This window comes from Litorimonas cladophorae, from assembly GCF_014652455.1.
Classification (GTDB): Bacteria; Pseudomonadota; Alphaproteobacteria; order Caulobacterales; family Maricaulaceae; genus Litorimonas; species Litorimonas cladophorae.
This window is the reverse complement of record NZ_BMYV01000001.1, coordinates 692,060-922,745: the sequence shown is the minus strand read 5'-3', so window position 1 is coordinate 922,745 and position 230,686 is coordinate 692,060. Positions and strand designations below refer to the sequence as shown.

The 230,686-nt window shown below is 51.6% G+C and carries 228 protein-coding genes, 5 tRNA genes and 2 other RNA genes (2 of these 235 cut by a window edge); 149 read left to right on the top strand and 86 right to left on the bottom strand.

The window, feature by feature from the left end; translation table 11 throughout:
* On the bottom strand, positions 1–888 hold the beginning of the coding sequence (locus IE073_RS04535) for a peptidoglycan-binding protein (RefSeq protein ID WP_189581838.1). It extends 8,115 nt beyond the left edge of the window; the window shows 888 of its 9,003 coding nt (coding positions 1–888); it begins with the start codon at positions 886–888; the stop codon falls past the left edge of the window.
* Positions 889–1,015: 127 nt separating this feature from the next.
* Complete coding sequence (locus tag IE073_RS04530) at positions 1,016–1,708, bottom strand: HAD-IB family phosphatase (protein ID WP_189581835.1); 693 nt, start codon at positions 1,706–1,708, stop codon at positions 1,016–1,018.
* Positions 1,709–1,888: 180 nt separating this feature from the next.
* On the opposite strand from IE073_RS04530, the gene IE073_RS04525 reads away from it, so the two are divergent.
* Both IE073_RS04525 and IE073_RS04520 read left to right on the top strand, forming a co-directional pair.
* A complete protein-coding gene (locus IE073_RS04525; protein ID WP_189581832.1) occupies positions 1,889–4,744 on the top strand; it encodes a M16 family metallopeptidase in 2,856 nt (951 codons plus the stop codon).
* 246 nt (positions 4,745–4,990) lie between these two features.
* Positions 4,991–6,346 (top strand): TadE/TadG family type IV pilus assembly protein, encoded by a 1,356-nt coding sequence (locus IE073_RS04520; protein ID WP_189581829.1) that lies wholly within the window; start codon positions 4,991–4,993, stop codon positions 6,344–6,346.
* Between the two features lie 84 nt (positions 6,347–6,430).
* Here the strand turns inward: IE073_RS04520 and IE073_RS04515 are convergent, their stop codons facing one another.
* Genes IE073_RS04515 through IE073_RS04495 form a run of 5 tightly spaced genes read right to left on the bottom strand, consistent with a single transcriptional unit; the run spans position 6,431 to position 9,847 of the window.
* Entirely contained in the window at positions 6,431–7,009 is a 579-nt protein-coding gene (locus IE073_RS04515; RefSeq protein ID WP_189581826.1) for an FKBP-type peptidyl-prolyl cis-trans isomerase, read from the bottom strand.
* Between the two features lie 35 nt (positions 7,010–7,044).
* A complete protein-coding gene (locus IE073_RS04510) occupies positions 7,045–8,232 on the bottom strand; it encodes a vWA domain-containing protein (protein WP_189581823.1) in 1,188 nt (395 codons plus the stop codon).
* The gene (locus IE073_RS04505) at positions 8,233–8,727 is read right to left on the bottom strand and encodes a cupin domain-containing protein (protein WP_189581820.1); all 495 of its coding nucleotides are present in this window, start codon (positions 8,725–8,727) and stop codon (positions 8,233–8,235) included. It lies immediately after the preceding gene.
* Entirely contained in the window at positions 8,724–9,122 is a 399-nt protein-coding gene (locus IE073_RS04500) for a Kazal-type serine protease inhibitor family protein (protein ID WP_233349815.1), read from the bottom strand. Before IE073_RS04500 ends, IE073_RS04505 begins: the two co-directional genes overlap by 4 nt.
* Positions 9,122–9,847, bottom strand: a complete 726-nt coding sequence (locus tag IE073_RS04495; protein WP_189581817.1) for a DUF533 domain-containing protein — start codon at positions 9,845–9,847, stop codon at positions 9,122–9,124. Before IE073_RS04495 ends, IE073_RS04500 begins: the two co-directional genes overlap by 1 nt.
* A gap of 107 nt (positions 9,848–9,954) precedes the next feature.
* On the opposite strand from IE073_RS04495, the gene IE073_RS04490 reads away from it, so the two are divergent.
* On the top strand, positions 9,955–12,120 hold the full coding sequence (locus tag IE073_RS04490) for a penicillin acylase family protein (RefSeq protein WP_189581814.1): 2,166 nt from the start codon (positions 9,955–9,957) through the stop codon (positions 12,118–12,120).
* A 274-nt stretch (positions 12,121–12,394) separates the two neighbouring features.
* Here IE073_RS04490 and IE073_RS04485 read toward each other — a convergent pair whose 3' ends face one another.
* A complete protein-coding gene (locus tag IE073_RS04485) occupies positions 12,395–13,054 on the bottom strand; it encodes a hypothetical protein (RefSeq protein ID WP_189581811.1) in 660 nt (219 codons plus the stop codon).
* Between the two features lie 144 nt (positions 13,055–13,198).
* Here IE073_RS04485 and IE073_RS04480 point away from each other — a divergent pair, with 144 nt between their 5' ends.
* Positions 13,199–13,693 carry a hypothetical protein gene (locus IE073_RS04480; RefSeq protein WP_189581808.1) on the top strand — a complete coding sequence of 165 codons (495 nt, stop codon included), beginning with the start codon at positions 13,199–13,201 and terminating at the stop codon, positions 13,691–13,693.
* Between the two features lie 741 nt (positions 13,694–14,434).
* On the opposite strand, the gene IE073_RS04475 is transcribed toward IE073_RS04480, so the two are convergent.
* Both IE073_RS04475 and alr read right to left on the bottom strand, forming a co-directional pair.
* Entirely contained in the window at positions 14,435–15,847 is a 1,413-nt protein-coding gene (locus IE073_RS04475) for a DUF2254 domain-containing protein (RefSeq protein WP_189581805.1), read from the bottom strand.
* 123 nt (positions 15,848–15,970) lie between these two features.
* The gene (gene alr, locus IE073_RS04470) at positions 15,971–17,110 is read right to left on the bottom strand and encodes an alanine racemase (RefSeq protein WP_189581802.1); all 1,140 of its coding nucleotides are present in this window, start codon (positions 17,108–17,110) and stop codon (positions 15,971–15,973) included.
* A gap of 47 nt (positions 17,111–17,157) precedes the next feature.
* On the opposite strand from alr, the gene IE073_RS04465 reads away from it, so the two are divergent.
* Entirely contained in the window at positions 17,158–17,610 is a 453-nt protein-coding gene (locus tag IE073_RS04465; protein ID WP_189581799.1) for a DUF6491 family protein, read from the top strand.
* Positions 17,611–17,901: 291 nt separating this feature from the next.
* Here the strand turns inward: IE073_RS04465 and lysM are convergent, their stop codons facing one another.
* Complete coding sequence (gene lysM / locus IE073_RS04460; RefSeq protein WP_189581794.1) at positions 17,902–18,357, bottom strand: peptidoglycan-binding protein LysM; 456 nt, start codon at positions 18,355–18,357, stop codon at positions 17,902–17,904.
* A gap of 205 nt (positions 18,358–18,562) precedes the next feature.
* On the opposite strand from lysM, the gene IE073_RS14200 reads away from it, so the two are divergent.
* The 14 genes from IE073_RS14200 to IE073_RS04395 all read left to right on the top strand — a co-directional run bounded on the left by IE073_RS14200 (position 18,563) and on the right by IE073_RS04395 (position 28,079).
* Positions 18,563–18,691, top strand: a complete 129-nt coding sequence (locus tag IE073_RS14200) for a hypothetical protein (RefSeq protein ID WP_267905562.1) — start codon at positions 18,563–18,565, stop codon at positions 18,689–18,691.
* Positions 18,692–18,715: 24 nt separating this feature from the next.
* A complete protein-coding gene (locus IE073_RS04455) occupies positions 18,716–19,684 on the top strand; it encodes a calcium/sodium antiporter (protein ID WP_189581791.1) in 969 nt (322 codons plus the stop codon).
* The gene (locus IE073_RS04450; RefSeq protein WP_189581788.1) at positions 19,684–20,058 is read left to right on the top strand and encodes a 6-pyruvoyl trahydropterin synthase family protein; all 375 of its coding nucleotides are present in this window, start codon (positions 19,684–19,686) and stop codon (positions 20,056–20,058) included. Before IE073_RS04455 ends, IE073_RS04450 begins: the two co-directional genes overlap by 1 nt.
* Entirely contained in the window at positions 20,048–20,791 is a 744-nt protein-coding gene (locus tag IE073_RS04445) for an SDR family oxidoreductase (RefSeq protein WP_189581785.1), read from the top strand. Before IE073_RS04450 ends, IE073_RS04445 begins: the two co-directional genes overlap by 11 nt.
* Positions 20,788–21,198, top strand: coding sequence for a dihydroneopterin aldolase (gene folB, locus IE073_RS04440; protein WP_189581782.1), 411 nt, complete (start codon positions 20,788–20,790; stop codon positions 21,196–21,198). Before IE073_RS04445 ends, folB begins: the two co-directional genes overlap by 4 nt.
* A complete protein-coding gene (locus IE073_RS04435; protein ID WP_189581779.1) occupies positions 21,195–21,581 on the top strand; it encodes a DUF2237 family protein in 387 nt (128 codons plus the stop codon). Before folB ends, IE073_RS04435 begins: the two co-directional genes overlap by 4 nt.
* Before the next feature lie 9 nt (positions 21,582–21,590).
* On the top strand, positions 21,591–23,474 hold the full coding sequence (gene uvrC, locus IE073_RS04430) for an excinuclease ABC subunit UvrC (protein ID WP_189581776.1): 1,884 nt from the start codon (positions 21,591–21,593) through the stop codon (positions 23,472–23,474).
* On the top strand, positions 23,455–24,189 hold the full coding sequence (locus IE073_RS04425) for a CDP-alcohol phosphatidyltransferase family protein (RefSeq protein WP_233349811.1): 735 nt from the start codon (positions 23,455–23,457) through the stop codon (positions 24,187–24,189). The genes uvrC and IE073_RS04425 overlap by 20 nt, the downstream gene beginning before the upstream one ends.
* Positions 24,186–24,821, top strand: coding sequence for a CDP-diacylglycerol--glycerol-3-phosphate 3-phosphatidyltransferase (gene pgsA, locus IE073_RS04420; RefSeq protein WP_189581770.1), 636 nt, complete (start codon positions 24,186–24,188; stop codon positions 24,819–24,821). Before IE073_RS04425 ends, pgsA begins: the two co-directional genes overlap by 4 nt.
* A 38-nt stretch (positions 24,822–24,859) precedes the next feature.
* Positions 24,860–25,555 (top strand): molecular chaperone DjiA, encoded by a 696-nt coding sequence (locus IE073_RS04415; RefSeq protein WP_189581767.1) that lies wholly within the window; start codon positions 24,860–24,862, stop codon positions 25,553–25,555.
* A 64-nt stretch (positions 25,556–25,619) separates the two neighbouring features.
* Positions 25,620–26,006: a hypothetical protein gene (locus IE073_RS04410; protein ID WP_189581763.1), complete on the top strand. Its 387-nt coding sequence runs from the start codon at positions 25,620–25,622 to the stop codon at positions 26,004–26,006.
* A gap of 38 nt (positions 26,007–26,044) precedes the next feature.
* Positions 26,045–26,920 (top strand): DMT family transporter, encoded by an 876-nt coding sequence (locus tag IE073_RS04405; protein WP_189581761.1) that lies wholly within the window; start codon positions 26,045–26,047, stop codon positions 26,918–26,920.
* On the top strand, positions 26,920–27,348 hold the full coding sequence (locus IE073_RS04400; RefSeq protein ID WP_189581758.1) for a DUF1801 domain-containing protein: 429 nt from the start codon (positions 26,920–26,922) through the stop codon (positions 27,346–27,348). The genes IE073_RS04405 and IE073_RS04400 overlap by 1 nt, the downstream gene beginning before the upstream one ends.
* Positions 27,345–28,079, top strand: a complete 735-nt coding sequence (locus IE073_RS04395) for an N-acetylmuramoyl-L-alanine amidase (RefSeq protein ID WP_189581754.1) — start codon at positions 27,345–27,347, stop codon at positions 28,077–28,079. Before IE073_RS04400 ends, IE073_RS04395 begins: the two co-directional genes overlap by 4 nt.
* Here IE073_RS04395 and IE073_RS04390 read toward each other — a convergent pair.
* The 3 genes from IE073_RS04390 to IE073_RS04380 are packed head-to-tail and all read right to left on the bottom strand — an operon-like array spanning position 28,076 to position 31,099.
* On the bottom strand, positions 28,076–28,429 hold the full coding sequence (locus IE073_RS04390) for a DUF1304 domain-containing protein (RefSeq protein WP_189581752.1): 354 nt from the start codon (positions 28,427–28,429) through the stop codon (positions 28,076–28,078). The genes IE073_RS04395 and IE073_RS04390 overlap by 4 nt on opposite strands.
* Positions 28,426–30,204, bottom strand: a complete 1,779-nt coding sequence (locus tag IE073_RS04385) for an N-acyl-D-amino-acid deacylase family protein (RefSeq protein ID WP_189581750.1) — start codon at positions 30,202–30,204, stop codon at positions 28,426–28,428. Before IE073_RS04385 ends, IE073_RS04390 begins: the two co-directional genes overlap by 4 nt.
* Positions 30,185–31,099 (bottom strand): bile acid:sodium symporter family protein, encoded by a 915-nt coding sequence (locus IE073_RS04380; protein WP_189581748.1) that lies wholly within the window; start codon positions 31,097–31,099, stop codon positions 30,185–30,187. The genes IE073_RS04385 and IE073_RS04380 overlap by 20 nt, the downstream gene beginning before the upstream one ends.
* Positions 31,100–31,273: 174 nt before the next feature.
* Between IE073_RS04380 and IE073_RS04375 the strand changes: the two genes are divergently transcribed.
* Entirely contained in the window at positions 31,274–31,840 is a 567-nt protein-coding gene (locus tag IE073_RS04375; protein ID WP_189581746.1) for a type 1 glutamine amidotransferase domain-containing protein, read from the top strand.
* Between the two features lie 72 nt (positions 31,841–31,912).
* Here the strand turns inward: IE073_RS04375 and IE073_RS04370 are convergent, their stop codons facing one another.
* Positions 31,913–33,613 carry an amidohydrolase gene (locus IE073_RS04370; protein WP_189581744.1) on the bottom strand — a complete coding sequence of 567 codons (1,701 nt, stop codon included), beginning with the start codon at positions 33,611–33,613 and terminating at the stop codon, positions 31,913–31,915.
* Between the two features lie 51 nt (positions 33,614–33,664).
* On the opposite strand from IE073_RS04370, the gene rnpB reads away from it, so the two are divergent.
* From rnpB to ligA, 21 genes are all read left to right on the top strand, one after another.
* Positions 33,665–34,048, top strand: an RNA gene (rnpB, locus tag IE073_RS04365) — RNase P RNA component class A.
* 218 nt (positions 34,049–34,266) lie between these two features.
* Positions 34,267–34,707, top strand: coding sequence for a division/cell wall cluster transcriptional repressor MraZ (locus IE073_RS04360; RefSeq protein WP_189581742.1), 441 nt, complete (start codon positions 34,267–34,269; stop codon positions 34,705–34,707).
* Entirely contained in the window at positions 34,704–35,687 is a 984-nt protein-coding gene (gene rsmH, locus IE073_RS04355; RefSeq protein ID WP_189581739.1) for a 16S rRNA (cytosine(1402)-N(4))-methyltransferase RsmH, read from the top strand. Before IE073_RS04360 ends, rsmH begins: the two co-directional genes overlap by 4 nt.
* Positions 35,684–36,043: a cell division protein FtsL gene (ftsL, locus tag IE073_RS04350; RefSeq protein WP_189581736.1), complete on the top strand. Its 360-nt coding sequence runs from the start codon at positions 35,684–35,686 to the stop codon at positions 36,041–36,043. Before rsmH ends, ftsL begins: the two co-directional genes overlap by 4 nt.
* On the top strand, positions 36,040–37,698 hold the full coding sequence (locus IE073_RS04345) for a peptidoglycan D,D-transpeptidase FtsI family protein (RefSeq protein WP_189581732.1): 1,659 nt from the start codon (positions 36,040–36,042) through the stop codon (positions 37,696–37,698). Before ftsL ends, IE073_RS04345 begins: the two co-directional genes overlap by 4 nt.
* Positions 37,695–39,113: a UDP-N-acetylmuramoyl-L-alanyl-D-glutamate--2,6-diaminopimelate ligase gene (locus IE073_RS04340; RefSeq protein WP_189581729.1), complete on the top strand. Its 1,419-nt coding sequence runs from the start codon at positions 37,695–37,697 to the stop codon at positions 39,111–39,113. The genes IE073_RS04345 and IE073_RS04340 overlap by 4 nt, the downstream gene beginning before the upstream one ends.
* Positions 39,110–40,471 carry a UDP-N-acetylmuramoyl-tripeptide--D-alanyl-D-alanine ligase gene (locus IE073_RS04335; protein WP_189581726.1) on the top strand — a complete coding sequence of 454 codons (1,362 nt, stop codon included), beginning with the start codon at positions 39,110–39,112 and terminating at the stop codon, positions 40,469–40,471. The genes IE073_RS04340 and IE073_RS04335 overlap by 4 nt, the downstream gene beginning before the upstream one ends.
* The gene (gene mraY / locus IE073_RS04330; protein WP_189581723.1) at positions 40,471–41,565 is read left to right on the top strand and encodes a phospho-N-acetylmuramoyl-pentapeptide-transferase; all 1,095 of its coding nucleotides are present in this window, start codon (positions 40,471–40,473) and stop codon (positions 41,563–41,565) included. Before IE073_RS04335 ends, mraY begins: the two co-directional genes overlap by 1 nt.
* Position 41,566: 1 nt before the next feature.
* The gene (gene murD, locus IE073_RS04325; RefSeq protein WP_189581721.1) at positions 41,567–43,012 is read left to right on the top strand and encodes a UDP-N-acetylmuramoyl-L-alanine--D-glutamate ligase; all 1,446 of its coding nucleotides are present in this window, start codon (positions 41,567–41,569) and stop codon (positions 43,010–43,012) included.
* A complete protein-coding gene (locus IE073_RS04320) occupies positions 43,009–44,157 on the top strand; it encodes an FtsW/RodA/SpoVE family cell cycle protein (RefSeq protein ID WP_189581719.1) in 1,149 nt (382 codons plus the stop codon). Before murD ends, IE073_RS04320 begins: the two co-directional genes overlap by 4 nt.
* Positions 44,147–45,226 carry an undecaprenyldiphospho-muramoylpentapeptide beta-N-acetylglucosaminyltransferase gene (gene murG, locus IE073_RS04315; protein WP_189581717.1) on the top strand — a complete coding sequence of 360 codons (1,080 nt, stop codon included), beginning with the start codon at positions 44,147–44,149 and terminating at the stop codon, positions 45,224–45,226. Before IE073_RS04320 ends, murG begins: the two co-directional genes overlap by 11 nt.
* 7 nt (positions 45,227–45,233) lie before the next feature.
* Positions 45,234–46,679: a UDP-N-acetylmuramate--L-alanine ligase gene (murC, locus tag IE073_RS04310; RefSeq protein ID WP_189581715.1), complete on the top strand. Its 1,446-nt coding sequence runs from the start codon at positions 45,234–45,236 to the stop codon at positions 46,677–46,679.
* Complete coding sequence (murB, locus tag IE073_RS04305; protein ID WP_189581713.1) at positions 46,676–47,587, top strand: UDP-N-acetylmuramate dehydrogenase; 912 nt, start codon at positions 46,676–46,678, stop codon at positions 47,585–47,587. The genes murC and murB overlap by 4 nt, the downstream gene beginning before the upstream one ends.
* Positions 47,584–48,507, top strand: a complete 924-nt coding sequence (locus tag IE073_RS04300; protein WP_189581711.1) for a D-alanine--D-alanine ligase — start codon at positions 47,584–47,586, stop codon at positions 48,505–48,507. Before murB ends, IE073_RS04300 begins: the two co-directional genes overlap by 4 nt.
* Positions 48,495–49,382: a cell division protein FtsQ/DivIB gene (locus IE073_RS04295; RefSeq protein ID WP_189581709.1), complete on the top strand. Its 888-nt coding sequence runs from the start codon at positions 48,495–48,497 to the stop codon at positions 49,380–49,382. Before IE073_RS04300 ends, IE073_RS04295 begins: the two co-directional genes overlap by 13 nt.
* Positions 49,383–49,385: 3 nt before the next feature.
* Positions 49,386–50,657 carry a cell division protein FtsA gene (gene ftsA, locus IE073_RS04290; RefSeq protein ID WP_189581707.1) on the top strand — a complete coding sequence of 424 codons (1,272 nt, stop codon included), beginning with the start codon at positions 49,386–49,388 and terminating at the stop codon, positions 50,655–50,657.
* Positions 50,658–50,782: 125 nt separating this feature from the next.
* Positions 50,783–52,219 carry a cell division protein FtsZ gene (gene ftsZ / locus IE073_RS04285; protein ID WP_189581704.1) on the top strand — a complete coding sequence of 479 codons (1,437 nt, stop codon included), beginning with the start codon at positions 50,783–50,785 and terminating at the stop codon, positions 52,217–52,219.
* Between the two features lie 161 nt (positions 52,220–52,380).
* Complete coding sequence (lpxC, locus tag IE073_RS04280) at positions 52,381–53,298, top strand: UDP-3-O-acyl-N-acetylglucosamine deacetylase (protein ID WP_189581701.1); 918 nt, start codon at positions 52,381–52,383, stop codon at positions 53,296–53,298.
* A gap of 115 nt (positions 53,299–53,413) precedes the next feature.
* Positions 53,414–54,268 carry an outer membrane protein assembly factor BamD gene (locus IE073_RS04275; RefSeq protein ID WP_189581698.1) on the top strand — a complete coding sequence of 285 codons (855 nt, stop codon included), beginning with the start codon at positions 53,414–53,416 and terminating at the stop codon, positions 54,266–54,268.
* 5 nt (positions 54,269–54,273) lie between these two features.
* Positions 54,274–55,950: a DNA repair protein RecN gene (recN, locus tag IE073_RS04270; protein ID WP_189581695.1), complete on the top strand. Its 1,677-nt coding sequence runs from the start codon at positions 54,274–54,276 to the stop codon at positions 55,948–55,950.
* On the top strand, positions 55,947–58,007 hold the full coding sequence (gene ligA / locus IE073_RS04265) for an NAD-dependent DNA ligase LigA (protein WP_189581692.1): 2,061 nt from the start codon (positions 55,947–55,949) through the stop codon (positions 58,005–58,007). The genes recN and ligA overlap by 4 nt, the downstream gene beginning before the upstream one ends.
* Here the strand turns inward: ligA and IE073_RS04260 are convergent.
* Both IE073_RS04260 and IE073_RS04255 read right to left on the bottom strand, forming a co-directional pair.
* The gene (locus IE073_RS04260) at positions 58,004–58,765 is read right to left on the bottom strand and encodes a hypothetical protein (protein WP_189581689.1); all 762 of its coding nucleotides are present in this window, start codon (positions 58,763–58,765) and stop codon (positions 58,004–58,006) included. The two genes, ligA and IE073_RS04260, sit on opposite strands and share 4 nt — an antisense overlap.
* An 11-nt stretch (positions 58,766–58,776) precedes the next feature.
* Positions 58,777–60,606 carry an aminopeptidase P family protein gene (locus IE073_RS04255; RefSeq protein WP_189581686.1) on the bottom strand — a complete coding sequence of 610 codons (1,830 nt, stop codon included), beginning with the start codon at positions 60,604–60,606 and terminating at the stop codon, positions 58,777–58,779.
* Positions 60,607–60,925: 319 nt separating this feature from the next.
* Here IE073_RS04255 and IE073_RS04250 point away from each other — a divergent pair, with 319 nt between their 5' ends.
* On the top strand, positions 60,926–61,066 hold the full coding sequence (locus IE073_RS04250; RefSeq protein ID WP_189581684.1) for a hypothetical protein: 141 nt from the start codon (positions 60,926–60,928) through the stop codon (positions 61,064–61,066).
* Between the two features lie 63 nt (positions 61,067–61,129).
* Here the strand turns inward: IE073_RS04250 and IE073_RS04245 are convergent, their stop codons facing one another.
* The 3 genes from IE073_RS04245 to IE073_RS04235 are packed head-to-tail and all read right to left on the bottom strand — an operon-like array spanning position 61,130 to position 65,835.
* Positions 61,130–62,023, bottom strand: a complete 894-nt coding sequence (locus tag IE073_RS04245) for a 50S ribosomal protein L11 methyltransferase (RefSeq protein ID WP_189581681.1) — start codon at positions 62,021–62,023, stop codon at positions 61,130–61,132.
* The gene (locus IE073_RS04240) at positions 62,023–63,471 is read right to left on the bottom strand and encodes a hypothetical protein (RefSeq protein WP_189581678.1); all 1,449 of its coding nucleotides are present in this window, start codon (positions 63,469–63,471) and stop codon (positions 62,023–62,025) included. Before IE073_RS04240 ends, IE073_RS04245 begins: the two co-directional genes overlap by 1 nt.
* A gap of 9 nt (positions 63,472–63,480) precedes the next feature.
* Positions 63,481–65,835 carry an ATP-dependent helicase gene (locus IE073_RS04235; RefSeq protein ID WP_189581675.1) on the bottom strand — a complete coding sequence of 785 codons (2,355 nt, stop codon included), beginning with the start codon at positions 65,833–65,835 and terminating at the stop codon, positions 63,481–63,483.
* A 149-nt stretch (positions 65,836–65,984) separates the two neighbouring features.
* On the opposite strand from IE073_RS04235, the gene IE073_RS04230 reads away from it, so the two are divergent.
* A complete protein-coding gene (locus IE073_RS04230) occupies positions 65,985–67,472 on the top strand; it encodes a nucleoside hydrolase-like domain-containing protein (RefSeq protein ID WP_189581672.1) in 1,488 nt (495 codons plus the stop codon).
* 6 nt (positions 67,473–67,478) lie between these two features.
* On the opposite strand, the gene IE073_RS04225 is transcribed toward IE073_RS04230, so the two are convergent.
* The gene (locus tag IE073_RS04225; protein ID WP_233349807.1) at positions 67,479–67,895 is read right to left on the bottom strand and encodes an acyl-CoA thioesterase; all 417 of its coding nucleotides are present in this window, start codon (positions 67,893–67,895) and stop codon (positions 67,479–67,481) included.
* 927 nt (positions 67,896–68,822) lie between these two features.
* On the opposite strand from IE073_RS04225, the gene IE073_RS04220 reads away from it, so the two are divergent.
* Positions 68,823–71,075, top strand: coding sequence for a TonB-dependent receptor (locus tag IE073_RS04220; protein WP_189581665.1), 2,253 nt, complete (start codon positions 68,823–68,825; stop codon positions 71,073–71,075).
* A 125-nt stretch (positions 71,076–71,200) separates the two neighbouring features.
* On the opposite strand, the gene IE073_RS04215 is transcribed toward IE073_RS04220, so the two are convergent.
* From IE073_RS04215 to IE073_RS04200, 4 genes are all read right to left on the bottom strand, one after another.
* Entirely contained in the window at positions 71,201–71,422 is a 222-nt protein-coding gene (locus IE073_RS04215) for a ribbon-helix-helix domain-containing protein (protein WP_189581662.1), read from the bottom strand.
* The gene (locus tag IE073_RS04210; RefSeq protein WP_189581657.1) at positions 71,412–71,639 is read right to left on the bottom strand and encodes a DUF4169 family protein; all 228 of its coding nucleotides are present in this window, start codon (positions 71,637–71,639) and stop codon (positions 71,412–71,414) included. Before IE073_RS04210 ends, IE073_RS04215 begins: the two co-directional genes overlap by 11 nt.
* A complete protein-coding gene (gene fumC / locus IE073_RS04205; RefSeq protein ID WP_189581653.1) occupies positions 71,639–73,030 on the bottom strand; it encodes a class II fumarate hydratase in 1,392 nt (463 codons plus the stop codon). Before fumC ends, IE073_RS04210 begins: the two co-directional genes overlap by 1 nt.
* 282 nt (positions 73,031–73,312) lie before the next feature.
* A complete protein-coding gene (locus IE073_RS04200) occupies positions 73,313–73,882 on the bottom strand; it encodes an SspB family protein (RefSeq protein ID WP_233349805.1) in 570 nt (189 codons plus the stop codon).
* 100 nt (positions 73,883–73,982) lie between these two features.
* On the opposite strand from IE073_RS04200, the gene IE073_RS04195 reads away from it, so the two are divergent.
* Entirely contained in the window at positions 73,983–75,374 is a 1,392-nt protein-coding gene (locus IE073_RS04195; RefSeq protein ID WP_189581650.1) for a cytochrome P450, read from the top strand.
* A 4-nt stretch (positions 75,375–75,378) separates the two neighbouring features.
* Entirely contained in the window at positions 75,379–76,146 is a 768-nt protein-coding gene (locus tag IE073_RS04190) for a hypothetical protein (protein ID WP_189581647.1), read from the top strand.
* A gap of 13 nt (positions 76,147–76,159) precedes the next feature.
* Here the strand turns inward: IE073_RS04190 and ssrA are convergent.
* Positions 76,160–76,534: a transfer-messenger RNA gene (gene ssrA / locus IE073_RS04185) on the bottom strand.
* Positions 76,535–76,676: 142 nt separating this feature from the next.
* Between ssrA and IE073_RS04180 the strand changes: the two genes are divergently transcribed.
* Genes IE073_RS04180 through IE073_RS04170 form a run of 3 tightly spaced genes read left to right on the top strand, consistent with a single transcriptional unit; the run spans position 76,677 to position 80,026 of the window.
* Positions 76,677–77,735 carry a M20/M25/M40 family metallo-hydrolase gene (locus tag IE073_RS04180; protein WP_189581644.1) on the top strand — a complete coding sequence of 353 codons (1,059 nt, stop codon included), beginning with the start codon at positions 76,677–76,679 and terminating at the stop codon, positions 77,733–77,735.
* Between the two features lie 2 nt (positions 77,736–77,737).
* Entirely contained in the window at positions 77,738–78,880 is a 1,143-nt protein-coding gene (locus IE073_RS04175; protein ID WP_189581641.1) for a hypothetical protein, read from the top strand.
* A 21-nt stretch (positions 78,881–78,901) separates the two neighbouring features.
* Positions 78,902–80,026, top strand: a complete 1,125-nt coding sequence (locus IE073_RS04170) for a M14 family metallopeptidase (protein WP_189581638.1) — start codon at positions 78,902–78,904, stop codon at positions 80,024–80,026.
* A gap of 52 nt (positions 80,027–80,078) precedes the next feature.
* Here IE073_RS04170 and IE073_RS04165 read toward each other — a convergent pair whose 3' ends face one another.
* Positions 80,079–81,338: a hypothetical protein gene (locus IE073_RS04165; RefSeq protein ID WP_189581635.1), complete on the bottom strand. Its 1,260-nt coding sequence runs from the start codon at positions 81,336–81,338 to the stop codon at positions 80,079–80,081.
* A gap of 165 nt (positions 81,339–81,503) precedes the next feature.
* Between IE073_RS04165 and IE073_RS04160 the strand changes: the two genes are divergently transcribed.
* Together IE073_RS04160 and IE073_RS04155 are read left to right on the top strand one after the other, a co-directional pair.
* Positions 81,504–82,298 (top strand): thymidylate synthase, encoded by a 795-nt coding sequence (locus IE073_RS04160; protein ID WP_189581632.1) that lies wholly within the window; start codon positions 81,504–81,506, stop codon positions 82,296–82,298.
* The gene (locus IE073_RS04155; RefSeq protein WP_233349804.1) at positions 82,295–82,783 is read left to right on the top strand and encodes a HEPN domain-containing protein; all 489 of its coding nucleotides are present in this window, start codon (positions 82,295–82,297) and stop codon (positions 82,781–82,783) included. Before IE073_RS04160 ends, IE073_RS04155 begins: the two co-directional genes overlap by 4 nt.
* A gap of 7 nt (positions 82,784–82,790) precedes the next feature.
* Here IE073_RS04155 and IE073_RS04150 read toward each other — a convergent pair whose 3' ends face one another.
* Positions 82,791–83,135, bottom strand: a complete 345-nt coding sequence (locus tag IE073_RS04150; protein WP_189581626.1) for a zinc ribbon domain-containing protein YjdM — start codon at positions 83,133–83,135, stop codon at positions 82,791–82,793.
* Between the two features lie 123 nt (positions 83,136–83,258).
* Here IE073_RS04150 and IE073_RS04145 point away from each other — a divergent pair, with 123 nt between their 5' ends.
* Positions 83,259–84,638, top strand: a complete 1,380-nt coding sequence (locus IE073_RS04145) for an amidohydrolase (protein ID WP_189581623.1) — start codon at positions 83,259–83,261, stop codon at positions 84,636–84,638.
* A 6-nt stretch (positions 84,639–84,644) separates the two neighbouring features.
* On the opposite strand, the gene IE073_RS04140 is transcribed toward IE073_RS04145, so the two are convergent.
* On the bottom strand, positions 84,645–85,205 hold the full coding sequence (locus IE073_RS04140; protein WP_189581620.1) for a VUT family protein: 561 nt from the start codon (positions 85,203–85,205) through the stop codon (positions 84,645–84,647).
* A 30-nt stretch (positions 85,206–85,235) separates the two neighbouring features.
* Here IE073_RS04140 and IE073_RS04135 point away from each other — a divergent pair, with 30 nt between their 5' ends.
* From IE073_RS04135 to IE073_RS04115, 5 genes are all read left to right on the top strand, one after another.
* Complete coding sequence (locus IE073_RS04135) at positions 85,236–85,754, top strand: dihydrofolate reductase (RefSeq protein WP_189581617.1); 519 nt, start codon at positions 85,236–85,238, stop codon at positions 85,752–85,754.
* Positions 85,755–85,830: 76 nt separating this feature from the next.
* On the top strand, positions 85,831–86,928 hold the full coding sequence (gene hflK / locus IE073_RS04130; RefSeq protein ID WP_189581615.1) for an FtsH protease activity modulator HflK: 1,098 nt from the start codon (positions 85,831–85,833) through the stop codon (positions 86,926–86,928).
* A 2-nt stretch (positions 86,929–86,930) separates the two neighbouring features.
* Complete coding sequence (hflC, locus tag IE073_RS04125) at positions 86,931–87,824, top strand: protease modulator HflC (protein ID WP_189581612.1); 894 nt, start codon at positions 86,931–86,933, stop codon at positions 87,822–87,824.
* 9 nt (positions 87,825–87,833) lie between these two features.
* The gene (locus IE073_RS04120) at positions 87,834–88,034 is read left to right on the top strand and encodes a DUF2065 family protein (protein WP_189581609.1); all 201 of its coding nucleotides are present in this window, start codon (positions 87,834–87,836) and stop codon (positions 88,032–88,034) included.
* Positions 88,035–88,105: 71 nt separating this feature from the next.
* Positions 88,106–89,533, top strand: coding sequence for a Do family serine endopeptidase (locus tag IE073_RS04115; RefSeq protein WP_189581606.1), 1,428 nt, complete (start codon positions 88,106–88,108; stop codon positions 89,531–89,533).
* Between the two features lie 8 nt (positions 89,534–89,541).
* Here the strand turns inward: IE073_RS04115 and serB are convergent, their stop codons facing one another.
* On the bottom strand, positions 89,542–90,417 hold the full coding sequence (gene serB, locus IE073_RS04110) for a phosphoserine phosphatase SerB (RefSeq protein WP_189581603.1): 876 nt from the start codon (positions 90,415–90,417) through the stop codon (positions 89,542–89,544).
* Here serB and miaA point away from each other — a divergent pair.
* From miaA to rodA, 7 genes are all read left to right on the top strand, one after another.
* On the top strand, positions 90,389–91,351 hold the full coding sequence (miaA, locus tag IE073_RS04105; protein ID WP_189581600.1) for a tRNA (adenosine(37)-N6)-dimethylallyltransferase MiaA: 963 nt from the start codon (positions 90,389–90,391) through the stop codon (positions 91,349–91,351). The genes serB and miaA overlap by 29 nt on opposite strands.
* Positions 91,348–92,004: a TVP38/TMEM64 family protein gene (locus IE073_RS04100; RefSeq protein WP_189581598.1), complete on the top strand. Its 657-nt coding sequence runs from the start codon at positions 91,348–91,350 to the stop codon at positions 92,002–92,004. The genes miaA and IE073_RS04100 overlap by 4 nt, the downstream gene beginning before the upstream one ends.
* 158 nt (positions 92,005–92,162) lie before the next feature.
* A complete protein-coding gene (locus IE073_RS04095) occupies positions 92,163–93,206 on the top strand; it encodes a rod shape-determining protein (RefSeq protein ID WP_189581595.1) in 1,044 nt (347 codons plus the stop codon).
* Positions 93,207–93,323: 117 nt separating this feature from the next.
* The gene (gene mreC, locus IE073_RS04090) at positions 93,324–94,070 is read left to right on the top strand and encodes a rod shape-determining protein MreC (RefSeq protein WP_189581592.1); all 747 of its coding nucleotides are present in this window, start codon (positions 93,324–93,326) and stop codon (positions 94,068–94,070) included.
* Positions 94,067–94,594, top strand: a complete 528-nt coding sequence (locus tag IE073_RS04085) for a hypothetical protein (protein ID WP_189581589.1) — start codon at positions 94,067–94,069, stop codon at positions 94,592–94,594. Before mreC ends, IE073_RS04085 begins: the two co-directional genes overlap by 4 nt.
* A gap of 1 nt (position 94,595) precedes the next feature.
* Positions 94,596–96,488, top strand: coding sequence for a penicillin-binding protein 2 (gene mrdA / locus IE073_RS04080; protein ID WP_189581586.1), 1,893 nt, complete (start codon positions 94,596–94,598; stop codon positions 96,486–96,488).
* Positions 96,488–97,642 (top strand): rod shape-determining protein RodA, encoded by a 1,155-nt coding sequence (gene rodA, locus IE073_RS04075; RefSeq protein ID WP_189581583.1) that lies wholly within the window; start codon positions 96,488–96,490, stop codon positions 97,640–97,642. Before mrdA ends, rodA begins: the two co-directional genes overlap by 1 nt.
* On the opposite strand, the gene IE073_RS04070 is transcribed toward rodA, so the two are convergent.
* A complete protein-coding gene (locus IE073_RS04070; protein WP_189581580.1) occupies positions 97,595–98,434 on the bottom strand; it encodes a response regulator in 840 nt (279 codons plus the stop codon). The two genes, rodA and IE073_RS04070, sit on opposite strands and share 48 nt — an antisense overlap.
* A gap of 139 nt (positions 98,435–98,573) precedes the next feature.
* Between IE073_RS04070 and IE073_RS04065 the strand changes: the two genes are divergently transcribed.
* The gene (locus IE073_RS04065; protein ID WP_189581578.1) at positions 98,574–99,947 is read left to right on the top strand and encodes a sodium-dependent transporter; all 1,374 of its coding nucleotides are present in this window, start codon (positions 98,574–98,576) and stop codon (positions 99,945–99,947) included.
* 169 nt (positions 99,948–100,116) lie between these two features.
* Positions 100,117–100,722 (top strand): hypothetical protein, encoded by a 606-nt coding sequence (locus IE073_RS04060; RefSeq protein ID WP_189581575.1) that lies wholly within the window; start codon positions 100,117–100,119, stop codon positions 100,720–100,722.
* Here IE073_RS04060 and IE073_RS04055 read toward each other — a convergent pair.
* Positions 100,719–101,693, bottom strand: coding sequence for a dipeptide epimerase (locus IE073_RS04055; protein ID WP_189581572.1), 975 nt, complete (start codon positions 101,691–101,693; stop codon positions 100,719–100,721). The two genes, IE073_RS04060 and IE073_RS04055, sit on opposite strands and share 4 nt — an antisense overlap.
* A gap of 79 nt (positions 101,694–101,772) precedes the next feature.
* Here IE073_RS04055 and IE073_RS04050 point away from each other — a divergent pair, with 79 nt between their 5' ends.
* From IE073_RS04050 to IE073_RS04035, 4 genes are read left to right on the top strand one after another with little or no spacing between them, the layout of a single operon-like run.
* Positions 101,773–102,903, top strand: a complete 1,131-nt coding sequence (locus tag IE073_RS04050; RefSeq protein ID WP_233349802.1) for an MlaE family ABC transporter permease — start codon at positions 101,773–101,775, stop codon at positions 102,901–102,903.
* Positions 102,872–103,720: an ABC transporter ATP-binding protein gene (locus IE073_RS04045; RefSeq protein ID WP_308428340.1), complete on the top strand. Its 849-nt coding sequence runs from the start codon at positions 102,872–102,874 to the stop codon at positions 103,718–103,720. Before IE073_RS04050 ends, IE073_RS04045 begins: the two co-directional genes overlap by 32 nt.
* Positions 103,721–103,722: 2 nt before the next feature.
* Positions 103,723–104,703, top strand: a complete 981-nt coding sequence (locus IE073_RS04040; protein WP_189581563.1) for an MlaD family protein — start codon at positions 103,723–103,725, stop codon at positions 104,701–104,703.
* Positions 104,700–105,329: an ABC-type transport auxiliary lipoprotein family protein gene (locus tag IE073_RS04035; protein ID WP_189581560.1), complete on the top strand. Its 630-nt coding sequence runs from the start codon at positions 104,700–104,702 to the stop codon at positions 105,327–105,329. The genes IE073_RS04040 and IE073_RS04035 overlap by 4 nt, the downstream gene beginning before the upstream one ends.
* Here the strand turns inward: IE073_RS04035 and IE073_RS04030 are convergent.
* Complete coding sequence (locus IE073_RS04030) at positions 105,326–105,868, bottom strand: DedA family protein (RefSeq protein ID WP_189581557.1); 543 nt, start codon at positions 105,866–105,868, stop codon at positions 105,326–105,328. The genes IE073_RS04035 and IE073_RS04030 overlap by 4 nt on opposite strands.
* A 251-nt stretch (positions 105,869–106,119) precedes the next feature.
* Here IE073_RS04030 and tig point away from each other — a divergent pair, with 251 nt between their 5' ends.
* On the top strand, positions 106,120–107,484 hold the full coding sequence (gene tig / locus IE073_RS04025; RefSeq protein ID WP_233349800.1) for a trigger factor: 1,365 nt from the start codon (positions 106,120–106,122) through the stop codon (positions 107,482–107,484).
* 430 nt (positions 107,485–107,914) lie between these two features.
* The gene (locus IE073_RS04020; protein WP_189581554.1) at positions 107,915–108,166 is read left to right on the top strand and encodes a hypothetical protein; all 252 of its coding nucleotides are present in this window, start codon (positions 107,915–107,917) and stop codon (positions 108,164–108,166) included.
* An 83-nt stretch (positions 108,167–108,249) separates the two neighbouring features.
* On the opposite strand, the gene IE073_RS04015 is transcribed toward IE073_RS04020, so the two are convergent.
* Both IE073_RS04015 and IE073_RS04010 read right to left on the bottom strand, forming a co-directional pair.
* On the bottom strand, positions 108,250–108,678 hold the full coding sequence (locus tag IE073_RS04015) for a hypothetical protein (protein ID WP_189581551.1): 429 nt from the start codon (positions 108,676–108,678) through the stop codon (positions 108,250–108,252).
* 120 nt (positions 108,679–108,798) lie between these two features.
* Entirely contained in the window at positions 108,799–109,128 is a 330-nt protein-coding gene (locus IE073_RS04010; RefSeq protein ID WP_189581548.1) for a hypothetical protein, read from the bottom strand.
* Positions 109,129–109,675: 547 nt separating this feature from the next.
* On the opposite strand from IE073_RS04010, the gene IE073_RS04005 reads away from it, so the two are divergent.
* The 6 genes from IE073_RS04005 to lon all read left to right on the top strand — a co-directional run bounded on the left by IE073_RS04005 (position 109,676) and on the right by lon (position 115,833).
* On the top strand, positions 109,676–110,170 hold the full coding sequence (locus IE073_RS04005; RefSeq protein WP_189581545.1) for a hypothetical protein: 495 nt from the start codon (positions 109,676–109,678) through the stop codon (positions 110,168–110,170).
* A gap of 39 nt (positions 110,171–110,209) precedes the next feature.
* Positions 110,210–110,419 (top strand): helix-turn-helix transcriptional regulator, encoded by a 210-nt coding sequence (locus tag IE073_RS04000; protein ID WP_189583802.1) that lies wholly within the window; start codon positions 110,210–110,212, stop codon positions 110,417–110,419.
* Positions 110,420–110,513: 94 nt separating this feature from the next.
* A complete protein-coding gene (locus IE073_RS03995) occupies positions 110,514–111,020 on the top strand; it encodes an energy transducer TonB (RefSeq protein ID WP_189581542.1) in 507 nt (168 codons plus the stop codon).
* Positions 111,021–111,169: 149 nt separating this feature from the next.
* On the top strand, positions 111,170–111,787 hold the full coding sequence (locus IE073_RS03990) for an ATP-dependent Clp protease proteolytic subunit (RefSeq protein ID WP_373298700.1): 618 nt from the start codon (positions 111,170–111,172) through the stop codon (positions 111,785–111,787).
* A gap of 213 nt (positions 111,788–112,000) precedes the next feature.
* The gene (gene clpX, locus IE073_RS03985) at positions 112,001–113,263 is read left to right on the top strand and encodes an ATP-dependent Clp protease ATP-binding subunit ClpX (protein ID WP_189581539.1); all 1,263 of its coding nucleotides are present in this window, start codon (positions 112,001–112,003) and stop codon (positions 113,261–113,263) included.
* A 167-nt stretch (positions 113,264–113,430) separates the two neighbouring features.
* Positions 113,431–115,833: an endopeptidase La gene (gene lon / locus IE073_RS03980; protein WP_189581536.1), complete on the top strand. Its 2,403-nt coding sequence runs from the start codon at positions 113,431–113,433 to the stop codon at positions 115,831–115,833.
* A 78-nt stretch (positions 115,834–115,911) separates the two neighbouring features.
* Here lon and IE073_RS03975 read toward each other — a convergent pair whose 3' ends face one another.
* The 4 genes from IE073_RS03975 to IE073_RS03960 all read right to left on the bottom strand — a co-directional run bounded on the left by IE073_RS03975 (position 115,912) and on the right by IE073_RS03960 (position 119,937).
* Positions 115,912–117,105 (bottom strand): PQQ-dependent sugar dehydrogenase, encoded by a 1,194-nt coding sequence (locus tag IE073_RS03975; protein WP_233349796.1) that lies wholly within the window; start codon positions 117,103–117,105, stop codon positions 115,912–115,914.
* Positions 117,106–117,340: 235 nt separating this feature from the next.
* The gene (locus IE073_RS03970) at positions 117,341–119,446 is read right to left on the bottom strand and encodes a TonB-dependent receptor (protein ID WP_189581533.1); all 2,106 of its coding nucleotides are present in this window, start codon (positions 119,444–119,446) and stop codon (positions 117,341–117,343) included.
* Positions 119,447–119,453: 7 nt separating this feature from the next.
* Entirely contained in the window at positions 119,454–119,639 is a 186-nt protein-coding gene (locus IE073_RS03965) for a hypothetical protein (protein ID WP_189581530.1), read from the bottom strand.
* Positions 119,640–119,861: 222 nt separating this feature from the next.
* Positions 119,862–119,937: transfer RNA gene (locus tag IE073_RS03960), tRNA-Val, on the bottom strand.
* 69 nt (positions 119,938–120,006) lie between these two features.
* Here IE073_RS03960 and IE073_RS03955 point away from each other — a divergent pair.
* The 5 genes from IE073_RS03955 (at position 120,007) to IE073_RS03935 (ending at position 122,941) form a co-directional block, all read left to right on the top strand.
* On the top strand, positions 120,007–120,354 hold the full coding sequence (locus IE073_RS03955) for an MmcQ/YjbR family DNA-binding protein (protein WP_189581527.1): 348 nt from the start codon (positions 120,007–120,009) through the stop codon (positions 120,352–120,354).
* Entirely contained in the window at positions 120,351–120,857 is a 507-nt protein-coding gene (locus IE073_RS03950) for a hypothetical protein (protein WP_189581524.1), read from the top strand. Before IE073_RS03955 ends, IE073_RS03950 begins: the two co-directional genes overlap by 4 nt.
* 67 nt (positions 120,858–120,924) lie before the next feature.
* Positions 120,925–121,001: transfer RNA gene (locus IE073_RS03945), tRNA-Asp, on the top strand.
* 105 nt (positions 121,002–121,106) lie between these two features.
* Positions 121,107–122,093 carry a tRNA dihydrouridine(20/20a) synthase DusA gene (gene dusA, locus IE073_RS03940; protein WP_189581522.1) on the top strand — a complete coding sequence of 329 codons (987 nt, stop codon included), beginning with the start codon at positions 121,107–121,109 and terminating at the stop codon, positions 122,091–122,093.
* A complete protein-coding gene (locus IE073_RS03935) occupies positions 122,090–122,941 on the top strand; it encodes a sulfite exporter TauE/SafE family protein (RefSeq protein WP_189581519.1) in 852 nt (283 codons plus the stop codon). The genes dusA and IE073_RS03935 overlap by 4 nt, the downstream gene beginning before the upstream one ends.
* On the opposite strand, the gene IE073_RS03930 is transcribed toward IE073_RS03935, so the two are convergent.
* Entirely contained in the window at positions 122,938–123,471 is a 534-nt protein-coding gene (locus IE073_RS03930; RefSeq protein ID WP_189581516.1) for a TIGR02281 family clan AA aspartic protease, read from the bottom strand. The two genes, IE073_RS03935 and IE073_RS03930, sit on opposite strands and share 4 nt — an antisense overlap.
* Before the next feature lie 134 nt (positions 123,472–123,605).
* Here IE073_RS03930 and IE073_RS03925 point away from each other — a divergent pair, with 134 nt between their 5' ends.
* The 6 genes from IE073_RS03925 (at position 123,606) to spt (ending at position 129,341) form a co-directional block, all read left to right on the top strand.
* The gene (locus IE073_RS03925) at positions 123,606–124,586 is read left to right on the top strand and encodes a nicotinate-nucleotide--dimethylbenzimidazole phosphoribosyltransferase (RefSeq protein ID WP_189581513.1); all 981 of its coding nucleotides are present in this window, start codon (positions 123,606–123,608) and stop codon (positions 124,584–124,586) included.
* Position 124,587: 1 nt separating this feature from the next.
* On the top strand, positions 124,588–125,628 hold the full coding sequence (locus tag IE073_RS03920; RefSeq protein WP_189581510.1) for a Leu/Phe/Val dehydrogenase: 1,041 nt from the start codon (positions 124,588–124,590) through the stop codon (positions 125,626–125,628).
* A 64-nt stretch (positions 125,629–125,692) separates the two neighbouring features.
* Positions 125,693–125,767: transfer RNA gene (locus tag IE073_RS03915), tRNA-Val, on the top strand.
* A gap of 153 nt (positions 125,768–125,920) precedes the next feature.
* Positions 125,921–127,768, top strand: a complete 1,848-nt coding sequence (locus tag IE073_RS03910; protein WP_233349794.1) for a fatty acyl-AMP ligase — start codon at positions 125,921–125,923, stop codon at positions 127,766–127,768.
* Between the two features lie 64 nt (positions 127,769–127,832).
* Positions 127,833–128,084, top strand: a complete 252-nt coding sequence (locus tag IE073_RS03905; RefSeq protein WP_189581507.1) for an acyl carrier protein — start codon at positions 127,833–127,835, stop codon at positions 128,082–128,084.
* 24 nt (positions 128,085–128,108) lie between these two features.
* The gene (spt, locus tag IE073_RS03900) at positions 128,109–129,341 is read left to right on the top strand and encodes a serine palmitoyltransferase (RefSeq protein ID WP_189581505.1); all 1,233 of its coding nucleotides are present in this window, start codon (positions 128,109–128,111) and stop codon (positions 129,339–129,341) included.
* 46 nt (positions 129,342–129,387) lie between these two features.
* Here the strand turns inward: spt and IE073_RS03895 are convergent, their stop codons facing one another.
* The 4 genes from IE073_RS03895 to IE073_RS03880 are packed head-to-tail and all read right to left on the bottom strand — an operon-like array spanning position 129,388 to position 133,499.
* Positions 129,388–130,302, bottom strand: coding sequence for a hypothetical protein (locus IE073_RS03895; protein WP_189581501.1), 915 nt, complete (start codon positions 130,300–130,302; stop codon positions 129,388–129,390).
* A 1-nt stretch (position 130,303) separates the two neighbouring features.
* Positions 130,304–131,206 carry a diacylglycerol kinase family protein gene (locus tag IE073_RS03890; RefSeq protein ID WP_189581498.1) on the bottom strand — a complete coding sequence of 301 codons (903 nt, stop codon included), beginning with the start codon at positions 131,204–131,206 and terminating at the stop codon, positions 130,304–130,306.
* Positions 131,207–131,212: 6 nt separating this feature from the next.
* Positions 131,213–132,292, bottom strand: a complete 1,080-nt coding sequence (locus tag IE073_RS03885) for an LptF/LptG family permease (RefSeq protein ID WP_189581495.1) — start codon at positions 132,290–132,292, stop codon at positions 131,213–131,215.
* The gene (locus IE073_RS03880) at positions 132,285–133,499 is read right to left on the bottom strand and encodes an LptF/LptG family permease (protein WP_189581492.1); all 1,215 of its coding nucleotides are present in this window, start codon (positions 133,497–133,499) and stop codon (positions 132,285–132,287) included. Before IE073_RS03880 ends, IE073_RS03885 begins: the two co-directional genes overlap by 8 nt.
* A 119-nt stretch (positions 133,500–133,618) precedes the next feature.
* On the opposite strand from IE073_RS03880, the gene IE073_RS03875 reads away from it, so the two are divergent.
* The 8 genes from IE073_RS03875 (at position 133,619) to IE073_RS03840 (ending at position 141,525) form a co-directional block, all read left to right on the top strand.
* The gene (locus IE073_RS03875) at positions 133,619–134,170 is read left to right on the top strand and encodes a DUF2141 domain-containing protein (protein ID WP_189581489.1); all 552 of its coding nucleotides are present in this window, start codon (positions 133,619–133,621) and stop codon (positions 134,168–134,170) included.
* 57 nt (positions 134,171–134,227) lie between these two features.
* Positions 134,228–135,385, top strand: a complete 1,158-nt coding sequence (locus IE073_RS03870; RefSeq protein WP_189581486.1) for a hypothetical protein — start codon at positions 134,228–134,230, stop codon at positions 135,383–135,385.
* On the top strand, positions 135,386–136,129 hold the full coding sequence (locus IE073_RS03865; RefSeq protein WP_189581483.1) for a nucleotidyltransferase family protein: 744 nt from the start codon (positions 135,386–135,388) through the stop codon (positions 136,127–136,129).
* On the top strand, positions 136,126–138,630 hold the full coding sequence (locus IE073_RS03860) for a CDP-alcohol phosphatidyltransferase family protein (protein WP_189581480.1): 2,505 nt from the start codon (positions 136,126–136,128) through the stop codon (positions 138,628–138,630). The genes IE073_RS03865 and IE073_RS03860 overlap by 4 nt, the downstream gene beginning before the upstream one ends.
* Positions 138,631–138,633: 3 nt before the next feature.
* On the top strand, positions 138,634–139,305 hold the full coding sequence (locus IE073_RS03855; protein WP_189581477.1) for an HAD family hydrolase: 672 nt from the start codon (positions 138,634–138,636) through the stop codon (positions 139,303–139,305).
* A gap of 25 nt (positions 139,306–139,330) precedes the next feature.
* Positions 139,331–140,086, top strand: coding sequence for a phosphocholine cytidylyltransferase family protein (locus IE073_RS03850; RefSeq protein ID WP_189581475.1), 756 nt, complete (start codon positions 139,331–139,333; stop codon positions 140,084–140,086).
* 83 nt (positions 140,087–140,169) lie between these two features.
* The gene (locus tag IE073_RS03845; protein WP_189581472.1) at positions 140,170–140,979 is read left to right on the top strand and encodes an aspartyl/asparaginyl beta-hydroxylase domain-containing protein; all 810 of its coding nucleotides are present in this window, start codon (positions 140,170–140,172) and stop codon (positions 140,977–140,979) included.
* A 345-nt stretch (positions 140,980–141,324) separates the two neighbouring features.
* Positions 141,325–141,525, top strand: coding sequence for a phosphoglycolate phosphatase (locus IE073_RS03840; protein ID WP_189581469.1), 201 nt, complete (start codon positions 141,325–141,327; stop codon positions 141,523–141,525).
* 27 nt (positions 141,526–141,552) lie between these two features.
* Here the strand turns inward: IE073_RS03840 and IE073_RS03835 are convergent, their stop codons facing one another.
* Positions 141,553–142,254: an HAD-IA family hydrolase gene (locus IE073_RS03835; protein ID WP_189581466.1), complete on the bottom strand. Its 702-nt coding sequence runs from the start codon at positions 142,252–142,254 to the stop codon at positions 141,553–141,555.
* Positions 142,255–142,337: 83 nt separating this feature from the next.
* On the opposite strand from IE073_RS03835, the gene glmU reads away from it, so the two are divergent.
* The 6 genes from glmU to IE073_RS03805 all read left to right on the top strand — a co-directional run bounded on the left by glmU (position 142,338) and on the right by IE073_RS03805 (position 148,496).
* Positions 142,338–143,681, top strand: coding sequence for a bifunctional UDP-N-acetylglucosamine diphosphorylase/glucosamine-1-phosphate N-acetyltransferase GlmU (gene glmU, locus IE073_RS03830; protein ID WP_189581463.1), 1,344 nt, complete (start codon positions 142,338–142,340; stop codon positions 143,679–143,681).
* Positions 143,678–144,382 (top strand): ribose-5-phosphate isomerase RpiA, encoded by a 705-nt coding sequence (rpiA, locus tag IE073_RS03825; RefSeq protein WP_189581460.1) that lies wholly within the window; start codon positions 143,678–143,680, stop codon positions 144,380–144,382. The genes glmU and rpiA overlap by 4 nt, the downstream gene beginning before the upstream one ends.
* A 16-nt stretch (positions 144,383–144,398) precedes the next feature.
* Positions 144,399–144,914, top strand: coding sequence for a DUF2059 domain-containing protein (locus tag IE073_RS03820; protein WP_189581458.1), 516 nt, complete (start codon positions 144,399–144,401; stop codon positions 144,912–144,914).
* 301 nt (positions 144,915–145,215) lie between these two features.
* Positions 145,216–145,497, top strand: a complete 282-nt coding sequence (locus IE073_RS03815; protein ID WP_189581455.1) for a hypothetical protein — start codon at positions 145,216–145,218, stop codon at positions 145,495–145,497.
* A 9-nt stretch (positions 145,498–145,506) separates the two neighbouring features.
* On the top strand, positions 145,507–146,889 hold the full coding sequence (gene gor / locus IE073_RS03810; RefSeq protein ID WP_189581452.1) for a glutathione-disulfide reductase: 1,383 nt from the start codon (positions 145,507–145,509) through the stop codon (positions 146,887–146,889).
* 224 nt (positions 146,890–147,113) lie between these two features.
* Positions 147,114–148,496 carry a class II 3-deoxy-7-phosphoheptulonate synthase gene (locus IE073_RS03805; RefSeq protein ID WP_373298699.1) on the top strand — a complete coding sequence of 461 codons (1,383 nt, stop codon included), beginning with the start codon at positions 147,114–147,116 and terminating at the stop codon, positions 148,494–148,496.
* A 29-nt stretch (positions 148,497–148,525) separates the two neighbouring features.
* Here the strand turns inward: IE073_RS03805 and IE073_RS03800 are convergent, their stop codons facing one another.
* Together IE073_RS03800 and IE073_RS03795 are read right to left on the bottom strand one after the other, a co-directional pair.
* Positions 148,526–148,753: a hypothetical protein gene (locus IE073_RS03800; protein WP_189581446.1), complete on the bottom strand. Its 228-nt coding sequence runs from the start codon at positions 148,751–148,753 to the stop codon at positions 148,526–148,528.
* Between the two features lie 216 nt (positions 148,754–148,969).
* On the bottom strand, positions 148,970–149,242 hold the full coding sequence (locus tag IE073_RS03795) for an HU family DNA-binding protein (protein WP_189581443.1): 273 nt from the start codon (positions 149,240–149,242) through the stop codon (positions 148,970–148,972).
* A 267-nt stretch (positions 149,243–149,509) separates the two neighbouring features.
* Between IE073_RS03795 and IE073_RS03790 the strand changes: the two genes are divergently transcribed.
* Both IE073_RS03790 and IE073_RS03785 read left to right on the top strand, forming a co-directional pair.
* The gene (locus IE073_RS03790) at positions 149,510–150,400 is read left to right on the top strand and encodes a Gfo/Idh/MocA family protein (RefSeq protein WP_189581440.1); all 891 of its coding nucleotides are present in this window, start codon (positions 149,510–149,512) and stop codon (positions 150,398–150,400) included.
* Positions 150,397–151,908, top strand: a complete 1,512-nt coding sequence (locus IE073_RS03785) for a serine hydrolase domain-containing protein (RefSeq protein ID WP_189581437.1) — start codon at positions 150,397–150,399, stop codon at positions 151,906–151,908. The genes IE073_RS03790 and IE073_RS03785 overlap by 4 nt, the downstream gene beginning before the upstream one ends.
* A gap of 45 nt (positions 151,909–151,953) precedes the next feature.
* Here the strand turns inward: IE073_RS03785 and IE073_RS03780 are convergent, their stop codons facing one another.
* Positions 151,954–153,099, bottom strand: coding sequence for a slipin family protein (locus tag IE073_RS03780; RefSeq protein WP_189581435.1), 1,146 nt, complete (start codon positions 153,097–153,099; stop codon positions 151,954–151,956).
* 529 nt (positions 153,100–153,628) lie between these two features.
* A tRNA-Leu gene (locus tag IE073_RS03775) sits at positions 153,629–153,703 on the bottom strand.
* A gap of 220 nt (positions 153,704–153,923) precedes the next feature.
* On the opposite strand from IE073_RS03775, the gene IE073_RS03770 reads away from it, so the two are divergent.
* From IE073_RS03770 to IE073_RS03760, 3 genes are all read left to right on the top strand, one after another.
* Entirely contained in the window at positions 153,924–155,594 is a 1,671-nt protein-coding gene (locus tag IE073_RS03770) for an NAD+ synthase (protein WP_189581434.1), read from the top strand.
* Positions 155,594–156,922, top strand: a complete 1,329-nt coding sequence (gltX, locus tag IE073_RS03765) for a glutamate--tRNA ligase (protein ID WP_189581432.1) — start codon at positions 155,594–155,596, stop codon at positions 156,920–156,922. Before IE073_RS03770 ends, gltX begins: the two co-directional genes overlap by 1 nt.
* A 92-nt stretch (positions 156,923–157,014) precedes the next feature.
* The gene (locus tag IE073_RS03760) at positions 157,015–157,419 is read left to right on the top strand and encodes a hypothetical protein (protein WP_189581430.1); all 405 of its coding nucleotides are present in this window, start codon (positions 157,015–157,017) and stop codon (positions 157,417–157,419) included.
* 512 nt (positions 157,420–157,931) lie between these two features.
* Here the strand turns inward: IE073_RS03760 and IE073_RS03755 are convergent.
* Together IE073_RS03755 and IE073_RS03750 are read right to left on the bottom strand one after the other, a co-directional pair.
* Positions 157,932–158,429 (bottom strand): SixA phosphatase family protein, encoded by a 498-nt coding sequence (locus IE073_RS03755; protein ID WP_189581428.1) that lies wholly within the window; start codon positions 158,427–158,429, stop codon positions 157,932–157,934.
* A gap of 14 nt (positions 158,430–158,443) precedes the next feature.
* Positions 158,444–159,181: a DUF481 domain-containing protein gene (locus IE073_RS03750; protein ID WP_189581426.1), complete on the bottom strand. Its 738-nt coding sequence runs from the start codon at positions 159,179–159,181 to the stop codon at positions 158,444–158,446.
* 145 nt (positions 159,182–159,326) lie between these two features.
* Here IE073_RS03750 and serS point away from each other — a divergent pair, with 145 nt between their 5' ends.
* The 5 genes from serS to IE073_RS03725 are packed head-to-tail and all read left to right on the top strand — an operon-like array spanning position 159,327 to position 162,928.
* Entirely contained in the window at positions 159,327–160,595 is a 1,269-nt protein-coding gene (serS, locus tag IE073_RS03745) for a serine--tRNA ligase (protein ID WP_189581423.1), read from the top strand.
* The gene (gene surE, locus IE073_RS03740) at positions 160,592–161,344 is read left to right on the top strand and encodes a 5'/3'-nucleotidase SurE (RefSeq protein WP_189581420.1); all 753 of its coding nucleotides are present in this window, start codon (positions 160,592–160,594) and stop codon (positions 161,342–161,344) included. Before serS ends, surE begins: the two co-directional genes overlap by 4 nt.
* Before the next feature lie 10 nt (positions 161,345–161,354).
* Entirely contained in the window at positions 161,355–161,981 is a 627-nt protein-coding gene (locus IE073_RS03735) for a class I SAM-dependent methyltransferase (protein WP_189581418.1), read from the top strand.
* Positions 161,982–162,018: 37 nt separating this feature from the next.
* Positions 162,019–162,381, top strand: coding sequence for a VOC family protein (locus IE073_RS03730; RefSeq protein WP_189581416.1), 363 nt, complete (start codon positions 162,019–162,021; stop codon positions 162,379–162,381).
* A 4-nt stretch (positions 162,382–162,385) separates the two neighbouring features.
* Positions 162,386–162,928: a hypothetical protein gene (locus tag IE073_RS03725; protein WP_189581414.1), complete on the top strand. Its 543-nt coding sequence runs from the start codon at positions 162,386–162,388 to the stop codon at positions 162,926–162,928.
* 7 nt (positions 162,929–162,935) lie between these two features.
* On the opposite strand, the gene IE073_RS03720 is transcribed toward IE073_RS03725, so the two are convergent.
* Complete coding sequence (locus tag IE073_RS03720; RefSeq protein WP_233349792.1) at positions 162,936–163,775, bottom strand: MipA/OmpV family protein; 840 nt, start codon at positions 163,773–163,775, stop codon at positions 162,936–162,938.
* 94 nt (positions 163,776–163,869) lie between these two features.
* Here IE073_RS03720 and IE073_RS03715 point away from each other — a divergent pair, with 94 nt between their 5' ends.
* On the top strand, positions 163,870–164,733 hold the full coding sequence (locus tag IE073_RS03715; protein WP_189581410.1) for a DUF817 domain-containing protein: 864 nt from the start codon (positions 163,870–163,872) through the stop codon (positions 164,731–164,733).
* A gap of 170 nt (positions 164,734–164,903) precedes the next feature.
* Positions 164,904–167,096, top strand: coding sequence for an NADP-dependent isocitrate dehydrogenase (locus IE073_RS03710; protein WP_189581408.1), 2,193 nt, complete (start codon positions 164,904–164,906; stop codon positions 167,094–167,096).
* A 49-nt stretch (positions 167,097–167,145) separates the two neighbouring features.
* Here IE073_RS03710 and IE073_RS03705 read toward each other — a convergent pair whose 3' ends face one another.
* Positions 167,146–167,544, bottom strand: a complete 399-nt coding sequence (locus IE073_RS03705; protein ID WP_189581406.1) for a VOC family protein — start codon at positions 167,542–167,544, stop codon at positions 167,146–167,148.
* Between the two features lie 19 nt (positions 167,545–167,563).
* On the bottom strand, positions 167,564–168,775 hold the full coding sequence (locus IE073_RS03700; RefSeq protein WP_189583791.1) for an NADP-dependent isocitrate dehydrogenase: 1,212 nt from the start codon (positions 168,773–168,775) through the stop codon (positions 167,564–167,566).
* Between the two features lie 79 nt (positions 168,776–168,854).
* On the opposite strand from IE073_RS03700, the gene IE073_RS03695 reads away from it, so the two are divergent.
* Positions 168,855–169,670: an RNA methyltransferase gene (locus IE073_RS03695; protein ID WP_189581403.1), complete on the top strand. Its 816-nt coding sequence runs from the start codon at positions 168,855–168,857 to the stop codon at positions 169,668–169,670.
* A gap of 1,440 nt (positions 169,671–171,110) precedes the next feature.
* Here the strand turns inward: IE073_RS03695 and IE073_RS03690 are convergent.
* Positions 171,111–172,463 (bottom strand): M20/M25/M40 family metallo-hydrolase, encoded by a 1,353-nt coding sequence (locus tag IE073_RS03690; protein WP_189581399.1) that lies wholly within the window; start codon positions 172,461–172,463, stop codon positions 171,111–171,113.
* A gap of 183 nt (positions 172,464–172,646) precedes the next feature.
* Here IE073_RS03690 and IE073_RS03685 point away from each other — a divergent pair, with 183 nt between their 5' ends.
* Together IE073_RS03685 and IE073_RS03680 are read left to right on the top strand one after the other, a co-directional pair.
* Positions 172,647–174,575, top strand: a complete 1,929-nt coding sequence (locus tag IE073_RS03685; protein ID WP_189581396.1) for a M1 family metallopeptidase — start codon at positions 172,647–172,649, stop codon at positions 174,573–174,575.
* Positions 174,576–174,688: 113 nt separating this feature from the next.
* Positions 174,689–174,982, top strand: a complete 294-nt coding sequence (locus tag IE073_RS03680) for a hypothetical protein (protein ID WP_189581394.1) — start codon at positions 174,689–174,691, stop codon at positions 174,980–174,982.
* On the opposite strand, the gene rarD is transcribed toward IE073_RS03680, so the two are convergent.
* Entirely contained in the window at positions 174,960–175,883 is a 924-nt protein-coding gene (gene rarD, locus IE073_RS03675; RefSeq protein WP_189581391.1) for an EamA family transporter RarD, read from the bottom strand. The genes IE073_RS03680 and rarD overlap by 23 nt on opposite strands.
* Positions 175,884–176,062: 179 nt before the next feature.
* Between rarD and rpsD the strand changes: the two genes are divergently transcribed.
* Positions 176,063–176,680 carry a 30S ribosomal protein S4 gene (gene rpsD / locus IE073_RS03670; RefSeq protein WP_189581388.1) on the top strand — a complete coding sequence of 206 codons (618 nt, stop codon included), beginning with the start codon at positions 176,063–176,065 and terminating at the stop codon, positions 176,678–176,680.
* A 57-nt stretch (positions 176,681–176,737) separates the two neighbouring features.
* Here the strand turns inward: rpsD and IE073_RS03665 are convergent, their stop codons facing one another.
* The 7 genes from IE073_RS03665 to purC form a co-directional block, all read right to left on the bottom strand.
* The gene (locus IE073_RS03665) at positions 176,738–177,334 is read right to left on the bottom strand and encodes a hypothetical protein (protein ID WP_189581386.1); all 597 of its coding nucleotides are present in this window, start codon (positions 177,332–177,334) and stop codon (positions 176,738–176,740) included.
* 237 nt (positions 177,335–177,571) lie between these two features.
* On the bottom strand, positions 177,572–177,898 hold the full coding sequence (gene grxD, locus IE073_RS03660) for a Grx4 family monothiol glutaredoxin (protein WP_189581384.1): 327 nt from the start codon (positions 177,896–177,898) through the stop codon (positions 177,572–177,574).
* Positions 177,899–178,000: 102 nt separating this feature from the next.
* Positions 178,001–178,231 (bottom strand): BolA family protein, encoded by a 231-nt coding sequence (locus tag IE073_RS03655; protein WP_189581382.1) that lies wholly within the window; start codon positions 178,229–178,231, stop codon positions 178,001–178,003.
* The gene (gene purL, locus IE073_RS03650; RefSeq protein WP_189581380.1) at positions 178,232–180,445 is read right to left on the bottom strand and encodes a phosphoribosylformylglycinamidine synthase subunit PurL; all 2,214 of its coding nucleotides are present in this window, start codon (positions 180,443–180,445) and stop codon (positions 178,232–178,234) included.
* Between the two features lie 2 nt (positions 180,446–180,447).
* Positions 180,448–181,110, bottom strand: coding sequence for a phosphoribosylformylglycinamidine synthase subunit PurQ (purQ, locus tag IE073_RS03645; RefSeq protein ID WP_189581378.1), 663 nt, complete (start codon positions 181,108–181,110; stop codon positions 180,448–180,450).
* A gap of 4 nt (positions 181,111–181,114) precedes the next feature.
* Positions 181,115–181,360, bottom strand: a complete 246-nt coding sequence (purS, locus tag IE073_RS03640) for a phosphoribosylformylglycinamidine synthase subunit PurS (RefSeq protein WP_189581377.1) — start codon at positions 181,358–181,360, stop codon at positions 181,115–181,117.
* Between the two features lie 10 nt (positions 181,361–181,370).
* On the bottom strand, positions 181,371–182,159 hold the full coding sequence (gene purC / locus IE073_RS03635) for a phosphoribosylaminoimidazolesuccinocarboxamide synthase (RefSeq protein ID WP_189581376.1): 789 nt from the start codon (positions 182,157–182,159) through the stop codon (positions 181,371–181,373).
* A 178-nt stretch (positions 182,160–182,337) separates the two neighbouring features.
* Between purC and IE073_RS03630 the strand changes: the two genes are divergently transcribed.
* Positions 182,338–182,658 (top strand): DUF1476 domain-containing protein, encoded by a 321-nt coding sequence (locus IE073_RS03630; protein ID WP_189581375.1) that lies wholly within the window; start codon positions 182,338–182,340, stop codon positions 182,656–182,658.
* Positions 182,659–182,669: 11 nt separating this feature from the next.
* On the opposite strand, the gene IE073_RS03625 is transcribed toward IE073_RS03630, so the two are convergent.
* From IE073_RS03625 to map, 6 genes are all read right to left on the bottom strand, one after another.
* Entirely contained in the window at positions 182,670–183,137 is a 468-nt protein-coding gene (locus tag IE073_RS03625; RefSeq protein ID WP_189581374.1) for a thioredoxin domain-containing protein, read from the bottom strand.
* 145 nt (positions 183,138–183,282) lie between these two features.
* Complete coding sequence (locus tag IE073_RS03620; RefSeq protein WP_189581373.1) at positions 183,283–183,768, bottom strand: hypothetical protein; 486 nt, start codon at positions 183,766–183,768, stop codon at positions 183,283–183,285.
* Between the two features lie 311 nt (positions 183,769–184,079).
* Positions 184,080–185,411: an adenylosuccinate lyase gene (gene purB / locus IE073_RS03615; protein WP_189581372.1), complete on the bottom strand. Its 1,332-nt coding sequence runs from the start codon at positions 185,409–185,411 to the stop codon at positions 184,080–184,082.
* 59 nt (positions 185,412–185,470) lie between these two features.
* Entirely contained in the window at positions 185,471–186,805 is a 1,335-nt protein-coding gene (locus IE073_RS03610; protein WP_233349790.1) for a spinster family MFS transporter, read from the bottom strand.
* A gap of 55 nt (positions 186,806–186,860) precedes the next feature.
* A complete protein-coding gene (radC, locus tag IE073_RS03605) occupies positions 186,861–187,604 on the bottom strand; it encodes a RadC family protein (protein ID WP_444543423.1) in 744 nt (247 codons plus the stop codon).
* A complete protein-coding gene (gene map, locus IE073_RS03600; RefSeq protein ID WP_189581370.1) occupies positions 187,546–188,367 on the bottom strand; it encodes a type I methionyl aminopeptidase in 822 nt (273 codons plus the stop codon). Before map ends, radC begins: the two co-directional genes overlap by 59 nt.
* Before the next feature lie 66 nt (positions 188,368–188,433).
* Between map and IE073_RS03595 the strand changes: the two genes are divergently transcribed.
* Complete coding sequence (locus tag IE073_RS03595; protein ID WP_189581368.1) at positions 188,434–189,168, top strand: competence/damage-inducible protein A; 735 nt, start codon at positions 188,434–188,436, stop codon at positions 189,166–189,168.
* Positions 189,169–189,267: 99 nt separating this feature from the next.
* Here IE073_RS03595 and IE073_RS03590 read toward each other — a convergent pair.
* Positions 189,268–189,354 (bottom strand) — tRNA-Leu (locus IE073_RS03590).
* 146 nt (positions 189,355–189,500) lie between these two features.
* On the opposite strand from IE073_RS03590, the gene cysD reads away from it, so the two are divergent.
* The 9 genes from cysD to IE073_RS03545 all read left to right on the top strand — a co-directional run bounded on the left by cysD (position 189,501) and on the right by IE073_RS03545 (position 197,655).
* Positions 189,501–190,607 (top strand): sulfate adenylyltransferase subunit CysD, encoded by a 1,107-nt coding sequence (gene cysD, locus IE073_RS03585; protein ID WP_267905561.1) that lies wholly within the window; start codon positions 189,501–189,503, stop codon positions 190,605–190,607.
* Positions 190,607–192,520: a sulfate adenylyltransferase subunit CysN gene (cysN, locus tag IE073_RS03580; protein ID WP_189581366.1), complete on the top strand. Its 1,914-nt coding sequence runs from the start codon at positions 190,607–190,609 to the stop codon at positions 192,518–192,520. The genes cysD and cysN overlap by 1 nt, the downstream gene beginning before the upstream one ends.
* Before the next feature lie 2 nt (positions 192,521–192,522).
* On the top strand, positions 192,523–193,464 hold the full coding sequence (locus tag IE073_RS03575; protein ID WP_233349788.1) for a hypothetical protein: 942 nt from the start codon (positions 192,523–192,525) through the stop codon (positions 193,462–193,464).
* Positions 193,465–193,528: 64 nt separating this feature from the next.
* Positions 193,529–194,290 carry an alpha/beta hydrolase gene (locus IE073_RS03570; protein ID WP_189581363.1) on the top strand — a complete coding sequence of 254 codons (762 nt, stop codon included), beginning with the start codon at positions 193,529–193,531 and terminating at the stop codon, positions 194,288–194,290.
* An 82-nt stretch (positions 194,291–194,372) separates the two neighbouring features.
* Positions 194,373–195,512: an acyltransferase family protein gene (locus IE073_RS03565; protein ID WP_233349787.1), complete on the top strand. Its 1,140-nt coding sequence runs from the start codon at positions 194,373–194,375 to the stop codon at positions 195,510–195,512.
* A 10-nt stretch (positions 195,513–195,522) separates the two neighbouring features.
* Positions 195,523–195,981: a preQ(1) synthase gene (queF, locus tag IE073_RS03560; RefSeq protein WP_189581357.1), complete on the top strand. Its 459-nt coding sequence runs from the start codon at positions 195,523–195,525 to the stop codon at positions 195,979–195,981.
* 96 nt (positions 195,982–196,077) lie between these two features.
* On the top strand, positions 196,078–196,896 hold the full coding sequence (cysE, locus tag IE073_RS03555) for a serine O-acetyltransferase (protein ID WP_233349785.1): 819 nt from the start codon (positions 196,078–196,080) through the stop codon (positions 196,894–196,896).
* 9 nt (positions 196,897–196,905) lie between these two features.
* Positions 196,906–197,121: a DUF3126 family protein gene (locus tag IE073_RS03550; RefSeq protein WP_189581354.1), complete on the top strand. Its 216-nt coding sequence runs from the start codon at positions 196,906–196,908 to the stop codon at positions 197,119–197,121.
* Between the two features lie 9 nt (positions 197,122–197,130).
* Positions 197,131–197,655: a gamma carbonic anhydrase family protein gene (locus IE073_RS03545; protein ID WP_189581351.1), complete on the top strand. Its 525-nt coding sequence runs from the start codon at positions 197,131–197,133 to the stop codon at positions 197,653–197,655.
* Here IE073_RS03545 and IE073_RS03540 read toward each other — a convergent pair.
* From IE073_RS03540 to IE073_RS03530, 3 genes are all read right to left on the bottom strand, one after another.
* Positions 197,652–198,194: a hypothetical protein gene (locus tag IE073_RS03540; RefSeq protein WP_189581348.1), complete on the bottom strand. Its 543-nt coding sequence runs from the start codon at positions 198,192–198,194 to the stop codon at positions 197,652–197,654. The two genes, IE073_RS03545 and IE073_RS03540, sit on opposite strands and share 4 nt — an antisense overlap.
* 38 nt (positions 198,195–198,232) lie before the next feature.
* Positions 198,233–199,573, bottom strand: a complete 1,341-nt coding sequence (locus IE073_RS03535) for a hypothetical protein (protein WP_189581345.1) — start codon at positions 199,571–199,573, stop codon at positions 198,233–198,235.
* A gap of 123 nt (positions 199,574–199,696) precedes the next feature.
* Positions 199,697–200,722 (bottom strand): patatin-like phospholipase family protein, encoded by a 1,026-nt coding sequence (locus tag IE073_RS03530; protein WP_189581342.1) that lies wholly within the window; start codon positions 200,720–200,722, stop codon positions 199,697–199,699.
* Between the two features lie 111 nt (positions 200,723–200,833).
* Here IE073_RS03530 and IE073_RS03525 point away from each other — a divergent pair, with 111 nt between their 5' ends.
* Positions 200,834–201,427 (top strand): DUF2799 domain-containing protein, encoded by a 594-nt coding sequence (locus tag IE073_RS03525; RefSeq protein WP_189581339.1) that lies wholly within the window; start codon positions 200,834–200,836, stop codon positions 201,425–201,427.
* Here the strand turns inward: IE073_RS03525 and IE073_RS03520 are convergent.
* Together IE073_RS03520 and IE073_RS03515 are read right to left on the bottom strand one after the other, a co-directional pair.
* Positions 201,424–201,903: a hypothetical protein gene (locus IE073_RS03520; RefSeq protein WP_189581336.1), complete on the bottom strand. Its 480-nt coding sequence runs from the start codon at positions 201,901–201,903 to the stop codon at positions 201,424–201,426. The two genes, IE073_RS03525 and IE073_RS03520, sit on opposite strands and share 4 nt — an antisense overlap.
* On the bottom strand, positions 201,896–202,372 hold the full coding sequence (locus IE073_RS03515; protein ID WP_189581334.1) for a hypothetical protein: 477 nt from the start codon (positions 202,370–202,372) through the stop codon (positions 201,896–201,898). The genes IE073_RS03520 and IE073_RS03515 overlap by 8 nt, the downstream gene beginning before the upstream one ends.
* Positions 202,373–202,422: 50 nt before the next feature.
* On the opposite strand from IE073_RS03515, the gene IE073_RS03510 reads away from it, so the two are divergent.
* The 3 genes from IE073_RS03510 to IE073_RS03500 all read left to right on the top strand — a co-directional run bounded on the left by IE073_RS03510 (position 202,423) and on the right by IE073_RS03500 (position 205,508).
* On the top strand, positions 202,423–202,728 hold the full coding sequence (locus IE073_RS03510) for a hypothetical protein (protein ID WP_189581331.1): 306 nt from the start codon (positions 202,423–202,425) through the stop codon (positions 202,726–202,728).
* Positions 202,729–202,812: 84 nt separating this feature from the next.
* Positions 202,813–203,841: an aspartate-semialdehyde dehydrogenase gene (locus IE073_RS03505; RefSeq protein WP_189581327.1), complete on the top strand. Its 1,029-nt coding sequence runs from the start codon at positions 202,813–202,815 to the stop codon at positions 203,839–203,841.
* 632 nt (positions 203,842–204,473) lie between these two features.
* Positions 204,474–205,508 (top strand): threonine aldolase family protein, encoded by a 1,035-nt coding sequence (locus IE073_RS03500; RefSeq protein WP_189581324.1) that lies wholly within the window; start codon positions 204,474–204,476, stop codon positions 205,506–205,508.
* Here IE073_RS03500 and IE073_RS03495 read toward each other — a convergent pair.
* The 9 genes from IE073_RS03495 to IE073_RS03455 all read right to left on the bottom strand — a co-directional run bounded on the left by IE073_RS03495 (position 205,480) and on the right by IE073_RS03455 (position 216,965).
* On the bottom strand, positions 205,480–206,166 hold the full coding sequence (locus IE073_RS03495) for a lysoplasmalogenase family protein (protein WP_189581322.1): 687 nt from the start codon (positions 206,164–206,166) through the stop codon (positions 205,480–205,482). The genes IE073_RS03500 and IE073_RS03495 overlap by 29 nt on opposite strands.
* 88 nt (positions 206,167–206,254) lie before the next feature.
* The gene (locus IE073_RS03490; protein ID WP_189581320.1) at positions 206,255–209,146 is read right to left on the bottom strand and encodes a M16 family metallopeptidase; all 2,892 of its coding nucleotides are present in this window, start codon (positions 209,144–209,146) and stop codon (positions 206,255–206,257) included.
* A gap of 75 nt (positions 209,147–209,221) precedes the next feature.
* Positions 209,222–210,289, bottom strand: coding sequence for a M48 family metallopeptidase (locus tag IE073_RS03485; RefSeq protein ID WP_189581318.1), 1,068 nt, complete (start codon positions 210,287–210,289; stop codon positions 209,222–209,224).
* A 43-nt stretch (positions 210,290–210,332) separates the two neighbouring features.
* Positions 210,333–210,896, bottom strand: a complete 564-nt coding sequence (locus IE073_RS03480; protein ID WP_189581316.1) for a LemA family protein — start codon at positions 210,894–210,896, stop codon at positions 210,333–210,335.
* 76 nt (positions 210,897–210,972) lie between these two features.
* Positions 210,973–212,565 carry a TRAP transporter large permease gene (locus IE073_RS03475; protein WP_189581314.1) on the bottom strand — a complete coding sequence of 531 codons (1,593 nt, stop codon included), beginning with the start codon at positions 212,563–212,565 and terminating at the stop codon, positions 210,973–210,975.
* Complete coding sequence (locus tag IE073_RS03470; RefSeq protein WP_189581312.1) at positions 212,562–213,227, bottom strand: TRAP transporter small permease subunit; 666 nt, start codon at positions 213,225–213,227, stop codon at positions 212,562–212,564. The genes IE073_RS03475 and IE073_RS03470 overlap by 4 nt, the downstream gene beginning before the upstream one ends.
* A gap of 5 nt (positions 213,228–213,232) precedes the next feature.
* Entirely contained in the window at positions 213,233–214,381 is a 1,149-nt protein-coding gene (locus tag IE073_RS03465; protein ID WP_233349783.1) for a TRAP transporter substrate-binding protein, read from the bottom strand.
* A 28-nt stretch (positions 214,382–214,409) separates the two neighbouring features.
* Positions 214,410–215,138: an arginyltransferase gene (locus IE073_RS03460; protein WP_189581310.1), complete on the bottom strand. Its 729-nt coding sequence runs from the start codon at positions 215,136–215,138 to the stop codon at positions 214,410–214,412.
* A 9-nt stretch (positions 215,139–215,147) separates the two neighbouring features.
* Positions 215,148–216,965 carry an SLC13 family permease gene (locus tag IE073_RS03455; protein ID WP_189581307.1) on the bottom strand — a complete coding sequence of 606 codons (1,818 nt, stop codon included), beginning with the start codon at positions 216,963–216,965 and terminating at the stop codon, positions 215,148–215,150.
* A gap of 81 nt (positions 216,966–217,046) precedes the next feature.
* Here IE073_RS03455 and IE073_RS03450 point away from each other — a divergent pair, with 81 nt between their 5' ends.
* Positions 217,047–217,910, top strand: a complete 864-nt coding sequence (locus IE073_RS03450) for an NAD(P)-dependent oxidoreductase (RefSeq protein WP_189581305.1) — start codon at positions 217,047–217,049, stop codon at positions 217,908–217,910.
* On the opposite strand, the gene hemB is transcribed toward IE073_RS03450, so the two are convergent.
* Complete coding sequence (gene hemB, locus IE073_RS03445; protein ID WP_189581303.1) at positions 217,907–218,899, bottom strand: porphobilinogen synthase; 993 nt, start codon at positions 218,897–218,899, stop codon at positions 217,907–217,909. The two genes, IE073_RS03450 and hemB, sit on opposite strands and share 4 nt — an antisense overlap.
* A gap of 128 nt (positions 218,900–219,027) precedes the next feature.
* On the opposite strand from hemB, the gene hemA reads away from it, so the two are divergent.
* From hemA to thiL, 11 genes are all read left to right on the top strand, one after another.
* On the top strand, positions 219,028–220,263 hold the full coding sequence (hemA, locus tag IE073_RS03440) for a 5-aminolevulinate synthase (protein WP_189581301.1): 1,236 nt from the start codon (positions 219,028–219,030) through the stop codon (positions 220,261–220,263).
* A gap of 82 nt (positions 220,264–220,345) precedes the next feature.
* A complete protein-coding gene (locus tag IE073_RS03435; protein ID WP_189581300.1) occupies positions 220,346–220,681 on the top strand; it encodes a hypothetical protein in 336 nt (111 codons plus the stop codon).
* An 80-nt stretch (positions 220,682–220,761) separates the two neighbouring features.
* A complete protein-coding gene (gene glyA / locus IE073_RS03430; protein ID WP_189581298.1) occupies positions 220,762–222,069 on the top strand; it encodes a serine hydroxymethyltransferase in 1,308 nt (435 codons plus the stop codon).
* 216 nt (positions 222,070–222,285) lie between these two features.
* Entirely contained in the window at positions 222,286–222,630 is a 345-nt protein-coding gene (locus IE073_RS03425; protein WP_189581296.1) for a ribonuclease E inhibitor RraB, read from the top strand.
* Positions 222,631–222,698: 68 nt separating this feature from the next.
* Positions 222,699–223,163, top strand: coding sequence for a transcriptional regulator NrdR (gene nrdR, locus IE073_RS03420; protein ID WP_189581293.1), 465 nt, complete (start codon positions 222,699–222,701; stop codon positions 223,161–223,163).
* A 2-nt stretch (positions 223,164–223,165) separates the two neighbouring features.
* Positions 223,166–223,816 carry a RibD family protein gene (locus IE073_RS03415; RefSeq protein WP_189581290.1) on the top strand — a complete coding sequence of 217 codons (651 nt, stop codon included), beginning with the start codon at positions 223,166–223,168 and terminating at the stop codon, positions 223,814–223,816.
* Positions 223,816–224,433, top strand: coding sequence for a riboflavin synthase (locus IE073_RS03410; protein WP_189581287.1), 618 nt, complete (start codon positions 223,816–223,818; stop codon positions 224,431–224,433). The genes IE073_RS03415 and IE073_RS03410 overlap by 1 nt, the downstream gene beginning before the upstream one ends.
* Positions 224,434–224,452: 19 nt before the next feature.
* Positions 224,453–225,595, top strand: a complete 1,143-nt coding sequence (ribB, locus tag IE073_RS03405; RefSeq protein ID WP_233349781.1) for a 3,4-dihydroxy-2-butanone-4-phosphate synthase — start codon at positions 224,453–224,455, stop codon at positions 225,593–225,595.
* Between the two features lie 4 nt (positions 225,596–225,599).
* Positions 225,600–226,028: a 6,7-dimethyl-8-ribityllumazine synthase gene (ribH, locus tag IE073_RS03400; RefSeq protein WP_189581284.1), complete on the top strand. Its 429-nt coding sequence runs from the start codon at positions 225,600–225,602 to the stop codon at positions 226,026–226,028.
* A complete protein-coding gene (gene nusB, locus IE073_RS03395; RefSeq protein WP_233349779.1) occupies positions 226,025–226,558 on the top strand; it encodes a transcription antitermination factor NusB in 534 nt (177 codons plus the stop codon). Before ribH ends, nusB begins: the two co-directional genes overlap by 4 nt.
* Positions 226,551–227,531: a thiamine-phosphate kinase gene (gene thiL / locus IE073_RS03390; protein WP_189581281.1), complete on the top strand. Its 981-nt coding sequence runs from the start codon at positions 226,551–226,553 to the stop codon at positions 227,529–227,531. The genes nusB and thiL overlap by 8 nt, the downstream gene beginning before the upstream one ends.
* A gap of 25 nt (positions 227,532–227,556) precedes the next feature.
* Here the strand turns inward: thiL and IE073_RS03385 are convergent, their stop codons facing one another.
* The gene (locus IE073_RS03385; protein WP_189581278.1) at positions 227,557–228,066 is read right to left on the bottom strand and encodes an outer membrane protein assembly factor BamE; all 510 of its coding nucleotides are present in this window, start codon (positions 228,064–228,066) and stop codon (positions 227,557–227,559) included.
* Between the two features lie 137 nt (positions 228,067–228,203).
* Between IE073_RS03385 and IE073_RS03380 the strand changes: the two genes are divergently transcribed.
* The 3 genes from IE073_RS03380 to IE073_RS03370 form a co-directional block, all read left to right on the top strand.
* Positions 228,204–228,770, top strand: coding sequence for a ubiquinol-cytochrome C chaperone family protein (locus IE073_RS03380; RefSeq protein ID WP_189581275.1), 567 nt, complete (start codon positions 228,204–228,206; stop codon positions 228,768–228,770).
* Positions 228,771–228,835: 65 nt separating this feature from the next.
* A complete protein-coding gene (gene plsX, locus IE073_RS03375; protein WP_189581272.1) occupies positions 228,836–229,891 on the top strand; it encodes a phosphate acyltransferase PlsX in 1,056 nt (351 codons plus the stop codon).
* Positions 229,888–230,686, top strand: the 5' portion of a protein-coding gene (locus tag IE073_RS03370; protein ID WP_189581269.1) for a beta-ketoacyl-ACP synthase III. It continues 158 nt past the right edge of the window; only the first 799 of its 957 coding nucleotides appear in the window; the start codon lies at positions 229,888–229,890; the stop codon falls past the right edge of the window. Before plsX ends, IE073_RS03370 begins: the two co-directional genes overlap by 4 nt.

The window sequence follows — 230,686 nt, the reverse complement described above, 5'->3', positions numbered from 1 at the left end:
AGCAACGATTGTTTCTTGAACTGTTTCAAAAACAGCTGGGACAGTGACGAGCTCTGTGCTGGCTTCCTGAACAACGACTGTTTCTGTGTAGTTTTCGTAGACAGCTGGGATCGTGACGTATTCAACCGACTCTGGCTGAACGACGACAGTTTCGGAAACTGTTTCGTATACAGGCGGGATAGCAACGAGTTCTGTGCTGGCTTCCTGAACGACAACAGTCTCGGAGACTGTGCGGAAGGATGCGCGGCCAGATGTGTTACCACCTTGATAAGCATTCACAGCGGAGCGTGAAACAATGTTGCCACCAGATGCGACGATGTTGCCTGATCCGTCAAGTGAACCAATGCTGGAGCCTGAGGCGTTGTAAACAGTCCCGTTAGAGGCAACCGAGTAAGTGGTGCCGCCGACGACGAGACGTGTACGTGAAGACCCTGTGCCGATGAGTGTGAGGGGGTTAACGGCATTTGCGGCCAATACGCTGCCATTCGAAGCAACAATATTACCGGAGGCATCAACGTTACCGATGCGCGCGCCCGCAGCATTCGTAACAGTTCTGGAGGAATCGATTGTGTAGGGTGTTCCGTCAATCGTGACAGTTACACGGCCCCGGCCTGGAACGACAGAACCGCCGCCAGCAACGAAGAGCTCATAGCTCTCTTCTTGGACAAGAACGCGTTCTGTGACTGTTTCAAGCTGAGCAGGGATCTTTTTGATCTCTTCACCGGCTTGGCGCAGAACAACCTGCTCAGTCGAAGTTTGATACTGTGCTGGTACGATAACACGAGCAAAGCATTCGCCTGGGAGCGGATTGCCCGGTGGCAGCTCCTGAGCGAGTGTTGGTGCGGCTAAAACCGCGGCCGATGCGGCCAGTAAAAGAGTGCGTTTCATATTACGAAAACCCCCAAAGTCTTCCAGTTTCGTTATCCGCGACATGCGGATATCTCAAAATAGCCCAAATCGACCGCGTAAGCGGACCTAGGGCGTTAACTTCCTCTTAAACTCTGAGGAAGGTAATTCAACGGCTAAATGGTGTTACGCGAAAAGGTCGGAAGAAAGACGCCTTAGCGGCGTGTAACATCTCCTGATCTCCTCTCGTATCACCATAAGCCTCAAGTATGCTCACAGTGTGTGGTGCAAATTGGTCTAAAATGCGGCGAACCTTGTTTGCACCCCAAACATTATAACCATCCAATTCGCCAGTGATTCTGTCGTCTTTGACGGCTAATTCTGTGGCCATGACGTGATTTGCCTGAATGCCACATGAACCTGCCCAATAACGGAGATATGGGCCGATCGAAGCGCTGCATATATATAATGACTCTGGACCATAATTTTTATCGGCTAATTTTGCGTTGATATGTTGCAGTGCAGCTGGGCGGATCAGGCCCGGTATAACATCGCGCGCAAAGTCTGCGGCGCGGTTGTCTACATCTTTGGCCGATTTTCCCGTAAAGAAGCGTTTGACCACGGCTTTCTTGACTGCGTGGCGATCGATACCGCCTAGCTTATAAGCAGCAAAGGTGGGGAGGAGGCGTAGAATATTGCCTGCCCATCCAAAAGGCCCCGCATAATACCGAAGGAAAAGTGCGAATGTGTCTCGAGTTGTAATGGTTCCGTCGAAGTCAAATACAATGATCCCATGCTCGTCATCTGCATTAGACGAATCAAGGGCGCTGACTTTCAGGGACGTAGTGGTCGTGCTTGGCATTGGGCGCGTGATACTTCGAAATGGAAATCTTGCAAGCGCCAAATAGCACCGTGATTTCCAAAATGCTAATCTCTGTAAAGTTGTGGAAAACTGGACTGCTTAACAGCTCTTGCTCTGAAAAGCGGTCCCCTTCAGAGAAGTGCTCAGCGAATCTAATATTGACCTGTTTCCGGATTTATCATGCGTATCTCATTTTTGACCCAAGTCTCTGTTGTCGCTCTTGTTTTCCTTGGCGGGTGCAGGGCGGCGTCGCCTGAAATAGATCCCAGCCTCGATGCGCCTTTTGCGCATATGGCGTCCGATTTGCCGGTTGATCCCGCAATTACCTATGGTGAATTGCCAAATGGGCTTCGCTACGCTGTCCGTCAGAATGCGACGCCAACGAAAACCGCGTCTCTTTTGATGCGGGTCGATACCGGGTCTTTGAACGAAACAGATGAGACACGCGGGTTAGCACATTTTCTTGAGCATATGGCCTTTAACGGATCAGAGAATATCCCAGAAGGTGAAATGACAAAGCGTCTGGAGCGTTTTGGCTTGGCCTTTGGTGCTGATACGAATGCGTCTACTGGGTTCACCGAAACAACCTATCAGTTGGAACTCCCTGACGTCTCAGAAGAGATGCTCAATGAGACGCTAGGGATCATGCGGGAAACAGCGGAGCGTTTGCTTCTGGCTCCTGATGCGATTGAGAAAGAACGTGGCGTTATTCAAGCCGAACGTCGGGCGCGCTCCAATCCAGCGTTTCGCGCCTTTCTGGATCAACTGGATTTTTACGCAGGTCATACAGTTTTACCTGCGCGCTTACCGATAGGCACTGAAGCCACGATTGACACTATTCAACCCGAGCAGTTCAGGGAATTCTATCGTCGCTTTTACCGTCCTGAAAAGACCTTCATCACACTCGTTGGTGATTTAGAGCCCGCTTTTGCCGTTCAGAAGATTGAAGAATTTTTTGGGGATTGGACCGCTTCTGCAGAATTTGAGGCCGGTATGAATGTCGAAATCGACTCTGTTGCGATTACCACTCCACGCGCGCGTGTTTATTCCGATCCAGAAATCCAAACCTCTGTCAATTTGGCGGTGTTGAAAGCGGTTGAAGAGGAACGCGACACGGTTGCCACCCGCAAAACAGGCCGAATCGAAGCTATGGGAAATCGAATGCTCAATCGACGGTTGGGTAAGTTGGCGCGTACTGAAAGTGCGGCCTTCATTTCGGCGGGTGTTGGGCGCAGCAACTTCTTCGACGTGGCTGAGGTGTCGTCTTTGACAGTCAACGCGCAACCCGAAAATTGGGAAGCGGCGCTGGCCCAAGGTGAACAAACGCTTCGTCAAGCTTTGGAGTTCGGCTTCACGCAAGCGGAATTGGACGAACAACTCGCCAATGACGAAAATTCTCTCAAAGTCTCCGTACAAACTTCGCCTACACGCCGTACGCCACGGCTGGCGCGTCAAATTATTGGCGCATTTGGCGGAGAAGCGGTTGTCACTACGCCTGAAACGGCGCTGGAACGTTTCATGGCGAGTAAAGATGAGATCACCTTGGACGCTGTCACCGAAGCCTTCCGCGAAGGCTGGGCCGGTCTCGACGCCGCGCCCCAGCTATATTTGCAAACTTCTGACATTTTGGAAGAGGGCGAGACCAAGCTTTTGGCAGCTTATAGAAAATCCGCCGCTGTCGAGGTTTCACCACGTGCAGAGGATAAGCAATTATCCTTCGCCTATAATGACTTTGGGCCCGCAGGAACCGTCACTAAACGCGAGCGGATTGACGATTTAGACGCGACGCTCATCACCTTCGACAATAATGTGCGTTTGAATTTCAAAAATTCTGATTTTGAAGAAAATGTAATTCGCATGTCCGCAAGGCTCGGTGCCGGCACGTTGAGCGCACCCATCGCCGATGCGCCTGGGTTTGAGACTTATGCGACGAACATGCTCTCTCTTTCTGGATTGGGTCAGCATTCCGTGGATGACATCAGAACATTGATGGCGGGACGGTCCGTGGGCGTTGGCCGCGGGCTAGGCGATACAACAATGACCTTGTCAGGTTCGACAACGCCAGACGACCTTGAACTGCAATTTAAGCTCATGGCGGCTTATGCCACCGACCCGGGCTACCGCCCAGAGGCGCAAGCCCAATATGACAAGTATATTCGATCTTGGTATCCGACGCTGGACAGCACGCCTGCTGGCGTTGCCAGCCGCGATCTTGGACGGATCTTGCGTTCAGGAGACAAGCGCTGGGGCCTACCAGATGAAGCTGATCTTTTGGATGTAGATTTCGATTTGATTAAAAGCTGGATGGACGAGAATGTTCTCAACGGCGCGATTGAACTCACTGTCGTCGGGGACGTCGAGGAAGATGTTTTAGTCGACGCCGTTGCCAAGACTTTCGGCGCGTTGCCAGAACGTCCGGCCCAAAGTTACGTGCCTGATCCTGCGTTAACGGCAATCAAGTTTCCCGCTGGGACCAAGCGTCCCATTAAATTGACTCACGCAGGCGATGCAGAAACAGCGCGCCTATATATTTATTGGCCTGCGCCCGACGGAAGCGATGTTTTACAATCTCGCCATGCGCAAATGCTATCCAATTTGTTTGAGCTGCGGTTGACGGAAGTTTTGCGCGAAGACGAGGGGGCGACCTATTCCCCCGGTGTGTCGCAATCGAGTTCTCGTCTTTACCCCGGATATGGTTTTATCGGCGCGCAAATTGAGGTCAGCCCGGACCGGATTGATTTGATGGCAGAAGAAATTCGCGAAGTTGCGGAGAGTTTTCGGGCTGGAGATATTGATCCCGATGTTTTCGAGCGCGCAATCAAACCCATATTGGAAAACCTTGAAACAAGTCTTGAAAATAACAGTCTTTGGATGAGCGTCTTGCGCGAAGCCCAATCCGACCCTTCAGGCCTTGAGCGTTTTCGCTCGCGAGAAGACACGTATCAAAATATGACACTTGAGGACCTGAAACCTTTGGCGGAACAAGTGTTTATCAATGCATCAGCGGTTGAGATACAGATTTTGCCTGGCGGCTAAGGTCAAATGAGCTCACGGTTGAATTTGGCTTGGCCTTTGCAAACCTCCGAGAGTGACTGAAATTAAACCATTTTTTGTCACACTCTGTTTAGAATTAAGAGCTTTTTAACCACGTTTTCCACCTTTGTGTTTCACAGTTGGACAGTTTCTCCTTCTGGCAGAGCGGATGCAACATCACTCCCATAACGCAGTCACACCGTTCCAAAACGGGCCCAAGTCGGGCGAAGTGACTAAATAAGGATGTGGATGATGAAACGGACCTTTAATCATATCGCTGACCAATACCGGACTGAAACACGCGGCAATGTCGCGGTTATGTTCGCGATTAGTACATTTTTCATCATTGGATGCTTGGCAATTGCTGTTGATGGCTCCAACGCCTTTTTCGCCAAACAGCGGTTGCAAGACACTACAGACGCTGTGGCTTTAATGGCTGCCAAAGATAAAACCTTGGACACAAAAGTGAAGCTCACAGAGGCGGCGCAGGCACTTTACGATGCTACTTACCCCGACCAAGCCGGTATTCGAATCGAAGTGCAGGATGTTGTTCGGGTAGGCGATGCCGTCACCGTCACAACCAAAAATAATATCGATACTTATTTTACGGGCATCTTTAATCGCAAGGATATGAATGTCGGTGTTCAATCAACCGCCACTTATGCGGACAAAGCTATGGATGTTGCCCTTGTCCTAGATACGACTTTCTCCATGTCCGATAAAAATAAGATTGGCAGCCTGAAGGCCGCCGCGGGTGGGTTGCTCGACACATTTGATGATCTTAACAATAAAAATCTTCGGGTCGCAGTTGTTCCGTTCTCTGAGTACATCAATGTCGGAAAAAGCCGCCGCAATGCGGCATGGCTGGACGTGCCAGCGGATGAGAAGGTCTGTTGGATGAAGAGAGACGTTCTCTCCAGCTCTAACTGTCGCCGCATCCAAAAAACCTGCACAAATGACGGCGTGTCTTATGACTGTTCATATAACAAATGTGACAAAACTTACAGCGCGCCTTATGAAAAGTGCTCTACGCGAAAATGGCAGGGGTGTGTCGGATCGCGGACAGCAGGATATGATGAACGCGTCGAATTTAATGGGCGGAAAATCCCTGGTCTATTAAGCGTTAGCTGCGCGACGGAACTACAGCCTTTGAATAAAAGCATGAAGACAGCCAAAGCCACAGTCTCAGGCCTTAAGGCGCGCCAAGAAACTTACATCCCAGCCGGTATTCTTTGGGGATGGCGCACATTGGACGAGAGCCTACCGCTGTCTTCCGCAGGCACCAAAGTAAACCCAGATCGTGAGAAAGTGATGATCGTGATGACAGATGGCGAAAACCAACGGTCCAAGAATGGCGAGTATCACAACGGGAAAGATATAAATGCCGCCAATGCAAAAACCGATAAGCTTTGCTCAGAAGCTAAGCGCGACAAGGTCACGATCTACACGATTGCTTATGACGTAAGTGACAGCACAACGAAAAACATGCTCAGCCGTTGCGCGTCTGACAATTCCAAATTCTTTGACGCCAGCAATGCGAGCGAATTGAACAAGGCGTTTCAAGATATTGGAGATGCGCTAAACGAGCTTCGTATCTCTGCCTAAGGCGATTTCGATCTACAGACTAAAAAGCCGTCTCATGTCACATGAGGCGGCTTTTCTATTTCAATAAACTGTAGGAAAAGAGGGTTAGTAGTCTTCTGGTCCCGACAGAATTTTATCCTCTGGGCAAACCATCTCTAGGTCACCATCTTTCGGTCCGTCGACTGCCAATAGCTGCATGTGGAATAGGAGTGTTGCGCCACCCGGGATAGACCCGCGTCCACGCGGACCATAAGCGAGGTCAGAATTAATATAGAGCGTGCGCGCTTCACAGACTTTCATCTCGCCTAGCGCTTCATTCCAACCTTTGATAAATCCGTTTGAGGGGCCGACCAGCGGTTGCCCACGCGTGTAAGAACTATCGAAGACTTCTTCATCAAGGAAAAAGCCGTGGTAATTCGCGGCAATTGTCTGACCAGGCGCGGCGGCAGCACCATTTTCTAGTCCGGCTTGGATCACCTTATACTGCAAACCAGAATCTGTCGTGACAACGCCGTCTTCTTTAGCATTATCGGCCAACCATGCGGCGCCAATTGTTGCAGGTGTCTCGACAGCGGGCGTTTCCACCACGGCGGGGGCAACCTCTGTTGTTTCAGCTTCAGTTTCGCCTGCGCCACAAGCGGCGAGGGCAAGTGCCGCAGCACCTAAAATCAAGACATGTTTCATTGTATTCTCCAAAGTAAATCTGAGTTTAGAAAGCGCTAGCGCGCAAGTTCTTTCATGGCGGACTCTAGCCCGCTGAGGGTCATAGGGAACATGCGATCTGCCCCGATAATATCCTGAACCATTTTCGTTGATTGCGAATAAGCCCAATATTTTTCTTCAGTCGGATTGATCCAAACAATGTGCGGATAAATGTCCGTTAAGCGTTTCAACCAGACAGCTCCGGGCTCTTCGTTCCAATGTTCGACTGACCCGCCACGCATGGCGATTTCATAGGGGCTCATCGCGGCATCTCCGACGATGACAACGCGGTGGTCAGACCCGAACTTATGGAAAATATCCCATGTCGGCGTGACCTCGCTCATGCGGCGCTTATTGTCTTTCCAAACTTGCTCATAAAGACAGTTGTGGAAATAGAAATATTCTAGGCGTTTGAATTCGGAACGGGCAGCGGAAAATAATTCTTCGACCTGTTTGATGTGGCCGTCCATCGATCCACCAATATCGAAAAAGGCCATGACTTTGACAGCGTTACGGCGTTCAGGACGCATTTTTATATCGAGCCAGCCTTGCTTGGCGGTGCCATTAATCGTGCCCGCCAAGTCTAATTCATCGGCGGCTCCATCGCGCGCAAATTTACGGAGGCGACGAAGGGCGACTTTGATATTTCGTGTGCCGATCTCTCGGTCGCCGTCTAGGTTTTTGAAAACGCGTTTATCCCAGACTTTAACCGCTTTACCGTGGCGGCCTTCTTTCTGGCCGATACGCACGCCTTCTGGGTTGTAGCCATAGGCGCCGAAGGGCGATCTGCCCGCCGTGCCAATGTTCTTATTGCCGCCTTCATGGCGTTTGTCTTGGTTGTCTAAGCGCTCTTTCAGCGCTTCCATAATTTTGTCGAGATCGCCGAGGGCTTCAATCTCTGCCATTTCTTCGGGCGTGAGGTGAAGTTCCGCCATTTTCTTGAGCCAGTCGGCGGGAATATCAGCATCGTCTTGGCCGAAGATATCAGCCAGATAATCGACGCCGCGAAATACATGGCTAAAGACTTGATCAAATTTATCCAGATCGCGCTCATCTTTCACCAATGCGGTGCGCGAAAGGTAGTAAAAGCCGTCCAGACTCTCATCTGGAACGTTTTTTTCTACCCCCTCAAGTAGCGTCAAATATTCGCGAATAGAGACGGGGACACGCGCGCGGCGCAATTCACTGAAAAAATGATGAAACATTTATGGCTTTAATTCTTCCGGCAAGGTGGGGTCAGGATCAGATGGAGCCTGTATAGACTTGCCTGAATATTTAAACACGACAAATTCTAATGGGCTATCTGCAGCCGCTCTCACCCCATGATAATCCCAAGCCCGTGCAAACAGAATATCGCCTTCTTTGGCCTCTGTTTCGACGCCGTTGAGATACCACGTTCCGCGACCTTTCGTGACCATCAGGTATTCTTCATCGGCATGACGGTGAGCAGGGTGAACTTCTTGGCCTGCATCAATTTTAGCCACACCCACAAGAACAGGTTTCAGGACATGTGTGTCCTCGGTGAAGTAGGGGAAAAAGGTTCCCCAGTCTCCAACATTCCCGGTCACCTCAGATTGCGAGAGGATGACGGATTGGCCCGCCGTGTTTTCTGTTATGGAGTTTGTGTCTTCACCAGCACCGCAAGCGTTCATTGCCAACACACATAGGGAGACCAGCGTGAATTTGGTGAACTGTCTCATGTCTCGCAAGCTCCAGCGGTTGATGCGCTCACACCGTTCGAATTGGCCACACATTCATTGCTATAGGTTTTTCCGTCACAGCCGCATACGGGGCGATATTCTCGCGTGCACATCTCTGGGATAGGTGTACAGATGCCAGGCGCGTCCGCCGCGCCGCACATATCGCCAATCGTCCGGCGACAAAATTCACCTGTTTCGCATACATCCGCGCCGCCGCCCACCATGCGCACGCCGCAATATCGGGCATCAGCAGGAGCTTCACTAACAGGAAACCCTGGCGGTGGCAGGTGGGGCTGATTCTCATGCTCCGTCGGCGTGTTTGGTGCGGCGCAGGCCATCAGGACAACTGCCGTTAAAGAGAAAACGAGAGCTTTGAAAGTTGTGCGAAGGGACATCAGCCAGTCCTCACATCAGTTTCGATCCGCGCCGCCATCTCTGGGTCGAGGCGGAGCTCCATGGCCAGTCGGTCCAAATAGTCCCGCTCGCGGGGGTTTAGGCCATTGGCAATTCGGCAGGACACGCCGTAAATTTCTAACGCCATTTGATCGGATTTCGCCAAAGCCGCAATGGCGGACGGGTCGGCCTGCGCCGATAGGACTTCACGGACGTCTTGGGCTTCAACGCCTTCTAAGGTGTCGAGCATAGCCAACTCGTCATCAGAAATATCGCCATCGGCTTTTGCTGCGGCCACCATTGCTTGCAGTAAGATATCTGCGTGGTTGGCGGGCGTTCTACCTTTCAGCAGAGCCATAACCTCATCGAAAGATTGTGGCATTTTTCCCGCTTGTTGCGCCTTATAAGCGAGGAAACCTAAGCCCCCCAATCCGCCCAGCGCGGCGAGCTTACGGTTTGATCTATCGCGCAGAATGAGGGCGAGCGCGCCTGCGGTGACGGCTGTTCCAAGGCGTAATTTTTTTCGCGAGTCTGCACTATCATCGACACCGAGTTTGTCCGCCAGCGCATCTTCAGCCTGTTTGAACATCGCTTTGCCTTTGGTGGTCAATTCTGCGGTGTCGGTCGATTTGGCCTTATTTATCAGCTCTTGACCTTTGCCCAAAATTTCGGGGCCTAAAATTTGTTCTAGCAAGTCTTGCGCCGAAGAGAGTGTCGAATTGGTCATGAGAAATCCTTTAGGCTGATGCGTCGCGTCTTGCCTTCATACCCGCAGGGCGGGGTGGTGACAAACGGCTCTTGATTTTTATTCGAACTCACATGAATGGTCACTGCATGAAAAAATATCTCTACGGGGCGGCGGCGCTCATCTCTGTTGGCCTAATCGGCTCGGCGGTTTACCTGCGGACGCCAGCATCGCCAGCCTATAGTGCGTCAAAAGCGCAAGCCGTCGCCGCGAGTTACGACGCGCGTATTATCAGGGACAAATTCGGCGTCCCCCATATTTTCGGGCAGACAGATGCGGATGCGTCTTTTGGGTTCGGCTATGCCCATGCCGAAGATGATTGGGCGACCATCCAAGACGTGGTTATCGCAGCACGCGGGATGAGCGCGCAATATAAAGGTAAAAATGTTGCCCCGCAGGATTACCTGTTCGATTTGTTCAAAGTCGACGAAGTGGTCGCGTTAAATTATGACGATCAAGTCAGCCCAGAGGTCAAAGCGGTGGCGCAAGCCTATGCTGCCGCGATCAATTTGTATGGGACAGAGCATCCAGATGAGGTTCTACCGGGGCTTTTGCCTGTCACGGAAAAGGATGTGCTGGCAGGCTTCGTTTGGGCCACACCCTTTTTCTATCGTCTGGATGGGTATTTAGAGGACCTGTTTACTGCGGAAGACCGCCCGAATGTCTCGCCTTGGGGCCAAACGTCCTCTTTGGATTTGCCTGATGCGGTTCGCGGTTCGAATGCCTTTGCGATTGCACCCTCACGCAGCGCCGATGGTCATACCCGACTGATCGCGAATTCTCATCAACCTATGTCTGGACCCTATGCGTGGTACGAGGCCCATCTCGTCAGCGAGGAGGGCCTAAATACGCTGGGTGCGACATTCCCCGGCTCGCCGATCATGTCCCAAGGCGTGACGCCAAATCTCGGTTGGACGCACACGGTCAACCGCCCCGATCTGATTGATATTTACGCGTTGGAGGTCAATGACCCCAAAGCACCGACGCAATATAAGTTAGATGGCGCGTGGGTGGATTTTGAACGGACGAAATCGGATTTCCGCGTGAAACTTTGGGGGCCGTTCTCGCTCCCTATCAAACGCGATATCTTATGGTCTGAACATGGGCCGGTCCTGCCAACGGAAACAGGGTATTACGCCATTCGATTTGCAGGGTTGGGGACATTGGAGCCGGGCGGTCTTGGCGCACTGGATCAATGGTTTGCCATGAACAAAGCCGCCAATATGGCAGAGTGGCGGGCCGCGCTGGAGCCGCGGGGCGTTTTGTCCTTCAACATTGTTTACGCCGACAGAGAAGGGAACATCGGCAGCGTATATAATGCGCGTATGCCAAACCGTATAGAAGGCCCAGAGTGGCAAGAAATTCTGCCCGGCGATCGCTCGGAACTTATCTGGGATGGGTTCCGTCCTCTGTCGGACATGCCACAAATCTGGAACCCTGATTGTGGCTGGTTATTTTCGGCCAATGCCACGCCATTCGATTTGACGGATGAAGACTGCGACAATGACAAAGCTGATTTTTCGGACACATTCGGCCTAGAAGACCGCGTCACCAATCGGTCCCGCCGCGCCTTGGAACTCTTTCGAAATGACAAGTCGATTAGTCGCGAAGAGCTGCTGAGATACCGTGCCGATACGCGATACGCCCCCGAGAGCGACCTGATGAAACTCGTCGTGGAATTGGTGGCGACGCCGAGTGAGGATCCGCTGGTGAAATCTGCGCAGGAGGTTTTGCGGAATTGGGACGGCGACACCGTGCGGACCAGTCGCGGCGCAGCGCTGGCCGTTATCACAGGCACGCGTGTTTTGGGCTATGAATATATGGAACGCGAAGTCGACGACCCGATGACAGTTTTGGCCCAGAGTGCAAATGATCTGATGGATAAATTCGGCCGCGTTGATCCGGAATGGGGCGAGGTTAATCGCATTATCCGCGGAGACGTCAGCGTTCCCATTGATGGCGCACCTGATGTTTTGCGCGCTATTTACGCAGATCGTGACGGCGTCGCGACCGATGGCGTCATGAACGCGTTCGCGGGCGACACGCATATTATCGTTGCGGATTGGGCGCCTGACGGCACCGCGCTTGTCGATAGCATCCACAATTACGGCAGCGCCACGCTCGACGAAACATCCCCGCATTATAACGATCAAGTGCAAATGTTCTCTGATGGGAAATATAAGCGGGTGGCGATGACACTCGAAGATGTGCTGAAAGAAGCCACGGCCGATTATCGTCCACAAGACGGGCGGTAGGGTCTCGCTGATTTTTTAGTGGAAGCTGACATGCAGAGAATTTTGGAAAACGGCTAATTTATTTCCACAGCAGACCTTAGCCCAGTGTCTTACTTTGGGCGATTTTAGGACGCTCGGTTGATGCCGACTAAAGCATAGCCATGTAAACTCACTGAAGTCAGACTTTAACGATGGCTAACCAACGCCCTAACCAATATCAAAAGCACCAAAGTCTAAACACGACGTTGTCGTGGAATTATGTCGGAGAACGAAGCACCGCTTGAATTAAAAATAATTATTGCGTGAGTGGCGGAGTTTGTAAGCGGGCGTTTAGATTTTGGGCTAATTTGCGAAACTGGGTTTGATCCAATTTATAGACTCTGCTTACCAACGGCCCATTCTGACCCTGCCTTACACCAGAAGACCTGAGGGTTAAATAATATGACCCTCCGGGAGGAAAGCCGATAATTTGATTATCCGCATTGCTACTGGTTGTAACGGAATAAGTCTTTTCGGTGAAGCCAGATAGTAATGCTGGCGTTTTGTGCAAATTTGTAAAAGCAGCAAGTTCCGTATCATTTTTGGGAGCATACCCATCAAAAATAACTGCAATCGACGCGTAAAAATTTGCATAAGGCCCACTGTTTTCGGGTTCTTGTCTTTGCAGCGTATAGAAACAGCGTCTGTCTTTTTGACGCTGCGAGACGTGTGTATCTGCTGGTAAATTAAAGAGAGATACCAAAGCTTCGTCGCTAAAAACACAAGACTCGAACCCGTCCGCAAAAACTCCCAATTCTGTTTTTATGATTTGAATGGGGGCTGTCGAAAGTTGCATTTGTGAATGCTTTGGAAGGTTTTGCGCCCCCGACACTTTTTGGTTTTCTGCGCCCCCGTCCTTTCCACAAGCTGTCAGAAGTGTGATGAGAGCTAAAGTAGTGATAGAGAAGTTTTTCATAAAAGAGCTTTGACGATTACTGGCTTTTTGTAGAGTAAGCAAAGCTAAAGAATAAAGTCTCATGAATGTAAAATGAATAATTGCTTCAGCATTGACTAAGTTTCATTTATCTATTTAGATATGGCCAAACAAGGAGGGCAACAAATGAAAAAGCTAGCAAAACTTTTTACAGTCGCATTAGTAAGTGGAGGCTGTTTTATTGGGTTAGCTCAAACTGCAAGTGCATACACGATAAAGGAAACTGTATCGTATAAAGACAAAAATACAGGGGAAATAAAACAGTCGCATCACCTTATCTGTAATGATGGAACAGACATGGGGTGGTATAGTGGAGATATGACTCGGATTGGACCTAGTAGATGCGGCCAATATGGGGGAGTTATTAAAATTGAAGACCCCGATAAATATAAAGATGCAGTAAATATAAGTCAGTCCACTTCTAAAGTTCGCGCGGCAGCTCCTGTCATAGGCAATGTCGCCCCTGATGCTAACGGTAACACCTGTACTGGCCCGCGTTGCGTCAAACCGGGTAAACCATTCACACGTCCTCAGATGAAGCGCGCGCCAGCCACCAACTTGATAGCGGCATGTCCCAGAGGAACAACGACTCAAAAAGACGGAACCTGCTTACAGGGCTAATATCGATATCGGGTACATAATTGGGCCGCACCCCCGATAGGGGGTGTTTTAGTTTGTGGGATTGGCAGTAAACAACGAGCGGCCTATTTTTGGCGTTTTAAAACACTCACTAACGTCTGCTCCGCCCTCTTACTCGGTATTTCGAAACTCTTTCCGCGATTATAGAAATATAGAAAATATCTATTTCAATGCCTTACCTCTATTTTTAAGAGAATGATCCCCGCTACCAAAACCTGTGATACCTTAAACAGGTTCTTTCGGACAGGGGACAGGGTAGCGCTCTCTATCTCGTTCGGAAGACGGTGGGTCTGAGCGTTGGGTGGTGAGACATCCGAGTGTGCCGGGACTTTAGAAGTGAGAGCCGACCCGTCAGTCCAAGTGTCTGAACTCGGGGGTTTATGACTGGCCGCTTCTTCAAAAACCATTGCCGCGTGGCCTAGCACTTAAGCGAAAGCTTGAATGCGGGGCATGTTTGATTAGCAACCAAACATGTTCGGTCTTTGCGTAAAACAAAATTTCTATTCTGGTATTCCGTCGCGAATATCGACCACGCGGACTGTCCCTTTTCACAAGGGCTTCGCCCTTGATTTGCGGGTTGCCGCCCCCCAACCCGCGCGTTGAGTTGAAATCGGTTAGTTGCCACCAGATGGGCTGTGAGGGAAGACGCATGGAACGACTTCAACACTATCCTGTCGCAAAGAGGGTCTTGGAAGAGCACCAAACATTCGCAGTGCAGGGAATTTATGCGCGACCAGTACCCCAGTCTTCGGAGGCCACCACTTGATCGTAAAAGGCGCGGTCAGCAATCATCTTATCTGCCTGATCGAAGCGTGTTTTCAGTTCGCCTTTTTCGACTTTGGACAGCAACTTGTCTTCCGTCGCGTGCCTAAGCTTTTGAATTTGCCCCTTCAAAATTTCAACATGTTGAGGATGCGTGGCCTCAGCCGTCAGCTCAGTCAGGACGGTGAGCATTTTGATGCTAACGTTTCGGTCGGTCGCAATATATGGACGGCTTTGATCGCAGATGACGCTCACGAAGCGCTCAAATGAGACGGGGTAGGCAATCACCCGCAGCTTGCCATCTTCATCTTGACGAAAGGGGCTGGGCAGGGTGACGCCTTCCATGGCGCTGATCGCACTGTGGAACCAGTTGATGCAATTTATCGCCGTGAATGGGTCGTTGATTCCAGGCGAAAGTGCCCGCGCTAGGATTTCGACGAGTTCGTCGGCGAGAAACAGAACGTTCTGATGCTCCGTTCGATCTTGACCCATTGCGTATTTCCCGAGCAACGCCTTTAATGCCGCGTCGTCAATGTCTTTACCGCCCGCTTCGTCGGCCCAGACCTGCATCAAAGTGTTGCCTTTTACCGCGAAGTCGCCGGGACGGAATTGAAGACGGACAATCGCATGATGGTCGATGGCCCATTGCATGATGCCGTCTTCGTTCACGGCCTGAACATAGCCTTCTGCTTCGGCCTTGATTGCGTGGCAATTTTCATGCGTATAAGACTCCAGATCTACGGTGTGATCGTTAGTCGAAGTTTCGCTGTCTGCACCGAAGTTGTCGGGGAACATTTCATTGATCCGTTTGCGTAACTTTCTGCCAACTTGTCCTGTGATGTTCCCAACGTTCAGCGTTTCAGGGATGTGGTGGATAAAAAAGATCATCACGCCCACGCTGAACAGGGTCAGGGTCATTGCGACCAGGAGAGAGGCGTTGGGTACAAATTCCGCAACGGCATTTTCAACATCAGCGCCATCCCCTGTGCGAGCGACGCGTAAAATTAGGAGACAGTAGACAAAGGTGGATGTGAAAGTACCCAGTGTCACTTGGTTTGCGCGATCGCGCATAAAGTTGCCGATCAAACGGGGGCCATACTGACCTGCGGCGCTTGTAACAGCGACCATCGTGATGGAGAAGGTTACAGCCGCAACAGTCATCATAGACCCCGCTATGGTCGTTAGGATCGCACGGGCCCCGTCGGCTTTGTTCGCGTAGAACCAGCCTAAATTTTTAGCCCCGCTATAGTCAAAATTCTTATCAATATAGCTTGTCAGGGCGGCGAGAAGGATAGCGCCAAGCACCATTAATCCAGGGATGAAATAATAGCTACTTTGTAGGTCGTTCCAGAATTTGATAAACCGCGCATTCATGGAACTACCTTAACCGTGTGTAGCGCGCTTGATAGCGCACCCGTGTCTAATACGCACAGAAATGAAGACCGTTGCAATGCAATTCGAGCGGAAGGTTTTTTACATCCGCCGAGCAGAGACGAGTTACTCTGACTCTTTTTTCTTTGGCTTCCAATAATCGCGACGGCAGCGTTGACCAAGGCGCACGAGAAGTTCGTAATTAAGGGTGCCGGCCTCGCGGGCTTCAGTTTCCAAATGGTCACCTCGGAAAATCACCACGCCGCCAACCTCAACGGAGAGATTGGCATCCGTCGCGTCAATCATTGTCAGGTCCATGCTAACGCGACCTACGATTTTGACTTCTTCGTCATGGAGGATCGCTGTCCCTTTATTGCTCATACTGACCGGAACGCCATCTGCGTATCCTGCGCCCACAATCGCGACACGCATGTCACGCGGTGCGATATAGGTGCCATTATACCCGATGGCTTCGCCAGCTTTTACCCATTTGACCTGTAAAATTGGCGCCATCAGTGTGGCCACGGGGCGGCCAATTTCTTGTTCGGGTTTATTCGTCGCCACACCGCCATACAGCCCAATGCCTGGGCGAACCATTTGGAAATGATAGGGCTTGCCGAGATAAATGCCCGCAGTATTTGCCAATGAAAGCGGCGTTAAAGGTAATTGAGCGGCCGCTTTACGGAACCGCGCAAGTTGCGTTTTGTTCATCGGGTTTTCCGCATCACTCGCGCAGGCGAGGTGGCTCATGACCCATTCGGGGTTTAGCGCGCTCCACATGGACTTGTCACGACCCAGCTCAACGACATCGTCAAAGCTCAGGCCCAGCCGGTTCATGCCCGTATCAATGTGGATGGCTGTATATGGCGGCTCGTTGATACTGCGCGAAACATCCGCCCAATACCGGGCTTGCTCAAGGGAATTGATTACGGGTTTGAGTTTCGCACCAAGCAGGACGCCTTTATCACGCGGGGCAGGGCCGTTCAGAACATAGATGGCAGCATTAGGGCCGACGCCATCGCGGACCATTTTGCCTTCACCAGCTGTGGCGACGAAGAAAATCCTGCACCCTGCGCCATAAAGTGTCTTGGCAACGGGGACCGCGCCAAGGCCGTAAGCGTCCGCTTTGATGGACGCCCCAATTTTAGCGACGCCAACTTTGAGCTTCAGCGCTTCATAATTTATGCGAATTTGAGGCAGATCGACACGCAGGGTCGGCCGCGTCGAGTAGCTAGGTTGATAAGATTGTGAATTGTCATGGGCCATTTGAGGGGCGTAGACGGTTTTGGGGGAGACAGGAACAGGAGATGCAGATGCGATACATAATTTTACTTGGGACAATTGCGCTAATGACGGGGTGCGCGAGTGCGGGCGGGGCGTCGTCGTCAGAGCATATTGCGGAAATCTTGGCGGACCGACGCGTTGGCGAGCCCGTTGACAAAGTTTGCTTCGCGCGAACCATCGATGGGTTTCGCGAGAATACGCGAGATAGTGTCGTGCTGACGCGCGGCGCAAATTCGGACTACCTGGTCACAGTTAAGGGGTGTCCGCGATTGGATGACGCGCAATCCATTGGGCTTACAAGCTCAACAAGTTGTCTGCGCCGTTCAGACAGGCTGATCGTGAGTGATTCTGCGTTTTCGCTGTCTGGCCAAACCCCGCTTGGTCCCGACACATGTTGGGTAGATGCGATTTATGAGTGGAATGAGGATGCCAGCGACGACGCCGAAAAGGGCGAGGCGCAGGATGAGGTGGAGAATAAGTAATTTGAGCGCAAACGGATGTTCAGCTTCTGTTCAATGAATTTCTCATAATGAGAGATGCGCGCGTCCACTCCGTGAACGAAACCTTCCGGTTCTCTCCCTGTCCGGATTAGGTCGACGCAGACACTTGATTGCTTCTAGCAATTGTCCTGGCACGGACGCGAGTGACTGGCACAATGACCCACGGTTTCGCGTAGCAGGGCCGTGGTTGTCCGAGGAACTCTCTCCCCCGGACAACCCGGCTTCTGTCTTTTAAGGCCCGAACGTGTCGGGCCTAATGTTTATCTATCAGTCCTAGGACGAAGCTGTGCTGATCGCAGGAATGCGAAGAACTTGGCCAGGATAAATCTTATCTGGATCGGACAGCATCGGCTTGTTGGCTTCGAAGATCTCGGGGTAGAGCTTCCAAGTGCCGTAATATTTCTTGGAAATGGCCGAAAGAGAATCGCCGGACACAACTGTGTGGAATTGTGATTCGCGACCGCCCGTGCGAGATGCGGATTCGTCTTTCACGCCTCCAACACCTTCGACATTGCCAACTGCGAGAATGATTTTCTCTTTCATTTCCTGCGTTGCGGCTTCGCCTTTGACTGTCACGACACCATCTTCATCCACGGAGATGTCCATGCCCTGTGTGTCGAGGCCATAGCCTTCAACCTCTTTCTTCAATTTTTCATCGGCGTCTTTGCCTTTGAAAATATTGCCCATGGCTTTGCCAGCGGCTTTTGCAAACGGAATCATTCCAAACATATCAGGTCCTTTAATCTGAGGCGCGCGAACAAAAAAGCTCGCTAAGAACAGTCTGTCACGGGGACGGGGTGAAAACCAAGCGAAACTTGGGTCTGGCGCTGGAAAATTCCTCATAAGCAAGTGCGCGGTGATCTGCCATAAGGCTTGGCCTTTGTTAGTCTAATGTCTATAGAGCGGCGCAAACCATCGCTTAAGGGCTTTTGACATGACACTCGTTCAAGCAGGCATTTCTATTTTCGGTCTGTTCCATATGGATCCGGCCCTGTTCGCATTTGCGTTTATCATCATCGTTTTCGGTGGCTTGAATCTGCTCGAGTTCAAACGCTTCGATTAGAGACCTCTTTGGGAGGTTGCTCTTGTGATTACTGAATTTCTAATTCTCGTCATTGGCTTGGTGGTTTTAATCATCGCTGGCGACATAATGGTGCGTGGTGCAGCAGCGCTGGCGCGGCATTGGGGCGTGCCTGCGCTTATCGTCGGACTGACGATTGTTGCCTTCGGGACATCTGCTCCCGAAATGGTCGTAGGCGTCCAAGCCGCGCTCATAGGGCAGGGTGATTTGGCCGCCGGCAATGTCGTCGGATCCAATATCGCCAATGTGCTGTTGGCGTTGGGGTTACCGGCGCTGATACTGGCTATCCCAACAAATATGTCTGGCGTTGCGCGGAACAGCTTTATTGCGGTTTTTGCGGCAACCTTATTCGTTGTACTTGCTTTCATCCAATCTCCGCTGATGAAGTGGCAAGGTGCAATTCTATTCGGGGGCATAATTGCTTACCTGATCTTCATGTTCAGCCTCGCCAAAGCTGGAGCCGATGACCCGATCTTGGAAGAGATGACAGAGATTGATGAAGGTGAAGATGGACTGCCGACCAATATGGTCAAGTCACTGGTTTATGTCATCTTGGGCATTGCAGGCCTGATTTTAGGCGGCAAATTAATCGTCGATAATGCAGTAGCGATTGCCGAAGGCTTCGGCATTTCTGAAACGATTATTGGTTTGACCATTGTTGCGGTCGGAACGTCACTACCAGAAATCGCGACGGTTGTTGTGGCGACATATCGGGGGCATCCTGAGGTCGCGATTGGCAACGTTCTCGGCTCCAACGTCTTCAACGTCTTTGCCGTTATGGGGGCGTCTGCTCTGGCCGGCCCCATCGCAATCGACAATACCCTCAAAGTCTTCGACTTCTGGGTCATGCTTGTGTCGAGCTTTGTCTTGCTCTTATTTGTGCTGCGGCGTCAGCCGATTGGGCGCAAAACAGGATTAGCCTTCACCGTTGCTTATGCGCTCTATATCTTGGCGGTTGTCGCCCGCGTGATGTGATGCGGTTCGAGATAGAAAAAGACTTCCAATTTGAAGCGGCCCATTACTTCGGCCACCCCGACGCCAATGATGTATTTAAGCATGTTCACGGACACAGCTTTCGCGGAACAGTGACTATCATTGGTGACGCGCAAGAAGATAAAGGTTGGGTGCGCGACCTTTGGAAAATCGAACAAATCGTCAAAGAAGTGGTCGCGCCGCTCGACCATGCTTTGTTGAACGAGGTTGAAGGCTTAGAGCAGCCCGCGCTTGAGCGCATTGCCGCCTGGATATTCGAACGTCTTGCGCCGCAATTACCGGGCTTGGCATGTGTCGAGGTTGGCCGTCCGAGTTGTGGCGAACGGGCTCGGGTCAGGGTATCCGATGGGGCGTAGTGTTCTCATCACAGGCGCGGGCGCGCGTGTTGGGGCGCATTTAGCCCAAGGCCTGGCCGCTGATGGCTGGCACATTTGCATACATTATCTGCGCAGTGAAACCCGCGCTCAGGCACTTGCAGATCAAATCACCGCTGCGGGGGGAACCGCCTCGACTGTCAAAGCGAACCTCTCCGTCCCGCAAGAGATCAATAGTTTGATCGAACGTTGTGAACGGCCGCTGGATGCCTTGATCAATAATGCCTCGACTTTCGCGCCAGATACCGCTCAAAATTTTACGACGGCCACTTGGGATTATCATCGTGCGGTCAATTTGGATGCGCCTTTGCGATTATCCGCCGATTTCGCTGCGCAAGCCAAAGCTGGGTCATCAATTATAAACATGATTGATCAACGCGTCCTGAAGCCAAACCCGCAGTTTTTTACCTATAGTCTGGCGAAGGCAGGGCTTTATTGGGCAACAAAAACAATGGCACAAAGCTTTGCGCCACACGTTCGCGTAAATGGTATCGGTCCGGGACCAACGCTGGAAAACACAGAACAGGCAGCGGGTGAGTTCTCCGCCGAAGCTAAAGCCACATTGTTAGGTGAGGGCAGCCCACCTGATACCATTCTGCATAGCGTCCGCTATCTGTTGTCGGCCGAGGCGGTGACAGGTCAAATGATTGCCGTCGATGGCGGGCAACACCTCGTTTGGCAAACGCCAGACTTGGCTTTTGGAGGTGCGCTATGAGCGACCGGAAAACCATGCTTCAACGTTTTCGCGAACGCAAAGCCTTACCCGTATCGACGCGTATATTTGTCAAAGGTCTGATGATCCAAGCCAGTATCGGCGTGCACCCGCATGAATATGAGGCGGCCCAACCCATTATTATCGACGTGGAATTGGACATGGCGGACATGGTTCTACCCAAAGATGATCGCCTCCACGAGACGTTGGATTATGGCTTTGTTGCGGAAAAATGTGAAGAGCTAGCTCTAGAGGCTCACGTCCAACTGGTTGAAACATTGGCTGAGCGTATTGCCGATTGGGCACTCTCTGCTGATGCCCGTGTGCAAAGTGTGGCGGTGCGTATCGCAAAGCCACAAGCGCTTTTGAAAGCCGACACAGCGGGCGTCGAGGTCGTCAAAAGCCGATGACTTCAACACGCGGTAGTAAGAACATTCTCGGCGGCGTACTTCAAAGCTGTTCGACCGATCCCATGACCGGTTGGTTTCGCGATGGATGCTGCGAAACACAGGCCAATGATCGCGGGCGGCACCTAGTCTGCGCTGTGATGACGGATGATTTTCTGACGTTTTCAAAGCGTCAGGGTAATGATTTGTCGACGCCGCGACCTGAATATGCCTTCCCTGGTTTGAAGGCGGGAGATCAGTGGTGTCTATGTTTGGAACGCTGGAAAGACGCTTATGCAGCGGGGTGCGCTCCGAAGGTTGTCCTGGAGGCAACGCATCAAATCGCGTTGGAGCGTGTTTCTCTTGCGACGTTCCAAGCATTTGCGGTTGATGCAAACACACCCTAACTAGGGCCGATGGCCAACGACTCGTCCCAAGATAAACCGAACGTATCAGAGGTTCCGAAATATGGGCCAAAGCTGATCGCGAATTATGTTAAACGCTTGCCGAATAAGCCGGGCGTGTATCGCATGTTCGATCAATATGGCACTGTGCTGTATGTCGGCAAAGCCAAGGATCTAAAAAAACGGGTTACCGCTTACACGAGCTACGATCGTCACCCTTCGCGATTGCGCCGCATGATACGTGCAACTTCGGCAATGGAATTTGTGATTACCGAGAGCGAGACCGAGGCGTTGATTTTGGAAGCGTCGCTGATCAAGCGCCTTAAGCCGCGCTATAATATCTTGCTACGGGACGATAAGAGCTTCCCATATATTTTAGTGCGTAAGGACCATCCCGTCGCGCAAGTGACCAAACATCGCGGTGCGCGCAAAATTAAGGGGACATATTATGGACCTTTTGCGAGTGCGGGAGCTGTAAACCGAACGTTGGACACGCTGCAGCGTGCATTTCGATTGCGGAACTGTTCGGATAGTATTTACGACTCGCGGACCCGCCCATGCCTGCAATATCAGATCAAGCGCTGCTCTGCGCCCTGTACAGGCGAAATTTCCGAGGCCGCCTATCAGGAATTGATCGATGAGTCCGAGGACTTTTTGAAGGGTAAATCCGATAGTCTACGGCAAAAGTTGCAAGCGGAGATGCAGGCCGCATCGAAAGCGTTGGAGTTTGAGAAAGCTGCAGAGCTACGCGATAGATTAGATGCAATCGCGCAAGTTCTCACCAAATCAGGGGCGTCGAATGTTAATCCAAAAACCTTCTCAAATGCGGATGTTTTTGGCTTGCACACGGCCGGTGGGCAAACCTGTATTCAAGTGTTCTTTTTCCGCGCAGGGCAAAATTGGGGGACAAATTCCTACTTCCCGAGACACTCATCCGATGACTCTATCGCTCAAGTTTTGAGCGCCTTCATCGCTCAGTTCTATTCGAACAAGCCTATCCCAAAACAACTTTTGCTGTCTCACGAGGTGGATTCTTTTGACCTTCTCGTCAGCGCTCTATCAGAGCGCGCGGGACATAAAGTTGAGGCACTTATCCCGCAGCGCGGTGAGAAGAAAAAGATTGTTGGGCAAGCGGTTAAGAATGCGCAGGAAGCTTTAGGTCGTAAATTGGCCGAAACGGGCGCGCAGAAGAGACTTCTAACCGAAGTCAAAGACCTCTTTAATATGGATGAGGTTCCGAGCCGTATCGAAGTTTATGATAATAGCCACATCCAAGGCACGAATGCGATTGGCGCTTTCATTGTTGCCGGCGAGGAAGGGTTCCGAAAACGCGATTATCGAACATTCAATATACAGGATGAAAGTATAACGCCAGGCGATGACTATGGGATGATGCGCGAAGTTTTGTATCGACGATTTGCGCGCCTGTCCAAGGATCCAAAACTTGAATGGCCCGATCTCATCATCATTGATGGCGGGAAGGGGCAGCTATCGGCTGTGACCGAAACTTTGGAGAAATTGGGAGTTTTGGCGCGGGTGACCTTGGTGGCTATCGCAAAAGGTCCAGACAGAAATGCAGGGCGTGAAACCTTTCACATGAACGGGCGTGAACCGTTTACACTGCCGCTTCGAACGCCATCTCTCTATTATCTTCAACGTTTGCGCGATGAAGCCCATCGTTTTGCCATTGGGACACATCGGGCACGGCGGAAGAAATCAATGGTGGCAAATCCACTAGACGGGATTGACGGCATCGGTCCGGGGCGCAAGAAAGCCTTATTGAGCCATTTCGGTTCGGCGAAAGCGGTCAAAGGGGCCACAGTCGCTGATTTGGCGTCGGTAGAGGGTGTCAGCCAAAAGCTGGCACAGACAATCCATGACTATTTCCATGAATGATTCTGATGAGAACGTCGACTCACCTGAAGCCGCGGGCGGGGCTTTTGCGGATGCGCTGACATGGCTGCGGATGTTGCTCATGCCCGTCGTTGTATTTTTAACATGGAAGGGCTGGCAGCCTGTTGAAGTGGGCGGTATCGACCTTGGCCTGACAATATTAGCTTCCGTTTTATTTGCCATCGCGGCGATCACTGACATTTTTGACGACTTTATGGGCGGGAATGAACGCTCTATTCACAGGCGTTTTGGCTATCTGGACGACGTTGCAGATACGGTTTTAGTGGTCGGGACTTTGGCAGCGCTACTCTTCGTTGTTGCGAGAGCGGACTTCCTAAGCTGGACTTTCATGATTCCTGCTGTGATCCTTATCGGACGAGAAGTGGTTGTTGGATTGCTCAAAGGCTTTGAGCTTTCACGCTATATTCTTCCCGACACGCGCCTCTCCAATTGGAAATCGGGTTTGTCCATGTTGGCGACCTGTCTATTGCTGGCTTCTCCTTGGCTACAAACGTGGTTTGATAAAATTCGGGCGGGCGACGCGCAAGTTGCGGAGGTTTTTGCGACAACCTCACCCTGGGTCTGGATCGCGGGTGAGGTCTGTCTTTGGATAGCAGCCCTATTGTCAGTTGTGACAGCTATCGCAATATTCCAGATGGATTTTTCCGAAAGCGCAATTGAGCCCGAGGTCGTCAAGAATACAGGTGACGCGGCGTGAGCGAGCCTTTGATTACCGCACCAAGTGACCGGCACAAGCTGTGGTGGGTGCCCAATGCTTTGACCATCGGTCGTATTATGGTGGTTCCCATCTTGATGGCGGGAATTTTGGCACTGGGTTTGCGGCAGGACAGTCTTTTCGCGAGTGTGCCTATCGTTGGCGGTCTTTTCATTGCCGCGACCGCCACGGATTGGCTGGACGGATATCTGGCGCGCAAATGGAAGGTTGTGTCTGGTTTCGGGCGCATGATCGACCCGATTGCCGACAAATTACTGGTCGCAGGTTGCTTAATAGCGTTAGTCATTGTAGCGCGCGGTAGTTGGATATTTATGTATCCCGCCGTAGCCATAATTTTTCGAGATATTTTGGTTTCAGGCGCTCGAGAACACGCGGCCCTGACGGGACGGGTCATGCCGCCAACAAAATTAGCGAAATGGAAAACAGCCTTCGAGATGGCATCTATTGCGGCATTGATCCTCTGGACAGTGGGACGCGCGACACTGCCTTTTGATGATGCAGTGCCCGTTATCATGGACATGTCGCGTTCTGTCGGACTCGTCCTTCTTTGGTTGGCTGCCTTGCTCTCGGTTTATACGGGTTCGCTTTATCTGCGCGCGGCCGTCGCAGACTAGTGACAAAGCAAGGCGAGTCGGGATAGTCGCGCCCTCCGATGTCTCTCTGGACCAACATATCAACCGCAGCCGCCCGCCTATTTGGTCCCCCTAACCAAGATGATGGGAATGGACGCGCCGCAAATGTGGACGAAGCGAAGCTCGTCGCCGCGCTTGTGGCATTGGGCGCAAAAATGGCCAAGGCCGACGGACAGGTTCGGCGCGAAGACATCCTTGCGTTTCGACAGGTGTTTCGAACCGACCCGCAGACTGAAGCCACCATTGGAAGGTTTTTTGACCTCGCGCGTCAAACGACACTGGGATTCGAGCGTTACGCGCGAATTGTAGCAAAAGCCTTTCGCGCGCAGCCGGGGATTCTCGAAGATGTCATGGACGGATTGTTTCACATCGCCTTGGCAGACGGCATCGTAACCCAAGATGAAGCTGAGTTTTTAGAGACTGTCTCACGTGTCTTTGGGTTTTCGGAACGTGAATTTAAACGCATAAAAAGCGGTCATTTGGGCCAAGATGCCGATGACCCTTATCTCATTTTAGGTGTAGATCCTGATATATCTGACTCAAACTTAAAACGAGCCTATCGCAGACAAGCCGCCGCCAATCATCCCGACCGCCTGATGGCGCGGGGTCTACCCAAAGAAATGGTGGGGTTGGCAACGCATAAAATGGCGATCATCAACCGTGCTTACGCCCAGATTTTGGACGAAAGAAAGTCTCGAAAACCACGTTTGGCTTAAATGTGTAGAATTTGACACGAAAGCTTGTCTTGACGAATGGCGCTTTCGCAACGACATATAGGGCATGACACAGACTTTTTACATTCAAGGCCGCCGTCCCGGGTTTATCTCCACAGTTGCACGTACGGCATTCCTAGCTGTTGCCGCTATTGGTGGGCTATTTATGATTGTTTTCTCGGCCGCCTTTGCGCTCTTCGCCGTCGCGGGTATCGCGGTAATCGGATTTCTTGTCTTTGCCTTCTTCTGGGCTAAGGCAAAATTGCTAGGAAAACCCTTTGGTCCAAAAGCGATGATGGGGGCACAATTCGAGCAAATGCGAAGAGATATGGAATCTCAGCTTGGTGGATCACCACAAACAAGTTTTGAAACCAAGGCTTCGGGCCCTAAATCTGCGCAAGGCCCTGTGGTGGACGCACACCGGACGCCTGATGGCTGGTCCGTCGACGACTAAAGACTTTCATTCGAAATTTTGCCTGCTAAGCCCGCTTCATGCGGGCTTTTGATTTTTGGGTTATGATGTTGTGTTGCCTCTGCTGGGGGGGGAACTTCGTTATGACGGCATGGGCGTTAGGCGGGTCTTCCGTTCCGCCCTTTATGTTGGCCGCAACTCGGGCACTTCTTGTCCTAATTTTGATGGGGTTTTTCCTATTCCGCCCATTGCCTAAGCAGTTTTTACGGCTTCTGTTTGTCTGTTTTTGCGTGGGCCCGTTGCATCTGGGCTTGCTCTACACTGGATTGCAAACAGCACCGGCCTCTGGCGCATCTATCATCTCTCAATCGCTAATTCCTCTCGCTTCCATCTTATCCGTGACTTGGTTGAAAGAACGCATCGGGTGGCGGCGCAGCTTGGCCATTATAGGGGCGCTGCTCGGCGTCTGTGTCATGATCTATGAACCTGGGGCGCTAAGGCTGGATGTCGGACTATTGTATATTCTTGGCGCTTACGCGGCGTTGGCCGTAGGAACAGTCGCAATCCGCCGCGTTCCTGACGTTGATTGGCGCGTATATGTCGCGTGGACATCTGTCGTTGTATTCGTTTTTTGCGTCATGGCCTCACTGCTATTGGAACGAGATCACGCCGAAATTTGGAATGTGGACAAGGGCCCGCTCTTGATTGCGGCGACCTATGCTGCGATCAGCGTATCCATCATCGCCCACGGCCAATACTTCCGAATATTGCAATCAAACCCAGTAAACTTGGTTGTGCCCCTTACAATCATGGTCACCGTTTTCGCCACGATCCTTGGCGTGGTCATATTGGACGAGACACTTCACTTCCGTTATATCATTGGGGCAGCTCTAATTTTGCCTTGTGTCTGGTTCATTGCACGTAGGGGCGGGCCTGCACCTGTGGAGATAGATTGATGCCGAACAAAACTGTGCCTGCGGGTTTGAAGGTGAGGGATTACTTGGATCAAATTGAAGATCCATCTCGGCAGGCCGATTGCCAACGTATACATGATATGATGCTAAAGATTGTTGGTGAGCCAGCGAAAATTTGGGGGAGTAAACTCTCAAGTGGTATCGTGGGCTTTGGAGAATATCACTATAAGTATGAGAGCGGCCGAGAGGGCGATCATTTGCGTTTGGGGTTTGCAAGTCGTGCGCAGAATATTTCAATCTACATCATGCCCGGGTATCAGGATTTCTCCGATCAGCTTGCGCGATTGGGAACGCACAAAATTGGGAAGTCTTGTCTCTATATCAAACGCTTAAGTGATATTGATGAGGCTGTGCTGCACGAGATGCTTGTTGAAGGTCTACGGCAGATGGATGAAAAATACCCGCGATGAAGAGCCGGAACTTCAATGATCGTAAGCTGCCGATTACCATGGTTGTATTGCATTATACGGGTATGGAGACGGCTGATTGTGCCCGTGAACGTCTGTGCGACCCACAAGCCGAGGTCAGCGCGCATTGGCTTGTCACAGAAGCCGGCGAGGTCGAGAGCCTCGTCGATGAAGATAAGCGGGCTTGGCATGCGGGCGTCGGCAGCTGGAATGGCATCTCCGATGTGAATTCAGCCAGCATTGGCATTGAGATCGTAAACGGCGGGCATAATGTGCTGACGGCAGACGGAAAATTGCCAGCTTACCCCGACGTGCAAATTCTCGCTGTTATCAAGCTGTGTAAAGAAATTGTCGCGCGTCATAACATAAGGCCCGCAAATATCGTTGGGCACTCGGACATTGCACCAGACCGCAAAGAAGACCCAGGTGAGCATTTTCCTTGGGCTGGACTGGCTGCAGCCGGCATTGGGCATTGGCCGAGTGACCTGACCGAAGATGAGCGGATCGTATTTGAAGCGGGTGACCGTGATCGGGGTATATCAATCATTCAGCGCGGTCTCGCCGATCTTGGGTATGGGGTCAGTGTGACAGGTTGCTTGGATGATCAGACACAAGCCGTTATTCGGGCCGTTCAACGTCGCTATCGCCCGGGCAAAATTAATGGCGTGATTGATATGCAGATTTTAGACGTGCTTAAGCGCTTAAGTCTCTTGGCCCGCGCGGTTGCCGCTTAACGTTTTAACAAAGTCAGGCTCAGGGCTAAGAGCGCGGGAATAGCCTGAACGACGAAGATGGTTGGACTGACGGTAATGGCACCGAAAACACCAGCTACGATTACGCAGAGCAAAAAGAAAATCCGAACGTCGCGCTTCGCGGCGATTAGGCTCCAGATTAACCCCGCTGCTAGGAACCCGTTATAGAGTCCCTGATTTTGCGCCATGAAGGCCGTTTCCGCGGCGAATTCCGCGGTTGTATTGAACATGGCTCGACCAACTTCATGTTCCCATAAAAACATCTCGACGACCATAAAGCCAACATGCTGGCAGGCGACGAAACCTGCGAGTATCGCGGCGAGTTTTTTCATGCGCTTACACCGCTGCGCACCAAGCGTCCGGGCCTTGCTTTTGTCAATTCGTCATTGGTGATGACCTGTTCGCCATTTACGAAGGTCGCCATATATCCCTCGACGGGTTGTAGAAGTCGTTGTCCACCTGCAGGTAAGTCTTCGACCATTACCGGGACGCCAAGGCTCAGACCTTCGTAATTTATCACATTGATATCCGCTTTTTGACCGACAGCGATGCGTCCGCGGTCTGCGAGGCCAAGGTAATCAGCAGCATCTGCGCTCAGCATTTGCACTGCGCGTGAGAGCTCTATGCCTGCTTTTCCACGCTTCATGCGATCTCTGGTCCAATGTGCCAGCAGGTAAGTTGGAAAACTTGCGTCGCAGATGGTGCCGACATGTGCGCCACCGTCGGAAAGACCAGGTAGGGCTTTCGGATGACGCATCATAGTCAGGACGTTGTCGTAATTCATATTGGTGTAATTGTAGACGGGAAAATAGAAGAGGGCCTTGCCTTCATCTTCAAGCAGTAGGTCGTACGCCATTTCCCAAACGCTAACGCCGGCGTCGCGCGCCAAACCTGCAATTGAGGCTTCAGAACTTGGTTCGTAATCAACGGACCCTTCATGGCGGTTCATGGGAAATATTTTTTCAGACAAATGCGGGAACGTCGCGATCATCATGTCAACAAGAGGCGGTACGGGGCTGTCATCACCAGATAATTGAATAGGTTTTTCAGAAAGAAGCTGCGTCTTGAATGCTGGGTCACGCAATTTCTCGACCCTCTTTGCGAGCGGGAGGTTAGCGATACCAAGATAGCTCGGGAAAGCCATAATCGGGTGGAAGGTACAGTTCAGGCCGTTGATTGCGCCAATTGCACGTGGTGCGACTTGGAATGAAATATTCAGTCCGTCCGCATTCAAAGCTTCGGTACTAGTGATAATTTTCTTCCAGTCATCAGGCGCGAAGTCTCGTTCCATAAGGCTCATTGAACCTGGCCGACCTGCCCCCGCGCGGAAGAAGGCCTCCATCAACGCAAATTCCGTCTCGAAGGTCTCGCCGGGACGGACCATATCAAAATCATTAACCGCTTGCAGGACGCCGTGACCAGATGCTGCAACGGCGCGGGCCAGGCCTTCAAGCTCATCTTTTCCAGCTTCTGAGGCGGGCGTCCAACCCCCATCGCTTGATTTATGAAAGTCGCTTCGGCCTGTGGAAAGGCCGATTGCGCCTGCGTCCATGGCTTCGCGGACGAGTGTTTCCATTGTGGCAATGTCTTGGTCGTTTGCGGGTTGATTAAAAACTGCGCGATCACCCATCGCAAAGACCCGAAGTGGGTCATGCGGGATCATGGCGGCAATGTTGATCGTACGTGGGTGAGAGTCGAGGGCGTCCAGATATTCTGGGAAACTTTCCCATTCCCATTTGATGCCTTCGTGTAGGGCCGTGCCAGGAATGTCTTCAACGCCTTCCATCAAGCGGATGAGTTTATCACGGTCTTCTGCGCGGCAGGGTGCAAAACCGACCCCGCAATTGCCCATAACTGCGGTGGTCACGCCGTGATTGACGCTGGGTTGTAACGCATCATCCCAACTGACCTGTCCGTCATAATGTGTATGAAGATCGATGAAGCCTGGCGTCACAATATGCCCGCTGGCGTCTAAGATGTCTTTGGCTTCTCCTAAGTTTTGCCCGATGGCGACGATGTGACCATTTGAAATCGCAATATCGGCGATCCGCCCTTCTGTGCCAGATCCGTCAAAAACAGTGCCGTTTTTAATGAGTAAATCGTGCATCTTTCCATCTCCACATGAATGCCAGTAGCCCGCCTCCGATAAGATGCCAGACTCCCCATAATCCTGCAACCGCGGCCGCGCCGCCCAATCCGTCAAGCTGAGTAAGCAAGATTACAATTCCAAGCCCTGAGTTTTGGATGCCAACTTCGATCGTGAGCGCCCTACGGCTTGGTGTATCAGATTTGATCAAACGCGCCGCAACGTTGCCGAGCGCAAACGCGCAAAGATTGTGCAAGATGACGATCCCGAATAACCCAAGGCCTAATGCGATAAAGACAGGGTAGAGCCGTGCACTCGCGATTAGTATGATGGCGAGTAGAGCCAAGCCTGAGAGAACCGCTAATGGCGTTTGGAGCGTGTCCGCAATCTTCGGTGCAAAATGCCTCAACAGCATTCCGAGTAAAAGTGGCAAGGCCAGAATGACCAAGGTTTGGATGAGGAAAGCCACCACATCTATGTCAATTTGCGTCAGAAGTTCTCGCGTTGGCGGATAGAGGCCGCTCCAAAATAAAATGGATATTGGCGTCAAAAAGGCTGCAAAAATAGAGGAAGTTGCGGTTAGGCTGACTGAGAGTGCCGTATTTGCGCGGGCGAAAAGCGCAATCAAATTTGATGTGTTTCCACCAGGGCAACAGGCAATCAAAATCATTCCGAGCGCGACACTTGGATGGGGATTAATCAGAAAACAGAGGAAGAGCGTCAAGAGTGGGAGCCCGACGATCTGCGCTAACACGCCTGTCAAATAAAGGCGGGGCTGAGTTCTAAAAAAGGAAAAGCTGTTAGGACGAAGTCCGAGTGCGACAGCGAACATCATAACGGCGAGAACGATAGCCATACCCGCTTCTGACGCCGTGCCCAGGTCAAGTTGAAAATTATCTAATGTATCAGCGCTCATGATGGGCGACTGTCATTTTTTGGAACCAAAAAAGACGCTGGAACATTATAGAGGGGTAACATGCCGACGACGTTGTCTGGCGCCGCGTCGAAACGCAATAGTGGATTTGTGTTGGCCGCCAATTCCGACCTTAAGACTCAATCTACCGCGGACCTTCATTTCTGAAAGGACATCATGACAGACCTAAAAGACTCCAAAATTCTCATTCTTTCGACAAACGGTTTTCAGCAAGAGGAGTTGTTCGAACCTAAAGCTTACTTTGAAGAAAAAAATGCAACGGTGTTATTGGCCTCGCCGGAAGCTGAAAAAATTCAAGCAGGTGAGGGCGATGATCGAGAAATCAAGCCAGACATGACTATCGAAGGGGTCGTTGTGGGTGATTACGACGCTCTAATTCTGCCGGGCGGATTGGCCAATCCTGATGTCTTGCGACAGAATAAAAAGGCGATTTCTCTTATTCGTGAATTTGCCGAAGCAGGTAAGGTCATTGGCGCGATCTGTCACGCGCCGTGGCTGTTGGTCGAGGCGCAATTAACGCACGGGCGAGAAATGACATCATTTCCTTCTATCCGAACAGATCTAGAAAATGCGGGAGCAAATTGGATTGACGAGCAGGTTGTCTGCGACAATGCGATCGTGACCAGCCGCAACCCTGATGACATTCCTGCTTTTAATGCGAAAATTGCGGAAGAGATACGAGAAGGCAAGCATGAGCGAGACGCCTTGACGCAAGTTGCCTAACCCAGACGCGACGTGCGGATGTAATCGCACTTTTTGACAACTTTCACGCCAGACCCGCGCTGCGGGACTGGCTTATTTATTACTTAAAACGTGATTTTGGCCGCCCAGCATAACGCCTTTAACTGGAATCGCGCCCCAGCTTTCGCCCGGTAGGCTCATTGGATTTGCGGCAAGAATTGTAAGATCGGCGCGCTTTCCGACTTCTATTGACCCAATTTCATCTTCCAATCCGAGAGACCAAGCCGCGTCTAGAGTTATCGCTCGCAACGCTTGTTCGGCATTCAACCGCTCTCTCGCGGTACTTACGCCGCCTTCGCGAGTCGAGCGGGTCATGTGTCGGCCAGCCGCAACGAGCGGCATGGGCGGTGCGAGAGGCGCATCGGAATGCAACGTAACCCGAAGTCCCGCCGCAAAAGCTGACGCGAGCGGTGTGATGTAATCGGCCTTTTCAGCAATGACGGGGCGGTAATCCGCTCCCATGTAATTGACGTAATGCGACGCGGCAGAAATGCCAATCTCTAGCTTTGCGGCTTTTTCAAGCTGTGCAGGTGTGATCAACCCGCCATGTTCAATGATCAGACGCTGTTTGGGCTGCCCTTTCGATTGCTTTGCAAATGCTGCTAGCGTCGAATCTTGAGCCGCATCGCCATTGGAATGGATGTGGATGTCCAACCCCGCATCCCAATAGCGAGACATTAGGCCCGATAAGTCCTGCGGTTGGGTGACCCATAATCCGTCGGTTCCTGCAGACTGTCCTGACAAATACCCTGGCGCTGCGAGTTTCATTGTTTGCGAGTAAAATGCAGCATCCGTAAAAAGTTTGACCTGGGGCAGGATGCGCGGGTCCGCGGCGGCCATATCGACCATCGTTTGTGCGCTAGCGTCGCCAAATTCTTGTGCGAAAGCCCTGTGTTCTGGAACGAGATACAGACTGTAAGGATCTTCTTTCGTGTGGTGTTTCGAAAGATAGCTGTCTTCCAGCAGACGTCCAAATATTCCATATCCCATCTCAGCCACAGTTGTGACGCCGCCTTGGGCGAGAAGAATCTCGTAACCGTCAAACCCTTTTTCAATATGTGCGGGGTTCAAGAGATAGGGTCCAAGTTTCGAGAGCAATGGCGCGAGCGCGTCTTCAAAAATTCGCCCTGTCAACTCTCCCGAAGCGTCTAGCGCAACGCCTTCATAACGTTCGTGCATGTCTGCCGTGATTTCAAACAACTCCAATGCGGGCGTATTCATGTAGAAATCATGACCTGAATAATGCCAGATAATGATTGGCCGTGTGTCCGAAATTTTGTCCAAGTCGGAACGGTCAATGTCACCCTGAACGAGGTTGTGGTAACCGTAAAGGATCAAGGGGCTTTCGTCTGATTTACGCGAAGCCTGCTTAGCAATGCTTTGTAATAAATCGGTTTTATTGTCGATACCCTTAACCAAACCGTTCGGGTGGGGCATGTCCCAAGGAGGTACCCAGTCCAGACCATACATCATTGCACCTAATGTCATGTGGATGTGCGGGTCGATTAGGCCTGGGACCAAGACATTTTTCTCGTAACGCCTATCTATGTCTGCGGCTTTGAAGTCAGACTTTAAAGACTCCAGCGTCCCAACGCCGACGATCCTTCCATCTCGCACAGCTATCGCTGCGGCCGTGGGTTGCGATATGTCGACAGTAACGACGCTCTGTGCTGGGTAAATGATCGTGCCATCGGGTTCAGGCGCAGTACAGGCCGCCAAAATTAGAGATGTCGTAAGCAGTGCAAGGTGTTTCATAAGGTGTGCATAGCTTGACATTGGGCGCTGCGGCAAACACTTAGCCGCTTGTCAGGAGGCTGGACGATCGCGGGTGCTTGCATCTGAGGAAAGTCCGGGCTCCATCGCGTACAGGATGCCGGGTAACGCCCGGCCGGTTTAGACGTAAAGTCTGGGCTGAGGGACAGTGCCACAGAGAGGAGACTACCCAAGTGCTTTGCTTGCAAACACGAGGGAAAAGCTGAAAGGGTGCGGTAAGAGCGCACCGGGCGACTGGCAACAGTCGCCGCAAGGTAAACCCCATCCGGAGCAAAACCAAATAGGGACGACATTGTGTGTCGCGTCACCGTCGTCCGGGTTGGTTGCATGAGGCACGTCGCAAGACGGGTCCTAGATGAATGATCGTCACCTGTTTTCGGACAGGGACAAAACCCGGCTTATAGGCCTCCTGACATTTTTTAATTTTATTCATCAAAATTTGTATGGTTAACCACAGTTTAACTGCCTGAATCCTATGGTGATCTTGAAGTTGTCCACATGATTCACAGGGTGTGGAGTAAGAGCAGGTAAGGTTAACAGATCGTTCCCAATGGCGTTGTTTCCCATGAAATCCCATACTATCCCATACGTGATCTCGAGATGTTCGAGAGACTTGCGGAAAGGTGGCCTGCTGCGTGTTTGTCTCCAGTGTTACAAACAACCTAGATGCCAAGGGACGGATTTCCGTGCCTGCTAATTTCCGTACGCAATGCGCAAGTGTCGGGTTCGAAGGTATCGTCCTTTGGCCAAGTTTGGATGGTGCTTATTTGGAGGGTGGTGATCAATCCATTCTTCGGCACTACCAAGATATGCTCGATCAAATGGATATGTACGATCCGGGGCGTGAGGCATTAGAGCTCGTGATTTTCGGTGAGAGCGAGACGCTCACATTCGATTCAACGGGTCGCGTGAGCTTGCCTGCAAAATTTCGGGAGTACGCAGGATTGGACGGCAAGGTGACATTCGTGGGGCGTGGCCGCAAATTTGAAATCTGGGATGAGGGCGCCCATGAGGCGCGGCGGACTGAACTCAAAGCCAGGGCGCTGGCTAATCGTCATCGAATGAAGCCAGTATGAAACACTATCCGGTCATGCTGCCAGAGGTCCTGACGTCACTGTCTATGGTGGATGGCGAAACGTGTGTCGATGGCACTTTTGGAAATGGCGGGTATTGCGCGGCGATTCTCGATAGCGCCGCATGCTCTGTGGTGGGGTTGGATCGTGATCCAAATGTTTTGCCGCGCGCTCAGGAGTTGGCTGCGGAGTGGGGCGATCGGTTCCGACTCATTCAAACGCCCTTTTCGAAAATGGATGAAGTTGGCTTGGCTTCTGTGGATGCGGTGGTTTTAGATATCGGTGTATCGTCGATGCAGCTAGATCAAGCCGAGCGTGGGTTCTCATTCATGCGCGAGGGTCCGTTGGATATGCGCATGGAACAGGGTGGAGGGCCCTCTGCGCGCGATGCGGTGATGCATCTGAGCGTGGCTGAGTTAACTCGGGTTTTCCAAGTTTATGGAGAAGAGAAACGCGCGCGACATGTTGCTAATTGTATCGTCTCTGCTCGAGAGGCTGAAGACATTGTGACGACCGCGGATTTGGCGGCGATTTTGGAGAAAGCGCTAGGGCGCCGGGGTAAAACTCATCCTGCGACACGCGTGTTTCAAGCTCTGCGTATCTTCGTAAATGATGAGCTGGGAGAGCTCTATCAAGGTCTTTGTGCGGCTGAGCGAATTCTGGCTCCAGGTGGGCGTCTCGTGGTTGTGACGTTTCATTCTTTGGAGGATCGCATTGTTAAGTCGTTTTTCCGTCGTCGCGCCGGCGAGGTTAGCGGTGGGTCGCGTTATGCACCAGAGGTCGTCAATCTTGGTCCTGCCGCCAGTTTTACGTTGCCAAAACGAAGCGTGACCAAGCCGTCCGATTTAGAAGTCCGTGAAAATGCGCGTTCACGGTCTGCGAAGCTGAGGCTTGCCGTGCGAACCGAGGCTGGTGTTTTTGAAGCCGATGATCGTTTGCTGCCAAATGTTCTATCATTATCTGAGTTGGAGGCTCGGTTATGAGCTTTTCTCACTTAGGGTCATATGTTGGTCCAACACGCGCGGCGCGCCGTGTGTCATGGTTCCTGCTTTTTCTCGTCGGAGTCGCGCTAACTGTGACTCTCTATTTTGTCAAAACTCACGCGCAATCTGCGAAGCGAGATGTGCGGGTCTTAACCCGAGCGATAGCTGCAGAGGATGCCGCTATTCGCGTTTTGCGGGCTGAATTGGCTTATTTAGAGAGTCCGACACGACTGTCCGAGTTAAACGATTTGCACCTAAACTTGGCTCCCATTCGGCCAGACCAAGAACGTTCTGCCGATGCGATCGAGCAGCTTTTTCCTTTGATTAAATCTTCGAGTGTGGAGGGTGGTCAATGACCCAGTCTTACACGTTTCAAAATCAGCAAACCTTAACTTTGGCAGATGAAGAATATCGGGCGGTGTCTGAGGGGCGTATCCGTATCCGTATTGGTGTTGTTGCCTTTCTTTTTATGTTGCTCGTGGCAATTGTTCGCTTGGCGGAAATTTCGTTGTTTTCGGATGGTGCGCACCAGCGCGTTCTACCGCAGGCGGTGCAAATGCAGCGCGCGGATTTAACGGACCGGAATGGTGAATTGCTCGCGACAACGTTGGAGACTTATTCTCTATATGCTGAGCCGCGGCGCGTTTGGAACCCATCTGAAACGGCTGAAGTGCTACAGCGTCTGCGTCCGCATTTGGATAGGTCCACACTACAGCAAAAATTAGAGCTCGACCGCAGTTTTGTTTGGCTGGAGCGCGGTCTGACGCCGAAAGAGCGACAAGCTGTTTTCAACTTAGGTCTCCCTGGTTTAGATTTTCGGAAAGAGCCCAAGCGCGTCTACCCCCGCGAGGCTTTGGCCTCTCACGTTGTCGGATTTACCGATGTGGATATGGCTGGTGTGGCAGGCGCTGAGCGAGCGTTCGATGACGAGTTAATCGCCGACAATGCGCCGTCCATCGCATTGTCGATTGATTTGCGTGTGCAATTTGCGCTCACGGATGAATTGACAAAAGCGCGCGAGAAGTTTGACGCTTTGGATGCTAGTGGCGTTGTCATGGATATTCAGACCGGTGAAATCATCGCAATGGCCTCAGTTCCGAACTTCAATCCAAATGACCCTGGCGCAACATTGCCTGCTACTCGCTTTAATCATGCCGCAATGTCCACTTATGACTTAGGCAGTGTCTTCAAGCCGCTCACCATGGCGATGGCTTTAGAGGATGGTGTTGCAGATCAAGTGGAGATGTTCGACGTGCAGAAGCCTTACCGTGTGCTGAACAAATATATTCGTGATGATCATCCCTCGGAAGTGCCTCTGAATATGTGGGGCGTTTTGGGTGAAAGTTCTAACCGAGGCACAGCTATGATTGCGCAACGCATCGGTGCGGAGCGTCAGCGGCATCACTTAAGAAATCTAGGTCTATTAGATCGCGTCGGATATGAATTGGCTGAGAGCGCCAAGCCGCAAGTGCAAAAGCGCTGGGGTGAGATGGCGACGGTCACTGTGTCCTATGGTCATGGTTTGTCCGTGACACCTTTGGCGTTGACTTCGGCAATTTCGGCAATGTTGAATGATGGCGTCTATGTGACGCCAACTGTCCGAAAAGCGTCTATGGCGACCCCGCCCGTAGGGCGTCGTGTGTTCCGCTCTGAAGTCTCCCGCGATATGGTCGATATGATGCGTTATGTTGTGACGGATGGAACAGGGCGCAGAGCCAATGTCCCCGGATATGGTGTGATGGGTAAAACTGGCACAGCTGAAAAACCTTCTGCAACGGGCGGATATGATCAGAAACGGCTGGTTACCAGCTTTGTCGCGGCCTTTCCTCATTCAAATCCTCGCTACGCCATGATCGTAACGCTTGATGAGCCGAAACCTATTGAGGGAACATATGGGTATGCGACGGCAGGCTGGAATGCGACACCAACTGCTGGGAACGTGATCCGTCGGATTGGGCCGATTTTGCCTGGCGCGCGTGACACCAGTAAATACGCACAGGTACAGCCATGATTCAGCACACCCTCCGCAGTTTGTTTGGCTTGGATGACGATACGGCCGTAACGGGCCTGAGTGCCGATAGTCGTCAAATCAAAACGGGTATGGTCTTCGCGGCGTTGCCTGGGGTGGCAATGGATGGACGAGATTTTATTTCAAAGGCTGTTGATCAGGGGGCCGTTGGGATTCTTTCAATTCCAGGAACCAAGGCTGACGTTCCAGTCGTGGAAAGCGCAAAGCCTCGCTTGGCCTATGCGCGTGCAGCTGCAAAGCTATTCCCAGGCCAGCCAAAGACTTTGGTGGCGATGACTGGAACAAATGGGAAGTCTTCCACGGTTGATTTTCTGCGTCAAATTTGGGTGCATGCGGGCCTCAACGCGGCCTGTTTCGGTACTCTGGGTGCGACGTCTCCTGCTGGGTATAAGCCCATGACACACACAACACCCGATGCTTTGGCACTACATCAAACTCTGTCATCTTTGGAGAAAGAAGGGGTTACCCATGTTGCAATGGAGGCCAGTTCCCACGGTCTGAAGCAATATAGAATGGACGCGGTCAACATTACGGCCTCAGGCTTTTCCAACCTAACTCAAGATCATTTTGATTATCACCCGAGTATGCAAGATTACTTCGCCGCAAAGGCGCGATTATTTATTGACCTTACGCCACGGGGCGCGCCTGTCGTCATCAACACGAATGATAAATATGGACAGCATTTGGTGGAGGTTTGCCAAGGGTTGGGTCAAGACGTCTTGCAAGTTGGATGGACGGGTACGGACATTCGTATCGATGAAGTCATGCCGCATTCAACGGGTCAAAAACTCACGCTCATCGTGCGTGGCGAGCGACATATCGTTGATCTCCCTTTGGCGGGCGAGTTCCAAGCATTAAATGCGGTAGCGGCTCTCGGTTTGGCATTGAAAACGGGTGTCGAAGTCTCGACGGCCTTAGACGCACTTGCTCATCTAAAAGGCGTGGCAGGACGTTTGGAATTGGCTGGCGTAAAGAACGGTGCTTCTGTCTATGTCGACTTTGCGCATACGGAAGACGGGCTGGACAAACTCTTGCGTTCTGTGCGTCCGCACACCGCTGGGGACATCATTGTCGTCTTCGGGTGCGGCGGCGATCGCGACGCTGGCAAGCGTGCAAAAATGGGCGCTGTCGCGGCTAAGCTGGCTGATCAAGTCATTGTCACAGATGATAATCCAAGAACTGAAAACGCAGCGGAAATTCGCAAAGCTGTATTAATTGGGTGTCCCGATGCGACCGAAATCGGAGACCGGGCGATGGCTATCGCGGCGGGTATTGAACGACTGAAACCTCAAGATTGTCTCGTCATCGCGGGGAAAGGCCATGAACAAGGTCAAATTGTTGGCGACAAAATTATTCCTTTTTCCGATGTCGATGTTGCCAGAGGGCTTCTCTCATGACGCTGTGGACATCGGCAGAAATTGCGCAGGCGACAGGTGGCGTCGCGGTACAGGATTTCACTGTGACAGGCTTGTCTATAGATACGCGAACGCTGCAGCCGGGTGATTTGTTTGTTGCCTTAAAAGATGTTCGTGACGGGCATGATTTTATTCCCGCTGCGGTTTTGGCAGGTGCAGGCGGCGTTTTGTGTGAGCGTTCAGACAAAGGCGTGAATGCGGTCATCGTTGATGATGTTTCAAACGCCCTAGAGGTGCTGGGTGTTCATGCGCGGGATACACGCAAAGCTCTGCGTATTGGTGTGACGGGAAGCGTCGGGAAGACATCGGTTAAAGAGGCGTTGGCGGTGATGCTGGGGACTTTTGGACTGTCGCATAAGTCTTTAAAATCGTTCAACAATCATATCGGTGTGCCGATTACACTTGCGACCCTGCCAGAGGGCGCGGATTACGCCGTATTCGAAATGGGCATGAACCACGCAGGGGAGATGTCTCAGCTTTCGAAATGGGTCCAACCTCAAATCGCATTGATCAACAATGTCGTCGGCGCGCATCTCGCAAATTTTGAAAATGTGGAGGGTATCGCTGATGCGAAGGCCGAAATTATTGACGGTATGGTCCCAGGTAGTCTTCTTATCCTAAATGGCGATAATCCTTATACGCCTCGCATTCGGGCGAAGGCTGAAGCTGCAAACCTTCGCGTTCTAACGTTTGGGCATTCTGACGCGGATGATGTCGCAATTGTCAGTGCTAACTCTCATGCTTTGGGCGGCAATGTTCGTTTGCGAATTGCTAAGCAGCAAATCGACGTAACCTTGATGGTTCCGGGGGAGCATTGGTTTATGAATGCTGCGGCCTGTATGGCTGTCGCCTATGCCGCGGATTTGCCATTGCGCAAAGCCGCGATGGCCCTTCGAAAGATTGTTCCTGCGCCAGGTCGAGGTGACACGCGCACGCTAATTATTGACGGTAAGCAAATCACTTTAATTGATGAGAGTTATAACGCTAATCCGACATCCATGCGTGCGGCTTTCGCTGCTTCGGCATTGCGGCCCGGGCGCAAATTAGCTCTGCTGGGCGACATGTTCGAGCTTGGCGCGGATGAATTAGAGCGCCACCGTGAATTGGCTGAGCCATTAATCACGGCGGGATTTGAGCGTGTTTTCGTCGCTGGCGAATGTATGCGGTTCTTAATGGGAGCGATGCCGCAACCTATGCGCGGAGGTTGGTCGACTAAACCTCAGACTTTGTTAACCAAACTGAAAGGCGAACTCCTTGACGGAGATATATTGCTGATCAAAGGGTCTAACGCGTCGGGCGTCGGGGCAGTGGCAGCCCAACTCAAAGGGGAGAGCGTCTAATGCTCTATGAATGGCTCGCACCGATGGGCGATGAGTTTCAACTCTTCAACCTGTTCAATTACATCACATTCCGAGTTGGTGGGGCGCTGATGACGTCGCTCATCATATTCTTCCTGTTTGGCGAGAAGATGATCAATGCTTTGCGCGCGCGTCAAGGCAAGGGCCAGCCGATCCGTGAAGATGGTCCAGAAGGCCATATTATAAAAAAAGCCGGCACGCCTACGATGGGTGGCTTGATGATCCTTCTGGCCGTTGTGATTTCAACATTGCTCTGGGCCGATTTAAGCAATCCGTTTCTCTGGGTCGTTGTCTTCGTGACCGTCGGTTTTGGCGTAATTGGTTTTTATGATGACTATTTGAAAGTCTCGCGTCAGTCGCACAAGGGATTTTCGGGAAAAATTCGCCTCATTCTTGAATTTGGCATCGCTGCAATCGCTGTGTGGGTTTTGACAACGGCGTTCCCGCAAGGCGATGATTTTGCAACAGGACTAGCCATTCCTTTGCTTAAAAACTTCACGATTAACCTCGGTATTTTCTTCATTCCGTTCGGATGCCTTGTCGTTGTTGGCACGGCCAATGCGGTGAACCTAACAGATGGTTTGGACGGTCTAGCAATTGTGCCCGTTATGATTGCTTGTATGAGTTTAGCTTTCATTGCTTACCTTGTTGGCAATTTCATTTTCTCAAATTACCTCGGCGTTCCACACATTCCGGGAAGCGCAGAAATTACGATATTCTTGGGCGCGATCATCGGCGCATCATTGGGTTTTCTTTGGTACAATGCTCCACCTGCAATGGTCTTCATGGGTGACACAGGGTCGCTCGCGCTCGGGGGCGCTTTGGGTGTGACGGCTGTTGCCGTGAAACACGAAATCGTACTCGCGATTATCGGTGGCCTATTTGTCCTCGAAGCTGTGTCTGTGATCGTTCAAGTCGCCTCGTTTAAACTTACGGGTAAGCGGGTGTTTCGTATGGCGCCCATCCATCATCATTTCGAAAAGAAGGGGTGGGAAGAGCCGACGATTGTTATTCGTTTCTGGATTATTGCGATCATTCTCGCTCTAATTGGTCTCTCCACGTTGAAGCTGCGTTAGGTTGATTAAGGCGGACACATTCCGCGGCCGCACGGTCGCTGTCTTCGGGCTAGGACGCACAGGCGTTTCGGCTGCACTCTCGCTTGTTGCGGGGGGCGCGACCGTTTGGGCTTGGGATGATAATCGGGAGACACGAGAGGCTGCACAGCAAAAGGGTGTGCCGCTTAAGAATTTGAAAAAGGTGGACTGGTCAGAGGTTGATGATTTCGTTTTGTCGCCTGGAGTGCCCCATCACCTTCCAAAGCCGCACTGGTCTGCAACGGCGGCGCAAGCGGCCGGTGTTCCAATCATTTGCGACATCGAAATTCTCGCCCGAGAAGTGGCCGCGAAGCCAGACAGAGCGCGGCCGAAGATCATTGCCATTACTGGGACAAATGGAAAATCAACGACGACATCTCTAATCGGGCATATCTTAAAGACATGCGGAAAAGATGCGCAAATCGGCGGCAATATTGGTCGGGGCGTTCTAGATTTGGACCGCATGCACAGCGGAATGTTCTACGTCATTGAACTTTCCAGCTACCAACTTGAACGGACACATTCTTTGCGCGCAAATTCGGCTGTTTTTCTCAATCTTTCTCCTGACCATTTGGATCGTCACGGAAGTTTGGAGGCTTATGGCGAAGCCAAACAGGCAATCTTCGCGAACCAAGACACTGCGGATACGGTGGTCATTGGCGTCGATGATGAATATGGCAAGGCGCTTTGCACTGAATTGAAGGTCCGAAATGGGCGCCGTATTATTCCTATTAGTGCTCGCCGGGCGGTTGGTCATGGTGTCAGCGTTTTGGGCGGCAAGTTGTTCTGCAACATGAGCAAAAAATCTATCGAGGTCTGCGATCTGCGAAAGGCAACCGCATTGGAAGGCCAGCATAATTGGCAGAATGCTGCCGCCGCTTATGCGGCCGTGAGTGCTTTCGGTCTTGATCCGAAAGAGATCGGCGAGGCGATTTTGTCCTTTCCAGGCTTGGCGCATCGTATGGAGACGGTGGGGACTTTGCGAAATGTCCGCTTTGTCAACGATAGCAAGGCAACAAACGCAGACGCGGCGCGGCAGGCGCTGGCGAGTTATAACAACATTTTCTGGATCGCGGGTGGCGTCGCAAAAGAGGGCGGAATTGATCCGCTAAAAGACTTATTCGGGAATGTAAGAGCCGCTTATCTGATTGGTGAGGCCGCAGAGGACTTTGGTGTGTCACTCAATACCGCGAAATGTCCAAATCAGAATAAGAAAACCTTAGAAATGGCATTACTCTGCGCGACCAAGGATGCCCTAGAATCGGGTCTGAAAGATGCCATTGTTTTGCTCTCTCCCGCGTGCGCCAGTTTTGATCAGTTCAAAAACTTCGAGATACGGGGTGACGCATTTCGGTCTCAGGCTCAAAAGTTGATGGGAATTGACGTGACTGGATCGGTCGCCACGTCCGAAGCTGGAGAGGCAGCATGATCGGCACTCTCCCAAATTTGATTGCCTCTCGCTCTCGCAGAAACTTGGTTGGCGAATGGTGGCGCAGTGTCGATCAGGTAACGCTCTCTATTTTAATTTGCTTGCTCGGTGCAGGTCTCATCCTGTCCATGGCCTCCAGCCCCGCTGCTGCGGCAAGATTGGATTACGACAACGCCTTCTTCTTTTTATATAAACATATGATATTTGTTGGTTTGGGCATTTTTGGGATGTTTATCGTCTCACTTTTTGACGCCGTGAACGCTCGGCGATTGGCAGTTTTGACTTTGATCGGCTCTATCATTGTTATGTTTGCGCTGCCTTTTATTGGGTATGAGGTTAAGGGCGCGACGCGCTGGGTGCGCATTGGGCCTTTGGGTTTGCAGCCCTCTGAGTTTGCAAAGCCTGCGTTTATTGTCTTCGCGGCTTGGATGTTCTCGATCCGTCATCGCGACCAGAATGTACCCGCCGTAGCCATCGTGTTTGGCGTCTATATTACGCTTTTGGCTCTTCTAATTTCGCAGCCCGATTTTGGTCAATCCTTCCTTTTGACGTTAGGATTTGCGGCCGTTTTCTTTTTTGCGGGATTGTCCTTGGGGTGGTTGCTGATCATGCTCGGCATCTCAGTAGTTGGGGCTATCGCGGCTTATATAACCTTACCTCATGTTCGGGCGCGGGTGAGTGCCTTCACCTCGCCAAATACGGCTGATAGTTATCAAACAGATAAAGCGCTCGAAGCGATTTCTTCCGGCGGGTTTTTCGGGCGTGGTCCTGGTGAGGGTCGCGTGAAATATTCGCTACCCGACGGGAATACAGATTTTATTTTTGCGGTGACCGTCGAAGAGTTCGGCTTTTTGATTTCTGCAATTCTGGTCATTCTCCTAGCCGCCTTTGTTGTGCAGACCTTCCGCAACGCGCTGCGCTTAAATGACTACTTTTGCCAACTTGCTGCCGCAGGTCTGGCGACCATGGTAGGTATGCAAACAATCATCAACCTTTTCGTGAATCTGAACATGGCGCCTAGTAAAGGGATGACATTGCCGTTTATTTCAAATGGCGGCTCATCGATGTTGGCGCTCTGTTTCACTGCAGGTTTGATCTTATCCTTCACACGTCGTCGTCCAGGGGCGTATGAATATGGGCGGTAAGATTCTCCTAGCCGCAGGCGGGACAGGCGGTCATATGTTTCCCGCTCAGGCGCTTGCCGAAAGTCTAAAAGCGCTGGGCTGGGACATTGCGCTCATGACGGATGCGCGCGGGTTGAAGCACTCGAGACGAATTCCTGCTGATCCGATTGTTGAGGTGCAGGCGGCGTCGATTTCACCGCGAAAACCTATTCAAGCTATCAAGGGCGCGTTGAAACTTGCAAAAGGTGTAAGTCAGGCCAAACAGTTCATCCGTGATTGGAAGCCAGATATTGTTGTCGGCTTTGGCGGCTATCCAGCGTTCCCGGCAATGCGTGCCGCCCAGTCAGCTGGGTTGCCCACGATATTGCACGAGCAGAACGCGGTCTTGGGTCGTGTGAACCGAGTCTTCGCGGCCAAAGCCAACCATGTTGTGTCTGGGTTTGAGATCCTCAAAAAAGTAAGTGCTGACGCGAATGTCACCTGTCTGGGCAATCCGATGCGCGCACAAATTTCGGCCGCGGTACCCACGTCATATGATCCCCCCGAAAATGAGATAAACCTGCTGATCGTCGGTGGAAGTTTGGGCGCGAGAATCCTCTCTGAGACTTTGCCAAAAGCGATCGCGCTTTTATCGCCTAACCTACGCTCGCGATTGAACGTTGTTCAGCAAACGACGGAAAGTGCGCAATCGACGGCGCGTCAAGCCTATAATGACGCAGGCGTTTCTGCGCTCTGTGAAACTTTTTTCTCCGATATCGAAATTCATCTCGCTAAAGCACATTATATTGTGGCTCGGGCAGGCGCCTCATCCGTGTCCGAAATCGCCCTGATGGGAAAGCCGTCTCTCTTAATTCCGCTCGCCATTGCCATGGATGACCATCAAACCATCAATGCGCAGTCATTGGAACGTCACGGTGCTGCCGATATTCTGCCGGAATCAGAGTTTACCCCAGAGTCTGTCGCGAATATCTTAGAGGACAGATTAAATGATTCGAGCTGGCTTTCTTCCGCCGCCACTGCTGCCCGTTCCCTTGGGCGTCCGAACGCGGCCCACGATCTCACACAGTTGGTCATCTGCACCACCACCTAGGGTTCCCATGCCAAACACGACGCTAAAACAAAACGCTCTTGCCACGAAGGTGCCATTTGATTTGGGGCCGATCCACTTTGTGGGTATTGGCGGTATTGGTATGTCTGGCATTGCCGAGGTTATGTTGAATTTGGGATATCAAGTTCAAGGTTCCGACGCCCGAGAAAGTATAAATACTGCCCGTCTGAAAGGCCTCGGTGCAACCATTTTTATCGGTCAAAAAGCCGAGCAGGTTCACGGCGCTGGCGCGATTGTGATGTCATCCGCGATTAAGGCAGACAACCCAGAACTAATGGAAGCGCGCGCGCGCGCTATCCCTGTGGTTCGCCGCGCCGAGATGCTCGCTGAGTTGATGCGTTTGAAGTGGACGATTGCTGTCGGCGGGACCCATGGCAAGACGACAACAACAACAATGATCGCAGCCTTGCTTGAAGGTGGCGATCTGGACCCGACCGTCATTAATGGCGGTATCATCAATGCCTATGCGTCTAACGCTAAACTTGGTTTGGGCGATTGGATGGTCGTTGAAGCGGATGAGAGTGATGGCACGTTTCTGAAGCTTCTGCCAACTGTCGCCGTCGTCACAAATATCGATGCCGAACATATGGAGCATTACGGGGACTTCGAAACCTTGCGAAAGGCGTTTGCTACTTTTGTAGAGAACTTGCCATTTTATGGCTTTGCGGTCTTGTGTATTGATCATCCCGAGGTCCAAAGCCTCGTTAGTCGTATCAGCGATCGTCGCGTTGTCACCTACGGCTTTAACCCTCAAGCTGATGTTCGAGCAGAGAACTTACGCTTGGAGCCAGGGGGATCTCGATTTGATGTGGTATTCCGAGGCTTAGACGGTGAAGAGGATCGTTGGTCCGACTTATTCTTGCCCATGGCTGGTAAACATAACGTCCAGAATGTTTTGTCCGCGATTGCTGTCTCTCGTGAATTGGGTTTGAATGCGGACAAGGTTCGTACTGGGCTGGCGAGTTTCGCAGGCGTCAAACGACGTTTTACCCATGTTGGTGAATGGAACGGCGTAAATGTCATTGATGATTACGGTCATCACCCTGTCGAAATATCGGCGGTTCTGCAAGCTGCACGGCAAGTCGTCTCTTCGGGCGAAACGGGTGGTAAAGTTCATGCCGTGATGCAGCCACATCGTTATAGCCGCTTGCGGGATTTGTTTGAGGATTTCTCCACCTGTTTTAATGATGCAGACCGCGTCTATATAACCGACGTGTATGCGGCGGGCGAGGACCCAATTGAGGGCATTAGTGCGCCATCACTTGCCGAGTCCTTGCGGAGTCACGGTCACCGCGATGTCGCCCTCACGTCCAAAGCCACACTGGCCAAAGACCTCCATCCATATCTCGAACCGGGCGACCTTATCGTTTGCCTCGGCGCAGGTGACATCACCTATTGGGCGGCAGAACTTCCTGAAAATCTCGGCAAGTTGTGAGCTTTCTCGACCAATTACCTGAGGTCCGTGGAAGCCTGAGAGCTAACGTCTCGCTCGCGCCATTTACGTGGTTACGCGTGGGCGGTGTGGCAGAGGCTTTGTTTATGCCGAAAGATGAAGCCGATCTTGCGCATTTTCTGAGCTCAACGCCAGACGATATCCCTATTCAAGTTCTAGGCGTTGCCTCCAATACCTTGGTTCGCGACGGCGGCGTCAAAGGCGTTGTCATCCGTTTGGGTCCCGCTTTCGGTCAGGTTGAAACAGACGGTTTGCTAGTTACGGCGGGCGCGGCTGCTTTAGATAAAAATGTCGCAAAAGCCGCCGCCAAGGCAGGAATTTCGGGATTGGAATTTTACGCAGGTGTACCCGGCACAATCGGCGGAGCCTTGCGGATGAATGCGGGGTGCTATGGGGGCGAAACAAAAGACATATTGAAAAGTGTTGTCGCCTTGGATCGCTCAGGTCGCAGACAGGTTATGGATCTCGCGGAGATGGACTACAGCTATCGGCACTGTGGCGCTTCAAAAGACCTTATCTTTACGCAGGCCGTCTTTGAAGGCACGGCTGACACGCCAGCCACTATTCAGGCGCGGATGGATGAGATCACGGCCAAGCGCGAGGCCAGTCAACCTATTCGTGAAAAGACCGGCGGCTCAACGTTTAAAAACCCAGACCCGAAAGAAAGCGGCGGTCGTGGCGCATGGCAGGTCATAGACGCGGCCGGTTGTCGAGGATTGCGGGTCGGCGGTGCGCAAATGAGCGAACAACATTGTAACTTCATGATCAATGCTGACGGCGCGACGGCCAAGGACCTTGAAACGCTTGGCGAAACGGTTCGGGCGAAGGTCTTACAGACTCAAGGTGTCGATCTACACTGGGAAGTTCGCCGGATTGGAGAGCAGGCATGACCCGCGTTGCCGTCCTTAAAGGCGGAATGTCATCCGAGCGAGACGTTTCACTCGTCACGGGCGCAGCCTGTGCGGAAGCTTTGCGCGGTTTGGATTATGATGTCGTTGAGATTGATGTGACCCAGGCCCTTTGGGAGCAATTGAAAGCCGCCAATCCGGATGTGATTTTCAATGCGCTTCACGGGGATTGGGGCGAAGATGGTCGCGTTCAAGGGGTGCTGGATATGTTCGGCAAACCCTACACGCATTCAGGTGTGATGGCTTCTTCCTTGGCGATGGATAAACATCGCGCCAAACATGTCTTAAAATCTGTCGGCATTACCGTCGCAGATGGTGGCCTATTTGACCGTGTTGAAATCTCGAGAGAGCATCCGATCGCTTTACCATATGTCGTAAAACCTAATGGACAGGGGTCTTCTAAATCCGTCTATATTATACGGGGCGAAGACAGCCAACAGCGCGCGGCAATTGCTGCAGATGTTGCAATGGGCGAACACGTGGTTGTTGAAAGCTATATCCCAGGTCGAGAACTGACAGTGGCCGTCCAAGACGGCAAAGCCATTTGCGTGACGGAGATCATTCCGAATGGCTGGTACGATTATGAGGAAAAATACGGAGCGAATGCCGCTAAACATGTCTGCCCAGCCGAATTGCCCGACTATGTGACCGCAATTTGCCTCGATTGGGCCGAAAAAGCGCACGACGCGTTAGGGTGTCGTGGCGTTTCACGTTCTGATTTCAGATTTAATGATGAAAATTGCACCCGCGACAATGTGGTAAACAAAATCGTAATGCTTGAAGTGAATACTCAACCCGGAATGACCCCGACATCGCTTGTCCCTGAGCAAGCGGCTTATGTCGGGATCGATTTTGCCCAGCTTTGTCGCTGGATGGTTGAGGACGCTTCATGGCCGCGATAAAAAAAGGACAATCTAAATTTGGTGGGATGATGCGAGTCAGCCCTCTTAAACCTGGGTTGCGCGGTTCTCAGAATTGGATGGCGGCGCAGATGCGTGCGGCTAAGCATTCACCGAAAGCGTTTATGCGCTTCGTCTTGAAAATAATCGGCACTTTCGGATTTCTCATTTTCATAGCTTTGTGGTTGGGTGGGTACTTGCCAGCTATCCGTCAAAACATGGATGCGTGGAAAGTTGACCGCCTGATGGCTGCGGGCTTCGTTGTCGAGCAAGTTGATGTAATGGGCGAGGGACGTCTGAATGAGCGAGACATTCGGATCGCAGCACAAATTCAGCGCGGGACTTACTTCTTTGGTGTTGACCTCGATGCAGCGCGCGATCGAACAGAAAGTTTGCCGTGGGTGGAAAAGGCGGTCGTTCGTCGTCTTTGGCCAAATCGTATCGTTGTCCAAGTCGTAGAAACGACGCCCTATGCGCTTTGGCAGCATGAGGGCGTGCTGCATTTACTCGCAGATTCGGGTCAGCCTATCATTCCTGTATCCGAAGCTATTTCCATTCCTTTGGGTCTAAAAACTTATGTCGGAGCTGACGCACCCGCTGACGCCCGTAACATTGAGGCCTCACTGGCGCCGCATCAGGAAATTTGGACACGCGTTGAAAGCCTCGTACGCTTCCCGTCGGGGCGATGGGATTTGCACTTGCGAAATGAAACGATTGTTCAATTGCCTGCGGAAAACGTAGACATAGCATTACGTAAATTAGCGAGTTTGGACCGTGAAACTTTTATCCTCTCGCGCGAAGTGGGTTCGATTGATTTACGCTTGCCCGACCGTATTGGCTTGAAGGCCAAAACTGCCGACGCGCTTCAGTCTACATAGCCAGTGTTTGGAACCTCTAAAAAGCGGCAGCCGGAGACGGTCTGCGTTCTTGATATTGGCTCAAATAAAGTCGTTTGCTTGATTGGCCGCGAAGAGCCGGGGTTGGGTGTGCGTTTGATCGGGTCAGGCTTCGGGGTATCTGCAGGGCTGAAAGGCGGCGCAGTAGTCGATCTTGAAGCTGCCGAAGTTGGTATCCGCGCGGCGGTAGAAAAAGCCGAACGCGCAGCCGGCGTTACCGTCCAAGATGTGTCGGTAAATGTAGCCCTGCGCTCACTTCGTTCCAAGCATATGACGGTTCAAACAGAATTCGCAAGTGGTGCCGTAGTAGATCGCGATTTGAAGCGCGTCTTAAATTCATCGCTTTCAGAACTTTCGCAAGCTGAACACGCTATCCTTCACGCTATCCCGCTCAATTGGCAGGTTGATGGTGAGGATGGTATCCGTGACCCCCGCGGTATGTATGGGCGTCAATTAGGCGTTGATATGCACTTTATTTTGGGGGGGATTGGTCCACTACGCAATCTGGCGCATTGTATTGAACGCTGTCATCTGACCATTCGCTCAGTAACAGTCAGTCCATATGCAGCGGCACTATCTGTGCTGACAGACGATGAGCGTGATTTGGGTGTGACACTCATTGATTTGGGCGCAGGCATCACGTCGGCTGCCATTTTTCGTGACAACACTTTGGTGCATGTCGATGCTTTGGGCGTTGGCGGTAGAAATATTACGTCCGATATGGCTCGTGGGCTTTCAACGCCTTTCGAGGCGGCGGAGCGTATCAAGATGATTTACGGGTCGTGTTTACACGGCGCTGATGATGAGACTGTGATGGTGCCATGTCCGCCAATCGCTGCGCAGGACGAATTGCATCATGAGCCTCGTTCTCTTGTGACAAATATTATCCGCTCTCGTGTCGAAGAGACATTGGAGCTTTTACGCGAGCGTATTCACAAAGCGGGTCTCGAAACTTACTCTGGCCGCCAAGTCGTTCTGACAGGTGGGGGCGCGCATTTGAACGGTGTGCGAGAATTAGCAACACATGTCTTAGGTAAGCGCGTGCGTATTGGGCAACCCCACGGGGTGTTTGGCTTGTCTGAAGAATTGAGCCAGCCAGATTTTGCCGTTGCGACCGGTCTATTGAAGGGTGTCTTCGATGATCGCCCCGAAGTCGTCACAGGCCCCCCAGATTTATCGGGACGTCGGCTTCGCGCACAGCGGTATTCGGGCAACGCTATGGCGCGCTCTGTTCAGTGGTTGAAGGAAAATTTCTAACCTGCTTTTTTGGCTTTACGATTTTATCAGCGTTTTTGCTCAAAAGTTAACGCGGTTAACAGGGCATTAAGTCTTTACGCCCAAGGTCTGATTCACCAATCATTGACCATAATTTGGGTGCCGCTATGTCCATAAACTTCCATCTCCCGCAAGCTGTAGAGCTTAAGCCTCGTATCGTTGTTATCGGCGTTGGCGGTGCAGGCGGCAATGCCGTCAACAATATGATCGCATCGGGCCTCGACGGCGTCGACTTTGTCGTCGCTAATACAGATGCCCAAGCTTTGGCTCTAAACGCGGCGACGCGGAAAGTCCAAATGGGTGGCGGCATTACTCAGGGGCTAGGCGCTGGCATGCGTCCCGAAGTTGGCGAACAATCGGCTGAAGAAAGCATGGACGAAATCATGGAGCACCTTGATGGTGCGCATATGTTGTTTGTGGCAGCGGGTATGGGTGGCGGTACGGGCACTGGCGCGGCGCCTGTTATCGCGAGAGCGGCGCGTGAACGTGGCATTCTAACCGTTGGCATCGTCACAAAGCCGTTCATGTTCGAAGGCTCCCGTCGCATGAAATTGGCTGAGCAGGGGATCGAGAACCTGTATGCGGCCGTCGACACAATGATTACAATTCCAAATCAGAACCTCTTCCGCGTTGCGACAGAGCAGACGACAATGTCGGATGCCTTTGCGATGGCTGATGAAGTTCTTCATTCAGGTGTTCGGGGCGTTACCGACCTTATGGTTGTGCCTGGTTTGATCAATCTTGACTTTAATGACGTCCGCACCGTTATGGATGAAATGGGCAAGGCGATGATGGGGACGGGTGAAGCCACTGGCGAACGCCGTGCCGTGGAAGCCGCCGAAGCCGCGATTAACAATCCGCTCCTTGATGACGTGTCTCTCAAAGGCGCAAAAGGCGTTTTGATCAATATCACGGGTGGACGCGATTTAACGCTTTATGAAGTCGATGAAGCCGCTCAATTGATCCGAAACCAAGTTGACGAGAATGCGAATATCATCGTCGGCTCAGCGCTAGACAATGATTTGGATGGCATAATTCGCGTTTCAGTCGTAGCAACTGGCGTTGATGCCGTTGCACGTGTTGAAGCTGCCCCAGCCCCATTTACCGCGCCAGTTGAAAAGCCAGCGGCTCCAAAAGTTGTTGAATTGGGCGTTCACGAACGCGCCCAAGAAGCAGCCGCTGCAGAAGCAGAGGCTCGCAAAGCATTCGATGATTATAATTTTGACCGTGAAGAACCGCGTGTCGCTGTGAATGCGCCGCCGCCTTACACGGCGCCGAAACCATATCCGCCGCGTATTCAACCTGAGGATCAAGCGGCAGCACCGCAAGCGCTTGCGCCAGCGCCTGCTCCAATTCCAGAAGCGGCACCGGCAAGTCATATCCGCAGCCCATTTGGCTTTTTTGGGCGTCGTAAAGCTGCAGCGCCGGCACCTGCGCCACGCCCCGCTGTACAAAGTCGTCCAGCGCCAAGTGGTGATCTATTTGGAAGCGATGCAAATGATGAGTTGGAAATTCCAAGCTTTCTGCGCCGTCAAAATAGATAATCTGATCAACCGCAAATGTTGAACTAAGAGGCTGTCCTGTCAAAAGGATGGCCTTTTTGTCATGAAATGAAACAATTCGACATGGAGCGTTTCTTGTTGTTGAGGCGTTGAGAAGTTACCAAACTTATGCGCAATGAAACATTAAGAGACCAATTTTCACCATGAATATCCGTCGCCAATCCACTTTACGTGCTCCCGCTGTCACAGCGAGTGTGGCGTTACATAGCGGAAAACATGCGCGATTAGCGATGCGTCCTGCGCCCGTCGGGTCGGGCCTGCGATTCGTTCGCACGGATATTCAGGATCGCGACAACATTATTCCAGTGCGCCCTGATCTGGTAACAGGTGTGCGGAACTGCACAACATTGTCTAATGCGGCGGGTATTACCGTCTCAACAATTGAGCATTTGTTAGCTGCGTTAAGCGCAGCGGGCATCGATAACTTGGACATTGAACTAGACGGTCCTGAACTTCCTGCTTTGGACGGGTCAGCGGAGCCTTTCTTTAAGTTGATCGAGCAGGTGGGCGTGTACCGCCAGCCAGCACCGCGACGTTATGTGAAAGTGTTGAAGACTGTTGAGGTGGGTTCCGGAGACATGTTTGCTCGCGTAGAGCCCTCTGATCGCCTAGAGTTAGATGTGACGATTGATTTTGCTGAAGAGGCAATCGGCCGACAACGCCTTGAAATCGTTCCAGATGTTCGATCTTTTCGCGACCGCATGGCAAGTGCACGAACTTTTGCACGTTTGCATGAAGTCGCAGCCCTTCAAGCTGCTGGGCTGTCAAAAGGCGGCTCCTATGACAATGCGATTGTTGTAGATGAAGACAAAGTTCTCAATCCGAGCGGTTTGCGTTTTGACGACGAGTTTGTACGCCATAAGGCTCTGGATTTGATGGGCGACCTCTATCTTGGCGGACCGATTTTGGGTCGTGTAACGACCGTCAAGTCGGGGCACGGGTTGAACCATGATCTCTTGATGAAGCTATATGGCACGCCATCTGCGTGGGAATTTACAACGATGCCTATGGATGAGGTCGATTTTTCGGATGCGCGGTACCTGACATCCCTTTCGGCCTAACGCTTTTCTCACTTTCCGCGCTCTTTCTAAACCTCTAAGACAATCTCAAAGTAATAGCTCTCGCATTGACTCGACCGTCAGGATTGCAGAGCAAATCAAAGATTGAACGGGTTTCATGTCCATCGTCTCGCGCTTACCATCTACGCTCCGTCTCACCATTCTAGGTGCGACTTTGTTTGCAATAACAGGCTGCGGGTCCTTAGGCGGAAAAAAAGAAAAACTCGCTTACGTCGAACGTCCTGCCGAATTGATCTATAATCAGGCGCTTGAAGAGATGGCGCGTAGTGATTGGGCCGACGCCAAATTGCTTTTTCAAGAAGTTGAACGCCAGCATCCCTTTTCAAAATGGGCGCGTCGCTCCATGTTAATGAGCGCCTACGCATCTTATCGTTCCGCCGATCATGACGAAAGTGTTGCTATGGCGCAGCGCTTTGTCGGTCTTCATCCGGGCTCAGACTCTGCGCCTTACGCCTATTACCTTGTCGCGATGAACTACTACGATCAAATCTACGACGTAGGTCGTGACCAAGCGACGACAATTGCGGCAGAAGCCGCCTTGCAACAGGTTGTACGTCGTTACCCAGATAGCGACTATGCTCGCGATGCGCGCTTGAAGCTTGAGCTAACTCAGGATCATCTGGCCGGTAAAGAGATGTCTATCGGCCGCTACTACCTCAGACAAAATCAGCATCTTGCTGCCATTGGTCGGTTCAAGTCCGTTGTTTCCAAATATGAGACCACATCTCAAACCGAAGAAGCTTTGCATCGTTTGGTCGAGAGCTATGTCTCAATAGGTGTGATCCAAGAAGCCAAACTTGTGGGATCTGTCCTTGGGTATAATTACCCAAACAGCGAATGGTATAAAGACAGCTATAACCTACTACAAAACTATGGCGTCAATCTGGACGACGAAATTAACAAGCCGCGTAAACAGGGCTATTGGACACGCTTGAAAGAGCGTTTGTTCTAAGTCCGATGTTATCGGGGCTATCTGTCCGTAATGTTGTCCTGATCGAACAACTCGATCTGGACTTTACCCGGGGCCTTACCGCTTTAACGGGTGAAACGGGTGCGGGTAAATCGATATTGCTGGATGCATTAGGCATGGCAACGGGCGCGCGGTCAGACCGGGGGCTTGTTCGCGCGGGAACAGACAAAGCGCAATGCAGCGCAAGTTTCACATTGTCCGACACGCACGTTGCTTGGTCAATCTTGCAAGATCAAGACATCGAGTATGACGTATCCGAGGACCTGACGCTCCGTCGCACGGTGACAGCGGACGGGCGTAGCCGGGCTTTCGTAAATGATCAGGCCGTGAGCGTTAAACTGCTCTCAGAGCTTGGACGAAAATTGCTCGAAGTTCACGGTCAGCACGACGGTCGTGGCTTGCTGGACCCGACAACACACATCGAACTTCTCGATCAATTCGGAGGTTATACGGCTGAGGTCGACGCGGTGCGGGATGCCTATGTAACGCGGCAAGAGACGAAGCGTGAATTAAGTGCGCTAATGGCGCTTCAAGCCAAAGCCGGCGAAGATCGTGAATTTCTAGAACATGCTATTGTGGAGCTTGACCGCCTCGACCCACGCGAGGGGGAAGAAGATACGTTGGCGGAAGAGCGTCGCTTCTTACAGGGCGCAGAGGGCGCACTCTCGGAATTATCAGCGGCAGAAGATGCGCTGGGTGAAGACGGCGCGTTCGAGGCTCGATTGTCCACTGCGCTTGCTGGGATCGAACGCTTGCGCGCGAAGTTCGGAGACGGAGAAACACCTGCCGTTCGCGCGCTTCAATCTGCTTCAGAAGCCTTAGAACGTGCGATGTTAGAAACGCAAGAAGCCCGCGAGGCCGTTGCTATTGCCGCGCAAAGTTTTGATGTCGAACCAGGGCGATTGGAAGAAACAGAAAAACGTCTTTTTTCTTTGCGGGCTGCGGCTCGGAAATATAATGTGTCGGTTGCTGATCTTCTCAGCAAGCGGCAAAGCTTTGCCACTGAACTCGATGCGATAGATTCCGTCGTGTTGAATATTGAGAAAACTCGCAAACGTGCCGAGCTCGCCAAAGCCACCTATGATAAAGCCGCAAAAGCACTGACGGACGCACGCATGGCCGCTGCGAAAACTCTGGACGCATCAGTTGCTGTCGAGTTGCCGCCATTGAAAATGGAACGCGCGCAGTTCAGAACTGATTTTGCATCTGCGCCCGAAAGTGCGGCAGGCGTCGATCAAGTTCGCTTCCTCGTTTCGACCAACCCTGGCACCGCGATTGGTCCGTTAGACAAAATTGCGTCCGGTGGCGAGATGGCGCGTTTCGCCCTCGCGATCAAAGTCGCTCTGGCGGGGCAGAACAACGCGGTCATGGTCTTTGACGAAGTCGATCAAGGCGTTGGCGGGGCGGTTGCCGCTGCCGTTGGTAAACGGCTCGCGCGATTGGCAGATCATGCTCAGGTCTTCACGGTCACGCATAGTCCGCAAGTGGCCGCCTGTGCTGATAGCCAGTTTCGGATTAAAAAACTCTCCGTCGGAGACATCACGACGACCTGTGTTAAACCCATCTTGGACAGTGAACGTGAAGAAGAAATTGCGCGGATGTTGGCAGGCGAAACCATTACACAGGAAGCCCGCGCGGCAGCACGGCAATTAATGGCATCATGAATTCAGACCAAGCTAAAAAGCGTGTTGCATGGCTCAGTCGGGAAATTCGGTCCGCCGACGCGCTCTATTATCAAGATGACAATCCTGCGATCTCTGACGCAGAATATGATGCGTTAAGAAAAGAACTGATCGCGCTAGAGACTGAGTTTCCACATCTGGTTCGCAAGGACAGTCCGACACAGTCTGTGGGCGTCAAACCGACCGGAAAATTCGGCAAGGTTAAACATAGCGTGCCGATGCTCTCGCTTGATAATGCCTTTTCTGACGAAGATGTTGTGGACTTTTGCGCACGCGTAAAGCGCTTTTTAAGCGTCTCCGATAAAGAAGTCGTGGCCTTTACAGCTGAACCGAAAATCGATGGGTTATCGGCGGCGTTGCGATACGAAAATGGGAAATTCGTCAAGGGCGCAACGCGCGGAGATGGACAGGTTGGCGAAGATATCACCGCTAATCTTGCAACGTTAGACACAGTACCCAAACAGCTTAAGGGGCAGGGGTGGCCTGATGTTTTAGAAATTCGCGGCGAAGTTTATATTAGCCACGTTGATTTTGACACGATGAATGCGAGCCAAGTCGCTTCGGGAAAAGCTGAATATAAAAACCCGCGTAACGCTGCGGCCGGCAGCCTCCGTCAGATTGATCCGTGTGTCACAGCTGCGCGACCCCTTAAATTCTTTGCCTATACGTGGGGCGAAATCAGTGAGCCTTTCGCGGAAACCCAAACGGAAGCCGTGGCGCGCATGGCTGATTGGGGCTTTGATGTGAATCCTCAGATGCGTCGGCATGAAAGTCCACAGGATATGATCGCGCATTATATAGAAATTCTGAATGCGCGAGCGGGTCTCGGCTATGACATCGACGGTGTCGTCTACAAGGTTGACGACCTTTCACTCCAAGAGCGGTTAGGCTTTGTCTCTCGCGCGCCGCGTTGGGCCATTGCGCATAAATTTCCTGCGGAAAAAGCTATTACTATTGTCAAGGATATCGACATTCAAGTTGGTCGTACCGGGTCGCTGACGCCCGTTGCGCGCCTGACTCCTATCACCGTAGGTGGTGTCGTCGTGTCGAATGCGACGCTCCACAATGCGGATGAGATAGAGCGATTGGGTGTCAAGATCGGCGACAGCGTTGAAATCCAAAGGGCGGGGGACGTCATTCCGCAAGTCTTGAGAGTAGTAAAAGCTTCAGATGGCCCGCCATTCATTTTCCCCACCCAATGCCCCGTTTGCGCTGCGCCTGTGTCATCCGATGTAGATGAGAAAACGGGCCGACAGGATGTTGTGCGCCGTTGTACAAATGGACTGTCTTGCCCCGCACAGGCTGTCCAGACCTTGGTTCATTTTGTGTCGCGTCAGGTATTCGACATTGACGGTCTCGGTGAACGTCAGATTGAGACATTTTACGAAAAAGGGTTGATTAAAGAGCCCGCCGATATTTTCGCGCTCCGTGCTAGAAATGATGAGATCAAGCTTGAAACATGGGAAGGGTTTGGCGAAACAAGCGCGATAAAACTATTCGATGCGATTGATGAACGGCGAACTATTCCCTTTGACCGGGTCCTTTATTCTTTAGGCATACGGCATGTCGGCCGAACCAATTCAAGATTGATTGCCCAGCACTTCGGACAATGGGACAGGTTCTGGACTGCTGTGCCCGAACTACAAAACCCCGTCAGCGATCCCTATATGTCCCTCCTGGGCATTGATGGGATGGGCCAAGCGGCCGTTGGATCTCTCGCCAGTTTTTTTGCGTCTCAAAGCAATCACGCGATTGTCGCGAACCTCGTTCAGCAGCTGGATATTCAAGATGTGGAGGCACCCAGGTCAGACTCGCCCGTGGCCGGAAAAACCGTTGTCTTCACCGGGAAACTAGAACGTTTCTCTCGTGACGAAGCCAAAGCCCGCGCGCAATCACTTGGCGCCAAAGTGTCTGGCAGCGTTTCCGGCAAAACTGATTATCTCGTCGCGGGACCAGGGGCAGGATCAAAGCTGAAAAAGGCCGAGGCCGCGGGCGTGACCGTTCTGAGCGAGGATGAGTGGCTTACGCTTATCGGCTAAGGGTCCTTCTGAGTAATCCGATCTATGCCTTTATTCACGACCAGTGACATGAGGCTTGGAATGAGCTGGTAGAGGATCACCAATAGAATAAGTCCGATGATACCCAGCGTTTTGAGCAGGGCCTGTTTCGGACTGAGCGTAATTTCAGCATATCCGTCGAAGAAACGGACGTCTTTCAGCGCCAAGCTAGCGATCGTCCCTTTGTAACCTGCATTGTTGAGATCATAGATGGGGATGATTTCGAAAAAGGCGTAGGTGGCTTTTGTGATGGCCGCTTGAAAGGCTTCGTTATTCTTTCCGATAATATTATCAATCGTCGACACTTTTTCTTCGGATGTGACCTTCTTTTTCTGACGTTCCAAAAACTTCCGCGCGGCGGATTTTAATTCGCCCAGCTCATTCTCTGTTTCTGTGTCGGTGGTGATTTCAACCGCAACGGGTTGGATATTGTCCAAATATAGGCGCGGCATATTATAGCGAATTCCACTTTGAAACTCGCCTTTGATCTGGCCCGGATATCCGAGGGCGACTGCTGAAAGGTCCGCCTGCAGGGACATAGTGTTATCGGATTGAAATTTGATCACGGCTGAGTTCAACTCAATCTCGACACCAAGTCTCTTAACGGGGCCTTGGGCATTAATCGCGTCTTGCGCCATTTGCTCTGTGACTTTGACCGTGAAATCTTCCGCAAAGAAGAACAACCACGCCATCCCAGCAAGCAGTAGCGCGATGGCTGCGAGAATAATTTTTCGGAGCATAAGAGGCGTTCCTACAGTGGGGCGCAAGCCGATTGCAGCCAGTCTTTAGCCTCGCCATTTACAAGCGGTCCGACCACGTTCCAAACTCTCGTGTGATAGGCGTTGATATAGTCGCGTTCGGCTTGCGTGAGCCTATCAAGGACAATGAGGTCACGATGGATCGGCGCAAGCGTGAGCGTCTTAAACCCAAGCATATCACGTTCTCCGCCAGTAATAGCTTCAGGCTCGGTGACATATTGTAAGTTCTCAATGCGAATGCCGTATTCTCCCGTCTTATAATAGCCGGGTTCGTTGGAGACAATCATACCTGGTTTCAACGCGATAGAATTGGGGGCCTTTGAAATTCGTTGCGGACCTTCGTGCACGCCAAGGAAAACGCCAACGCCGTGACCAGTTCCATGATCATAATCCAGACCAGCCTGCCACAGGGGATATCGCGCAAGGGCGTCTAGATTGCTTCCAGTTGTTCCGACCGGAAAACGAACCGTAGCGAGAGCAATGTGGCCCTTCAGGACAAGTGTAAATCGCTCACGCATTTCCTGTGTCGGCTCACCAATGGGAACCGTGCGCGTGATGTCTGTTGTGCCGTCGGGATATTGTCCGCCGCTGTCGACCAAAAAGAGCGACCCACGGTTTAGCGGTAGAACCGTGCCCGTGTTCACACGGTAATGCACAACCGCGCCATTTGGTCCCGCGCCAGAAATTGTTTCAAAGGACAGGTCTCGAATTGAGCTATCTATGCGGCGGAAGCGTTCGAGTTGAGTTGCCGCTTCGATCTCGTCCACCTGGCCTGACTGCGCGTCGGTATCCAGCCAGTGCAGAAAACGAACAATCGCCGCGCCGTCACGAATATGGGCGGCGGTCGTACCTTGAATTTCCGTCGCGTTTTTGGTCGCTTTGGGCAGGGCGACTGGGTCTGCCGCTGATTTAACAATCGCTCCAGCGGCCTTCAAACTATCCACGTGCCAAGCTGACGCTGTGTTGGGATCGACGATGACGGTTTTGCCTGCCAGATTTCCTATAGCACCTTGGAGTGCGTCTTCCGTTTGAACGCTAATCTCATTCCCAAGATGTGAGCGAACGTCATCGGTCAGTTTTTCAGGAGCGATGAAAAGTTGCACTTGCCCAGTGGCATCGATCAATGCGGTCGAAAGCGGGAGGGGTGTGCATTGCACATCTTGTCCACGGATGTTCAAAAGCCAAGCGATAGAGGCGGGTGCCGTGATTAGAGCGACGTCCGCGCCAGAGGCGGCTATGCTATGCCCAATTTCGCTGCGTTTCTCTGCATGGCTTTTACCTGCTAAATCTAAAGGCTGAACCGTCACCTGTGTGAGCGGGACGGGGGGACGATCGTCCCAAGACTGATCAATGGGGTTTGTCGAAAGGCTGCGTGTTTCGCCGCCAGCAAGTTTGACGGCGTCGCGAATTTTGCCCAAGGCGGCGGGGCTATGCAGGCGCGGATCAAAGCCGATAATTTGGCCGCGCTTCACATGCGTGCGCAACCAAGCGGCCATGCCGCCGCCTTCCATTTTCGTGAAGGTAAAGAGGTCTTCGGCGACTTGTTGACGGACTTGCAGCGTGTAACGGCCGTCTACAAACATTGTGGCGTCATCCAACCCGACGATGGCGGCCCCCGCCGAGCCCGTGAAACCACTGACCCACATCAAACGCTCATTGCAGTCAGGCAGGTACTCGTTCTGATACTCGTCCTCATGCGGGACCAAGAAGTAGTCAATACCAAGATTTTTCATGACTGAGCGCAGTTTAGGCAGGTTTCGATGCCCATATTCTGGCCCACCCGTAACGTCATAAGTTTGAAACTGGTCAGCTATTTGGTTCATTTAGAGAGTCCTAGGATCGGCATTGGCGCACAAACCGTAAGCCGAAGAAATCATGTGAAGTAGGTCCGTTGGTGCACGAGCGCCTTAACTTGCCAGCAACGGTAGGGAGACCACCCGTCTATGGCAAACAGTTTTCGAATAGGTAGCGACCACAAATGGAGGGCGAATTTTTAAAGGGTTAACAAATTCATGCGGTTCATTGCAATTCTGCATAGCTCGTTTCCCGCAACGACGGTTCTGTATTTTTCCATTCAACCTACATAGCGCGTATTGAAACGGCGATGAAATAAGTCATTGCCAAAAATGTTAGAGAAGTAAAATGACCACCCAATTGAATGGCACTGAATTTGTCTCCGCACCGGTAAACAGCCGTCGCACAGCGAGCACGTCGCCGGTCCGTAATGGTTTGGCTGCACGTCGCGACACCCGTCGCAATCGTCGCGCAACCCGCGCGATTTAAAAAAGACATAGATTGAATAACGGGCCGTCTCGCGATTTGCGAGGCGGCCTTTTTTATGCCTACCTAAGAGGTTGGCCTCTGCGCGAGCAAGGATGTCCAACCTTCCAAGCTTGGTTGTGGAACGACACTCAAACCTGCCGCTTCAAAACACTTTGCAACTTGTTCCGCTTTTTCGTCCAAAATGCCGGATAAAATCACCCTTCCACCGGGCGTTGCCGCCGACACAATATCATCGGCAAGCGTCATCAAAGGCCCTGCGAGAATATTGGCAAAGATGAGTTCGAACTGACGCCCTGACAATTGGGGGCTGTCAAATCCGTCCACCACATGTGCGGCAACCTTGTCTTGTACATGGTTCAAGACTTTGTTTTGGTCCGTCACCATTATGGCATCTGGGTCAATATCTGTTGCGAGTATCTCTGCAGTGTCGAGTGTTTTCGCCGCCGCAATGGCCAAGACGCCTGCGCCGCAACCCAGGTCTAGAACCGTTTTAGGACGGATGCCTTGGTCTAGAAGCTCACTGTAAATTCGGAGGCAGCCTGCGGTGGTTCCGTGATGCCCCGTCCCGAAAGCCAACCCTGCGTCGACATGGATAGGGATCACGTCATTGGGGACCGTTTCGATATCGTGGGAGCCATGAACATGAAACCGACCCGCCCGAACTGGGGCCAAGCCGGCTTGGGTCTCGCTCACCCAATCTGTGGCGGGCAAGCGCGATATCTTCACCTCAGCCGATGATGGTATGCTGAGGGCCGCGCGCGAGGCAATCGCAAGCGCCTCACTCTCATAGAGCGCTTGCACGAGCATTTGACCATTTGGCGCGTCGAAGAGCGTAACACTCAATGCCGACATATGACTGTCCATACCCAAGTCATCAGATAAATCAAAGGCTGTGTCGGCCTCCGTGTAAATATCGAGTGCCCAAGGTCGGAACCCATCTACGAATTCGGTGTCCATCAGGAACCACTCCTTGCGGCGGCTTCGCCCTTTGGCGACGGCAGAGGCGGGTCGGCAGCCAATGTTCGTTTGAGGTTCTTCCCAACCAAATTCGGGCTGCTCAATCCGCGACATCCTTCGACGTTCAACTGACCGTTTTGAGCGCCACATAATATATAGGCGATGAGTTCTGGCTGACGCACATGTCCATTATGGGCAAAAAGGGGATCAACAAAACCGCCGATAAAGGGAAAGACAGGTCCCGCAAATTCGACACGCATGTCAATAACGTTGAAGCCTAGTAAATCGATCAACTTTGCGCGTTCAGAATCTTGAGACATGTCAATTTGGCCATCGAGGCTGCGTTGGCTACGGCTCAATAGGTTGCGATAGAATGGGACCAGTTCATATGTCAGAAAGTCGTTGATTTCTGACATTGCGATGATGGTCGGGCGTTCGTCATCTGAATAGGGCTCGGGAACAACGCGCTCGGTTTCTGTTATATCGGAGAGGCTTAGCAAGGGGATTTGGTTGGCCAGCATAAAAAACTGTGTGCCTTTAATCATGGTATCGTAAATGTTCCCGCGGCCGTCCGTCATCGCGTCGCGCATAATGTCAAAAGCAATCTTTGATCCTAGGGACTCTGTGACAAAGGCGAAGGGGTCCGTTTCGATATCTTCCAGCGCTGCAATTTGGCAAATGTCGATGTGGTTGACCCGGACACCTTGGTCTTCAAAACCATAGCCTGAGGCATCGAGTGCCGCACTGCACATCGCGCCGCGGACGGCATCGCGGATTTGTTCACCTGCGGGCCCCAGATAAAGAACGGCATCGGAGAACCCGTAATTGACCAATTTATCCTTTAGTTGCCCATTATATTTTCGACGTTGAAGGGCAAGTTTTCCACCCTTCGTCGCGCCAAGCGCATCCTGTCCGACGTGGGGGGCTTGCAAACTTTCCCAAAAAATATCATCCCAAAAAACGCGGTAAATCACATATTCAATGTTTCCGCCGACCTGAAGAACTTGGCGATCCATACAAGCTAAATCGGTGAGTTGAAGGTTGGAACCCGGCAGCGTCGTCCGATAGTCGCGTGTCTTTGTGTCCGTAATCATGATCGAATTAGACAGTTTTACATTCTCATTATCATCGTCGCGTCCGCATTGGCTGGCGACAGCTTTCTCTTCGACTTGTTTGTTATAGGCATCGGCCACGCCTGAAATAAAGGCGTTGGCCAGGGGCGCATCATCCGGATTTTCAACATATCCGATACCGTGAAGGTAGATGATGTTCACGCGGATTTTGCTGGCGTCATCGGGTGCGCGCTCGGCGATACGTTCTAATCCCCGAAACGACCCGCTATCGTTTCGATCGGACTCTAAGGTGTTAATGTCCAACACGTTGAAGCCTGTCGTAGAGCAGCCTGACAGAAAAAGCGTGACGAAAAATAGGAAGCAGAAACGTAACATATAATCTACCTAGGCGCGTTCGACGAAGCCGTCCAAGACCTTTTTCTCGCCAGCTTTCTCAAAAGCAACAGTTAGTTTCGTGCCGTCAGTTTCCGTAACAAGGCCATATCCAAATTTTTGATGAAACACGCGGTCGCCCTTATTGTAATTTGACGATTTCCCCTTTGCGGGACGGCGTACGGCGTGCCCTTCGATATCCTTTGGCGCGCGTCCAAAACTCTTCGTCTTGTTTTGTTGAAAACGTTGCCAGCCAGGGGAAACGGGACCTGATTTATTCTCCTCGAAACTTCGGGCAAAACTGCTGGCTACACGTTCGGCAACCGCGCCGCTATCATGTAATCCTGATTCACTGGCGGCTTCCACGTGAGCCGGCGGGAGCTCATCGATAAAGCGCGAGGGCAGGGATGATTGCCAGCTACCATAAACTTGACGGTTGGCCGCGAAATAGATCTTAGCTTGCTCGCGGGCGCGGGTGATGCCTACATAGGCGAGGCGGCGTTCTTCTTCCAATCCCGCCATGCCGCTTTCGTCCATGGACTTTTGCGAGGGGAACATGCCTTCTTCCCAACCTGGCAGAAAGACGAGCGGAAACTCTAGGCCCTTCGCGGAATGCAGCGTCATGAGAGAGACTTGGTCTTCTTCGACGCCATTGCTCTTATCGACATCCATCACGAGGCTGATGTGTTCCAGATAGGCGGGCAGCGTATCAAATTCATTCATCGCTTGAATAAGTTCTTTGAGGTTCTCCAAACGGCCGGCAGATTTCGCGTCTTTATTGTCTCGCCACATCTGTGTGTAACCTGATTCATCGAGGATTTGCTCAGCAAGATTTGTATGTCTCATCGTGCCCTGCATTGCGCGCCAGCGGTCCAAGTCGAGACAGAATGCCCGAAGCGACGAGCGGGCCTTGCCGCGAATCTCGTCCGTCTTCGTCAGTTCTCTCGTTGCGGTCTCCAGCGAGACACCCATACTGCGGGCCGCGCGTTGAAGCTTCTGTATTGAGGTGGCACCAATGCCACGTTTCGGCGTGTTGACGACGCGTTCAAAAGCCAAGTCATCCGTATCGTTAACGAGCAGCCGCATGTAGGCATGGGCATCACGAATTTCTTGGCGTTCGAAAAACCTTGGTCCGCCGATAACTTTGTAAGGCAATCCGATTTGAATGAAGCGTTCTTCGAAACTCCGCATTTGACGAGAGGCGCGGACAAGGATCGCGACATCGGAATATTTACGCCCTTTGGAATACCAATTTTCGATGTCAGTGCTGATAATTCGAGCTTCGGCGGGGGCATCCCAAACACCCGTTACGCTGACCTTGTGACCCCCGTCATCTTCTGTCCAAAGCGTTTTGCCGAGTCGGTCTTTGTTGGAGGATATCAAGCCGGAGGCAGCGGCCAAAATATGCTCCGTGGAGCGGTAATTCCGTTCCAATCGAATGACCTTCGCGCCAGGAAAATCGCTTTCGAAGCGTAGGATATTGTCCACTTCGGCACCGCGCCAACCATAGATGGATTGGTCATCATCCCCGACGACGCACACGTTGTTCGACCCTTGGGCGAGCAGCCGCAGCCAGAGATATTGGCAGACGTTCGTGTCCTGATACTCGTCGACTAGAATATATCTGAACTTGGCGTGATAGCGTGCGAGCACATCAGGATTGTTCTGAAAAATCGTTAGATTATGTAGCAGCAAATCGCCAAAATCGGCAGCGTTCAGTACCTTCAAGCGATCCTGATAGGTCTTATAAATGATCAGACCTTTGCCTTCAGCGAACTTATATTTCTCGCTCGGGTCGCATTTTCCTGGCGTCAAGCCTTTGTTCTTCCATGCATCAATCAGGGATGCCATGTACCGCGCGGTCCATTTCTTATCATCGATATTTTCGGCTTTGATAATCTGCTTGAGCAAACGGATTTGATCATCGGTATCAAGGATGGTGAAGTTGGATTTCAATCCGACGAGCTCTGCATGAATGCGTAGGATCTTGGCTGCAATCGAATGAAACGTGCCGAGCCACGGCAAGCCTTCCGTCGTTTGACCCAACAACTCGGACACCCGATGGCGCATTTCGCGCGCGGCCTTATTCGTGAAAGTCACTGACAGGATTTGCGACGGGTAGGCCATGCCATTGTTAAGGATATGGGCGAGGCGACACGTTAAGACGCGGGTCTTGCCTGTACCCGCTCCCGCCAAGACTAAGAGCGGTCCTTCGACGGAAACGACAGCGTCCCTCTGCTCTGGGTTCAACCCCTCCAGGTAAGCCCCAGCTGCGGGCGCACCGGGCCGCGTCGGCATCGCCATTTGCGATATTGACCGACCAGACGGTGGAGGCGGCGCGGGCGTGAAGGAATCAGGTTTGGACATTGGGAAAGAACATAGAGGCAACGTCGCCGCTTGGCTATGGTCTAGGCGGCCTGAGCGCAGACGCTTGGCAAACTGACTTGTCAAACTTCGCCTGATATCTGACAAAGATGTGAGCGTGAGGCAATCCCGCGCAATTTTGGGAGAAATTCATGAAAATAGGCTTCGCCATTGGATCGTCACTTCTAGCGCTAAGTGCCTGCGCGCCTGCTACAGTACAAGTTGGCGCCGAAGACCCGAACCCCTCAGCGCTATCCTTGATGCCGCCAAAAGAGATCGAAAAAAACCGCCTGATCGTGCTGTCTGATATCGAAGCGGACCCTGATGATGCGCAGTCTTTCGTTCGGTTGTTCCTCTATGCAAATGACATTGATATTGAAGGGATCATTGCGACAACTTCTGTCCATCAGAAAGCGGAAATTCGCCCAGAGTCGATCCATGAGATCCTTTCAGCATATCGCGATGTGCACCAAACATTGACGCAACATGACCCAGATTTTCCTGCGCCCGAAACATTAGGCGCTCTCGTGAAATCGGGCTCGGCAGAATATGGCCTCTTTGGTGTCGGAGAGGGGAAAGATACGGAGGGGTCCGATTGGATCATCGCGGCCTTAGAAGCCGAGGATGATCGCCCGCTATGGGTCTCTGTTTGGGGTGGGCCAAATACGCTGGCTCAGGCGCTTTATAAAATCCGATCAACGCGCACACCAGAAGACGAGAAGCGTCTGACAGATAAGTTGCGCGTTTACACAATCAGCGATCAAGACGATAGCGCAATCTGGATACGCAAAGAATTTCCCGATATCTTCTATATTGTGAGCCCTGGCGGCTATGGAAATGGAACATGGATGGGGATTTCGACTTTCATTCCAGGATATTCCGACTCCATCAAAAATACTTGGTTTGCGGAAAATATTCAGCAAGGCCACGGTCCTCTGGGTACCAAATACCCAGATACGGCCTATGGGTATGAGGGTGATACCCCTGCTTATCTCTCGCTTATTCCGAACGGGCTGAATGCGCCCGAGCATCCCAATTGGGGCGGGTGGGGCGGACGTTACGCCCTTGCAACGCCGGCGCTGGAAGATATTGATCCCGATGGGTTCACAGGCGGTGTGCCCGTCCTGGCAGAACCGCGTCCGATCTGGACCAATGCAAGTGACAAATATACCCCATGGAAACCGAGTGATTTCGGACGCGTCATAGAGAAAAGCAAAGAGACCTTTGACGGTAATCGCGTCACGCTTTGGCGCTGGCGTGATGCTGTTCAGAACGATTTTGCCGCGCGCATGGACTGGACGGTTTCCACCTATGCCGAAGCCAATCATCCGCCCCTTCCCAAGATCAAAGGTCCGAAAACCTTCAGCGTCGCATCAGGCGAAGTCTTCCGCTTGGATGCGTCCAATAGCGTAGACCCAGACGGGGATAGTTTGAGCTATCACTGGTTCAATTATCCCGAAGCCGGGACGTTAGAGACACCCTTTGGCATTGAGGCAGACGGGGTCATTAGCGAAACCTTTGTGACCGCCCCAACCCTAAGCGAAACGCAGACAGGTCATATCATTCTGAAAGTGACAGATCGCGGGACGCCACCTTTGACACGTTACGCGCGGATAATTGTCACAGTAGAAGCCGAGTAGGGTGGCTCACGTCTGGTGAGTCGCTTTCCAGTCGGCGTAACGCCCGTGTCGTACAGGGCGACCATCATCATCGACATTGACGAAAACTATTTGGTCAATGCTGACAATTTCCTGATGCGTTTGTTTGATGCGGACATGACATTCAACAGTAATTGTCGTGTGACTAACGCCTACCGTTTCGACGCCGATCTCAACCACGTCCCCTTGAACTGCTGGGGCGAGAAAATTGGTGGCGGACATAGATTTGGTAACTAAGGTCTGCGTGCCCATCTGGCAGGCGGCATAGACTCCGCATTCCTCATCTATCCATTCGAGTAAGCGCCCCCCAAATAAAGTATTCCGAGAGTTCAAGTCAGCGGGTTTGACAACCTTACGCGTACGGTATTGAAGCGACATGCCTACATCCAAGGTATATTCACCCATGAGTCAAGGTTGAATTGAACGGCAGTGGCCGACCTATGCGCGACGCTCAATTCTCAGGCGGATGAGCCGATCTCCTCAGAAGCCGCTAGTTTGTTTGGCCTCTTGTATCTCTTAGTCTCTGCTGTCTTCGTTGGAAAAATGTCCCGAGTGACGGGATGTTCGCGAGTGTATTCTAGGGTCCAGCGGAACTGGAAAAAGCTTGGTTTTGGTTTTCGACCCCGAAGGGACACTCGCGACGACGCCTTTTTCCTGGTGCAATTCTGTTTATTCGGAATCGAAAATTGGGCCAAGGCTGCCCATTTTTCGATGGTTCTATTTTTTGTGAAAACAGAAATGCACGAATCGGCCGAACAACCCAGTCGTGGGGTAATCAGCTCGCGTTAGGCCACCCAGATTGACCGACATTACCCGATCTCTCCCAATGACAAGCGTCGCTTCTTTCCGGTCCGTGCAATTCTGTTTTGCTGTTAGCAAATGAGTATCGAAAAATGGGCTAGCTTCGCCCAATTTTTGATCCCCAATAAACAGAACTGCACTTTGTCAATGTGCACATGACCGCCCGTTGAAAGAAGACCATCTTAAAATGCCACGCAAATGAGAGGGCGGGGATGCATCTCTCTGACAAAAATGCAATTCATTGAAAACAAACGAGAAACTAGATGCAATGAGCTATTTTATTGTGGAGCAGTTTTTAAAAATTCGATGTTCGCCTCTTAAGAAAAAACTGTTCGAAGGTTGTCTTTATAAAGAGTACTGAATCTATGTGTTGGAGCGCCTTAATGTTACTGAAATGACAACCCAATATTTCATTTTTTCAATCGGAATTAGGATTTTCGAAACGCGTCATTTTACCTATTGAGTTGACGAAAAATTTCTATACCGACGCGCGTTTCTTAGCTTTTAGAAGCGTTTTTTTGATCAGGAATTATGCCGTTTTCACACAAATTGTTCGTCGGGCTTTTGACCTCATCATGCCTCACCGTTTTTACAGGGTTTTCTGCTTTCGCACAAAGCCAGCAGGATGAAATTGTTGTCACAGCGACAAAAATTGAGAAAACATCCCAACAGCTAGGCCTCAGCGTTAGCGTTATAGACGGAAATACCCTCTCTGATTTTGACGGCGCGGAAGAGCTCTCTCAGCATGTAAATGGTTTACAGGCAGCTGTGGCAAACGGGAGTCAAATCGCCTTCCAAATTCGCGGGATTGGTGCGGTAGACCATCAAGCGCTCACACCAACAGCCGCCGCGATTTACGTGGATGGGACTTATCAAGCCACGAATGTGCAGACGAGCCCTCTACTCTTTGACATCGATCGAGCTGAAGTCCTGAAGGGGCCGCAGGGGACGCTTTATGGTCGAAATGCATCTAGCGGAGCTATCAATTTTAATTCCGTTCTGCCTGGGGATCAGCCAAGCGGATATCTGGGTGCAGAATATGGACGGTTCAACCGCTTTAACTTGACCGGGGCAAAGACGCTTCCCGTCAGTGATACTTTCTCTCTTCGTATTGCCGGACGGTATTTGGCGCAGGACGCCACGTTGAGAAATGTTGATACAAACGCAACTGTTACAGAACCTAAGGATGCGGGCGGAAAACGCGATGAATTTGGGCTTCGAGCAATTGGCCACCTCCAAGCTTCGCCGACAACCGAAATTCTTTTCAATGTACATTACGCGGAAGATAACGGGATCAATCAGTCCCCACTTAATGATAGCCTTAATCTCGCGGATCACGAAATTTCAATTGGTGACGACGGCGTCCAGGACACAGACAATGAGTTCTTTGGCGGCTCTGTCAATATTACCCGTAACTTCGGCGATTTAGCTCTCGTTTCACACACAGCCTTTGAGGGATATAACCAGGAATACGGTTTTGACTTTGACGGGACACCAGCTCCTTTTGACGTCGCAAGCCTGAATGCTAATCTCGCCTATGACCGTGATTTTGCCCAATTTAGCGAAGAGCTGCGATTGAGCTATGTCTCGGATACCTCGGAGCTAATGGCGGGACTATATTTAGAGGCTGAAGACTTCGATCAAGACTACCTTATTTGGTGCGGCGTTCTGAACCCTGATACACTACTCGGGACATGTCGCTATGTGGGCGCCCCTGGCCGTGCAGGGCCGGCACCCGCTTCCGAAGCAACTGCTACCACGCTGCAGTCAGTCATCACGCAATCTCGCAAAACAGCTGCATTATTTAGTTATAATACGGTCAAAATCACGCCGCAAATAGACCTCGTCGTCGGCGCTCGCCTCTCATATGAAACCGTAAAGGCGAGTGGCGAAGGGCGCCACATTTTTGATGATGGCGTCACAGCGCTTAACAATCGTGATGGACTAGGTCTCGCTAGCGGTGGGAATAAAATCACTGACACCCGGCTATCTGGCAATTTGGGCGTGAATTATACTTTAGCAGATAACACATTGATTTACGGTTCTTATTCCAATGGCTTTAAAAGCGGTGGTTTCAACGGTGAAGTTATCAATAATTCAACGCACTTCAGTGATGAGGGGCTGTTCGGAGCGGAAACCGTCGATGCTTTTGAATTCGGTTTGAAATTTTCGCGTGAAAACATTCGGGCTAATGTTGCCACATTTTACCAATTTTACGACAAGCCGCAGGCCCGTATTTTTGTACCGTTTACCACAGGCGATGGGGGTTCGTTTACGTCAAACTCTCTGTCCAATTTAGATGAAGCCACATCATATGGTTTAGAAGCTGATATTACATGGTCGCCCTTGGCTGGCCTGGATCTATTTGCGGGGTTGACGCTTTTGGAAACAGAGATTGCGCAAAACGAAAATCCCGCCGTACCCCAAAATGCTGAAACCTTTGATGGAAACCCTTTACCATTTGCGTCGGATGTTTCGACTGTATTTTCCGCTCGCTATGAGTGGGCACTCAATGACGCCTTAAGTGCCTCCATAGAAGGGAACGGGAAGTATCAAAGCGCTTTTTATCTGGATGCGGAAGGGCGCGACGATCGCCGCCAAACTGGATATGAAATCGTTGATGGGGGTGCCTATTTACATTTTAAAAACGGCGTGGATCTAGGTGTTTGGGGGCGAAATCTAACCGACTCAGACTACGCAGTTTCAGGGTTTGGTTTTATTGGGTACAATACCTTTAGAGGCGCGCCACGTAATTACGGTATTGCTGTAAAATACAGCTTCTGATCTTGCAGGGATAAGTTGAGGCGGCTCAATCCCGCCCAACTTGTTTCGGTGTTCTTTAAGTCGAGGTTGTTGTTTTATGAAGCTTGACCGAACTGCGAAGACTCCCGTTTGTGGGTAGCTAATCTTCAAAGTTTGGTCTGAACATAGCCCAAACACCACACCCGTAAATGGCTGGCGAGGTTGCGGGTTGCACCGCCTTCCATGCGTTCGTCGTCGCGGGTGCGGATAAAGCTAGCAAAGCTCTCACCGCTGGCGTCGACGGCGGCGTCGATGACGGCCCAGAACTCGGCCTCTAAGGCCACACTGGTTTGGTGGCCATAAAGCGAGATGGAGCGTTTAAGCATCATCTTTAGATGCGGTGTCGTCGGGGTTGGTATTCTCTGGCGGTGTATCAAGCTTATGGGCGTTGAGCTTGGCTTGAAGTTTTTCCGTCAAAGCTGCTGCGCGCTCTTTTTGGGGTTTAGACGCCCCATATTTCACGCGGTTATTGGCTGCACGCTTAACTTTAGCGTGGCGTGCAGCGGCCTTTTTAGCCTTGTTAAAATTGACGATATCGCCAGCCATTAGCGTGGTGCGATCATCAATTCTGGGCGAACAACTTCGTCAAATTCGGCTTCCGTTACAAAGCCAAGCGCGACGGCTTCTTCGCGCAAGGTTGTGCCGTTTTTATGCGCGGTCTTGGCGACCTTCGTGGCATTGTCATAACCAATGGTCGGGGCCAATGCGGTCACGAGCATGAGCGAGCGGCCCATCAAATCGGCAATACGGTCTTCATTGGCCGTGATGCCAACGACGCATTTATCTGCAAAGCTGCGCGAGGAGTCTGCCAGCAAAGTGATCGATTGGAGCATATTATAGGCCATGACAGGCTTGTAGACGTTCAACTCGAAATGACCCTGGCTGCCTGCGATGGTCATGGTCGTGTTGTTCCCCATGACTTGTGTACAGACCATTGTCAGGGCTTCGCACTGCGTCGGATTGACCTTACCCGGCATGATGGAGCTGCCCGGCTCATTTGCGGGAAGGGAGATTTCGCCAAGGCCCGAACGTGGGCCTGATGCGAGGAAGCGAATGTCATTCGCGATTTTAAAGAGGCTGGCCGCAACTGTGTTCAGCGCGCCATGTGCGGAGACGAATGCGTCATGCGCGGCGAGGGCTTCGAATTTGTTTTCTGCAGTTTTAAACGGCAGGCCTGTGTAGTTGGCGACTTCTTCGGCAAAGCTTTCTGCGAATCCAGGCTTGGCGTTCAATCCTGTTCCGACAGCTGTGCCGCCTTGGGCGAGCGGATAAAGCTCCAGCAGGCCACGTTTGATACGCTCAATACCGAGGTCAAGCTGCGCCACATAGCCAGAAAATTCTTGGCCGAGTGTCACGGGTGTGGCGTCTTGAGTGTGTGTCCGGCCGATCTTGATGATCTTGGCAAATTCATTCGCTTTGTCATTCAATGCATTGCGAAGAACTTGGAGCTGCGGGAGGAGGTTGTGGTGAATTTGCTCCGCAGCGCTAATGTGCATCGCGGTTGGGAAGGTGTCGTTTGACGACTGGCTGCGGTTCACATGGTCATTGGGATGCACAGGAGATTTGGAGCCAACCACACCGCCGAGAATTTCGATGGCTTTGTTGGAGACGACTTCATTTGTGTTCATATTGGACTGCGTGCCAGACCCTGTCTGCCAAACGGAGAGTGGGAAGTTATCGTCCAGCTTACCTTCAGCGACATCGCTTGCAGCTTGGACAATCGCGTCTTTGATGTCGGCTTCGAGATTGTCGGCCTTGTGGTTCGCAATCGCGGCAGAACGTTTGATGATTCCCAGTGCGCGGATGAGAGCGGGCGGCATCGTCTCAATCCCAATCGGGAAGTTGATCAACGAACGCGCAGTCTGCGCGCCATAATATTTGTCAGCAGGAACGGTAAGTTCGCCAAAGGAGTCGGATTCAGTGCGGAGGTTGGTCATCGGAAATATATCCTGTTTTTCGTAGATTGGCGTAAATTATCGGGGTCAGGCAAAGTCCGAAGTACGACACGGTAACAACAGTAAAAAAAGTGAGGTCGTTTGAAATCGAATACCATACGGTTGGAAAGATCGGAAATGCCAAAAAGAATCCTGAAAGGCAGATTTTCTTTGCAACTGGATTTATCCATTTGAATGTCTGACCGAATTTATATGGGTCCCCATCGTAGAGAATCCAGAATGGCGGTTTAGAAAACATATCGGGCTTGATGTCAGCCAACGATTCTACTTCTTCCGAAAACTATCCAAGCTGACGACCTTTGGGCCGGAATCTTCTGGCGGTGTATCGTCTTCTGGCGTTTCGTCCTTGGGTTTCTTCGCTTTGACTTTTGATACAGTTTTCTTCGCGACGGCACCCAGACCTGTAGCCTTTGGGGCTGTGGCGGGCGTTTTGGCTGGCGTGATCTGCGCGATAGATTCGGAGCCTTCAAGCTCAGCCGGCGGATCAAATTGTAGAGCAAAGCCAACGCTGGGATCATGGAAACGTGTGATCGCGTGATAGGGGACTTTCAGGTATTTCGGAATGCCGCCAAATTTCAACGTCACTTCGAATTCCGTATCATAGGCGTTCAAATCCCAATATTGATGTTCCAGCACGATTGTGACTTCGTCGGGATATTTCCGCGCGAGGCCTTCATCGACTTCGACGCCAGGATAACGGGTCAAAAATGTGATGTAGAAATGATGTGCACCGGGCAGGCCATCTTCGCGGATAACGCGCCGAATAGCGTCACGCACAACCCCGCGGAGGGCGAGTTGCGTCATTTGCTCGTAATTCATCAGGTCAGAACTCATGGAAGGCATCCTATCGTCGCGACGCTGGGAATCAACAGCCATAAGGCCGCGCCGTGTCGTTTTTTCGCCCATAACACCTGATTGACACGTAGGAAGAGCTATGAGTACCCAAACTGAACCCCTTGATAATCCTGCTGATGGTAAGACAGGTTTGTTTTACCCGCCTCACGCGCAACCGCTGCGGGGGGATGAGGGATTTATTCACGCGACGTGGAAATTCTTGCGCAACCCCGTCGAGGGATTCGGTCCATTGGCCTATAATCAACCCATCGTCAGCGTGCCGAACTTTGGGAAAAAACTACACGTCATTACCGACCCCGAAGGTATGATGCAGGTCTTACAGCATGAGGCGACTAAATTCACGAAAACGGCCATCGATGCGCGGATTTTGGGGCCAGCGACCAAAGAGGGCCTGCTCTCCGTCCATGGTGAGCAATGGAAGCGCCAACGCAAAGCCGTCGCGCCGATGTTTCGCAAACGTCATATGGAAGACCTCGCGCCCATTATCTCCACCACCTTGGATGCCTTTTGCGAAGGGTTGGACGCCGAGCCAGATGTCGAGCTGAACGCCGCGATGGCAGAGCTGACATTTGACGTGTTGGCTAAGGCCCTGCTGGGTGACCCGCAAGGGATTGACGGCGAGCGGCTGAAATACGCGACTCGCAACATGGTCACGAGCGCGGGGACATTGCGGCCTGATGATTTGATTCCCTTTCCCGCCTGGGTGCCGCGTCCGATTTCGCCAAAGGGATCGCGTGCGCTGAAAAAGCTAAAAAAGGCTGCCGATGTGTTGATTGCCCAACGTAAGAAAAGCCCCGTTGAAAATGATCTCGTGAGCCTGCTGATCGCCGCCCGCGACCCAAAAACGGGCGAGGGGCTCTCGGCGCGTGAACAGCGCGACAACCTAATCGGATTCTTCATCGCGGGGCATGAGACGACTGCGCTAACTCTGACGTGGGCGCTCTATTTAATCGGAATGCATAGGCCGACAGCGGAGCGCATCCGCGCCGAGGTCATGGCGATCTGCCCCGAAGGGAATGTGAGTTATGATCAAATGGCGGAGTTGAAATTCACTCAAGCGGTGATCGACGAAACCATGCGCCTCTATCCGCCCGCACCTATGCTCAACCGGTTATGCCATGAAGACACTGTGGTGTCGGGTCGAGAGATCAAAGCGGGCGACACGTTCTTGCTCTGTAATTACGTCATGCATCGCACCGAACGCCTATGGGATAATCCGTTGGCATTCGATCCTGATCGGTTCATCCGCGACCCAAAATTAAAAGCCAAAGGCGCACCCTACATGCCATTCGGCGCAGGCCCGCGGATATGCGTCGGCGCAGCCTTTGCAACGATGGAAGCCTTGATGTCTCTGGCGCGATTGGTACGGGATTATGATGTAAAAATACCTGAGGAGTGCTATCCTAAACCCTTGATGACAGTGACATTAAGACCGCAGGGTGGTGTGCCTGCACGCATGGTGAGGAGATAGCAAAATGAAATACCCTCGTGATTATGTGCGCCCGCCCTATGTGCAGATTTCCATACGCACACGGTTGAATATGCGGGATAAAGATTTTGGCACCCAATTGGCAGATATTTTGTGGTCATCCGAACCGCGCTATATTCCAACAAAGATTGAGTTGGATTTTGAAAAAGGGACACCTTGTAAATCTCGAGATCACTTTTTGGATAATTGGTGCGTAATCAAAACGAGAACATACAATGGAACAGACTATCAATTCCCACGAAAGTTATGGTGGAAAAATAAAAGCTCACTCAAATGCGACGGATCTTTTGGACATTCATTTAAAGCGACGACGGGTGCGAAGGTTCCTGGGTATTTGAATGTGACTTTTGCATATCGTAAGAGGATTGATTGGAAACATATGTTCCTCTCCCTTTGCAAACTAATGCAGCCCCAACTGGCAATGATGCATGTGTTTACGGAGGAAACTTGTCCGCCAAGCAAAAGAGAAGGAAATTTTCAAAATGGACGCTTCGCAGCTCTCTCCGATCCAAAAGTTCCGGGTTTGGGGTGGATGTTTGCGGCGGGTGAAGAGTTCTATAAACCGTTAGCAGATTTTGATCTTACCGATTTGGATGTGCTGCGGACGAATTACGGATCTTATTGTGTCATTGAAATTGCTAAGAACGCGGAAGAAATAATTACAGATATACAGAAATTTGAAACCCGAAGAGACAAGCTACTGGAAATTTTTTCACTACCCATCATGGAAAATCACGACTCGTTGTTGGACTGATAATGAAATGAAAAGTGGAGAGTTTCTGTTGCCAGCTACTCTCCGGAGCCCGCCTAGGGGTCTGACGCCCTAGGAGTTAAAGTTGGAATTACCCGAACCGCTTACGCAGCTAGAGCAAAATCCTCAGAATAATTGTCATTTGCAATTATAATATACGAGCATTTATCGGTGCTCACACGAACGAAAGCTAACATCTTTAGACGTCTGTCGATCCTATTTCGACCCCACTGAAAAGCCCTCTCTAATCCGTGGAGAAAAGAAAGGACTTATTGGTGGAGTCGTCGGGTACCGCCCCCGAGTCCAGTCCGCTTATTGCATGCGCGTTTATCGTCATATCTGGCAAGCCAGCCCAAACTATATGGGCCGTCCAGTCAGCATATGCAATGGGGAAGCGCGGAGATTGCGCAGTATAATTGATTGGCAAAGCCGCATGTTTGTCAATTGCGCGAGGGTTGTTGCGTCTTGGGCCTCTGGCGATTAGTTTACGCGTAAGAGGAGCCCCACGCATCGACTCGATCAACACATCTTCATTGCTCGACCACCTAGAGACGCTCGTATCTTTCGATACGCGAAATGGCTCTGGCGATGAGATGATCTGCGTGCGTTATTTGGAAGAAACATTAAATGGTTTCGCTCCCGATCAGCTGCATGTTGCTCAAGTGCCGCGCTCGCGCGGAAAAACGGACTCGGGCTATGTTCTCGCGATTTGGGGAAAGCCCGAAACCTTGTTGAATGTACATATTGATACGGTCCCCAGCGGTGCGGGCTGGACCGCGGACCCGCTTGACCTTCAGCGCGAAGCCGACCGCGTTGTCGGATTAGGGACCAGCGACATTAAAGGGGCTGCGGCCTGTATATTGGCAGCGCTGGAAACCGTGGCGCCGAAAAATGTGGCGGTTTTGTTTTCGGGTGATGAGGAACATGGAAGCGAAATCATGCCTGCCGTGATTGCATCGGACCGTCTGGACGGCGTGAAGCGCGCCATTGTGTGCGAGCCCACATCTTGCCGCGTCGGTCGCGCCCATCGGGGGATGTTGGCGATCTCGGCAGGTTTCTCAGGACCCGGCGGGCACAGCTCCTTGGCAGATGTCACGGCGCGACCCTTACTGGATGCCGCGCGATTGGCCGCAAAGATTGGTGAATACGCCGATGCGTATCTGAATTTCGGCGCTGCCCCGTTCAAAGGGCTGTGCGTGAACATTGGCGAGATCGAAAGCGATGGGGCCTATAATGTTATCCCAACGCAGGCCAAACTCTGGCTATCGTTACGGCCGCCCCCTGGGGATGATGTGGGCAAACGCGAAGCCGATATTTACGCCTTGGCAGGTCAGGCGGCCCTCGACACAATCGTCGCCTTTGAACCTTTTGCGACGAAAGACATGTCGAAATTTGCCGATATATTTGGGGAGACAGAGATCGTCGATCTGCCCTATTGGACGGAAGCGGCGATGTTGAGCCAAGCTGGGGTCAATGCCGTTGTCTATGGTCCTGGAAATCTTGAACAGGCGCATAAACCGAACGAATATGTAGAGATTGAGCAATTGGAGGTGGCGGCGCAGCGCTATGCCATCGCTTTGCAAGGGTCGTGAAAATGAGTGTGCGCGAAACCGTTTTACAAAGCCTGTCTGCGGTCGGCGCGCAGCATGAGGCAAAGTTTTATGCCGAGCTTTTCGCCCGCCAAGATGCCGAAACCTTTGCCATGTTGGTGCTCGACCCGCGCTGTTTAAAAGACCCTTTGCTCGAAGCGCTGATTACGGCATTGCGGATTTTGGCAAACCTACAACTCACGCCGCTGCTGGTTGTTGGTGCATTGGGCGATGAGCGCACCGCGACAAAGTTTCAGGCGCAGCGCTTGTCACGCGATTTGGACAGGTCCGGTGTCAGGTCAGCGAAACTGAACACGGCGAGTTACGGTCTCATCAAAGAGGTGCGGAAAACGGCTGTGCAAGGCAAAATGCCGATCTTGGAAATGACGGACCGTCGTGGAAAGATGAATTTGGCCGCCTTGGTGTCGGAACTCCAACCCAAGAAAATCATCTTCCTGCAACCCTCTGGGGGCTTAAACCAAAACGGGATGCGGCTCGCGAATTTGACCGTCGCAGAACTTCCATCCTTCATGGAAACCGAAAATTTCTCCGCTGGGCAGGTACGCTTCCTAGATTGCGTCTTAGAGCTCGAAACCTCAGCCAAGGCAAAGCGCAGCTATATTATCGCGTCGCCGCTGAACCTGTTGAGCGAGCTATTTACGACGCGCGGATCAGGGACACTTATCCGACGCGGGATTACGGTCAAGACGGGCGACAGTTTCAAAGATTTCTCTAAGCCTGATCTGACGCGCGCGCTGGAAACCGCGTTCGACAAACGGTTGAAGGAAACCTTTTACGAGACACCGCTGCACAAAGGTTTCGTCGAGGCCGATTATCAGGGCGGTGCTTTGTTCATTGAGCAAGCTGGCTATCCCTATCTCTCGAAATTTTTTGTGTCTCGGGAAACGCGCGGTGACGGCATTGCGCGGGATATTTGGGATGCAGCCTGCGCCGAAGTCCCCGCGTTCATCTGGCGGTCGCGCATGGGAAACCCTTTCAACACTTGGTATATGCGGCAGTGCGATGGGATGCAGCGGACCAATAACACGTCTGGGGCTTGGCGTGTGTTCTGGAAGGGCCTAGATGCAGCACAAATCGGCGACGCGATTAAAGCTGCAGCTTCCGCGCCCGATGATTTTGAAGCTTAAATTCGTTCTAAGGACACCCCCATGGCCCTGAATATCAATGCTGCATTTGACTCTGGAAACATCCTTGTCGAAAGCGCCGACGACCCGCGCGATATCCGCTTGTCGATCCGCAAGGACTCTGAGTCAGATTTTTACCAATGGTTCCACTTTCGTGCCTCAGGCGCAAAAGGCACAGCGTGCACCTTCCGCATAACAAATGCCGCTGGCGCTGCCTTTACTGGCGGATGGGACGGCTATCGCGTGGTGGCCAGTTATGATCGCGAGACGTGGTTCCGTGTCGATGCGACTAAATATGAAAATGGCCACCTGATTTGGAACCATGCGCCAGAGCAGGACTCGATCTATTACGCATATTTTGCGCCTTATTCGATGGAGCGCCACGCCGATCTGATTGCAGATTGTCTACAATATGACGGCGTCTCGCTCGAGGTTCTCGGACAATCCGTCGAAGGGCAAACGATTGACTGCCTGACCATCGGAGAGGGCGACAAAACGATTTGGGTTATCGCACGCCAACACCCTGGTGAGAGCATGGCCGAATGGTGGATGGAAGGTTTCCTCGCGCGCCTGCTGGACGAAGAAGATGAGGTCGCCCAGCAACTTCGTCGCGATGTGAAATTCCGTATTGTGCCGAATATGAACCCAGACGGTTCCCGTCACGGTAATCTACGCACCAACATTAAGGGCGCGAATCTTAACCGCGAGTGGGGCGTGGCTACGCCAGAGCGGTGTCCAGAAGTCCTTTGTACGATTGCGGCGATGGACGCCGATAAACCTGTACTATGTCTGGATGTGCATGGTGATGAGTCGCTGCCGTATAACTTTATTGCCGGGGCTGAAGGCATCCCGGGATATACGCAGAAACAAGCCGATGATCTGGCGGCTTTTCTGACCGCCTATAAAAAGGCGTCCCCTGATTTTCAGACCGAGCATGGCTATGGCCTTTCCCCTGCTGGAACGGGTAACCTGACGATGTGTACGAACTACACGGCCCATCGTTACGATTGTCTCGCCATGACCCTCGAAATGCCGTTCAAAGATAACGCTGATGCTCCAGACGCCGCAGAGGGCTGGAGCCCAGACCGGAGTGCACAATTGGGCGGCGCCGTTCTTGACGCCATGGCGGACGTCGTCGGGCAACTTTAGCGCAAAAAAAAGCCCCGATCTAAGTCGGGGCTTTCTGGTTTTTAGTGCGCGCCTAGCGACGTTGCTGACGTGGCTCTGGACGCTTGCGAATGTCGCGGCGGTCAAAGCGGTTTTCCTTAGGCTTTGTTTCCAGAACTTCACTGGATGTGATGCGGCGACCATCACTTTTCTGTAGGATAAATCCACCGTTGCTGCCTTGAGCAGGTCGTCCGGCAACCATTGACCGTGCCCCGCCCATCGATTGAACGCGGTAATAGACGGTCGTCGGCTCACAGCTTTCTTCGAACAGACCTAAATCATTGCGCTGGGCGTCCCGGGCGATAACCGTTGTGGTAAACCCGTACCAAGTGTTTTGCTGGAATGGGAAGCCGGACCAGAATGCATTTGAAGGATAGGTTCCGTTGGTTCCGCCCCAATTGACTTGCTGTTGTCCTGCGCCGGGCACAGACACACCGGAGGAGTTCGGCGTCGCGCCGTTGCCGTAAGCGGCGACGGTAAATGTGCCTTTCAAATCTTCAAAGGCCGGGTCAACGACGTCCAGATAATTGGCATAGGCAACCATCTGAGTGTTGGACGATGCTATGGCTTGATACTTTACCGTATAGTTAGAGAACAAGCCGCCTGGTCCCGGAACAGGTTGTAGTGCCGCGCCAGACTTGGTTTCGGTCCAAGGTGTACAACAAAGGTCAATCATTGAATCCGTGCTTGGGCAGTTATCAAACTCGACAAAACCATCATCAAAGTTGGAATTGTTATCCATCGTGACAACAAAGCTGTAGGTCTGTCCAGCTTGCAAAGCGGTGGTGTAACTTACCTGACGCCAAGGATCGGTCATTGATGTGCCGCGCGGCAGGCTGGTCTGCTGTGTGGTTCCTACCAAAGTGCCGTTAAGTCCATTACCTTGACGAATAGCGATTGACGCACGCGCCGCGCCATTGCCGCGCGTTGAAAACGCACCGCCAAATTCAACATTGCCGCTGCAGGTTGGCGTGAAGGTTTGGTAAAAGCTGTTTCCGCCATTGGCGATATCCAAATAATGTTGGATATTGCCTGTACCGGTCGCGTCGGATTGCGGGCCGTTTGTTCCGTAATTATAGCCGCCAGGTCCGTCGACAGTAACCACATTGGGGCTTTGACCTGGACCAAAAGCCCAACCGGGTGGGGAAAATTGATTGACGTGATTGCCCATAGTTGAGGGAGCGCCTTGCGAAAAGTCAGAATTGACCAGAACGTTTTGTGCATGCGCCATCCCGGCAGGCATTATGCCAACCGCAGCAATTGTCGCGAGTAAGAGAAGTTTAGATTTAGACATGGTGCCCTCCAAATGCCCGCGGGCGTTTTGCCTGCGGTTGATGAGTCGGTTGTAAGAAGGGGAGCGAGACGCTGCCGTGATGCCGATCACGCAGCGTTAATATTTGTAAACAGGGCAAAGGGGCGGGCGACTTTCCGCGGGCACAGAATCACCTATAGTCGCCCAATGCAACAATATCTCGATCTTCTGAAACACGTGATGGACAACGGCGTTGACCGTGGTGACCGCACGGGCACGGGCACGCGCGGCGTATTTGGCCATCAGATGCGCTTTGATTTATCGGACGGCTTTCCGATGGTCACGACCAAGAAGTTGCATAAAAAATCTATCGTTCATGAGCTGATCTGGTTTCTCGCGGGCGATACGAATATCAAATATCTACAAGATAATGGCGTTAAAATCTGGGACGCATGGGCCGATGAAAATGGTGACCTTGGTCCTGTTTACGGCAAACAGTGGCGACGCTGGGTTGGACCCGACGGCGCGGTGATCGACCAAGTCAAAAACGTCGTCGAAGCAATCAAAACGAACCCCTATTCACGCCGCCACATTGTCAGCGCGTGGAACCCGGCCGATGTCGATGATATGGCGTTGCCACCGTGTCATTGTCTGTTCCAGTTCCATGTCGCGAATGGCAAATTGAGCTGTCAGCTCTATCAACGCAGCGCTGACATCTTCCTCGGCGTGCCGTTCAATATCGCCAGCTATGCGCTGTTGGTGCATATGATGGCGCAGGTCTGTGACCTCGAAGTCGGGGATTTCGTGCATACCTTTGGCGACGCGCATATTTACGCCAACCATTTCGAACAGGTGAAGTTGCAATTAACCCGCGAACCCATGCCGCTCCCGCGTTTGAGGCTGAACCCAGACGTCAAAGAGATCGACGGGTTTACCTATGAGGACGTGAAAATTTTCGGCTACAAAGCGCATCCGCATATTGCTGGGAAAGTGGCGGTTTGACTTTATCAGTGCAAAAATCATTTCAGATTTATGAGTGTTTCAAATTTGCTGTTAAAACGATTGAGCCAAAGTTTTTTTCTTCATTTCACGGTCCCGAGCACTCTAACAGAAGCGATATTTTACTTTCTTTGCCTTGGGCAACTTTGGCAGCCTTTCAAATTGAAATCGCTTTAAAACACCTAGTAACTATTTCGGGTACGATGCCTCCAAAGGTCCATAATTTAGAGAAATTATTCGGCCTTTTACCTTTAGAAAATTCTGACCCGATTCGTGCGAAGTTGAACGATTTCAATTTTGATAGTGAAATGAAAAAAGTCTCAAACATGTTCATTCACGCACGATATCTAACGGAGGATGGTGAAACCTACTTACCTATCTTTTTGAAGTCTTTGCGCGATGCGGTCGAAATTGAAATGCGCAGTGATGAACTTAAGGGAATAAATGTTTATAGAGGTGTAAACGGTGAGTGGAGAGAAGTTTCGTAAGTGGGACTTAAGCCTTCTTCACAAACATCGTCTTCAGCTTCATCACGCCAATCCCGTCGATCTTGCAATCAATGTCATGGTCTTCGTCGATGAGGCGGTTGATTTTGACTTTTGTTCCGACTTTCGCGACCTTTGATGTGCCTTTGACTTTCAGGTCTTTGATAATCGTGACCCAATCGCCATCGACCAAAACATTGCCATTGGCGTCTTTATAAACCCTTTCGCCTGGCGTCGGCATTTCGGGGTTCCATTCATGGGCGCATTCGGAGCAGACCAGCAACGCGCCGTCTTCATAGGCGTAAATGCCTTCGCATTCGGGGCAGGGCGGTAGGGCTTGTTGGTCGTCGGACATCTTGGCTCACTTCACATTTCACGTCACGTAATTCGAATATGGGCCTTGCCCCGCTTTGCGTTCTGGGTCACCTAAAAAGGAGAGACAGCTTAAATTTGAACCCAAATGCAAGAGAGACAGCCCATGACCCGATACCTCACCACGGCCGCGATGTTTACCGCAATGATGCTTGTTGCGCCCGCCTATGCTGCGGATTTGGCGGAAACCGTCGCAGATGATCATGCCTATATTCTGGACCTATATAAGCATCTTCACGAGAACCCAGAGCTATCGTTCAAAGAGGTTGAGACCGCCGCGCGCCTCGCGAAGGAACTCAAATCACTCGGCTTTGACGTCACCGAACGTGTCGGCGATGCGTGGGTCAAGGACAAGGTCATGAAAGACGAGGGCAAACTCTTGCCAGATGTAGGCGGATATGGCGTCGTTGCCGTGATGAAAAATGGCGACGGGCCAACCGTTATGTTGCGCGCCGATATGGACGCGCTGCCACTAGAGGAAAAAACGGGTCTGGATTACGCCTCAAAAGTCATGAGCCAAACTCATACGGGTAAAGATGCACCCGTCATGCACGCCTGCGCCCATGACAGTCACGTCGCGATTTTGGTTGGCGCGGCGCGTCAGCTCGTCGAGCGAAAGGACGAATGGTCGGGCACGCTGGTTCTGATCGGACAACCGGCAGAAGAGATCGGTTTGGGCGCCATCGCCATGTTGGAAGACGGGCTCTACACGAAATTCCCCAAGCCTGAATATGTGCTCTCGACGCACACATCAGGTTGGGGTCCAGCGGGTAAAATTTCATATACCTCTGGCTACGCCCTTGCGAATGTCGACTCGGTCGACATTACAGTCAAAGGCGTTGGCGCACATGGGTCAGCCCCACATATGGGCAAGGACCCGATCGTCATCGGCGCGCAGATCATCAATGCGTTGCAGACCTTGGTTTCGCGCGAAGTAAACCCATTAGAGGCAGGCGTCGTAACAGTCGGCAGTTTCCGCGCGGGCTTCAAACACAACATCATTCCTGACGAAGCCAAATTGCAGATCACTGTGCGCTCCTATGACGATGGCGTTCGCAAGACATTGCTGGACGGGATTGAACGAATCGCCATTGCGCAGGCGCTCTCGGCGGGTTTGCCTGACGATCTTATGCCTGAGATTAAAATGGAGAGCGACTACACGCCGTCCACTTATAATGACCCCGAAATGACAGAGCGTGTCATGGGCGCAATCGGCAAATCCATCGGTGAAGACAAAGTCATGACCCAACCGCCCAGCATGGGCGGCGAGGACTTTTCCCAATTCCACCGCTATGACAAGGACATCAAGACGGTGATATTCTGGACGGGGGGATCGGACCCCAAAGCGTTCCAAGATGGTTTAGATGGCAAGGGGCCGATGCCGTCAGGTAATCACTCGCCGTTTTTCGCGCCACAGCCTGAACCGGCTTTGAAACTCGGTGTTCAAGCCATGACCGCTGGAACGATTGAACTTTTCCAAGAATAAAGACGTTTAGTTTGATCTGGAAGCGGGCGTGGTTTGGTTGCGTTCGAAACGGCTCCGCACGATCCACCAGATCACGACAGCTCCGACCATCTTTCCGATAATGCTCATGGTAATATTTGGCCCGGTCAACTGATCGGGCCTGATCATTTCTGCCCCGTAAAGAAAGATCGTCGTATCGAGTGGCGCGGCAATCGCGGATGACAACAACACGCGCGTGGACAAGCGGTATTTGGTAAATGTGAACATCGCCCAGTCGACCATTTCGGCAATGGCAAAGGCCCCACCACTCGCCAGCGCCAATTCTGGGCCTGCGGCAAATGCGGTCAAGACGAGCGCAATTGCCATTGCGATCAGGACATAATGTCCGACCTCCCGTTGCGCGAAATCTCTGACGACTAAAACAAGACCTGTAACAATTGTGACGGGGTTAAACGCCCAGCCGGGCAAGACTTCCCACATAGGCGCCCAAGTGAAAGACCAGTTGATGAAAGGGATCAGCGCCACATAGACGATCGTCATGATCGGAAGGCTGAATTTACGCTGGGAAGTTTGGCTTGCTGTCGACATAGGGTCGTGGCTTAGGCTAGGGCCATGCCCATGTCTACGAATCCAAAACTCTGTGCTGTCGTTGCGATGGATAACAATAATGTCATCGGACGAGACGGTGATTTGCCGTGGCGTCTCCCGTCTGATCTCAAACACTTCAAACGCGTGACCCTTGGCAAACCCTGTCTGATGGGCCGGAAAACCTGGGAAAGCCTGCCGTTTCCCCTACCGGGACGGCCCAATCTCGTCTTGTCTCGAAATGCTGATTATCTGGCCGAAGGTGCGGAGGTTTTTACCGATCTACACGCGATGATCGGACAAGGGTTTGAATTGGCGGGTAAATCGGGCGTTGATGAAATCATGCTGATCGGTGGCGGGCAGCTTTACGCAAGCCTATTGCCGCATTGCGAGCGCCTTTATGTCACGCAGGTCGATACAGAGGTTGAGGGTGATGCAGTATTCCCCGAGATTTCACGGGATGACTGGCAAATGTCTTCGAAAGAAGGCCCGATTCAGGGACCCAAAGATGATCACGCATTTTTCATCACAGTCTTTGATCGCGTCCATTAGTCCTTACTACGCGTAATCACCTTGAAACCTGCGGTGGGTCACTCCACATGTGGCGAAAGAAATTTTCGGAGAGAACATGTCTGATAATAACAGTCCTTGGGGTCCCAAACCGGGTTCCAGCAATGGTGGCGGAAAAGGGGACGGCAATTCCCCATGGGGAGGCGGACAGCGTCCCAATCGACCACAACGCCCCTCACGTGATAATGTGATCGAGGGCTTTAAGTCCCGCACAGGCGGCGGCGGTAATGGCGGCGGCAATAACGGCGCCCCGCAAATGCCAGATTTTAATATTCCAAAATGGGCTTTTGTTGCGGTTCCGATTGTTTTCCTTTTGGCAACCTCAGTGTTCACAGTTCAAGGTAACCAAGAAGCCGCGATTCTGCGATTTGGTGATTACCAACGCACTGTCGGTCCAGGTCTGCATTTTAAATTGCCCAGCCCAATTGAGACAAAAGAAATTCAAGACGTCACAAACCAAAGAGAGACAATTGTCGGCATCAGCAACAATGCTGAATCACTCATGTTGACGGGCGACGAAAACATTGTCGACATTAACTTTGCCGTTCTGTGGGTGATTAAAGATTTGGAGAGTTATCTCTTCAAAGTCGATCAACCCGAAGACTTGGTCAAATCAGCAGCTGAGTCAGTTGTGCGTGAGATCATCGGTAAGAATGAGTTGGACCCGATCATCACCACGGGCCGTCAGCAATTTGGTGGCGAAGTCCGTGACCGCCTACAAGAGCTTCTGGACGAGTATGAAGCTGGCGTTTTGGTCAATGATGTTCAGTTCCAGAAAACAGATCCACCGGCTGAGGTCGTAGATGACTTCCTTGATGTTGTGAACGCTTCTCAAGAAGCAGAGCGTGCAATTAACGAGGCCCGCGCTTATCGGAACACGAAGGTTCTAGAAGCTGAAGGTGAAGCCGCAAAGATCATTCAACAGGCCGAAGGTTATCGTGATCGCGTAATCGCCGATGCTGAAGGTGAAGCTCAGCGTTTTGAACTGATTTATGGGGAGTACAAATTGGCCCCACAAGTGACCCGTCAACGCATGTATCTAGAAACAATGGAACTTGTATATGGCGACGCAGAAAAGATTGTTTTGGACGGTGACGCTGGATCTGGTGTTGTGCCCTATCTTCCGCTTGATCAACTCAACAAGAAAGGGAACTAGTCATGAACCAGAATAAACTATTCCTCTTTGGCGGCGTTGCCGCTGTCGCATTAATTCTCGTGAGTCAGGTTTTTTATACGACGCGCGAAGATAAACAGAGCCTAGTGCTGCGTTTTGGTGAGCCTGTCCGAACGGAAAATGCATTTGGCGTCGAAGAAGACGCGGGTCTAAAGTTTAAGGTCCCGTTTATCGAAGAAGTCACGCATTATGACCGCAAGAACTTGGTGCTCGATCTCAGAGCGCAGCCTATCTTGGCCTCTGATCAAGAACGTCTACTGGTCGATGCCTTTATTCGCTACAGAATTACCGACGTTCGATCTTTCTACGAGGCTTTCGCAACTCGTTCCCGAGCTGAAATCCAGCTCGGCAACGTGCTTGATTCATTGATCCGAGATGTTTTGGGGTCTGTTGAATCTCAGGAAATCATTTCTGGTCAGCGTGTTGACCTGATGAACGCAATCGAAACGCGTGCGAATGCGCGTGCGACTGCTGGTAAATTTGGTCTGGTCATTGAAGACGTGCGCATCAAACGTGCAGACTTGCCGCAAGAAAACGCGGATCGGGTCTTCGAACGAATGGCAGCTGATCGTCAGGAACAATCAGCGGAGAAACGGGGTGAGGGCGAGCGGTCCAAGCGGACCATCACAGCCCAAGCCGACAAGGAAGTTGAAATCCTTCTGGCGAACGCACGTCGTGACTCGGAAATCATTCGCGGTGAGGGTGACCAGAAGCGAAATGCGATTTACGCTGAGGCTTACAACAAAGACCCAGAGTTTTTCGCCTTTTACCGCTCGATGCAGGCCTATGAAAAAGGCCTAATCGGCAGCACAACCTACGTCCTGTCTCCTGACAGTGACTTCCTTGGATATCTTGATAGCCAAGGCGGCCGACGCTAGGCCGCTTTCATGGGTGCGGTTATATTGATTGCCGTCGGCGGGTTCATCCTGCTGGAGGGATTGATGTGGGCGATATTGCCTTCCGCTATGCGGCGCACCTATGATGAAATGATGAAGCAGGTCTCGGATCGGGACCTGCATATTGCGGGTGCTATCGGGGTTTTCGTCGGTACGTGTTTACTCGCTTACGGCGCGAAACTCGTGCTCTGATGACGCAAATGTAAGCCCGCCTGCGGCACTCAACCCCTTGGCAGGGCGTTCCATATCGCTAGGGTGTTCTTATGAAATTACTTCGTACCGCTGCTGTGTCTTTGATTTTTGCAATGTCGGCTGTCGCCGTCACGCCGCAAATTGCTGATGCCCGTGGCACGCCAGAGGGCTTCACCGAGCTTGCCAAGCGGCTTTCTCCGGCGGTTGTCAATATTTCGACCGCGCAGACGATCGAGATAGACACAACAGAAGCCAAACCTTTCGAAGAAGGCTCCCCGCTCGAACGTTTCAACGACTTTTTCGGAGGGCGCAATGATCGGGACGGTCGCGTCAGTAAGTCTTTAGGATCAGGCTTTGTCATCGATGCCGAAGGTCACATCGTCACTAACAACCACGTTATTGAAGACGCGGATCTGATTGAAGTAACTTTTCCGAATGGGGATACCTATGAGGCAGAGTTAGTCGGCCGTGACCCCGCGACGGATATCGCGGTTTTGAAGATCGACACAGGCGTTGAAATGCCCGCTGTCCCTTGGGGTAACAGCGATGAGTCTGAAGTTGGCGAGTGGGTCATCGCGATTGGTAACCCCTTTGGCTATTCCGGCTCGGTTGCGGCGGGTATCATCTCTGCGCGTAATCGGAATATTTCGTCTGGAAATTACGACGACTTCATCCAGACGGATGTTGCGATTAACCGAGGCAATTCAGGCGGGCCCCTGTTCAATATGGACGGTGAGGTGATTGGCGTGAACACGGCGATTTTGTCGCCTACAGGCGGTAGCGTGGGCATCAGTTTTTCGGTTCCAGCTGAACTGGCACAATCCATCGCGACACAGCTGATTGAATTTGGTGAAACACGCAGAGGCTATCTCGGCGTCCGCCCGCAGGTCGTCGATAATGCTATCGCGCGGAGCTATGGTCTCAAAAAAGCGCAGGGGGCATTGGTCGCTTCCGTCGTGAACGATAGTCCGGCGGATAAAGCGGGTTTGCAGCGCGGAGATTTGATCCTCTCTATCGGGGGGAGGCCGCTTGAGGCTTCCCGCCTATTGTCTCGTCGCGTTGCGGAAGCCGAAATTGGCAAATCTATTCCAATTGACATTCTCCGTAAGAAAAAGCGAAAAACGATCAATGTAACCATCGAGCGTTTAGAAGAGAAAATTACGGTAGAAGAAAAAGTCAAACGCGAAGCTGAGGCGGGTAATGCTGAGCGTTCTATCGCGGGTATTTCGGTTGAGGCCCTTACGGAAGATGTTCGAGACCGAAATCGGATCAAGAAAGACATAAATGGCGTTCGCGTCGTGAAAGTCGACAAGCGCGCTGCAGCTAGCGGTAAAATCCTCAAAGGGGATATTATCGAAGAGGTTGGGTTTGAGGCTGTTAAAACGCCAGCAGAATTCGAAGATGCGATGGAAGCCGCGGCAGAACTAGATGAGCCTGTAACGCTGCTCGTCAATCGGAACGGGAATTACATCTTCTATGCGTTGAACCCGACGAGTTAGGCGGGGATTTATCCGACTTCGACAAACTCGTCCTCTGAGAAGCCTTGGAAATAAAGGACCGTCCGCAAATCGGTGAAGCGAATCGCGGATTGAGCCGCAGCGGCAACGGCGGGTTTCGCGTAATAGGCGACGCCCAATCCTGCCGCTGTGACCATGGCCAAATCATTGGCGCCATCGCCAACAGCCACGGCGTCCAAAGGATTTCCGACATTGGCTTTTAGTGCATCTAACTTTGCTTCACGTCCCAAAATAGGATCCGCCACAGTCCCAAGCAAATTCTTCCCATCGTTCAAAAGTATATTTGCCTGATGATCTTCAAAACCCGTCGCCTCAGCGACGCGTTGCGAGAAAAATGTAAAGCCACCCGAGACAATTAAAGTCTTTGCGCCCGCGGCTTTCATTGTCGCGCAAAGCGTTTTTGCGCCGGGGTTGATGTGAATACGTTCTTCAAAACAAGTTTGAAGCGTTTCGAGTGGCAGCCCCTTCAAAAGCGCCACACGCTCTTGCAATGCACCGTTAAATCCAATTTCGCCGCGCATGGCGCGTTCGGTGATGGCGCTTACTCGCGCTTTGACACCTGCGAAATCAGCAAGTTCATCGATACATTCTTCGCCGATTAACGTGGAATCCATGTCACAGATCAACAATGACTTGCGTCGGTTCTGCGATTTGGAAATTGAAACGTCTGCCTGAATATTAGCCGTATTCAAAATTTCAGCAGCCGCGTGAGAGTCGGAGAAATTTGTCTTTCCCTCGATAGCCAGCCCTTCCGCGAGGGTTTTTATCTCGGCCATTCCAAGCGCCGCCTGTGCAGCTTGTAACTGTTCGGGGTTACGCTTTTTGAGGACAAGTGTTGTGATCGTGTCTATGGACGGTGCTGACATGGAAGATGCTCTAAAAATGAAGCCAGTGATCTGTATCGCAGGACCGACGGCCAGCGGCAAGAGTGCCTATGCGCTTGAAGTCGCAGAAGTTGTGGGCGGTGAGATTATCAACGCAGATGCTCTTCAGGTCTATGAAGACCTGCATATTCTGTCCGCCCGACCCCTCGACTCCGAAATGGGTGGTGTTCCGCATCATCTCTTTGGTCATATCTCTGGTGAGATACGCTATTCCACAGGTGAATGGTTGAGATCTGTTGAACTTTTGATCCTAGAAATCTTGGCGCGCGGGAAGGCGCCCGTGTTGGTGGGTGGTACGGGTCTTTACTTCCGTGCGCTTTTGCAAGGTATGGCCGATATTCCCGCTGTGTCAAAAGCTGTGCAGGACCAAACCAAGCGGCAATTAGAGGTGGGGGGCGTCGCGGCACTGCGACAACGCGCAACGGAATTGGACCCGATTGCGACGGCACGCGTTCTTGGTAACGATCCGCAACGTTTACAACGGATTGTCAATGTTGCCGTCGGCACGGGTCAGGCCCTTTCGACTTGGCAATCCGAAACGCATCCGGTCGTTCCGTCACGTTTCGCAAGGTTTTGTGTTCTGACACCGCCGCGGGAAGTACTCTATGATCGGATCAATGCGCGATATGACCAAATGCTAAGACAAGGTGGTTTGCAAGAGGCAAAGGCGGTTTTCGACAAGGCGTTCGATAAGGGACTACCCGTGATGAAAGCTATTGGACTCCGTCAATTGGAAAGATATTTCAACGATTTATGCTCTTTGGATGAAGCGGTCGAAGACGCCAAACGTGAAAGTCGACGATTTGCAAAGCGCCAAATGACATGGTTCCGAAATCAACCTCCCAAAGGCGTTTTTCTCGCCAATAGGTCTGATCGCGGTCGATTTACAAAAGGGCTTGAGGGACTTACGTTTTGAATAAACGCGCCACAATTTGGTTGATCGTCAGCTTATTGACACCCGTTCTTCTGGTTCTGCTTGCGAAACAGTTTCTAGGGGTCAACCAATCTGACTTCATTGAAATGATGACCTCTTTGCGAGACTCACCTTGGGCTGTTCCCATCACAATCGGTTTGTTTTGCGGATTAGCCTTTATCGGCGCTCCCCAGTGGATGTTAGTCACAGGTGCCGTCGTTGCATTTGGACCGTGGGAGGGAAGTCTGCTAGCCTGGATTGGAAGTTTAGCGGCGGCAAGTCTTGGATTCTGGGTCGGGCATCTTGTGGGAGCCGAGCGACTGCAGCGTATCGATGCGCAACTCATCCAAAAGCTGTCCGCAGCTGTCCGAAAAAATGGGTTCATGACGAGCTTGGTGATCCGTCTTGTTCCGACAGGGCCCGCGATTTTGGTGAACTTAGCTGCGGGTGTATCGCGGATGAAATTTAGCCATTTTGCAACGGGTACGGCGATCGGGATTGTTCCCAAAATTGTCGTCATCGCGATGATCAGTCAGGGCATAATATCGGGATTGTCGGGCAGCGTGATGGCAATAATTTTTGCGGCGCTCGCCGTTGTTGCAATTGGTGTGTCATGGCTGGCACGCAAACGATTAGAGGCCAGATCGTCACTTTAGGCCTAAAAAAGCAGTGTTTTCGCGGAATTACGGCGTCGGTTGCTTGCAAATTAGTGTAAGGTTAATAATGACCTTCGATGAACGGGTCTCGGTAATAACTGATTCACGAATTTAATTGGGCTCTCGTAGTTAGCATAATTGCAGGCCCCCGCGCTGGAATGACCATGTCCATCTTTGACAGATTTTCAACTGATCTCGCAATCGACTTAGGAACAGCAAACACGCTGATCTACGCGAAGGGCCGAGATATCGTTTTGAACGAACCGTCCGTTGTTGCCTATTCTGTACGTAACGGTCGAAAAGTCGTTCATGCTGTGGGTGAAGATGCGCGCATGATGTTGGGCCGGACTCCAGGCAACATCGAAGCTATTCGCCCGATGAAAGACGGTGTGATCGCAGACTTCGAAGTTGCCGAAGCCATGATTAAAACCTTCATCGAAAAGGTGAACAAGAAACGGTTCAAATTTGGCGGTACGAAAGTTGTAATCTGTGTGCCTGCTGGTGCAACTGCGGTAGAAAAACGCGCGATCTATCAATCCGCTCAACAAGCGGGCGCATCTAAAGTTTATATCGTCTATGAACCCATGGCGGCGGCGCTGGGCGCAGGCCTACCCATTCACGAACCCTCGGGTTCAATGGTCGTGGACATTGGTGGCGGCACCACCGAAATCGCAGTTCTGTCGTTGGATGGAATGGTTTATTCTCGATCTGTCCGCGTCGGTGGCGACAAGATGGACGATGCGATCATCCAATATGTTCGTCGTACAACGAACTTGCTTTTGGGCGAAATGAGCGCCGAGCGCGTGAAAAAGGAAATTGGCTCCGCGACGATGCCAGAGGACAATGAGGGCATGACGGTCCTTATCAAAGGTCGCGACCTCATGAATGGCGTGCCACGCGAAATCGCCATCAACGAAGCGATGATCGCTGAAAGCCTGCAAGAACCCGTCGAACAAATCGTAGAGGCGGTGAAACTCGCACTTGAGGCCACGCCACCAGAACTGGCCGCCGACATTGTCGATAAAGGTATCATGCTAACAGGTGGCGGTGCGTTGCTTCGCAATCTGGATGTAGAGCTGCGCGAGCGTACAGGCCTGCCTGTTTCGATTGCAGATGATCCGCTATCCTGCGTCGTGCGCGGATCAGGCACGATCGTTGAGAATTTGAAAAAATGGAAAGTCGTCCTCGAAGCTGGCGTCTAAGCATTTCCGGAGGCCACAATGCGGCACGGGGAGCACCCCAATAGTGGTTGGACCAGGATAGCGCTCTCCCTAGCGATCATAGTTTCATGCTTGCTTATCAGTTTTAATCGCGGTGCCATGCGCGAGGCGTCAAAATTAGAGATGGCGACACAAGAAGGTGTTTCGCCACTTGTTGGTGCGCTCTCAGGACCGATTAGAAATGTAGAAAACTTTTTTTCTTCTTTTGCAGAGCGCGCGCGCGCTTTTGAAGAAAACGCCCAGCTCCGAAGCGAACTTGTCACCTTACGTGACCGTCAAGCCCGTTACGAAAATCTTGCAATTAAAGTGGCGCGCTACGAGGCCATCCTCGGTGTGGATACCGAAACAGATGTGCCGTTAAAAAAAATTGCGGCGCGGGCGGTTGGCGAAGTGGACGGCCCGTTTGTGCGTTCGCTATTGCTAAACGTCGGCGCCAAAGACGGCGTGGCCATTGGTAATCCAGTCATGTCCGTCGATGGCTTGGTTGGACATGTAATCAATGTCGGGCCGCGATCTGCGCGCGTATTGCGTCTATCGGACTTGAATAGTCGCATTGCAGTAGCGTCCGCGCGATCTGAGGCCACTGCAATACTTGCGGGAGATAACTCGCCACGACCGAAGTTGGATTTTATCAATCAGGCAGAGAATTGGGCTGAAGGGGATCGGGTCATTTCATCCGGAGACGATGGTGCGCTTCCCAGAGGTCTAGCCGTTGGTGTGGTGATGATCGACGAAACGGGTGCGATGAGGGTGGACTTATCCAGTGCCAGTGCCGCGACCGACTGGGTTTGGGTTTCACCCTACAAACCGATCGAGCCTCCGGCTGAGGATGAGGTCACGCCATGACCTATCTCGATACGCAAGCCCCTATTCGTCGCCTCTGGCCCGCCGTTGTCGCGGGGATTGCACTATTATTCGCGAGTGCACTGTCAGTTGGCGGTGTCCACGTCTTCGGGGCTTTTGCTAGATTTGGTTTTTTTCCGCTTGTGGTTTTGGCGATTTGGCCGCGACAGGCCAACACGCTTCTATCCATCGCATTTCTGTTCTTTGCTGGCATCTTTACGGATTGGGCAACGGCAAGCATTATCGGCCAATGGGCTTTGGTTTATCTTGTTATCTGGGGTGTTCTCAGACCTGAGCTGCGGGGTTCTCCCTTTGCGCCTGTTAGCCTGTTTCTATTTTGGCTCGCAACATGCGGGCTGGCAGTCGTATTGTTGAGCGTAACGGGATGGTTCGTTTACGGTGTCTTGCCAGATTTCGGGTCTTTTGGACGCCAAATGCTCGTGGCGACACTTATCCTACCTGTCTTGGGTGTGATGCGAGGCGTCATCTCCAGACGATTCTCTGACAGTGAAGATTGGGAGCGATAGAGTGTCATCGCTAACCAATCAAAACCAAAACGATAAAGCCAAAGTTACCAGACGCACAGCGATCCTCGGCGCGGGGGGATTGGGTGTATTCGGCGTCTTGGCCGCCCGCCTATATCAGCTCCAAGTTTTGCAGGCAGAGGACTACCGCACTTTATCGGAAAACAACCGCTTCAATTTCAACATGCTCTTGCCTGAACGTGGAGAAATTCGAGATCGGTTTGGACGTGCGCTAGCGAAAAACCGTCAGAATTTTCGACTTGTGATGATTCCAGAGCGCACGCCTGAGATTGCGCTGACTTTGGATCGCGTGGCGGAAATTAGCCCTTTGTCAGATCGCCAACGCGATCGAATACTGCGAGACATTCAACAAAACCCGAAGTTCATTCCTATTCTCATCGAAGACAATATGGATTGGAAAACATTTAGCGCGCTGAACATGCGTCTTCATGATTTGCCGGGCGTTGTTTCCGAAGCAGGTCAGGGTAGGGCGTATCCCGAAAACGGCGTCTTCTCTCACGTTTTAGGGTACATCGGACGCGCGGGTGATCGGGACATTGAGTCCGACCCTGATCCGCTCTTGCGGCAACCAACGTTTCGTATCGGAAAAACGGGAGTCGAAGCGTCTCAGGAGAAAACCCTGCGCGGTGCGTCAGGACAGTTGAAAGTTGAGGTGAATGCCAAGGGCAGGATTGTGCGTGAATGGCCCGACCCGAAGACGCGCGCGGTCCCGGGCAAAGACGTCTGGTTGACCCTTGACGCAGACTTACAAGAATTCGCAGCCAAGCAATTTGCGACCGAGGACGAGGGCGACGATAGCGGCGGAATTTGCGTGATCGACGTGATTACGGGTGAGCTGCGGACCATGCTGTCGATGCCAACTTTTGATGCAAACCTCTTTGTATCGGGTTTGACGCAGGCTGATATGGATCAACTTAATAATGACCCAAAGCGCCCTCAATATAACAAGGCAATAGCAGGGGGATATCCGCCCGCCTCGACCTTCAAGATGACAGTAATGTTGGCCGCGTTGGAATCTGGATTGATCGATCCAACGGACGCCGTTTTCTGCGGCGGAAAGATCAGACTGGGTAACCGAAACTTCCATTGCTGGAAGCGTCAGGGTCACGGCAAAATGGATATGCGTGACGCGCTTAAACATAGTTGTGACACCTATTTTTATGACATTTCGCAGGTCATCGGGATTGAAGCGATTGCCAACGTGGCGCGACGTTTGGGACTGGGCGAGAAATACCAGATTGGCGTCGGCGGAGGTATTTCAGGAATTGTCCCTGACGCTCAATGGAAGCAAGACCGCTTGGGCACGGGTTGGCGCATGGGGGACACATTAAATTCCTCGATCGGTCAAGGGTTTGTTCTGGCCACACCTTTGCAATTGGCCGTTATGACTGCGCGGATTGCGAATGCGCAAACCGCTGTCATGCCTCAGCTGATTATTGGGCAAGAGATGGAACCCTTTAAATCGCTAGATTTTGATCCTGCGCATATCGCTTATGTTAGAGATGCCATGTGGTCGGTAACTTCAGAACCTGGTGGAACGGCCTATCGAAACCGCCCTTTCGCTGAAGACTCAGGATTAGATGGTGTTCAGATGGCGGGGAAAACTGGGACAGGACAAGTGCGTGGGATAAGCATGACAGAGCGGACATCCGGAATCCGCCATAATTCTAAACTGCCTTGGAAACTAAGAGACCATTCAATTTTCGTAGGCTACGCGCCGTTTGATAACCCAAAGTTCGCGGTTGGAACAATCGTTGAGCATGGTGGATCTGGCGCAAAACGCGCGGCAGATATTACGCGAGCGGTTTTAGGCGAGGCTCTTCGTCGTGATGGCGTCGGGTCTGGGCCCAAAAGCGAGCAAGGTGCCTTGAGATAATGCGCGCGAGAGGTCAGGTATTTCAGGGCAAAAGATCAACGCCAGGCGGGCTCCTTACCAGCAAGCTATTTGAAATCAATTGGCTATTGCTCACGCTGGTCGGCTTAGTCGGTCTGGTCGGGGTCGTTATGATTTACGCTGCCACTGACGGTGTCTGGCAACGTGGGGCTTTTCAGCATCTTACCCGTATTGCCCTGGGCGGAGTGGCAATGCTCGGAGTTGCGATGATCGATATACGTATTTGGTATCGTCTGGCGTATCCCATTTATTTTGTTGGTATCATATTGCTGTTTGGCGTCGAGTTTTTTGGCCTGTCTGTAAATGGCTCCGTCCGCTGGATTGATTTGGGTGTATTCCGTTTCCAGCCATCGGAGATCATGAAGCCTGCTATCGTTTTGGCGCTTGCGCGTTATTACCATGACCTTCCAGACTGGCGGGTTAGCAACGTTTGGGGTTTACTCGGTGCTCTAATTTTACTGATTGTGCCGATGGGCCTTATATTTCGTCAACCGGATTTAGGGACCACCTTGTTGTTGGCGGCAACAGGTGTTGCGATAGTCTTTTTAGCGGGTATCTCTTGGCGCGTGATCGGACTGGCCAGCGTTTTTGCGACGATTGCGATTACGATCTTTTATCAATTCGGTCTCAAGGCCTATCAGAAAGAGCGAATACTGACCTTTTTGGATCCATCACGTGATCCTGCTGGTGCGAGCTATCATATTACCCAATCAAAAATCGCCTTGGGCAGCGGCGGGGTTCACGGAAAAGGGTTTATGAAGGGGACGCAGCGACAGGGCGAATATGTTCCGGAAAATAGAACTGATTTCATCTTTACCGTGATCGGTGAAGAATTTGGCTTGGTTGGTGGTCTGATGACTTTAGGGCTCTATATGGCCGTTATTGGAGTGTGCATTTGGTTGTCGCTCCAATGCAAAGAGGTTTTCTCCAAGCTCATGATATTGGGGCTGACAACGACCTTCACGCTCTACATTTTTATCAATCTGGGCATGGTGATGGGATTGGCACCAGTTGTCGGTGTGCCTCTACCGCTTATCTCATATGGCGGCACTGTCATCATGGCGGTCATGGGTGGATTTGGACTAATTTTATCCGCGCATTTGCATCGGGGCGTCGAGCTGCCTCGCCCCGGTTGAGGGCTCTGTCTGGCTCAAGGCTGCGGTGAGTGCCGGGCGGCTCTCTGTCAATGCATCAGCGAAAGCGCGCATAAGTGGAGCTATATCCGAAGGTGGGGCATTTTGGAGGTCCCGAGCGATATGCGCGACTCGCGATAGCCCAATCGCCGCACTTGCGCCTTTAACAGCGTGAACCGCTCGCCTGAATTGAGATAAAAATTGCCCGTCACCCCGCAAAGCATCGGGCAGGGCACGTTTGATCATCTCGCATTTGGTCTCAATTGATATCCAAAACCGAGATTGGATGGCGGCGAGCCTTTCCGCGTCGGCGACTTGCGATAGTTGCGAGATCATCTCGGCGTCTAATAAGGGAACCCCTGCGCTCGGACGATTATCGGGTGCCTGAACCACAGGAGAATGCCGGTGGTCCTTGTGCCGAATATACGCGTTTTCGAGATCCCCTGGACGCAGTGGCTTTGAAAGAACGGAGTCAAATCCAGACAGAAAATAACGCTGACGATCTGCGGCGCTGCAATAAGCGGTTAAGGCAAAAATGGGTGTTTTCTCATTCACGGAATTACTGCGTCGCAACTGACGCAAGGCCCGCATACCGTCCATAACGGGCATCATAATATCAAGAATGATCAGTTCAAATGTGGCGAATTTTGCGAGGCTAAGGGCGTGACTGCCGTTGCGAGCGGTTGTGACGCTGTGACCAGCCCGTTCCAGAATTGTACGCGAAATAAGACGGTTCGCGTCGTTATCATCGGCCAGAAGAATCTGCAGGGGAGGAATTGTCGGAACTTCAACCATGGGATATTTTCACATACACAACCTAAAATTTAGTTATCAAAACCATCCTGTACACCTGTTCATCTTGACCCCTCCTAAATTCCCGTTATGCCACATTTCAAAGCGTCTTAGAACGTCTCAGAATTTTAGGGGTTATCCAATGGCAAGCATTCCTATCGAACGCGGCACAGCGCAGTGGTCATCACGTTTTGCATTCATCATGGCTGCGGTGGGTAGCTCTGTTGGTTTAGGCAACCTTTGGCGTTTCTCCGCGGAGCTGGGAACCAATGGCGGTGCAGCCTTTTTGATGATTTACATCGCTTGTATCGTTTTTGTCGGTATTCCTGTCTTGATGAGTGAATATATCATCGGACGTGCGGGTAATGCTTCATCAGCGGTTCGTTCAAGTGATGATTTGGCCAATCGGTCGGGTGTCTCCAAAGTCTGGAGTTCTGGCGCTTGGTTCGGGATGATTGCTTCATTTCTGATTGTTAGCTTTTATTGCGTGGTTGCCGCTTGGGTTCTGGCCTATATTCCAAAGTTCCTGTTCGGAACATTCCAAGGCATGCCTGCTGGGGAGATTGAGCAGCAGTTCGGCTTGATGCTCGACAACCCAACCACTCAGGTTTTACCTTGGTTCTTGTTCTTTGGCCTCGTGACATCCTGGCTGGTTGCACGTGGCGTTAATAAGGGCATCGAGCTTGCGGCGCGTTTGTTGATGCCGGTTTTCTTCCTGCTTCTGATCTGTTTGGCGGCCTACTCAATTATCTCATCTATGGGTAATGGGGGCACATCTGACGCTCTGGCATTTATGTTCACGCCCGACTTCAGCAAAATTAATGCCGAAGTTGCGCAGTCCGCTTTGGGACAGGCCTGTTTCTCGATCGGTATCGGCAATGCGATCATGATCACTTATGGGTCTTATTTGCCCAAGAATGTGTCCATTCCCAAATCCGCCGTAACTGTGTCATTGGTCGACACCGTCGTTGCGATTACAGCGGGTCTTGCGATTTTCCCTGTAGTCTTTGCGAATAATCTCGATTTTGAAGCTGGGGCGGGTATCTTTTTCACGACATTGCCGACGGCTATGTCAAATGCTCCGGGCGGTATGATCGTTGGTGCAGCGTTCTTCTTCTTGGCCTTCTTCGCAGCAATTACATCATCTGTTTCTCTGCTCGAGCCATCGGTGGCGTATCTAGCAGAAAAGACAGGTTGGGCGAAAAAGAAAGCGGCATGGATTACGGGTGCCGCGATCATGACCCTCGGTCTTGCGTCAATTTATGTGACAGGGTTCATGGACTTCATCGACGGCGGCCTTGCGGGTCCAGTCTTGGCCCCGCTATCAGCATTACTAATCGTCTTGTTCACAGGCTGGCGCTTGAACAAGGCCATTCTTGCGGACGAGCTATCTGGTCCTGGTGAAGGTCTTGGACGCTTTATTCTGTTCTTTGTGCGGTATGTTGCGCCGATCTTTATGGGACTTGTCCTCATCTTGGGAACATGGAGCCGGTGGATTGCGCCGCTCTTCGCTTAAATCTACGTCTGTCTTCAATTTAACTATTGAATGCAGTTATGGGCTTGTAACGGTTTGATTAGGAAATAGAGCTAAGCTGTTCAGATGTTATTCAACATCCATTCGTTAGGGGATGTTGAAACATCGGTGACTGGCGATAATTTCGTCGGGCTCTTTTGAAGGATTTTTTATGCGGCTTCGCATCGCGATTATGACAACCGCTGCGCTTCTGGCGAGCGGCTGTGCTACCGTAGATATGACGGAAATGGCGACACCCATGTCGTCAAAGGCTGAGGCCCCATCGGAACAGAATATCGTCCTGAGAGCGGCTAATAAACTCTACGCCGCCTTTCGTAATAAAGGCTTCGTGCCCAAGACATCTCGGAAAAAAATGCAATCGGCGGCGTCCATTCTATTGAACGGCTTAGAAGAGCGTGATTTGGCGTCGCAAGATGCGGGCTACGCGTCGCAAGAGCTCCCGCGGTCCGTCGTTATCGCCGATATTGCGTTCGCGACACAGCATGTAGAACGCGCCAAAAACGCCGCAGAAGTCTATTTTGAAATGACCGATGGTTCAGAAAAGCTTCGCAAAGAATTGGATAGTCTAGAAGAAGCCTTGCTCTCTTGTCGTGAAGCCTCTGCGGCTTTTGAAAAAGTTGTAGGTCCAGAGTCTTCAGAGCTACGAGCTTTGAACGCAGAAATCGCGGGTTTGACGATTGTAACGGACAAGTTTGGCGATCGCGTGCGAAATGATGCTGCGGCAGAAATGGCTGCGCGCCGTAACGCAACGTCTTAGCCCCAGAGGGTTTTGGAAGGTGGCGAAACATTCGCTCCGTCATAAATTAGGCCGTCCTCAATATCTGTAGCCAAGAGCAATGGCCCGTCCAAATCGATAACATCGCATAGGCTTTCCAACGTCAGCATGGGCGCCATGGCTAGTGAGCTGCCAACCATACATCCCGCCATGACGGTAAAGCCCATTACTCTGGCTTCGCGGATTAAATCTAGGGCCGCGAGTGGGCCACCGCATTTATCCAACTTCACATTCACGGCGCGGTAGCCCTGCGCCCAAAGTCGGGCAAGATCATCGATTGAGTGCAAACCTTCATCTGCGCAGATTACAAGTGCGGTTTCTGGCAGATTTTCCTCGTGATCGGCTGGCAAAGGCTGCTCAATCAATGCGATATTCAAATCGGCAAGCTCCGCCAAAAATGAGGGCAGGTCGGAAGTGGTCAGGGCTTCATTGGCGTCAATAATCAAACGGGCGTCAGGGCGCGCAGACGCGACGGCTAAAACTTGCGCCAAACCACCAGCCCCGATTTTTATTTTAAGCCACGGGTAAGCGGCGGCGTCTGTTGCAGCCTTCGCCATTTCATCGACCGATCCCCACGATAAGGTAAAAGCCGTCTCACGGGCGATGGGCTGTTTCACACCCATTAATTCGGCAGCGGTGAGCCCTGAAAGTTTGGCCCGTAAATCAATCCAAGCTGATTCTAACGCATTTCGTGCGGGCCCTTTGGGGAGCTTTGCCAGAACAGCCTCAATGTCATCAGATTCCACATTGGCGCGATGGGCTTCCAGTGCGGCAATCACGCTCTCGACGGTTTGATTGTAGCGCGGGTAGGGGCGACATTCGCCGCGCCCTGTGGCGCCTTGATGGTGAAGGTTAACCTGAACGACATGGACCGAGTTCACGGAGCTTCTGGATATCCTAAATGCCCCAAATGTTGGGTAGGTTTTCGCCTCGATAACAAATTCAGTGGGCATAACAGAAAGTCGCAAACTTAGCGGTATAAGAAGCAATAAGGGATTGACCCCGACACGCCATCTTTGCACCCTGTATTACATGTTGGCAAGCTCCACAGATTATGAACTTGAGATGCGGGAAAACGCTCTCGTCGTTCACCCGCGCGGTAGCTGGACGATTTCGCAAGCGAGCCAATTAGAGGGCCGTTTAGCCCGTGATGTCGCGTCTTTGACTTACACCCATGTCGATTATGATATGACCGGACTCGTCGAATTGGACACGGCAGGCGCCTATCTTTTGGCACGCGCGATTCGGCATGGCGTTGTTCCCGCCGAGAGCTGGGATGTGTGTAGCGGTTCAAATGGGCATAAAACCTTGATGAGCGCCGCAACCTCAGCCGTGTTGGGCAGAGAGCCTGAGACGCGTCGTCAATGGTACGATGCCTTTGCGCGTATTGGGCAAGCGACGATCCGGTTCTGGGAAGAAACTGTCGCTTTTTTCGCCTTCTTAGGCCAGTTTTTCGTGGTCATGGCGAAGGTCATTGCGCAGCCCAAACGTTTGCGTTGGCGTTCAATTGTAAGTCTCGTTGAAAGCGTTGGCTTTGATGCCGCGCCCATCGTCATGCTCTTGTCATTCTTCATTGGTGCCGTGATTGCTTATATGGGCGCAAATTTGCTGGCGAGTTTTGGCGCTAGCGTTTTCATGGTCGATCTCGTGGGCTTCTCGATCCTGCGTGAGCTCGCAGTCATTATTACCGCTATTTTGCTGGCGGGTCGTTCAGACTCGGCTTTCACTGCGTCGATCGGGGCGATGAAGATGCGTCAAGAAATCGATGCAATGAAAGTTATGGGCTTGGACACATTTGAAGTGTTGGTGGTGCCGCGCGTGATTGCTTGCTTAATTGCGATGCCAATTTTGACATTCTTGGCGATGATGAGCGGCTTGGCTGGCGGCCTTCTGGTGGCGTGGGCGACGGCCGATATTACGCCTATACTCTTCTTTAATCGATTGAACGCGGCGGTCGGCATTCAAAACCTTTGGGTGGGTCTGGTTAAGACGCCCATTTTTGGGGTGATGATCGCCATTATCGGCTGCCGTCAGGGTTTGGCCGTAACCGGCAGTGTTGAAAGCTTGGGGCAACGCACGACCACAGCCGTGGTTCAGGCCATATTTTCAGTAATTCTCGTCAACGCCATGTTTGCGATTCTCTTCTACCAAATGGGGGTCTGACGCGATGGCAGGTGAAACGGAAATCGACCCATCGGCACCGCCCATGCGCGCTGTTGGTATACGCACCCAGTTCGGGCCAAATGTCATTCACGACAACTTAGATTTTACGGTCAATCAAGGCGAGATCGTGGGTTTGGTTGGGGGATCGGGTTCTGGCAAGTCTGTGCTGATGAATACGATGCTAGGCCTCAAAGAACCCGAGGGCGGAACCATTGAATATTTCGGGCGGGATCGAAACGCTTTAGCCCCTGAGGTGCGTCGCAAGATCAACAACGGCATGGGCGTCTTATTTCAAGGTGGTGCTTTATTTTCCTCGCTGACGGTTCGCCAGAACATTATGGTGCCAATGCGTGAGAACACAGACATTTCACAAGGTTTGATGCGTGAATTGGCCGATATGAAAATCCATATGGTTGGCCTTCCGCCTGAAAGCGCAGTTCTGTATCCGTCAGACCTCTCTGGGGGTATGAAGAAACGCGCTGGTTTGGCGCGGGCTTTAGCTTTGGACCCCAAATTGCTCTTCTTGGACGAACCGACAGCTGGTTTGGATCCCGTCGGTGCAAATGCCTTTGACGAGCTTATCTTGGGTCTTCGCGAAGCGATGGATCTGACCGTCTTAATGGTGACGCATGATCTGGATAGTCTGTATCACATCTGTGACAGGATTGCGGTTTTGGTTGATAAACGCATCCCCATCGCCGATAGTTTGGCTGTCGTGAGTCAATACGACCATCCTTGGGTGAAGGAATATTTCGGTGGCCCTCGGTCCCGCGCGGCAATTGCTGCGAAAGAGACACAGAGTCGGGAGACAGGGTAAGCATGGAGAACAAGGCAAATTACGCATTGATCGGCATGTTCGTCGTCGTGGCCGTTACGGCCGTGCTCGGTTTTGCGATATGGCTGACTGGCGCAAGTATAAATCGGCAATATGACACCTATGAGGTTGCATTTGATGGCGGCGTTCGCGGCCTCAGCAAAGGCTCGGAAGTCCGTTTCAATGGTCTAGGCGTGGGCGAGGTGACTAACTTGGCCTATGATAAAGATGATCCAAACCTCGTGCTTGCTGAAGTCCAAGTTACGGAAAACACGCCAATTGATGTGAATGCGAAAGCCCAACTGACCCCTCTGGGTTTAACGGGGTTGAACTATATTGAAATCACGCCAGGCTTTGACTCCGGTGCGCCCTTAATGGCGGATATGCCAGGCCGTGGGCCAAAGCGTATCGTGGGTACTGAGAGTTCTGTTGATGAGCTGCTAACGGGCGGTGGCGATGTCGTCGTCGCGGCGCAATCGGCTCTAGCCCGCGCGAATATGTTGCTCTCCGAAGAGAACCTCGCGACCTTCAGCAGTATTCTTAAAAATGTGGACGCCATTACAGCGTCCGTCGATGTATCAGAATTAGAGGCCTCTAAGCTGAACGATATGATGGATAGCTTTAAATTGGCCGCAGATGCGATTGCCGAAACCGCGCGTTCAATAGAGGGCACTTCCGACAGCATTGATGTGGCCGTGAAGGAAGACTTCAAAGCGCTACTGATGAAAGCCGAAGATACGCTCAAGACAGTCGATACAACCGTCTCTAGTTTCGACGGCACAGCGCAAGGTATTGATGAAATGGTCGTCGACGCGCGGGGGGCCGTGAACCGCTTGTCAAATTCGGGGCTCACCGATTTGGAAGAAACGGTCGACGCCATCCGGCATTTGGTCACCACCTTGGGCCGCGTGGCCGATGGACTGGAACAAAGCCCGACACAGTTTTTGGTCGGAGCAGAACGTGAAGAAGTGGTCTTGCCGCAATGATGATTAGATCTCTTTCAAGTCTTGGCCTTATTCTCGCATTGGGAACGGGTCTTGCTGGCTGTGTCTCAATATTGCCCGACCCAGAACCCGCGCCATCCGTCTACCGATTAGAAACGACGATTGAGCCTGTCGCTGCTGCCAAAGGGGCTGAGCTTGTTCGCGTAGATCGTCCGGCGGCTTCGCAGGTCTTTAGTTCCGACGACATTGTGGTCAGCATGGATGGAAAGAAGCTTTCTGCTGTTGCCCTGGCAAATTGGTCTGAAGCGACACCCATCATCATTCAAAGCTCGTTGATCCAAGCTCTAGAAGGGTCATCTCAGTTCATTGGCTTGGCACCATCGTCGGGGGCGCGAACGCAAACACGGCTCAACCTGACCATCAAAAACTTCGAAGCCAATTTTGACAATGGCGCCAAGATGGCGCCGCAGGCTGTCGTTCAATATCGCGTCACATACACGCGCGCCGAAGACAGAGAGCTGATCGGAACCCATACCGTGCGCCAAGCGCGACGTGCTGATTCGATCAATGTGTCCTCAATTGTGGATGCGATGGAAAAAGCCAATCAAGCCGCCATGGCTGACATCGTGAATTGGCTGGAAACCCAGCGCGATTCAAACGCCAGCTAATCCGCTTCAAATTTGGATCGGCGACGCTTGATGAGTGCAACCGAACCGACGGTCATGATGATGGCGACAGCAGCCAATCCTAAGCCAACTCGCATTTGATCTCCAAAGATTTCGCCCAGAAAATGGATGAGGGCGAACATAGCCATGCAGTAGAGCAAGGCCGTCACAAAAATGATCACGCAAAACTTCACATAATTCATCTTGAAATAGCCACAGGCGACATAGGCCGGCACGCGCGCCAAAGGCAGAAACCGCGCCGCCAGTAAGGTCATCACGGCGTGACGTTGTACCCGGTCCGACATGGCCATAACGCGGTCTTTCTCGGCCCATTTGCGGGCGCGGGAGGAGGCGTGGGCGGAATATCCGATCCAATATTTCCAGATGTCCGATACAAACAAACCAAACAGAATGACAAAAAATACGGTCGGGAAATGCTGCGGATCAGATGCGCTCAGTGTCGCGGCGGCGATCACGGCGGCGTCTTCCTGCACGAAAGGGCCAAAAAAAATACCAGCGTAGAGATACCAAGAGGGGTCCATAGGTCATCCTCGGACCACAGGGTGCTGGTGAGGTCAAGTCACGGGCCTGACAAGAGAACGGTAGGCAGCCGCGGGGTAGGGGCGAGAACCGCGCAACGGCAAAAGCTTTCCCAATGAAGGTGAGCGATTTTCCTCTGTGGCGGCCCAATATAGATTGACTGAAATAAGCCTTGTCTAAGGCGTTGCGGTTCCTGAAAGGTCGTGACATAAGGCGCGAAATTTTCAAACTCCTCGGCAGGGGCTATTCGCGCTTGCCCAAACTTGGTGACATCATCATGCAGATCAAAGAGCTCTCGGCCGAAGGCCTTTCCAAGACGTTTGCCATCACGGTCCCGAAAGAAGACCTGGCAGAAAAGCTGGAGGTCAAAATCAAAGAGATGCAGCCTCAAGTGTCTCTCAAAGGCTTCCGCCCTGGTAAAGTGCCAGCCTCCCACATCCGTAAGATGTTTGGCCAGTCCATCATGAATGACCTCGTACAGGAAGTTCTCAATGAGAGCTCGCAAAAGGCGATCAATGACAACAAGCTGCGCCCAGCCGGTCAGCCAAAAATCGACCTGCGCGCCAATGGCGAAGAAGTCACGAAAGGCAAAGCCGACCTTGAATACACAATGGTCGTCGAGTCGATCCCTGAGTTCGAGCCTGTCGATCCAACCACATTGAAGTTCACACGCCTCGTGCATGAAGCCGATCAAAAAGACATCGACGAGCGTCTTAAAGAGTTGGCGTCTTCACAGAAGTCGTACAAGAAAAAAGCCAAAACAGCGAAAGCCAAAAAGGACGATGCCGTCCTGATCGACTTCGTGGGTACAGTCGACGGCGAAGCCTTCGAAGGCGGCGCGATGGAAGGCCATCAGCTCGTTCTCGGTTCCGGCACATTCATTCCTGGCTTTGAAGATCAGTTGATCGGCGCAAAAGCTGGCGACGAATTGGACGTCACAGTCACATTCCCAGACCCATATCAGTCCGCTGACTTGGCGGGTAAAGAAGCTGTCTTCGCAACGAAAGTTCTCGAAGTGCAAGGCGCCAAAGATAGCGAAATTGATGACGACTTCGCCAAGAAATTTGGTCTTGAGTCCGCAGACGCCCTGACGACGGCTGTCAAAGAGCAATATGAAGCTGAGCTGGAAGGCCAGTCTCGTCTTCGCTTGAAGCGCGCAATCCTCGATGAGCTAGACAAGAAACACACTTTCGATCTGCCACCGGGCATGGTCGAAGCTGAGTTCACAAACATCTGGACACAGGTTCAGGCTGAAAAAGAAGCCGGCAATCTTGACGAAGAAGACGCCAAGAAGACTGATAAGCAGCTTGAAAAAGACTATCGCAAAATTGCAGAGCGCCGCGTGCGTTTGGGCCTCGTTCTCGCCGAAATGGGTCAGAAGAACGAAATCCAAATCACAAATGAAGAGCTGCAAACCGCGATGATCGCCGAAGCCCGTAACTATCCGGGTCAAGAGCAGCAAGTCATCGAGTTCTATCAGAAGAACCCACAGGCTATCGCTCAACTTCGCGCGCCAATCTACGAAGAGAAGGTCGTCGACCTGATCGTTGAGAAAGCCAAAATGACAGACAAGAAAGTCGATAAAGAGACTCTCTTCGAAGAAGACGGCATGATTTAGAGCCATTCGCCTTTAAAGGCTCGGCGGGGCGAACAGCCCTAAGAAAACCGCCCGCTTACAGAAATGTGAGCGGGCTTTTTTGCGAGTAAATTTTCACCTTTCGGTCGGTCTGGAGGCGAGCTTTTAATGATTTGGTGCTGGGGCTCTAAAGACCTAAACACTTTTCATGAGACGTCTTATTTTTATATCCTGGTCCTGCATAATCGCGGGAATCGTTCTGGTGATCTTAAATCCAGGATGGGACGCAAGCCGTTTGACAGGGTTGCTTTTTGGGTTTGGTCAAACGGCTCTGATGCTACCATACGCATTTTGGATCATTACGGCTGATCAAATGTCGTCCGCGGCTTTGTCCAAACCGCCCTCAAGATTGATTTTAAGTCTTGCTATAGCGTTTGTTTTAGCTTGTTTTTTTTCGTTCGGACTTATCGGCATGATGCCTTTGAGGGGTATGCCTATTTTAGAGTGGGCTTTAATGGTCGCGGCTCCAACTATGTTCGTATCCTTGATCGCCGCTATTGTTATGGTCTCACGCCGCGTTGTTGACAGCGAAGACAGCCCTCAATTGGCGCGTGGAAGTAGGATATTCGTTCTCTGTCTCGGGTTTTTCTATATCGCGATCGGGATGTTCTTTATCGCGCCCAGATTGAAGCGGCTGCGGGCAAAGACAGACGGCTTATCCTGATTGCCACGACCTTCATTATGTCCCCCTCTATGATCCTCATTGAGGCGGAGATTGGAAGGTGTAGGTCTTAGTTTTACGCCAAATTACCTTTGGTTTAGCCTGTTGTAAGCCTCAACATATTTCTCCGCTTGGGCCACATTGCCTTGTCGGTGTGTGATGTTCGCGAGGTAGTGAAGTGTCGCGATATCCAGCCCTCTGGATCCATCGGCTCTCAGGACCGCTCTGAAATGGCGAACCGCCTTATCAAGGTCTCCTTTTTCGACGCTTTTCACACCCTTCTTGTAGTAAAACGTAGCGGTCCGACTTGAGCCCAAGTATCTTTCACCGCGAAGCGGCAGGGCACTGACGTCAAACAGCCGCAAATTCTGAACGTCACCGTCGTTGACGGCCGCTTTGGCGAGAAAGGCGTTCGTCGTATTGACACCATTGGCAGAATTCGCATGGGCCGTGGAGGACAACGTCAGCATTGAGGCTGTGGCCAGTGAAAAGAAAATCTTGTTTGAAATGGTCATATCTTTCTCCTGAGGATTTTGTCTCACGACGGACCTCAGCATGTCAAATCACATTCAAGGCTTTGATTTTGGGGTGTTTCGCAGGGGTGAATGCATTGGGTCAACGTCGCGTGAATCCCATCACTGATAATTGCGGTAGTCATCTTCGGGGCGGCGGGTGTCGCCGATGCCGCCATCCATCGGGAGAACATCAATAGCTGGCAAGCCGATCATGAGCCGATCGGCGTTGACGAGGCGCAATTCCATAGCTTTCATTTCCAGCTGAATGTCCAGCACGGCGGTTTGCTCACGCAGTTCGGCATAGCCTGAAACCTGCTGTTTCAGCTTCAAATCTTGCTGTCGTGCGTGTTCGGCGCGTCGAGTCGCGCGAATGTCATGGCACATTTGTTCGAACCGCAGCGCCGAAACGGCTGTGCGGCGGGGGCGAGCCCCTAAACGTCCTCGGGGCATGTCGCCTCCTGTATGTTGTCTTGTATTGCGTTTCAGGCGGAAAAATCGGGATGTTAGCGAGTGTATCAATGGGTCCAGTGGAACTGGAATAAGCTAGGTTGGTTTTCGACCCATGAGGGACACTCGCGACGACGCCTTTTTCCACTGCCGGCCGAACACAGAAGTCTCGTCTGAATCAGCTCGCGGCAGGCCACCCAATTCTGCTGACATTACCCAGCGTCCTCCAATGACAAGCGTCGCTTCTTTCCAGTTAAGTCAATGTGCACCTGACTGCCCGTTGAAAGAAGACAACTTTAAAATGACACAGAAATCGGAAGCGGGGAGACGATTGTCGAATCTAGGCTTAAGCTGTTGAAAACACGGATTTTCGTTTTTGCTTAAGGCGGGAAAGGTTTTTGAAATGGGAGATTTTAGTGGTTTTCCTCTGCAAGATCGGAGCTAAGGGGGGGCGGTATGTCGCGTGATTTCTGGCCTGACGAAAAATAGCATATTGACTCTATTTGTATAAAATATTATACAATATGTATCAATTAAAGGAGACTTTATCGTGCCAGATAAAACCAACAAGCCCAGTTCATATGATGCCTATGCGCAAACGTTGAAGACAACTTTCAACAGCCCCATGGTTGAGAAATTCCAGAAACGCAAAATCAGACGCCTCCTTGTTTTGGGGCTGGTGGGCTGGTTCATCGTCACAAATCTTGTGGCTTTCAATTTCCCCCATTTGATTTGGGCGTGGGGAATATTGTTCCTCGGGTTCTTCCCCTTAGTTTCCATGATCAACATGTCGGTCCGAGGCGTAACAGAAATTCCCCTTGGCGCGCTGGATGAGCGTCAAGGACAGGTGAAATCGAAGGCTTTTCTTGGTTCATATGTGCAAGGCGTCAGTCTTGCGGGTATTCTCGGATTTATGATCGCCCGCGTGGGCGGGGACGGCCCGCATACCCTGCCAATGATTGCGGGGGGCATTGGGATTGTCATTTGCTTGCCTGCGATGCTGCTCGCGTGGAACCTGCCGGATGAGTTAGACGCGGAGGGCTAGGACGTGGCGAAAGAAATCAAAATCTACACGCGATTGCCCATGCTCCGTAGTGAGCGGGGCATTTCGCGCAAGGAAATGGCCGATATTTTGGGCATTCACTACCAAACCATCGGTTATGTCGAACGAGGCGAATATATGCCTTCGCTCGATATCGCGCTGAAAGCGGCGGCCTATTTCGAACTGCCCGTAGAGACGCTCTTCTCGCTCACACCATTTCCGTCGTTAACGGCGGATATGTTGAAGGGGTAGGGGGAGTATTTTACGATCTATTTTGTCTGATGAAAATTAGGTGAGATGATCCGGTAAGCTTTACATTGTCCATGATATAATATAACATAAATTTATGCTGAAGGGGTCGATATTTGTTGGTTTTTTGCTCGCCTTCATCGTTGTCGTCGCGGGTTTATTCTTGGCACAGCAAAAGCCTGTCGAATTGGTTTCTCAGAATTTGGGCTCCTTGGAACGTCAACCGGAGGTGAAGGTGACTCTGGACCGCAAAAACTACTTGCCCGAAAAACCACAGATAAACGTGTTCCCACCTTTTAATGAGCCAGGGCACTCACTTGAAGGACGGTCTAGTCATCCCGCTCCGCCTGTGTTTCCGGCTAATGCGGAAAGGTCAGGGCATTGTGTTTACACGGCTCAAATTGATAGAACAGGGTCCGTCAAATCCGTCTTGAGCCTAAAGTGTAGCGATGTTGTTTTCGAAGAGCCGTCCAGAGCGAGTATTTTGAAAACGCGGTTCCATCCGACGAAGAATGATATCGGTCAGACAGAGCCGTTCGAAACAGAACCAAGAACAATTAGGTTCCAGCTGTTAGACGAAGCAGGTGAAATTATCCCAGAATGACCATATGATGGTCCGACCGACCGCCACAATTAACCCCGTGCCAACATAACCCATGCTCCGCACTTGAAAGCTGGGACGGGTAGGGCAATATGGGACTAACTGATTTGCCTGCGTGCGTTCTGCCGCTCGGTTCCAAAGGATAGACTATGATGATGCAAGATCCCCAAGAAACACTGATGAACCTTGTTCCAATGGTTGTCGAGCAAACCTCACGCGGCGAACGCGCGTTTGATATTTTCTCGCGCCTGCTCAAGGACCGTATCATCTTCCTGACCGGTGTTGTCGAAGATGGCATGGCCGCCTTGATCACATCGCAGCTGCTCTTCCTCGAGTCAGAGAACCCGAAAAAAGAGATCAGCATGTATATCAACTCGCCCGGTGGCGTGGTGACAGCTGGCATGGCGATCTATGACACGATGCAATATATCAAATGCCCAGTCTCGACTGTCTGTATCGGCCAAGCTTGTTCCATGGGGTCCTTGCTTCTCGCGGCGGGCGCACCGGATATGCGCGTGGCTCTGCCAAATGCGCGCGTCATGGTGCATCAGCCATCAGGCGGTTTCCGTGGTCAGGCGTCTGACATTCAGCGTCACGCCGACGATATTCAAGCGATGAAGAAGCGTTTGAACGAAATCTATGTGACCCATACTGGGAATAAATACGCTGTGATTGAGAAAACACTCGATCGGGATCACTTCATGAGCGCGCAAGAAGCCAAAGATTTCGGCATCGTTGACCATGTTTATTCCAAGCGCGGCGAAACTTAACGCACGCTTGACTGTAACGCAGGCTTTCACAGGTCTATTTTTCTTGTGTAAGCCTGAATTTAAGATTTATCTGCGAGATTGAGTCAAAGTCTCGCAGTACCACCCGTCGTGATTCGGCAGGTAAGGATATTGGGACGCATTCGGCATCCGACTTGCAAGGTAGCGCCATTGGCGATGCGGCGCGGTTTAAAGCCGAGGAATGAAGGTTAAACGATGAGCAAGACGACAACTGACAGTAAGAATACGCTCTACTGCTCCTTCTGCGGCAAGTCCCAGCATGAGGTCCGTAAACTGATAGCTGGCCCGACCGTATTCATCTGTGATGAATGCGTCGAACTTTGCATGGATATCATCAAGGAAGAGGGCAAAGGCTCTCTGGCGAAAACTCAGGAAGGTGTTCCGACACCCCAAGAGATCACGCAAACCTTGGATGATTACGTCATTGGCCAGAAATACGCGAAGCGCGTGCTGTCCGTTGCGGTTCATAACCATTACAAACGCCTGAACCACGCCGCGTCTAATCCAGATGTGGAGCTCGCGAAATCCAATATCTTGCTTGTTGGCCCAACAGGTTGCGGTAAGACATTGCTCGCCCAGACTTTGGCGCGGATTTTGGACGTGCCATTCACAATGGCCGATGCGACAACCCTGACAGAAGCGGGTTATGTCGGTGAAGATGTCGAGAACATCATTCTGAAGCTGCTGCAATCTGCCGATTACAATGTGGAGCGCGCCCAACGCGGTATCGTTTATATTGATGAGGTCGATAAGATTTCACGCAAATCCGACAACCCGTCCATCACACGTGACGTGTCGGGTGAGGGTGTGCAGCAAGCGCTTCTGAAGATTATGGAAGGCACAGTCGCCTCCGTTCCGCCGCAAGGTGGGCGTAAGCATCCTCAGCAAGAATTTTTGCAGGTTGATACAACGAACATCCTTTTTGTCGTGGGCGGCGCATTCGCCGGTCTTGATAAAGTGATCGCGGGTCGTGGCGACGATAGTTCGATTGGCTTCGGTGGCTCGGTTAAAGAGATCGACCAACGAGGCGTCGGTGACATTCTTCAAGGTGTAGAGCCAGAAGATCTGACGAAATTTGGTCTGATCCCAGAATTCGTGGGTCGTTTGCCTGTCATCGCAACGCTGACGGATCTAGACGAAGATGCTTTGATCACAATCCTGACCAAACCGCGCAACGCGCTCGTAAAGCAGTATCAAACACTGTTTGAGATGGAGAATGTCAAACTGACCTTCACCGAGGACGCGCTGAAAGCGATCGCCAAACGTGCCTTGGCACGGAAGACTGGCGCACGTGGTCTACGCTCCATCATGGAAGGCATCCTGCTGGACTCGATGTTTGATCTGCCTGCCTATGAGGGCGTCGAAGAAGTCGTCATCAATGCTGAAGTTGTCGAAGGCAATGCGGAGCCACTCTTGGTGCATGCGAAAGCCTCGAAAAAGGCAGATAAATCTGCTTAAATCCAGACGGCAGCTGAAAGAATCATCGCGGGGGCCTCACGGGCCCCCGTTTTCGTTCGTATAGTGTTATATTGCTGCGCATATGCGGATGAATGCATCCCATGCACCTTGTCGAGCCTGTTTATGTCACCACATAGATAGGGAACGCCGAATAGGACTGATTAAAAATGAGCGACACACAACGCCTCCCAATTCTACCGCTGCGCGACATTGTGGTTTTCCCGCATATGGTCGTACCGCTCTTTGTTGGCCGCGAGAAATCTATCGCTGCCCTCGAAGATGTGATGAAGGCGGAAAAACGTATTTTCCTGCTTACTCAAAAGGACTCCACCACTGACGATCCCGTTGGTGACGATCTGTTTGAGCGCGGCTGCATCGCCAAAATCTTGCAATTGCTAAAACTGCCTGATGGGACCGTACGGGTCCTCGTCGAAGGCGAGGACCGCGCGGCGGTGACCAATCTGTCTGTGGGTGATTTCCTCGAAGGTGATGTGCGCATCACTGAAAGTGAAATGGCTGATAAGGACCACGTTGCAGCAATGGCTGTCCAAGTCCGCGAAGGCTTTGGCTCTTATGGCAAATTGAACAAGAAGGTGGCGGATGAGGTAATCACCTCAGTGACTGAAACAACGGACGCTGCGAAGCTCTCCGACATCGTGGCCGTGCATTTGGGCGCAGATATCGCGCGCAAGCAATCCCTGCTGGAAACCACAGAAGTGGGCGACCGTCTTGCGCAAATCCTAGAGCTCTTGGATGGCGAAGCCTCCATTCTCAAAGTCGAGAAGAAAATTCGGGGTCGGGTAAAGCGCCAGATGGAAAAGACCCAGCGCGAATATTATCTGAACGAACAGATGAAAGCGATCCAAACAGAACTCGGCGGCGACGAACCCGATGAGATGGAAGAGCTGCGCCAGAAAGTCGAAGATACAAAACTGACCGTCGAGGCCAAGGAGAAGGTCGATAAAGAATTATCGCGCCTCAAGAAAATGTCGCCGATGAGCGCGGAAGCCAACGTCTCCCGCAACTATATCGACTGGATGCTCTCTGTGCCGTGGGGCAAGAAAAAGCGTGTGCAGCGTGATCTTGCCAAGGCGCAGGAAATTCTCGACGCTGATCACTATGGCTTGGATAAAGTCAAAGAGCGGATCATCGAATTCTTGGCCGTGCAAACGCGTACCAAAAAGGTCAAAGGCCCAATCCTCTGCCTCGTTGGCCCTCCAGGTGTGGGTAAAACCTCGCTAGGTAAATCTGTTGCACGTGCAACAGGTCGCGAATTCGTACGCGTATCCCTCGGTGGTGTGCGTGATGAAAGTGAAATCCGCGGTCATCGTCGGACCTATATCGGGTCCATGCCGGGACGTGTCATTCAGTCGATGAAGAAGGCGAAATATAACAACCCGCTCTTCCTCTTTGATGAGATCGACAAGATGGGACAAGATCATCGTGGTGATCCATCTGCGGCGCTGCTTGAGGTCCTAGACCCAGAACAGAATGACACCTTTAACGATCATTATCTGGACGTGGACTATGATCTGTCTGATGTCATGTTCATCACGACGGCCAATAGCCTAGATATGGCGCAGCCTTTACTCGACCGTATGGAGATCATTCGTATTCCCGGTTACACCGAGGACGAAAAAGTCGAGATCGCTAAGCGTCACCTCATTCCTGAGCAGACGAAAGAACATGGGTTGAAAGCCAGCGAATTTACGCTGTCTGAAGACGCTGTGCGTGACATCATTCGGTATTACACGCGTGAAGCGGGTGTGCGGGGATTGAAACGCGAAATCGCATCGCTTGCGCGTAAAGTTCTGACCAAGATTGTTTCCAAGGCGGAAACACGCATCGATGTGACATCTGAACATCTGGATGATCTGCTAGGCGTGAAAAAATTCCGCTATGGCAAGACCGATACAGAAGACCAGATTGGCGTTGTCACGGGTTTGGCTTGGACGTCCGTTGGCGGTGATATCCTCACAATCGAAGCGCTCGCTATGCCTGGCAAGGGCAAGATGACCGTGACAGGAAATCTGAAAAACGTAATGAAAGAGTCCATCTCTGCGGCGAATTCCTATGTGCAGGCGAAGGCGCCCGAGTTGGGTATTTCCCCACGGAAATTCCGCTCTAACGATATCCACGTTCACGTCCCCGATGGGGCGACGCCCAAAGACGGGCCAAGCGCAGGTATTGGGATGGTCACGGCAATTGTGTCGGTTCTGACTGAAATCCCTGTGCGTAATGACATCGCCATGACGGGCGAAGTAACCTTGCGTGGACGTGTGACGGCCATTGGTGGATTGAAAGAAAAACTACTCGCAGCCCTTCGTGGTGGCGTGAAAACTGTATTGATCCCAAGTGAGAATGAGAAAGATCTCGCCGATATTCCAGACAATGTGAAAGCGGCTTTGGAAATCATTCCGGTCACACATGTTAGCGAAGTTCTTGAGCACGCGCTGACCAAGAAGATCACGCCGATGGAGTGGACGTCTGCTGACGAAGCTCAGCTCGCGGGCATCATGATGGGAACGACAGGTTCACAAATGCCAGAAGGCGGAACTGCTGCTCACTAGCGATCAATATCGCCACGTAAATTTTAAAACCCCGGCCAGTGTGTCGGGGTTTTTCGTTTTGGTTAGCGAAAGTTATTCTTATTTATCAGCGGGGCTTAGTCTTAAAATCTGATCTGATGTTGCAACATAGATTGCGCCGTCGGGCCCAGTGGTGACGTCGCGGATCCGTCCTTCTTGCTGCAAAATCATAATTTCAGAGCCGTATTTGTCACCGTCGACAGTGACCAGACGGAGTTCTTCGAAAGCCAGTGCGCCGACCATCAATCGACCGTTCCACGCTGGGAATAGGTCGCCTTTATAAACCTCAAGGCCGCTCACCGCGATGGATGGTGTCCACTGACTGATGGGTTGGGCCATCCCTGGTTTTTGTGTGAACTCCGTCAAAACTGAACCGTTATAATTGATCCCATAGGAGATTTCGGGCCAGCCATAATTGATGCCGCTGCGAATGACATTCAGCTCATCGCCGCCCTTTGGGCCATGTTCGGTCGACCAAAGGACATCGGTATCCGGATGGACGATTAATCCCTGTGGGTTTCGGTTCCCGTAGCTGTAGATCGTGGCATAGGCATCAGCTGTGTCGACGAACGGATTATCAGCCGGGATCGTCCCGTCACGATTGATCCGATGAATTTTTCCATTTGGTTTAGAGATGTCTTGCGCATCGGACATGATCCCGCGGTCACCGATGGAGAAATAGAGGTGCCCCGCCGCGTCAAAGGTGATCCGAGACCCATAGTGAAAACCAGCGTCCACATAATCGGCCGCTTTGGCTTGGAACAAAGTTTCAATATTCGTCAGCTTCGTACCCTCTAATTTGGCGCGGATAATTTTCGTCATGGCTTCACTCGACCCCGAAGTTTTCGGGTCAGAGAGGGACAGGTAAATCCAATCCTCATTCGGCCAATTTGGATCCAACGCGACATCCAGCAAGCCGCCTTGACGGGCATCATTCACCTCAGGGACATTGGAAATAGAGGTAAGCGTGCCGTTTTGGTATAGGAACAATTCACCAGATTTTTGAGTAATCAGCGCCGTATTTTCAGCGGTGAAAACAAGTCCCCAAGGTTGGTCCATGTCGTCAATCCAGGTTTCGATCTTGACGCTGCCAGTCATGTCCTTGACCTCTGCCACAGGCGCAACATCGACCGTCTCATTTACAGCGGTCTCGACGGGGGCCTTTTGCGCTGTGGCATTACCGCAAGCCGTAAGTGCGGTGCAGGCTAAGGCTACGAAGAAAAATGATTTGGGACGGGTGAAGGTAAACATCATGAATTGCCTCGAATTGATGAAGGTATGGATCGGAAATGTGCCGACCTAATTTGCCTTCCTCTTACATTATCAGGGATGAAAAACCACGATAGAGTTTGTCGGCCGAATTTAGCTCGTCACAATATCAATCGACCTCCTTTTCGGAAGTAACCATAAACGCGTGTGTTACCCCATAAAAAAACCGCACCAGCCAAGAGGCGAGTGCGGTTTTCTGGTCCAAAATCTAGGGGGAGATTTAGAACGCTTGTCTAATGGAGAAGCGCGCATTCAGCGGCGCACCAGTTGAGATGTTGTCATTACTATGGGCATCGGGGAAATAATCCGTGTCCAGCAGGTTTTCTATATTCACCTGAAGGCGAAGATCATCCGAGACCTCATAATAGGCGGACGCGTCAAAGCGTATGAACGCGGGAACTTCCACGGAATTATCTTCGCGCACGAAGAAGCTGCCCTGGTGCGTTGCGCCCGCGCCGATGCCGATCTGATCATTAATCTCATATTGGCTCCAGAGGGAGAACGTATGCTTTGGCGTCTGGCGCGTGCGATTTCCGCTCGTCCCGCTTCCATCTACGCGGTCAACGCGACCATCTAGATAGGTGTAGCCTGTATTGACGGTCCATTTATTCGTGAACTTTCCGCTGAGTTGGATTTCAGCACCTTCGGTTTTTGATCCCTCGATGACGATGACCTGTTCGCTGTTTTCGGGATCGACAGAGGTGTAACTCTCGCGGTCAAGTTGGAAAACGGCCCCGGTCAGGCTGAGACCAGAGTGTAGGTCCCACTTTGCGCCGATCTCTCGGTTTTCAAAAGACTGCGGCCGCGTGCTTTCACTGTCCAGATCGAGCGTGAGGAATTGATCGCCCGAACGCGGGAGGAAGGATTCGCTGTAGCTGGCATAGATAGACACATTTTCTGCGGGCTTGTAAATTGCGCCCAAACGCGGAGAAATTTCTTCATCTTTGCGCGAAAACTCTGCGTTCGCTTGGAGATCATTCACGGCAATGTCGAAACTATCATAACGACCACCCAAGATGAGTTTGAACTGATCTGTTAGGTCAATTTGGTTCTGTGCATAGGCTGAGAACGTCGTCACGTCAGAGGCGCGATTTCGCGAGGCATTCGAGAACGCAAAAGCGGGAATATCCAACGGATCAGAGAAGTCGATGAAAAGCTGATCATCGCCATTGGCCTCAAACACCGTGTCTTGACGGGCATTTGACGTATCTTGATTTCCGTATTCAACGCCGACCAAAACGGTATGGCCAATTACGCCTGTCTCAAATTCTCCGACAAGGTTGCCTTGGAAAAAGAGATTCTGGCGATCTGTGGCGTCGCGATACCCATCTAACTCGACCTGATCAAATCGACCATCCGCCCCGACTTGGACTTCTTCGCTGGCGTATAGATTCTGATAGAGCTTGTCGTAATCCGCATATTGAACGTTGAAATTACCGCGAAGCATTTCGTTGAACTTATGATCGACATGCCCGCGCAGGATGTGGGCTTGCAAGGTCGTGAAGTTCTCATCCGCAGACCCAAAGAACGTATTGTCGAACCCTTTCAACGGCACATCTGGACCGCCTTCAAAATTGCGGGATGGAACGCCACGGTCGACTACACGATCATCGTCCAAATACTCATAGGAGAGGTCGATTGTTGTCTGTGGAGAGACGTCGAACCGAACCGTTGGGTTGATACCAAAACGGGTGCCGTCGAAAAAATCACGGTGATTGTTTAGTTCCTCGTAAAACCCATTCAATCTCACGCCTGTCGTGTCGTTGACCGTGTAATTCGTATCAACAGCCCCGTAAAACGCGCCGAAAGTATCAATGGCTGCGTTTAGCGTTGTGAATTCATCGCCCAGCACCGGTTTTTTCGTGACGCGGTTGACGATACCGCCTGTGCCGCCACGCCCAAAGAGTAGGGCATTCGACCCACGCAGTATTTCGACCTGCTCTAAGTTATAAAGCGGGCGGAAATATTGGACGTCATCGCGAATACCATCTTGGAAAAAGTCCGCCGTCGTTTGCTGTCCACGAATGATGATTGCGTCTCGGTGACCTTCGCCTTGGGAGTTGGTCAAGCCTGGTGTGTAACGAGTGATATCACCGATATTCGTGAAGGCTTGATCTTCGATCTGGATCTTTCCCACGATAGACAGGCTTTGCGGAACATTGATAATCGGGGTTGGGGTTTTAACAGCATTGACCTTGTCGATCGACAAGAATTGACCTGTTACAATGATGATGTCTTCGTCGTCCGAAGCGCTATCTTGAGCATAGGCCGACGGTGCGAGTGCAAGCAGGAGCACTGCTGCACTACAAAAGGTTTTGCGGGACATGTTGTCTCTATCTTTTTTGGTGGGGAAGGGCGGTACGATCATTGCTGATCGCGTCGGGTGTTGGCGATGCCAGCGCGGCCTCGCGAGCCATGATCAATGCGTCATGAACGGCGTCGATAAACGCAGCGCGATCTTGCCGGCATTCGGCCTTCATCAGCTGCGTGAGAGTCGAGGCTTTAGTTTGGACGATCATGCGTAGCTCTTGCGAATAATTCTTAATTGCGTAGTCTCATTACGGAGAGTGAGAATGAGTTGCAAGAGGCTTTTTAAGAATTATTCGCAAAAACTGAACTAGACAAATGTGACAAAGGGGAGCGTGAAAACTTCGGTCGGAGAGGGCGGGGAACACCCATTGGCTTTTCGGCACGCTATCAAAATTTGGAAATTGGTGGTCCCGGGTGAGGGCCAGGTTGAATGGTGGGCGGTAACGGGTTCGAACCGCTGACCCTCTCGGTGTAAACGAGATGCTCTACCAGCTGAGCTAACCGCCCGACGCATTCAATCGAGAAACAGGCTTATACGTATTTTGTTCAAACATGCAATTGCTCTATGTCGTTTCTATGGACACAAAACTGACAAAAATTGCACTCGCATTTCCCGGTACTTATATGACCGAACAATGGGGCGGGGCGCATGTATTTAAAGTCGGTACGCAAACGCACTTCAAAATGTTTGCGATTCTACGGCCAGGGGCAAACCGCCTGACGGTGAAGGCGCCCAATGCTGAAATTCGCGCGATGTTATTCGAGGTTGGTGTAGCAGAGGCTCATTCCCACATGCCGCGCGGCAACTGGATGGTTCTGCTGCTGGATAAACTAGATATTGATGATGTGTCGGAACGCATGCGGGCATCTTACGATTTGGTTTTACGCGGTTTGCCAAAGCGGGTGCAGGCGACATTATTGTGATGAAGGACGATGCGCCATTACCTTTAGAATTGGTTTTAAAGGCCCCCAAATGGGTTAGGTTAAGCTCTTCACTATATTGGTTGTCGCTGGTCGCTTTGGCTATTCTTAGTGTTTTAACTCGGAATCAAGGTCTCATTTTCGCCTGGAGTATTGCGTTTGGCGCGGTGTTATTGGCTATTATTTTCTGTGCTTTCCGCCCTGCCGGTGTGATTTTGTCAGAACAGGCTCTAAATATAAGGGGAGTTTTATCTGATCGTCTTTACCTTTGGGAGGACATTGGAAATATCTACGCGCCGGAAATCCCTGGAAGCTATGATTGGCCTGGGGTCGTCTGGTTGGAGCTAAACGAATCGAACGCAAATTTACCTACCGCTACGGTAATAGATAAAAGACATCGCGAGGTACGAGTCTGGTCAAACTATGGGTATAACGCCAATGATTTGGCCGAAATAATGCGGGCTTTCCGAGACCGTTCCATAGCAAATGCAAATCAGTCAAAATAAACTGAGAAAACTCACTATTCCGCGTTGACCAATCGAAACCTCATGGCTAATAGCCCCTCACATCTTAGCGGGTGTAGCTCAGTTGGTTAGAGCGCTGGCCTGTCACGCCAGAGGCCGCGGGTTCGAGTCCCGTCACTCGCGCCATTCTCCTTCGGGAAATGGTATTAAGATTAAAACGCCTCGATCTTCGGATCGGGGCTTTTTTTTTGGAAGGTTTCAAAGCCTGTTTGACCTGTTATGTCTGTGCCAATGAATACGACCCCAAATATCTCCGTTGCGCCGATGATGGATTGGACAGACCGCCATTGCCGGTGGTTTCATCGCCAGCTTTCGGCCCAGACACGCCTTTACACCGAAATGGTGGTCGCAGATGCCGTGATCCACGGACCGCGTGATCATCTACTCGGGTTTCACGACATCGAACATGTTGTGGCTCTGCAAATTGGGGGCAGTGACCCTGCAAAACTGGCGCAGGCCACGGCAATTGGCGCGGGGTATGGGTATGATGAGATCAATTTGAATGTGGGCTGTCCTTCCGACCGCGTCCAAGCGGGCCGATTCGGCGCAACATTGATGTCCGAGGCGCCATTAGTTGGCGAATGTTTTCGCGCAATGGCCGACGCAACCGAGGTCGAAGTGACGGTCAAATGCCGACTTGGAATCGATGATCAGGATGTTCACATTGAACTGCCGCGTTTCATCGAAACCGTGGCGAGCGCGGGATGCAAAACCTTTATCATTCATGCGCGTAAAGCCTGGCTCAAAGGTTTATCGCCCAAGGACAACCGTACCATCCCCCCCATCGACTATAATTTAGTCCATGCGATGAAGGCGCGATTCCCAGATCTGGAGATCATTGTGAATGGGCAGCTGGAGGATGTCAGTCATGCGGCGGAAATTATGGGCGAAAGCTTGGACGGCGCTATGTTTGGCCGCGCGGCCTATAATACGCCATGGATTTTGACTGAGGTCGACTCGCATTGGTTTGCTGCTGACAGTTTCCAACCGTCACGACTCGAGATTGCGGAGCGCTTGATTGGGTATGCTGAGTCTCAGGAAGGCTCCGATCGCTCGACCAAAGCCCTTATCCGCCACGTTATGGGCCTGTTTGCGGGGGAACCGGGTGCGCGTCTATGGCGGCGGACACTGTCTGAGAACCTCTCTAAGAAATTGCCGCCATCAGAAATACTGCGTGAAGGTCTGTCCGCTATGTTGGATGTGTCTCGCGCTGCATGATTGATCAGCTCATCCAACATTGGCCCTTGATCGTCGCTCTCATATTCGTGGGCGGTGTCGCAGGACTGACATCTGGATTGTTCGGCATCGGTGGCGGTGCGGTGATGGTGCCGGCCTTATTCTTTGCGTTTTCTGAACTGGGAGTGCCGCAGGACATCGTCATGCATTGCGCGATTGCGACGAGTGCGGCCGTTATTATCCTTAACGCCTCACGCTCTACGCGGGCGCATCACCAACGCGATGCGGTAGATATGACTCTGATTTGGCCCCGCGAAAACTGGTGGCAAAGTTATGGTCTCTGGATTGGTGTCGGCGCATTTGCGGCCGCGATCTGGATTGCCCCGCGACTGTCCAGCGCCGCATTAACGCAGATTTTCGCGGCGATCGCATTAGTTGTGGCGCTACAATTCATCTTTGGGCGTCCAAGCTTTGTCTTGCGCCATGACGTCCCGCGCGGACCTGCGCCGATGATAGCGGGCGGGGGTGTCGGCATTTTATCATCACTGATGGGCATTGGGGGTGGATCGCTGTCCGTCCCATTGCTTTCGCTCTGCGGCGTTCCGATCCACCGCGCCATTGGGACGGCTGCCGCTTTTGGTCTGTTTATCGCCGTGCCAGCGACGTTAGGATTTATCATTAGCGGGCTCGGCGTTGCGGGTCGTCCCTTCGGATCACTCGGCTATGTCAATGGTCTAGGCTTTGCGCTCATCACTGCGGCAGCGTGGCCGATGGTGCCATTGGGGGCGAGGCTAGCCCATAGGATGGATGCCACGCTTTTGCGGCGCGTTTTTGGAATATGCTTGGCCTTGGTTGCCATAAATATGGCGCGAAAAACGGGACTTTTCTAAAGTCGCAGCATCAAAGCATTCGGCGTGGCGCGAACTTCTTGCAGTTGGCCAAGCCAAGTCATGCCCAAGAGAGACGTCTCTAGGCCTTCGGGTACAACCAAAGCCTCCACATCGCGGATGATAATCCCACCCAAGGCTAATTGGTCCAAAGTCACGCGCGCAGCATAATTCCGACCACCAGCTGTGCTAATTGGCACATTATAGGTCAGGTCGCGTTCTCTAATGCCAGCCTTACGCGCATCGGCGAGCGTAAGCGCCACAGCGGACGCGCCTGTATCAACCAGAAAGTCGACATACCCAGAATTCGCGCGACCTTTATAATGATATTGCCCTGATCGAGGGTCTTTTGGAATTGAGACTACAGAAGCCGAGACCCGCTTTGTCTTCGCTTTTGGCTGCGACTTTATGGGCTCAACGGCGGCCGCCGCTTTTTTAGCCTCAGCTTCTTTAGCTTGCGCATTGAGATAACTTACCCCACCGATTGAGACGGCAAGAATGACAACAGCGTTGAATATGGTCTTTGAAAGCATGATATGCCTATACACGCGAAAATTTGAAAAGAATTTAAGGCGCGGGCAGTCTAAGCCACGTAATGAAGACAGGGTTAATAAATTGATTCTGTTTCAAAGCGTTGGAGCACCGCGTTTTGGCAAAAGGCATGACTATGACTGAGACAAACACAGCTGGACAACCCTTCGACGACATCCGCGCTTTGATCAAAAATATGCCGAATCTGTCTGACGGATTTGTGTCCGACGTTTCGCGTCATTCCGCAATTCTTGGCCGAGGGCTTCGTCCCATCGGGCAGCTGGAAGAATCGTTAGAAGCGATCGCGCATTGGCAGGATAGTCCGATGCCGCGCTTGGCCCGTCCGCTTATTGCTGTTTTCGCGGGCACACATGGCGTTGCCGGCAGAGGGTCCGATCAAGATATTGTGCAAGCCTCTCAATCGCGCGTGGTCAGTTTGACGGAAGGCGCCGTTGCCGTTCGCGGTATCGCGGCCGAGCTGGGTGCGGCCTTTAAGGTCTATGAATTTGGTACAGAACACCCGAGCGAAGATTTCACGCAAGGCGCGAGTTTGACAGAGCGAGAATGCGCCGCCGCAATCGCGTTCGGTATGGAAGTCGTCGCTGAGGGCGCAGACGTCATAGTTTTAGGTGCAGCAGGGCTGGGAGCGGCGACGGCCGCAGCGGCGATTAACATCGCGCTTTATGGCGGGGCGGCAGAGTATTGGGCCGGTGGCAATGGAGCTGCGGAACGTATCAAGGCCGTCGAGGCGGGCATAAATGCCCATCGCGGTGAAACCTCAGATCCGTTAGAAATTCTGCGCATCTTTGGCGGTCGTGACATTGCGGGCTTGGTTGGCGCGATCATCGCGGCACGTCACCAACGCATTCCGATTTTTCTTGATGGCTATGTCAGCTGCACAGCCGCGGCGATCTTGCATGCTATTTTGCCAGGGGCAACGCAGCATTGTCAGGCGTCCCATTTATCCGCGGAACCCGCACATGACGCTTTGCTGTCGCGATTGGACTTGGACCCCATCCTCAATTTGAAAGTTAATATTGGAGACGGGACAGGTGGCGCATTGGCTCTGTCCGTTTTAAAGGCTGCTGCGGCAGGCCTGACAAGCTTGAAAGACTAATATGTTTGATCACCCTGATTTTGATGATCACGAAGGCGTTCATGTCTTCAGTGATCCGGCAACAGGCCTGCGCGCGATTATCGCTGTGCATAATACTAATCGTGGACCCGCTGCAGGTGGGACACGGTTTTGGTCCTATGAGGACCCAAAAGACGCCGTAACGGACGCGCTACGTCTGTCCAAAGCCATGAGCTTTAAAAATGCCATGGCGGGATTAGACTTAGGCGGTGGCAAAGCGGTTATATTGCGGCCTGAGGGTGATTTTGACCGGGAAGCTCTCTTCAGGGCTTATGGCCGGGCTGTAGAAGCAGTCGGTGGTAGATATATTACAGCGGAAGATGTCGGCGTATCGCCCACTGATATGCGTGTGATCAAAACACAAACCAATCACGTCGCCGGCTTGGATGAGGGGCCCGCCGCCTCTGGTGATCCATCACCTGTCACCGCCGAAGGCGTGTTCCGAGGTATCAAAGTCGCCGTGCGTCACGCGATGGGACTTGAGTCGCTAAAAGGCCTCCGAGTCGCCGTTCAGGGATTGGGACATGTCGGATATGGTCTATGTCAGCACCTTCATCAGGCGGGTGCTCACTTGATTGTGACAGATATCAATCCAGACGTTTTAAAACAGGCGCAAAATGACTTTGGCGCCGTTGTTGTTAAGCCCGATCAAATTCATGCTGTTACCGCAGACATTTTCGCGCCTTGCGCGTTGGGCGGAGCTGTCTCAAATTCGACTTTGCCCGCCATTCGTGCGTCTATAATTGCGGGCGCTGCAAACAACCAATTAGCAACTTCTGATATGGCGGAGGCCTGTCGACAACGTGGGGTTCTGTACGCGCCGGATTACGTGATCAACGCCGGAGGCATCATAAATGTGGCGGCCGAGGTCAGTGGAAATTATGATAAGGTTTGGGTTCAAGAAAAGCTGGAAGGCCTTGAAAATACATTGAAAACTATATTTGAGCGCGCCGCAGAGCAGGGCGTAGCCACGACCGTTATTGCCGATGCCATGGCCCGCGAACGCTTGGGCGTATCTTCCTAACTCTGTCCGATCAGGTTGACAGTTTCGTGCAAGGCCCTATGAGGCGCGCACGTCATATTTTGACGGGCGATTAGCTCAGTGGGAGAGCACTACATTCACACTGTAGGGGTCACTGGTTCAATCCCAGTATCGCCCACCAGAGTATGATCAATCGGGATAGGATTGGTCATTTTTGCTGACGCGCCCGTGCGCATTTGCATTCGACTTCACTGTCATAAACTGCCACATTTCTGTTACATTTTGTAACATCGCGTGAAACGTTCAATGCCATCAATATGTTAGGGCGTTGTGATTGAATACCGAGCCTTGTGGGGCCGAATTTGAGACTGCCGCATCTGCGGCGATGAAAATGAGTGAGTTGATGAGCCAGACGGACCTACAGACCGAGTTGCCTTTACCGACCGCGCGCGGCATCCCGCTGCGCCATGGCGATTTCGAAACGCTCCCCGAAGCGCTAGATTATGCAGCTTTGGCGGAAACGGGGTTCAACTACTTCGACGGCAAAGCGGCGTTGAAATCGAAACTTTCTTACAAAGACCTGCATGAGCAGGCTGTCGCAATGGCCAAACGCCTTGTGCCATTTGCTGAAAAGAACGCGCGGATTGGTATCGCTGCGGTCTCTTCACCTGAATTCGCGATTATGTTCTTTGCTTGCCAATATGCGGGCGTTGTGGCTGCGCCAGTGCCTTTGCCGGTAACTTTGGGCGGACGTTCCTCATATGAGCGTCAATTGCAGCGGATGGCCGATACGGGCGATTTCCATGCTTTGTTCACACCGGCCTCGATGGAACCGATCATGCGATCGGCCTTAAATGACCAAGCTATTCCAGTTTTGACATTCGCTGAAGTCGGCGAGTTACCCCAGGGCGATAAATTGCGCCCCTTCGGTAAAGATGACCTCTGCTATATTCAGTACTCGTCGGGGTCTTCGTCCTCGCCAAAGGGCATTATCGGAACGCAAGCGTCTGTCACCGCAAACTGCCTCGCCATTTCAAAACATGGCATGAATATCACAGAAAAAGACCGTGCGACGAGCTGGCTTCCGCTTTACCACGACATGGGTCTGATTGGGTTCATGATTGCGCCACTGGTCAGCCAGCTAACGGTTGATTTTATCGACCCGCAAGACTTTACACGTCGCCCAATTACATGGTTGCAAGTGATCTCGGATAATGAAGGGACAATGTCTTACTCACCGACCTTTGGATATGAGCTTTGTGTCCGTCGTTGGCGGAATGACCGCAAGCTTGATCTCTCCAGTTGGCGCGCGGCGGGCATAGGCGGCGACATGGTGCGGCCAGAGCCTTTGACGGCTTTTGAGGAGCTTTTTGGCGACATGGGCTTCGCCCCAGGTGCCTTTACACCATCATATGGCTTGGCCGAGACGACATTGGCGGCAACGTTCTCACCAGCAGGTCAAGGCCTCCTGAAACATACAATTGATATGGCGCGTTACACGCGAACATCCGAAGCGGTTGAGGCGTCCGACGTCACGCGGGAAGAGGACCGCCGAACATTTGTTGCATGCGGTAAAGTTCTACCCGATCACGAGGTCCAAATCCGTGATTTTGATGAGAATATTCTAGGTGAAAAGCAAGTTGGCCGCGTTTGCTTACGTGGCCCATCGGTCTCCCCAGGGTATTTCCGAAATACTCAAGCCACCGAGGCTGCTTTTTACAAAGATGGATGGTTGGACACGGGTGATGCGGGCTATTGGCTTGAAGACCAATTGGTCGTCACTGGCCGCTTCAAAGACCTTATCCTCTGGCATGGCCGGAATATCTGGCCACAAGATATTGAATGGGCGGCTCAAGCGGCAGCACCGCAGCGCGGTGGTCGCGCCTGTGCGTTCGCAATTGGTGGCGCTGGCGACGAAAAAGACATCATGCTTTTGCTCGAATGTCGCACACGTGATCAAAAGGTTCTCGAAGAAATCTATGCGACAGTTATGGCGGCTATTCGCTTAGAAGTTGGGGTGCCAGTGCGCCTTATGCTGGTGCCTAAGTCGACAATGATCATCACGAGCTCGGGCAAGCTGTCGCGAGCGCGGGTGAAAGCCAAGTTCCTCGCAGGGGGAATCATCGATCTTCAAGCTGAGAATACGCTAAGAGTTGTGAAGGATTCTGGCGAAACTGCCTGACGGCTTCGCTGGACGTGCCGCTGCGCGTTTGGTATCGCGCTGCAAGTTTGAGAGAGATACAAGCATGAGCGCGCCTACAGATTCAGATATTTATGACAAAATCTGTGAACTGCTAAAGCCATATAACCCCAAAAACCTTCCGATTGAGCGCTCATCTGGCATTATGTCAGACCTCGAGGTCGATTCTGTCGCGGTTTTTGACTTGATTATGGAATTGGAAGATCACTACGATATCTCTATTCCCATGGAGATGGTCTCCGACATCAAAACAGTCGGTGAGTTAGTAAATGCGGTTAAGGGCCTGACGGCTGAGTAACAGCCCAAGGCAAAGGGAAACCAGATGACAGCCTTATTCGACAAATACGCGCCGCTGCAGGCTCGCATCGATATGATGATGAAGATCGGTTCTGACGCCTTAGGCGTGAAATTCGACGATATTATCTCAGCGACACGTGGCCGAATTGGGAACCGTGAAATTCTATTGGCCGGTACCAATAATTATCTCGGTTTGACTTTTGACGAAGATTGCCGCGCGGCTGCCAAAAAGGCGATTGATGATCACGGGACGGGCACGACAGGATCTCGCGTCGCAAATGGTACATATTCCGAACATACAGATCTGGAAGAGGCGCTAGCCGACCATTTCGGAATGCCATCCTGTATTGTTTTCACAACAGGTTACCAAACAAATTTGGCGGCGATTTCTGGACTTGCGGGTGACAAAGACGTCATCTTCATGGACGCTGATGCGCATGCTTGCATCATCGATGGTTCCCGTTTGACGAATGCGTCGACGATCCGTTTTCGTCATAATAACCCTGAGGATTTGGACAAACGTCTGCGTCGTCAGGGCGAAATTGAAGGCGGTAATGCGCTGGTCGTAATCGAAGGCATGTATTCCATGTTCGGTGACATCGCCCCCGTCGACGAATTCGTTGATGTGACGCATCGTCATGGTGGTTATCTCTTCATCGACGAAGCCCATAGTTATGGGACTTTTGGACCCACAGGCTGCGGCATTGCGGAGGAGCAGGGTGTCTTGGATAAAGTCGACTTTATCTCCGGCACGTTCTCAAAATCCTTGGCGTCTGTTGGGGGCTTTTGTGCGTCCAAGCATCCCGAATTTGAGATTACGCGCAAAGTCATGCGTCCCTATATGTTTACAGCGTCAGCGACGCCCTCAAACATTAGTGCGGCGCGGGTTGCCGTTGAAAAAATCAAGAGTGGCGGACATTTACGCGATAACCTTAAAGCGCGTGCGCAGCAATTACACGCGGGTTTGTCGGCACTTGATTTCGATCTCTGTGCAGAGCCTAGCCCTGTCATCGCCGCGCGCCGCCCGAATGAGGGTGTAGCCGCCATGGAATGGAACTGGCTGATGGAAAACGGGGTTTATGTGAACCTGGCTGTCCCGCCCGGAACGCCACAGAGCTCAAGCCTTTTGCGGATCAGCCTATCGGCAGCCCACACAGAACAAGATGTTCAAACGATCATCGATACGTTCGCCAAGATGAAAGCCAGCCAAGGCGAAATCATGTCTGGGATGATGAGTAAGCTCCAAGCTGCCGAATAGCAAATTCGCGAAAGCGTAACGACTTCATACGTTGGCGCTATATAGCTTAACGAAACGCACCTTTGCGCCACATCTTCCAGAATAGGAAAGGTGAATGAAGGACGGGGTGTTTGCGTTGAGCAGGCGTGGGGTCGAGTTTTACGCCCGAATGATTCTCAACTTTGCGCGCGATATAATCTATTCCACCATCAAATGTCGCAGCTCCGTTTAAAACGCGAATCGCTGCGGCAGGCTTTCCTAAAAGTCGCCTGAAAAACCATCGGCGTTTGGCGCGACTTTGACCGTCGATCGGGAGCGCAAATCGACCCTCTTTGTCAGCTTGTCCATAAAGTGCAGCGGTGATCGCCCCATAGCGGTCGGCAAAGCGCGCAACGATTTCTTCGCTTCGGCCCGTTGAGCTCTCTGGGCGCAATTCTGTTTGGTAACTCTCGTAAAACCCGCGGCCCCAAAGCTCGGGAGCCGATGCTGAGCCCGCCATGAGGGGGGCCGTTTCGTTCACCATGGTTTCGACTGCCGTGACGCGTGCGGCCCAAACACGGTCGAGCACCGCTTGATCTTTGGACCAGAGCACCGCGCAGGGTTGCGAGAAGCGTCCCCAGACTTGGCTTAGGAAGGCGCGTGAACTGCACCGCTTTTCAAATTCGGAGAGCGATAGAATGGAATATTTACACGTCGAAACTGTTCCATCGGGTGAGGTGTGTTCGACGTAATAGACTGCGGGTGGAATGAGGCGATTGAGCAGGGCGCGAAGGCCTGTTCCGTGGGTTTTGCGGTAGCTGTCTACTAAGACGTAGAAATCCAGCATCTTTTCTGGATTGTCGAGTTCGCGCAGTGAACTGCCGTAATAGACCATGGCTTGCACGCGTCCTGCGTGGCGCGCCTGAATGATGCTCATGACCTCTGTCACACGCGCAGGTGGGTCGAGTGTCTCTGACTTGATGATGTCCAATAGGGTCTGCATGTCAGCGAAGAAATGTCACATCGCGCGTGGGACGGACAGTAAATTTACCCGACGGAAATGAAAGAAATTCGCCGTCCAAAACGACGTCCCCATGATACTGGTAGGAAAGGGCAGGGAATCGTCCAGAATAATACCCGTCAGGTGAACGGTCTTTCTGCTTCCTGCCGATCCAGATGCCGCAAATATTGCGGGCCAAACGACGATAGCTCCCGGTTACCCAAGTTGTGCGTAGCGGGCCGTTACCATCGCCCCAGAAGGGGTCAATCCCGAGGATAAGGCTGGGCAGGGTGGTCACAACGGTTCCTAAATGCAGGCCGTCATACAACTCGGCAATTTGGACAGGGGTAACCTTCATCAAGGCTTCATCGTCGCCGCGCATGCCCTTGAGGATGCCGCCCAGAACAGCGAGTGAACCGCCAATGCCTTTGCGGTGAAGTTCCCCCGTCGTGTAACGCGTGATTTGCGGAATAGCCCCAGTTGAGAAAAGAAAGCCTGCATAGGTTGGGCCATCGCTGTCCACGACTTCCAGCAGAGGCGTTACAATCGTCCTTTCGGAGATTTCCAAAGCGGCCTTAACAACGCGTGGGGAGGCTGATTTAAGACCGATATTCTTAGCGACTTGGTTCGTCATGCCACCTGGAACGATTGAAAAACTTGGAAAGCTCGGAAAGGAGTCCGCTTGGGTCAAGAATTCGGAAATCACACCTTGAACGGTACCATCTCCGCCCTCAATCACGACATGGATTACCCCATTCGCGGCGGCTTGTGTGACCGCGTTGGGAAGGAGATCAAAGCTATCCAATCGAACTAAGGGAATACCTGTTTCCGAAGCGACAGTTTCCAAAGTCGAGCCTTTTTTGGCAACTCTGGCAGACTGCGGGTTGACGATGAACAGGCGGGACATGGGCAGCTACAGCGTTTCTGTGCGCAACAACATGAAGGCGCCAGCAATCCCAAATAATAGGAGGGGTAAGGCAATTGCGGGCAAAACGGCAAGACCTCCAGAGGCGGCAAATGTGGCCATCGCCCCGTCAAATATTAGGAATATGAAGGCCATTGTTATGCCGATAATGAGGGTTTTATTCCCCGTATCTTCACGTCCAGTTCGTTGCATCAGGGCCGCGCAAGCGATCAAGAGAACAAAAGCGGCTATGGGTCGAGTGAGGCGATGGGCGCTCCAAAATTTGTAGGCAAAGCTTGGCCTTGACCCGCTATTCCCGCGCTTTGAAAAGTTACGCATCTCGGAGAGCGACAAGTCCCGCGGTTCCGCCGCTAATCGGGCAATTGAGCGCGGAGTTTGGCGGGTTTCCCAAACTTTTGTGCCTTCGATTGTGCTGAGCGGTCGAGATTCGCCATCCGCGCCTTGAACCTCTAGCTCTTGAATTCCCGTCAATTGCCAATTTGGACCCACGTAACGGGCCTTTTCGACCTCCCAAATACGTTGGACCGCTCCGAGCTCATCTCGGAAAAAAAAGCGCATATTGCCCAAACCATCATATCCTAAACGCTCAGTTGCACGGATAATCTGGCCTTTGTCTTCGAGCCATAGTGGATTTTCTGGCGTGATATTTTTCACCTTATATTCGCCAATTCCCCAAGCTTGTAGGGAGCGGACAGCCGGCGCCATGGCAACATCCACGAAAATGATAGAAGCAACGGACGCGCCAATGACGGCCGGAGTGAGCAGCATAACTTGCTTTGTCGCGGAGATGCCAAAGCCGAGAAGGGCAACCAGTTCGTGTTGGCGGATCAACTTCACGAACGTCATCAGAATGGCCACGACTAGCGTGAAGACGAAAATTCTATCAAAAATCACGGGTGCCCGCAGGAACATATAGCGGAATGTATCGGCGAAACCGCCGCCACTTTTTACAATATCAGCGCCGTTGGCAAGGCTGTCCAAAAGTCCGATGAGGGTCAAAAATCCGAAGACCAGTGTCAGCCATGTGAAGATGAACATCTTCGAGATATAACGCGCGAAGCTAAACATGTGGCGTGGCCTGCTTTCGACGTAAAATGCTCTGTATCCCGCTTAGAATTTCGCCTTTTATATATCCGACCCATTGTGAGAAAGCCGTCAGCGGCGGCTGTCCCATTTTATAGGCGCTTTTCCAAAATATGATCGCGGCAAAAATCGAGACGGCGAAAATGATTCCCCAAATGCCCAGCCAAGGCGGAATTTTGCCCGCAGCCCCGAGCGATTGTCCGAACTCCAGTGCTTTCTGGAGAGAAACAAGAAACACAATCCCAACGAATATCCCAGCAGAGGAGGGATTTCGGCCATAGTTCAAGCCGAAGGGGACGGCGATAAATGGGAGGATCAGGAGCAAAGCTGCTTTCGACAGTCGAAGATGTAAAGTCGCGTTATTCGTATTTTTATCAATGACTTGAGTGACATTACCCTTGCGGTTCGCAAAAAGTTCGCCAGAGGTCATTTCACGCTCATCATCGCCTCGGGCTTGGTATTTTTTGACTTCGACCACGCCTGTAATGGCGGTTTCTTGAACGCTCAATTGACCAGACATTGTTCCGTCAATCACGTAAAACCCTCTGCTTTCTGCGAGATTCAAGACGGGTGAGTTGTCTATGACAGAGATCTTTCCGATGTTCGCGGTTGTGATGCGATATCCCGTCCCGCCGCCAGAGCCATCTGAATTTTGGTCAACTTCCTCGTGGATAAAAATAGGTCCAGTTGCGCCGTCCGACCCTTCAGTGCCCGCGAAAAAAGTTCGTGAACCAACTGTCGTAAAGGTGCCTTCCCGTAAGGCTGCGGTCGCGCTGGTTTGTCGAACCTTATATTCAGTGGCTCGATATTGGTAACGTCCAATAGGTTGAAGGTAGCCTTCGACAAACATCGTGATCCCCGCAAGAAATATGGAAATCAGGATAAAGGGCTTCGTCATGTGGAATAGGGAGACACCCGCGCCGAGTGCGGCTGTTAATTCTGAAGACTTGGATAACTTATCGACTGTGATGATTGTACCTAGCAGAAGCGCAATCGGCACAGCAATTCCAAGGTAATAAGGCAGAAGGTTCACGACCATCCGTGACGCGTCGACACCAGGATCGGACGAGACCGTAACAATCTCAAAAATACGCAGCAGACGTTCAAGCAGCAGGACGCAGCAGGCGAATATAACGAGACCGCCAATACTCAGCGCCGCATTTTTGAGGATATATCGATTAAGTCGGCCCATATAACAGGTCTGTGATTATGCCTTTACGCTGGGGATTGGAATTCCCATATTATCATTGAAGGCCCCTTTGGGTCTGTGCACTGGCTTAGGAAAACACTGTCGTGAAATCAAACGCCTATATGAGTAAATTCACTAAAGCTTTCGTCATGATGGCTGTAATCGCGGGGTCTTCTACTGCGGTGGCGCAATCCACCGATGAACAGGATGATGATCAACCGGTTGCGGAGGCCTATTCCGATATTGGGTTAGCGACAGGGCTTAAACTCTACGATCGCGATAAAGCCGATACATGTGTTGAGGGGGCCCTTCAAATTCGTGCGTCTATCCACAATGTTTCGGCAGAAGGCATACTCAAACTTGAGTTGTTTGGTGAGCAAGATTTTTTGAAGAGAAAAGGTAAACTCCGCCGTATTCGCGTTCCAGCAGATGAAAGCCCACAGCGGATCTGCATCAATTTGCCTATGCCTGGCGATTATGCCGTTGTTGGGTATCACGATAAAGACGGTGATCGTCGTTTGAAAAAAGCGTGGAATTTTAAGCCTAAAGAACCTTACGGCTTGTCGAATAATCCAGAAATCAAATCACTACGCTTGCCAAAATTTTCCGAAGCCGGGTTTTTTGTTCCGATGGAAGGTGCGGATATCGACATCCATTTGGTTGACCTTTCCTAATCATCGTTTGATACCCCTCGACTAATCGCCGCACGGCAAATTATGGGGAGGGGTCTGGTGCAGGCTTCGACAACACAGCTCGATATTATAGAGGTTCGGACGCCGGCTCAGACGAAGCGGTTTCTGGACCTCCCATATGATATTTATCGCGGGCAAAGCGCATGGGCGCCACCTTTGCGGATCGAACGTAAAGAGCAGCTGGACCCAAAGAAGAACCCTGCGGCGCGGGATTTGGATCGACAACTCTTCCTCGCCATCAAAGATGGCAAAGACGTGGGACGGATTGCTGCCTTTTTAAACCCGGCACACGATCTACATCACGACAAGGACACAGCCTTTTTCGGTTACTTTGACGCCATTGATTCTCCTGAAACGATGACGGCCCTATTGGACGCGGCGCAGACTTGGGCCCGAACGAAGGGGCGACGCCGTATGGTTGGGCCCGCGCAATGGAGCGTGAATGAGGAAGTTGGGCTTCTGGTCGATGGGTTTGATGACACGAATGTTGTTCTGATGTCCTATGGGCGACCCTATTACGCGCCAGCCATAGAGTTGGCTGGTTATTCGAAAGCCGTGGACATGTTGGCGTTTCAAGCCGACCTAAATGCGGGTTATCCGCGTCCGAAAATCACCCAGATGATGGTGGATTACGCGCAGAAATCAAAAGCTATTACGTGGCGAACCCTGAACCCAAAAGACTTTGACGCTGAAATTGCGCGCGCGATGCACATCTTTAACGACGCTTGGTCTGAAAATTGGGGGTTTTTTCCATTTCCAGACGATGCCATCCGACATCTGGCCAAAGAGATGAAGCCGATTATCGCCCCTGATCGATTCTGGTTTGGTTCGATTGACGGCGAATTGGCGTCATTTCTGTGCTTATTGCCAGATTTAAATGAGTTGGCCGCAGGCTTTGATGGAAAACTTTTGCCGTTTAACTGGGCAAAACTGATCTATCGATTGAAAAAACAAACGGCCAAACAAGCCCGCATCCCGCTAATGGGATTGATGCGAAAACACCACAACACGCGTAAGGGCCTCGCGCTGACGGCCGCGCTCTGCGAAGAATCCTTTGAGGCCGCGCGACAGGCTGGATTTACCCATTGCGAGCTTTCTTGGATTTTAGAAGATAATGACGGCATGGTCGCGATCTGCGAACAAGCCAGTGCTGTGCCGTATAAGACATACCGCATGTATGAAAAACGGATCGGTTAAATGATTGCAAGTGTACTGATACTCGCCGGACAGCGTGCCGGTGTAGTCGATCCGTTGTGCGAAGCTGCAGGTGTATCGCACAAAGCTGAAATCCCCGTAGCGGGTGTGCCAATGCTGCAACGGGTGGTCTCTGCTTTGCGGGATGCCTCGCTACCAGAACCATTTTTTGTCTCTGGATATGACGGCAGTAACCTCTCTGAGGTGCCTAGCGGCGCAGGGCCGGCTGATAGTGTGCGGCTGGCGCTCGAACAGATTGATCAATACCCTTGTCTTGTAACTACCTGCGATCATGCACTTTTAACCGAAGAAATGGTCAGAAGTTTTATAGAGGGCGCAGAGGCTGCGGGCACTGATATTTGTGTGGGATTGGCAACAGAGGCCGTTATCCAGCCTGATTACCCCGAAACGAAACGGACGTATCTACGGTTCTCGGATGTGGCAGTATCTGGATGCAATTTGTTCTATATAGCCAATGCTGAAGGTTTGAAGGCCATCTCCTTTTGGCAATCGGTTCAACATCTGCGCAAGAACCCGCTTAAACTGGCTCGAAAAATCGGCGTTGGCATTGGCATCAAATTCGCGACAGGTCGATTGAGTTTGGGGGGCGCGTTCGAATATGCGGCGGACAAAATTGGTATCACCGCTGCACCCGTCCTTTTGCCCTTCGCTGAGGCGGCCATCGACGTCGACAAACCCTCTGATCTTGCGTTGGTGGAAACGATATTAGGCGACCGCTCGGCATGACAATACCTCATCTTGACATTGCATCGAGCAAAACTGTTGGAAAACGGATTGCGGCCAACACAGGGTTGATGGTCGGCTCCAAGGCACTTGCCGCGGTCTTGGGTCTGGCAAGCCTAATCATTGCGGCGAAATCGATAAGCATCACCGCGCTAGGCGTGATCTTCTTTCTACACTCCTATCATTTGTTTTTCGCACAATTGGCTACCTTTCAGGCGTGGCAGACGATCATTCGGTTTGGGATGGATGACGTAAAAAATAACGATGTGAACAGCCTCTCTCGGTTGATACAATTTGGATACAAACTGGACGTTTTATCCGCAATCGTCGCCTTTATTGGCGCCTTGCTCTGCTATAAAATCGTTTTGATTTTCGGAGATATTTTCCCCAATTTGCTGGGCCGCGAAGCGGGAGAAAGCGACGTATCGGCCTCCTTTGGCATGGTGGCGCTCTATTGCTCTCTGCTAATCATTCGCCATCGCGGGGCGTCAATTGGCGTCTTCAGATTGTTCGACCGATTTGATGTTTTGGCGTGGCATGGCGTTGTCATGACGGGCGTTCGGTTCATTGGGGTCGTCATTGCTGCATTGCTAGGTGCAGGAATGGAGGGCTTCTTGTTGGCGTGGTTCGTCGGGTCTCTGGTGGACTACTTGTCTTTACCCATTTTGGCCGCACGAGAATTGTCGAAACGAAATTTGCTCAAACCTGTTCTGCAGGCCAAAGCCAGCATTCGTTCCCCGCGTAAAGGGGTTTGGCCTTTTGTCTGGAAGGCGAATGTCGATTCGACCCTAGCGGCTTCCAATGTGCATCTGCCTGTTTTGCTGGTCATGTTTGTGTTCGGGCCGATCTGGGTCTCGGTTTACCGCACGGCCGAAGAAATTGCGAAACTCCTATCCGAAGGTTTCAAACTGTTGGATCAAGTCATTTACCCCGAATTGGCCAAGATGGTCAGCGTAGGAGAAGTTGAAAAAATCTGGCGTTTAGTAATGCGCGCAGCAATTATCCTGCTTGGCGTCGGGCTTTTGGCGTCCCTATTCATCTGGCTGTTCTTTGGCACAGCCTTGGGTGCGGTACTCTCGGAAGAATATATGGAAGCCGCGCCATTGGCCTCGCTTCTTGTTCCGGCTGCGGCATTGCTGGGTATGGCCGCGCCGCTTTACCCCGTACTCTACGCGACCGATCACCCCGAACGAGCGATTTACGCTCGTGGTGCGGGCGTGATCATCTATATCATAGCTTTTTTCGCTTTGAGTTTAACGATCGGGCATATGGCCCCAGGATGGGCGGCAATTGCCGGCAACGTCGTGGCCGTCGGACTAGTGATGTGGTTAGCGAAACAGGCATTGGATAAAATTGTGAAGCAAGAACAAGAAGGAGGCGTTTCAGATGAAGTGCCAGCGCCTGGCTTTGGCTTAATTGGGGACAGCAAGGCTCGGATTTGGGGGCTTCCTTTGCGGGAATGGCAGACACGTGCTTTCAAAAAAGCGGGCGCCGATGTGACGTTACCACTGGCCGTGAATGATATTGGGATTTGGCACAACCTCGACTGGGTGATGAGCGCCGAACTATCTAAATCATTCGCCGTAACGACCGACTTGGCGCTGGTGGAAAATGATACGATTGTCAGCCTATCTGGCGCGACACGGTCCGAAGCCGAAGCACTTATCGGGAAAAGTGCAGACGCACTCGACGGCTATGATTTCAAACAAGTGGCCGCCGGCGATGTGAATGACGGCTATATCAAGTCCTTGCGGAAACAGGAAACGCCTTACGTTCTCGACACCAAAGTAACCCCGATCTTAGATATCATGCGTCAGCAATTTAAGAGCTCCTACAAAGGCATAACTGATTTCGTGACGAAATGGTTTTGGCCAATTCCCGCATTTTACGTCACGCGATTTTGTGCATTTATCAAAATGAGCCCCAATCAAGTTACAACCATCGGATTCTTTCTGATGCTCGCGGCGACTTGGTTCTTCTGGCAAGGCCAATGGGCGCTGGGGTTTGCTTGCGGTTGGATGATGACCTTCTTGGACACGGTCGATGGGAAATTGGCTCGGACCACGATGACCTATTCCTATTGGGGGAATATCTATGATCACGGCATCGACCTAGTGCATCCTCCGTTTTGGTATTGGGCCTGGTTTGTCGGTCTGGGTGGCGTCTATTCGATGTCCGAGCCGCTCTTCATCGCTCTGATTGCCATCTGGATCGGCTATCTGGTTGACAGAATTATCGAGGGTATCTTCATGCGTCAGCATGGATTCCACATCCATGTTTGGACGAAATTCAACTCAGGTCTTCGCTTTTTTATCGCGCGGCGAAATCCGAATACGTTTATTATGATGATTGGCATTATGTTGACGCTAGTATGGGCTGATGCGGGTGTTTGGGCTTTCCTCCTGATCGCAATTTGGACCTGGATCTGTATCGCAGCTAATTTCGTCAGCTTGATCGCTGGCTGGTTGGTAAAACGTCCTTTAACCAGCTGGATGGATGCCTAACTCATGCAACGTTACGCCGTTTTTGATCTGGACGAGACCATTACGACACGTGGCACGTGGGGACGTTTCGTGTCGTTATCCGTAAAAGGACAGCCTTGGAAACTTATTGGCCTTTGGACAAGAGCTGCCATCGGGCAAGTCCTTTACAAAGTCGGTCCTCAAGAACGCATTTCGGTCAAACGCGGTATGTTGCGATGGAGTTTGTCAGGACAATCGCGGACAAAACTTGAGGCGCTCGCTTCAGATTTCGCGGATGAAGAAATCCGATCAGGACTGCGTTCTGGCGGAGTACGGGAAATTGAAGCACGCCGGGCCGCGGGTGATCGGCTCATCATTGCGTCGGCGGGTGCGGATTTGATTGTCGAGGCGATCGCGGCGCGTCTTAATATTGATACCGTGGTCTCAACAAAACTGGCTTGGGATGGGGACATCTGCGCCCGAGATTTCGGTTCAGAGAACTGTTACGGGCCAGGAAAACTTGCCATGCTTCGGAAATGTTTGGAAACATTTGATGATTTTCAACGCGAGGCGGCACATATCACAGTGTATTCTGACAGTTATTCCGACTTGCCCGTCATGAAATTTGCGGACAAAGGCGTTGCCGTCAATTCTGACCCAAAGCTGACAAAAGCAGCTGAGGTTCACAATTTCGAAATCGTAAACTGGTCAGTTTGAGATAAAACGTACAAGGGTTGTTCGGATGCACGCTATTATTCTTGCCGCTGGCCGGGGGTCTCGCCTTCTGCCGCTTACTACAGATTTGCCAAAATGTCTGTTGCCAATAGGGAACACGACGGTCTTGGGGATGCAGCTCGACACATTATATGCGCAAGGTATTCAGACCGCGACGGTCGTCACAGGCTTTAATAGCCATATGGTCAAAGCTGAAATCGAGGCTCGGAAATCGGGGCCGCGCGTGAAGATCCGTTACAATCCTTTCTTCCAAGTTGCCGATAACCTCGCGTCTTGCTGGATGGCGCGAAAATCGATGAAAAGCGACTTCTTGGTGATTAACGGCGACACCCTGTTCACACCCGAGCTCCTGCAACGCATCTTATCGGCTCCCGCGAAAGACATTTCCGTGACGATTGACCAAAAGGGATACTACGATGGCGATGACATGAAAGTGTCACTCGATGGCACTGTCTTGACGGCAATAGGGAAGACCTTGCCTCTGACAGAAACCCACGGGGAATCGATCGGCATGCTGCGTTTCATGAATGCTGGCCCGAAGATTTTCACTGATGAACTAAAGCGGTTGATGAAAACGGCCGATGGCACAAAAAGCTGGTATCTGTCCGTTATTCACGGTTTGGCGACGTCAGGTGTGCAGATCGATACCACCAATATCAAAGGCAATGATTGGTCCGAGCTGGATACGCCAGAAGATTATGAAGTCTGCCGATCCATCTTTGGTGATTCTGAGATGGCGCGAAAGCGTTTCGCCGTTATCTAATGCCAAATTAATGATATCATGTCCTCTGCTGCGGGAATAGACAGTGGACGACATTGGGTCTTAGGCGTAAAGCGCTCGACGTTATGGCTACTCCTGTTGAAAAACCCGCTCATCTAAAAAACAAGCGTCGCGCGTTTATTAAAACGAACGGCAAGAAGCTTGTCAGGAAGATTGCAACCTACCAAAGCAAGCAATCGACCGTGCCTGACACGCCTAAGATCGATAACTCGCATTTTCCGTTTCTAAGCGATTTCACCGATAATTGGGAAGTCATCCAAGCCGAAGCGCGCGAAGTTCTAAGGTACAGGGATGCAATCCCAGGGTTCCACGAGATTTCGCCTGATCAATATCGTCTGTCGACTGAAAATAATTGGAAGACTTTCGTGCTGTTTGGTTTCGGCCAGCGTTTAGAGAAAAATGCGGCCCTCGCGCCAAAAACCTCAGAAATCCTCGAATCAGTTCCGAATTTGCAAACCGCGATGTTCTCTATTTTGGCGCCCGGCTATCACATTCCAGCCCATAAGGGCGTGACGAAAGGTATTTTACGCTCTCACCTGGGTTTGATTATTCCCAAAGACCGCGACCAATGCCGCATTCGCGTGGATGACACGATCACGCCGTGGAAAGAGGGCGAGATTTTTGTCTTTGATGACACATATGAGCATGAAGTCTGGAACGATACAGACGAAGAGCGTGTGATTTTGCTCTTTGATTTTGATCGTCCCATGAAGTGGGGCGGTCGTGTGTTGAACAAGACGTTCCTTAACATCATGAAACTGACCGCCTTTTACCAAGATCCAAAGAAAAACCTTCAGACCGCTGAAGAGCGCTTGGAAGCGGCGATTCGAACGGCCGATGCGAATATGGAAGCGATGAGCGACCCCGCCAGTTAGCGGGTAGACGCTAAACTTGCTGTCCAAATCATCGATCGCCAGTTCCGTATTGTTCAGGCTGCATTAACCCCGAATATCTGAATATCAAATAATCGCGAGAACTCGTAATTTGGGGGTGTTCACTGTGTATAACTTAGATTATGTGCCCCATCCAATTAGCCCCGTGTACGTCAATGCAATGCAGCATATGAAATGCATCTGCGCAAAGATTACGAAAGTTTATAGGAATATCTGCCTGTTTCCGCTGGAAATCGACGGGTCTCTTCTTATTTCGAGTGCACGGGATTAGATATAATTTGCGACGTCGTCTTGGACGGATGACCCGCACAGACACAAGAGGACCTTATGAAAGGTGATTACTGTACGCGCGAAGGCGCAGAACGATTGAAAGAGCAAATCGAAGCCTATTGGGCAGAACGTGGACATGATGTCCGTGTCAACCTGATCCAAGGTGGGTTTTTGGCGTCCATGCGCTCGGCGCGCACGGATGTACGCTCAAATTTGGTCAATGGTGTTCCAGTCAAGTCGACTGAAAACTTCGGTTAGACCAAACCACATTACGAACTTTGTCCGCTAGTGATAGCGGGCCAAAAGGGTCGGCACGATATCGCGGAAACGCGACAATCGTGTGTCGGCCCTTAATCGTATTTGGGGCAAGGGTGTGTAGCCATAGGTCATGAGAATAGCGTGCACGCCCGCGTTTTGGGCGGCTCGCATATCGGGCCAACTATCGCCCACCATCACGATTCGTGCGGAATTGCGGTGGCCCGCCGTCGTGAAAATATGACCTGCAGAGGGTTTTTTCTGTGGTGGTTCATCGCCGCCAATCGTGCGGATAAAATACTGATCTAAAGCGAGTTTCTCTAAGAGGGGCCGCGCCAACCAGCCGGGCTTATTTGTGCAAACCGATAGTTCTGCTCCCAATACGGTCAGCCGAGCCAACGTCGGTTCAACGCCCGCAAAGGGCCGTGAAAGCTGGTCGAGTGTATCGGCGTAGCGGCTTAAGAATTCAGCCTGCATCGCGTCAACTTCTGCCTCCGTCGCGTGGTCGTTAACATCGGCGAGCGCATCGGTGATCATTCGCCGCGACCCGTATCCGACTGCGGCACGGGCTTTGCGGTAGTCCACGGGTCCATGCCCCCTTGCTGAAATAACTTCATTTGTGACCCGAACAAGGTCAGGCGCCGTGTCAACCAACGTGCCGTCGAGGTCAAAACAGACGCTCAATCCCTGTAAAGGGCGTTTATCAAACAAGCTTGTCTTCGTTTTTTTCATAAACCGTTAGATTCTTCCGTGCGGTGAGGGATGTGATAGGCTAGGTCGCACTCAGAAATTTCGCCTAGACGAGACCTCATACAATGACAACCAAACGTGCCGCTATCATCCTTGCCGCAGGCAAAAGCACGCGGATGAAGTCCTCACGCTCTAAAGTTCTACACCCCATCGGTGGTCGGCCTATGATTGAATGGGTCACCAACCTCGCAAAAGGGGCAGGGATCGAACGCATCGTTTGCGTGGTGGGCGAAGATAATGCTGATGTTCGTGCAGCTGCTGAGGGCTTAGGTTTAGATATTGCTGTTCAAGAGCCGCAAATGGGTACGGGTCATGCGGTGCAATGTGCCAAGGCGGCACTGGACAACTTCGACGGACAGGTGGTCGTTCTTTACGCTGACACGCCCCTCATATCAGGCAAGACTCTAAACCGCGTTTTTGAGGCTTTTGAAACCCATGCTCTGGCCGTTCTCGGTTTTGAAGCGGCAGATCCTGCCGCATATGGCCGACTGGTTACACAGGGAGCGGATCTTCACGCAATTGTCGAAGCGAAAGAATGCACGGCCGAACAATTGAAAATTAGTCTCTGTAACTCGGGCGTTGTCGCTGCAAGTGCCGCTGACCTGTTTTCGGCCTGTGACCGGGTGACCAATGACAATAAAAAGGGCGAATACTACCTAACGGATATTGTCGAAATCCTACGGGGCGACAATAAGGGCGCGACCGTTGTTCATGCGTCAGAGGCCGAAGTTCTCGGCGTGAATGACAGACGTGATCTGGCCAACGCCGAAGCGGCGTTTCAGGCCGTGATGCGCGAAGCCGCTATGGTTTCGGGCGTAAGTTTGAAACACCCCGAGACTGTCTATTTTGCTTATGACACGATTTTGGAGCCTGACGTGACTGTCGAAGCCAATGTCGTCTTTGGTCCCGGAGTGACGGTTAGACGAGGGGCGACCATCCATGCTTTCTCTCATCTCGAAGGGGCAGACGTCGGTGAGGGTGCGAGTGTTGGGCCTTTTGCCAGATTGCGGGCGGGCACAGTTTTGGCCGAAAACGCCAAGGTCGGAAATTTTGTTGAAACTAAAAAGGCCAGCATTGGCCGAGGTAGCAAGATCAATCATCTGTCCTATGTCGGTGATGCGGAACTTGGCGACAATGTGAACATTGGCGCAGGTACGATTACGTGTAATTACGACGGCTATAAAAAGCATAAGACGACCATCGGCGATGGTGCCTTTATAGGATCAAACAGCTCGCTTGTCGCTCCTGTGACCATCGGGGCTGGGGCGTTCTTGGGCTCAGGTGGCGTTGTGACAAAAGACGTCCCCGACGATGCCTTAGCGTTGGCGCGCGCCGATCAAGTGAATAAACTCGGGTGGGGCGCACGATTCCGTGCCGTGCAAGAAAAATTGAAAGCCAAAAAGTCATGAGTGTAGTCAAAGAAAACGCCGCATTGGCCGCGCTTGATTTTGTCGAGGACGGCATGGTTTTGGGCCTCGGCTCTGGATCAACGGCTGAAATCTTCATCGATGCCTTGGGCGAACGGATCGCGGGCGGATTGAAAGTGTCTGGCGTGCCAACATCTAAACGCACTGCGGAATGCGCTATCGAGGCGGGTGTCCCGCTGGTTGAACCTGATAAAGTGGACCGCATTAATCTGACGGTTGATGGGGCGGACGAGGTCGATCCCGCGTTTAATCTAATCAAAGGCGGCGGCGCGTGCCTGCTGCGTGAAAAGATTATTGCCCAAGCCAGCGACCGTATGATTGTCATTGTCGATAGTTTGAAAATGGTCGAAATGTTGGGTCGCTTTCCGCTGCCAATAGAAGTCGAACCTTTCGGAATGGCGCTTACGGCGGAACAAGTTTTTGACGCATTGAAGTCAACGGGCTGCGAAGAGGCTCAGACGGTCTTGCGGCAAATGAAGGATGGTTCTGGTCCTCTGGTCACAGATGGCGGAAATTACATTCTGGACAGCCGCTGTCGGAAAATTCCCAATCCCGCTGACACAGCTCTCGCGCTCAGCCAAATTCCTGGGGTGATGGAGCACGGTCTATTCATAGATCTGGCAGATGTCGTTATCGTAGGAGAAGCTGACCATGCCCGTGTCATTGAACTTTCGCGCGACTAGCGCAGGATTATTTTGTTTGTTCTTGGCAGCTTGTCAGCCTCCGACAAAGAAAGATGCCCTAGATGTATCATTTGATGAATTATCTGATCAACTGGGAAGTATTGAGGTTAAAGCCGTTCCGTTTGATGAATTGGCCGGAAACACTCGCGCCGAGAAACTCTTGTATCAGGCGGGTGTCGTCAACCAAACCAAGACAGCAATGCTGGTAATATTCGACACTCAAATTAAAACGATGCGAATGGCGGGCAATGAAGAAATGGCAGATCAACTTTCTGCAAATCGTTCGCTACTCATGGCTGCATTGGACGAAGAAATGCCAAGTATGATCGCAGACGCTGGAAGGCTCTATGAAAAATATCTAACGCCAGAAGAAATTGAGCGTTTGATTGTTTTACATACTGACCCTGCAATGCAGAAAATGATTGTGAACCAACCGAAGTTGTCTCGTGATATGTTGCCGGTTGGGGAGGCCTTTGGCATGCGTGCAGGCGCAAGATATGAAAAAGCTTTGCGTGAAAAAGCCGCAGAATGAGGCCTACATAAATGAGACCTATATAGATGCAACAGAGTGTTTGAAAAATCCTCCCATTGCTGTGTTTAACCGAATCCGTTCAACGTTGTCGTCCGGTCGGATAATCTAGGCTTTGGGTTGGGGTTTATGTTTAGTTTCGCTGTTTCCATCATCGTCATTCTGACGGGTGTCTTCTGTCCGGGCCTGTTAAATTTAGATTTTTCCATATTAGAAAACGCAGCCTGCGCTCGCCGAAAAAGTTGCTGAAAAATGCGGCCTATATGACATATATTTCCAGCTAAGCGCGGCGCAAGATTTGGAAATGATCCGCTCGCTTCGCCACTATGAAGGCGCTTATGTTGATAACGTAATTGATATGGTGTCTGAAACGCTCTCGATCCCAGAAATGTTACCTATTTTAAGTGTGGCAAAAGTGTGTGAGGTCTTGAATCGCCTGGCGATCTTTCCCAATTTAACAGCCCAAGCGCGGAAGACCGCGCATTTCTATATCGACGTTGCCAAACATCGCCTATGGCAGTCGTCACCTCCATCCGGCCCACATGCCCAGCGACTTTGCAGCCGCTGGCGTCGCCGCTCTAGCTAGGACTACGCCATGTCAGATTATGATTTCGACCTCTTCGTCATTGGCGCGGGGTCAGGCGGCGTTCGCGCAGGGCGCTTGGCAGCGCAGCTCGGTAAACGTGTCGGCGTTGCAGAAGAAAGCCTGCCAGGAGGCACCTGTGTTGTTAGAGGCTGCGTCCCGAAAAAGTTCATGGTTTATGGCGCGGATTACGGCGCATCGATCAAAGAGGCTGCGTCCTATGGCTGGACAGTCGGTGAGGTTTCATTTGATTGGCCGACCTTGCGCGATGCCATCCAAAAGGAAGTCTCTCGCTTGTCCGGAATATATTCCACGATCTTGGAAAAAAATGGCGCAACTTTGTTTCGCGAACGCGCGGAATTCATTGACGCTAACACCATACGCCTGTGTGAAAGCGGGAAAACCTTCACGGCGGAGAAAATTCTTATCGCTGTGGGCGGAACCCCTTGGGCGCCCGGTATTAAAGGGGCCGAACACGCGATTGTCTCCGATCACGCCTTCACTTTGGATAAACTCCCAGAGCGCGTTCTCATCATCGGTGGTGGATATATCGCCTGTGAATTTGCGGGCATTTATGCGGGCATGGGTGTGAAAACGACGCAAGTTTATCGCGGTGGACGTTTGCTCAACGGTTTTGACTCCGAAGTACGCGACCAGGTCGGCGAAGTTCAGCTTAACAACGGCATCGATTTGAAGTTCAACATCAGCCCGACAGAGATTAAGCCGACGAAGGGCGGCTATATCGTGACATTCGACGACGGATCCAAAATTGGCACGGATGTGGTCTTTATGGCGACGGGTCGAAAGCCAAATACCGCTACACTTGGCTTAGAACATGCGGGCGTTGAGGTAGAAGATAGCGGCGCAATCAAGGTTGATGCGCTTTCCAAAACTACTGCCGATAATATCTATGCCGTGGGTGATGTGACCAATCGTGTAAATCTGACACCTGTCGCAATCCGAGAAGCTGCCGCTTTTATTGAGACCGCATTCAAAGATAATCCAGTTGCCTATGATCACGACAATATTGCCAGCGCCGTATTCACGCGTCCTCCTGTTGGGACTGTTGGCTTGAGTGAGGGACAAGCGCGCCAGAAATTTGGCGAGGACATGACGGTGTATACGACGAAATTCCGCCCGATGAAAAACACACTGTCAGGCAGTCCGCAAAAAGTCTTCATGAAGCTGATCACTCAAGGGAAAGACGAAGTTGTTGTAGGTATCCATCTTGTCGGCGATGACAGCGGCGAAATCATTCAGGCCCTTGGGATTTGTGTGAAGGCGGGTCTCACCAAGGCTGACTTTGACGCGACCTGTGCGGTGCATCCCACGATCGCAGAAGAGATTGTCACGCTAAAACCGCGCGAACCCAATAAAACGACGATTGTGTCTTAGGCTTGCGAACATCCTGTTTTTTCTCGTTGAGATGTCAGGGTGCCATTTGCCTAACTTGAGAGTCGTCTTTCCACGGGTCTGCCGACCCTTTCACTTCCCTATGAATCCTATTCACCTCTGATCTGACATTTTTGCGATCTGAACTCATCCAAGGCTGGGCAAATTCTTCTGCAGCCGCTATGAGCACCCCTCGTTGACGCAAACATCTTGCGCAAAGGAAGACAATCATGACCAAATGGACGCCCTCAAGCTGGCGCGATAAACCCGCAAAACACATCCCGACTGACTATCCAGACGTGGCTGAACTGTCGGATGTTGAGACAACCCTGAAGGGGTATCCGCCTCTTGTCTTTGCGGGCGAAGCACGTCGTTTGAAACAGCGTTTGGGACAAGTTGCCATGGGCAAATCCTTTTTGCTGCAAGGTGGTGATTGCGCCGAGAGTTTCAAAGAATTCCATCCTGATAACCTGCGCGATATGTTTCGTGTCATGATGCAAATGGCCGTGGTTCTGACCTATGGCGCGGGTCAACCCGTCGTCAAAGTTGGTCGCATCGCAGGCCAATTTGGTAAGCCGCGCAGCTCGCCCGTTGAGGTTCGTGATGGCGTAGAATTGCCGTCCTATCGTGGGGATAACATTAACGGCATGGAGTTCAGTCCTGAGTCCCGCATTCCTGATCCGCAACGTCTCCTCAAGGCTTACGGACAATCGGCGGCGACGATGAACTTGTTGCGAGCATTCGCGACAGGTGGTTATGCGAATCTGCGGAACATTCATCAATGGACGCTTGGATATGTCGATGGATCACCACAAACTAAAAAATACAAAGAGCTTTGCGAGAAGATCGAAGAAGCGCTGAACTTCATGGAAGCCTGCGGGGTGACACCTGAGTCGACACCACAGATGTCTGCGACGGATTATTACACATCTCACGAAGGTCTGTTGCTTGGCTATGAAGAAGCCATGACCCGTATCGATAGTACAACGGGGCGTTGGTACGATACATCGGCACATATGCTGTGGATCGGAAACCGGACACGGCAACTTGACCATGCACATGTTGAATTCATGCGTGGGATTGAAAATCCAATCGCGATGAAAATCGGCGAAGGCCTAGAGCCGGATGAGCTTATGAAGCTGCTCGATGTACTCAATCCTGAAAATGAAGCGGGTAAGATCACGCTCATCGCGCGTTATGGCCACGACAAAGTTGCGCAACATCTGCCGACTTTGGCGCGGGCGATCAAACGGGCCGGGCGGCACGTTGTTTGGTCTTGTGATCCCATGCACGGCAACACGATTAAAACCGATAGCGGATATAAAACACGTCCGTTCGACAACATCATGACAGAGGTTAGCCGCTTTATGCAGGTGCTTCATTCTGAAGGTTGTTGGCCAGGTGGCGTTCACTTCGAAATGACAGGCCAAAATGTGACGGAATGTTTGGGCGGCTCTGCTCGTGCCGTACGCGAAGAGGATTTGTCCTCGCGTTACCACACGCATTGCGACCCCCGTCTTAACGCAGATCAGGCATTAGAACTTGCGTTCTTGATTGCGGAAGAACTGGGCAGTTATCGCAAGGAAGAGGGTGCACGTCTGACAGCGTAACGCGCGAAACTGATATCGAAAGCTGCGGGCTACTCTCCCGCGGCTCTCATCGCTTCCAATTGCGATCCAAGCGTTTCGGTTTCTTCAGCCCCAACTGGAGTGATGGAAATCAGGCCGTAGACTGACCCAGGGACTATGATCGCGAAAAGATATCGGCGACGAACAACAAGCCCGACTGCCGGCTTCCAAACGCGGAAAAAGAAGACGAATACGCAAATCGTACCGATAAAGAAGAACGGGTATATGAATGCCCGCAATTCAAGGGCCGTTTCTCCAAGCCTTCTTTGTCTAAGGCCTCCAGTGAAATAACGACGCCATCGGCTTAAAAATAATCAGCTGGCCGTTGGATTAATGTCCAACAGCATTTTAGATCCTTAGTCGTTCAACTTTGTACCCAATGTCTTGGCTTGCTTGTGCCAATAAAAAAGCCGCCCCAGATGGAGCGGCTTTAAGTCAATTTATCAATCCAAAACCTAGAGGTCTTTAAGCGCAGCGGCTGGCTTAAATGCTGCCGATGTTTTCGCTTTAGACATCATCATTTTGCCTGTCGCAGGGTTACGCATTTCGCGGGATTCGCGATGCTTAGCGACGAACTGACCGAAACCTGGGATGACAACCTTGGAGCCGTCGCCTTGTTTCATTTCGTTCGTGATAACTTCAACAAATGCGTTGAGCATGTCGCCAGCAGCGGCCTGCGTTGCGCCTGTGTGTTCAGCCAATGCGCTGACGAGTTCTTTCTTGTTCATCTGGATTCTCCCTCGTGATGAAGCGAGCCGACTATGTTGTCGGTGCTGACGTAATTCCTAAGGATTGCGATTGGCGTGTCACCCAAAACCACAGTTTTACTGGTATTTTGGGCATATTTAAGCAGATTTCGGTGTGAAAATCGGACCGTGAGCCCTCCATTGTCGACAATTTTGTCCATTGCTGGACCGACTCAGCCAAAAGTGATTCTCACCTTTTCCCTTGCAAAAGCTTTCTCAGACCGCGTTAAGGCCCCTATGACAGAAAGAATGAAAACAGGATTAGTCGGCGCTGGTGTCTTCGCAGGATATCATGCGAATAAATTGGCGGCGCATCCGCGCATTGAGTTTTTAGGGCTCTATGATCCAGATACGGCGCGTGCGCAGGGTTTGGCCGAAAAGCATGGCGTCCAAGCTTGTGAACTAGACGCGCTTTTTGCGGCTTGCGACGCCGTCATCATAGCGTGTCCAGCCAGTTACCACGGGGATGTAGGACGCAGGGCACTAGAGGCAGGGTGCCATTGCTTGATTGAGAAACCCATTGCGACGAAGGTCGCCGAGGCAGAAGCGATTGTGCGTCTCGCGTCAGACCGAAAATTGGTCGTTCAAATAGGCCATCAGGAGCGCATGGTCCTTCGCGCGATTGGTTTGGAGCAAGTCGGGCAGAAACCGCTCTCAATTACGGCGGTGCGGTCAAACCCCTATTCGGTGCGCGGAACGGATACGTCCGTGACGATGGATTTAATGACTCATGATATTGATCTCTGCACCGCCTTATTCGGGCAAGGACCTGATCGGGTTGAGGGGACATCAACGCCTGTCAAATCCAAGACGCCAGATGAGAGTCAGGCGACGCTCCGATATGGACGCGCCATCGCGAAGCTCACCGCCAGTCGGGTCGTTGAGACAGGCGCGCGACATATGACAATTGCCTATCCATCGGGCGAGGTTCGTATTGATTTCAACGCCAAAACTCTTGTGCATTCCACACCGTTCGATTTGAATGTGGACTTTGCGGATGATCCGCAGGCAAAAGACAGCCTAGGCGCGGCGACAGATATCTTCGTCGGGGCGGTGTTGGACGGGACGCCTGTTCTGGTCAGCGCCGTAGACGGATTGATTGCGGCGCGCGCGGCCGTTGAAATTGATGGGGGTGAATGATGCGCATATTTAAGTGGATTGGAATGGGGCTTGCGGCCCTTGTCGCGCTGGGGCTTCTTTTACTGGCGTTAAATTGGACGACTGTGAAACGTCTGATGACGGTGAACACCTTATTTGACGCGGATAATATCGTCACAAACTTCTCGAATATGGACGCGGCGTTCTTGCACCATGATCTCACCATCGGTGAACCCCAACCGTGGGAAGAGGATGTCCAGCCTTTGCCAGAGACGGTCAATGTGCAGGGCGAAGAGTTGATTTTAGCTGACGTTCTGACAGAGCTCGACACTACGGCCCTCGTGATCATCCGCGATGGCAAGCTCATCCATGAAAGCTATTATAAAGACACAGGCCCCGATGATTTGCGTATCAGCTGGTCAGTTGCCAAGTCATTCATGTCGGGTCTCTACGGACAGGCTATCGAAGATGGGTTGATGGATATTTCCAAGCCCATCGAATTCTACCTCCCGCAGCTAAAGGGTACAGCCTATGAAGGTGCGACGGTTGCCAATATTTTGAACATGGCCAGCGGCGTGAAGTTCAACGAAGATTACATGGACCCGAAATCTGACATTAATGACATGGGCCGTGTCTTGGGTCTTGGCGGGTCTATGGATGAATACACCGAGACGCTGAAAGACCGCCAATATGAGCCGGGGACAGTCTGGCAATATGTCTCCATCGATACGCATGTTGCCGCGATGGCATTACGCAAAGTGACGGGAAAATCTCTGCATCAGCTTTGGGAAGACACCTATGGCGAAAATCTTGGCATGGGGAAGTCGCCGTTTTATTTGACGGACGGCGAAGATGTGGCCTTCGCCTTGGGTGGGTTGAACCTGCGCACGCGCGATTATGCGAAATTCGGGCAGTTGTTTTTGCAAGGCGGGGAATGGCAGGGCGAGCAGCTCGTGCCAGAGGCATGGGTAAAAGATTCGACGATCAACCACGCGCCAAATGTTCATCCTATTCGTGGTTCGGGCTATGGCTACCAATGGTGGGTGCCGATGCCGCAAGAGGGGCCGAGCAAGGGCGATTTCTTCGCCGTCGGGATTTACGGCCAATATATATATGTGAACCCCGCCATGAATATCGTCATTGCGAAAAACGCCGCTGACCGCGAATTTACGGTTGAACAAAGCAATGGCCAGCACAGCATGAATATGAATATTGATATGTTCCGGAGTTTGGCGGAGCAGTTAGCAATTAGGCAGAAGACAGATTTAGACGCGGAAGCTCTTAGACAAGATGTAAAAGTTTGGTTGAAGAACTCCCAGCATGCGCCCTTTCTAATCCACGCTGTTACGGATGATATTGAAAATGGTCGAAACTTTGCGGAAGTGTTTGGAATTGCGAGATCCAAAGATGGTGCCTTTGATGAATTGTTAGAAATGGGATGGCTTGATACAGATAGTGCCCTTCCAAATGCCGACGAATTAGAGATAATTTGGAAAACGATGCTTGAAGAGATTAAATCTCAGAGAGAGCTATCTAAACAACAGGATTAAACCCGCCCCGACATAACATCGGGACGGGCTGATTTTACTTCGCCTCTACTTCGTAGACAGCGAAACCAAATCTTCCATCAGGCCTTTTGTGCCTGAGTGGACGGTTAATGTGCCGACCTTTGCGGAGATCGACTCGAGCGCTTCGAGCTCTTTCAACCGCATCATGGCCGGGTTATCCGCCATGACTTTGGCTGTGTTGAGCAAGGCCCGTGTTTCGGCAGCGTCTTCCCGCCGACGGATTACGCCAGCTTCGGCTTCCTTTTCGGCCAATACAACGGTGTTCAAGATATCCCGCATCTCGCCCGGAAGGATGATATCCTTCAAGGTGACGTGTGAGACTTTCACACCCGCTGCGGCCATTTCAGCCACGACAGCCGCCATGGCCTCAGCGTCAACCGCGCCTTTCTCGGCCAAAACCTCATCGAGTGTTTTGGTCGCCAAAGACCGACGGAACGCCGAACCCAAGGCCCGGTGCAACGTGTCGACAAAGTCCTTCACCGCAGTCACGGCAAGAACGGGATCGACAACACGGTACGTCGCAGACAAGTTGGCCCGGATCGAAACCCGGTCCTTTGTCAGGATTTCTTGGCCCGTCACATCGAGCGCGTTTTCACGCGTATCGACGAGTTTGACCGCGATGACCTTGCCGTATGACCAGACCGCGTGCCCACCCGGGACAAGCTCTCCAACCACTTTTCCATCAACGTGGAGCAGGCCGATTTGACCGTGCTCCACCTTGAACCGCTTGATGAAATCTGACCGCAAGGTCATCAACCGTCGCGACATGGCGTCGGTCATGACGAAACCATCTGACAGATTGACGATCTCGGTCGACCACAGGCCAGCATCCGTCCAGACGACTTTCCGTGTCAAGGGCGGCACAAGAAAGGCAGGTGTCCCGTCGAGCGAGACAATCGCCATTTCATCGGCGGCCGTTTCAAACACGGTCAAATGATCCACCACGGCGGGGCCGTGATTCCGCAGGATAGACGTTAAAAGCTCGCTAATGACGGGCTCCGCATTTACGCGAAAGTTCCGAACATCGTAATGCGATTGCGTTCCCAAAGTGCCTATGGTGTGCCGACCTGGATTGAGGATAATCTCAAAGATGCCATCCTTGAGAATAACAGCCCGTTCCATTTCGGGGATAACGACCCGAAGGCCTAATAATTTGTGTGTCACTTTGGTCATAACGATACTCCTGTGTTGTCTAATTCACCTGTGACGGTCCTTTTGAGTTTGGGCCCAAATGAGGGCTCGCGGTGTTGAGGGGCGATTTGCCCGGTTTGGCGGTCCTCCCCATGAGGGCCGCGTGAATTGCATAGACATCCGGGCGAGATGCTGACGCGAGGACAACGGATCCGCGGGGCACCGCATATGGCGGGCCGTGTGGTCTACTGTCGTGTCTGCGATACCTGTGAACAGGCAACGCATTTTCGTCATTGTCACACGTGGCGCACCAAAGGGTCCGCCGCGTGATCGGTCATCTCTCGTAAGGTCGGTGGATGCGGGTCGCGGACAGGTCGTCGCCCACGCCAAAAGGCATGTTCGGGACAGTCTTTAACGCCGTATCTACCTCCCTGACATCCGCCCGGATGCCGTTATGAGAAGCGATTTACAGTCGCTTGGCCGTAAAAGGGCCTATGGTGTTACTGGAAGGATTCGAACCTTCGCCAGCTAGATTACTAATCTAGTGCTCTATCCAGACTGAGCTACAGTACAAATTGTGATGGGAATCGAACCCATGTTCATCGAATCTAAATCGAGCGCCTTACCACTTGGCTACACAAGACCCGCAACACGCCATCCGGCTCACAGCATACGCATCCGTCAGAGACAGGGCGCACTGGTCGGGAATTCAAAGAACCCGAACCGTAGAAGCTCGGCTGCCGGAGCAGCGGGAGGCGGCCTCTAGAGCTGAGAATAATTTTGCGCAAGCGAAAAAATGAAAAAAGTTTTCGAAGGTGAATCGGAGTATTTGCTAAATTCGACGGGCAGGGGTACAGCGCAGGCCTATGACTCAGCGCCTCAAAATAGCTTCCATCCAAGCCAATCCAGTCGTGGGCGATATCGCTGGCAATTTGAAAAAAGCCCAATTGCATTACGCCAAAGCGGCCGCCGATGGAGCCGATATTGTCGTCTTCTCCGAGCTCTTCATTATCGGTTACGCACCTGAGGATTTGGTGCTGCGCCCGTCGGCTGTGACGGATTGTAAAACGGCCTGTTTGCGCCTTGCGGCGGAAACAAAAGACGGACCTGCGATTGTCTTTTCCGCGCCATGGTTGGACGCGGGAAAATTGTACAATGCCGCGCTATTCATGCGTGAGGGCTTGATCACAAATGTGCGGTATAAATATCATCTCCCGAATTATGGCGTCTTTGATGAAGCGCGCGTATTTACGGCAGGACATCTGCCTCAGCCTGTTGATTTTAATGGCATTTCTATTGGTCTGCCTATTTGCGAAGACCTCTGGCAGGACACAGTTGCAGATCATTTAAAAGACGCAGGCGCGGAGATTATGATCTCGCCAAATGGGTCGCCCTGGCGCCGCACGGCCCTGACCGAACGGGTCGCAGCCTTGGGCGAAAAAGTCATCACGGAGGGCCTGCCTCTGGTCTATGTTAATCAGGTCGGTGGCCAAGACGAACTTGTGTTCGATGGCTCATCATTTTCAATGGCCGCAGATGGGTCGATCGTACAATCGCTCAAGAGTTTTGTCGATGATTACGATCTCGCGACGTGGGAAAAGATTGACGATGTCTGGACCTGTGTTGACGCTAAAAAAGAGGTGCAACTGTCGGGCTATGAAGCGGATTGGCGCGCCATGTGTTTGGGCCTTGGCGATTACGTCAATAAGAATGGATTTAAGCAAATAATTTTAGGGATGAGCGGCGGCATTGATAGTGCCATGGCGGCGACAATTGCGGTCGATGCGCTTGGTCCCGACCGCGTTTGGGCGGTGATGATGCCCACTAAATACACGTCGGGCGACTCACTGACAGATGCGGAAGCCTGCTGCGAACGTCTGGGATGTCGGTATGACTCAATTCCGATCAAACCGGCCATTGACGCTTTCGACGAAATGCTTGAGCCCTTTTTCAAAGATCTCGCACCCTCAACAGCGGAAGAGAATATCCAATCGCGTAGCCGCGCCCTGACCCTGATGGCTCTATCAAATAAGTTTGGGCCCATGCTCGTCACGACAGGGAATAAGTCCGAAATGGCGGTCGGTTACGCCACACTCTATGGCGATATGTGTGGCGGGTATAACCCGCTAAAAGACGTCTATAAGACCGAAGTTTTCGCCCTCGCCAATTGGCGGAATGAAAACACGCCAAAGGATTTGCTCGGGGCGGAAACGCCGATCCCGACGCGGATTATCACAAAACCGCCGTCAGCGGAGCTGCGCGATGATCAAAAGGACAGCGACAGCTTGCCTGAATATGACGTATTGGATGATCTCTTGCTGTGCCTGATTGAACTGGAATTGCCGATTGAAGAGATCGTGGCACGCGGCCATAGCGTTGCCGATGTAAAGCGGATCCAAAACTTGCTCTACATCGCTGAATATAAACGCCGACAAGCCCCGCCGGGTGTAAAGATCGGTACAAAAAATTTCGGACGCGACCGCCGTTATCCGATTACAAACCGCTATCGCGATAAAATTCCTGAAGGTGAAATCTAATGACTAAACCTATTGTCAGATTTGCGCCGTCCCCGACGGGACGCCTCCATGTTGGTAACGTCCGCACGGCGCTTATGAATGTTCTCTTTGCGCAGGCAGAAGAGGGTATGTTCATTCTCCGCATTGACGACACGGATGTTGAACGCTCAACTGCCGAATATGAGCAAGGGATCAAGGATGATCTGACTTGGTTGGGGGTTTCGTGGGGCAAGACCTTCAAGCAATCCGAACGGTTTGATATGTATGACGCGGCTGCAGACAAGCTGCGCGCGGCAGGATTACTCTACCCTTGTTATGAAACCGCAGATGAGTTGGACCGCCAACGTAAATTGCAACGCGTCGCCGGGAAGCCACCCGTTTATAATCGCGCCGCGCTAGAGCTGACCGATGATCAAAAGGCGGCTTACGAAGCCGAAGGACGGACACCGCATTGGCGATTTAAGCTTTCTGGTGGGACAGTCACTTGGACTGACATGGTGCGGGGCGAGCAGAGCATTGATGTATCATCGCTGTCTGATCCGGTCCTCATCCGTGGTGACGGCTCTTATCTCTACACGCTTCCCAGCGTTGTCGACGATATCGAAGCCGAGATCACCCATGTTATTCGTGGTGAAGACCATGTGACCAACTCCGCGGCGCAGATTGAAGTCTTCCAAGCGCTGTCGACACATCTCCCGACATTCGCGCATACCCCATTGCTCGTGGGTGCAGATGGGAAATCTCTCTCCAAACGTTTGGGATCTCTATCCATGTTAGAATTGCGGGACCAAGGCATCGAGCCTATGGCCGTCGCGTCGTTACTGTCCAAAATCGGAACCTCCGATGCAGTAGAAATTCGCCATAGTCTTCAAGCGCTTGCGTCGGAGTTCTCATTTACAAAAATTGGCCGCGCGCCCGCGCGTTTTGACGAAAAAGATCTGATCGCGTTGAACGCCAAGCTTCTACACGAGACACCTTACGCAGAGGTCGCCGACCGTATTCCGGGCGATGCAGCCTTCTGGAATATCGTGCGTGCTAATATTGAGAAAATTTCGGACGTAGAAGCATGGGCAGACATAGTCCTGAAGCCAATGGCGGGTGAAATCGCTGCCGAGGATGTCGACTTCTGCAAGTCTGCAGCGTCGTTTTTACCCGATACCATCCTTCCCGAAACTTGGTCGGAACTCGTTGGGCATTTGAAAACGGAAACGGGGCGCAAGGGCAAAGGCTTGTTCATGCCATTGCGTTTAGCCTTGACGGCGCAAGGTCACGGACCTTCCATGGATGATATGCTAGTCTTACTCGGGGCTGAGAAAGCCAAAGCCCGTTTGAGTGGCGACGTAGCTTAACTTCACGGAAACGCGCATTCCGCTCGCGCGATTGTGAGTCCCTGTTGATGTAGGTCGCTGTTATGGCGCGCGAAACTCAACAGGGGGCTTTTATGCCAAACTTACGTCTACCACTTTTTCTGACGCGTCTCTCGATATTCTATTTTCTTCTGCCTTGGCAGTTGATGAGGTTTACTAAACCTGAGTCGGCGAGCGGCATCGCTGAAAAATATTATCATCTGCCAGGATTGTCGGCCTCACTGGGCCTCGCCATCGGCATTTTTTGGATGGCGCTTTTGATTGCATTTTTGGTCGGATTTAAAAAGACGGTCAGCTACGGTCTTGTTTTCGCCCTCCATGCAGGCGGAATTCTGCTTGTTCTTCCGTCCTACATTCTCGGCACAGAGGTTTATAATCAGTTGTTCTTAGCGGCCATTCCTGCCGCAGCAGCAATGGGTTTATTGTGGCTTCTACGCAAGGAAGATACGTTTCTGAGTATTCAAGGAAAACTAGGATAACCCCAATTGGCGGCTGGTCGCTGGCTTCACCGGGATGTGAAGAAGCCAATGACCAGCCCACCTGTTACGGTCGCTAACGTGGGGTAGGGCGACCATGTCGACAATGGTGAGTTGGGATGGTTGCATCACCGACAAATTCAGAATTATACCAAGGGTTGTATTTTGTCACGCATTTCTTTCACAAACACAATCTTATGATGAGTAAAGTCTTACCAAGCTATTTTTGCGCATAATCAGCGCCTTTGGAGATGTATATGTCGCGTATTTTTGGAAGCAAACTTGAGTTTTTTACCGCCTCGTTGAACTCTTCTATTTTGGGTGCGGTCGCCATTTTAGGATAGAACCTAGAACAATGCGATAAATCGGGTCTAAAACGACGACCGCTATGATTACGGCGATTCCCCAAGCCCAATGCTGGCCCGTGACGGTTAGCCAGATCATCAAACCAAACGCGGCGGGGTAAAACAGGGTGGCTCTGGTGAGCCGCCAGACCGCTCTCAAGAAATCGCGGTTCAAACCTCTAGCTCTCTTGGCAAAATGAGGGCGGTAAATGCCCACGCTGATGGCGCCAGCCAATCGCTTTGACCGCCCGCTTTGCGTGTCAGGACAGTGCAAGCTCCAGTCGGATAGTCGATATATTGCCCAGTGAAGTAAGTGTGTAGTTCGGCCCACCCTGGATTATGGCCTAATAGCATCAACGCGCCGTCGGGTTCGACGTGCTGTCCGCAAACTCGCAATACGGTTTCGACGCCAGCGTGATAGAACTCTGGCGTATAATTTACGGTCTGTCCGCCTGGGATCGCCCGAATGAGACGCATCGCTGTTTCCCGAGTCCGTTTCGAATCAGAGCTCCAAATCGTGTCGGGTGCAAATTTTCGGGCTGTTAACGCTGCGCCTACGGCTGTCGCAGCACGCCGCCCACGATCATTTAACGGCCGTTCATGGTCACTTTGACCGCCGTCCGACCAAGAAGATTTTGCGTGGCGCATCAAGAGAAGTCGGGAAAGCATAGGGCTATATGCGCCTAATGCACTTTATAGACAATCCCGATGCGGCTGATAGTATCTGTCTTTTCCCGGCCTTCTGGAACATCGGTATGCGTTTCGACGCGGAAACTGGCGCGTAGGGACAGGCTCTCAAACATTTGAGATGTTACGCCCACCTCATTGGTCACGAATGTGTCGATGTCGGAGTAAAATAGCTCTGTATCATTGGTCAGGCTGACGCGTTCGTTAAAGTGATGTTCTAAATCCGAATAGGCTCGCGCAGAGACAAATGCCTCTTTTCGACTTGCCAGACCGCTTACGTCATTTGCCTGCAGGCGTGCCTTTTGAGAGCGATAGCCTGCGCCGCCCTCAAGGCGCCAAAGGGTCGGTTTATCGATCAACACAGAATAACCCGCGCCACCCCCAGCGTAGTACCCGTGTTTGAAGGCTCCGAAATCATCGCTGTAATAATCGAGGTTGGCAAAACTATAAACGCGCGGGGCGAGGTCGCGCCCAATCTTATATCCCAAGCGATAGCGCCGTTTATTCGTGCTGCCTTCATTGCGTCCAAAATCGGTGGTCCCTTTCAGGCTGTGGCGCCAATCCGCTGAGCGTTTGTTGACCTTAAACGCCAGACCCACATCGGTTGTGTCATTATTGCCGGTCGTCTTGGCCCCATTCAGGGCAATCTCCCCCGTCCATCCGGGGTCGTCCTGCGCAGCGGCAGTGCTCGCAACGCAAAGCATGACGAAAGACGGAAGAAGACGCGATAACATGTAGGACTCCGAATATGCCAGTTTTGGGTGATGCGTTAGCGGAACTTCTGAGGGATTTCAAACCCTCGCAGAAGGCTATACTTTACCCCAAGGCACGGCGTAGCTATAGCGGCGCAAACCACTCAATAACCGCCGGATTCCCGACATGTTCGATCTTAAAGCCATCCGTGAAACCCCCGAAGAGTTTGACCGACTCTGGGCCAAACGGGGGCTGGAGCCGCTCTCCAAGAAAATCCTCGATCAGGACAAGCTGATCCGCAAGGCAATGCAAGTTGTGCAAGAGGCCGAAGCTGCGAGAAATAAAGCCTCAAAGCAAATTGGTGCGGCCATGGGGAAGGGCGACAAAGAAGAAGCCGAACGCCTTAAAGCCGAAGTCGCAGGCGCAAAAAATGTGATCGCGGCTATGGGCGCGCAGGTCGACGGCGAAAAAGCCCAGCTCGATGATCTTTTGGCCAGCTTGCCGAATGTGCCTTTCGAGGATGTACCAAATGGCGCGGACGAGGACGAAAATGTAGAGCTCACCAAATGGGGTACACCGCGTGCGTTCGATTTTGAGCCTAAGGCCCATGATGATCTCGGGACTGAGCTTGGCCTGATGGATTTTGAAACGGCCGCGAAAATGAGCGGTAGCCGCTTTGTTGTGTTACGCGGGGCGCTGAGCCGTCTTGATCGCGCTTTATCGGCCCTGATGTTGGACATGCAAACGGCAGAGGGTTTCGAAGAAACAAGCCCGCCGTTTCTCGTGTGGCCTTCCGCTCTTCATGGAACTGGCCAGCTTCCGAAATTTGCTGAGGATTTATATCCCGCAGGTGAAGATCATTACCTGATTCCAACAGCAGAAGTCTCACTCACCAATACGGTGCGTGAATCTATCCTTGACGAAGACACACTCCCAATTCGCATGACTGCGCACACGCCGTGTTTCCGTTCCGAAGCGGGCTCTGCTGGCCGCGACACAAAAGGTATGATCCGTCAGCATCAGTTCAACAAAGTCGAACTGGTGACGGTTTGTAAGCCAGAGGATAGCGAAGCCGAGCATAAAAATATGTTGCGCTGCGCCGAGCTTGTCTTGCAGAAACTTGAGCTGCCTTATCGCGTCGTGGAACTCTGCACGGGCGATCTGGGGTTTGGTGCGCGACGAACTTATGACTTGGAAGTTTGGTTGCCAAGCCAAGACACTTATCGCGAAATCAGCTCCATTTCGAACTGTGGTGAATTCCAAGCGCGCCGTATGAATGCCCGTTATAAGCATGCTGAAAAAGACAACCGCTTCGTTCACACATTGAACGGATCGGGTTTGGCAGTTGGTCGCACCTTGGTGGCTGTTCTGGAGAATTATCAAAACGCCGATGGCACAATCATGGTTCCTGAGGCGCTTGTGCCTTATATGGGCGGTTTAGAGGTTATCGGGTGAAAATCCTTCTCACCAATGATGACGGCGTAAATGCGCGTGGGATCTCAGTCCTGCGCGAAATCGCGTTGCAGCTGTCAGATGATGTTTGGGTTTGCGCGCCTGACACGGAACAATCTGCGGCCTCTCGTGGTGTGTCGCTCCACAATCCAGTCCATTTGAAAAAGCTAAACGATCGGATTTATTCTGTCACAGGCACGCCGACGGACTCCGTGATCGTTGGCCTCAAAGCCCTGATGCCTGACGCTTTGCCAGACTTAATTCTATCGGGAGTGAACCGGGGTCAAAATCTCGCCGATGATGTGACATTTTCTGGAACGGTAGCCGGGGCGTTACAAGGAATGCAAATGGGTATTCCTTCAATCGCCTTGTCATTGGCCCGCGGTTTTCAAGATGCCAAAAGTCTTCCGTGGGAAACCGCTTTGGCCCATGGCGCCCCCACTATCCGCACCTTGTTGGACAAAGGCTGGGGCAAGCATGTTATTCAGAATGTGAACTTCCCAGATGTTGCGCCCGAAGCCGTTAAAGGCCTGCAATACACGCGACAAGGCCACCGCGACTTCCAGATGACAGGCGTTGACCGTCGTGATCACCCCAGGGGCGGCGATTATTTCTGGCTGACCTATGGAGCAAAGCGATCCGACCCAGCGCAGGGCACAGACCTTCGCGCGATTTATGATGGTTATATTAGCGTGACGCCTCTGCATACGAACCTGACCCATGAAGATAGTCTTGCGGTTTTAAAATCATGAGCGCTGTCGGGTGAGCATTGATCCTGGCCTCATTGATATGATCATGCGGCTGCGTGGTCGTGGTATTTCATCCAATGCCGTATTGCGCGCGATTGAACTCACACCGCGTCGCTTTTTTGTACCTGATGACAAACGTGGCGTCGCCTATGAGGCGGTCAATGTTCCCATTCCATGCGGTCAAACTTTGCCGCCGCCCATGACCGCGGCTTTATTGGCGCAATTGCTGGATGTGAACCCAGACCATAAAGTCCTGACACCGGGATTGGGCAGCGGGTATCTGGCGGCGGTGTTGTCACGCATGGCGACCCGAATTTACACCGTGGAACGCTATAAAACCCTCATTCGCGAAGCCAATGAACGGTTTAAACAGCTTGATATTTATAACGTCGTGACGCGTCACGGCGATGGGCGTTATGGCTGGCTCGGACAGGCGCCGTTTGATCGTATCGTTATGGGATATGCTCTACGCGCAGAACCCGAAGAGATTTTAGAGCAACTCGCACCAAATGGTAAAATGCTCGCCGTTATCGATGGGACATTGACGCTTTTCGAGAAGCCGCGCACAAAGGTGACGGCAACGGAACTCATGCCGCTTGATTTGGATATGGCGGAAGCAGGGAAGTCGCGCACACTTTGATTTTTCGATTGCGAGCGTAGCTGCAAGGGATTCCAACATGTCCGAGAACCACCACAAGCTCCACTACATCGAACTGCCGGCTGTTTCCGTCACGGCGATGAAAACCTTTTACGGCAACGTTTTTGGGTGGACCTTCACCGATTATGGTCCCGGCTACGCCGCATTTCATGGGGCAGGCGTCGAAGGCGGCTTTGATGAAAGCCGCGAATATATTGCGCCACATCCTGCGGGCGTTTTCGTCATTCTTTATTCAGATGACTTAGAAGTCACTGAGGCCGCAATTGCGCAGGCAGGTGGAAAAATATCGACGCCGACTTACGGCTTCCCTGGCGGACGGCGCTTTCACTTTCACGACCCGTCTGGGAATGAACTAGGCGTCTGGACGGAGGTGAAGGAATAGCAACATGTCTTTGAATAAGAGCATTGTTTTCTGCTTCGCTTTAGGTTTGCCTTGTGCCGTTTCGGCGCAAACTGTGGTGCCTTCGCCCGGCGTGAGCCAGCCGATTTTGCACGACTTCGTCCCAGACTCGCGTCGGTTAGAATTGGTCACGGGAGAGGAGCTTAAAGCGCAATATTCGGGTCAGACCATTGCAGGAATTTACGACATTACCCGCCATAGCGATCAACGTTATGTCGAAACACTATCGACCAATGGCAAAATTTCCTACCGAGAGCGGGCGTTTCAATCCGAAGGCAAGTGGTTTGTCCGAGGCAATAACCTGTGTTTCATTTATGATGAGCAGCCGGGGCGCGAACATTGTTTTTATGAGTTCCGCTACGGGGATTGCATCATATCCTATTCGGACACGTCCCCAGTTGTTGCGGGAAAGCCGTTACTTACGCGGGACTGGTCCTCTGTTCAGAAATTCGTGGCTTCCGACTTCCGTTGGCCAGATGTCCCTGCGGACGAAGCCGATGCGTTTGCGTGTTTCTTGTCTTTCGTCTGAGCGGGCGTTAAAAATTAAAACGTCGCGCGATGCCAACTGTCGCAAATACACCTGCCGCCGTGCCATCTTCGGCTTGGATAATCGGACTATCGCGATAGTCACCCAAGGCTTCGCGGTAGCTAATAAGACCCGTTAAGCTCCAATCCTCATCTAGGTCTATGCCGCCCAACAGGGTGGCTGAAACTTGGTGAAACCCGCTCTTTGTATTGAACTGGTCAAGCGCGGAAGTAGCCGTTTGAGCTTGAGAAATGCCGTAGATGTCTTGCGTAAAATTTTGATTGGCCCAGCTAAGGGTAACAATAGGCGCCACAAACCAGCCCTGACCCGGGTAGCGTGTGCCCACAGACGCGTCAGCGACAAACCCGTCATGGCCACCGATCACATCCTGACCAACAGCAAGGTCAAAGCCAATAATTCCATATGTGGCGCGCGTGAACCCGCCCAACAGTAGGCTGGAGTCGATATCGTCCAAACCAGCCAGTGTGGGACTGTCGCTGCTGTCACGACCAAAATCAAAGCTCACGCGCGGCCCAGCTTCTAACGACCATTTCCCAGGTCCTTTTCCCGTGCCCATCTCGATCACGTCTGAACTGATCGCAAGGCCGCGCATGTCGAACCCGTAAAGATTTTCAAATCCGATATAGGGCAGAAGGTTGGTTTGGTATTGATCGGATCCGACATAGGCTGGGCGCGTGAGAACCGCGCCGCCGAGGTCGACGGTTGTCTCATCCCCTCCCGTCTGAGCGTCCGCTGAGATTGGTGCAAAGGAAATGACCAAAGCAGATAGGAGTGCGTGGGTGAGGTGTTTCATATGTTTGTTACGTTCGAAGGCGGTGGATGGCTTCATATAAGCGTTAAACTCATCGGATGAGATCTGCATCAACCAAAAATGATCAAAGTTCTGCCTTGATGTTGCCCTGTGCCGACAGGATAGGCGTTATATGGCTGACCCGCTCTTATTTCTTCACGCTCAAAAAGCGGCGCTTCAGACGCGGTTCGTTAGAGGCCCGTGGACGCTTGCTATTTTTGAATTTGTCGCCTTTGGGATCAAGCAAGCTTGGGCCTGTATCTTTGGCGGGCTAATGCTGGCACTACTGATTGGGACGTTCCTGTTCTACCCGGAAGACGCGGTCGTAACACGGTATGATGTCATCACGATAGGCGCGATCCTGATTCAAGCTGCAATGTTACTGACGCGCTTGGAAACGTGGGAGGAGGCAAAAGTTATCCTTGTCTTTCATATCGTCGGCACAATCATGGAAATCTTCAAAACCCATGTGGGCAGCTGGGTCTATCCCGAAGAAAGCCTTTTACGGATTGCGGATGTGCCGCTGTTTTCTGGGTTTATGTATGCGTGTGTCGGTAGCTATATCGCGCGTGTATGGCGTTTGTTTGAATTCCGGTTTGATCGATTCCCGCCACTTTGGGCGCAGGCGCTCTTGGCGTTGATGATTTATCTGAATTTCTTCACCCATCATTTCGGTCCCGACCTCCGCGTCCTCCTCTTTTTGGCGGCGGCAGGACTTTATGGTCCTTGCGTGATTTGGTTCAAACCAAATGAAGTTCACCGCCCCATGCCGCTGCTTTTGGGTTTAGGGTTGGTCGCATTATTCATTTGGTTCGCTGAAAATATTGGCACCTTTACCCGGGCCTGGGCCTACCCGGGGCAGGAGACGGGATGGCACTTGGTCAGTTGGGCGAAATTGGGCAGTTGGTTCTTATTGATGATCATAAGTTTTGTCTTGGTGGCCTGGCTTCACCGAAGGCCCACACATGAAGCTAGCCAAATTGACGGACTTTCATGACCGACACACCGGCTTGCGAAAAATATCATCAGGATTTTTGATTACACTTTGAAACAGTCGCCTATTTCTGTAGGTAGGCCTCTCTAAGAGACCCTTTCCGATCCTGTCTATGCATGACGTTGATCACTGAGAGGCGAGAATACTTTGAAAAGCCTAAGAGATCGACCGATATGACAAAGACCACAGCCGATATTATCTATACAATCGTCGACGAGGCGCCCGAGTTAGCGCGCAATTCTTTGCTGCCGATTATTTCAGCTTTCGCAGACGCGGCTGATATCAAAATCGAGACTCGCGATATTTCACTGGCAGGTCGCATTCTGTCTTTGTTCCCTGATCTTCTATCTGACGAACAGCGCGTGTCCGATGATTTGGCGGAGCTTGGTAAGCTTGTTAAAACGCCGGACGCAAACGTCATCAAGCTGCCAAATATCTCGGCCTCTGTTCCTCAGTTGCAAGAAGCGATCAAAGAGCTTCAGTCGCAGGGCTATCCCATTCCAGATTATCCAACCGATCCTCAATCAGATGCGGAAAAAGCGACACGGGCGAAATATGATGGGATCAAAGGCTCCGCTGTGAATCCCGTCTTGCGTGAAGGGAATTCTGATCGTCGTTCGGCTAAAGCTGTGAAATCTTATGCCAAGCTCAATCCGCATCGTATGGGTGAGTGGACTGCGGATAACAAAACGTCAGTCGCCTCCATGCCAGGCAATGATTTCTTTGCGAATGAAAAATCCGTGACTATCTCCGCCGCTCAAGCTGGCGGTGCAAAAATTCTCTTCACGGACAAGATTGGCGCTGAGACTGTATTGAAGGACGGCCTATCTTACGAAGACGGGACAATCGTTGACGGAACATACATGTCCGCAAAAGCCTTGCGTGCCTATATCAAGGACGCCGTTGAAACGATTGAACCGGGTGTATTGTTCTCCGTCCATCTCAAGGCGACAATGATGAAAGTCTCTGACCCCATCATTTTTGGGCATTTCGTTTCGGTCTATCTCGAAGACTTCCTCGCCAAACATGGCGATAAGCTGGATTTCAACCCCAATTCGGGCATTGGTACGCTGGAAAAACTTATTGCCGGTAACGCTGAGATGGAAGCGGATTTGAAAGCGGCACTTGCCGCCAAACCACCGCTCTATATGGTCAATTCGGATAAAGGGATTACAAACCTCCACGTTTCGTCTGACGTCATCATCGATGCATCGATGCCTGCAGTGATCAAAGCAGGTGGTATTGGTTGGGGCCCTGATGGCGAGCCAGCGAACACAAAATGCTGTATTCCGGATAATTGCTACGCACCCGTCTATGACGAGACCGTCGAGTTTTTCAAAGCGAACGGAAAACTAGACGTTACGACATGTGGCGCGGTTTCGAATGTCGGCCTGATGGCGCAAAAGGCCGAAGAATATGGGTCTCACCCCACGACCTTCACGGCCAGCGCGGACGGAACAATCTCTATCGTGCTTGAGGGCGGCGACGTCATCATAAGCCATGACGTTGAGCAAGGCGACATCTGGCGTTCTTGCACAGCCAAAAAAGCGCCAATTTTGGATTGGATCAAGCTGGGCATTGAGCGCTTTGATGCAACTGGATTGGCCGCATTCTGGCTGGACGAAAACCGAGCCCATGACGCAGAGCTGATCAAATATATCAAACCCGCTTTGGCCGCAGCGGGTAAAGACATCCCGATCCTCGCACCGCGCGAGGCGACGCGATACACGCTAGAGGAAATGACCAAAGGTCATGACGTCGTAACGATCACAGGCAACGTCCTGCGCGATTACCTGACTGACTTGTTCCCAATTCTGGAACTTGGCACGTCCGCTAAGATGCTCTCCATCGTGAAACTCATGAATGGCGGCGGTTTGTTTGAAACGGGCGCAGGGGGCTCAGCACCGAAACATGTGCAGCAGCTTCAAGAAGAAAACCATCTTCGCTGGGACAGCCTCGGTGAGTTCTGCGCCCTTGGTGAGAGCTTTAATTTTCTCGCCACGAAGGACCGCCCAAAGGCGGCTGTTCTTGGTAAAGCTGTTGAGCGTGCCACAGAGTTCTTGTTGGTCGAAGGGCATTCACCAGGACGTAAAGTCGGCGATAATGACAATCGTTCATCCCATTATTGGTTCGCCCGTTTCTGGGCGGAAGCCATCGCATTGCAATATGAGGATGCCGATCTGAAAACGCACTTTGCTGGGATCACAAAGAAGCTGATCGAAAACGAAGAGACAATCTTAGCCGAGCTGAAAGCCGATGAAGGAAGTCCTGCCGATATGGGCGGATATTATCATGCTGACGCGAAAAAGGTAACGAACATCATGCGTCCGTCCGCGACGCTAAACGAAATTATCGGTTCTATTTAAAGGGCTTACGCGCAAATTCTAATTTTAAAAACCACCTTGTCGGATTGATCTAATCAATACGCCAAGGTGGAAAACGCCGGGCTGCTCCAGCTTTAAAAATCCGAATTTTGTTGCCTGACGGGTCCAGAATATCGGCCTCTTCCCACAAGTAAGATTTCATTTCTGGTGAAGCCAAGGGCACTATACCTGCGTCCGTCAGAAACTCCGCAACATCATCCACTTCAAAATAGATTAGCGGCCAATCCGCGGGCGCGGTCCAACCCGCCTCTACGCCGTGCAGAGACAGCGTTGCGGGGTCCGAGACCTCAGCTGAGGCGGGAAATTCAAATCGCGCGTATCGGGGCGCGCTGTCCACGATCAATTTCAAACCCAAATTTTGATAAAATAAAACGCTCGCCGCGAAATCAATCGCGCCGAGCGTTACTTGATTGAGACGAAGACCGTGCATGACGACCTTTCGAAATGACCTAAGTCATTTTCCGTTCAAAGTTTTCAGCGATCGCTTCCAGATACCCTTCAGTCGTCAACCAGCCTTGCTGATCGCCGACGAGGAGGGCGAGGTCTTTTGTCATTTGGCCGCGTTCGACGGTTTCGATGACGGTCTTCTCGAGGCCTGTTGCAAAATCGATGAGCTTTTGGTTGTCGTCAAGCTTGCCGCGGTGGGCAAGGCCGCGAGTCCACGCAAAGATAGACGCCGTCGAGTTCGTTGACGTCGCTTCACCCTTCTGGTGATTGCGATAATGGCGCGTCACCGTACCGTGAGCCGCTTCGGCTTCCATGGTCTTGCCGTCTGGGGTCAACAGGAACGACGTCATTAGGCCCAGAGAGCCAAAGCCTTGGGCAACTGTGTCTGACTGAACGTCGCCGTCATAGTTCTTACACGCCCAGATATAGCCGCCCGACCATTTCATGGCGGCTGCAACCATATCGTCGATCAAGCGATGCTGATACTCGCCACCAAATTCAGCAAATTTCTCTGCGAATTCTGTGTCATAGATTTCTTGGAAGATATCTTTGAAACGGCCGTCATATTTTTTGAGGATGGTATTCTTTGTGGATAGGTAAACGGGCCACTTGCGTTGCAAACCGTAGTTAAATGTGGCGCGCGCAAAGTCACGGATAGATGCGTCGAGGTTATACATCCCCATTGCAACGCCGGCCTCTGGGAAATCAAACACTTCGCGTTCAATCACTTCGCCATTTTTACCTTCCCATTTCATTGTTAGCTTTCCTTCGCCGGGGACGAGGAAGTCAGTCGCTTTATACTGATCACCAAAGGCATGGCGGCCAATCACGATAGGTTGGGTCCAACCCGGCACGAGGCGCGGAACATTGTTACAGATGATCGGCTCGCGGAAGACAACACCGCCCAAGATATTCCGGATTGTGCCGTTTGGCGAACGCCACATTTTCTTGAGGTCAAATTCTTCAACACGTTGCTCATCTGGGGTGATGGTCGCGCATTTGATGCCGACATTATGCTTTTTGATCGCATTGGCTGCATCGATCGTGATTTGATCATCTGTGGCGTCGCGCGATTGGATGGACAAATCATAGTCGAGCAAGTCGATGTCGAGGTAAGGGTGGATCAAGCGGTCTTTGATCATGTCCCACATAATGCGGGTCATTTCGTCCCCATTCATATCAACGACGGGGTTTGCTACCTTGATTTTGGCCATGTTTTCCTCATTAAGCGGACGGATAAGAAGTGTTGGGCGCGCATTAACACCCAGCACCGACAAACGAAAGCCGAGATTCATGGGTAAAGCCATCAAGGACCAACTGGGACGTGTGATTGAGCGCGAGGACGCGCCGCAACCTGCGGTCATACTTGTCCGCCCCCAACTTGGCGAGAATATTGGCGCGGCCTGCCGTGGGATGTTGAATTTTGGCCTGACAGAATTGCGTTTGGTCGCGCCGCGCGATGGGTGGCCCAACCCAGCCGCGGATGCGATGGCCGCAGGCGCGGTCGAATTGATCGAAAATGCGAAGCTGTTCGACACAGTTGAGGCGGCCGTAGCCGATTTGTCCTATGTCTTGGCCGCCACCGCGCGCCGACGAGAGCTGGAAATACCCGTTGTCGGCACGACAGTGGTCGGCCGTGAGATGCGAAGCAAAGTCGAGCAGGGGGTCGGCATTCTGTTTGGGCCTGAAAAAGCGGGGCTAACCAATGCCGACGTTGTTCTGGCTGATGCGATTCTCACCTATCCCGTGAACCCCGCGTTCCAATCGCTAAACCTTGCGCAGGCGGTGAATGTGTTCGCCTTTATCTGGGCGCAAAGCGAGTTCATGTCGGACGCTGTGAAACCAGATATGGGGGCAGGCGTTCCCGATTATTTTGAAGGTGTCCGCAGCGATGTCGCCCCGCGCGAAGACCTCACGCGATTGTTTAACCACATGGAAGAAGAGCTTGATAATGCAGGCTTCTTTTTCCCCGCTGCCAAGAAACACCTGATGCTCCAAAATATCCGCGCGCCGCTGACACGGGCGCAAATGAGCGAACAAGAAGTCCGCACATTTCGCGGAATTATTAAGGCGCTGGCCAAAGGACGAGGCAACGCGCGGGGCGGTTAGATTGCGATTTTGAGGTCAGACTCATTGGCGCAGTAACCCTCATCCAAAACCCTGTTTGGGTGCATTTAGAAGACCCATCAAAACGGTAGATAAACCCGCTTAGCAGAGGTCAGCCAGCGTCTTACTTTGGGCTATTTTAAGACTCTCACATTTTTCTGGATAAAATCTACAGAGGGATAATTGATTTTGGAAGACTCAGCTGCTTTGGGCTTAGTAACTATAATCTTGAACGCATAATTGAACCACCTATGGGACAAATCAGGAATGGAAGTGGGGTTACGGATTTTTGGTTTGCTGTTTGTCTCAATCGTAATTGGGTATTTTACGATGCGTTCAGCTGCCAAACCCGTTTTTTATAACGGTGATGCATATGAGCTCAAGCAAAGCTCAATGTCGAAAATTTCTCTCATACTGATTTGGGCCGCGACTTTGGTCTTCTTCGTTATGTTTTTTATAGCCCTTCAGGGTGAAATCACCATGAGGTCTAACGTGTTTTGGTCGGGCATTTTTATCCTTTTAGTACTAGTCACGATAAGCTCATTAACGACTAAAATAACTTATGATCATCATACTCTTTATATCAAAGGGTTGGGAAAACCTCGTCAGTATGATTGGTCGGATTTAACGCGGGTTTATAACTATAACGCGGTCAGTTCAGCGAGTGTGCTTTTGTTGAAATTCAAGGGAAAATCCTGGGTCGGCATTCCGACTGACTATGAGGGCTTCGATCACTTTCAAAGAATCGCGAGGCGGTGAATTTCACGTTGTAGTTTATGTGTCTCAATAGGCCAGACGCGTGAGCCTAATGTCTTATTTTTGGGCGATTACCGCCTCATTGCCAGAACACTTCCAGCGGCCTTCTTTGGGCGATTTAAGACACTGTTAAGGGTCTGCTTTGCCATTGCCGGGGACTTATCCGACTAAAATCGGTTCACAGGATCGATTTTTAGGCTATCGCGTAACGTCCCCTAAGCCCCAAAGGGAACATCTTTCCCGTTTTTGAACCTACACAATCCGCCATAACACCGCAGTCTCAAAGAGAATGATCCCCGCCTCAAAAAGTCGTGTCATACTACACAGGTTCTTTCGGGCATGGGACAGGTGAGACGTCGCTTACTGGTTCGAAAGGCTGTGTGTGAAATAGGACTGGTTTGACAGCTTCGCCTATTATCTTACGCATTGGAGCCTGACCGCATACGCGGCTGCGTTCGATGAGTTGAAACTTTGGTTTCAACGAGACGGCGCAAGCGGTGAAGCGGGAGACATACTAACGAGGCCTTTGCGTAAAACGTCACAGCCGCAGGGTTATCTCTTGCGTAAAACAAAATTTATTATCTTCGGTACTCCGTCGCGAGTGCTGACCCTGCGGGCCGTCCCGCTTATGATTTTGCCTTGGCAGTCACGAGATGGGCTGTAAGCCTTCGCGCTTGGCCGTATGTTTTAGGGCGCGGCATATTCGGCTTGCGCCAACGTGATTAGTAAAGCGATTTGGATTGCGATGTGTGCGTCTTTATCCGTCCAGGTTTCTTTGAAAGAATGCGCACCTGCGCTAATGCCGCCGCGACTGATTGTAATTGCGGGCAAGCCTTTCGAGATCGGAATATTGGCGTCAGTCGATGAAATCCGTAATTGCGGATCAAGGCCAAAGGCGTCGATTGCCGCCATCGCTTGCTGGACGAGGGAACTGCTGGCGTCGCCATTTGCAACGGGACGATCTCCCACTTTTTTGACGTCGACTGTAATTTCACCGCCACGTGTGCGGGCCGCGTTTTCCGCCGCAAGTCCGTCTGCCATGGCTTGTTTGAACACAGCGTCCATCTCATCGAGTTTGGCGACATTGCCCGAGCGCATGTCGACCTCCATCCAGCTCTCAAATGGGATGGAGTTGATGGAGGTTCCGCCGCCAATACGGCCAATATTAAAGCTCGTTTTTGGGCCTTCACTGGCAACTTTTTTAGCGCGTTCGGCGAAAAGCGTGGAGGCGCGCCCCAAAGCATGGTGCGGATTGGCATCACCGAAATCTCCCCAGCTATGCCCGCCTGGTCCCTTGAAGGTCACGCGGTAGCGATAGGATCCGACACCGCCGTAAACCACGCGATCATCACTGCCGCCATCTACCGCAATAAACGTGTCGATTTTCGGCGCGCCGTCGCGATAAAGATGCTTGATACCGCGCAAATCACCCAAGCCTTCTTCGCCAACATTTCCGACAAACATCAAATTATGCTCAGTTTGAATATTGTGCGTTTCGAGGGCTTTGAGCAGGCTAAGCATCACGACTACGCCACGCGTATTGTCGCCAATGCCAGGGGCAATATAAGTGTCGCCTTCGCGTTTGACGGTGACGTCCGTTTCAATCGGAAAGACGGTGTCGATATGTCCGCCCATCGCGATTGTTTTGGCCCCCGTCCGCCCGGGTCGCATCGCAATAACATTGCCGACTTCGTCAATTTTCACATCGGTGAGTCCGGCCTCGCGAAACATTTCGGCGACACGTTTGGACCGTGCCTCTTCGCCAAAGGGTGGCGCCGGGATTTCGTTGAGTTCGATCATGTCGCGATTATTTTCTTCACGGTGTGATTTGATGGTATCAAACGCAGCCTGAATAGCCGCTTGGGTTTTGAGCGCGAAGATTTCAGTTTTATAGACCGTGTTGATCGCAACATCGTCGGTCTGCGCTTGAGCGGTTGCCTTGGCTTGCATCGGTTCGTTTAACGCGACGCTTGAGCATCCCGAGAGTAAAATAGCTGATAAAACAAAAGTTCGACAAAGATGTTTCGACTGAGATTTCATAATATTCAACCAATATTTTGCGCAGGGATATCCCGATCCTGTTACACACCCACGCTCGCATGTGGAAATATATATTCCAACAAAGGAGGCAAAATAGAATAGAACATGTGAAGTTCAGAAGTCTGACCTAGGAGGCGTCGAAGAAACCCATTAGGGTCAGGCAACGCATATTGGAGTCGCAGAATGTCGAATACTCGCTTGGTCACCCTGTCCCTCGTCACTGCGGCGGGCTTCGCCCTAGCGGCCTGTTCGCCGAATACGTCAACGGCAGAGCCGACAGAGGTCGCGACGACTGAAACCGTGGCGCCTGCCGAGCGTTTTTTCACAGCAGACAAATTCACCTACGCGAATTACCAAGAGGTGGTCGTCAAACATGCGGCGCTCGACTTGGATGTGAATTTTGATCGCAAGGTTCTAGACGGTGCGGTGACGCTCCGATTTGAACGCCTTAAACCTGAGGCTCAAACGCTTACACTCGATACGAAAGACCTTCTGATCAAAGCGGTTGCGCTTGAGACCGAAGGCGGATGGATGCCGGCTGATTATACCTTGGCTGATGCGGACTCCGTTCTGGGTTCAGCCCTGAATATTTCCATCGGGACCGAGGCGGAGCATGTTCGGATCATTTATGAAACCAGTCCGACAGCAGAGGGATTGCAGTGGCTGACCCCAGCGCAGACGGCGGGCAAGAAGAAGCCGTATCTCTTCTCGCAAGCCCAAGCGATCAATGCGCGAACGATGTTGCCTGTTCAGGACACACCGGCCGTACGTTTGACTTACGAAGCCTCACTGCGTGTCCCTGACGGCTTGTTACCTCTGATGAGTGCCTCGCAAGACGGGCAAGATGCAGATGGCAATTGGACGTTCTCCATGCCGCAGCCGATCCCGAGCTATCTTATCGCGATCGCGGTAGGTGATATCAAATTCAAAGCGATCAACGACACGATTGGCGTCTATGCCGAAGACTATATTTTAGACGCCTCGGCCGAAGAGTTTGCAGAAACGCCCATGATGGAAGTTGCCAATACAGAACTTTACGGACCCTATCGCTGGGGGCGTTATGACTTGATTGTCTTGCCACCGAGTTTCCCCTTTGGCGGAATGGAAAATCCGCGTTTGTCCTTCATGACGCCAACGCTGATTGCGGGTGATAAATCTCTGACAAATGTTGTAGCCCATGAGCTGGCCCATAGTTGGTCTGGCAATCTCGTCACAAATGCGAGCTGGCGCGATGCGTGGTTGAATGAAGGCTTTACGAGCTACGTCGAAAACCGCGTGATGGAAGAGCTCTACGGAGAACGCCGCGCGGTGATGGAACAGGTGCTTGATATGGAGGGTTTAAAACGGGCCATTTCCGAGGCCAAGCGGCCAGAGCTGACGCATCTGAAACTGCCTGATGACATGGCGCATCCTGACGACGCCTTTACCCTCGTGTCTTATCTGAAGGGCGCAAATTTTCTGTTTTTCCTCGAAGATCGGTTTGGACGTGAGGCCTTTGATCCCTTCCTAAAGGCTTGGTTTAACGACAATGCCTTCCAATCCGTGACCACGGAAGATTTCATCGCCTATCTGCACGAGAATTTGCACAAAGATAATCCAGACGCTTTAACCTGCGCAGAACTAGACGCCTGGGTGTATGGGCCTGGCCTTCCGTCGACCGCGCGGACACCGCAGTCTGATGCGTTTGATGAGGTCACTGGACTATTGGGTACTTGGCTCGCTGGAGATAGCAATGGCGATGAAATGCTCGCGGCCTCCAAAGAGTGGAGCACACATGAATGGCTTCACATGCTAAACAGTCTCGATGATTTCGGCGATGTCGGTGTTGAAACCCTAGACGTTCTCGATGAAACTTATGCTTTCACAGGCACCGCAAACGCCGAGACAGCCTTTGCATGGTACATGCAAGCCATTGAAGGGGGGTATGAGCCTGCCTATCCTGCGCTGGAAGAGTTTCTCATGACCGTTGGCCGCGGTAAATTTATCTACCGTCTCTACGGCGCGCTAAAGGAGAATGGTCAAGCCGAGATGGCGAACCGCATCTTCGCTGAAGCCAAAGCTGGATACCATCCGATCGCTCAACGCCGTATCAGTGACATTCTTGCAGAGTAGTTTGAGTGTGGCCGTCCCGCTGTCTAATGCAGCTTAGGCGGTCACTTCATGGGCTGTGAGCAATACGCGGTGAGCACTTTACTCTCTGGGCCAATTCAGTCAGTGAGCCCAATATGAAATATCTTGGTTATCTCTTACTCCTGCTTGGCGGTGTCGCTGGTTATTTCGGCGTCCGCGTCTGGTTCGTTTTCTTGATCGCTTTGCTGTCGACACTCGTTTTTGCTTCGGCGCGGCGAAAAAATCTAAAAAGCACGCCCCAGGCCCCTGACCAAAATATGTTAATCGACGGTGTTTATCTCTTTTTCGGGCAACTTCTCATTCTGTTTGCCGTCTATTTATTGGGTGTGTTTATCGGAAGCCCGGGCGGGTCGTTCTTCACAGACTTTATGACGGGGAAGCGGGCTTAGGCGTGCGTTTGTTCTTTCGTATTGCATCGAAAGCGAAGATTCCAACGCCCAACCAGATAAAACCGAAGCACCATGCATGGGCAACGGTGAATGGCTCGCCAAAGTAAATGGCGCAGCCAAATTGCATTGTTGGTCCAATATACTGCAAAATACCCAGAGTAGACAGCTGAATGCGTCGCGCGGCAAAAGCAAAAGCGAGGAGGGGAAGCACTGTCAGCGGCCCAGCCAAAATAATCAAAACATCTGTTTTTGTGTCAAAGTTCCCCCACGACAAGCTGCCTTGGGTTGAAAGGTACCAAAGCATGCCGGCAGCGGGCAAAATCAGGACGAGGACTTCAATGAACAAACCCGGCATCGCGCCAACGTCGATCTGCTTGCGCAACACGCCATAAACAGTGAAGCTAAAGGCCAAGAATAAGGAAATGCCGGGAAATACGCCGCCTTTGATTGTCAGTATCGCGACGCCGATGAATGCGAAGGCAATCGCCAAACCTTGCAGGGCGCTGAGTTTCTCCTTGAAAAAGACCACCGCGACCAAGACGTAGAGTAGGGGATTGATGTAATAACCTAGGCTGCCTTGGAAAATCTGGTTCTGCTGGATGGCCCAAATATAAACACCCCAATTTGCGGCTAAGGCGATGGCAGCTATTGTCAGCAAAGCAACGGTCTTAGGCTTAGCTAGCGCGCGCAATGTGTCTTTGATTTGCTTGCGGAACAATAGGATCAAAAGACCAAAAGGTACCGACCAAACAATGCGATGCGCGAGGAGCTCCAGCGCGGGCACATGCCGCATAGCGACAAAATAAATTGGGAATAACCCCCACATCGTATAGGCGGCAAGACCAGAGAGAAATCCAGCCTTGCTGTCTTTGGGGTCAATTTGTTTGGGTGCGGATGCCATAAATGCCAATGTCACCAATAGGCGGGTCTGCCAACCCAAATTCGAAGTGATTAGGGCGGTTGACTTGAAAGCATAATCCGCTACTTACCCCGCCATTACGGGAAGGTGTGGTGCCGCCGTCGAAATCGCTACCTCATAGGTGAGGTGAGCCGGGCCACGTCAAATCAGAAAGGACGCACATGTCTAAGCGTCATTCAGCTAAGTATAAGATTGATCGCCGTATGGGCGAGAATATCTGGGGTCGTCCTAAGTCCCCAGTCAATAAGCGTGCATACCCTCCGGGACAGCATGGTCAAAACCGTCGTGGTAAACTTTCCGATTTCGGTACACAGCTTCGCGCTAAGCAGAAGCTTAAAGGCTATTATGGCAACATCACCGAGAAACAGTTCCGCAAGACCTATGATCAAGCGACACGGATGAAGGGCGATGCCTCTGAGAACCTAATCGGTCTTCTTGAGCGTCGTTTGGATGCGGTTGTTTACCGTTCTAAATTCGTTCCAACCGTTTTCGCCGCGCGTCAGTTCGTGAATCACGGCCACGTTCTCGTTAATGGTAAAAAGGTCAACATCCCATCTTACCGTTGTAAAGAAGGCGACGTTATCGAAGTTCGTGAGAAGTCACGCACAATGGCACTCGTGCTTGAGGCTCTTGAGTCTTCCGAGCGTGAAATCCCTGATTACATCTCTGTCGATCCAAAAGCGATGCAAGCGACTTTCGCGCGTACGCCTTCGTTCGACGAAGTGCCTTATCCGGTACAAATGGAACCAAATCTGACAGTGGAATTCTACTCTCGCTAGAGAGACACTTCGGTTACAGATTTCGAAAAGCCCGTCCGGTTCGCCGCGGCGGGTTTTTTATTGGACGCTCCGCTCCCAAACAATACGATAGGGTTCGTCATTTTGAATGCCGTGCACTTGTTGCCTGAAATGATAGAACCCGCCCTTCTTTAACGTGAAGGACTCAACGCCTTTTTGCCGTTTTGTACGTGCATCATATTGGCTAACGACTTTGCATTGAAAAATTTCAACGACCCAAGCGCGATGACATTGTATGATATTCAGATCGGCATAAGCTCCAGCAGGAAGGTCATACTTGATACTTACACTTTGACCGTCGCCCATATAAGCACGATCCAATTGAAACATCTCAACATAAGGCGCGATAACATTGTGCAGTTTTGAGCTTCTCTCGAAATCATAAGTCTTGCTGGCGGCAGAGTCGCCCGAGGCAATCTTGAGGATTTTTTTGGGCTGAACCAACGCGGGAAGATAGTGCATTGCGACGTAAATCATAAATGCGCCGAAGAGCAACGAGAGCGCGGAAAAAATGGAGCGGATATAGCCTATTTGCTTACGCTGTCGGATTGCTGTCTTGTTGTTCAGGTATTCTACATTGAAACCTTGTGCGCCCGCCTTTCGGCGCGACTTCACTTTCATTCCAAACATCGGCATTTCGATATCTCCTTTTGCTCAGCCCCCACAGCGTCGCAGGTAGGAGGTTAGCACACAGGCAGTTATCGTCAGTTTAAGCTGAAGTTAGTGAGTCAATAACTACGTAGGAAATTGAAACTCTTGTATTTATCGGTAGAAATTGGTGTGACAGGTGCAGGGTGCGAGGATATCGCAACCTGCAAAGCTGGGTAAATTCGTCGAAGTACACATCTTTGACGGTTAAAAATTGCGTGTTTTTTAGTTCGCGGTTGCGACACCCTTTTCAGTGAGCAGAGCTTTAAGCTCGCCATTTTCGAACATTTCGCGGACGATATCACATCCGCCAATGAATTCGCCTTTAACGAAGACCTGAGGGATCGTCGGCCAGTTATTGACGTCCTTAATGCCTTGACGAATTTCCATATCCTCAAGCACGTTCACGCTCGCGTAATTGACCCCCAGATAGTCAAAAACTTGAACGACGGTCGATGAAAACCCACATTGTGGGAATACGGGCGTTCCTTTCATGTAAAGGACTACGTCATTTTCACTGACGGTTTTTTGAATTCGTTCTGCTGCAGACATGTCGGTCTCCGTTTTGGCTTGCCACGTGCAAATGGGCGTTCGCGCGAGAATATCAAGATAGGCCCAGTGACGCGGTTTAAATGTTTACTTGAGGCAGGTCGGTTAGGGCGTTCGGGTCTCAAGAGCGAGAGCATGCAAAACGCCACCCATGTTTCCCTTGAGGGCCGCGTAAACCAGCTGATGCTGCGCAACGCGCGATTTGCCGACAAAGGCTGCGCTTGTCACTACGGCCTTCCAGTGATCATTGTCGCCCGCCAAATCAGTCATCTCGATTTCAGCATCTGGTAGCGCCTGCTTGATCATGGCAACGATGTCATCTTCTGACATCGCCATCTATTTATCTCCAGCCATGAGGTTCGGGAGCCAGTTTTCATTGGCCTGCCGCAAATCAGCAATGGAGAGATCAAAAGCACCTTCAGCCGTCAAACGGTCCCCACCTACGGTGCCGACGATCTGGGCTGAAATACTCTTCGCTTTCGCAGTGGAAAGCACAGGATTTACTGAATTCTTTTCAACTGAGATCAGGTAACGCGCTTGGTCTTCGCCAAACAGCCAACCGTGACGCTCAGCGAGAGGCGATTTGGCAAGCTTAATACCGAGTCCACTCGCGAATGCCATTTCGCAGGCCGTAACCGCCAGACCACCATCGGAGAGATCGTGCACCGCGGAAACCCGACGACTGCGAATAAGTTTGCGAACAAAGTCGCCGTTAAGTTTTTCAACGGATAAATCGACAGGGGGCGGTGCGCCGTCTCCGCGAGATAGTATCTCGGAGAGATAAATTGAACAGCCTAACCAACCCGTAGTTTCACCGATCAAGATGAGCGTGTCGCCTGATTTTGCGCCAGAAAGCGTTGCGAATTTATGTAGATCTGGAATGAGGCCTACGCCGCCAACCGCAGGTGTTGGTGGAATGGCTTGACCATTGGTCTCGTTATAAAGGGAGACATTTCCCGAAACCACCGGGTAATCAAAAGTATGGCAAGCTTCATTCATGCCTTCGATAGCGCCAACCAACTGTCCCATGATTTCTGGACGTTCGGGATTGCCGAAGTTCAAACAATCCGTAATCGCAATGGGGTCTGCACCCACACAGGTCAGGTTCCGCCAAGTTTCAGCAACGCATTGCTTGCCACCTTCATAAGGATCTGCCTCCACATAACGCGGTGTACAGTCTGTCGTAATTGCGACGGCTTTATTTGTGCCGTGAATACGCACGATGGCTGCGTCGCCGCCACTTTGACTGCTGTCAACGGTATCGGTCATAACATGACGGTCATATTGCTCCCAAATCCAGCGTTTGGAGGCGATATTCGGCGATGAGATGATCCGCATAAGCGCATCATTATAATCCTGCGTCTCGTGTATATCTGCAGCATTTAGAACAGGGCGGGGAGCTGTCTTGGTGTGAGGACGGTCATAATTCGGCGCATCATCCGCTAGCGGAGAAATCGGGATGTCGCAGACCTTCTTCTTGTGATGTTTTAAGACTAGATGACCAGTGTCTGTCGTCTTCCCGATTTGGGCAACATCAAGTTCCCATTTCTCAAAAACGTCAAACGCCAGTTGCTCTTTACCTGGTTTAATAACCATTAGCATGCGCTCTTGGCTTTCAGACAACATCATTTCGTAAGCCGTCATATTCGGCTCGCGTTGTGGGACCTTATCCAGGTTTAGCTCAATACCTACGCCGCCCTTATCCGCCATTTCAATAGACGAAGAGGTCAGGCCTGCTGCTCCCATATCTTGGATCGCGATGATTGCATCAGTCGCCATCAACTCGAGGCAAGCTTCGATCAATAACTTCTCGGTGAAGGGGTCACCGACTTGAACAGTCGGGCGTTTTTCGTCGCTATCGTCGTCAAATTCTGCCGACGCCATTGTTGCGCCATGAATACCGTCGCGACCAGTCTTAGAACCGACATAGAAAATTGGATTTCCAACACCTTTTGCAGCGGAATAGAAAACATTATCGGCGCGAGCCAAGCCAACACACATCGCGTTCACAAGGATATTGCCGTTGTAACCTTTATGAAAGTTGGTTTCTCCGCCGACAGTAGGAACCCCCACGCAGTTCCCGTACCCACCGATTCCGGCGACAACGCCGCTGACAAGTGTGCGGGTCTTAGGATGGTCTGGCTCACCGAAACGCAAAGCGTTCAGCAGCGCGATGGGGCGGGCGCCCATTGTGAAGACGTCGCGCATGATACCGCCAACGCCCGTAGCTGCCCCTTGATAAGGTTCAATGAAGGACGGGTGATTGTGGCTTTCCATCTTGAATATGATGGCGTCACCATCGTCGATGTCGATTACACCTGCATTTTCGCCGGGTCCTTGGATCACCCGATCACCCGTCGTCAGAAATTTTCCGAGGTGACGTCGCGAAGATTTGTAGGAGCAATGTTCTGACCACATGACCGAGAAAATACCAAGCTCGGTTAGATTTGGTTCTCGGCCCAGTCTGTCCAAGACGATTTCATATTCGCTTACCGAAAGTCCGTGCTCGGCCACAATTTCGGGTGTAATTTCAGACTGTTTACGTGCCATCTTTAAAGTGTCTCCAAGATGGATTTGAACAAGTCAATTCCGTCTGTTCCGCCATGTAGGGGATCAATTGCGCGTTCTGGATGCGGCATCATGCCAAATACATTGCCGCCTTCATTGACGATTCCTGCGATGTCATTGACTGAACCATTCGGATTATCTGTATAGCGGAAGAGTACACGACCTTCTTTTTCCAACCTGCCAACAGTCTCTTTGTCGGCGAAATAGTTGCCGTCATGGTGGGCGACTGGGAAAACGACCTCAGACTTGGCTTCATATTTTGACGTGAATTTAGAATTTGAATGGGTGACGGTTAGCTTTTCTGGGCGGCAGACAAATTTGAGGTTTTTGTTTCGCATCAACGCGCCTGGTAACATTCCTGCTTCTGTTAGAATTTGGAAGCCATTGCAAAATCCTGCGACGGCAAGGCCGCGTTCTGATTTTGCTTTGATGTCCTGCACGATAGGGGACCGGGACGCGATCGCGCCACTGCGCAGATAATCGCCATAGGAGAAACCGCCAGGCATGACGACGAAACCCACGCCCGCAGGCAATTCAGTTTCGCGGTGCCAAATAATCAGCGGTTTGCGTCCTGTGAGCTTTTCTAGGGCGACGGCAGCATCGCGATCACAGTTCGACGCGGGAAAGCGGATGACAGCAGTTTGCATGGCGCTATTCCGCGCGCATTTCGATGCGATAATTCTCGATGACGGTATTCGCCAGAAGTTTTTCGCACATTTCAACGACGCGGGCTTCAGCCGCCGTCAGATCATCGCCAGTTAGATCCAACTCAATCACTTTGCCCTGAAGGGCGCTTTCGACCTCACCAAACCCAAGATCATTAAGGGAGCGAGCAATTGTCCGACCTTGAGGGTCGAGGACGCCGGGCTTAAGACCGACATAGACGAGCGCTTTCATAAAACTTCCTTTAATCGTCGTTGGACACGACCGAAAGCTTCGGTGCATGCACATTATTGGCTTCTTTGAGGATGCCCAACCTTGTCGCGACTTCGGTATAAGCTTCTGTCACCCCGCCCATATCCCGGCGGAAGCGGTCTTTGTCCATCTTTCGATCGGTTTCGCGATCCCAAAGGCGACAGCTGTCTGGGCTGATTTCGTCAGCAAGAATGACTTGATGCGCCACCGAGCCGTTTTCCATCGTGACATCGAGGCGTCCAAATTCGATCTTAAAGTCGATGAGGTTAATGCCAATGCCGCCGAACATCCCGCGAAGGTAGTCGTTGATACGCAATGTCATCGTGATCATTTCGTCGACTTCGGCATGCGTCGCCCACCCGAATGTATGAATGTGTTCTTCCGCAACAAGAGGGTCACCTAAGTCGTCACGCTTTAAGCAAAATTCTACGACCGAGCGTGGCAATTTTGTCCCTTCATCCAAGCCTAATCGTTTTGCCATTGTCCCAGCGGCAACATTTCTACAGATCACTTCAAGCGGGATAATCTCCACCTTTTTGATCAATTGCTCTCGCATGTTCAGGCGTTTGATAAAGTGGGTGGGGATACCAATTTCTTCGAGGCGCAGCATTACAAACTCGCTAATGCGATTGTTCAGTACCCCTTTGCCGTCAAGAACAGCTTTCTTTTGGGCGTTGAAAGCCGTTGCGTCATCCTTGAAATATTGAACAAGCGTGCCTGGTTCAGGTCCTTCATAGAGGATCTTGGCTTTGCCTTCGTATATTTGTTTGCGGCGGCTCATGTGCGGCTCCGACAGTGAGGCGCGAGTCAGCCCCGCGCCATGGTGTGGGACCCATAGACGGTGTTAAGCCTCGGGACAATGCGAGGCTGTGTAGATTTTGGGGGTTTTCCAGCTTGAAGCGGGGCAGGGGCATCCATAGATGTAAACCACGGAACAAAACCAATCAGGATTTTTTGATATGAGCAGCTTTGATGACCGCGCGAATGCGCAAGAAACCAAGTTCGTACTAGACGCCGCGAAAGAATTTAAAGCCGAAGCTAAACGCAATAAAGCCTTAGGGCATTGGGCCGCGAGTCTGATGGGCAAAACTGATGCTGAAGCTGATAAATACGCTTTGGAAGTGATAATGGCGGATATGGAAGAAGCCGGCGATGACGATGTCTTCCGCAAACTTCGTAGCGATCTGACTGCAGCAAATTGTGAGATCACTGATGATGCGATTCGTGCGCGTATGGCTTTAGAGCTAACAGCGGCTCGCGAGGCCGTCTACGGCTCGTAAAAGTCTGCGTTTTATAGGTTGTTGGCAGCCGGGCAGGTAAGATCAAAGCTCGGCTGATTTCTTTGCGCTGCTGCTTGCAGGTTGCGTATATGCATCGCCATTGACTGTGTGTCGTAAGACATATTGATACAGCCTAATGTCTGTTTTGTGTCGCCATCAATGATGGCGGCAAAGCCCGTGACGCCCAACCACATATTATATTGGTTCACAAGACCGCGGTCGAAAACTAAGTGCGCGTTGCGCTCGCCGTAGCCCCCGCCTGTATCCAGATGTACATACTCGATTCGAGGGTCGGCGATGCTACGAAGGGCTTGATCAAGGGCAGGTTCAACAACCTTGCACGGGGCGCAGTAATCGGCACGGAACATCACAACATACACGTCTGGCGCCGTGTTTTGATACGCGTTAGCGAGGCTCCCTAAACCAAAGGTGAGGGCAAAAGCTGCTAAAGAAGATTTCAAAAACTTGTTCATGGTCATAGGTTTACTCGCTGTGCGTGAACATGGCATGAAACTTTGTCTCACTTTTCAGTGAACTCAAATTCTTGGCAAAGTCAGGTTGCTAGAATGAGAAAAGCCCGAAACCATTGGCTTCGAGCTTCTCCCTAGTCGGTATTGGCGGGTTTTAGTTTCCGCCTGGATCAACGTTATGCGCTGCCGGACAGCGAGTTGTTTTGGTCGAAACAGAAGCGCGGCTCATGTAAGCTGAACCTGTCGAAGTAGATGCCATCTGGCGGATTTTCTCAGCCATCTCGTTGGCTGTGAAGGTTCCGTTGACGCATCCGATGACGCGCTTGGATTTAGCATCAACAACAGCGGCGAAACCTGGAAGGCCGACCCACTGATTGAAAACAGGGACGATATCGCGATCAAAGGCTTCATGTGCGCCTTTTTCCCATTTTGCAGCTGTTGATGTATCGATAACGACTTCTTCAGCGTTTACACCAGAGATTGCCAACGCTGAGGCAAGCTGGCCGTCAAGGCGCATTGAATTTGTGTCCTGTGCATTGCGGAAATTGACGACATAGACGTCTGGTGAGGCGGCGAAGGCAGGCGCTGCAAAAGCTGTTGAAAGCACAGCCGCAGCCAAAATGGAGGAGATGAGTTTCATGGTTTCAATCCTTGGTCTCGGTTAGGTCTAGGGTTCACAATTGTTATTGTTCTTATGACCCAAGCTATAACGCCGATTGGTAAACAGCGTCCGAATCAGGCGTTAGGGTGTCGTTTAGGATAGTTTCCACAATCGTTAATTTTGAATCTAACGCCCTGAAAATGCAGAATAATTTTTTTCTGAAAAAATCTATAACTTCTACACAAAAACGCAAAAGGCACCCTCAAGGGGTGCCTCTTTAAACTGAAATTAAGGGCTTTATTGCTGAAGCCTTACTGGAAAGTCAGGCTTCCTAACGGAATTTAACCGATTTAGGCGGTTCCGAAGACCCGAGCAAATATCGTGTCGACGTGTTTCAGATGGTATCCATCGTCAAACATGTCCCGTATCTCTTTTTCAGAGAGCAAAGCGCGAACATCTTTGTCTTTAAGTAGCAGTTCAAGGAACGCGCCATCGCCGGCATCACCCTTTGTCCGAAAAAGCTCCCAGACCTGCATCGCGTTGCGTTGGACCAAACGATAGGCGCTTTCACGCTGTTCACCGGCTTGAGTTAAGGCAAGAAGAAAACGTTGCGAGTTATGCAGTCCGCCAAGGCGATCCATATTGGCTTTCATCTTGTCGGGATAGACCACCAAATTCTCAATTACCCCTGCCAAACGGTGCAGCGCAAAATCGAGATGAACCGTGCTGTCTGGGCCAATTCCGCGTTCTACCGAGCTGTGGGAGATATCACGTTCATGCCAAAGCGTAACGTTTTCCATCGCTGGAACGACTGCCATACGCACCAGACGCGCGAGACCTGTCAGGTTTTCTGTTAGAACTGGATTACGCTTATGGGGCATCGCCGAGCTGCCTTTTTGACCTTTGGAGAAGAACTCTTCGGCCTCCAAGACTTCGGTGCGCTGCATGTGGCGGATTTCTGTTGCAATATTTTCAATCGATGACGCTATGACTCCGAGTGTCGCAAAATAGGCAGCGTGACGATCCCGCGGGATGATTTGTGAGGATACGGGCTCAATGCCTAATCCCATCTTATCGGCGACATGGGACTCTACGATTGGGTCAATATTGGCGAATGTTCCGATTGCTCCAGAGATGGCGCATACCGCGATCTCTTCACGAGCTGCTACCAAGCGTTTGCGTCCGCGAGCCATTTCGGCGTGGAACCGCGCGAGCTTGACCCCAAATGTTGTCGGCTCAGCATGAATGCCGTGGCTGCGCCCGATTGTAATTGTGTGTTTGTGTTCCTGCGCGCGTGTTTCGAGGGCAGTGAGAACGCGGTCCATTCCTACGAGGAGTAGGTCGGTTGCCCGTGCTAGCTGAACCGATAATGTGGTGTCTAGAATATCTGAAGACGTGAAACCCTGATGAACGAAGCGGGCGTCATCACCAATGAAACTTGCGAGATGGGTGAGAAACGCGATCACATCATGCTTAACTTCGCGTTCGATCTCGTCAATTTTTGCAACGTCAAATTCCGCTGAACCGCCCCGTTCCCAGATGTTTTTCGCCGCTGACTTTGGGATCACCCCGATTTCGGCCAAAGCATCGCAGCCGTGAGCCTCAATTTCAAACCAAATTCTGTACTTAGAAGCCGCCGACCAGATGGCCGTCATTTCGGGGCGGGCGTAACGTTCAATCATTTCAGACTCACCTATATATGCGCGCCGCCTTGGACATCAGGCGGCGCGGCAGGTCAAGTCTACTCTTGGTTTGCCATTATTTTGTTTCTGGATTCGGCCTCTGCCCAGTCCTTTGGCAATGTCTTAGCCGCCAAAAAAAACGCAATTATTGAAATGACGTAGGGGACGACCAAAGACGATATCGCCAAGCGTAGGGCATGCGTCTCTCCATGAGCCTCGGTCAAGAAGGTGCTCATCCAACCTACATAAGTTGGTCCGCCACCCAGTGCGATAATGTTGAGAATCAGAAAAAATAGAGCAGTCGACATCGCCCGCATATTGATCGGTGCCAATGTTTGGGCCGCAGCGAAGCTCGGTCCAAGATAAACGCCAGCTGAGAGCAGATATATGGTCACGAGCAACAAGTGCAGATGGATATTTTGAACCCAAAACGCCCCAATCAAGGCTGGAACCCCAATGAACAGCACGGCTCCAGGCATAATCCCGTAAAAGCTAATGTTTTTCTTCGCGAGCTTCTCTGTAATCACAGCGCCAAAATACGTACCGGCACCATAACCAAATAAATGAATCATGCCGAACCAAAACATTAGCCATTCGAAGTTATTGTTGTCGGGGTTGGGCATGTATTCTGGTTTAAACCGCATGACGTAATCAATGCCCCAAGCGGAAACTGCGTATCCGCCGAAACTGACCCACGCGATGCCCATACACATGGCCCACCAGCTTGGGATCTTGGCAAGGGTGGAAATGGATTCGCCAATGCCTACAGACTTGAGCTGGATGTCATGGCCGTCCAGCTGCCCGCGTTTGGGCTCTTTTATGACAAGTGCCAAAACGATTGCCAGCGCGATGCCTGCGATACCCAAGAACAATAATGTTCCGCGCCAGCCAAGTGATTCGACGAGCGCGCCCGCTAAGAGATATGAAAAGCCAATTCCAATCGGAATGCCGAGAGAGTAAACCCCGAGCGCCGAAGCTCGTTGTTCTTTCGGATACAAATCCGATATCATGGAATGGGCCGGAGGTGAGCCGCCAGCTTCGCCAATTCCGACGCCAACACGCGCGAGGAACATGTGTAGGAAACTATTCGCCGTACCCGTGAGCGCCGTGAAGGCGCTCCAAGCAATCAAAGAAATCGTTACGATTTTTTTACGGCTATAGCGATCGGCCAACCATGCGATTGGAATACCAACTATTGAATAGAGCAACGCAAACGCCAGGCCTTTTAGCCAGCCGAGTTGCGCGTCGGTGAAGCCCATTTCCGCCTTTATAAATGGCGATAAGATCCCAATAATTTGTCGGTCGATGAAACTCATGACATACATGAGTGTAAGGAGCCAAAGGACAAGTGTGCGATAGCGTTTGCTCTCGCTCATTACCGGTGCGTCTTTCATTGAATTTCCCGTCTCGTTTTCTTTTACAAGAAAGGCAAAGCAACGAGGGGTCAAGTCACATAAGGCCTAACATTTTGAAACTTGCTATTTTCTCCCGACCAATAATGAGATGGTCGTGCACAGATATCCCAACGGCATTGCAAACCTCTGTGACGGTAAAAGTCATGTCGATATCGGCTTTGCTTGGAGTTGTGTCCCCGCTGGGATGATTATGAGTCAGTATTATAGCGCTCGCTTCTAGTGCGAGGGCGCGTTTCACGATTTCTCGCGGGTAAACGGGGGCGCGGTCAATCGTGCCTCTGCCAAGAACCTCGTCGGCGATCAGGCGATTTTTATTATCCACAAACAAAACGCGAAACTGCTCCACAGCTTCGTATTGCATGGCTGTCCGACAATAATCGAGGAGGGCGGACCAGCTTGAGAGAATAGGACGGCCAATGATTCGTTCGCGGCCCATGTGGGCGCCAATTGAGTGTAGGAGTTTCAAATCTAGCGCAGTTTTCTCGCCAATGCCTTTAACCTCGGTCAAGCGATGAAGCGGGGCGCCACACACCTCGCCCAAATTCCCAAATCGGGAGAGTAAGTCTTTTGCGATCGGTTTGACATCTCTTCGAGGGATGGAGTTGAAGAGAAACAGTTCTAACAACTCATATTCTTGCAGCGCAGATGGCCCTGCATCGCGAAACCGCGCGCGCAAGCGGTCACGATGGTCCGCATAATGCGGTTTGGGTTTGGGCGCCTCAGAGATAAGGCGGGCGGTGCAATCCAGCCGGTGAGCCTGTGAAAATCTCACAGCCAGTGGCCGTAACACCAATCGAGTGTTCGAATTGCGCGGTTAATTTTCGATCCCGCGTGACCGCAGTCCAGCCGTCCGAAAGAATTTTAACGTCGGGGCGTCCTAAGTTGATCATGGGTTCTATCGTAAAGAACATGCCTTCACGCAAGACTTCTCCTTCGCCAGGGCGGCCGTAATGCAGGATATTGGGGCTGTCATGGAACAGCTTGCCTAAACCATGGCCACAGAAATCTGTCACGACCGAACAGCGCTCGGCTTCAGCAAATTTCTGAATAGCATGACCAATGTCGCCGGTGGTCGCGCCTGGTTTGACGGCCGCAATACCCAACATGAGCGAATCATAGGTTATTTGTGTTAGCCGTTCGGCGCGTCGATTAACTTCGCCCACGGGATACATGCGAGACGTGTCGCCATGCCAACCATCGACAATCGCTGTCACATCAATGTTGACAATATCACCGTCTTTAAGCGGCTTATCATTTGGAATACCGTGGCAAACGACGTGATTAACTGACGTGCAGACGGTATGTTGATAGCCTCGATACCCTAAACATGCGGGAACGCCGCCATGGTCGAGAATAAATTCCATTGAAGCGCGGTCCAACTCACCTGTCGTCACACCTGGCTTAACCATGGGAACGAGCATGTCGAGGCATCGTGCGGATAGCTGCCCAGCCTTACGCATGCCTGCGAAATCTTCAGGGGTGTGGATTTTAATCGCCCCATCGCGAAGGTCGGGGGCGTCTGCTGCATCTATATAATTCATAATATGCGATATAGGGGGCTCTTTGACTTGTTGCCACCAGAAATGCAGAGTTGTAACGGCGCAGTCATGACAAATTTTAAAACCGTCACCGCAGGCGTACTCTTAATTGGCGATGAGCTTCTTTCAGGCCGCACCCAAGATACAAATTTGGCGGAAATCGCTAAATTCCTTGCCCCTTTGGGTGTTCAAGTGGGTGAAGCGCGTATTCTGGCAGACAACGCTGAGACGATTCGTGACAGCGTTCGCGCTTTTTCGGATGCGTTTGACTATGTGTTCACGACGGGCGGCATCGGTCCGACCCATGACGATATAACCGCAGATTGTATCGCGGCTGCTTTTGACTTGGGCATATCAGAGCGAGAAGATGCGTTGGATATGTTGCGTCAGCGTTACGCAGAGGAAGAGTTGAACGCGCCACGGCGGCGAATGGCTCGCATTCCCGATGGGGCCTCACTCATCGACAATCCAGTTAGCCAAGCGCCAGGATTTCAAACCCGCAATGTTTTCACGCTCGCGGGTGTTCCGCAAATCATGCGCGGAATGTTGGCTGATATTACACACCGTATCGAAGGCGGGGCGAAGGTCTACCAAATCACGATAAGCACCTCAAATATAGGCGAGGGCGACGCGGCCGAGGGGTTGGCTGAGGTTGAGCGGCAGAACCCTGGCGTCTCAATCGGGAGCTATCCTTGGTTTAATGACGACCTCCGAGGAATCAACTTCGTCGCGCGCGGGAGGGACAAGGCCCAGCTTGAGCGCGTTCGTCTGCAGCTTGAGGCGCTGGTGAAATCGCTTCTCTGAACTGCCTTAATACGATGATTGACAAGACTATATCGCTTTTGCCCTCAGGAACTCTACGGAGGCGATAAGTACTGGCACTGTCGGGGATGAGTAAGGGGATGGTGCGGCCGGCGGGAATCGAACCCGCACTCCATTACTGGAACAAGATTTTAAGTCTTGCGTGTCTACCAATTCCACCACGGCCGCAGCGGAAAACACGCCATATCAAAGCCTGCGAAAGGCGCAACACTTTTTAGTGAGTGGGATATATCCCACTTTGAATTGACGTTTGTGTTTATCTTGCCTATCTAAAGGTTCGTGGGATTGGTCCCACATCGTCAAGCGAGCCCGTTATGAGTCTAATTGAAACATTCCTAAGCCGTGTCGATGCACTGTCTGATCGCTCAGGCCAGTCAGTATCCACGTTGTCTCGTAAACTTTTCAATGATGGCAAAGGCGTCGCTCGCCTGCGCGAAGGTGGGCAAATGACCATTAAAACGCTGGACGCGGCAATGAATAAATTGGCCGAGCTTGAAGCACACGCGGACGGTCGAGACGCTTTGCGGATGACGCATCTGGATCGGTTGGAAGCTGAAAGTATTCACATCATGCGTGAGGTTGCCAGTCAGTGCGAAAATCCCGTCATGCTTTACTCTGTAGGTAAAGACAGTTCAGTTATGCTGCATTTGGCACAGAAGGCCTTTTATCCCGCGCCACCTCCTTTTCCACTCATGCATGTCGATACGACTTGGAAGTTCAAGGAAATGATCGAATTTCGCGATCGGCGTGCCAAGGAAGCTGGTATGGAGTTGATTGTCCACATCAATCAAGATGGCGTAGACCAGGGCATGGGGCCGTTCACGCATGGGTCTGCTGTGCATACCGATGTCATGAAAACACAGGGCCTCAAGCAAGCGCTGGATAAATATAAGTTTGATGCGGCCTTTGGCGGCGCGCGCCGCGACGAAGAAAAGTCTCGCGCTAAAGAACGTATTTTTTCATTTCGTTCGGAAAATCACCGCTGGGATGCCAAGAACCAACGCCCAGAGCTTTGGAATATTTACAACACGCGCGTTCACAACGGTGAAAGCATGCGTGTCTTCCCAATCTCAAATTGGACCGAGTTGGATATCTGGCAGTATATTGAGCGTGAAAAGATCGAAATCCCAGATCTGTATCTGTCGAAAAAACGCCCTGTTGTAAAAAAGGATGGGGTATATTTCATGGTCGATGATGATCGTATGCCGATTGGACCAGATGAGATCATTGAAGAGAAAATGGTCAGGTTCCGCACGTTAGGCTGCTACCCGCTGACGGGCGCTGTTGAGAGTGAAGCGGTCACATTGCCAGATGTTATCCAAGAAATGTTGCTTACGACAACCAGCGAGCGTCAAGGCCGCGTAATTGACTCGGACGCAGGTGCTTCGATGGAGCAGAAAAAGCAGGAAGGGTATTTCTAATGGCCCACCACGATGAACTTATCGCCAGCGATATCCACGCTTATTTACGCGCGCAAGAGAACAAATCTTATTTACGTTTCATCACTTGCGGCAGTGTTGATGACGGCAAATCGACGCTGATCGGTCGACTGCTGTATGACTCAAAACTCATCTATGAGGATCAACTCGCAACCATTGAGAAAGATAGTAAAAAGTCAGGCACGCAAGGCGATAAAATTGATTTAGCGCTTCTCGTAGACGGGCTCGCAGCAGAACGAGAGCAGGGCATCACGATCGATGTAGCTTATCGTTTTTTCTCAACGGACAAGCGCAAGTTTATTGTCGCGGACACGCCGGGACATGTGCAGTACACACGAAATATGGCGACGGGGGCCTCGACAGCGGATGTCGCAGTTCTTCTGATTGATGCGCGCTATGGCGTTCAGGAACAGACGCGTCGACATTCCTTTATCGCGTCATTGCTCGGCATTCGTCATGTTGTTGTGGCCGTCAATAAAATGGATTTACTTGATTTTGATCAACGCACTTTCAATGATATTGATGCGAGTTTTAGGGAGTTCGCTGCCGATTTAGGCTTTGACGAAATCACCTGTATTCCCATGTCAGCTTTGGACGGTGATAACGTGATCACGCCATCTTTGAACACGAATTGGTATAACGGCCCGACTTTGTTAAGTTATCTAGAGTCAGTGGATGTAGAAACCGCGTCGTTGGACGCGCCGTTCCGTCTGCCTGTACAATGGGTCAATCGACCGAACCTTGATTTTCGGGGTTTTAGTGGAACCATCGCATCTGGGAAGATTGCGGTTGGTGACGACGTAATTGTAAGCCCCTCAGGAAAGCGCTCCAGCGTCAAGGAAATCGTGACCTTTGACGGAAACCGTGAGTTAGCTCGCCAAGATATGGCGATCACCTTGACCCTCACGGATGAAATCGACATTTCGCGCGGTGACGTCATTTGCAAAACTGACGCGCCAGCTGAACAAGCCGATCAGTTTCAGGCTCATGTCATCTGGATGTCTGAGCAAAAGCTCTATCCCGGTCGTGAGTATCTATTAAAAACGACGAATAAGACCGTGCCTGCAAGGGTCAGTAAGTTAAAGCATCGCGTTGATATCAATAATTTTTCTGAAGTGTCGGCGAATACGTTAGATTTGAACGAAATCGGCACTGTCACATTGAGTCTGAGCGCGCCGATCGCTTTTGACTCCTACGCGGATAACCGCGCTACCGGAGCATTCATTCTCATTGACCGGCAAACTCACGAGACGATCGGTGCGGGAATGCTCGATTTCTCTTTGCGACGTGCGAAAAATGTTGTGTGGCAGGATCAAGATGTAAATAAATCCGCCCGATCAGATCAAAAAGGCCAAAAGCCCGCTCTGTTGTGGTTCACGGGACTATCTGGTTCAGGGAAATCGACAATTGCTAACCTTGTCGACAAACGCCTCATGGACATGGGGCGTCATGCTTATACGCTGGACGGAGACAATGTTCGTCATGGATTGAACCGTGATCTAAACTTCTCCAAGGCCGACCGCATTGAAAATATTCGTCGGATAGGTGAAGTCGCAAAATTGATGGTAGATGCAGGTTTGATCACCATGGCGAGTTTTATTTCGCCTTATCGCGCAGAACGGCAGATGGCTCGCGAGTTATTGGAGGTTGGGGAATTCATTGAAATTCATGTCGATACGCCGCTGGCCGTCGCTGAAGCCCGCGACGTAAAAGGCCTATATGCCCGCGCCCGTGCTGGCGAAATCAAGAATTTCACAGGCATTGATTCCGAATATGAACCGCCAGTCGACCCAGAAATTGTTGTAGATACCGTCAAGATGAGTGCTGAGGAAGCCGCCGACATGGTGATTGAGTATCTGTCGGACCGTGGCTTCTTTAACGTTGGCGGGTCTTAATTGTGGATTATGATGTCTTCAACGGAGACGCCGACGGAATTCTATCTCTCGTTCAGCTGCGACTGAGCGACCCCCGTGAGTCCAAACTCGTAACTGGACGAAAGCGTGATATCAAATTGCTTGATCGTGTTCCCGCAATAGATGGGGACCGTGTAACGGTTTTAGATATCTCTATGCGCTCAAATGAACCTGAGCTGCGGCGTATTCTGAACGATGGGGCTTCGGTTCAATATTTCGATCATCACAACGCGGGGAACGGTATTGAGCACCCTGATTTAGACGCTCACATAAATACGTCGAGTGAGGTTTGCACAGCCGTCCTCGTTGATCAATTCCTCAAGGGTGCCTATCGGGCTTGGGCCATTGCTGGATGCTATGGTGATAATTTCCCCCGTATGGCAGAGCGTTTGGCCGAAGGTCGTGATCTGCCTTTGTCAAACCTTCGTGAATTGGGCGAAATGGTGAATTATAATGGTTATGGCGGGTCGGAAGCTGACCTTCACTTTCATCCTGCCGACCTTTATCGTGAGATGGCCGGGTTTCCGACGCCTATGGCCTTTTTGTCATCCAAACCTGAAGTCGTTCAAAAGCTAACTGACGGATATTATGATGACTTTTTATTTGCAGATAAGTCGAAAGTTCTAGTTTCGGAAGATTATGGTGAAGTCCGGGTCTTGCCTGACGCTGCCGCCTCGCGTCGCGTTTCAGGTATGTTTGGAAATCAGCTCGCGCAAGAATACCCTGATCGCGCGCATGCGATCCTAACTGCGCAAGAGGGAGGCTATCTTGTTTCCATCCGCGCACCACTGGCGCGCCGTTCTGGTGCTGACAGCTTGGCTCTACAATTTGAGACTGGGGGTGGCCGTTCAGCTGCAGCCGGTATTAATCATCTTCCAGACAGTGAGTTGGACAGGTTCTTAAAAGCATTTCGCACGGCGTTCTAACCTATAGGTGTTGAGCGCTTAAGCTGATACGCTCCTCGCAAAGATCAGTAATCGGACAAACCTTATGCCTAGCGAAAGAGTTACGTTTAAAGGCGCTTTAGGCGACACATTATCCGCAAAGATCGATAGCCCCGATGATGGAAAAGTAAAATCATGGGTGCTGTTTGCTCATGGGTTTTCGATTGGAAAAGATCTGAAGCCCATCCGAACAATATCTCGTAGCCTCGTAGAAGACGGATTCGGCATGTTGCGTTTCGATTTTACTGGGCTTGGCGAGAGTGAAGGTAATTTTTCCGACACGAATTTCACGACTAATTGCGAAGACATCCGACAGGCAGCGAAATTTTTGACCGAGAACTACGGTCCCCCGTGTGTCTTGATCGGGCATAGTTTTGGAGGCACCGCGGCGCTGAAGGTTGCTGATGAGATCCCACAAGTCAAAGCGGTTGCGACGATAGGGAGTCCCTGCGACACGACCCACATCGTTCATCAGTTCGCCGATCAGCTTGAGGAAATTGTCGAGGAGGGCGAAGCCAAAGTGCTCCTTGGGGGGCGACCGTTTGTTATCAAAGAGCAGTTTTTGGAAGACATTGAGAACCATGATATCGCCATGGAAATTAGCAATCTTGAACGCGGTTTGTTGATTTTTCATTCCCCCCAAGATCGCGTCGTCGGGATAGACAACGCGGCGCACATTTACCGTCACGCGAAACACCCGAAAAGCTTCGTCAGCCTCGACGGAGCGGATCATTTATTGCTTCGAAATCCGGCGGATGCAGAATATGTGGCGCATGTTCTGGCTGCTTGGGCGCATCGCTACATCTAATCACTGAAACTTGGCGGGAATTAACCTGATATTGGCCTAAATCTCCTATGCCATCGTTATGAACGCTAGCGGATCACATCAAATGCGGGAGACGACCGAATATTTCGCCGCACTGGATGGGTTCCGAGGGCTTTTAGCCGTTTTTGTCGCGATTTACCATACGATCTGGCTGAGCCATCCCAATGGCTGGGCCTTCTTTAACAATGGCCCTGTGATCATTGATCTTTTTTTCGCGCTGTCTGGTTTTCTCATGTGGCGTTTATATGCCGAAAAACTTGACTCTGTGGGGGATGCGCGGAAGTTTCTAAAACGGCGTTTTGCACGGCTTTATCCGTTGCACCTTTTCATGCTGATTGTGTTCGTTGCCTTTGCTATGACGCGACTATTGGCTCACAAAGTGGGGCTTGCGGAGCACCTCCCTGGCGAGATTCTACCGTTTCATGACGGTGCGCAGGACAACTGGTTTGCTCTCCTGCAACACTTAACGCTCACCCATACAATGGGGCTTTCAGATAGTTTGACCTTCAATCCTCCAAGCTGGACGATTGGAGCGGAGTTTTGGACGTATATCGTATTCGTGTGCTTGATGTTGTGGGTGAAGCCAAAACGGTTGACTCATTTTCTGATCATAGGTCTCGGCGTCGCTGTAATTTATTTCGCGCTTTCCCGCGTAAAACCGGACATGAATATCACATATGATTATGGTTTCTGGCGCTGTCTCGCTGGATTTTTTACGGGTGTTCTCGCTGCTGCGAGTTTTAACCGCGTTCGCAACGCTTTTAGCAATCTTCCGGGTTTTGGTCGCACTATAGTCGAGTGCGTTGTCGTCGGCGCCAGCATTTGCTTTGTTATTTATTCGGGCGGTTCCGGACAATTCTTCGTCGCGCCGATCCTTTTTGTCTTCATTTTGGTCTTTGCTATGGATGGTGGCGCCATATCACGGTTCATGTCGCATCCAATTTTTCGGTATCTCGCCAAGATTTCCTACTCAGTTTATCTTACGCACGTAATCATTGCGATTGGTTTCGCAATATTGATCAAACGACTGACGGGAGGACTGCCCTCAGGTTGGGAAGGCGATGCGTGGCTAATTTTATACCTCTGCGTTGTTATCGGCGTGTCAACTTTGACCTATCGATTTGTTGAGTTGCCGGGTGGCCGGATGATCCGGAACTGGCCTGCGTCTGAAAAGCGGGTTGCGAATTCAGGTTCTTCAGGTTAACGCGCCCGTTATGTCAGATCGTTACGAAAAATTAGACCAGTTGGGCCAACAGCAAGGTCTCCCGCAAAATCCAGATGAAGCGATTTTGGAACGTGTGAAAAACCCATGTGATGAGCAGTATATGGTCCGCCTCGTTGCGCCCGAATTTACGTCAATTTGCCCTGTGACAGGTCAGCCTGATTTCGCGCATTTGGTCGTTGATTATTGTCCTGACGAATGGATTGTCGAAAGCAAAGCCTTTAAACTGTTCCTTGGAAGTTACAGAAATCATGGCGATTTTCATGAAGCCTGTACAACAGGTATTGGGCAGCGACTTGTAAAAGAAATTGCGCCTAAATGGCTCCGTATTGGCGGATATTGGTATCCGCGCGGGGGGATTCCGATTGATGTGTTTTATCAATTCGGCAAAGCCCCTGAAGGCCTGTGGATACCAGATCAAGGCGTGCCACCATACCGAGGTCGCGGTTAGGGTCACGGAATCGTAATATAGCCATTTATGGCTTTTTACTTGGGTTTGAGCCGCTTCACATCTAGGTTAGGGACGAACCGCGTTAGGACGCCGACTATGCCGAGCTTGATTGTTTCAAATCATATGGAAGACTGTAACGACACAAAGGACGTTTGCGTCTGGTCTGTTTTGCAAGAAGAAGCAGCATCCTATGCTGTGCGCGAGGTCGCAATGTCTTCGCTGTTACATGCGACGATACTAGACCAAAACGATTTGGGTGGAGCACTCGTCAATCACTTGTCCGAGAAACTCGCGACGTCTGATTTTTCGGCACTGAAAATGCGCAAAGTGTTGAGCGAAGCCATATCAAGTGACCCCAGCCTTATTGCGTGTATTGCACGAGATTTGGAAGCCGTGCGGGAGCGTGATCCAGCCTGTCAAACCTACCTGCAATGCTTCCTTTATTTCAAAGGTTTCATGGCAATCCAAACGCATCGATTAGCTCATGCCCTGTTGAATGAGGGCCGGGATCTCGTGGCGTTCCATCTGCAGAATCGCAGCTCTGAGCTTTTCGGCGTGGATATTAACCCAGCCGCTCGTATTGGCTGCGGCGTCATGCTTGATCATGCGACAGGGTTCGTCATGGGTGAAACTGCGGTGGTCGGCGATGATTGCTCAATTTTGCAGGGCGTTACATTGGGCGGTACGGGCAAAGCAGAAGAAGACCGTCATCCTAAAATCGGTGATCGCGTTTTGATTGGCGCAAATGCATCGGTTCTCGGAAATATTCGCATCGGAAATGGAGCAAAAATTGCGGCTGGGTCCGTCGTTTTGAAGCCTGTGGAAGATAATTGTACAGTGGCAGGTGTACCTGCCAAACCTATCGGCGGACCGTGCTGCGGAAATCCTGCCGATTCAATGGATCAAACACTTTAGGATAGAATTATGACTCCTCAGCAAATCTCTCAGGTTCAGTCTTACTTGCGCAAACGTTTCGGAACAGAAACCGTGACGTTAAAGCCGCGGAAGGTCAAAGACAGTGTTGAAGTCTATCTTGATGACGAGATTCTCGGACTTTTATATATTGATGATGAAGACAAAGATGACATCTCTTACGACTTGAATATCTCTATCCTGCAAGACGATTTAGACGCAGGCTAGGGGGCGTAAATGGCTGTTTATCGACTCGATTCGCATTCGCCTGATTGCCACGACAGTGCTTGGGTTGCGGAAACGGCCTCAGTTATCGGTAATGTTATCATGGCCGAAGGGAGTTCGGTTTGGTTCGGCGCGACAGTTCGTGGCGATAATGAGCCGATCCAAATTGGCGCTCGCTCAAATATTCAAGATGGCTCTGTCTGTCATTCCGATCCGGGATCGCCTCTAAAAATAGGCGAAGATGTGACGATTGGGCATTTGGCTATGATACATGGCTGCACGATTGGAAACGGAACCCTTGTCGGGATCGGTGCGACGATTTTGAACGGGGCGCAGATCGGGGAAAACTGTCTGATCGGCGCGCATGCCTTAATCACAGAGGGCAAAGTCATTCCAGATAACTCTGTCGTCATGGGTTCGCCAGGGAAGGTCGTAAAGACCCTAACGCCCGAGCAAGCGGCTAGAGTGAAATTAGGTGCGCAGTTCTACGTCGCAAATGCCTCTCGTTTCCGCAAAGGTCTAGAGCGCGTCGATTAAGGTCGTTCGATATCCCAGAGCGCAGGAATTTGGGTATCCATCTCGGGTGACAAATTGAACCAAGCGGTTTGATTGGCAAAACTGTCTAAGACGAATAATCGGTCGTTTGAAGATAACGGTTGGCTCAGAATATCGCGAAGCGTTTCGGCATCCGTTCTGGTCTGTAATAACCAAACCGTTGATCCTAGACGCTGTGTCGGCCCTAGGCTTTGTAACGTTTGCATGAAATCCATCCCGCGACCTGAACGGATTTCGCCCATGATCATGAATACGGTCGGCGCGGCGTCTTTTTCAGGCTCGGCAGGGGCGGCCGCAGGAATCTGCGCCAGCCAATTCATCAGGCTAGGGTCGGCAGATACGGGAAGATACCCTGTGTTTGGCGCTTTGCTGATCAGAGACTGAGCACTGACACGTCCTTCATTCATATATTGCCACAACGTGCGGTCTTCGAATGGCCCGTAGGCTTGGCCTTCAACTTGGATGAACCACTGGCGCTGATCGCCGGCGGGTGGTTGTGAGTGTCCTTCGTTAGGCTGCATAGGCCCTGATACACTTGATTCGAGGCTTTGGGATAGCTTTAACCGTAGCGCTTCGCGGGTCTGGCATGATTTAAACTCGTGCCTGCGATTAGCCCGCTAACACAGAGGGCGCAGATGAGTGCCAGAGTGAAGACGATTGCAAAATCCATCGTCATAAAATTTGGATTGAACAGGATTAAAACCTGCATCACGATGACCAGTGCTCCGAGTGTCATTTCAAAAAACTCTGATTTTCGAATTCCATTCACGACCCACGCGACGCCGCTGGCAATTATAACAGCGCCAATGAGAACGCCGAAACCGGGGCGTGCTGGCAAACCTGGCACAGCGTCAAATACAAAATACAACAAGTCGGGGCGAACAGACGCGACAGGAATTACGAGTGCAGAGGAACTGACCAGAAATATCCCTGTGAGCGTTATCTGGGAGTGCTTGTATCTCATTATTGATGACAAAAAGAGCGCGAATGCAGCTAGTCCGACTGCTGTCATCCACATTCGGTTGGCAGGCCAAAGCGTTTCTGTGTGGCTGGCGTCTGCAGTTAACCAATGAGACTGTACATAAAAGGCTGCGCCCAAAGCCATAACCCACCCTATATTGATATGCAGCCGCGCGGCGAAGACAGCAGTATCAGCCCAAGCTTTCCCTAGACGATAATGGGCTGCAGCCACGGCAAATATAAACCCTGCAAGCGGTAGGGGCGGAAGACCAGAACCGATTGTCACAACATATCCGTAAGCGGCGACTATCGTGACAAACAAAGTGCCATGTGAGCCGACTTTCATGGCTAAGAGTGCCTGTGCTCCGATCAGCACGGGAAACAGGGGTAACCAACCTTGTGATGTTGGTGCGCCGATCCCTAGTCCCGTACTGATTTCGGGGGTTAAACTGGCCAACAAGACCAAGGCCGAGAACCCACTTAACATCAAGGCAGGTCGGGATTTAAAAACCCATGCGAGTGTAATAGACGTTGCAGAGGCTATCACCGAAATGTCAGTCGCATATAGCGTTATTCCCGCTTGAGATGCGGCCGCGAATAACGCGGTGGAAAAGGCGCCTATCGCCATGAGTGTGCTGAAGTTTTTGATCCGCCAAGCCGAACGAGACAATGCGGCAACACCGATCAGTATGGTTCCAATTGAAGCGGCTGGCCAAACTAGATTTTCGGCTGGTAAACGATACCACCATGCGGCCAGGCCGGCTGCAAACGCGGCTAATGGAACTAGCCACATGAATCCCGTTGCAAATGACCGCTCTTTTTTCGGAGACGGAAGCAATTGCAGACGAGGGGCAGTCTTCTTCCGATCAGGCAAGTGCGAGCGCATTACCCAAGCTGGGGAATTGTCATTGGCACCGATGAAAGACTGCAATTGCGACATGAATTGGTCTTTGGCATTGAAGATCAAACCACGCGAGTAAGTTCACCTTAAAGGCGAAGACTTTGTCGATGAGGAAGCCGCGGGGAGAAGATTAACCACCCTAGCTTTGTTTAAAGACGCTTTTTACTTTGTGGAGGCGTTCTGGGGCGGGGTTTCTGCGTCGGCGAGTGGCACAGCAGAGGGCATTTGAGACAGCACGTCCATTACGGACCGAATCAACGGAATTTCATGTTGCATGGCGGCGTAACCGCGTTCGATCAACTCATCTGCTTTTGTAAATTCCAGCATGCCGATGTGACCGATTCGGGGCGCGACGAAGACATCTGGCGGGTCACCCGCCAAACGAGAACGGGAAATTCGATCCATAACGATATTCAGTGTCCCCATCATCACAGACCCAATTTTTGGGCTTTTGCCAGGTTTAACGCCACCAAGCATAGATTTAAGAAGCAGTCGATCGGGCCGCAACTTGTTTAGACTGTGACTTGCAATTCCGAAGGGGTCGGTGTCGTCCTCTTCCCCATCATCATCCATATCTAATTCGTGGCTGGTTCCCATCGGACCGAAAGCATCGCCATTCAAACTAACAGCAATCACCATATGTGCGCCCAAGGCGCGGCAGGCGGAGACTGGAACTGGGTTGACCAATGCACCGTCTATCATGAAGCGGCCGTCGACTTTGACGGGTTCAAATGCACCAGGTAGGGCATAGGAGGCGCGGATGGCTGGAACTATGGGTCCGCGTTGCAACCAGACTTCATATCCAGTGCGGAGATCACATGTGACGGCGGCAAACTTTCGGTCGAGGTCTTCAATATTTACGTCGCCCATATAATGGTTCAAAACTCTGGCAAGCCGTTCGCCGCGCATGAGGCCTGATCCTCCCCAGCGGACGTCCATATATCCCATCATCTTGCGTTGCGTGAGAGATCGCGCCCATTTCTCCAATACGTCAAGTTTGCCTGATAGATAGGCCGCGCCAACAATTGCGCCAATTGACGTTCCGGCAATAATATCGGGTTTGATGCCAGCCTCAATCAAGGCTCGCATCGCGCCAATATGGGCCCAACCTCTCGCAACTCCGCCACCTAGGGCTAATCCAATGGGGGCGCGTTGGCCTGTTCCAAGTGAGTGTGGTTCGATCCGCATTGTGTGACTCTGTACAAAAGATGCCTCATGCGCAAGATGAGTTGAGAATGAACACGGGCTTCAGGCTTTATTTTGGTGGAGTATGGTTCAACAGGGTAACTGGAGGGCAAAATGTTACGCACATCTTGGATATTGGCGAGTTTCGCGGTTCTGTCGACGGGGTGCGCAACCATCTCTGAGGATAGCTGCATCGCAGGGAGTTGGGAATCCCTTGGGTATGAAGATGGTCGAAATGGTGAGTCGCGGGGGAGGTTTACCAAAATCGCCGAAACCTGCGCCAAATATGGCGTGTCTGCCAATGCGGCCCAATACCGACTGGGTTATGACCAAGGATTGCCGCTATATTGTTCATATGACCGTGGGTTTAATCACGGCGAAGATGGAAGTTCTTTGAAACCTGAATGTCGTGAAATCAATGCGACCCCATATTTCGATGGATATGATGAAGGCCGAGTCCTCTATGAAATCCGACGTGAATATGATGATTTGTTAGAGGCCTATGAGGCAACGCGAACGGCTTTGATGAATGTGTCAGGCCGCCTCTCAGTCCAAACATTAGATGCAGATGAACGCAAGCGCCTGCGCAAGAAAGAACGTCGATTGCAGCGCGAGCTAGATGAAAACCGAATTGATATTCGCGCCTTCGAACGGGTTCAGGGCTGGCCAAAAGTCGACCTCAAACCGCCCTATGAAGATGGGGCTTAGCTAACGGCTTGTTCGCAGCCAGCTCGTTCTCCCTTTTTAACTGAGCGAGCCGTCCAATAGTCTTCTCCTAGCTCATGCTGCGCTTGCTGCCGCAATGTTGAATAGAAGTAGTAACAGTTCTTTATTTGGTAAACGCGAAAGCAGCCCCCGGCGAGTTGATTGGACGGATACATATAGCATATGGCGTCGCGCCGAACGAACCAACGCCCCGGCTCTATGTCGTCACCTTCACGGTAAGTTAGAGTGCCGTCCGGCTTATGTTCCTCCACATAGAAGGATTGCGCCATACCGTTACGACCGAAATTATAGGCACCGTCCATTGTTGCGCCAGAGAATACGGATTTAATCTCATCTCCGACGAGTTGATTGGCATTGGGCCGAATATCTGTGTCTTGCGTTTGTGCCACACCGCTTTGCGGCAAAGCCCAACAGGCGATGGAGAGAATAGTGCGCGGTATGACATGCGGCTTAAACAAGGGACGGCTCGCAACTTGGTGTCTGACCAGCAATGATTGTTCGGGCGGTGAAACCGAATTGAGGCGTGCCTTCAACACTGACTTGGTAATGATAATAGCAATTACCACGCGCATAGATTTTGAAACAGGCCTGAAGCAGTCTTGGATCGTCATAATTATAACAGATCTGATCTCCCGCAATGTTCCAAGTCCCAGTGTCCACATGCCCTTGTTGAACGTGACGAATGCGACCGTCTTTGGCCGTGGTTTCTTTAAAGGCGAAGGTTGAAATGTCGCGATTGAGGAAATTATAGCTGCCTTGATGGGTCTTGCCGCTGAAGACCAAGCTGAGCTGTTCTTGGGAAAGTGGCTTTTCATATTCGACATCGGGATAGCTCTCATCAGGTCCCATATTTTGGGCTTGAGCGCTAATGCACAACGGCCAAGACAACGAAATTGTGATCATCAGGAGCAGGGTGACATATCTCATAACTGAAGCTTTAGCATGGATTTGCGCAGATGCCATGTTAGGGTTCGGTCATGACGGATCCAGATAAACGCCTCCGCCGCGCATCGCGCTATCAACGTGTTCAAGAACGTAAAGCGAGCCAGCGTGCGTCTGATCAACGGTTCTACAACGCCATGTTTATGATCATGGGCGTTTTAGCACTTTTCGCAGTGCTTTTAGGCGTAATCATGCTGAACGGTGTTTCGGGTGGATTTGAAGGCATGTCGGGCTGGACGTCCCCTTGGTTATTTGGCGTGACAAAGCTGGAAGCCGCAGGCTTTGGCTTCGTTGGACTGATTGCATTTTCGGTTTGGCTACGGATGCGCCGAAAACGGTAATTTGACGGCAGAAAGCCTTGCGATTAGCGGGGCTTCCGCGTATGGCCCGCACGCTTTTCTTAACCGATCATATTGGAGATCATCATGGGCTATCGTATCGCCGTCGTGGGTGCCACAGGTAACGTCGGGACAGAAATGCTCACGATTTTGTCCGAGAGCGACCTTCAAGTTGACGAAGTTCACGCCGTTGCCAGTCGCAAATCCGTCGGCCGCATTGTCAGCTACGGCGACAAAGACCTCAAATGCGTCGATCTCGATAAGTTTGATTTCACCACAGTTGATATCGCGTTGATGAGTGCTGGCGGTGACGTATCGAAAATTTGGTCGCCTAAGATTGCCGCTGCGGGCGCAATTGTGATCGATAACTCCTCGGCTTGGCGTATGGACCCAGACGTGCCTTTGATCGTGCCAGAAGTGAATGCCGATGAAGTCATGAATTTCAAAAAAGGGATCATCGCAAATCCGAACTGTTCGACAATCCAAATGGTTGTTGCGCTAAAGCCGCTGCATGATCGCGCCACGATTAAACGCGTTGTTGTTTCGACCTATCAATCCGTGTCGGGTGGAGGGAAGAAAAATATGGATGAGCTTTGGTTGCAGACCAAGGGCATTTATTCCAACGATCATTTCCAACCGATCAACTTCACCAAACAAATCGCCTTCAACGTGATTCCGCATATCGACATCTTCATGGATAGTGGTGAGACGAAAGAAGAGTGGAAGATGAATGTTGAGACGAAGCGCATTCTCGATCCAAAGATCAAAGTTACAGCCACCTGTGTCCGCGTGCCTACATTTGTCGGCCATGCCGAAGCTCTAAACATTGAGTTTGAAAATGAGTTGAGCGCAGAGGATGCGCATGAGTTACTGCGTGAAAGCCCGGGTATCATGGTTGTCGATAAACGCGAAGACGGCGGCTATGTTACACCCGTTGAATGTGTGGGCGAGTTCGCAACATTCGTTTCTCGTATTCGCGAAGACAGCACGCAGGATAACACGCTGAACATGTGGGTTGTGTCTGATAACCTCCGCAAAGGTGCAGCCTTGAACACCGTTCAAATCGCAGAATTGCTCGCCAACCGTAAATTGCCACGGAACGCGCAGTCTAAGTAATGTGTCTGGCAGGCGGAGACGCCTGCCGTCCATCTTGGGAAAGGCCGAAAGTAGGCGGGACAGTCCGCGTGGCCGATACTCACGACGGAGTACCGAGATAGGAAAGTATTTTACGCGAATATCGATGTGCATTTTAACTCTCGCTAAATTGCACGACCACGCGGCGGTGTTTTGCGGAAGGCGGCCGGAATTTATATCCTGTCGTTCCAGACAGTTCTGCTCACACCCTCAGGCTCCTGTATATTCGCATTACCAAATATACCTAAGCACACCGTCTTCCGAACGAGCTAGCGCAATATACCGAAGGTAAAATGCACCAGTGCGATGTTTTTTAAAAACACTGCACAGTCAATGATCACTTGCCTGTCCCGTGTCCGAAAGAACCATTTAAACATAAGGCTGAAAAGCAGAGCGGGGACGCATCTCTTTGAAATAGTTTCAAATCCTTGATTTCATTTGTTCAATATCTCTGTTTACGCTGGAAAAGTGCGGATCAATAATCCCGTTCACTGTTTCTACCGGTTTTAGAATGCCTCTCATTGAAAGGCGTTATCCATCCAGACTTCAACACTGTGTAGCTTCCCGCAGTTGAAGTGATTGCACTGCCTCGTCTTTTGTCCCTAGATGAGATCATGGAAAAATTTAGCTTTTTGGATGATTACAGCGAGGGGTGTCACCCTACGATATTGGAAGCGTTGGCGCGGACGAACATGTCTCAGCAGACGGCCTATGGCGCAGATGACTTCTCCATTCGCGCTCGAGAGCTTATCCGCGCGCATTTGGGTCATGCAGATTCCAACATTTTCTTCGTCGCGGGAGGAACGCTTGCAAATCTGACGATCATCGCGAGTCTTTTAAGGCCGCATGAAGCCATCATCTCCGCTGCAACGGGTCATATCGTGTCCCGTGAGACAGGGGCGGTTGAGGCGGTAGGGCATAAAATCCTGACCGTTGACAAGCCTTGCGGAAAGCTCGCGCCAGAGGATGTCTTGTCGGTGTTGGCGCAAAATGCGCAAGCCCCCCACATGGTGAAGCCGCGTCTTGTTTATCTGTCAAACGCGACCGAAACTGGACGCATCTACACCAAATCAGATTTGACAGATTTAGCGCAGGTGTGTCGATCTCATGATTTGCTTCTTATGGTCGATGGCGCGCGATTGGGGGCCGCCCTGTGCGCGGCAGACAACGACCTGACCTTGGCTGATCTGGCTGAACTGACGGATGTATTTTGGATTGGCGGGACAAAAGCCGGCGCGCTGATCGGGGAGGCAATCGTCATAAATCGTCCTGAGTTTGCGAAAGACTTTGCGTTTCACGTCAAACAACGCGGTGCCTTGCTGGCCAAAGGGCGGCTATTCGGGCTCCAGTTTCAAATTTTGTTCGAAACGGATTTGTTTTTCAATGCTAGTCGCTACGCGAATGATTTAGCTTCCAAACTATCAAAAGGTATTGTGGCGAATGGCTTTGCGCTAGCCAGTCAAACACAGACAAATCAAATCTTCCCAATGCTTCCCAATCATCTTGTGAAATCTCTGGAAGCGGATTTTAAGTTTTATGTTTGGGAACCTCATGGTGAAGATCACGCGACCCTACGATTGGTCACATCATGGGCCACGCCAGAGGCGCAAGTCGATCGCTTTATCGCCGCACTTTCCAAGCGGGTTTAAGAAAACTCCAAGCCGCGAAAGCCTGGCCCCAGAAATAAACATGTATGACGAGATCGCGCGGAACGGGGTGCAATCCGATATTGATAGAATACAAAATGTAATTCGTAACGATGCCGCAAGCCCCCAGGAAACCGATGAACCGCACTGGAGTTGGGTCGACTGCATTTCCTCTGCTGATGACAAGAGAAAGGGCTCTCCAGAGTAAAAGAGATGAGATTAGCAAGAGAGCGGCACCAACCGTAGCGGCATCTGCTAATCTTGGCGCCATGAAAAGATGAAACCCCACGGCCAGCGCAATGATAGGGAGCAACAGCAGCAGGTCTTCGCCTCGTCCAAGGTTGACGTCCAAAGCATGTCCTCGAAGGTGGAAAGCCAGCGCTAAGAGTAACGTCGACCCCAGAAATGGTAGCGTTGCGATCAGCAACCAATCTGGCCCTAGGTCCAATAATACGTCGCCAAGAGCTGCAGCAAATAGATTTGCGACCACCCATTCTGCAGCAGGACGTTTCGCCGAAAACATTACAACCAACGCCCAGAAGATGATCGGCAGGGGTTTAACGACACTTGACCATTCTGTGTTGCGCAAGAGGCTGTATAGCCCTGTCAAAAACAAAGTCATTCCGAAGCGAAAGATGTTGTTTCGGAAAAGAGATCGCATCGGAAACTCCTGTTTGGCCGCCTCAATCAATGAGCATAAAAAAGCCCGACGCTCAGGCCGGGCTTCAACGAATATTAGATTGGTTTGACTAGATCGGGTTACCGTCCGCGTCGATTTCTACCATTGTATATCCGAGGGCGGCAACCTCGTCGTAAACTTTGGCTTTGTCCCCGACGACGATCATGATCATGTCATCCAGGTTGAGATGCGTTGCCGCCAATTTATCCATGTCAGCTTTGCTCATTCCTTCAAGGATTTTCGCTTGCTCGTCGACGTGGTCGGCTTTCAAGCCATATGTCGACATACGCGAAAGGAAACCCAGCTTTTGACGCGGGGTTTCATAGGCTCTGGCGTCGGACTGACCCAGAGACGCTTGCGTAAATGCAAGTTCTTCGGCGGTAGCGCCATCTTCATGGTAGGATCTGATTTCATTGACAAATTCGACGATCGAAGCGGCTGTTGCGTCGGCGCGGACACCAGCACCTGCGCGGTACCAGCCGCCTTTTTCATCGCCGTTGAAGAAGGAGCGCGCACCATAAGTGTAGCCCTTATCTTCACGCAAATTCAAATTGATCCGACTGTTGAACGCGCCGCCGAGCGGATAGTTCATGATGTTGGATTTATAGTATTCGCCCGTTGCGTCGTAAGGCAACGCGCGTTTACCGATGCGGATTTCGCTTTGCGCTGCATCAGGCTTGTCGACGAAATAAAGCGTACCACCCGAGAGTTGCGGGAAGGGCTTCATTTCCGCTGCAGCCACGTCGTCCCCTGTCCACTGCGACAGAGGCGCGAGGGCTTTTTTCATCGCGGCTTCGTCCAAGTCACTTACGGCGACAATTGATGCAATCTTTGGCGAATAATGCGCGGCATAGAAGGCTTTAACATCGTCCAGCGTGATATTCTCGACAGTCTCTTCGGTACCGGTACCCGCATATGCCGTCGGATTATCCGTACCATACATAATTTTGTTAAAGAGGTTGGAAGCAACGCCACTGGCTTCTTTCTTATTGGCTTTGATGCCCTGCAAAGCGTTTGCTTTATCGCGATCAAAATCGACCTGATCAAACTTGGGCTTGAGCAGTTTTTCCATCGCAATCGCCATAGTGGCGTCGAGATTCTTGGATAGCGTTCGAATATACATCGTTGAGAATGTGTCTCCGCCGTTAAACGAGACAGATGAGCCAAGTTTATCGAGCTCATTGGATAGCTCTTCGACAGTGCGTTCCGTGGTCGCTTCGTTCAACAAGCCTGCCGTCATTGCCGCTAGCCCCAATTTATCGAGGGTTTCATGGGATTGACCCGCTTTGATGCGCAAGCTGATGGTCGTTGTGGGGACTTCTGTGTTGCGCGCACCCAAGACTTCAATGCCGTCGCCGACAGAGAACTCATACGTATCTGGGGCTTTGATTTGCGGGTTGTTCGGGCCGGGTTCAGGCATAACAGAACGGTCCAAACCTTCTGGGTCCGTTGGTCGCGTCCAGTTGAATTCGTCAGTTTCGCCAGAGAAGTCGGGGAGGGTGCGCTCGTAGCGCTGCCACGTATCGGCTTTGGCGATCATTTCGGGCTTGCCCTTTGGCACGATGGACATGACGACAGCTGGTTTGCTTTTGATATATTGCTCATAGACCCGCAGGACGTCAGCTTTTGTAACGCCTTCATAGCGGGCAATATCGTCGCCGATCCCGTTTGGATTATCACGATAGGTTTCATAGGCCGCAAGTTGGCTGATCTTCCCCGAAACAGACTCGAGGCCATAAATCATGCCCGATACAATATCGGATTTTACGCGAGTCAGATCATCATCCATCACGCCCCTGGCTTCAAACTCTGTGAAGGCTTCACGCATGATGGCTTCAAGATCGCCAAGCTTTTGGACTTTAGCCGGGTTGGCAACACCGAGTAGCGTCAGCGTACAGTGAATTTCGCGACAGCCATGACCTGAAGACGCTTGGACTGTCAATCCAGGTTTTACGACACTTTGGTAGAGCAAAGATGTTTGGCCTTGGCCGAGGATATTGGCGAGCACATCGAGAGGCGCTTCGTCGGGATGGTTCGCATGGACGGTTGGCCACGCCATATAAATTAATGGCAACTGCACATTATCTTCCAGCGAAATATAACGATCTTGGTCTAAAGTGATCGGCTCAAAGACCGGATCGTCATGTTCTGGTCCTGCGGGAATTGTACCGAAATAAGTTTTGACCCACTCCAGTGTTTGCACAGGGTCCATGTCACCGCCAATTGTGAGGGTCGCGTTGTTTGGACCGTACCATTTAAGGAAGAATTTTTTCAGGTCTGTAAGGCTGGCGCGGTCAAGATCTTCGAGATAGCCGATTGTTGACCAGCTGTAAGGGTGGCCCTCAGGGTACATGGCTTCGCCCACACGTTCAAAAAGAAGGCCGTAGGGACGGTTATCTACACGCTGGCCGCGTTCGTTTTTCACAGTCTCGCGCTGAACTTCAAACTTTTGTTGCGTGACGGCGTCGAGGAAGAATCCCATGCGGTCGGCTTCCAACCAAAGCATTTTTTCCAACTGGTTAGACGGAACAGTTTCGAAATAATTTGTACGGTCCGCATTTGTCGTTCCGTTCAGCGTACCGCCAGACTCGCTGATAATTTTGAAATGCTCTTCGTCGGCTACGTTCTCTGAGCCTTGAAACATCATATGTTCGAAGAAATGCGCAAAGCCAGAGCGACCAGGTTCTTCACGGCCTGAACCTACGTGATAGGTGACATCGACATGGACGAGAGGGTCGGATTTGTCCTCGTGGAGCACAACTGTCAGGCCATTGTCGAGTTTGTATTTAGTGTAGGGAATAACGACTTGATCGCCTGTTGCGGGACTAACCGTTTCGACTAGCGTAACGCCCGTGGGTAATGAAATTTGTGTTTCAGGGGTGACACTATCTGTGGCGCCACAGGCCGAAAGTGCGAGACCAATTGCTGCTGATGCTAAGAGTAATTTGATTTTGGACGTCATTTAGATCCCCTGAAGGCATGTTTTGGTTTATCGTTTAGCGCTATGCCTATCAGGCAGTCGGCGGCAAAGCCATGCTTAACGTTGCCACGGATTGACGCGTGGTTTGCCAGTTTTCTGTGCATTTAAGGCATTTGTTTCCACCGTCTCGCGTAATCTTGAACGCGGGGCACTTTGTGTTCCGCGACGACCACCGCCAAATTTGACGATCGCGTCTATGCGTTTTTCGATAGGGGGGTGGGTTGCAAACGCACCCGCAAGACCGACACGTGGATTATGCAGGGCCATCTCGCGGATTTCATCAGGCACGTTTTGCAATCGTGCATTCCCGGAAATTTTCTCGAGCGCGCGTATCATGGCGTCAGGGTCTTTCGTCAACTCGACGGCCCCCGCATCTGCCATATATTCGCGTTTCCGACTGAGCGTAAAACGGATCAAAACCGCGAAAAGATAGGCGACGGCGATAATGACAAATCCGAAAACGATGAGGGCTCCCGCGTTGCCGCCACCGCTGCGCCGATGATTATTCGTGCGTCCGAGATTGGTTCTGAATATGCCCCGCACGACACTTTCACCGACAAAGGCAAAAATCCCAACGAAGATAACGGCGATGATCAACATGCGAACGTCTTTGTTCCGTATGTGAGAAAGTTCATGGGCGATGACGGCATTGAGCTCCGCATCGTCCAAGCGATCCATAAGGCCGCGGGTCAGGGTTATTTGATAATTACTGTCGCGTATTCCCGAGGCGAAAGCATTCATCTGCGGGGTTTCAATGACATTCAAGCGCGGCATGGTCTGGCCGCGACTGATGCAAAGCTCTTCCAACATGCGGTAGGCGCGGGGTTCTTCAGACTCGCTCAGCGCCCGAGATTTGACAGAGGCGCTGATGATTTTTTGATGGCCGAAAAAGGCGATACCAAACCAACCACCCGCAAGACCCAGTGTGGCTGGTACTGCCATCGGAATGGCGTTTGTCGCGGCTTGCAGACCTTGCTCAATATTTCCGTCACTTGTGAAGCCGTAGAACACAAGCAGGATGCCATAGGCCAAAAACAGAAGCAGAATTGGGAACGCGATCAGCAGGAAAATGCTGCGGAGATTATTGTTCCAAATATGCGTCCTGAGGCCATAGGCTTCGAGCATGGGCGGTCGTTTCTAAAAATTCAGGCGAGCGTGGTTAACTGCCTTAGTCAAAGTTGATTTCGGGGGCCGTTTGCAAGACTTCGCGACCCTCAGGGGCTTCGAAGAATTCACGCTCACGGAACCCGAAAGGTCCAGCAATAAGGACGGCTGGGAACTGTTCACGGCCCGTATTATATTCTTGTACGGAGTTGTTGTAGAAGCGGCGCGCAGCGGCGATCTTGTTCTCTACATCTGAAAGCTGATCTTGCAGTTGCAAGAAGTTCGTATTGGCTTTCAATTCCGGATAAGCTTCGGCCAAAGCAAACATTTTGCCAAGGGCGGCGGTGAGCATGCCTTCTGCTTGCGCTTGGCCTTGAACCGTCGTGGCCCCCATTGCGGCGGCGCGGGCTTGGACGACTTCTTCGAATGTCGACTTTTCGTGTTTGGCATAACCTTTGACGGTTGCGACGAGCTGCGGGACCAGGTCTTGGCGTTGCTTGAGTTGGACTTCAATATCCGACCAAGCTTGGTTGGTCGTCTGACGCAAGGCGACGAGGCGGTTATAGATCCCGATAATAAACACCGCGAGCAGCGCGATGATACCGAGTATAATTAGAAGGACGGTCATAGGTATTCCCCTTGTTTCACTACAGTCGAAATAGGGCCGAATACCCTATCAGTGCAAGCCATTCTTGCGAGTCGCTTTACTTCTGTAGGCTCTCAGGGATGGCTGTGGCGAGCTGGGGAAAGACGATCACAAGTGCGATGACAGCGATTTGTATCGCGATGAACGGAAGGACACCTCTGTACAGCGCCGTGGTCGTGACTTCGGGGGGCGCAACACCTCGTAGATAAAATAAGGCGAAACCAAATGGCGGTGTCAGAAAACTGGTCTGTAAGTTTAGGGCCATAACGATACCTAACCACACGGGATCCATTCCAGTGGCTAACAAGGGCGGGGCGACAAGCGGGACGATAACAAAGGTAATTTCGATAAAGTCGAGGAAGAAGCCCAAGATAAACATCATCACCATAACAAGGATAAACGCGCCAGTTGGCCCTCCAGGGGCATGTTCCAGCATACGGGCAACCATCTCATCGCCACCAAAACCGCGGAATACGAGGCTGAAGATCGTTGCGCCGATAAGGATGACAAAGACCATAGCTGTGATGTGCAGGGTCGAGCGTGAGACATCGCCCAGCGCACCTGTCCGACCTAATCGCAACATTGCGATCAAGGCCCCCAAACCGCCCAAGAGGGCTAATGCCCCGGCCATGAAAACAGCAATGCGTTCTTGGCCGGACCAGTCCGATTGCGACAAACGCAAATCGATACCCGTCAGATCAAGCGCGACCAGACCGAGGAGCGCCCCCGCCGATATAAATGCTAAACGCCGCGCCCAGCGCCCCCATCGCGTTGGAGTTTGTATTTTGTAGCAAGCGAGCAATATCGCCCCTAAGGCGCCCAGAGCAGCCCCACGAGTTGGCGTCGCATATCCCGAAAGAATTGAGCCCAGCACGGCGATGATCAGGAAGATGGGAGGCAGCATGGACAAGAAGGACTGCCAAAGCAGGGCTTTTGCATTTGCACCCTCGGGCCAGTCTTGTGCAGGGGCGTCATCTGGACGGATAACGGCAACAAAGAAAATATAGAGCGCATAGGCTCCCACAAGGATGAACCCTGGTAAAAGCGCTCCCGCGAAGAGGTCGCCGACAGATACAATTTTGTCGGTATCTAAGCCATAGCTGCGTTGAGCTTCCTGGAAGGCATTTGAGATTTGGTCGGCCAAAATGACCAAGACGATAGAGGGCGGGATGATTTGCCCCAATGTCCCTGAGGCGGCAATTGACGCAGAAGCCAGCGACGGCGCGTAGCCTCGATTTAACATTGTCGGCAAAGATAAGAGGCCCATTGTGACGACCGTTGCGCCGACAATGCCCGTACTTGCCGCCAATAATGCACCGACGAAAATGACAGAAATACCAAGCCCGCCCCGCATAGGGCCGAAAAGCGTTCCCATATTCTCTAGCAAATCTTCCGCGATGCGGGATTTCTCTAGCATCACCCCCATGAAAACAAAGAGGGGCACAGCCATGAGAATTTCACGTGTAATCAAGGGATAAATCCGGCCCGGTGTTGAGAGCAAATAGACCGCATCAAACGTGCCCGTCAAAACGCCGATGCCTGCAAAGAAAAGGGACACACCCGCCAATGTAAAGGCAACATTATAGCCTGCCATGAGTGCGCCGCAGACCGAGATAAACATCATTGCGGCGAGAATTTCTGCGCCACTCATTGAGGCCTCTCCCAAGGTGATCGGAAGAAGGGAGGTATCCCCCGAGGACGCAAGGGACGGTCCTGACCAGACAGGCACATGGCGGCGCGGGTCGCTATCGCGAGGCCTTGCGCCATCATGGTAATCGCAAAGACAGGAATGAGCGTTTTCAGAAGATATACACCCCGAATGCCATTCGCTTCGCTGGAGCCTTCACGAATAGCCCAAGCAAAGGCGACAAAGCTCTGCGCGTTCCAAACCAGCAAGATGCAGACGGGTACCATGAGGAGGAAGTATCCAAAGAGGTCCACGCGGGCTTTGCCAATATCCGTCATGTTTGTGTGGAAAATATCTACGCGAACGTGCTGGCTTGCCAGCAAAGTTGCGCCCGCGCCGAACATAATGATGATCGCTTGTAGGTATTTTGCCGACTCTAGCCATTTCGTGGTGGTGACGCCAAAGATGGAAAGGGCGAAGACAGACGCCGCAACAGAGATGACCAGCAAAGGTAACAACCACTTCGTCGCCTCGCCGATAAAAAAGGTGATCTGGTCAATGAGCGTGATCAGCGCTTGGCTGAAACTCAGAACCCCCTTTCTTTGGCCTGCGAGAAGATGAACCAGTGGCCACGCGATAAAGGGGAGAAACGCCCAGCCAATCGCTTGCAATATCCCCCCAGTCATATCGGCTATTTTCCTAGCGCGGCTTCGCGCGCGGCGATAAAGCGACCGTCGGACATTTCCGTCCAATAGCGCATTTGGTTCCGCGTTTTGAAATAGCTATCCGCGATGCGCCGTGTCAGCTCATCTGAACTGCCAAAATCATCAACGACGGAATCTGATATTTCACCGACACGCTTTAGAATTTCTGTGGTGAAGAATTGCGGTTCGATACCGTATCTTGTCTTCAATTCCTCGAGCGCTTGTGCGTTTTTATAAGTATATTCGCCGATGGATTGGTCATTGGCGGCCTTACAAGAAAAACGGATCATATTTTGATCCGAGAGGCTCAGGCCGTTCCAGACGTCAAGGTTTACGCCTAAAGACAAAGATGCGCCCGGTTCGTGAAATCCCGGGGCGTAGTAATATGGGGCCTCGCGGTAAAACCCGAGGGCGAGGTCATTCCAAGGTCCCACCCATTCGGTCGCGTCAATGCTGCCCGACTGCAAAGCTTGATAGATTTCCCCACCTGGTAAGGTGACGGCGGTCCCGCCCAACTCGCGGATGATCTCTCCGCCGAGGCCCGGCATTCGCATCCGCAGCCCTTTGAAGTCGTCCAGTGTTTCCATTTTCTTACGGAACCAACCGCCCGTTTGATGACCTGTGTTTCCAGCTTGGAAGGCCTTTATGTTGAATTTTGCGGATAGCTCATCCCAAAGTTTTTGTCCGCCGCCGAAATCGACCCATCCCATAATTTCAGCTGCGGTCATGCCCATGGGAATAGCGGTGAAGAAAGAAAATCCGTGGGATTTACCCTGCCAGTAATATTCGGCGGCATGATACATATGGGCCGCGCCTGTACTGGTGGCATCAAAGCATTCAGTTGCGCCGACCAATTCACCCGCCGCGTAAACTTTAACCTCAATGCGGCCATCACTCATCAGTTTCATCGCCTCGGCGAAACGATTGGGCATTTGCCCAAGACCAGGGAAATCCTTTGGCCAGCTTGTCGCCATGCGGAATTGCTTACGATTCTGTGAGAGATTTGGCGCCGAAAGTGTGTCGCTGCGGTTTGGCGCGTTTCCGCCAGTCCCTTTTGGGCGAAGGGCGCCTACGACCCCTGCGCCTGTCGCGAGGGCAGCCGCACCTGCGACAATATCGCGGCGTTTAATGCTCATGATTGGATTCGCTTTGATTGGGTCGTTGTCATGTCGAGCTCGGGAGAGTGCGCCATCCGGCATGCGTCAAAGTCTGACAGGGGCGGAAGCGGGCTTTGTATGACATCTTCGGGCTATCTGGCACCCAATAGCCGAGATAGAGAAAGTCCATATCTTGCTCTTGGCACATCCGCAAATGGGTCAGGACCATAAAATTACCCAGAGAACGGTCTGAGTAATCAGGGTCAAAAAAGCTGTAAACTAGCGACATCCCATCGGTCAGATGATCGACTAACATGGCCGCAATCAATTTACCTTCGGGCGTTCTATATTCTGTGATCTCAGTTTCTGACGCGCATTCCTCAACCATCATTTCATAACGTTCGAAATCCATATTCGTCATGCCGCCATCGGCGTGACGATGATTGAGGTATCGTTGGAGTAAATCAAATTGCTCGTCCGTGGCAGCCGCAAATTTGATAGCAATTTTCAGGTCGGCATTCCGGTTGAGTGTCCGCCGAAATGTTTTTCCCGGCGTGAACGCGCGCGCGTCGACTCTCAGGCTGCGGCATTCGCGGCAGGTCTCGCAGGCGGGACGGTAGATTACGTTCTGAGACCGGCGAAAGCCCGCATGTGTCAAGTAGTTGTTGAGGTGAGGTCCATCGAGCGGATCTAGTTGCGTGAAGATCTTTCGCTCCATCCTGTCCGGTAAGTAAGGGCAGGGGGCAGGAATCGTCAGATAAAACTGCAATTGGTTCGGGTCGAACGGGTGGCTCATGCGTCTGTGTTAGAGCTGGAAAAAGACGGGCGCAAGCAGGGTGTATGAAATCCAAAGCAACAAGATGAGAGGCCCGCCAAATCGGATAAAATCCCCAAACCGATAATGTCCCGGCCCAAGAACCAGTAAATTCGTCTGATAAGCAATAGGTGTGGCAAAGCAACAATTGGCCGCAAAGATCACCGTGAGCACCATTGCAATCGGGTCGATTCCCGTTTGGGCGCTGATCTCCAATGCGATGGGGGAGAACAGGAGTGCTGCCGCGCTATTGCTTATAATGTTGGTGAAGAAGGCGATAACGATAAAGACTGCGCCGATTAAAATTTGATTGCCAAATGGCATGAACGCATTGACGATCAGCTGCCCAATATGAGCCGCGCCACCTGTTTGTTCCAACGATAAACCCATCGCGAAGGCCGCGCCAATCAAGAGGAAGATTCGCATATCCAATGCCCGTATGGCTTGTCGGACATTTAGACAACCTGTTGCGATCATGCCTAAGGCGCCGCCGAGTGCTGCGATCTCGATAGGCAGAATTGATGTCGCGGCAAAGGCAATCGTTACGATAAAGATCACTCTGGCAAGGAATGATTTTCGGATGTCTTGTAGTTCGACCATGGACCAATCCAATAGCAGAAGATCGCGATCGTTCCGCAGCGCGCGCATGTCGCTGTCATACCCAAACAAGAGCAAAACATCGCCCGCTTCCAAGCGAATTTCCAACATGCGTTTTCGGATCATACGAGAGCGACGTTGAACACCTAGAACCAAGGTCCCTGTTTGGCGACGAAAACCAATTTGTTCGATCGTTCGCCCGATCATCCGCGAACCGGGCGCGACGACGGCTTCGGAAATGACAATGGGTTCGGCAGTATCTGCTTCGGCTTCAAACCCGCCAATATTTAACATGCCCCGTAAATATTCTGGCTGAGAAGACAGTAGCTTGGAAAGGCTTCCCCGCGTCGCAGCTACGATGAGAATATCACCTGATTCCAGTGCGTCTTCGAAAGGGGGTAACATTGAGCGCTCGCCGCGTTGGACCATACGAACTGTGACATCGCGCAAAGTCGGGAATAGGCCCGCGACAGGCTTCGCGCCAATAAGTGGGTGGTTTGGAGATACCTGAATCTGCGCAATATATTGGTGGCCCGTCGATGTGATTTCGGCGTCCAATCCTTCACGTTCTGGAAGCAGGATAGGGGCCATAATAATGATATAGATAGCGCCGATAATGGCCAAGGTCATACCAGGCACAAACTGGCTGAAGAATGAGAGTTCAAATTCTGTCGTGCGGACTAAAACATCATTGACCAAGAGGTTCGTTGACGAGCCGATCAAGGTCGTCATTCCCGCCAAAATGGATATGAAAGACAGCGGCATCATATATCGGGAAGCCTTTTTGCGCAGGCGCGCCGCCATGGCCGCCATGACTGGAATGAACATGACCACGACAGGCGTGTTGTTCATAAACATCGACACCGCAAAGGCGATGGTAAAGACCATGAGAAGGGTTCGACGTGGAGACTTGTCCAGAGAGCTATTGATTTTCAGTATTGGGCCTTCCAGCGCCCCTGTCTGAAACATGCCTTGTCCGACGACCAGCAATGCCATGATCGTAACGAGCGCAGGGGCCGCGAAGCCTGAAAGCAACTGTCCATTTTTGATCGTACCAGGCGCGCCAAACAGATGGAAAAAGACCATGAGCGCAAGGATGATACCGACACTGATCGCTTCAATGGTAAAACTCTCACGCACATAGAAAAACACGCCCACGGCAACGATGCCGAAGACCGACCACATTTGCCAAATTTCAGGTAATGCGATCATGGAACGAGGGGGTACTGTCTTGCCATATTGTCATTTGAAGGCATAGGGACGGACAAGACAAGAACTGAATGAGGATTAGTGATGACTAAAGTGGCGTTTTTGGGTTTGGGCGTGATGGGCTATCCGATGGCAGGGCATTTAGTCGCCGCAGGACATGATGTGTCAGTTTGGAATCGCACGGCATCGGTCACGGAACGATGGGGGTCCGAGTATGATGGATCAACGAATGGCGCAGTCGCAGATGCCGTTTCGGGCGCGGACGTCGTGATGATGTGCGTGGGTCAGGACGCTGACGTTCTGGACGTTGCCAGCCGCGCGGTCCCGGCGATGAAGACAGGGGCTATATTGGTCGATCACACAACGGCATCTGATGGATGTGCCAAGCAAGTCGGCAAATTATGTGCCGAGGCCGGTCTTGGGTTTATTGATGCCCCTATTTCTGGCGGTGAAGCTGGCGCGGTTAAGGGCCAATTGACTGTGATGTGCGGCGGCGACCAAACCCATTTTGACGGCGCTAAGCCCGTCATTGATGCCTATGCGAAAGCCGTGAAACTGATGGGGCCAGTTGGGGCGGGTCAGCTCACGAAAATGGTCAATCAAATCTGCATCGCAGGGATGCTTCAAGGGCTTTCTGAGGCCGTAAATTTCGCCCAAGCCGCAGGTTTGGATATGGATGAAGTCGTCGGGGCGATTGGAAAAGGCGCCGCGCAAAGTTGGCAAATGGACAACCGCGCCACAACAATGGCCAAGGGTGAATATGAATTTGGCTTTGCCGTCGATTGGATGCGTAAGGATTTAGGTATCGTATTGGACACAGCGAAAGCCTTGGACCTCGACATGCCCGTGACGGAGCTTGTTGATAGCTATTACGCAGAGGTTCAAGCCATGGGTGGAAATCGTTGGGATACGTCTAGTCTTTTAGCGCGACTGAAATCAAAGACTTAGTGAGATTCTTTCAAGCGTTCTGCAACCTCAATCGCGGCATAAGTCAAAATGCCGTCGCATCCTGCGCGTTTGAAGGACATCAAAGATTCCATCATTATGCGATCATAGTCCAACCAGCCATTTTGCCCTGCGGCTTTCATCATCGCGTATTCGCCAGAGACCTGGAATGCAAAAGTCGGCCGCGCAAATTCGGCTTTGATCGCAGAGATCACATCGAGATAAGGCATGCCCGGTTTGACCATGACCATATCTGCGCCCTCAGCGAGGTCCAACTCGACTTCGCGTAAGGCCACATCAATATTGGCGGGGTTCATTTGATAGGTGCGCTTGTCACCTTTTAAGGCGGTTTTCGTTCCAATCGCGTCGCGATAGGGGCCGTAAAACCCAGAAGCGAATTTTGCAGCATAGGACAAGATCGATATATCTGTGTGGCCTGCGTCATCCAAACCCTGGCGCACAGCCTCTATTCGACCATCCATCATGTCGCTTGGAGCGACAATGTCTGCGCCAGCATCGGCCAGCATGACACCAACCCTCGCCAACATCTCGACGGTCGGGTCGTTGAGGATGATGTCCCCTTCCATCAATCCGTCATGTCCGTGGCTTGTATAGGGGTCCAGCGCCACATCAACGATGACTCCGATCTCAGGGACCGCGTCCTTGATTGCCCGAACGGCTTGGGGCACCAAACCTTTGGGATTGGCGGCTTCGGCCGCGTCTTCTGATTTTTCATTTTCTGAAATATTTGGGAAAATAGCCATCGCAGGAATGCCGAGGTCGGCAGCGCGACGCGCCTCTTCGACGAGGGCATTCACGGAAAGACGCTGTACGCCTGGCAAGCTCGGTATATCTACGCGGTCAGGACCCGCATCAGAAACAATCGCCGTGAGAACCAAGTCATTCACTGTTAAATGTGTTTCGGCGACCATGCGGCGCATCCAATCGGTGCGACGGAGACGGCGCAGGCGCATTTGCGGAAAAACAGACATAATCGGCCCTTATTTAGCAGTCGGCGCGACATAGCGGCCATGCAAGCATTTGTCATTGGAAAAGCGACCATACCTATATATACGACTGATGTCAGAAACGGCCGCGTTCGGTCGACTAAGGACTGGGCATGGAAACCAAAGCCGTCAATTACCGCGCAGCATTCGAGGCTGCAGTTGAAACTGTCCGCGAGGAAGGGCGATATCGCATTTTTCGCGATATTCGCCGTAAAGCTGGGGCTTTCCCCCGCGCCACATGGTTTAAAGATGATAAGTCCGAGCAAAATATCACCGTTTGGTGCTCCAATGATTACTTAGGAATGGGGCAAAACCCTTGCGTCGTTGAGGCTGTGAAATCTGCAGTGGACGCAGCAGGTACAGGCTCTGGTGGTACACGTAATATCTCCGGCACCACGCGCTATCATGTGCAGTTAGAGGCCGAATTGGCCGATTTGCATGACAAGGACGCTGCGCTCGTTCTAACCTCTGGCTATGTGGCAAATGAAGCAACCCTTGGTGTCATGAGCAAAATTCTGCCTGGTCTTGTGATTCTCTCTGATGAAATGAACCATGCGTCGATGATTTCGGGTATTCAACGTGCGCGATGTGAGAAGGTCATTTTCAAGCACAATGATTTGGCAGACCTCGAAGCAAAGCTGAAAAAAATACCGGCAGATCAGCCGAAGCTTATCGCTTTCGAATCTGTCTATTCAATGGATGCCGACATTGCGCCGATTGAGCAGATTTGCGATCTTGCGGATAAATATGGCGCATTGACCTACATCGACGAAGTCCATGCTGTTGGCATGTACGGCCCCCATGGGGGTGGTGTCGCCGAAGAGCGCGGTCTGATGGACCGCATCGACATTATCCAAGGCACGCTTGCCAAAGCCTATGGCATGGTGGGCGGCTATATCGCCGCTGACTCCGTCATCATCGATGCTGTTCGTTCAACGGCGTCTGGTTTCATTTTTACAACATCTATTCCGCCGTCCACTGCCGCGGGCGCTCTGCGTTCCGTCAAGGTGCTCAAGCAAACACCGGAAAAGCGCGAGCAGCATCAAGAGCGCGCGAATGAGTTAAAATCGCGCTTACGGGCAGGCGGCTATAATTTCATCGATGGCGACACGCATATTGTGCCGCTCATGGTGGGTGATCCGGTGAAATGTCAGGCCATTTCCGACACTTTGATCAATGATTACGGGATTTACGCTCAGGCGATCAATTACCCAACTGTTCCACGCGGGACAGAACGCCTGCGTTTCACGCCTAGCCCGTTCCACGATGATATCATGATGGATGAGTTGATGTCGGCGCTTGAAACGGTCTGGGCGGAATATGGATTGAAGCGCGAAAAAGTCGCTTAGTTTGAAAGCTTGCGCTTTTCTTTTTGCCTTCGTGGCACTTCTCCTTTGCGGGTGCCAATCACAAGCGCTGAACGTAAAATCTTTGACGCTCAAACAGGCGACGGATAACACTGTTGAATATCGCGACAAACTTGTAAAAGTTTGCGGTGTGGCGACTAAACAATTTGAGAATGTCCGAATTACGGAGCATCGCGACGGGAATTGGCGCGATACCGCCGCTGGACTAGGGGTAAATTGGTTGTCCAATGAGCCTATAACAAAATTGCCTGAACAGCGTTGTATAACAGGAAAATTAGAGCCGCTTGGTGGATGGGCGTTGTTTGATCGTAGGTCTTCTGGCCAAACAGAGGATATCGTCATTTCCACGGGTCACAGCCATGACGTGGTCATAACCCAGTATTCTCGAAAACGCGATTAGTCACAGCTGCGTTGCATCGCCCCATTGCGTCAAGGCCGTAGTTTTCCTATCCCGCTCCCGTATCGAACTCGGAGACTTCCATGACCGCCGTTGCCAATGACCAAGGTGTTGCACATTTGAGCAACTATTTCACGCAAAGCCTGAAGGATCGTGATCCTGAACTATTTGCATCTATGCAGGACGAGTTGCATCGTCAGCAGCATGAAATTGAATTGATTGCCTCCGAGAATATTGTCTCAAAGGCTGTCCTCGAAGCGCAAGGGTCTGTCCTTACAAACAAATATGCCGAGGGTTACCCAGGAAAGAGATATTACGGCGGGTGCGAACATGTTGATGTCGCCGAAAATCTCGCGATTGAGCGTGCGTGTAAGCTCTTCAATGTTGGTTATGCAAACGTTCAACCGAACTCGGGCTCACAGGCCAACCAAGGCGTCTTCCTCGCGCTGCTTCAACCGGGCGACACTATCCTCGGTATGGACCTCGCATCGGGTGGGCATCTGACCCATGGCGCACCGCCAAACATGTCAGGGAAATGGTTCAATGCCATCACCTATGGCGTGCTCGAAGACACGCATTTGATTGATTATGATAATGTCGAAGCCCTTGCCAAAGAGCATAAGCCCAAACTCATAATCTGTGGCGGCTCTGCTTATCCGAGGCAGATTGATTTTAAACGCTTCCGCGAGATTGCTGACATGGTTGGCGCTTATCTTCACGTGGACATGGCGCATATTGCTGGCCTCGTAGCGGGCGGAACGCACCCCTCGCCATTCCCACACGCACATGTGGCAACGACAACAACACATAAGACATTGCGCGGCCCACGTGGCGGTATGATCCTGACGGACGACAAGAAGCTTGCACGCAAGTTCAACTCAGCGATTTTCCCAGGCTTGCAAGGTGGACCATTGATGCATGTCATCGCAGGTAAGGCTGTCGCCTTTGGTGATGCGCTTAAACCCGAATTTAAAGCTTATTCTCAACGCGTTATCGACAATTGCCAAGCGATGGCGGCTGCTATGGTTGAGGGTGGTTACGCCGTTGTTTCTGGCGGCACAGATACGCATTTGGCGCTCATCGATCTCTCGCCTAAAGGCGTGAAGGGCAATGCCGCTGAAGCCGCGCTCGGACGCGCTTACATTACCTGCAACAAGAACGGCATTCCTTTCGATAAAGAGAAATTCACGATCACATCTGGTATCCGGGTTGGTTCGCCAGCGGGAACAACACGTGGCTTTGGTCCTGCGGAATTCCGCGAGATCGGTCAGTTGATGGTCGAAGTCCTCGACGGATTGGCTGCAAACCCAGAGGGCAATCCAGAGATCGAAGCCAGTGTGAAAGACCGCGTCATCGCACTGACCTCACGCTTCCCGATTTATGCGGACTGATAACCACCAAAAAAGCGCTGTAAAAAAATCGTTGATTCGATCATCTCCTATTTCGGTGATGATCATTTTGGGTATGATTTACATATCGGTGAGCGAGCCAAATAACTCTGGTCATAGTGACTTGGCTGTATCACTTGTCGGATGTTCTATCACCTTGGTATTGTGCACCGTGGTTTTTCTAGTTTATCTCTATGCGTCTGTTAAAGAGAATAGCGAATGAAGACTTTGCTTGAACCGACAGACTTCGAAACACTGCACGCGTTAGCGGCTCACGGTGATAATAAAACCGCTATCCGCGACGTCATCCACTACACTTATTTTGAAGAAGAAGATCAAGCACGGTCCTTTGCTAAATCCCTCTTTAGCAAAGGCTTCCATGACGTCGCATTGGGTCAGCCCGGGGCGGACGAGGGAGATGATGGATTTGTTGTACGCGCCCATCACGACGGAACACTGATCGAAGCCGACATTGGCGAACGTTTGTCGACCATCCGTAATTTGGCAGCTGAGTTCTCTGGCGATTATGAGGGTTGGGAAGCCGCACTAGTGTTGGATGAATAGGGCCTATGCCTCCCGCAGGGAGCTGATTTGAATTGGTCTTTTAGTCCAACTCACCCTATATCGCTAAAATGCGCTGCCCATTCTGTTCCTCTGAAGACACACAAGTCAAAGATTCTCGCCAGGCCGAGGATAATACGGCCGTGCGCCGTCGCCGACAGTGTGGCAGCTGCGCCGGGCGTTTTACGACCTTTGAACGTGTTCAGCTGCGCGAATTGATGGTCATAAAAAAATCTGGGCGAAGAACCCCGTTTGACCGGGATAAGCTTGCGCGATCCGTTTTGATTGCTTTGCAAAAACGACCTGTTGACCCTGAGCGCGTTGAACAAATGATTTCTGGTGTTGTGCGTCAACTAGAGGCGGGGGGAACACCTGAGATAGAATCTGATCGCATTGGTGAGCTTGTGATGGAAGGTTTGTCGAGCTTAGATAAGATTGGGTATGTCCGCTATGCGTCTGTTTACAAAGACTTTCGGGCGACAGAGGATTTTGGAACCTTCATTCAAGATGAAAAACTTTCGGATGAGGATGAATAGGTTTGTTTCCTAAAATCACACTTAAACTGGCCACCTCTCTTGATGGCAAAATTGCGCTCGCCAATGGGGAATCCCAGTGGGTGACATCAGAAGCGTCTCGCGCCCATGGTCGCTATTTGCGCGCCGATAATGACGCAATCGCGGTTGGCGCAAATACAGCAGAACTTGATAATCCACATTTAACAACCCGCGTCTTGGGGCGTTCAAACCCCATTCGAGTCGTATTCGATACGACCTTGCGGCTTGATGTTACCTCACACCTCGTCACCACGGCTAAGGACACGCCGACCTGGGTTTTTACCCGCGAGGGGACTGAAGCTAAGGCAGATATTCTGCGAGAAAAAGGCGTTATCGTACATTCGGTCACGGATAAAAACGGACTGAGCCTAACCGAAGCGCTTTCACGCCTCGGAGAAGCCGGGGTTCGGTCTCTGTTGGTTGAGGGGGGCGGTACGCTGATTGCGAGTTTTATTCGGGCAGGTCTCTATGACACTTTGCATTGGTATCGTGCTCCTGTTTTGCTGGGCGGGGACGGTCGGGACTGCGTAGGTGCGCTCAGCTTAACAAATATGGGCCAAGTTGTGCGTCTGCACCGTATGAAGTTTACTGAGGTCGGGCATGATCTCCATGAAGTATATATAAAGGCAGATTGATGTTCACGGGGATCATTACGGATATTGGCACAGTTCGCGCGATCACACGCGACACTGGGGGCGAGTGGGGTGATACTCGCATGGAAGTCACCTGCGCCTATGACACATCCTCAATCGATATTGGCGCGTCCATTTCTCATGCAGGGGCCTGCATGACTGTCATTGAAAAAGGCCCGAATTGGTACGCTTTTGAAGTTTCTGACGAGAGCCTGGATAAAACGACTATGAGTGCGTGGAAAGTTGGTCAGAAGATCAATTTGGAGCGCGCCTTGACTGGTGCGGACGAATTAGGCGGTCATTTGGTCACGGGACATGTCGACGGCGTTGGGACTTTGACGGCTCGGGAAGAGATCGCGGGGTCAATCAAATTGGATTTCACTGCACCGGCGCACATCGCATTTGGCATTGCGCCCAAGGGGTCAATCACCATTGAGGGCGTGTCGTTAACTGTGAACACCGCGAAGGGGTCCACATTCTCCGTAAATATCATCCCGCATACGGCCACCGCAACGACATTGGGTGGATTACAGGTCGGGGACGAAGTAAATCTGGAAATCGACCTGATCGCCCGCTATGTCGCGCGTTACTTGGGTCATATGAAAGACCCCAGCGCCTAAGCGCCGATAGGAAAATGATTTGACCGAACCGAATACAACGACCTTTGACGGCGATTTTAAACTCGCATCGCCTGAGGAGATAATTGACGATGCGCGCAATGGACGGATGTATATTCTTGTCGATGCAGAAGATCGCGAAAATGAAGGCGACCTGATTATTCCAGGTGAATTTGCCACGGCAGAAGCCGTCAATTTTATGGCCAAACATGGCAGAGGTCTGATTTGTTTGTCTCTTGAGGCCGCTCATGCGGAAAAACTCGGATTAGAGCCGCAGAATAAGAACAATGGATCGCGGTTCGAGACCGCATTCACGCAGTCGATTGAGGCTCGCGAAGGTGTAACCACAGGGATCAGTGCAGGCGACAGAGCCTTGACGATTAAGACGGCGATTGACCCGAACAGTCGCCAAGACGACATTGTAACGCCCGGTCATATGTTTCCGCTGATCGCCAAGGATGGCGGCGTTCTTGTCCGCACAGGCCATACCGAAGCGTCCGTTGATATATCACGGATTGCGGGTCTGAACCCATCGGCTGTTATTTGTGAAATCATGAATGATGATGGCACTATGGCGCGGTTACCGGATCTGATCGAATTTGCTAAATTACACGGTATGAACATTGGTACGATTGAAGACCTCGTTGCCTATCGTTTGCAGAAAGATCACTTCATTCGCCACATCGCGAGCAGTGATTTTAAGTCTCAGAATGGCGATGAGTTTAAAATTCACGTCTATCGAAATTTCCTAGACAATAAGGAACATGTCGCGCTTTCCAAAGGAAGTGCCGTGAAAGGCAAAGAAAGCCTTGTTCGCGTCCATAAAATTGATTTTGCTGGCGACATCTTATCGGAAGCTAGCCCGCGATCTGGTTTGATTTGGGACGCGATGAAGCAACTGGCAGCTCATGACGGGCATAGCGTTTTGGTTCTGATCCGCGAGGGTTCAATTGACAGTTTACTCGAACGTCTCGGCGCGCGACAACCGTCGGGTGACCGAAAGCAACAAACAATTCGTGAATATGGCGTGGGTGCACAAATCCTATCCCATCAAGGCGTTACAAAAATGCGCTTGATTACGAATGTGATGCCGAAGATTATCGGCCTTGAAGCTTATGATCTTGAACTCGTGGGCATCACTCCATTGAAAAACACAAGGGCCTAGCGCCATGAAAATTCTTGTCATTGAAGCTCGCTATTACGAGTCAATTTCCGAAGATCTTCTGCAGGGCGCATTGGCCAAGTTGCAGGCCGCTGATGCTGAAATCGTGAAGGTGAATGTGCCGGGCGCTTTGGAAATTCCTCATGTTATTTCTTATGCGGAGAAAGCTGGGGCAGGTTACGACGGATATGTCGCACTAGGCTGTGTGATCCGAGGTGAAACAACCCATTACGACTATGTTTGTGCCGAGTCTGCACGCGCCTTGATGGATCTTGCGGTCGATCATCAACTTGCCATCGGCAACGGTATCATAACCGTTGAAAACGAAACGCAGGCGATCGCGCGGTCCAAGCCGGATCAAAAGGACAAGGGCGGCTTCGCAGCGTCTGCAGTCATCCGAATGATCCAACTTCGCGATGAGTTGAATAAGTCGTGAGCGGCGCGAACCCAAAACTGCGCCGCGTCTCACGCGTGAGCGCCGTTCAAGCACTTTACCAGATGGACGTTTCTGGCGTTACGAATGCGCAGGTTGTCAAAGAGTTTTTGGATCACCGCTTCGGCTATGATGAAGAACCCGGCATGGTCCATGCCGACGAAGCCTATTTTGAAGATATCATGGCAGGTGTTGTGGCTAACCAAGTCGACATCGACACAGCAATATCCAAACATCTGACAGAGAAGTGGCCTTTGCGACGTTTAGATGCAACTTTGCGCGCGTTGCTACGCTCAGCAACATACGAGATCATGCGTCGTCCAGACGTGCCCGCCGTCGTTATTATTACAGAGTATATGGCAATTGCGACGGATTTCTTCTCCGGCAAGGAGCCAGGAATGGTCAACGGGGTTTTGGACAAAATCGCGAAGACCGTTCGGTCCGCCGAGTTTGGTCTGACAGCCTCTCATATTGCGCCTGATACAAAGTCGACTGTGGTGCCTTCACCCGTTCCTAGCGCTGAAAATGAATGAATTTGAGCTGATTGAACATTGTTTCGCCCCATTGGCGGGACCTGAAGGCCTACGGCTTAAAGACGACACCGCGTTATATACACCACGCGATGATTGCGAACTCGTGATCACAATGGATACATTTGTGGAGGGCGTGCATTTCCCGGATGGAATGTATGGGGCCGACGTCGCAGAGCGACTTTTAAGAACAAATTTGTCAGACATTGCGGCGAAAGGCGGCACACCGCGCGGTTATTTACTAAGCGTCGCGATGAATTCTGAGCTAATGGAGCAGTGGCTTCCCGCATTTGCGAAGGGCCTCGAAACGACCCAATCCGAATTTGGATGCACCCTTTGGGGAGGCGATACGACGGCGACGTCGGGGAAAGCCGTCTTTTCGATCACGCTTATTGGAGAGGTTCCCAAGCACGGAATGGTGCAACGCAATGGGGCGGTCATCGGCGATGATATCTGGGTGAGTGGCGTCTTGGGTGACGCAATGCTGGGCTGCCATTTGGTGACGAACCAACTCATTTCTCCAGCGCCGAATGGTCAGGACATTTACCGTTTTGAATCAGCTTACTGGCGACCAGAGCCGGCGGTGAAACTCAGAACAATCTTGCGGGAATATGCGACGGCCGCTGCCGATATTTCTGATGGCCTGATGGCGGATGTCGCTCACATATCTCGTCTATCCAAAGCCTGCGCCGCATTGAATTTTGACGCTTTGCCATTTTCCATGGGTGGAGAAATTTGGGCCGATGGGCAAAATGACCCAATAGCCGCGCGCATCGAGCTCGCGAGTTTTGGCGACGATTATGGAATTGTTTTTACGTCGTCGCCTAAGGACAGACAGGCAATCTTTGACGCAGCTAGGGAAGGGCGTCTCCAGATGACACTTGTCGGATCGATCCTGCCGGGCGAAGGTTCAGTCTGCATTGATGTCGAAGGTCAGGAAATAGCGTGGCCGAAAAAAGGATATCGACACGTCTAAATTCTGAGGGGGTAGGCGCGAAAGTTTAGCGCCCGCCAGTTTGGCCAGCACCGCCCCCGCCGCCTGTTGGGCTATTTGCGCCAGTTAAACGATCGGTTGGCAAACGACCAATTGTGCCGAAAATTTGCTCCAAGGCCGACAACTCACGACCCCGGGTGGGTGTTGTTCTGTCGACGTAATTCACAGGTACACCGTCTTCTAACCCATATTCTGCGACTTTTTCGACTTGTCCGTCTGGATTAAAATGAATGGCCGTGATGGTGCGGTCTTCAATTTGTGGACGCAGGTAAGCGTAACGCTGTCGCACCGAGGTGATGTAATACCAAACGTCGTCGTCTATATCTTCGTCAAAAGTAGATTTGACCGACGGGTTTCCTAAACGAGCCAGAACAGACGACTTCGTATCTGTATCAGGGTTGACCTCTTGCGGAAGTTCGGCGGTCGGCACATAGCCATGCGTTCGCAATATTGGGTTGCACGCGGTTGAGAGCAAAGCCGCGCTCAGGAGAATTGCAATTTTGGTTGGCACGTTCATAGGGGTTCGCCCGTAGAGTCTTTGGTTGTGTACGCCCTAGCCCTCCACCATATGAAGGGCAAGACTCCAACTGCGTGAAGATTTGGTCACGCTTAGTCAAAGTGAACGAAAAACCAGGCTCAAGAAGGTTAAGACTTATGGGATTTTTGAATAAGCTATTCCGACGCGATGACGCAGCGACCATTGATGCGCGGCGAATTTACGGGAAACTTATGGCGCAATCGCGTGACCCCCAGTTTTACGCAGCAGGGCGTTTCAACGATGATTACGATGGACGTATCGATGTTTTGACGCTGCACATCGCAGCGATCCTGTCTAATCTGAACCGTTTCGGTCAGAATGGGGAGCGTTTGGGGCAGGCTTTGTTCGATGAAATGAAGGACGACTTTGAAATCGCTCTGCGTGAGGAAGCGTTATCTGACGCCAGTGTCAAAAAACGCATTCAACCCATGATCTCGTTATTTTACGACCGCGTGAAGCGATATGCTGAAGCCCTTCACGCCGATGACCCTTCGGTTGCCGTAAATTCTGTTTTTATTGAGACGCTTCCAGATACCGCTAAAACGAAGTCGTTTGGGGATGGTGGCCAGCCATTTTCTGTACAGATTTCAAACTATTTGCAGACGTTTGATCAATCGCTCAGTTCGAAATCTATTGGCGATATTGCGCTCACCAATTTTGAGTTTCCAACTCTCTCCGCTTAACACACGTTTAGGGCTTTGCGTCATGCGCCTCGATGATTATACCCGCCCTTCAATAGGAACCCGGAATGCTTGACGGAATAATCATATCAATTGACGCGATGGGGGGCGATAATGCGCCTGATATCGTGATCAAAGGCATTGAATACTTCTTGAGCCATGAAGGTTCGGGGCGTCGCGCGCGTTTCCTATTGCACGGTGATGCCGAAGCTCTAGCTCCACTTTTGGAAAAAGCACCGCGCACGCGAGAGCGATCTGAAGTTTATCACACAGAGTCCGCCATCGCGATGGACGACAAGCCCTCCCAAGCTCTCCGGAAGGGTAAAGGCACAAGTATGTGGAATGCCGTTGCCTCAGTAAAAGGCGGTCAGGCGGGTGTGGTTGTCTCGGCTGGTAACACCGGCGCATTTATGGCGATGTCTAAATTGCAACTCCGCGCGAAGAAGGGCGTTCAGCGTCCAGCCCTAGCAGCTAGCTGGCCGAATCTCTCTGGCGATATGACGGTCGTTCTAGATGTTGGGGCCAATGTTGAATGTGACGCCGCGCAACTCGCCGAATTTGCTGTTCTCGGTGAGGCGTATTATCGGGCTATTTACAAAAAGAGTGAGCCTTCAGTCGGCTTGTTAAACGTCGGCACTGAAGAGGGAAAGGGAAACGCCGTCGTCAAGATTGCTAATGAACGGCTGTCCCAATCGCAACTTGGCCTGAATTATCTGGGATTTGTTGAAGGACACGACATTTCCAAAGGGACCGTCGATGTGGTCATCACAGATGGCTATACGGGAAATATCGCACTGAAAACAGCGGAAGGTACCGCCAAATTGGTGGAGAGCTTCGTCAAGGAAGCCCTGACACGGAATATATGGTCGAAGTTTACGTCGGCATTGAACGGATGGGCTCTGCATAAGCTTAAAAAGAAGATGGATCCTAGACGGGCAAATGGCGCAGTTTTCTTGGGGCTCAATGGGGTCGCCGTCAAAAGCCATGGCGGCACGGACCGCGTTGGCTTTGCCAATGCTCTAAACATTGCCATGGGATTGGCCGAGAGTGATTTCCAAGACGTAATCGACGCGCGCTTGGATGCTTTGCATGATGAAGATGACAACATCGGTTTCATATCATGAGGGCCGTCATCCGCGGGATCGGAAGTTATCTGCCTAAGCAAGTTCTGAGTAACGAGGACTTATCCAAACGCGTCGACACTTCGGATGCTTGGATACAAGAGCGAACTGGTATTCGGAAGCGGCACATTGCTAGCGAAGGCGAGTATACCTCTGATCTGGGTTACGAAGCGGCAAAGCGCGCTTTAGATGACGCCGGAATGCGGGCGGCTGACATTGATTTGATTATTGTCGCTACTTCAACGCCGGACCTTACATTTCCTTCAACAGCGACGATTATCCAAGAGAAATTGGAAATGCACCACGGCGCTGCCTTTGATATTCAAGCAGTATGCTCTGGTTTTATCTATGGCATGCATGTGGCGAATTCGCTTTTGCAGTCTGGGGGCGCAAAACGCGTCCTTTTGATCGGTGCTGAAACATTTTCGCGCATCCTCGACTGGACCGACCGCGGAACCTGCGTGTTATTTGGCGATGGGGCAGGGGCGGTCATCATGGAAGCCGTTGAAGATACCGAGCAAGGTGTTTTACGGACCTTTGTTAGATCAGACGGTCGTCATCGTGATATGCTCTACGTCGACGGCGGGCCGTCTAGAACTCAAACCGTTGGACATTTGAGAATGTTGGGGAACCAAGTTTTCAAACATGCTGTGACAGATATCGCACAAGTTATCCGCGATTGCGCGGAACAAGCAGATGTCGAAATGTCGGACATTGATTGGTTTGTGCCGCATCAGGCGAACCAACGCATTTTGACCGCTGTCGCAAAGCGATTGAAGCTTAGACCTGAACAAGTCG

Coding starts and splice junctions, on each gene's coding strand:
- IE073_RS04530 (WP_189581835.1), bottom strand. CDS start 1,708: ATGCCAAGCACGACCACTACGTCCCTGAAAGTCAGCGCCCTTGATTCG.
- IE073_RS04525 (WP_189581832.1), top strand. CDS start 1,889: ATGCGTATCTCATTTTTGACCCAAGTCTCTGTTGTCGCTCTTGTTTTC.
- IE073_RS04520 (WP_189581829.1), top strand. CDS start 4,991: ATGATGAAACGGACCTTTAATCATATCGCTGACCAATACCGGACTGAA.
- IE073_RS04515 (WP_189581826.1), bottom strand. CDS start 7,009: ATGAAACATGTCTTGATTTTAGGTGCTGCGGCACTTGCCCTCGCCGCT.
- IE073_RS04510 (WP_189581823.1), bottom strand. CDS start 8,232: ATGTTTCATCATTTTTTCAGTGAATTGCGCCGCGCGCGTGTCCCCGTC.
- IE073_RS04505 (WP_189581820.1), bottom strand. CDS start 8,727: ATGAGACAGTTCACCAAATTCACGCTGGTCTCCCTATGTGTGTTGGCA.
- IE073_RS04500 (WP_233349815.1), bottom strand. CDS start 9,122: ATGTCCCTTCGCACAACTTTCAAAGCTCTCGTTTTCTCTTTAACGGCA.
- IE073_RS04495 (WP_189581817.1), bottom strand. CDS start 9,847: ATGACCAATTCGACACTCTCTTCGGCGCAAGACTTGCTAGAACAAATT.
- IE073_RS04490 (WP_189581814.1), top strand. CDS start 9,955: ATGAAAAAATATCTCTACGGGGCGGCGGCGCTCATCTCTGTTGGCCTA.
- IE073_RS04485 (WP_189581811.1), bottom strand. CDS start 13,054: ATGAAAAACTTCTCTATCACTACTTTAGCTCTCATCACACTTCTGACA.
- IE073_RS04480 (WP_189581808.1), top strand. CDS start 13,199: ATGAAAAAGCTAGCAAAACTTTTTACAGTCGCATTAGTAAGTGGAGGC.
- IE073_RS04475 (WP_189581805.1), bottom strand. CDS start 15,847: ATGAATGCGCGGTTTATCAAATTCTGGAACGACCTACAAAGTAGCTAT.
- alr (WP_189581802.1), bottom strand. CDS start 17,110: ATGGCCCATGACAATTCACAATCTTATCAACCTAGCTACTCGACGCGG.
- IE073_RS04465 (WP_189581799.1), top strand. CDS start 17,158: ATGCGATACATAATTTTACTTGGGACAATTGCGCTAATGACGGGGTGC.
- lysM (WP_189581794.1), bottom strand. CDS start 18,357: ATGTTTGGAATGATTCCGTTTGCAAAAGCCGCTGGCAAAGCCATGGGC.
- IE073_RS14200 (WP_267905562.1), top strand. CDS start 18,563: ATGACACTCGTTCAAGCAGGCATTTCTATTTTCGGTCTGTTCCATATG.
- IE073_RS04450 (WP_189581788.1), top strand. CDS start 19,684: ATGCGGTTCGAGATAGAAAAAGACTTCCAATTTGAAGCGGCCCATTAC.
- IE073_RS04445 (WP_189581785.1), top strand. CDS start 20,048: ATGGGGCGTAGTGTTCTCATCACAGGCGCGGGCGCGCGTGTTGGGGCG.
- folB (WP_189581782.1), top strand. CDS start 20,788: ATGAGCGACCGGAAAACCATGCTTCAACGTTTTCGCGAACGCAAAGCC.
- IE073_RS04435 (WP_189581779.1), top strand. CDS start 21,195: ATGACTTCAACACGCGGTAGTAAGAACATTCTCGGCGGCGTACTTCAA.
- uvrC (WP_189581776.1), top strand. CDS start 21,591: ATGGCCAACGACTCGTCCCAAGATAAACCGAACGTATCAGAGGTTCCG.
- IE073_RS04425 (WP_233349811.1), top strand. CDS start 23,455: ATGACTATTTCCATGAATGATTCTGATGAGAACGTCGACTCACCTGAA.
- IE073_RS04415 (WP_189581767.1), top strand. CDS start 24,860: ATGTCTCTCTGGACCAACATATCAACCGCAGCCGCCCGCCTATTTGGT.
- IE073_RS04410 (WP_189581763.1), top strand. CDS start 25,620: ATGACACAGACTTTTTACATTCAAGGCCGCCGTCCCGGGTTTATCTCC.
- IE073_RS04405 (WP_189581761.1), top strand. CDS start 26,045: ATGCGGGCTTTTGATTTTTGGGTTATGATGTTGTGTTGCCTCTGCTGG.
- IE073_RS04400 (WP_189581758.1), top strand. CDS start 26,920: ATGCCGAACAAAACTGTGCCTGCGGGTTTGAAGGTGAGGGATTACTTG.
- IE073_RS04395 (WP_189581754.1), top strand. CDS start 27,345: ATGAAGAGCCGGAACTTCAATGATCGTAAGCTGCCGATTACCATGGTT.
- IE073_RS04390 (WP_189581752.1), bottom strand. CDS start 28,429: ATGAAAAAACTCGCCGCGATACTCGCAGGTTTCGTCGCCTGCCAGCAT.
- IE073_RS04385 (WP_189581750.1), bottom strand. CDS start 30,204: ATGCACGATTTACTCATTAAAAACGGCACTGTTTTTGACGGATCTGGC.
- IE073_RS04380 (WP_189581748.1), bottom strand. CDS start 31,099: ATGAGCGCTGATACATTAGATAATTTTCAACTTGACCTGGGCACGGCG.
- IE073_RS04375 (WP_189581746.1), top strand. CDS start 31,274: ATGACAGACCTAAAAGACTCCAAAATTCTCATTCTTTCGACAAACGGT.
- IE073_RS04370 (WP_189581744.1), bottom strand. CDS start 33,613: ATGAAACACCTTGCACTGCTTACGACATCTCTAATTTTGGCGGCCTGT.
- rsmH (WP_189581739.1), top strand. CDS start 34,704: ATGAAACACTATCCGGTCATGCTGCCAGAGGTCCTGACGTCACTGTCT.
- ftsL (WP_189581736.1), top strand. CDS start 35,684: ATGAGCTTTTCTCACTTAGGGTCATATGTTGGTCCAACACGCGCGGCG.
- IE073_RS04345 (WP_189581732.1), top strand. CDS start 36,040: ATGACCCAGTCTTACACGTTTCAAAATCAGCAAACCTTAACTTTGGCA.
- IE073_RS04340 (WP_189581729.1), top strand. CDS start 37,695: ATGATTCAGCACACCCTCCGCAGTTTGTTTGGCTTGGATGACGATACG.
- IE073_RS04335 (WP_189581726.1), top strand. CDS start 39,110: ATGACGCTGTGGACATCGGCAGAAATTGCGCAGGCGACAGGTGGCGTC.
- mraY (WP_189581723.1), top strand. CDS start 40,471: ATGCTCTATGAATGGCTCGCACCGATGGGCGATGAGTTTCAACTCTTC.
- IE073_RS04320 (WP_189581719.1), top strand. CDS start 43,009: ATGATCGGCACTCTCCCAAATTTGATTGCCTCTCGCTCTCGCAGAAAC.
- murG (WP_189581717.1), top strand. CDS start 44,147: ATGGGCGGTAAGATTCTCCTAGCCGCAGGCGGGACAGGCGGTCATATG.
- murC (WP_189581715.1), top strand. CDS start 45,234: ATGCCAAACACGACGCTAAAACAAAACGCTCTTGCCACGAAGGTGCCA.
- IE073_RS04300 (WP_189581711.1), top strand. CDS start 47,584: ATGACCCGCGTTGCCGTCCTTAAAGGCGGAATGTCATCCGAGCGAGAC.
- IE073_RS04295 (WP_189581709.1), top strand. CDS start 48,495: ATGGCCGCGATAAAAAAAGGACAATCTAAATTTGGTGGGATGATGCGA.
- ftsZ (WP_189581704.1), top strand. CDS start 50,783: ATGTCCATAAACTTCCATCTCCCGCAAGCTGTAGAGCTTAAGCCTCGT.
- lpxC (WP_189581701.1), top strand. CDS start 52,381: ATGAATATCCGTCGCCAATCCACTTTACGTGCTCCCGCTGTCACAGCG.
- IE073_RS04275 (WP_189581698.1), top strand. CDS start 53,414: ATGTCCATCGTCTCGCGCTTACCATCTACGCTCCGTCTCACCATTCTA.
- recN (WP_189581695.1), top strand. CDS start 54,274: ATGTTATCGGGGCTATCTGTCCGTAATGTTGTCCTGATCGAACAACTC.
- ligA (WP_189581692.1), top strand. CDS start 55,947: ATGAATTCAGACCAAGCTAAAAAGCGTGTTGCATGGCTCAGTCGGGAA.
- IE073_RS04260 (WP_189581689.1), bottom strand. CDS start 58,765: ATGCTCCGAAAAATTATTCTCGCAGCCATCGCGCTACTGCTTGCTGGG.
- IE073_RS04255 (WP_189581686.1), bottom strand. CDS start 60,606: ATGAACCAAATAGCTGACCAGTTTCAAACTTATGACGTTACGGGTGGG.
- IE073_RS04250 (WP_189581684.1), top strand. CDS start 60,926: ATGACCACCCAATTGAATGGCACTGAATTTGTCTCCGCACCGGTAAAC.
- IE073_RS04245 (WP_189581681.1), bottom strand. CDS start 62,023: ATGGACACCGAATTCGTAGATGGGTTCCGACCTTGGGCACTCGATATT.
- IE073_RS04240 (WP_189581678.1), bottom strand. CDS start 63,471: ATGTTACGTTTCTGCTTCCTATTTTTCGTCACGCTTTTTCTGTCAGGC.
- IE073_RS04235 (WP_189581675.1), bottom strand. CDS start 65,835: ATGTCCAAACCTGATTCCTTCACGCCCGCGCCGCCTCCACCGTCTGGT.
- IE073_RS04230 (WP_189581672.1), top strand. CDS start 65,985: ATGAAAATAGGCTTCGCCATTGGATCGTCACTTCTAGCGCTAAGTGCC.
- IE073_RS04225 (WP_233349807.1), bottom strand. CDS start 67,895: ATGGGTGAATATACCTTGGATGTAGGCATGTCGCTTCAATACCGTACG.
- IE073_RS04220 (WP_189581665.1), top strand. CDS start 68,823: ATGCCGTTTTCACACAAATTGTTCGTCGGGCTTTTGACCTCATCATGC.
- IE073_RS04215 (WP_189581662.1), bottom strand. CDS start 71,422: ATGATGCTTAAACGCTCCATCTCGCTTTATGGCCACCAAACCAGTGTG.
- IE073_RS04210 (WP_189581657.1), bottom strand. CDS start 71,639: ATGGCTGGCGATATCGTCAATTTTAACAAGGCTAAAAAGGCCGCTGCA.
- fumC (WP_189581653.1), bottom strand. CDS start 73,030: ATGACCAACCTCCGCACTGAATCCGACTCCTTTGGCGAACTTACCGTT.
- IE073_RS04200 (WP_233349805.1), bottom strand. CDS start 73,882: ATGAGTTCTGACCTGATGAATTACGAGCAAATGACGCAACTCGCCCTC.
- IE073_RS04195 (WP_189581650.1), top strand. CDS start 73,983: ATGAGTACCCAAACTGAACCCCTTGATAATCCTGCTGATGGTAAGACA.
- IE073_RS04190 (WP_189581647.1), top strand. CDS start 75,379: ATGAAATACCCTCGTGATTATGTGCGCCCGCCCTATGTGCAGATTTCC.
- IE073_RS04175 (WP_189581641.1), top strand. CDS start 77,738: ATGAGTGTGCGCGAAACCGTTTTACAAAGCCTGTCTGCGGTCGGCGCG.
- IE073_RS04170 (WP_189581638.1), top strand. CDS start 78,902: ATGGCCCTGAATATCAATGCTGCATTTGACTCTGGAAACATCCTTGTC.
- IE073_RS04165 (WP_189581635.1), bottom strand. CDS start 81,338: ATGTCTAAATCTAAACTTCTCTTACTCGCGACAATTGCTGCGGTTGGC.
- IE073_RS04160 (WP_189581632.1), top strand. CDS start 81,504: ATGCAACAATATCTCGATCTTCTGAAACACGTGATGGACAACGGCGTT.
- IE073_RS04150 (WP_189581626.1), bottom strand. CDS start 83,135: ATGTCCGACGACCAACAAGCCCTACCGCCCTGCCCCGAATGCGAAGGC.
- IE073_RS04145 (WP_189581623.1), top strand. CDS start 83,259: ATGACCCGATACCTCACCACGGCCGCGATGTTTACCGCAATGATGCTT.
- IE073_RS04140 (WP_189581620.1), bottom strand. CDS start 85,205: ATGTCGACAGCAAGCCAAACTTCCCAGCGTAAATTCAGCCTTCCGATC.
- IE073_RS04135 (WP_189581617.1), top strand. CDS start 85,236: ATGTCTACGAATCCAAAACTCTGTGCTGTCGTTGCGATGGATAACAAT.
- hflK (WP_189581615.1), top strand. CDS start 85,831: ATGTCTGATAATAACAGTCCTTGGGGTCCCAAACCGGGTTCCAGCAAT.
- hflC (WP_189581612.1), top strand. CDS start 86,931: ATGAACCAGAATAAACTATTCCTCTTTGGCGGCGTTGCCGCTGTCGCA.
- IE073_RS04120 (WP_189581609.1), top strand. CDS start 87,834: ATGGGTGCGGTTATATTGATTGCCGTCGGCGGGTTCATCCTGCTGGAG.
- IE073_RS04115 (WP_189581606.1), top strand. CDS start 88,106: ATGAAATTACTTCGTACCGCTGCTGTGTCTTTGATTTTTGCAATGTCG.
- serB (WP_189581603.1), bottom strand. CDS start 90,417: ATGTCAGCACCGTCCATAGACACGATCACAACACTTGTCCTCAAAAAG.
- IE073_RS04095 (WP_189581595.1), top strand. CDS start 92,163: ATGACCATGTCCATCTTTGACAGATTTTCAACTGATCTCGCAATCGAC.
- mreC (WP_189581592.1), top strand. CDS start 93,324: ATGCGCGAGGCGTCAAAATTAGAGATGGCGACACAAGAAGGTGTTTCG.
- IE073_RS04085 (WP_189581589.1), top strand. CDS start 94,067: ATGACCTATCTCGATACGCAAGCCCCTATTCGTCGCCTCTGGCCCGCC.
- rodA (WP_189581583.1), top strand. CDS start 96,488: ATGCGCGCGAGAGGTCAGGTATTTCAGGGCAAAAGATCAACGCCAGGC.
- IE073_RS04070 (WP_189581580.1), bottom strand. CDS start 98,434: ATGGTTGAAGTTCCGACAATTCCTCCCCTGCAGATTCTTCTGGCCGAT.
- IE073_RS04065 (WP_189581578.1), top strand. CDS start 98,574: ATGGCAAGCATTCCTATCGAACGCGGCACAGCGCAGTGGTCATCACGT.
- IE073_RS04060 (WP_189581575.1), top strand. CDS start 100,117: ATGCGGCTTCGCATCGCGATTATGACAACCGCTGCGCTTCTGGCGAGC.
- IE073_RS04055 (WP_189581572.1), bottom strand. CDS start 101,693: ATGCCCACTGAATTTGTTATCGAGGCGAAAACCTACCCAACATTTGGG.
- IE073_RS04050 (WP_233349802.1), top strand. CDS start 101,773: ATGTTGGCAAGCTCCACAGATTATGAACTTGAGATGCGGGAAAACGCT.
- IE073_RS04040 (WP_189581563.1), top strand. CDS start 103,723: ATGGAGAACAAGGCAAATTACGCATTGATCGGCATGTTCGTCGTCGTG.
- IE073_RS04035 (WP_189581560.1), top strand. CDS start 104,700: ATGATGATTAGATCTCTTTCAAGTCTTGGCCTTATTCTCGCATTGGGA.
- IE073_RS04030 (WP_189581557.1), bottom strand. CDS start 105,868: ATGGACCCCTCTTGGTATCTCTACGCTGGTATTTTTTTTGGCCCTTTC.
- IE073_RS04020 (WP_189581554.1), top strand. CDS start 107,915: ATGATGCCTTTGAGGGGTATGCCTATTTTAGAGTGGGCTTTAATGGTC.
- IE073_RS04015 (WP_189581551.1), bottom strand. CDS start 108,678: ATGACCATTTCAAACAAGATTTTCTTTTCACTGGCCACAGCCTCAATG.
- IE073_RS04010 (WP_189581548.1), bottom strand. CDS start 109,128: ATGCCCCGAGGACGTTTAGGGGCTCGCCCCCGCCGCACAGCCGTTTCG.
- IE073_RS04000 (WP_189583802.1), top strand. CDS start 110,210: ATGCTCCGTAGTGAGCGGGGCATTTCGCGCAAGGAAATGGCCGATATT.
- IE073_RS03995 (WP_189581542.1), top strand. CDS start 110,514: ATGCTGAAGGGGTCGATATTTGTTGGTTTTTTGCTCGCCTTCATCGTT.
- IE073_RS03990 (WP_373298700.1), top strand. CDS start 111,170: ATGATGCAAGATCCCCAAGAAACACTGATGAACCTTGTTCCAATGGTT.
- clpX (WP_189581539.1), top strand. CDS start 112,001: ATGAGCAAGACGACAACTGACAGTAAGAATACGCTCTACTGCTCCTTC.
- lon (WP_189581536.1), top strand. CDS start 113,431: ATGAGCGACACACAACGCCTCCCAATTCTACCGCTGCGCGACATTGTG.
- IE073_RS03975 (WP_233349796.1), bottom strand. CDS start 117,105: ATGATGTTTACCTTCACCCGTCCCAAATCATTTTTCTTCGTAGCCTTA.
- IE073_RS03970 (WP_189581533.1), bottom strand. CDS start 119,446: ATGTCCCGCAAAACCTTTTGTAGTGCAGCAGTGCTCCTGCTTGCACTC.
- IE073_RS03965 (WP_189581530.1), bottom strand. CDS start 119,639: ATGATCGTCCAAACTAAAGCCTCGACTCTCACGCAGCTGATGAAGGCC.
- IE073_RS03955 (WP_189581527.1), top strand. CDS start 120,007: ATGGACACAAAACTGACAAAAATTGCACTCGCATTTCCCGGTACTTAT.
- dusA (WP_189581522.1), top strand. CDS start 121,107: ATGAATACGACCCCAAATATCTCCGTTGCGCCGATGATGGATTGGACA.
- IE073_RS03935 (WP_189581519.1), top strand. CDS start 122,090: ATGATTGATCAGCTCATCCAACATTGGCCCTTGATCGTCGCTCTCATA.
- IE073_RS03930 (WP_189581516.1), bottom strand. CDS start 123,471: ATGCTTTCAAAGACCATATTCAACGCTGTTGTCATTCTTGCCGTCTCA.
- IE073_RS03925 (WP_189581513.1), top strand. CDS start 123,606: ATGACTGAGACAAACACAGCTGGACAACCCTTCGACGACATCCGCGCT.
- IE073_RS03920 (WP_189581510.1), top strand. CDS start 124,588: ATGTTTGATCACCCTGATTTTGATGATCACGAAGGCGTTCATGTCTTC.
- IE073_RS03905 (WP_189581507.1), top strand. CDS start 127,833: ATGAGCGCGCCTACAGATTCAGATATTTATGACAAAATCTGTGAACTG.
- spt (WP_189581505.1), top strand. CDS start 128,109: ATGACAGCCTTATTCGACAAATACGCGCCGCTGCAGGCTCGCATCGAT.
- IE073_RS03895 (WP_189581501.1), bottom strand. CDS start 130,302: ATGCAGACCCTATTGGACATCATCAAGTCAGAGACACTCGACCCACCT.
- IE073_RS03890 (WP_189581498.1), bottom strand. CDS start 131,206: ATGTCCCGCCTGTTCATCGTCAACCCGCAGTCTGCCAGAGTTGCCAAA.
- IE073_RS03885 (WP_189581495.1), bottom strand. CDS start 132,292: ATGTTTAGCTTCGCGCGTTATATCTCGAAGATGTTCATCTTCACATGG.
- IE073_RS03880 (WP_189581492.1), bottom strand. CDS start 133,499: ATGGGCCGACTTAATCGATATATCCTCAAAAATGCGGCGCTGAGTATT.
- IE073_RS03875 (WP_189581489.1), top strand. CDS start 133,619: ATGAGTAAATTCACTAAAGCTTTCGTCATGATGGCTGTAATCGCGGGG.
- IE073_RS03865 (WP_189581483.1), top strand. CDS start 135,386: ATGATTGCAAGTGTACTGATACTCGCCGGACAGCGTGCCGGTGTAGTC.
- IE073_RS03860 (WP_189581480.1), top strand. CDS start 136,126: ATGACAATACCTCATCTTGACATTGCATCGAGCAAAACTGTTGGAAAA.
- IE073_RS03855 (WP_189581477.1), top strand. CDS start 138,634: ATGCAACGTTACGCCGTTTTTGATCTGGACGAGACCATTACGACACGT.
- IE073_RS03850 (WP_189581475.1), top strand. CDS start 139,331: ATGCACGCTATTATTCTTGCCGCTGGCCGGGGGTCTCGCCTTCTGCCG.
- IE073_RS03845 (WP_189581472.1), top strand. CDS start 140,170: ATGGCTACTCCTGTTGAAAAACCCGCTCATCTAAAAAACAAGCGTCGC.
- IE073_RS03840 (WP_189581469.1), top strand. CDS start 141,325: ATGAAAGGTGATTACTGTACGCGCGAAGGCGCAGAACGATTGAAAGAG.
- IE073_RS03835 (WP_189581466.1), bottom strand. CDS start 142,254: ATGAAAAAAACGAAGACAAGCTTGTTTGATAAACGCCCTTTACAGGGA.
- glmU (WP_189581463.1), top strand. CDS start 142,338: ATGACAACCAAACGTGCCGCTATCATCCTTGCCGCAGGCAAAAGCACG.
- rpiA (WP_189581460.1), top strand. CDS start 143,678: ATGAGTGTAGTCAAAGAAAACGCCGCATTGGCCGCGCTTGATTTTGTC.
- IE073_RS03815 (WP_189581455.1), top strand. CDS start 145,216: ATGATCCGCTCGCTTCGCCACTATGAAGGCGCTTATGTTGATAACGTA.
- gor (WP_189581452.1), top strand. CDS start 145,507: ATGTCAGATTATGATTTCGACCTCTTCGTCATTGGCGCGGGGTCAGGC.
- IE073_RS03795 (WP_189581443.1), bottom strand. CDS start 149,242: ATGAACAAGAAAGAACTCGTCAGCGCATTGGCTGAACACACAGGCGCA.
- IE073_RS03790 (WP_189581440.1), top strand. CDS start 149,510: ATGAAAACAGGATTAGTCGGCGCTGGTGTCTTCGCAGGATATCATGCG.
- IE073_RS03785 (WP_189581437.1), top strand. CDS start 150,397: ATGATGCGCATATTTAAGTGGATTGGAATGGGGCTTGCGGCCCTTGTC.
- IE073_RS03780 (WP_189581435.1), bottom strand. CDS start 153,099: ATGACCAAAGTGACACACAAATTATTAGGCCTTCGGGTCGTTATCCCC.
- IE073_RS03770 (WP_189581434.1), top strand. CDS start 153,924: ATGACTCAGCGCCTCAAAATAGCTTCCATCCAAGCCAATCCAGTCGTG.
- gltX (WP_189581432.1), top strand. CDS start 155,594: ATGACTAAACCTATTGTCAGATTTGCGCCGTCCCCGACGGGACGCCTC.
- IE073_RS03760 (WP_189581430.1), top strand. CDS start 157,015: ATGCCAAACTTACGTCTACCACTTTTTCTGACGCGTCTCTCGATATTC.
- IE073_RS03755 (WP_189581428.1), bottom strand. CDS start 158,429: ATGCTTTCCCGACTTCTCTTGATGCGCCACGCAAAATCTTCTTGGTCG.
- IE073_RS03750 (WP_189581426.1), bottom strand. CDS start 159,181: ATGTTATCGCGTCTTCTTCCGTCTTTCGTCATGCTTTGCGTTGCGAGC.
- serS (WP_189581423.1), top strand. CDS start 159,327: ATGTTCGATCTTAAAGCCATCCGTGAAACCCCCGAAGAGTTTGACCGA.
- IE073_RS03730 (WP_189581416.1), top strand. CDS start 162,019: ATGTCCGAGAACCACCACAAGCTCCACTACATCGAACTGCCGGCTGTT.
- IE073_RS03725 (WP_189581414.1), top strand. CDS start 162,386: ATGTCTTTGAATAAGAGCATTGTTTTCTGCTTCGCTTTAGGTTTGCCT.
- IE073_RS03720 (WP_233349792.1), bottom strand. CDS start 163,775: ATGAAGCCATCCACCGCCTTCGAACGTAACAAACATATGAAACACCTC.
- IE073_RS03715 (WP_189581410.1), top strand. CDS start 163,870: ATGGCTGACCCGCTCTTATTTCTTCACGCTCAAAAAGCGGCGCTTCAG.
- IE073_RS03710 (WP_189581408.1), top strand. CDS start 164,904: ATGACAAAGACCACAGCCGATATTATCTATACAATCGTCGACGAGGCG.
- IE073_RS03705 (WP_189581406.1), bottom strand. CDS start 167,544: ATGCACGGTCTTCGTCTCAATCAAGTAACGCTCGGCGCGATTGATTTC.
- IE073_RS03700 (WP_189583791.1), bottom strand. CDS start 168,775: ATGGCCAAAATCAAGGTAGCAAACCCCGTCGTTGATATGAATGGGGAC.
- IE073_RS03695 (WP_189581403.1), top strand. CDS start 168,855: ATGGGTAAAGCCATCAAGGACCAACTGGGACGTGTGATTGAGCGCGAG.
- IE073_RS03690 (WP_189581399.1), bottom strand. CDS start 172,463: ATGAAATCTCAGTCGAAACATCTTTGTCGAACTTTTGTTTTATCAGCT.
- IE073_RS03685 (WP_189581396.1), top strand. CDS start 172,647: ATGTCGAATACTCGCTTGGTCACCCTGTCCCTCGTCACTGCGGCGGGC.
- IE073_RS03680 (WP_189581394.1), top strand. CDS start 174,689: ATGAAATATCTTGGTTATCTCTTACTCCTGCTTGGCGGTGTCGCTGGT.
- rarD (WP_189581391.1), bottom strand. CDS start 175,883: ATGGCATCCGCACCCAAACAAATTGACCCCAAAGACAGCAAGGCTGGA.
- rpsD (WP_189581388.1), top strand. CDS start 176,063: ATGTCTAAGCGTCATTCAGCTAAGTATAAGATTGATCGCCGTATGGGC.
- IE073_RS03665 (WP_189581386.1), bottom strand. CDS start 177,334: ATGCCGATGTTTGGAATGAAAGTGAAGTCGCGCCGAAAGGCGGGCGCA.
- grxD (WP_189581384.1), bottom strand. CDS start 177,898: ATGTCTGCAGCAGAACGAATTCAAAAAACCGTCAGTGAAAATGACGTA.
- IE073_RS03655 (WP_189581382.1), bottom strand. CDS start 178,231: ATGGCGATGTCAGAAGATGACATCGTTGCCATGATCAAGCAGGCGCTA.
- purL (WP_189581380.1), bottom strand. CDS start 180,445: ATGGCACGTAAACAGTCTGAAATTACACCCGAAATTGTGGCCGAGCAC.
- purQ (WP_189581378.1), bottom strand. CDS start 181,110: ATGCAAACTGCTGTCATCCGCTTTCCCGCGTCGAACTGTGATCGCGAT.
- purS (WP_189581377.1), bottom strand. CDS start 181,360: ATGAAAGCGCTCGTCTATGTCGGTCTTAAGCCCGGCGTCCTCGACCCT.
- purC (WP_189581376.1), bottom strand. CDS start 182,159: ATGAGCCGCCGCAAACAAATATACGAAGGCAAAGCCAAGATCCTCTAT.
- IE073_RS03630 (WP_189581375.1), top strand. CDS start 182,338: ATGAGCAGCTTTGATGACCGCGCGAATGCGCAAGAAACCAAGTTCGTA.
- IE073_RS03625 (WP_189581374.1), bottom strand. CDS start 183,137: ATGACCATGAACAAGTTTTTGAAATCTTCTTTAGCAGCTTTTGCCCTC.
- IE073_RS03620 (WP_189581373.1), bottom strand. CDS start 183,768: ATGAAACTCATCTCCTCCATTTTGGCTGCGGCTGTGCTTTCAACAGCT.
- purB (WP_189581372.1), bottom strand. CDS start 185,411: ATGATTGAACGTTACGCCCGCCCCGAAATGACGGCCATCTGGTCGGCG.
- IE073_RS03610 (WP_233349790.1), bottom strand. CDS start 186,805: ATGAAAGACGCACCGGTAATGAGCGAGAGCAAACGCTATCGCACACTT.
- map (WP_189581370.1), bottom strand. CDS start 188,367: ATGAATTATATAGATGCAGCAGACGCCCCCGACCTTCGCGATGGGGCG.
- IE073_RS03595 (WP_189581368.1), top strand. CDS start 188,434: ATGACAAATTTTAAAACCGTCACCGCAGGCGTACTCTTAATTGGCGAT.
- cysD (WP_267905561.1), top strand. CDS start 189,501: ATGAGTCTAATTGAAACATTCCTAAGCCGTGTCGATGCACTGTCTGAT.
- cysN (WP_189581366.1), top strand. CDS start 190,607: ATGGCCCACCACGATGAACTTATCGCCAGCGATATCCACGCTTATTTA.
- IE073_RS03570 (WP_189581363.1), top strand. CDS start 193,529: ATGCCTAGCGAAAGAGTTACGTTTAAAGGCGCTTTAGGCGACACATTA.
- IE073_RS03565 (WP_233349787.1), top strand. CDS start 194,373: ATGCGGGAGACGACCGAATATTTCGCCGCACTGGATGGGTTCCGAGGG.
- queF (WP_189581357.1), top strand. CDS start 195,523: ATGTCAGATCGTTACGAAAAATTAGACCAGTTGGGCCAACAGCAAGGT.
- cysE (WP_233349785.1), top strand. CDS start 196,078: ATGCCGAGCTTGATTGTTTCAAATCATATGGAAGACTGTAACGACACA.
- IE073_RS03550 (WP_189581354.1), top strand. CDS start 196,906: ATGACTCCTCAGCAAATCTCTCAGGTTCAGTCTTACTTGCGCAAACGT.
- IE073_RS03545 (WP_189581351.1), top strand. CDS start 197,131: ATGGCTGTTTATCGACTCGATTCGCATTCGCCTGATTGCCACGACAGT.
- IE073_RS03540 (WP_189581348.1), bottom strand. CDS start 198,194: ATGCAGCCTAACGAAGGACACTCACAACCACCCGCCGGCGATCAGCGC.
- IE073_RS03535 (WP_189581345.1), bottom strand. CDS start 199,573: ATGTCGCAATTGCAGTCTTTCATCGGTGCCAATGACAATTCCCCAGCT.
- IE073_RS03530 (WP_189581342.1), bottom strand. CDS start 200,722: ATGCGGATCGAACCACACTCACTTGGAACAGGCCAACGCGCCCCCATT.
- IE073_RS03525 (WP_189581339.1), top strand. CDS start 200,834: ATGTTACGCACATCTTGGATATTGGCGAGTTTCGCGGTTCTGTCGACG.
- IE073_RS03515 (WP_189581334.1), bottom strand. CDS start 202,372: ATGAGATATGTCACCCTGCTCCTGATGATCACAATTTCGTTGTCTTGG.
- IE073_RS03510 (WP_189581331.1), top strand. CDS start 202,423: ATGACGGATCCAGATAAACGCCTCCGCCGCGCATCGCGCTATCAACGT.
- IE073_RS03505 (WP_189581327.1), top strand. CDS start 202,813: ATGGGCTATCGTATCGCCGTCGTGGGTGCCACAGGTAACGTCGGGACA.
- IE073_RS03500 (WP_189581324.1), top strand. CDS start 204,474: ATGGAAAAATTTAGCTTTTTGGATGATTACAGCGAGGGGTGTCACCCT.
- IE073_RS03495 (WP_189581322.1), bottom strand. CDS start 206,166: ATGCGATCTCTTTTCCGAAACAACATCTTTCGCTTCGGAATGACTTTG.
- IE073_RS03490 (WP_189581320.1), bottom strand. CDS start 209,146: ATGACGTCCAAAATCAAATTACTCTTAGCATCAGCAGCAATTGGTCTC.
- IE073_RS03485 (WP_189581318.1), bottom strand. CDS start 210,289: ATGCTCGAAGCCTATGGCCTCAGGACGCATATTTGGAACAATAATCTC.
- IE073_RS03480 (WP_189581316.1), bottom strand. CDS start 210,896: ATGACCGTCCTTCTAATTATACTCGGTATCATCGCGCTGCTCGCGGTG.
- IE073_RS03475 (WP_189581314.1), bottom strand. CDS start 212,565: ATGAGTGGCGCAGAAATTCTCGCCGCAATGATGTTTATCTCGGTCTGC.
- IE073_RS03470 (WP_189581312.1), bottom strand. CDS start 213,227: ATGACTGGGGGGATATTGCAAGCGATTGGCTGGGCGTTTCTCCCCTTT.
- IE073_RS03465 (WP_233349783.1), bottom strand. CDS start 214,381: ATGAGCATTAAACGCCGCGATATTGTCGCAGGTGCGGCTGCCCTCGCG.
- IE073_RS03460 (WP_189581310.1), bottom strand. CDS start 215,138: ATGAGCCACCCGTTCGACCCGAACCAATTGCAGTTTTATCTGACGATT.
- IE073_RS03455 (WP_189581307.1), bottom strand. CDS start 216,965: ATGATCGCATTACCTGAAATTTGGCAAATGTGGTCGGTCTTCGGCATC.
- IE073_RS03450 (WP_189581305.1), top strand. CDS start 217,047: ATGACTAAAGTGGCGTTTTTGGGTTTGGGCGTGATGGGCTATCCGATG.
- hemB (WP_189581303.1), bottom strand. CDS start 218,899: ATGTCTGTTTTTCCGCAAATGCGCCTGCGCCGTCTCCGTCGCACCGAT.
- hemA (WP_189581301.1), top strand. CDS start 219,028: ATGGAAACCAAAGCCGTCAATTACCGCGCAGCATTCGAGGCTGCAGTT.
- glyA (WP_189581298.1), top strand. CDS start 220,762: ATGACCGCCGTTGCCAATGACCAAGGTGTTGCACATTTGAGCAACTAT.
- IE073_RS03425 (WP_189581296.1), top strand. CDS start 222,286: ATGAAGACTTTGCTTGAACCGACAGACTTCGAAACACTGCACGCGTTA.
- nrdR (WP_189581293.1), top strand. CDS start 222,699: ATGCGCTGCCCATTCTGTTCCTCTGAAGACACACAAGTCAAAGATTCT.
- IE073_RS03410 (WP_189581287.1), top strand. CDS start 223,816: ATGTTCACGGGGATCATTACGGATATTGGCACAGTTCGCGCGATCACA.
- ribH (WP_189581284.1), top strand. CDS start 225,600: ATGAAAATTCTTGTCATTGAAGCTCGCTATTACGAGTCAATTTCCGAA.
- thiL (WP_189581281.1), top strand. CDS start 226,551: ATGAATGAATTTGAGCTGATTGAACATTGTTTCGCCCCATTGGCGGGA.
- IE073_RS03385 (WP_189581278.1), bottom strand. CDS start 228,066: ATGAACGTGCCAACCAAAATTGCAATTCTCCTGAGCGCGGCTTTGCTC.
- IE073_RS03380 (WP_189581275.1), top strand. CDS start 228,204: ATGGGATTTTTGAATAAGCTATTCCGACGCGATGACGCAGCGACCATT.
- plsX (WP_189581272.1), top strand. CDS start 228,836: ATGCTTGACGGAATAATCATATCAATTGACGCGATGGGGGGCGATAAT.